The sequence below is a fragment of the Pseudomonas indica NBRC 103045 genome (assembly GCF_002091635.1).
GTDB lineage: Bacteria > Pseudomonadota > Gammaproteobacteria > Pseudomonadales > Pseudomonadaceae > Pseudomonas_M > Pseudomonas_M indica.
Genome location: NZ_BDAC01000008.1, coordinates 1 through 230,686, shown reverse-complemented (window position 1 = coordinate 230,686; position 230,686 = coordinate 1). Strand labels below are relative to the sequence as shown.

The following is a 230,686-nucleotide window of genomic DNA, read 5'->3' as shown; positions in this document are numbered from 1 at the left end:
CGATGGCCTACGCCATCGCCCGGTCGTCGAAGGAAATGCAGACCGTCTACCTGCTGCTGATCATGATGCCGACCTGGACCGCGATCCTGATCCGCGTCTACGCCTGGATGGGCATCCTCAGCAGCAACGGCCTGCTCAACAACCTGCTGATGGGCATCGGCCTGATCGACGAGCCACTGCAGATCCTCAACACCAACGTCGCGGTGTACATCGGCGTGGTCTATTCCTACCTGCCGTTCATGGTCCTGCCGCTCTACGCCAACCTCGTGAAGCACGACATGAGCCTGCTGGAGGCCGCGTCCGACCTGGGCTCGAGCAACTTCAACAGCTTCTGGAAGATCACCGTGCCGTTGTCGAAGAACGGCATCATCGCCGGCTGCATGCTGGTGTTCATCCCGGTGGTCGGCGAGTTCGTCATTCCCGAGCTGCTCGGCGGGCCGCAGACCCTGATGATCGGCAAGGTGCTCTGGCAGGAATTCTTCAACAACCGCGACTGGCCGGTGGCATCCGCCCTGGCGGTGATCATGCTGGCGATCCTGATCGTCCCGATCATCCTGTTCAATCGCAACCAGGCTAAAGAGCTGGAGGGCCGGACATGAAGCGCTTCGGTTTTTCCAACCTCATGCTCTGGGCGGGGCTGCTGTTCATCTACCTGCCGATGGTCATCCTGGTCATCTACTCCTTCAACGGCTCGCGCCTGGTGACCGTATGGGGCGGCTGGTCGGTGAAGTGGTATGTCGGCCTGCTCGACAACAGCCAACTGATGAGTGCGGTGGCGCGCTCCCTGGAAATCGCTTTCTACACCGCCATCGCCGCGACCGCGCTGGGCACTCTTGCCGCGTTCGTCCTGACCCGCGTTCCGCGTTTCCGGGGCCGAACCCTGTTCGGTGGCCTGGTCACCGCGCCGCTGGTCATGCCCGAGGTGATCACCGGCCTGTCGCTGCTGCTGCTGTTCGTGGCCATGGCGCAACTGATTGGCTGGCCGGCACAGCGCGGCATCCTGACCATCTGGATCGCCCATACCACCTTCTGTTCGGCCTACGTGGCCGTGGTGGTCTCGGCGCGCCTGCGTGAGCTGGACCTGTCCATCGAGGAAGCTGCCATGGACCTGGGCGCCAAGCCGTGGAAGGTGTTCATCCTGATCACCATCCCGATGATCGCGCCCTCGCTGGCGGCGGGGGCGATGATGTCCTTCGCCCTGTCGCTGGACGACCTGGTGCTGGCGAGCTTCGTCTCCGGTCCCGGTTCCACCACCCTGCCGATGGAAATCTTCTCCGCCGTGCGCCTGGGCGTGAAGCCGGAAATCAACGCCGTGGCCAGCTTGATCCTGCTGGTGGTGTCCTTTGCCACCTTCCTCGCCTGGTACTTCACTCGCCGCGCCGAAGAGCGCCGCAAGCGGGCGATGCAGCAGGCCATGGAAGTCATGGCCGAAGAGGCGGCGGGCTCCTCCTGGAAATCGGGCACCCAGGCGGCCTGACCGACGTTCGGAAACGAAAAGCCCGCGCGCTCCAGCGCGGGCTTTTTCATTTCAGAGAGCGGGCGATTACCACGAGCCGTAGGGAACGCCGAACTTCTCGACGTAGGCCTTGGAGATATCTCTGAGTGGGCGATACCGTCCACCGGAGCGTCCCAGGTACGGCCCGCGCGGATCGACCTTGCCCACGACGCGGGTGACTTCGATGGCCTCCAGGCAAGGGCCTTGCACCCAGACCTTGGCGATGCCACCCGGTGCCAGCCCAATGGTGAGGAAATTGCGGTAATCGGTCGTCCACTTACCGTCCGGGCAATACGCCCTTTCTGGCTTGAGCATGAGCTGCCGCGTTTCCTCGGGTATTTCGATATAGGCCTCGTAGGTCTGGGGCTCCACCAGGGATTGCCAGTTCACATAGATCACCTGGGGTAGGTCTGCACCGAGGACGAGTTTGCCTGCTCCGATACCGGGCCGCTTCGGCCAGCCCCTGGGGTTGCCGCGATTGTCCGGCGGTGTCTGGATTGCCGCAGTGCCGCTCATGGCTTGGCGGAATACGCGCCCTTGGATATCCACCACATCGGCGGTTTCGATCCAGACTTCCATGTCAGAGGGAGCCCCGAAGCCCAGGAACCAAGCGTCATAGGGTAGCGAGTGGCCACGACCGTTGGCACAACCGGCGAGCACACTCAGCAGCGACAGCAAACAGGAATTGAGCAGGAGGCGGGTCTTATTCATTGGGATGGATCACTCGCTGAGGGTTGTCGGCTGGCCGATGACCAGCCAGCCGTCACCATGAGCCATAGGGCACGCCGAATTTCTCGACGTAGGCCTTGGAGATATCGCTGAGCGGGCGATACCGTCCTCCCGAGCGCCCTAGATACGGCCCGCGCGGATCGACCTTGCCGACGACGCGGGTGACTTCGATGGGGATTAGGCAAGGGGATTGTGCCCAAACCTTGGCGATGCCGCCTGGCGCTAATCCGATAGTGAGGAAGCGGCGGTAATCGGTGATCCACTTGCCATCTAGGTTGCAATAGGCCTTTTCCGGCTTGAGCATGATCTGCCGCATTTCCTCTGTAATCTCGATATAGACCTCGTAGGTCTGCGGCTCCACCAGGGATTGCCAGTTCACGTAGATCACCCGAGGTAGGTCGGCACCAATCACATGTTTTCCGCCGCCGCCTCCGGGCTTTTTCGGCCAACCTTTGGGGTTGCCTTTGAATTCGGTGGGGATGCCCTTGCTCAAAGCACGCGGATATCCACTCGAAACGACGCCCCCCAGTACGTTCGAAAAGCCTCGGTTTTTAATGTCTACGACTTCGCTGGTCTCGACCCAGGCCTCCATGTAATCCGGGGAAAAGAAGTTCAGATACCAGGAGTCATAAGGCAAGGACTGGCCACGGCCGTTGGCACAACCGGCAAGCACAGTCAGCAGCGACAGCAGGCAGGTGTTGAGCAGGACGCGGGTCTTATTCATTGGGGTAGATCACTCGCTGATGGTTGTCGGCTGGGCGGTTGACGAAGACCGTATCGAGGTCGCTGCCGTTCCGGCCCACGGCTGCGTTCCAGTGGGCGGACTGGTGGATGTAGCGCGTGTACAGCAGCGCTTCTTCCCGCTCGGTCAATCCTAGGCTCGGGCTCTGTCCCAAGGCATAGGCCATCAGCTTGGCGGCGATGGGCTTCAGTTCATCGGGCAGGGCCAGTTGCCGGTCATAGTCATCGATGGGGTCGAAGGGCACGCCGTTGCGCACGCCCAGCTCGCGCATGATACGCAGGTAGATCAGGGCGAGGTCGCCGAGCACCACACGGTTGCTGATCAGGGCGGCATGGACGCGCTTTTCCGGGAAAGGGTCGATTTTGGGGCGGTAAGGCAGCTCCGTTTCCCAGAGTACGACTTGCAGGGGCAGGCCCCGGCTCTCAAGAAGAAACCAGTGATGGTTCTGCGATTCCAGTTGGGTCGCGCGATAGGGGTGGCTGCGTTCGGGCAGGGTATCCCGGCTGACGGTGAGGCTGCGCGGTTTGCTCAGCAGTACCCGCTCCGGGGCGCGGGGCAGGTAGCCGCCGCCGACGTCGGAGTGCACGCCGGGCAGGCGGATATCGGCGGCGCCGGCGCTGTTGAGGGCGAAGTTGTGGCGTACCTCGTCGCGGGCCACCAGATGGACGATCTTGCGCGCCATGTCCGGGGTCAGGCGCAGATTCACGCCGGGGTTGGCGGCGTTGTGGGCGCCGAAGTCGCCGTCCCGCAGCGAGACGATGCCGGCCACGGTGTCGAACAGGCCGATGAAGTTGAGGGCCACGTCCACGCCGGGGCGCCAGGCGAAGCCCTCGCTTAAACCGGGGGAACCGCTGGGCAAGGCGTTGGCAATCAGGCTGCTGTCGCCCTTGAGCACGTCGTTGACAAAATGCCGGGCGGCGGCGGCGCCCCGGCTGAAACCGAAGACGTCGAATTCGATACGACTGACCACTACGTCGGGGTTGTTGCGCCTGAACAGGCCGAGTTGCTCGATTAGCAGCTGGGGACTCTGCTTGACCCGAGCCACCACACCCGTGGCGCCCAGTCCGGTGGCTTGGCCATAGAGCGAGTCGGTCTGGCCGCTGCGGGTACCGATGCCTTCGACATAGACTCGGAGCGTAGCCTCTCGCTCACCTCGCTCCAGTACAAGTTGACTGTCATCCCGATACAACTCATACAACCGCGCCACATTGCTCTTGTCGTTGCCATAGCTGTTGTCCGGCGAGCTGCCCTTGCCGTCGAAGCCATAACGGGCGCAGAAGGTGCGAATGTCCTCTGCGGCGTGCTCCAGGTCGACGTCCCTGGCGAAGCAGCCGGCGACCAGCGCGCTGTTGCCGAGGTTGTTGCCGGTGCCGTCGAAGAACACGCCAATGCGCAGGGTAACGGCTTGCTGTGCGGGTTCTTCGAGCTCTTCCTCTTCGTCCTCTTCCTCCAGGCCCAGCGGGGCGGGGTCGCCGGGCTCCTCGCGCCAGGTGCTGGGCGTGGCTGGAGTGGCAGGCGGAGCCAAAGGGGCGCCAGGCATCGATGAGGGAGGCTCGAAGTCCGCAGGGGCCACCTGATCGCCAATCACCACCGTCCCGGCACCACTGATGATCACCCCGCCATTCTCGGCGCTGCTACCCATGAACAAAGCGGGACGACCGTTGATGAGGACGGTGCTGGATACGTCCCGGGTCAGCGGTGCGCCGCAGGTGCAGGTATCGCCGGCGCGGGCGGCGGGTTGGTGTTCGAAGGTAACGTCGGACAAGCCGGAGGCGACGATGGCCTTGCCGCAGGCGGGACAGGTGACGGCATCGCCCTGGCGGGCGGCGGGTTTTCCGGACATGCTGGTTCCATTAGCACTAACTAATAGTTACGTTAGTGAAGAACTCTGCCTCAGGGAAGCAGGAGCCTGCAAACCGGATGTTCGAAACTTGAAACCAGCGCTGCAAGGGACTATGACCCATCGCAGGAAAGGCCGTCAGGGCGCGAATCACCTCACCCCGACGGCGCGCTTTTGCGATCAGTGTCTGCTTTGCAGTGAACGCCGGTACAGCATCTGGACTTCGTCGAGCAGGCGGACGGCGCCGAGGCCGACGTCGATCCAGGGGGAGGCCAGGACCCTGCCTTCCTGGCGCAGGACAGCCTGGATGGCTTGTTGCGCTACCCGCAGACGCATCTCGGCGTCGGCCTGGAAGGGGCAGTCGGGAATGTCGATGGCCGGTGGGCGGGGCGGGAAGGGGATCACGTCAGCCATGGCGTACCTCCGGTGAAGGTCATAACTACGGCATGACACACGACAGGGCGGAGCCCTGGGGTAAAAGGGGGATAGCGCATTATCCGTTGCTCCTCGGTTTGGCGAAATCCGCCGCCATCCGTTACCACACGAATGGAGGCGGAACCGTGCAAGGGTGGTAAACCGGCAACCGAGGGAACCGGCCAGGCCGAAGCCTGCCTTGCACGGCCCGCCATGATGACACGAGAACGCAACGCACACTAAAAAGTGTCCGCTCTCGTCTATGGCGCCTACCGCGCCCCGGTTGTCTGGGTTACCACACCCGTTCGTCACGGCTATGCCGTGACGGGCCAGACTCTAGTCCGCCGACCGACCCGGAACAAGCCCGGCAGGGCGAAATGCGAACCAGCCAGCATCGGCATGGCGTGGTAGCCCGCCAGCGCGCCCCGTCGCGGCCAACTTGAACCGCGACCGGGCGCCTCTTACCATTGCCGGCTCCCCCCGCCTTCGAGCCCGCGATGAAACAGTACCTCGACCTGATGCGCCACGTGCGCGAGCACGGCACCTTCAAGAGCGACCGCACCGGCACCGGCACCTACAGCGTGTTCGGCTACCAGATGCGTTTCGACCTGGCCGACGGTTTCCCGCTGGTGACCACCAAAAAGTGTCATGTGAAATCGATCATCCATGAGCTGCTGTGGTTCCTCGCCGGCGACACCAACATCCGCTACCTGAAGGAAAACGGCGTTTCCATCTGGGACGAATGGGCCGACGAAAACGGCGACCTTGGCCCGGTCTACGGCTACCAGTGGCGCAACTGGCCGGCGCCGAACGGCGAGTCCATCGACCAGATCGCCAAGCTGATCGAGATGATCCGCAAGAATCCGGACTCACGCCGCTTGATCGTCTCCGCCTGGAATCCGGCGCTGGTCGACCAGATGGCCCTGCCGCCGTGCCACGCGTTGTTTCAGTTCTACGTAGCGGAGGGCCGCCTGAGCTGCCAGCTCTACCAGCGCTCGGCCGATATCTTCCTCGGCGTACCCTTCAACATCGCCAGCTACGCCTTGCTGACTCTGATGGTGGCGCAGGTCTGCAATCTGGAACCGGGCGAATTCATCTGGACCGGCGGCGACTGCCATCTTTACGCCAACCACCTCGAACAGGCCGACCTCCAGCTCTCCCGCGAGCCGCTGCCGCTGCCGACTATGAAGCTCAATCCGGAAGTGAAGGACCTGTTCGCCTTCCGCTACGAGGACTTCGAGCTGGTGGGCTACCAGGCGCACCCGCATATCAAGGCACCGGTTGCGGTCTGAACCGGCTATTTCAACTCGACGGCCAGCGCCACGATCTGCACCTGCCGCTCCGCCTGTTCCAGCCGTGCGCCGGGATTGAGCGACGACCATTCCGGATGAGCGCGGGCCTTGTACAGGGCTTCCGGCAGCTTGCCGTTGCGCCAGGTGCCATCCTGCGGGTTTTCCAGGCGGATCGCCTGTTGTGCGGCATGGCCGCGGCTGGCGAGGGCGGCGAGCAGTTGGCGCTGGCGCAGGGCGAGCAGGCGCAGCACGTTGTCGTCGACGCTGAGTTCGCGCTGGCCCTTGAGTTTGCCGAGTAGGCGGCCGCCGTAGTTGCGGGCGGTCTGCAGGCCGCCGCCGGCGAGTGCGCCGAGCAGCGCGGCGGCGCCGAGGGTGATGCCGCCGACCAGCAGATCGACCCCCGCGCCCGCCGCCGCTCCGGCCGCCATGCCGCCGCCGACCTTCACCCCGAGTTGCTTGAGGGTTTCCGGATTGAACAGATCGTCGCCCCAGCGGCCACCGAGCAGCGGCAGGTCGCCAGCCTGGGCATCCTGCGGGCGGAACGCGTAGAGGCGCAGCAGGGCTTCGACGCAGCGCTGCTCGCGCTGGCGGATGGCTTCGCGCAGTTCGCGGATCGCGCCCTGCTCGAGAACCGGCTGGCTGGCCACGCTGCGCCTGCAGGCGGCGGCGTCGATGAGCAGCTCCGCAATCAACCGGGCTCCGGCCTCCTGACGGGCGCGTGCCTGGGCTTCGTGATCGGCGATCAAGCGCTCCAGCTGCGGACGCGAGCGCTCCAGCAGCAGCGCCAGGCTTTCATACAGCCGGCGTTCGCCGTCCAGCGGCGGGGCGACGCTGTCGAAGCGCACCAAGGCATGCAGCCCCTGGCGTGCCAGGGCTTCGCGCCACTCGTTCTCTCGGGTGTCCTGGCGGGCGACGAAATTGAGTACTGGCAGCAGCGGCTTGCCGCAGCCGGCGAGTACCGCCAGTTCGTCACGGTACTTGGCCAGCACCGGCTCGCGGGCATCGATCACGTAGAGCCCGGCATCCGAGGCGAGCAACTGGCGCAGCACCTTGGCTTCCTGTTCGAAGCGCTGGCGGGCTTCGCTGCTGTCGAGGAAGCGGGCCAGCCGGGCCGGCCCGTCGAGACGCTCGCCAGGCCGCTCCAGGCGTTCCAGGTAGTCGAGCAGGGCGATGGCGTCTTCCAGGCCGGGGGTGTCGTACAGCTCCAGCAGCGGCTCGCCGTCCACCGAGAGGCGCGCCCCTTCGACGTGGCGGGTGGTGCTGGGGCGGTGCGAGACCTCGCCGAAGCCGGTGTCGCGGGTCAGGGTGCGCAAAAGGGAGGTCTTGCCGACGTTGGTGTGGCCGACCACGGCGAGTTTCAGCGGTTGGCTCGTGCGGCTTTCAGTCATGTCCGCTCTCCAGCCAGTGCAGCGGTGCGCTGCAGCCGTGGGGCAGGCCGAGTTGCGCGAGGGCCTGATGCCAGTCCTCCAGCCGCTCGCTGTCCAGCGCTTCGCCGGGCGGGGCCTGGAGCAGCCAGACACGGGTGGCGCTGGCCGTGCGCGCCAACTCGCCGAGCAGGGCGAGGGTGCCGCGGTCGGGCGAGCGGCGCGGGTCGCAGGCGATGACCAGGCGCTCGGGCGGGAAGCGGGTGAGCTGGTCGAGGAGGCGCTGGCGCTGTTCGCGGCTGTCGAGAATGCCGGCATCGGCCACGCTCTTCGGCAAGGCGGGCGGCCAGGGGCGACGATCGTCCAGTTCGACGGCCACCAGCAGCGCGCCGGCGCTGTCGCCGGGGTAGGCGCCGCCCTTGGGCTCGGGCAGCGCGGCGGGCGCTTCTTCGCTCACACCCAGGCGCTCGCTGGCCGGTTGCAGGCGTTCACGCAGGAGCTGGTAGCCGGGCAGGGAAAGATCCAGTGCCAGTGCCGCCGTGCCGCGTTTCCATTGCCACAGGCAGAACAGGGCGAGCAGCAGGCGTGGCAGCAGGCCATAGACCAGCAGCACCCCGATCAGCCAGCCGGCCCAAGCGTGGCGGGCGCTTTCCAGGGGCACGGCGACGTCACCGCTGGCGCGGATGGTGGCGACGTCCGGCAGCGGGAAGCCGATCAGCGCCGGCAGGGCGCCGAGGGCCCGCGTAAGGCTGACGAAGGTGTCGCTGCTCAGCAGCGTGGTTTCCCAGACGAAGCCATAGCGACGGGTGGAGAGTAGCGCGAGTAAGGTCAGCACGGCGCTGAGCAGGGTCAGCAGCCAGAAGCCGTTCACCAGTGCCCCCAATCCCCAGCGCGCCAGGCGGCGACGTTGCAGCAGGAGCAGCAGGGCCGGCGCCAGGTGCGCGGCCTGGGCATCGCGGGCGAGTTTTTCGCTGAGCCAGAGCCACAGCCGGCCGAGGGCGCCGCCGCTGTCGCCGGCGTAGCGCAGGCTGAACAGCCAGCCGAGGAGCATCAGCAGGTGCAGGCCGAGCAGACTGCCCAGGGCCCAGAACACATTGACCGGCCGTTGCCCGTCGCCGAGGGCGGCGACTGCCAGTCCGCTACCGCCGACCACGGCCAGCAGCAGGAGCAGGTAACCCGCCAGCCGCGCGCCCTGATGCCAGTGACGGAGGGCGGCGAGTTGGCCGTCGCGCTCGGCGAGAAACAGCGCCCGCCGGCGAATCCGAGTCGGCAGGTCGCCGCCGCCAGTATTGGCCTGGCGATTGGCTTCGCGGTCCTCCAGCGGGCCGGTGTGCTCTTCGCGCAGGCGTACGGCTTCGCAGAGCCAGAGGTGATCGAGGTGGGTCAGTGGAGTGGGGGAGGCGGCAGTCACGCGGCGTCTCGTCGGCGGAATCAGCCTTGAGGATAACCGCTGAGCGAGAGTGGTGGGATAGTTTGGTGCCGACGTGGTTCTCCTTACGCCTCATGGGATACCGGGAGGCGTAAGGAGGAGGAATCACTGCCGTGCTTCGCGCACCTTCACCGCGATGTCCGGCTGGTCGATGAACAGGCCGTCGATACCGGCGTCGAGGAAGGCGCGGATCTCCGTCTCGGTGTCGCCGCGCGCTTGCGGGTCGCTGCTGCTGCGCAAATCGGTCGGGAGGAAGCTGTTCTCGGCGCGGAAGGTATAGGGGTGCACCTTGAGCCCGGCAGCGTGGGCGTCGGGTACTAGGCGGGTGGGGCTGGTGAGGTTGCCGGCGGCGTCGCGCGGGATGATCTGACTCTTCTCCGGGCCGATGCCAGCGGCGTAGCGGGCGATGGCCTTGAGCCCGGCCGGGGTGCTCATCTGGGCGTAGGTAAGGCCCGTGCCCAGCACCTGCTGGTCGTAGGGCTGGCCGTCGGTCCACAGCAACTGCACCAGGCGCAGGGATGTCAGGCGGCTCAAGGTCTTGAGGTTCTCCACCTCGAAGGACTGGATATACACCGGCGACCAGCGGCTGGCGTAGCCGTTGCGGGCGAGGATGCGCACCAGCGGGCGCTCCATGGCCAGGCCGAGCTGCTGGAAGTGGGTCGGGTGCTTGGTTTCCGGGTAGAGACCGATGACCCGCTGCTGGCTGATTTGCAGGGATTTCACCAGGTCGATGATTTCCTGAAGGGTCGGTACTTCGAAGGCGCCGTCCAGGCGGGCGTTGCCGGGGCGGATCGTCGGGATGCGCTCGATGGCGCGCAGCGACTTGATCTCGGCCAGGGTGAAATCTTCGCTGAACCAGCCGGTGAGGGTCACCCCGTCGACGGTCTGGGTGCGCCGGCGGTCGGCGAACTCGGGGCGTTGCGCCACGTCGGTGGTCAGGCCCAGCTCGTTGTCGTGGCGGGCGATCAACTGGCCGTCCTTGGTCATCACCAGGTCCGGCTCGATGTAGTCGGCACCTTGCAGAACCGCCAGCGCGTAGGACGCCAGGGTGTGCTCGGGCACGTAGCCGCTGGCGCCGCGATGACCGATCACCAAGGGGCTCGGCTCGACGTGGTGGCGGCCGCGGGCTTCGGTGCTGACGGTGGCTGCGGGGGCGGCGTGGGACATCAGCGGCAACAACAGGCTGCAGGCGAGCAGCCAATGACGCAGGATCGCGGGGTGTTTATGGGACATCTCGGCATCTCCTTGCGGTTTAGTCGGACAAGACTGCCCGGCGACCCGTGACGGTTTGGCGTTATTCCGGTAACCGTCCGGTGACAGGGTGGATTTGTGAGCGATTTGACACAGCTTAGGCTGGGCTGGCCGGCGAGATGTCCTCTGGTATGCTCGCCGCCATGAATACGACCACACTCCCCCTCGCCCTGATCGCCGCCCTCGCGCAGAACCGCGTGATCGGCCGCGACAATCAACTGCCCTGGCGCCTGCCGGCGGACCTCAAGCATTTCAAGGCCATGACCCTCGGCAAGCCGGTGATCATGGGTCGCAAGACCTGGGACTCCCTCGGTCGGCCGCTGCCGGGCCGGCTCAATCTGGTGGTCAGCCGCCAGCCCGGGTTGCAGCTCGAGGGTGCGGAAGCCTTCGCCTCGCTGGACGCGGCCATCGAACGCGCCGAGCACTGGGCCCGCGAGCAGGGCGCCGGTGAGCTGATGCTGATCGGCGGCGCGCAGCTCTACGCCCAGGCCCTGGAGCGGGCCGACCGCCTCTACCTGACCCGGGTAGGCCTGCGCCCGGAGGGCGATGCCTGGTTCCCTGAGTTCAGTGAGGCGGAGTGGGTACGTGAGGCCCATGACGAGCATCCCGCCACGGCGGATACGCCGGCCTACGATTTCGAGACCTGGGTGCGGCGCTGATCGCCGCTTTCTTGACCCCGGCCAAGTCGGCTGGATGTGCACGGGGCTAGCATTCCCGCTTCGCCCCTTGCACGACAGGTTATCCCCATGGCTTCAGCCAGGTCCGATGGTTCCCAGGTCGAAGACCTGGCCGCGCTGATCGTCCGTCATCGGCTGTGGGAGGATGCCCTGGCGCTGCTGACGGGCACCGCCATGGTTGCCCTGGGCATCGCTTTCTACGGCCATGCCGGGTTGCTCACCGGCGGTACCGTGGGCTTGGCGTTCCTACTCAAGTACCTGCTCGGCTGGTCGTTCGGCTGGGCGTTCTTCCTGATCAATCTGCCGTTCTATGCGCTGGCGATCTGGCGCATGGGCTGGATGTTCACCTTGCGCACCCTCTGCGCGGTCGGCCTGGTGTCGTGGCTGGCCGAGCTGACCCCGCAGTGGGTCGGTTTCTCCCGGTTGAACCCGCTCTATGCCGCGTTGTTCGGCGGTTTCGCCATGGGGCTCGGCCTGCTGATGCTGTTCCGCCACCGCGCCAGCCTGGGCGGGGTGAATATTCTCGCACTGTTCCTGCAGGAGCGCTTTGGCCTGCGAGCCGGCAAGGTGCAGATGGCGATCGATGCGGCGATCGTGCTGGCGGCGCTGTTCATCGTGCCGGCGGACAAAGTGCTGCTGTCTGTCCTCGGCGCGCTGGCGCTGAATATGGTCCTGGCGATCAACCACCGCGCCGGGCGTTATCGGGGCGTGAGTTGAGTGGCTGCGATTATTCCGGATTGCATCCGGCTACGACGGCGATCCGGCGCGACATCACACCGAATAAAAACCAGCTTCCTGGAATTCCCGGGCCTCGTTTCCTCGGCTAATCCAGCGTCATCAATTCCCCATGCACGTCCTGCCCTTCGATGAACAGGCTGCCGACGCTGATCGGCAGTTTGAAACGACGCGGGCCGGCGCTGCCGGGATTGACGTAGAGCACGCCGTCGCGTTCCAGCAGGGCGGGTTTGTGGGAATGGCCGGCGACCACCACGGCGATCTTTTCCGCGGCGGGGTCGATGTCGAGGGTCTTGAGGTCGTGCAGCACATAAATGGCGATGCGGCCGAACTTTATCACCAGGCGCTCGGGCAGGTTTTCCGCCCACTCGCCGGTATCGTTGTTGCCGCGCACCACCGACAGCGGGGCGATGCTTTCCAGTTGGGCGAGGATTTCCGAGCCGCCGATATCGCCGGCATGGATCAGATGGTCGCAGCCACGCAGGCGTTCCAGCGCTTCCGGACGCAGCAGGCCATGGGTATCGGCGATCAGGCCGATCCGCAGGCTGGGTACCTCGCTTCGTCGTTCCGCCATCCTCGTGCCCCCGGTTGCTGAGGTGGTCGCTTCGCCGGCCCCGGCTCGAACGTGCCCGACTGTTTCAAACCTACAACAAAAAGCCCGGCGCCAACCAGCGCCGGGCCTCGGATGCGGCAAGCGGGAATCAGCCGTCCAGCAGCGCCTTGTTGCGTACCGCGCCTTTGTCGGCGCTGGTGGCCAGCAGGGCATACGCTTTGAGGGCGGTGCTCACCTTGCGCGCGCGCGGTGCGGCCGGCTTCCAGCCCTTCTTGTCCTGCTCGATGCGGCGGGCGGCCAGTTCCTCGTCGCTGACCAGCAGGTTGATGCTGCGGTTCGGGATGTCGATGAGGATGCGATCACCGTCCCGGACCAGGCCGATGGCGCCGCCGGCTGCGGCTTCCGGCGAGGCGTGGCCGATGGACAGGCCGGAGGTGCCGCCGGAGAAACGGCCGTCGGTGAGCAGGGCGCACTGCTTGCCCAGGCCCTTGGACTTCAGGTAACTGGTGGGATAGAGCATTTCCTGCATGCCCGGCCCGCCTTTCGGGCCTTCGTAGCGGATGATCACCACGTCGCCCGGCTTCACTTCGTCGGCGAGGATGCCTTTCACGGCGCTATCCTGGCTTTCGAAGATTTTCGCCGAGCCTTCGAACACGAGGATCGATTCGTCCACGCCAGCGGTCTTCACCACGCAGCCGTCGAGGGCGATGTTGCCGTACAGCACGGCCAGGCCGCCCTCCTTCGAATAGGCGTGCTCGACGCTGCGGATGCAACCTTCGGCGCGGTCGTCGTCCAGGCTCGGCCAGCGGGTGCTCTGGCTGAACGCCACCTGGCTCGGGATGCCTGCCGGGCCGGCCTTGAAGAAGGTGTGCACGGCTTCGTCGTCGGTCTGGGTGATGTCCCACTGGGCGATGGCATCGGCCATGCTCGGGCTGTGCACGGTCGGTACGTCGGTGTGCAGCAGGCCGCCGCGCGCCAGTTCGCCGAGGATGCTGAAGATGCCGCCGGCGCGGTGCACGTCTTCCATGTGGTACTTCTGGATGTTCGGCGCCACTTTGCACAGCTGCGGCACTTTGCGCGACAGGCGGTCGATGTCGCGCAGGTCGAACGGCACTTCCGCCTCCTGGGCGGCGGCCAGCAGGTGCAGGATGGTGTTGGTCGAGCCGCCCATGGCGATGTCCAGGGTCATGGCGTTTTCGAACGCTTTGAAGCTGGCGACATTGCGCGGCAGGACCGACTCGTCGCCTTCGCCGTAGTAGCGTTGGCACAGTTCGACGGCCAGGCGACCGGCGCGCAGGAACAGTTGCTCGCGGTCGGCATGGGTGGCCAGGGTCGAACCGTTGCCCGGCAGGGCCAGGCCCAGGGCTTCGGTGAGGCAGTTCATCGAGTTGGCGGTGAACATGCCGGAGCAACTGCCGCAGGTGGGGCAGGCGCTGCGCTCGTATTCCTCGACCTTTTCGTCGGAGCAGCTGGCGTCGGCGGCCACCACCATGGCGTCCACCAGGTCCAGGCCGTGGTTGGCCAGCTTGGTCTTGCCGGCTTCCATCGGGCCGCCGGAGACGAATACCACCGGAATGTTCAGGCGCAGGGCGGCCATCAGCATGCCGGGGGTGATCTTGTCGCAGTTGGAGATGCAGACGATGGCGTCGGCGCAGTGGGCGTTGACCATGTACTCCACGGAGTCGGCGATGATCTCGCGGCTCGGCAGCGAATAGAGCATGCCGTCGTGGCCCATGGCGATGCCGTCGTCCACGGCAATGGTGTTGAATTCCTTGGCCACGCCACCGTGCTTCTCGATCTCGCGGGCCACCAGTTGGCCGAGGTCCTTCAGGTGCACGTGGCCGGGCACGAACTGGGTGAAGGAGTTGGCGATGGCGATGATCGGCTTCTTGAAGTCCTCGTCCTTCATCCCGGTGGCGCGCCACAGCGCACGGGCGCCGGCCATGTTGCGGCCGAAGGTGGAGGTTTTCGAGCGGTAATCGGGCATGACGGGTTCCTGCAGGCTGATCAGGTTATGTACGTATGGTGAGCGTCGCGGGAGCCGGAAGCAACGGCAGTGGCCGTGCGGTCGGACGGGGCCGGAAGGCGAGGCGGGATCACCGCACGCCGGGCCAGGGCTCACAAGCCCGCCGGGGATGAATGGCGAGGGATGGCCGGATTCTACGCCGGGGCGGCGGGTGGGGCAAAGGCTGGCGGTCGGCCGGAACAACCCGGAACGTGTGGGAGCGAATTATTCGCGATAAGGGCAGCGGGGCGCTTCGTCGATCGCGAATGAATTCGCTCCCACAAGGGCTAGCTATTGGGCAGTAGGCGCACGGTCAGGCTCTTGATGTAGCGGGTCTCGGCGATTGCCGGGTGGACCGGGTGGTCCGGGCCCTGGGCGCCGCGTTCCAGCAACTGGATGTTGCGGTCCAGGTGGCGGGCGCTGCCGAGCAGGAGGTTCTGCAGGTCGTCTTCCGGCAGGTGCATGGAGCAGGAGGCGCTGACCAGGATGCCGTCCTTGTTCAGCAGGCGCATGGCCTGTTCGTTGAGGCGACGGTAGGCGGCCTCGCCGTTCTTGAAGTCCTTCTTGCGCTTGATGAAGGCCGGCGGATCAGCGATGACCACGTCGAAGCGTTCCTCGGCGGCCTTCAACTCCTTCAGCGCTTCGAAGACGTCGCCCTCGATGCAGGCGACCTGCTCGGACAGGCCGTTCAGCGCGGCGTTGCGTTCCACGCCGTCGAGGGCGAATCCGGAGGCATCCACGCACATCACTTCGGTAGCGCCGAAGGCGGCGGCCTGCACACCCCAGCCACCGATATAGCTGAACAGGTCGAGCACCCGCTTGCCCTTCACATAGGGGGCCAGGCGTGCGCGATTCATGCGGTGGTCGTAGAACCAGCCGGTCTTCTGGCCTTGCAGCACCGGTGCTTCGAACTTCACGCCGTTCTCTTCCAGCGGTACCCATTCCGGTACGTCGCCGTGGGCGATCTTGACGTAGCGCTCCAGCCCTTCGGCGTCACGCGCGCTGGAGTCGTTCTTCCACAGCACGCCCGACGGCTTGAGTACCTGGACCAGGGCTGCGAGGACGTCGTCCTTGTGGCGCTCCATGGCGGCGGAGGCCAACTGGGCGACCAGGATGTCGCCGAAGCGGTCCACCACCAGGCCGGGGAGCAGGTCGGAATCGCCGTAGGCCAGGCGGTAGAAAGGCTTGTCGAACAGACGGTCACGCAGGGACAGGGCGACATTGAGGCGATGCACCAGCAGCGACTTGTCCAGGCTGTGCTTGGGGTCGCGGGAAATCAGGCGGGCGCAGATCAGGTTGTTCGGGCTCAGCGCGACGATACCGAGCACCTTGCCGTTGCTGGCCTCGAGCACGGCCTGGTCGCCGGCGGCGAAGGCGTTCAGCGGAGTGGCGACGACGTCCACCTCGTTGCTGTAGACCCACAGGTGGCCGGCGCGCAGACGGCGGTCGGCATTGGCTTTCAGGCGCAGGCTGAGCAGGGACATGGGGCGCTCCGGGAAAAAAGAGCGGAAGTATACCCTGTCGGCCGGGGCGGGTCGCGGGCGCGGCGCCCCGGCGAACGGTCAGGCGGCGAGGGCCTCGATCAGCTTCTGGCTGAAGACCGGGATGTCGTCCGGCTTGCGGCTGCTGATCAACTTGCCGTCCACCACCACTTCCTTATCGACCCAGGTGGCGCCGGCGTTGCGCAGATCGTCCTGCAACGAGGGCCAACTGGTCATGGTCTTGCCGTCGACCAGGTCGGCGGAGGCGAGCAGCCAGGCGCCATGGCAAATGACGGCGATCGGCTTGTCGGCGCGGGCGGCGTCCTTGACCAGCTCCACGGCCAGTTCGTCGGTGCGGATGGTGTCGGCGTTGACCACCCCGCCCGGCAGGACGATGGCATCGTAATCGTCGATCCGGGCCACTTCGAAGGTCTTGTCGACGGGGAATCTGTCGGCCGGCGTGGTGTGGTTCCAACCGGTCACCTGGCCGGCGTGGGAGGAGAGAATCTCGGTCTTCGCCCCGGCCTTTTCCAGGGCTTCCTTGGGGCCGGTCAGCTCGGCCTGTTCGAAACCGTCGGTGACCAGAAGGGCCACCCGTTTACCGCTGAGGGACGTTGCCATCGGTTACCTCCTTCGATCGGATGAAAGGGCTGGTTGCCGGTCGCCAAAGCAGGGCGACCCACTTGAATTCCGACCCGGTTCACCCGCAAAGTTCCGTTTTGGGTTCGTGGCAAAGTGCCGCGTCCCGATCCGCATCGGGTAGATGCCCGCCCCCTCGAAGGCGGTCGAAGTAGAACGAGCAGTCTTCCGCCGAGTTTCCGCACATGGCCCACGAACTTTCCGCCGAACAGATCCGCCAGGTATTGCAGGGCATCAGCGTGCCGCCGCAACCGCAGATCATGGTCGACCTGCAGATGGAGCAGGTCATGCCCAATCCCGACCTGAAGAGCATTGCCCGCCTGATCGGGCAGGACCCGGGGCTCTCCGGCGCCTTGCTGAAGATCGTCAATTCTCCGTTCTTCGGCCTGTCCAACCGCATCGCTTCGATCCAGCAGGCGGTCAATCTGCTCGGCTGCGACACGGTGATCAACCTGATCAACGCCCAGTCGATCAAGGGCGAGATGACCGACGAAACCATCGTCACCCTCAACCGCTTTTGGGACAGCGCTCAGGACGTGGCCATGGCCTGCCTCAGCCTGGCCAAGCGCATCGGCTACCAGGCGGCCGACGAGGCCTATGCCCTCGGCCTGTTCCACAACTGCGGCATCCCGCTGATGCTCAAGCGTTTCCCCGATTACATGACCGTGCTGGAGGAAGCCTACGCCCGCGCCAACGGCGAGCGGCGCGTGGTGGACACCGAGAACCAGTTGCTCAACACCAACCACGCGGTGGTCGGCTATTTCACCGCCAAGTCGTGGAACCTGCCGCTGCACCTGTGCGAGGCCATTGCCAATCACCACAATGCCCTGGCGATCTTCAGCGACGAATCCAGCCGCGATGCACAGCTCAAGACGCTGCTGGCGATCCTCAAGATGGCCGAGCACATCTGTGCAAGCTACGAAGTCCTGGGCAACCAGCCGGACGACCACGAGTGGAACAGCATCGAGCAACTGGTGCTGGAGTACGTCGGCCTGTCCGAGTACGACTTCGAGAACCTCAAGGAAAGCATCCGCGAACTGGGCGCCTGCTGAGCGACGGCTGCGTTTCGTCGTGCTAGCCTGCCGCCCTGTTCTTCACCCCGTGTCTGCCTCGTATGCCTGAATTACCCGAAGTCGAAACCACCCGCCGCGGTATCGCTCCTTATCTGGAGGGGCAGCGCGTCAGCCGTGTCGTCGTACGCGAACGGCGGCTGCGCTGGCCGATTCCGGAAGACCTGGACGTGCGCCTGTCCGGCCAGCGCATCGAGAGCGTGGAGCGGCGCGCCAAGTACTTGCTGCTCAAGGCGGAAGCGGGCACGTTGATCGGCCATCTCGGTATGTCCGGCAGTCTGCGCCTGGTGGAATGCGGCCTGCCGGCTGCCAAGCACGAGCATGTGGATATCGAGCTGGAGTCGGGAATGGCGCTGCGCTACACCGACCCGCGCCGGTTTGGAGCCCTGCTCTGGAGCCAGGACCCGCTCAACCATGAACTGTTGCGCAGCCTGGGGCCTGAACCGCTGACCGATGCCTTCGACGGCGAGCGCCTGTACCAGCTTTCGCGGGGACGCAGCATGGCGGTCAAGCCGTTCATCATGGACAACGCCGTGGTGGTCGGGGTGGGCAACATCTACGCCAGCGAGGCGCTGTTCGCCGCCGGCATCGACCCGCGCCGCGCCGCCGGCTCGATCTCGCGGGCGCGCTATGTCGCGTTGGCAGTGGAGATCAAGCGGATTCTCGCCCACGCCATCGAGCGCGGCGGTACCACGCTGCGCGACTTCGTTGGCGGCGACGGCCAGCCCGGCTACTTCCAGCAGGAGCTGTTCGTGTACGGACGGGGCGGTGAATTCTGCAAGACCTGCGGCTCGACTCTGAAGGAAATCCGCCTCGGGCAGAGGGCGAGTGTTTACTGCGGCCGCTGCCAGCGCTGAGGCTCGGCCTGCAACGCGCCCGTGATAACGACAACAACAAGAGACATGCGCTACCGAGGTTCAGATGTCCGGTAACTATCTGCCGCGCAACCGCTTCGCCGAAGCGGTTGGTCGCGCCATGTTCAGACTCATGGGCGGTTGGCGCATCGAAGGCGAGCTGCCAGCGCTCGACAAGTTCGTGGTCATCGGCGCGCACCACACGTCCAACTGGGATTTCGTCCTGTTCATCGCGGCCAAGTTCGTACTGCGCCTGAATGCGCGCTGGTTCGGCAAGCACAGCATCTTCCGCTGGCCATTCGGTGGGTTGATGCGCCGCTGGGGTGGCATTCCGATCCAGCGTCACCTGCGCCTGAACGTGGTCGAGCAGGCGGTGAAAAGCTTCGAGCAGCAGCGCGAGTTCATGCTGGTGCTGTCGCCGGAGGGCACACGGCGGCGGGTCGAGCGCTGGAAGATGGGCTTCTACCATATCGCCCGGGGTGCTGGCGTGCCGATCGTTCCGGGGGCGCTGGATTATCGCAACCGGCGCCTCGTCATCGGCGCGCCCTTCTGGCCGACCGGCGACGAGCAGGCCGATCTGCGAGCTTTGCTGGCCTTCTTTCAGCCATACGAGCCAAAAAAACCTGAAAATGCGTTCCACGGCGATTGATGCCCGTCACGCTGACAACTGGCAAAGCGCTGTTATAGTTAGCCGCATCGACCCGAACACATGAAGGATCGCTTCCCATGAACCTGTTTCGTACCACCGCTGCTGTCCTGGCGCTGACCACCGGCCTGCTGACCTTGCCCGCCCAAGCGAACGAGGTGGTGCAGCAGGAAAACACCAGCGGCGACCCAACCTACACCGTCGAAGCGCCCAAGGGCTACGCGATGATGGGCGACCTGTTGATCGCCCGTCCGCTGCTGATCGGCGCTACCGTTATCGGTGCCGCCGCCTTCCTCGTCAGCCTGCCGTTCACCGCCCTGGGCGGTAACGTCGGCGAAGCCGGCAAATCGCTGGTGGTCGAGCCGGGCAAGGAAGCGTTCGTGCGCTGCCTGGGCTGCACCATGAGCGGCTACAAGCAGAACTGATCGGCTGAATGCCTGATCCGGGCCGCAGCCTCCAACCGGGGCTGCGGCTTTTTCTCGGCTGCTGTCTCGGCGCGCTGCTGGCGTTCTCCTTCTGGCTCAGTGCCGGTTGGCTCCAGCTCAGTGCCGGGTTGGCGCTTTTCCTGTTCGGTATGCAATGCCTGGAAGAGGCGTTGCGCGACCTGGCCGGCGGCAAGCTCGAAAGCCTTCTCGCCCGCAGCACGGCGACGCCATTCAAGAGCCTGATGTTCGGCGTCAGCGCCACCATGCTGACCCAGTCCAGTTCGCTGGTTTCCCTGCTCACCATCGCCTTCATCAGCAGCGGCCTGATCAAGCTAGCTGCCGGCATCGCCATCATCTTCGGCGCCAACCTGGGCACGACCAGCGGTATCTGGCTGTTGGCACTGGCCGGACAAAACCTCAGCCTGGGGCCGCTGGCCCTGCCGTTGTTGGTATTCGGCGTGCTGGCCGGGTTCAACGGCGAGCGCAGCCGGGCCGTGGGCCGCCTGCTGCTGGGCATCGCCTTCCTGTTCCTCGGCATCGACCAGATGAAAACCGGCTTCGCCGCGGTCGGGGGCGGCTTCGATCCGCTGCACTATGCGCTACCTGGATTCCTCGGCCAGTTGACCTTCGTCGGCATCGGCGTGCTGGTGACGGTGGTGCTGCAGTCCAGCCATGCGAGCCTGATGCTGACCCTGGCCGCGCTGAGCAGTGGGCAACTGATGCTGGACCAAGGGCTGGCGATCGCCATCGGCTCCAATGTCGGCAGCACGGTGACTGCGGTGATCGGCTCGCTGCGCGGCGGACGCGCCGGTCAGCGGCTGGCCCTGGCGCATGTGTTGTTCAATCTGGTCACCGCACTGATCGCGCTCGCCCTGCTGGTTCCATTGGGCGCCTTGGTGCATTGGCTCGGCCGGCAGGTTGGGCTGGGCGATAACGCGCTGATCCAGTTGGCGCTGTTCCATACCCTGTTCAATTCCATCGGCGTCCTCCTGTTCTGGCCCTGGCAAACCCGCCTGGCCGGCCTGCTGGAGCGCCTGTTGCCGGAGCCGGTGGAACCCCATGTGCTGATCACCGAGCTGACGCATCCGGATACCGAGCCGGCAGTCACCCACAGCCGTTATCTGGACGATGCGGCCCTGGCCTCGGCGGATGCCGCCGCCCACGCGGTGGTGCTCGAGTTGCAGCACCTCGGCCGTTTGAGCCTGGAAGTGATCTGCCATGCGCTCTACCTGCCGGTCGATCAGTTGAGCGGGCCGCTCGACGAGGCTCGTATGCGCGGTCAACCCGGCCCCCACGAACTGGATGCCGAACAGCTCTATCAGCGCCATATCAAGGGCGTCTACGCCGACCTGCTGAGCTTCATGAGCCGGCTCGAAGCCGATCTGGATACGCCGCACCAGGAATTCTGGGTGCATTGCCAACTGGTGGCGCTGCAACTGGTGGATGCGGTCAAGGATGCCAAGCACCTGCAAAAAAACCTCGGCCGCTTCCTGCACCAGGGCGATTCGGCGGTGCGGGACGATTACGTAGAGTTGCGCCGCCACCTGCTGGGCGTGCTGCGCCAGGTACGTGAACTGGGACGCCTGGAACTGCCCGAGGAAGCCTGGGCTGAGCGCCTGCGGGAACTGGATGAGAAAGCCGCCCAGTTCGACGCGACTTTTCGCCACCGGTTATTCGCCGATGTGCGTGACAAGCGCCTCGACGGTCTGCTGGCCAGTTCGCTGATGAACGACCTGGGCTATGCCAGCCGCATCACCCAGAGTCTGCGCAACGTGCTGCTGCTCGGGCTGGGCGAGGGCAACGAGATGTTCCGGGCGGTGCGCCAGTTGGCGCCAGATGACGATCGGCCGCTGATCCGCCTGGACTGATGCCAGCCGGCAGCGGTCGCGCAAGATGCAAGCGGGCCGGTGCGGATCAGACCTTGCCGGTGATGATCAGGTACTTCTGCATCAGCTCGTCCTTGCTTTCCACATGATCAGGGTCGAGCGGGATGCAATCCACCGGGCAGACCTGCTGGCATTGCGGCTCGTCATAGTGGCCGACGCACTCGGTGCACAGGTTCGGGTCGATCACGTAGATCTCCTCGCCTTGGGAAATCGCACCATTCGGGCATTCAGGCTCGCAGACGTCGCAGTTGATGCAGTCGTCGGTGATTTTCAGGGACATGAAACAAACTCCTGCCGGGGTCGGCGGGTACGGCACGGTTGGGACGCGGCGAATTGTGCCGCATCGGCGCCCGTCGTGCACGCCGGGGCGCCGAACTGCATTCAGCGCTTGAAGCGCTCCGTCAGCGCATCGGCCACGGCGGGATGGACGAAGTTGCTGATGTCTCCGCCCAGCGCGGCGATTTCGCGCACCAGGGTGGAGGAGATGAAGGAATACTTCTCCGACGGGGTCAGGAACAGACTTTCCACTTCCGGGGCCAGTTGGCGGTTCATGTTGGCCAACTGGAATTCGTACTCGAAGTCGGACACCGCGCGCAGGCCACGCAGCAGCACATTGGCCTTCTGCTCACGGGCGAACTGCGCCAACAGGGTGGCGAAGCCCATGACCTCGACGTTGGGCAGGTGCTTGGTCACTTCGCGCGCCAGCTCCACACGCTGTTCCAGGGAGAACAGCGGATTCTTCTTCGGGCTGGCGGCGACCGCGATGATCACGTGGTCGAACAGGCGCGAGGCACGTTCGACCAGGTCGCCATGTCCCTTGGTGATGGGGTCGAAAGTGCCCGGGTACAACACTCGATTCATCGCGACGTCCTGGCGGGGTCCGTTGGGGACTCGGATGGTAGCGGCTCAGGACGCCGGGCTTCAAGTTCGGCGGGCGATCGTTCCTGGGCCACCGTCCGGTTTCAGGCTTTGCCCAGGCGCTCGGCCAGCAGGCTCGACAATTGCGCAGTCAGACCGTAAATGGACAACTGCGGGTTGGCGCCGATGCTGGTGGGGAACAGCGAGCCGTCATGGATCGACAGGTTTTCCAGCTGGTGATGGCGCCCCAGGCTGTCGGCGACCGCCTTCTTCGGGTCTTCGCCCATGGCACAGCCGCCCATCACATGGGCGCTGCCCAGGCGGGTGCGGTACAGCTCCAGGCTGAGGCCGTCGATCAGTTCGCGGGCGGCCTGTGGTGTTTTCACGTAGTCGGCGTCGGCATGCAGCGGCAACACGGCCTTGGCGCCTGCGGCGAACTGGATCTCGGCCATGCTGTGAAAGGCACGGCGCACGCCGTCCCAGGTGTAGTCGGTCATCCGGTAGTCGAGCACCGGGCTGCCATCGCCCCGTAGCTCAACCGTGCCCTCCGCGCTCTCCGGATGGAAACCGTCGCGCAGCAGGGCGAGCATCACGTTGGTGTGCGGCAACTGTTCCATGCGCAACGCATTGTCAGTGCCGAAGCGGCCGAGCAGGGTGGCGGTGAGGGCCGGTTGCAACGGCGGCACCTCCAGCTTGTAGCTCATCGCGCCGGTGGTGCCGTCCAGCCACTGGAAATGGTCCGAATAGATCGATTGCGGTGCGCCGTAGAAGGGATTGATCACCTGGTCGAACTGCGCGGCGGAGAAATTCACCAGATGAAGGAAGGTACGCTTGCCAGTGCGCTCATGTGGGTCCGGCGCGCCGGAGCGCAGCAGCAGCGCCGGTGTGTTGATGCCGCCACCAGCGAGCACGTAGTGCCGGGCGCGGACCAGCACCTTGCGACCGTTCGGTGCCACGCAGCGTGGGTCCATGCCCAGGCATTCGATGCCAGTCACCCGGTCGCCCTCCAGCAGCAGGCGTTCGGCCCGCGCCAGGTAAAGCAGCTCACCGCCCTTGTCCAGCGTCGCCGGAATGGTGGTGACCAGCATGGATTGCTTGGCGTTGGTCGGGCAGCCCATGCCGCAGTAGCCGAGGTTCCAGCAGCCGCGTACGTTACGTGGGATGACTTTCCAGTGGTAACCGAGCTGCTCGCAACCGGCGCGCAGCACGTCGTTGTTGGCATTCGGCGGGATCGCCCAGGGCGTGACGCCCAGGCGCTGTTCCATGCGTTCGAACCACGGCGCCATGTCCGCAGGGCTGTGGCCTTTCACGTCGTGCTCCCTGGCCCAGTGCTCCAGGGTCGGCTCCGGGGTGCGGAAGCTAGAAGTCCAGTTGACCAGCGTGGTACCGCCGACGGCGCGGCCTTGGAGGATGGTGATGGCGCCGTCCTTGCTCATCCGGCCGATGCCTTCCTGGTACAGCGAGCCGTAGGCTTCGGCTTCCTGCATCTTGAAGTCGCCGCTGGTCTTCAGCGGCCCCTCCTCGATCAGCAGGACCTTGAACCCGGCGGCGCTGAGGATTTCCGCCGTGGTGCCGCCGCCCGCGCCGCTGCCGACGATGGCGACATCGGCTTCGAGGGTCAGGTCCTGCTCCAGGCGGGAGCCGTCATGAGTTTTCCAGCCGCGGGCGAGGCCTTCGGCGAACAGATCGGGTACGGGCATCTCAGGCGTATCTCTTCTTGTAATAGTCGTGCGGAACGCGAAGCGTCAGACCGTCGGCGGGCCGGGATAGCCGCAGTGCGCCCAGGATTCAGGGCGGCTGTACCAGGCCATCATGACCAGTTGCAGCAGCGAGGCATGCCCCATCTTCAGAAGCCCGATGACGCTGTTCTGCCAACGGTCGAGGAAATTGCGCACATCCTGCGCGGAGGCGTTTTCCCAGCGGCCCCAGACGCCGGTCAGCGGGCCGCGTGTGATCGGCAGGGCGAGCACATCGAACAACTGCACGGTGAGCTTGAGCATCTCGGGGGAGAGCCGGTCGAGGCTGTAGTCCAGGCTCTGCAAGGTGCCATCGATGGCCTGGGGCATGCGTTCCGCCGGCACCGCGCCTTCCAGCATCACTGGAATGAGGGCGCGGAGAAACGGCAGGTCGGATTCGCGGAGGATGGCGTAACCGCTGGCCGGCGTGCTCGCCGAGCAGCCGCTGAGCGTGGCGGTGAGCCCGGCGGTGGCCAGGAAGGCCGAGCCGAACAGGCCGACCTTAAGCAAGCGACGGCGTGAGAGGCCGTCGGTATCGAGGGTGGTGTCTGTCATTGTTGTATTCACCGGTACTGCGAAAGAGGGACTGCCGTTAGCGCACGAACAGTTTGTAGACGAGCTTCTGGATCGCCTTGCCGTAGGGCGGGTAGATCATCTTCGCTGCGTTGAGCCGCTGTTTGACGAACACGCCCTTGGCCTTGCTGAAGGTCAGGAACCCTTCGTAGCCGTGGTAATGGCCCATGCCGGAATGGCCTATGCCACCGAACGGCAGGTCGTCCTGGGCGACGTGCAGCAGGCAATCGTTCAGGCAGACGCCGCCAGAGTGTGTCTCGTGCAACACGCGCTGCTGCTCGGCCCTGTCATAGCCAAAGTAATAGAGGGCCAACGGCCGCGGCCGCTGGTTGATATAGGCGAAGGCCTGGTCGAGGCGGTCATAGGGCACGATCGGCAGCAGGGGCCCGAAGATTTCGTCCTGCATCACCTTCATTTCATCCGTCACGTTCAGCAGCAGCGTGTGCGGCAGGCGCCGGCCCTGGGCCCCCGGGAACAGTGGCACCAGCTCGGCGCCTTTACTCACGGCATCCGCCAGGTAGCCATTGAGGCGGCTGAGCTGGCGCTCGTTGATGATGGCCGTGTAGTCCGGGTTGTCCTCAAGTCGGGGGAAGAAGCCCTGAACTGCTTCCCGGTAGGCCTGGACGAAGGCTTCGATCCGATCCCGCGGCACCAGCACGTAATCCGGCGCCACGCAGGTCTGGCCGGCATTGAGGGTTTTGCCGAAGGCGATGCGCTCCGCCGCGTGGGCCAGGGGCACGTCGTCGGAAACGATGGCCGGCGACTTGCCGCCGAGCTCCAGGGTCACCGGGGTAAGGTTTTCCGCGGCTGCGCGCATCACATGCTTGCCGATGCTGGTGGCGCCGGTGAACAGCAGGTGATCGAACGGCAGCTTGGAAAAGGCCATGCCCACTTCCGCCTCGCCGAGGACCACGGCGACCAGATCGTCCGGGAAGACCCGAGCGAGCAGGTCCTTGACCAGTTGCGAGGTGACGGGCGTGGACTCGCTCATCTTGATCATCACCCGGTTGCCGGCGGCGAGGGCCGCCACCAGCGGGCCGATGGCCAGGTACAGCGGGTAATTCCACGGCACGATCACTCCCACGACCCCGAGCGGCTGGTACACCACCTTGGCCGAAGCCGGTTGGAAAGCCAGGCCGACCGAGCGGCGCGAGGGCTTCATCCACTTCTTCACGCGTTTGGTCGCGTAATGGATGTTGTGCAGGCTGGGCATGATCTCCGCCAACAGAGTCTCGTCGGCGGAGCGATTGCCGAAGTCCTCGGAAATCGCCCGGATCAGCGCATCCTGCTCGTTGAACAGCAGATCACGCAGTGCCTTCAGCCACTGGATGCGCTGTTCCGCGGATGGCATGGGAGCGGCGCGGAAGGCTTCGCGTTGGCGGGCGAACAATTCGTCCAGCCGGGCGATCTGCTGCTGGTTCTGTTGCAGGGTCTTGAATTGCGCGATGTCGGCGACCATGGCGGAGCTCCTCGACGATCCGGCACTGGAAGCCGCGGCTGGCGGCGTTCCGGGAAAAGGTGACAGTGTTTTAGAGTAATTGCTCTAGACTGTCAAATAGCATGCGTCCATCCGTCACCCAGCGCAGCCCAACGAAAAGCTAGCCAGGCATCATCGGTTGCGGCGTGGGGTAACACAGGCGTGTTTCCCGGCGGCGAGCGGTGTACCTTTGGCGACGTCGCAAGGCCGAACCATCATCAGGCAGCAGATAAAGAGACCCATGGCGCCAAGACCCAAGACCCGCGAACGCATCGTCCAGGCCAGCCTGGAGCTGTTCAATGCCCAGGGCGAGCGCAGCGTGACCACCAACCACATCGCCGCGCACCTGGAGATCTCGCCGGGCAACCTCTACTACCACTTCCGCAACAAGCAGGCGATCATCGCCGAGCTGTTCGCCCAGTACGAAACCCAGGTCGACCGCTTCCTGCGTCTGCCCAAAGGACGCGCCCTGACGGTGGACGACAAGACCTTCTATCTGGAAGCGCTGCTCGCCGCGATGTGGCACTACCGCTTTCTCCACCGCGATCTGGAGCATCTGCTCGAATCCGACGACGAACTGGCCGAGCGCTACCGCTTGTTCGCCCAGCGCTGCCTGACCAATGCCCAGGCGATCTACCAGGGCTTCGTCGACGCCGGTATCCTGCTGATGACCCCCGCGCAGATCGAAGCCCTGACCCTGAACGGCTGGATCATCATGACTTCCTGGGTACGCTTCCTCTGCACCACCCGCGGCCCGTCGGCCGACCTCAGCGAGGAGATGCTGCGGCGTGGCATCTATCAGGTACTGGCACTGGAGAGCGGCTACATCGCACCGCAGGCACGGGCAGCCGTGGATGCCGTGTTCCAACGCCTGTACGTGCCACTGGGAGAGGTGACCGGAACCAGCCTGCAGGCGGAAGCCGCCGAGGCTTGATCGGGGAGCTGGCGCCTCAGCGTAAAAGTCCGAACGACCACACGCTTCCGAATCTCTCGAGCCGGTTTACAGTTCCGAACCAAACGCTATAATGGCCGCCCTCCAGTGCCGGTATAGCTCAGCTGGTAGAGCAACTGACTTGTAATCAGTAGGTCCCGGGTTCGACTCCTGGTGCCGGCACCATCAAATTGAAAAGGCTTACGAGAAATCGTAAGCCTTTTTTGTTTTTCGAAATCCGCTTTGGGTTGGCTGCCGCCACGCCTTTCTAGGTTGAGCAGCGTTCCTTGTCGATCAACCGGAGGGCGCTTGGCGTAGCGGTTGCCGAACTGACTGGCGCCGAAATCAATTCAGCGGAACCGTATTCCGTATTTCGAGTTCCTTTTTCGCGCTGTTCAGGCGATCCGGCAGTGTAGGTGTTCCAGCGGGTACATCCTGTTCGGCATAGCGCAACTGCCTGTCACGGATGAAGTTGTACTTGCCTTCGGTCAGTTGGTCCGCGTGCTCGAAGTCATTGATGATGGTCGGCTTGATGAAAACCATCAGGTTCTTTTTGCTGACTTCCTTTCTATCGCTGCGAAACAGCTTGCCGATGATCGGGATTTTCGAGAGGAAAGGAACCCGATCACCGGAGTCACGCACTTCATCGGAAATCAGCCCTCCGAGAACCAGGGTCATGTTGTCCTTGATGAGTACCCGCGTTTCGATCGAGCGCTTGTTGGTCACGATATCGGCGGCACTGGTGTCACTGGTGACGCTGGATATCTCTTGGTAGACGTTGAGCGTGACCGAGTCGCCCTCGTTGATCTGGGGCTTTATCTTGAGCGTGATACCGACGTCCTGCCGCTCGATGGTTTGGAATGGATTGGTGGAAGGATTGGATGCGCTGGTCGAACTGCCGGTGACGAAGGGAACGTTCTGGCCGACGACGATCTTTCCTTCTTCGTTGTCCAGAGTAACCAAGTTGGGGGTGGACAGGATGTTCATCGAGTCGTCGGTGGACAGCATCCGGATCAGCGCGCGCAGTGATCCATTGTTGTAGAAGCCCATGCTCAAGCCCGCATCCAGGGCCATATCCTTGCCAGGAAAACTATCAATGGCGTTGCCCTTCAAAGATGATTTGAAGCCGCCGAACAACCCGTCTCCACCTACCGCTCCATCGGATGTTTTCCACTGAACACCGAGCTCGTTCACCTTGTTGGTGGAAACTTCGACAATGACGGCCTCTACCAGTACTTGTGCGCGCCTGATATCGAGACGCTCCACTACCCCTTCGATTGTGGTCATGATGGCCGGCGGGGCGCTGATGACCAGGGCATTGGTGGTGTCGCTGGCCTGGATGGATATCTCGGCGCTGCTCACGCCGACGTCCTTGTCTTGCTTCTGGATACTGGATGCGACGTTTTGCAGGACCTGGGCAACTTCCGATGCCTTCAGATAATGCAAATACAGGACGCGTGTATCGCGAATCAGGTTGCCGGGCTTGTCCAGGCTGGTGAGAACGTCGCGCAGTTGCTGGCGTTTGCTGGGGTCTCCCGAAATCAGGACGCTGTTGGTTCGCTCATCGACGGAGATGCTGACCTTGGTCGCGCCTTCCTGTCCCCCGCCTTGTGGGGTGAGGTTGCCGAGCATGCCGGAAAGCTCTTTCGCGTTAGCGAACTTGAGCGGAATCACGTCGATTTCGAATTGTCCGGCCTTGTCGATTTCCGCGACCAGCTTGAGCAGCTGATTGATGTTCGAAGCTCGGTCGGAAATGATCAGGGCGTTGCTGTCCGGATAGGCAGCCAGATGGCCGACCTGTGGGACCATGGGGCGCAGGATGTTCACCAGCTGTGTCGCCGGGACATGCTCCGAGCGGATCACCCGGACCACCTGTTGATCGTCGTTGAGGCGGTCGTCATCCACCAGCGGCACGCCGCTCTGCTTGGCATTGGCGTCGGGAATGACCTTCACCGCGCTATCGGCCTCGATAGCTGAAAAGCCATGTACCTGCAGCACGGAAAGGAAAACGCGATAGGCCTCTTCGGGCGTCATCGCCTCGTTGGAGATCACCGTGACCTTGCCGGTCACTCGCGGGTCGATGATGAAGTTCTTGCCGGTGGCCTTGGCTATCCACTCGATGAAGGAGCGGATATTGGTGTCCTGCATGTTGATCTTTACGTGGCTATCCACCTGTCCGTCCTGCTGCTCAGGTACGGCGCCCGTCGGCTGGTCTTCCTCGGCTGACGCAATGGGAGAGACCAGGCACAGGCTCAACAACAGATACGGCAAGATTCGGTTGGACACTTCGATCACTCAACTACTTGTTTTGCGCAAGTTTGCGCTGGATGAATTGCTGATAAGCGGTCGACGCAGGTTGTGTGGGAACAGGCGGCTCCAGAGGCTGGCTGGCATACGGATCGCTTTGCTCAGGCACTTCGGCCAGCGGAAGAGAAGGGGCGGTTGAGGAAAGGCCTTCGATCTCCCCGAATCCCTTGAGGCTGATCTGTTCAAGCTTGCCGTTCCGCTTCAGGGTGATGCGGTTGCTGTCGATCCGATGGACCAGAATGCCAGGCCGCGCCTCGTCGCCAGGATTGAGGATGAGTTCTTTGTCCCCATCCTTCAGGATCACGGTGCTTTTCCCGGGTTTCGTCTTGTGAAAAATCGCCGATACCGAAAGATTCAAATTACTTTCGGGAAGCGGTTGATTGGTGTCGCTGATGTCTCCGGGCTGTAACTCGGTAGAGCCAAAGAGTTGAAGGATTGCCTTGTTCATTTCCGCAATATGCGGTTCTGCCTTGCTGGGGGCGGACGGCGGCGTTCTATCGGCGAAGGGTTGCTGAAGTTGGCGGTAAAAACCCATAGCTTGCCAGCCGAGGCTTCCGAGCATCGCCATGATCACCACAGAAAAGATGGCCAAGCGGCTGAAGCGGGCAGTCGCGAGAGTAGTGAGTGTGAAAGGAGTCGAGGCCATAGACGCTTCCCTGTGATGGCGTGGCAATACTATCGGCGCGGGTTTCCGCTGCAAAGACAGAGGCTGATAGGCGGAACTTCACAAAGGTTTTCTTTGAATCGCATCACATTTCCTGTCTATTCGCCGATGTAGCGGAATTTTTCCACCTTGAAATGAAATATTACGATCTATAGCATTGTGCCACCGAAAAGGCTGGTTCTATCAATGAACTGGTCTTGGATTTACAAAATAAATGGAACTTTTCATCCGCCATGCCGCACGGATGCAGCTTTACCGGAATTCGACGCTTGCTTGCCACGCTCTGCGCGCTGGCGGCTCCCGCACTCGCGTTCGCTGAATTCGATATCCGAGCCGCAGCGCCTCTTGGCAGCTCCGGTGATGCGGTCGACTACACCCTCGCCATAGCCGATTGTCGTAATCTCGTCGAAGTCTCCATTCCTGCTACCAATCAGCGTTTTTTGCCTACCGATGCCCTGCGTGACGGAGACTCGGTGGCCAGTTGTTCTTTCAACTTCCGCCTGGAAGGCAGCGGCATGCTGCAGCCGGCAGTTCGCCTCTCCTATGTCGACGGTACCAAGAAGGACTACAGCGAAAGTTTCGCTTCCGAGCGACAGTTGCCTGATCTGCAACTGACGCAGCTGGCTATCGAAATGGAGGACGGGCAGCAATATCTGGTTGCCAGCTTTGATGCTCGGGATGATGTCGATCTCAGTTACCTGAGTATTGCCTTCACCGGCCTGCGTGCTTCGGACTTGCGTGCCGCAGGTGGTGTCGTGAGTCAGGCGGAGAGCCGGGCTTTCCTGCGTATGCCTGAGGCCGTAAGGGTCTATCCCTCCGTCGATGGGCAAAGCCGCTACAGCTTGCGCCAGCGCATCGAACCTTCTTTGTCGGCCGAAGAGGTTGCACGTAACGCGTTGGTCATGGTCCAGGCGACGGCCGTGGACGCATCCGGCAACCAGAACAGCTATTCGGATATTCGCTTCACCGGAGATAGCGTCGACGAAGCGGCCCGCTCCATCAGCGTCAGTCCCGGCAGCCTGATATTCAGTGACGCGCTGCAATCGGCCCGTTTGATTCCCGAGGTGGATTTCGAATTTCGCGGGCCTACGCCTTTGGCGGGGCTGGGGCAAGGCGTCAGTTACCGCTCCTCCAGTCCTGAGAAGGTTTGGGTCAGCGCCGAGGGTGTCGTCTATCCCTTGCAGGAAACCGCCGGTGAGGCGGTTTTCGTTTATTTGAACTACCCCGGCCTGGCGGAAATCAGCCTGCCGGTGAAAGTCGACTTCAGTCGCCGCCTGACCTCCCTGAAATTCAATGGGCAGGCATCAGGCCAGCCGCTGGTGCTGAGTCGTCTGAATGAATTTCAAAAATTGCCTCCCCTGCTGGCAGTCTTCGATGACGGCAGCGAAGCCCCCCTGGCGGATAGCCTGGTCGTGGAAATGCGGTTGCCGGATGGCAGCGAAGGGGTACTGGAAAGCAACGAGCGGCACGAACTCCTGGCGCGGGCGCAGATTCCCGACCAGAGCCCCTTGACGGTCCATCTGAACCTGCAGCGCTATCCGGATATCGGCGTCGACTTACCGGTCGCCGCCGAAGACGCTGCGCCTTCTGTCGATCTCCAGCCACCAGCCAGCATCGCTGTTGGTTCTGTTCTCGAATTGGCGGCCAATGCCACCGACGATGTTGCGGTGAAAGGCGTCGAATTCTGGCTGGATGGCAGCCTGGTCGGTCGACGCGTAGCGCCGCCCTATGCACTGAGCCTTCCCATCGAGCAGGAATTGGAAGGGCATGAGCTGCATTTGCGCGTCGTGGCGTTCGATAGCGCAGGCAACAGCCAGAGTTCACCCGAGCGAACGGTCCGGGTCGTGGCGAAGAGCAATCCCACCGTCCCGGCCTTTACGTTTGAAACGCCGGTCGATGCTCAGCGTGTCGTTGAAAACAGCCAGATTCGTGCCGTCATCGCCGCCAGCCTGGGCGTGTTGCCTGACGTGGAGTATCAGAGCGGCATCAGTCGCGTCGAATACTTCATGGATGGCCGCAAGGTCGGCGAGACGATGTTCCCCGTCCTGGAACAGCGGCCTTTGCCGAGCGACCCGAATCGGAAGGAGCTGTTCGAGCTTTGGCTGGTAGATCTGACAGTTCCCGATATCTCCGTGCAGGAGACCAGCCTGGCGCTGTCCGCACGCGTGTATTCTCGTAATGGCGGCGTGAAAGACGCCCCGGCTCGTCTTCTGCGTGTTCTGCAGAACCAGCGGCCGACCACGCGTATCACGCAGCCTGCGGTGGGCAGTCTGGCTACTGTCGGCCAGACCGTGACGGTTACCGTTGAAGCCAGCGACGACACACTGGATGCCGGGACCGACCTTTTCCTGCAGGTCAATGGCGAAGAAGTCCAGTCGTATCGCCACCAGGTCAAGAACTACGATGGCAACGCCTTCGGGATTCGCAGTGCCACCCACTCCTTCCAGCTCCCGATCAAGCCCGAATGGCTTGGCACCACGCTGGAGTTGCGTGCTCGGGTGGTGGATCAGCACGAGCAGAGCAACCTTTCCGAGAAGCTACTGCTGCCGGTAAAGGGCGATCAGTTACCCACGGTCTCACTCAGTCATCCGGTAGAGGGTATGCATCTGGTCTCCGGCCAGCCGGTCGAACTCCGGGCCAATGCGACCGATGACCTGGGCATGCGCCAGGTTGACTTCTTCGTCAACGGCAAACTGGTAGGGACGGACCTGCGGGCGCCGTTCGCCGTCGTGTACCAGACTCCGCAAGGGGTAGTGAAGGAAGCGCCGCTGGCGATCCATGCCGAGGCCACCGACAGTGCCGGTCAGCTTGCCCGTAGTGCAGTGGTCAATGTCACCCTTGGCAAGGACGAGGAGCAGCCCGTCCTCAACCTGGCTTCTCCGAGCATAAACGTCAGTGACGCCGGCAAGGATCTGGCTCCGGTCGTCGAGAACAGCACCTTTGTCCTGAAACTCACCGGTTACGACAATGTTGGCGTGGAGCGCCTGGATCTCTATGGCGTTGCCAAGCGCGATGGGGTGGGGTACGTCCTGACCGGCGATCTGCAGGATCACCTGAGCAATGTGGATGGCAACCTCACGCTGCAATCGATTCCAGGGACGCTCAAGGCGTTTTCCGCGCTCAAGGTTGTTGCGGCGCCAGCGTTCAAGCACCTCGACGGCGTGCGTTATGACACCTATCCGATTCGGGCCATTGCCACCGACGGCACCGGCAATACCTCGGAACTGCAGGCGCTCATTGGCATTCAGGATGATGCCAAGCCCAGGGTTCGTGCCATCAATCCCACCCAGAGCCGGGTCTACAGCCAGGACGACGTGGTCGTGGAGGTCATCGCCACCGACGACATCGCCGTCCATGCACTGGAGGCCAGCTTGTGGCAGGACGGGGGCGCTGCACCCTTATGGGAAAAACGCATCGATGCCCAGGCAGGTCTGATACCGGGTCCCGAAACCGTCAACCGCCTGACCATTCCCCTGAAGCCCTTGGCGCTGGGCAACCAGAACCGCACCTTGAGGCTCCGTGTGGCCGCGGTAGACGACGGTGGCCAGCGCGGCGATGTCGCGAATCTCGATGTTCCGGTGATGGCCGATGTCCTTGGTCCGCGCCTGGCGGTGCTGTCGCCGATACAGGGGGCGCCGATCTATGCCGGCAACACGATCAGCATGAAAGTGCGGGGCGTGGACGACACCCGGCTGGTGTCCCTGCGTGCCCTGGCAGGCGCTCGGACGCTGTATAGCGTCGATAACCTCGCGGTTGCGACTTACGAGCAGTCCTTTACCGTCACCGTTCCGGAGCAAGGTGACGAGCTGGTGGTCGAGTTGCGTGGTGCGGACCAGTACGGAAACGAAGCCGAGCCCACCTTCTGGCGCTTCCCCATCGAACGGGATCAGCCACCGTTGGTCAGCGTCCGCGCTCCAGCTCCGGGAGCGCGCCTGTACGAGGGTGAGTCTTTCAATGCTCAGGTTCTGGCCCAGGACGATCGCAAGCTGACCCGTGTGGAGTTCTTCCTCCGCCAGGGCGGACAGACCACGGTCCTGCGCGCTTTTACCGGCAGCGAATTGAATCAGGACCAGGGAAGTTATCTCAGCGCTTCGTTGCGCGTGCCGAACAAGGCCGCCGCCGGGGACGATATCGGTGTGCGGGCCTTCGACAGCGCCAACCAGGTGACCGAGGCGATGTTCGAGCTGGATATCGTCGACGACACCGAGGCGCCGACGCTGCAGATGAACAAGCCCATTGCGGACTTCAGTCTGGAGCCAGGGAAAAGTTTCGATCTGCAGGGCAGTGCCGGCGACAACCAGTACGTCGATGCGATCGACGCCGTGTTGATCGACCCCCAGACCCGCGAAGAACACAAACTGCCCTGGGAAATTTTCAGCCGCAAGGATCGTGTCGAGACCGTCAAGATTCCCAACCCCGGCACCTTGGGATCGATCATCGCGGGGCAACGATTCTATGCCGATTTCGATGCCCGGTTGCGTCTGACGCCCGAACTGAGCCGTCGTTATGCGGGGCAGGTGTTGCAACTGGTCGTGCGTGCCCGTGATCGTGGCGTCAACGAGACCCGTAGCAAACCGATCAATATCAAGGTCCTGGCGGATGAGACCGGACCACGCATCACGATTCAGTCGCCGTCGGAGCGGTTGTTCGAACGTCAGACCGTCGAGCTGCGGGCCAGCCTGCAGGACGAAACGGCCGTCGCATCCTACGAGGTGCGGTTGCTGGACGATCAGGGCCGCGACGAAGTGCTCGCCCAGGCGAGCAATCTCAGCGCAGCGGATGTGGCGATTCCCCAGGGGGCTGCTGTCACGCTGGACATCGCTCGCTACCGTCCGCAAGAAGAGCCTGTCGCGCTGACGTTGGTCATCAAGGCCAAGGACCTGCTCGGCAACGAAAGCCAGCAGACCCGACGTCTGCTGATCCAGCGTGACCTGCCACCGAAGCTGGCATGGCGGGACGGCCAGCCGAGCGATAGCCAGCAGCGTGGCCAGCCGCTGCGCGGAACCCTGACGGTTACCGACGACTTCTCCTCGGGCAGTTCGCAGGATGCGGTCGATCATCTGTTGGTGATCAGCTCCTTGCGCGAGCTGGGTGGCACCGCTCGTGACATTCGGGGGCTGACTCGCCAGGAGAGCCAACCCGCGCGCAATCGTGCTCGTATCAGCCTGGCCTATCCGGAGGCCCAGGGCTGGCAAGGGGGGCTTCTTCTGAATGGCAAGGCGTTCGTCCAGGTACAAGGCGATCGTCTACTGCTGGATGGAGGAGAGGAATCGCAGCAGCCCAGGAGTCTCCAGGTTGGCGACCAGACCGGTTTCTGGACGATGGAGACCTATTCGCGCAACCTCTGTCAGGTTCGTCCCGCGATTCGCGAAATTGAGGCGCCCAATGGACTGCTGGCGCTCGATACGCTGTTCAATACCGACACTACACGTCTGGTACTGCGTCCTCGCAGTGGCATCCCCGGTTTCATCCGTGGCATCCAGTTCAGTCTGCAGGAGGGCGTGGCGGCCGATCTGCCGAATGCCAACGGCGCCCGTGTGCCGGGCCGTTATGCAGTCAACTTGTTGTTGCAGGATGGCGTAGGCGCCGGCGAGCAAGTCGCATTCCTGCAACTGGCCAACAGCGCCAACCTGCCAGGTGTCGACCAGCGTTATTCATTGCTCATGCCTATTCCGGCCGATGTACAGAGCGGCAGCGTGACACTGTTCGGTCATGCCATTGATCGTCTATCGGTCGAGCGCGGCGAGCAGGCTCTCCAGCCGCTGTTGCAGCAGGCCCTGAGCCTGGATGAGATCGCGCCTACCGCGAAAATCCTGTCTCCGGCAGTCGGTAGCGTGGCCATTCCCCTGCAGCAGCTCGATATGAAGGTCGAGTTCGACGACGATAGCCGCGCCCTGAAAAGTCTCCGCCTGCTCGAGAACCGCAGTCGTACGATCCATGACCTCGGCGTGACCTTCGGTCAGCGCAGTTGGCAGATTCCCTATCGGGTACCCAAGGCGTTCGATAGCGGCGAACTCGAGTTGACGCTGATTGCCGAGGACTGGAGCGGCCGCAGCACCGAGCACAGCATGGTGTATCCGCTGCAGGCCAACGAGAAGCCCGAGCTCGCCATCACCGGTTTCAATACCTACTGGGTGAATGGGGTCTACAAGAAAGCGCTGACAGAGCCGGCGCGCATCAACTATGGCGAGTTCTGGGTACGTACCAACGAGAAATTCCGCCTCGATACCCGGCTGCGCGATGATGCGGGGCTGGCGGCCTACCGCGTCCAGCGCCTCAAGCGGGATGGCAGCGTTGCCGCTACGGTATACGAGCGGACCTTCCCGGCACCCTGCCCGCAGCCTGCACCGCTGTCTGCCGAGGACAAGACCGAAATCCTCTTCGACCAGACCGAACCAACCGAATACCGGGTAGAACTGGTCGATACCTATGGCCATGTTGCGCAGCGTACCCTGCTGATCCATCCGCTGGTCAACGTGGTACCGGAAGTTCGTATTACAGCGCCAGCCGAGGAGCAGGACATTGCAGCAGGGACCTTCCGCATCCGGGTTGGCCTGGTAGCGGCGGACGACCGGTTCCTTTCCTCGGATCGTTTGAAAGTGTTCGCCAACGGTGTGCCGTTGCCGATTCTGTCTTCCGCGAGCAATACGGCTGCGGGGGGCGATAAAGTCGTCGAAGCCGCCTTCCTCAGCATTCACGACAGTTTCGCGGCCAACTACGACGCCGACATAGCGGCCGATTTCGGTCGCATGGAAAGTCCCTATGCGCTTCAGAGAACCTTCGTGCTGGAGGTGCCGCAGGGGCTGATCCGTTACAACGAGAAGCTCAAGCTGACCGCGCAGATTACCGACTCCGATGGAGCGGTGGGCTTGTTCCATCGGGAGTTCAACGTCGCTGCGGACACTATCGCGCCCAAGGCCGCGATCACCAGACCGGGCATCGGTTTCGGCGCCATTGAAGACAGCGACTTCACCGTCGGCGTGCAGGCCCTGGATAACGTCAAGGTCAACCGCATCACCGTGTCGCGCGCCTACAGCGTGCTGGTGAAGGGAGAAGCGCAGGCACGCATCCAGGACTTCGTCCAGGTGCGCAACATCGAAGGGATTCCGGCCGATGACTACAAGCCGGTTTCCACGGTCGACATCGATACCCCGGAATATACCCAGGTGCTCCATGTGGATCGCCTGCAGCAAATCCTTGACGGCTTTGGCGTGACCCACGACCAGGTGAGTGCCGTCGAGGTCTGGGTCAAAGTGGATGCCTACGACGTCGCCAACAGCTACTCGACCCGCGTCAGTTATCCGGTTCGCGTCGATGAGCGCCCCGTGCTCGACGTGGTGGAGCCGTTGGCCGGCGCCAAGGTGGTTGAAGGCAACCCGCTGTACGTCAACGTCAAGGCTTTCGATGATGTCGGTATCGAGTATGTCCATCTCCGGGCCACGTATGGCAATGGCCAGCAGCCCTACGAAATGCGCCTGCGCACCGCGCCGTACAACTTCTCCGTTCCGATGTCGGTCTTCGACCCCGCCAATCCGGCGGCCAACCGCGTTCACCTCAGCATAGAGGCGGTAGATACCTACGGGGTTGCCCATAACGACTTGGACAAACACCGTGCGGAAGAAGGTCTGGATGTGGAAATCGTCCAGGACCAGGCGCCGAGCGTTGTCATTGGTACACCGAAGGACGGAAGCCAAGTCATCGAAGGCCAGTTGATGCTGGTGCAGGTCAACGCGGTGGACGATGTCGGCATCGACCGCGTAGTGCTCAACGTGGCTGGACTCAAGGGCGGAGATCGCAGCTTCACCGACCTGGTCTTCCCCTATGAATTTCTCGTCGAGATTCCCTATGGCCAGGCCGGCACCGATCTGCTGCTGACCGCCAGCACGCTGGAGCGCCGTGCCAACGGGCAGGCGCGTAGCGTTACTACCCCGCGCCCGGTGCGGGTGCATACCTTCAAGGACGAGCAACCGCCGCAACTGGTGGTGAAGCTTCCGGTCAGCCCTGGCGCCAGCGCTTCGGAGAAGCGCGCCTTGCCCTATCAGCTCGAAGTCGAGGACAACGTGCGAGTTGGCTCGGTAGGGCTGGGGCTTTACGTGGATCGCGATGCCGACGGTCAATTCGTGGACGGCGAGCGTGTCGCCGACCGGTTGATGATCACCGCTCCGTTCTTCGGCAGCCTGCCGCTGGGTAGCATCGCCGATTATCTGGGACGGACCGATGCGTTGCCTGACGCCTTATCCATGCAACTGCGTATTACCGCAAGGGATGGTGCGGGTAACGAAACCGTGCAGAACATTCCGGTGACGTTGCGCAAGAACCAGCTTCCGGAAGTGAACGCCATCAAGCTGCTGGACGCCCGCGGTTTCGCCATGGGCGATGTCAGCTCGCTGACCGAAGGCCGCGGCATCGTTATCCAGGTCCAGGCCAGCGATCCGGAAGTGGGCGTGGACAGTGCTTCGCTCTTCTATTCCATCGGTGCGGCGGATGCCACGCCGGTCTACCAGCCGTTGGGCGAGGATTCCGCCGCGCCGTACCAGTTCCACTTCAAGGTACCGAACGGCCGGGTGGGCCAGGTATTGCGTCTGCGGGCAAAGGCCCGCGACCTGGATGGCTACGAGTCGCCCATGGTGGACCTGCCCGGTGCGTTGAAGATCGAGGCGGACCAGGCGCCCCAGGCTCGCATCGTCAAGCCGGACAACGACAACAGCGTGGTGATCGATGGCGAGGATGTCGAGGTCTTCGTCGAGGCCTTCGACGATCTGGGCCCCGAGGGCATAGACCATGTCACCTTCTATGTGAACGGCATTCCCGCCTACACCACGGAGCAGAGCTACGGTCAGCAAACCGGCAGCCATGCCCAGGATCATGTTTACCGAGCGCAGCTTGCCGCGCCGTCCGGCGTCCAGGGCTTTACCGTCCAGGCCATTGCTTATGACGTACTCGGACAGGCCGGCGAGTCTCAGGTGATCCGCATCGGTCGTCTGGAAGACACCGTGGTGCCGCGCCTGAGCGTACTGGCACCGATCGACCGCGATGTGCTGACCATGGGCGAGAGTCTGCGGGCGGTGACCTCCATCGAGGACATGGGCGGCGCGATCCAGCATGTCTACATGACCTGGCAACGCGAATACCAGGACGCCAGCGGTGCCTGGGTGGTAGCCGGAGACGATGCCTACAAGCTGGAGCTGTTCCGCAACGACGAACGCGCCGCCGGTGATACCACCCCGGTAAGCCAGCCGGACAAGCATTACTTCGTCTATTGGGCCGACTTCAGCGACGGCAAGGTATTGCGCCGGACCGGTCTGCGCAACGAGCGTGTGCATGTGCTGACCGAGGTCATCACGCCGAACCACACCGTCAAGAAAGACACCTACCACGAGATAGGCTGGCCGCTCAGCGAGCGGCGCTACATCCTCCCGGCTCCCGGCGCCCAGGCGTCCGCCAAGCAGGTTCATTACACCGCCGTCGATCAATACCGAGGTCTGGCGCGCAGCGGTGCCATGCTGGCTGCCTGGTCCAGCGTCGATCCGTTGCGCATCGAGCAGAGGCTCGACCTGCTGACCAAGGGGCAGTTGGCTACGACATTGCCCCCGGCTCGTACTGGCATCTTCATTCTCGATGCCGATAACGAGGCGCAGAGCAATCAGAGTGGCGACTTCTTCAATTACTCCCCGTTGCTCAACGGTGCCGCCGAAATGTTCAGCGGCAGCATCGGGGAGCTGATGACCGACGAAAACATCGTCCTGGCCAGTAAGTCCGGAGTCGCGGGCGGGGCTTGCGAGACCGGTTCGGTGACCTGCCAGTTCATCAGCCAGATGACGGCGGAGATTCGCAAGGACTGGGTCGGCGGCGATCGCCCGAGCGAAGGCACGGGTGCTCTCTATCTGGACAATGACGCCGGCGAGCTGCTGCTGTTCGGCCAGAAGAACGGCGATGGCCAGTTCGGCCTGCCGTATCTGCTGATGGGCCGCGTGGATATGCCATACCCGGACGTCTACGGCCTGACCCGCAGCGGCAACTTGGCGCTGGTGGCCAACGGCAACGGTGGCGTGCAAGTCATCGACATCAGTAACATGAGAGCGCCTTATCACGTCGGCTATATCAAGCCCAACGGCTTCAGCCGCGATGTGAAGGTCGTAGGACATTACGCCTACATCGCCGCCTCCGAAGAGGGCGTGGTGGTTGCCGACCTCAGTACGCCCGCCATGCCCATCGTCGCGCGCGTCGATACCCTGGGTATCGCCAACCGCCTGCATCTGGTCGGCAACCAGCTATACGTCACCGACATGGCCGGCGCCGGCGACAGTGCGCGTCTGTCGCGTATCGATATCAGTGAGCCGGACCAGCCCCGCGTGGTCCAGGTGGTGGAGATCGAGCCGAACCGTCCGGACCTGGCGCCGGACGGTCTGTACGATGTTCATGTTTCCGGCAACCTGGCCTATGTCACCCAGCTTCTGTCCGATCAGGAAGACAAGCCGAGTCAGAGCCTGGTGCAAATTATCGACTTGGCCCGTGTCGGCGAGAGCGGGCTGGACGCCACCGTGCCGGTGATGGTGAAGCGCAAAGCGACTGCCGACGATTTCGCCGTGCGTGGCGTGACGCTGGCCCGTGGCGCGATCCAGGTCGCCGCAGGCAAGGGAGGTATCGGTCGTATCGACCTGCCGTCCTTGACCATCCTGCAGCACGCCCCCCAGTTGGGTGAAAACGACGTCAGTACCCAGTTGCCGGCGATTCTCATCGAGCTTTCCGCTGTCCTGCCGGAACACACGGTACTGGGCGATTACGTCCAGGTGCTCGAGGGCGATGCCCAGATCGGTCGCGACATCACTGCGCAATTCGACCTTGCTTTCGCCGCCCGTGGTGCCGATACCACCAAGCGGCGCATCCAGTTGACCCGTAAGGAAGGACAGAGCCTCCTGCCGCGTCAGCGCTACTACGTCCGCATCAAGCAGGGGCTGACCCCGGTTACCGGCCAGCCGTTGCAGGCCGACTACGTATTCAATTTCAACACGGCCTCCGCCGATGCCCGCTATCCGGACATTCTCAGCATTTGCACGCGGGAAAGCGCCGAGCGCGGCGCCTGTGTGAATGCCGGCGACGTTCGCGGCGGTACCGAGCTGATCGTGCGCGGTGTCGATTTCGGGGACGCACCACGCCTGCTGGTAGGTGGCGAACCGCTCGTGATCGAGAAGCGTGAGCTGGATGCACAGACCGGCATCGTCGCCCTCTATGCCAAGACAGTGCCCAACTATCCGGGCCCGGCCACCGTCACCGTGACCAACGATGGTGGATTGAGCGACACGGTGCTGGGTGGCTTCGTCTTCGTCGACGAGCTATCCATTTCCCACCTGACGCCGGCCGTGGTGCGCGTTGCCCAGGCGGGTCGGAACGATCTCGTCGCCGTGGTCGGCAAGGGCTTCCATGCCGGCATGAAGTTGACTGCCTATAAGAGCGGCGAGCCGGGCTCGGCACAGACTTTCGAAGTGGGATCGCCCGAACTGCGTCTGTACAGCGCCGAGCGGATGAACTGGCTGGTACCGGAGCTGCGCGACGACGACGGGGCCGGATACCGTGGCTTCATCGATGTGGAACTCGAGGATGAGCTGGGGCGCCGTTATGTACAGCGCAATGCGTTGTTCTATGGACGCCTCCAACTGGATCGCGGTCTGGAAAGCGAACCGGCGATGTCGCGCGACACCATCGATCAGCGCCTGCGCAAGCTGGAGAATGGCCAGCTCACCGACTATGTCCCCGACCCGCTGAAGTTGCCGCCGGGCAACATCGTCGACCTCGCCGTGGATAGCGACCTGCGTATGGTCTATGTGCTGGGCCGTGGCGAATTGGGAGAAGGCGTGCCGCGTCCGAGCCAACTGGCTTCGCTCGATGACCTCAAGAATTACTATGCGCCGGGCTGGCTGAGCCTGGTCAAGTATGACCCGGCCCGGATCGACCAGGCCGCTCCCCGTCACGGCCTGGGTTACTACAACCTGCCCCAGGATTTGCAGCCCAGCGCCATGGCGCTGGCTGAACATCATGTCTACGTCGCTGCGCGGGGTTACAGCTTCCCGTTCGTCGACACCGAATACGAAGGCCGTAGCGTACTGCTCGTCTACGATCGCGAGATTCGCGATCCGGACGACCTCGGCGAACAACCGCCGGGCAAGGATCGCGGTATCCGCTACAGCCTGCCGCTGCCGTTCAACGAGGTGGCGGAGAAGGTCGTGGTTCATCAGGGCCTGGCCATCGTCGCCACGCGCAAGGAAGGCGTTGCGGTCGTGAGTCTTGCCGATCCGCTGCGGCCCAGCGTGGTCCGGCGTATCACCCAGGCGACCCTCGACGGACGCAGCCAGGCGTTGAGCTCGATCAGTGATATCGCAGTGATTGGCGACACCCTTCACATCGTGAACGGCAACCGTCGCGTGGTGTTCGACCTGAGCAAACCATCCTTGCCGCAATTGGGCGATTCCGACAGCGCCGGACTTACCGCATTGGCGGCAGACGGTAGCCGCTTCGCGACCGGCAACGACTTGAAGCTGTACGACGCCAGTCGGCCGGCCTACATCCGCCAGATCGCCCGTTACCAGTCGGGAGGCTTCAGCGTTCCGGGGCAGAGCATGGGTATCGAGGCGTTCGCCACCACCGGGGTGAACCTGACCCGTGCGCCGGCGGCTTCCGAAGAGCAATGCGAAGAGTCTCCGAGCGAATACCTGGGTTTCTACGATTTCAGCCGCCCGGACAACATCAACCTGTTGGATGCACTGGTACTGCCATACCGATGCATGAGCACACCCAATGGTTTGCTGACCAAGAGCAACGCACGTTATCCGCTGCTGGTGACCGAGCAGGGTATCGGTGTGTTCGCCATGATGGATAAAGCCAAGAAGTCCCACCTGGGATTGGTCGACCTGCTCACCCTGGAGCTGGTCTCCAGCGTGCCGCGTGACCAGGCCGATGGCGTGCCGCTGGATAGTGCGCTGGAACTGTATTTCACCCGTTCGCTGAATCGCTTGTCCGACGACGACCTGCGCGACTACCTCGTCCTGCAACGGGAGGCACAATCGGGACAGCCGCCGGAAATTATTCCGTTCGCTCTGCAGCGTAGCGACGACCAACGCGTCCTGCGCATGCTTCCGGAGCAGCAACTGGCTGCTTCGTCGGGCTACCGCATCATCCTCAAGGGTGATCTGGCCAGCCGCCGTACCCGTGGGCTGATGGAGCATACGGTACGCTTCCGTACCGGCTTGGCTGCAGGCCCGCGCGTCGCCATCCTCGGCACTTCGCCGTCGACCCTGGACGTATCCGGGGGCCCGCTGACCGTGGTGCTCTCCGGCGTCACCGGTCAGCCGCAGTTCAGCGTTTCCGGCCAGGTGGCCCAGGCCGCACTGACTGAGACGAGGGCTGACGGCACTGCCCTGTATACCGTCCAGGCGCCGGCCAGCACACCGGGTGCGGCCAGTCTGCAGGTGATTTCCGGCAATGGCAGCAAGGCTTCGAAAGTAGGTGCGGTGCAGTACGTGGAGCCGCTGCTGTTGCGTTCCCTGGCGCCGGCGCAAGGTTCCTTCAACGGCGGAACCCGCGTCCTGATCAAGGGCCAAGGTTTCCGTGCCGATCCGGGTGCGATGACCATCCTGTTCGGCGACACCGAGGCGACCCAGTACAAGGTGCTGGATGCCGAGACCCTGGAAGTGATCACCCCTGCATCGTCCCTGGGAACGGTGGACGTCCAGGTCACATTGAGCGGCAATGCCCAGCAGGGTACTTTGCCCAAGGCCTTCACCTATCAACAGCCGCCGCAATCGTTGATCCGCGACACCGGCCGCGTGTATGACCTCGCGCTGGACCCGTCCGGCAGCTACCTGTTCTCGGCGCAGGGAACTGCCGGCGTGCTGATCTATGCGGTCAATGCCGGCGATCAGGTGGCCAATCCCGACGATCTGCTGCGTCTGATCGACCGCGACAAGAACAAGCGCGACGACCGTATCCTGTCCCAGGTGACCTTGCCTGGCGGCTTCATCGCCGTCGGTGTGGAACCCTTCTTCGAGCGCGGCAGCGATCGTGCCTACATCACCGGTGTGCGCCTCGATGGCAACGGCAACGCGCTGGAATCGCGGTTGTTCACCGTTGGTTTCGACTCGCTGAACCCGGCCAACAGCACGCTGCTCAACGCTCTGGAGCTACCGGGCAAATCCGCCCGTGGCCTGCGCGTGCGTAACGCTCGCGTCCTGCTGGCAGCAGGCGAGGCGGGTGTCGGTGTCGTCGATTCGTTCCTGACGAACAAGACTTATCTGGTGGAAAGCCTCGCCAGCGAGCCGAACGTGCCGCTGCTGGATGTTGCGACCCAGGATTCCCCGGCCGGAGAGGCGGGACTGCTGGTAGGTGTCGGCGGTGCCTTCAACTTCGCCAGTAACCGCCTGACGGCCACCGAGGCCAACGGCAGCGGTGGCTTCCAAGTCTATCGCCAGGACAAGGCCAAGGGGCTGCAACGCCTCGCCCATCTGGACCTGCCAGGCACCCGTGTGTCGTTGCAGGGGCGCTATGCCTACGTGGCGGCGGGCGCCAGCGGCGTAGCCGTGGTGGATCTGCAGAATCCGGCCAAGCCGCAGGTGGTCGCACGGGTCAACGATATCGGCTACGTCTACGACCTCGATTTCAACGGCAACACCCTGTATGTCGCCCGCGGCAACAAGGGCGTGCTGACCATCGATGTCACCGACCCGTTGCGCCCGCAGCCGGGTCGCAGCATGGATGCCCCTGCCGGCGGCACCATCGAAAGCGTAGTGGCGGATGCCTACTCGGCCCTCGGTGGTGGCGTGGACGCGACTGGCAGTGTGGTCCAGGTGGTACCTGACGTGGTCTTGCGCCTGCATCGTGTGGACCCGGTGAACGGTATCCTCGACCGCCAGCCGGACGGCAGCCTGCTGGTCGTCGCCCGCTTCAGCAAGGCCATCGATCTGTATCCGGCCAACCTGGCGCGCTTCGCCTTGCTTGGTCCGCAGGGCGAGACGCTGAATTCCACGGTGCAGATCATCAACAACGATGCGCGGCTGGTGCTGAGCGATGCGAGCGCCGGACAACTGGCGGTCGGTTCCCGGCTGACACTGCTGGTGAAGGCTGGCCTGGCGTCGGTGAAACCGATGAGCGGGCGCGATCCGCTGGTGCTGCATACGCTTGCCCAGGACCAGCGTGTCTCGCTGGTCTACCGTGGCAGCCGCGAGGATGCGCTGTCGCTCGAAGCGGTGGTGCCGCGCCGTGTGGCACGGGACAAGGCCAGCCTGATCACCGTCAGCGCCCGCGGCTTGCCGGCGAGTATGACCGGCGTCCGTCTGTACGTCGGCGACCAGCTCCTGCAGATCGAAGAAGTGGTGCGTGAAAGCGATACCGCTCCCGCTGTGCTGAAGGCCAGCGTGCCGCCGTTGCCACAGGCGGGACAGTACAACCTGACCCTGGCCGTGGTGCGCGACGGCGTGACCCAGCAGGCGGTACTGGAAGGCGCTCTGCTCGTGGATGCGCCCATTCGCCTGGATGCCCTGACACCCTTGTGGGGGCCGGTCGGCGGCGATACCACTGTTACCCTCACCGGCGAGGGCTTCGAGCCGGGCAACAGTGTCATGGATGGGCTCAAGGTGCGCTTCGGCGGCCTGCCGGTCGGCCGTATCGACGTGCTGTCCAGTACCCGCATGCGGGTGACCTCGCCGCGTGGCATGCCGGGCAAGGTCGATGTGCTGGGCGAGGACCGCTACGGCAACCAGAGTCGCCTGAGCGGTGACGACAGCTTCGGTTATGGCCTGCGCAAGCTGGCCGAGCTGCATCCGTCGCTGATTTTCCCGAGCGATGTTTTTATCGACCGCGAGACCGGCGTGGCCCTGACCAACGGCGGCTTCATGGTGGAAGGCTATGGCAAGCAGGTGCTGCAGGCTGGTGGCTGGATGCCGGAAAACTACCGTGCGGCAGCGTTCTCCGTGCAGAACCCGGCCCGTCCGGAACTGGTGGGGGGTTCACCCGCCTTGCCGAGCGATGCCCAGCGCCTGAATCTGAAGAACCAGGCACTAAAGATTCAGAAGCGTCTGGAAGGCAGTTTCCTCGGCAGCGGCACCCTCGAGCCGACCGCGGAGGAGCAGGAAATCCTCGACCGTGCGGCGGCACAGGATTTCCGCATCGCCCTGGATTCGCTGCAGATCGCACCTACCTTGGAGTGGGAAGAAAACACTCGGCGTAAGCGCCTCTACGTGGCCAGCGGTCTGGGCGGCGTGGCCCGTCTGAACCTGGACGAACAGAACGGCCTGCAGGTGATCCATGAGGAAGAGCTGAGTACGCCGATCAGTCGCCTGATCAAACAAGGCTATGGTCTGATCGCCGCCGGGGCTTCGGTCGACGCCGAGCCGCCGGACAGCCAGGAATGCGCGTTCAAGACGGGTAGTTCGAACGGCACAGGTCTGATGGCTCTCAACTACCAGGACGGCGAGGACCCGGTTCGTGTCGATGCACCCGCTGCGCTTTCTGGTGCCGGTGTGCTGCGCCTGGAGGATGGTTGGCTGATTGGCGGGGGCAACATCCGCAGTGCCGCATGGCGCAATTGCCCAGGGTGGAGCGAGTCGCTGGTCAAGGCTACCGATGGCGAAGCCGGCAAGCTGCAGATGCTCAACCTGTTCGATCCGGCTCAGCTTCGCAGCTATGAGTTCGAGGCTAATCCGCAGGATGTGGCGATCTACGGTCGTTACATGATCGTTGCTCTGGGCAGCCGTGGCCTGGAAATCTTCGACCGCGACCAGCCGCAGCAGCGCCTGCGCGTCGATCTCGGCAAGCAGTTGCAGGCTTCCGCTGGCCGCGGGGTACGTCTGCGCATGGCTGGCAGCCTACTGTTCGTCTCGGCCGAGAGCGGGGTGGTGGTGCTCGACCTGCGCAACCCGATGCAGCCGCACGTCGTCTCGGCGGGTAACCAGGAGCGCATCGAAGCGCTGGACCTGTTCAACAACCGCCTGGTGGCCGGCTCGGGGACGCAGGGCCTGACGGTTCTGGAATTGCCGGGGGCGTTGGTCCTGGAGGCTTCGGTCAAGCAGGACGGTGTCCTGCCAGCTGGCGAGCAGACCTTGCAGCTCACGTTCAACGAACCGGTCACCCTCGATTCCCTGCGCAGCGAAGGCGCAATCCGCCTGCTGGATATCGGCAATGGCGAGCAGAACCTGCCGGTGCCGGAAGTCGTTGCCCTCGACGGCGACAACCAGTCCGCGACCCGCATCGCCCTGCGCTTCGCCCCGGCTCCGGGCGCCCGGCTCAGCTTGCGCCTGGACAGCGCGCGCAACCTGCGCGGCAGCGGCCTGTGGACGCCGTATCAGGTGGACTTCCGGATCGCACCGGCCGGCGCCAGCCAACCGCGTATCGACTACTTGAAGAACGCCCGTTTCCACCGGGGCCAGCAGGCAACGGTGGAGATTCACGGCGCTGGCTTCTCCCAGTCGGTGAAAGGTTTCGTCAATCAGTATCCGATCGATCTGCAATGGGTCAGCGACAAGGAAGTGCGCATCGCCGCCCATGCCCTCGACCTGCTGCCGCTCACCCCCGGCCAGTGGCACTTGCGCCTGGAAGACGGTGGTCTACGCGCCGACTTCCTCGGTGCTCTGATGGTGGGGACCGAGCAGCCGCTCGAACAGGTCAAATTCACTGTCTCGCCGGATTCCGCCAGCAAGGCGGGTGGCCAGAAAGTCGCTATTACCGCCAGCCACGACGCCCTGATGCCGGGCACCCGAGTCGTGCTGCGCGCCCGCCATAGCGATACCGAGATCTATACCGGCAGAAGCCCGGTGGTCGAAGCCCCCGGCGTGACGACCATCGATCTGCAGGACGACGTCGAAACCCTGCGCAGTTTCAGCTTCACCCTGCCCGGCGTAATCGATCCGGACATCTATGACCTGTACCTGCGTATTCCCAGCGGGGCGGAAACCCGGACCATCAAGGTCGGCTCACTGTCCTACACGCTGCCCAAGGGCCTGGGAGTCATCCTGCCGAACTACCCGCCGATGCAGATCGGCGCTGCCCAGAGCGTCGGCGATCTGCTGTTCGTTGGCGTGAAAGCCGGTTCGGCGCCGACTGCCGGCAACCGTTTCCTGATGACCGCCGGCCTGGAGATCTATGACATTGGCCTCTGGGAGCGTCCGATCCGCCTGTCGCAGTTGCGTCTGAACGATGCAGTGCTGGGACTGGAGGTGCTCGACAAGGTCGTCTACCTGGCCAACGACCGCGCCGGGGTGAGTGTGGTCGATGTCAACGACCTGAGCCGGCCGTTGCTGGTTTCCAGCCTGGCGTTGCCGAACCATCGTGCACTCGATGTCGCCATCGAGCCGACCCGTCGTGCCCTGGCCGTGGCTGCGGCGAATGACCTGGGAACCGGCTACGTCCGCTTCCTGCCGCTGGGTCGTAACGAACTGGGCGCCCAGGCGCCGCTGCCGACCATTGCCTTCGATGGCAGCCTGCGTGCCGACCTGCTGGGTGCGCCTGTGGACCTGCAATGGCTGAACGGCGAGCTCTACGTGCTGTTCCTGCGCAACACCCAATTGCACCTGGCGATCTTCAAGGGCTTCGGCGATCAGTTGGAATACCGTGTCCAGGCGATCGAACGGGGCATTGTCTCCGCCAGTTCGGTGAGCGATGCGCTCAGCCTGGCGTCCCTGCAGGTACAGCAGGGCCTGATCAGCGTATCCACGGGCGACCGCTACCTGCTGCTGGAAGCCAACGCCCAGGGACAATACGAGACCATCTACTGGCAGACCCAGAAGACCGGTGAGCTGCTGGGCATGGGCGGCCAAGTGATGCAAGGCAACGGCAAGGGCGTGGAGATCAATACCCAGCCCTACCTGGCCGTGGCTTCCAGTACGCCGGCCAGTGGTGCGGTAATCGGCCTCAACGAGCCGGTGCTGATTGCCTTCAACAACCTGATCAATACCGATGCCGCTCATCTGGCGCAGGCGTTGAACGTGCTCGACGAGCAAGGCCAGCCGCTGGACGGCGCAGCCTATGAAATGGCCGGTACCAATACGCTACGCGGCGGTCTCATCGAGTTGCGCTTCAAGGGCGAATACCAGGGCAGATTGCGCATCGAGGTTACCCAGGCGCTGCTCGACCTTCAGGGCCACAGCCTGCGCCAGCCGTTCGTCCTGCAGCTCGAGCGCCGCACCGGTGTGCGTCCGCTGGTGAATCAGGTACGTCGCGTGGTCAACGATGTGACCGGTCTGCATTACTTCCATGCCACCGGTGGCGAACAGGCGTTGATCAGTGGTAGCGGCTTCGGCGTCGCGGCGGAACAACTGGCGGTCTGGATCGGCGAGGTGCGTCTGCAGCCCGAGCAGGTCGTCGGCGTCACGGACCAGGAACTGCGGGTGCAGGTTCCGGACCTGCAACTGGGCGGGATCAGCGCCACCTTGCCGGTCAAGGTGGAGCGTCTCGACCAGCATCTGGCCTACCTGCGCCAGGGAGCGATCACCGTGCTCCCGCAGGTAGAAATCGACGATCTGCAACCGAAGACCGGCCCTCCCCAGGGCGGCAATCTGGTCACCCTGCATGGCCGTGGTTTCAACCACTACGTCCAAGTGCGCTTCGCCGGTGCACTGGCGGGCGACCTGAAAGTGCTCAGCAGCAATCGGCTCGAAGTGCGGGCACCGGCCGGCAGCTTCGGCAAGGCCAAGGTCACGGTGGAAAGCCAGCTGTTCCCGGGCGAGCAAGCCGAGGCGAAGGTCGAATACTTCTACACCGGTGTACCCACCGGCTCCGTCAATCTGCCGTCGGAAGTGGCCAGTCCGATCTCCGCCATCACCCGTCTGGACAATGCCGAGTCGCAGTTGCTCTACGTCATCACTGGCGGCAGCTTCGACAAGCTGGATCTACAAGGGCGTGTGTCGCGTATCACCAGCAAGGACGCCCGGCTGATCGTTGCCGACATCAGCGATCCAGTGCACCCGGTGATCCTGACCAAGAAGTTCCTCGACACCGAGAAGTACTATCACTACGAGGCGCCGAACGGCCTGGCGCCACGTGGCTTCGTCGACATGACCATTACCGGCGATCAGCTCTTCCTCGCCGGCGGACGCAAGCTGGTGCAGTTTGACCTGACGTTGCCGGCCGAGCCCGAGCGCATCGCCGAGATGGAGCTGCCAGCGGACATCAATGCCCTCGCCAGTGGCGATGGTTTGATCTACGTGGCCTACCAGCAAGGTGTCCGCCTGTATCGCCTGACTGCCGAGCTGAAGCTGATCGATCTGGGCCTGCTGGATACCACCCGCCTGGGCGGCATCCCTGGGCGTCTGCGCCTGGTGGGTTCGAGCCTCTGGGCAACCCTGCCGCAGCAGCGGCAACTGGTGGAAATCGAGCTGGCCAGCGGCGAATACCGCATCAAGCGTCGGATAAACACCCGCGATGCAGCGGGCAATCCCTTCGTGCCGGAAGATGTCCTGGTCCTGCCGAACCATTTGCTGGTTTCCAGCGGCAGCGCAGCCACGGTGCAGTTGTTCGCACTGGACAGCGATACCGGTGCGACCCCCGTTACCGATCTCAAGCTGACTTACCTGGTGAGCCGTGGCGACCTGTTCGCCGGTCAATTGCAGCTGGCCGGGCAGACCCTATACGTGGCCGGTGGACAGGGCGACGTGCAGTTGTTCGATATCTCGCCGTGGCTGAACGGTCAGGTACAGAGCAATATCGCCCTGCGCGACTACTTCAGCGTGCTGGGCAACGTCACCAGCCTGTCCCTGGGCAGCCAGGCGCTTTATGCCGGTAGCTCCTTCGTGTTCGTCCACGGCGAGCCGGCGGAAAACCCCCTGGAAGATTTGGGTGCAGCGACTCAACTGGGTGGCAGCCTGAATACCCTGGCCTACCAGAACCTGGCGATCCTTTCCCAGTTCCCGCGCCCGATGGGCCGGCTACCCCGTGAGGCGGCCATCGAAGTGCAGTTCAACCGCCTGCTGGATAACCAGCAGTTGCGTGACCTGGGCAGCCAACTGGTCCAACTGCGGCTCGATGGCGTGGCTGTGCCGGCACAAGTGGCACAGGTCGGCGTCGGTCGTCTGGTGATTCGGCCGAACGCGCTCGTTTCGGGTAAACAGTACGAGGTGGTACTCGGGGCGGCCCTGCAAGACCAGCAGAAGCGTGCGCTGGGCCATGACTACCGCTTCCGTTTCATCGCCGACAGCGAGGCCCAGATCGCCCTCGACAGCTTCGGCCCGCGCCAATCGAGCTGGCGCGGTGGCGCCGAGGCGACCCTGAGAGGACGTGGTTTCGGCGAGAACCTGATCGTCGAAGTCGGCGGCCAGCGGGTTGCCGCCACCGACATCCTATATCGCGATGAGAACGAGCTACGGTTCCGCATTCCGGGATTGGCGGCGTCGCCGGCCAGCAACCGCCTGGTGGGGCTGCGTCTCATCCAGGGCGGCCAGGAAGTCTTCCAGGCGGGCGCCCTGACCTACGTGGCCGATCCGCGGATCGACCAGTCGGGCCAATACCTCCCGCTCACCGGTACGCTCAACCCGAGTGTCAAACGCTTCACCTACAACGCCGGCGAGTCGATCGGCCTGCAAGGCCGGGGCTTCGGCGAGGCGACCCAGGTCAGGATCAATGGCCGCCTGATCTCCGGCGTCCGCCTGGAGCGTTCCGATCTGCTCAGCTTGGTGGTGCCGGAAGACACCCTGGGTAGCCTGCAGGTGCAGGTCAGCAACCAGGGCTTCACCGGTGATGTGGCTCAGGATGTCACCCTGCGGGTCGATTTGCCGTCGCAGCGGCAACTGGACAGCGTTGCGACGTTCCGCCGGCAGGGCGACCTGCTGCTGACGGCCCATGACTACGATGTACAACTCTACAGCCTGCGCGACAGCGCCAGGCCGCAGCTGTTGGCCAAGTGGACCAGCCTGGCCAAGGTGCAGGACATCGCCCTGAGCGAAGGTTACGCGGGCGTTCTCGACGAGAAGGACCAGATCCGCCTGTTCGACCTGGCCAACCTCTATGCGCCGCGCGAACTGGCTCTGGTGCCGAACAGCCGGAAGATCGATTACGAGGCGCTGGCGCTGGCTGACGATCTGATCGTGGCGAGGGCTGGCGACCGGGTCTTCCATGGCCAGGTGCAAGGTGCGGAACTGCGAGAGCTGAGCCTGGAAACGCCGGACAGGTTGGTGGACGTTGCCCTGGACGAGCGCGCGCTCTACCTGTTGTTCGAGGATCGCCTCGAGGTCCGCTCCGCTCGCGACCCCGAACAGCTGCTCAGCCGCTATGAGCAGATGTTGAGCGGTACCCGCCGCCTGTGGAAGGATGGCAGCCGCCTCTACCTGCAAGGCAGCGATACGCTGCAGATCCTGCATCGCGCGGCTCTGCTGCGCGGTCGTGGCGATCCGTTGCTGGGCGAGCTTTCCATCAGTGCCACGGCCAACCTCGCATCCCAGGGTGAACTGCTGGTACAGCACCTGAACAACGAAATGCAGGTGTTCGACCTGGACCTGCAGGCCTCGTCCTCGAAGTTGTCCCGTCGGCTGCTGGCGGTCATCCCGGCGAGCGGTGCGATCGAACAACTGCAAATTAACGGCACTCTGTTGGAGTGGCGTGTGGGCAAGGCGTACTCCAACGCCACACTGCCGATGAACAACACATGGGCCTTGGCGCCGTCGAGTCTTGCCGCGGCGGACGAAACGCTCGGCCTGCGGCTGGTCGGTCCGGACTATGCCTGGTTGCCGGCACGTGCGCGTCTGAGCGAACTGTCCGGTACGGCCATCGACAGCCTGTCGCAGGCCCAGGGTGCCGAGTTGCGCGTGGCGCCGAAGCAGGCGGCATTCGCTCCGGCCGGTCTCTATCGGGTGGCAGTGGACCAACCGCCGCTGGATTGGCTGCAGGGCGCCGAGGTGAACTTCGACCTGCCGTGGCTGGTGGACGGTGTCGACTTCTTCGGGGCGGCGCTCGTTCGTCTGGACAATCTGCAGCCCAATCGAGCGCTGTCCGGTCAACCTCGTACCTATGTGCTCCGTGGCCGTCAGTTGCAGCTCGTCGATCAGTTGCAGATCGGCGAACGCGTCCTCGACCGTCAGGCCCTGAGTGTCAATGCGGCCGGCGACCAATTGAGCTTCACCTTGCAGCTTGACCAGGCGGGGATATACGGCGTCCAGGTTCGGTATGGGCAGCAACGCGCGCTCCTGCCGACGGCCCTGGTCGTGGCCGAGCCGCTGGCGATCGAGAGCGTGACCTCCGGCAGAGCGGATGGCACCAGCGTCAGCGACAGCGGCGGTACGCCGGTACAGATCAAGGCCCAAGGACTGTCCGAAGGAATCAGTCTGCACTGGTATCCAGCAGGCCAGGGCATCCAGCCCAACGCTGCCAACCGCGTCGACTTTACCCTGACCGACGAGGCCATTGCCTTCGTCACGCCGCCCAGCCAGCCGGGGTGGAGCTACCAGATCAGTCTGGTGCGCGAGTCCAGCGGTGAACGCGTGGACAGCCAATCCGCACAATGGCTGACCGTGGTCGACGATACCGCTCCGAAGGTTCGTCTGGTGCGCGCCCTGGATGCCGTCAACTCGCTGATCCTCGAATCCGATACGCCGCTGAGCGCGGATGGCTTCAGCGTGATCAAGCAGTTCAAGGATTACGAGGCGCATCCGCAGCCGACCGAAGACATCAGCGCCCGTTTCGTCGCACCGGCGAGCCAGGGCAACCGCCTGGAGCTGCGTCTGCGCAGCGATGCGCTGTTGGAGGCAAACGCTCACTACGCCGTGACTCTGAACGGTATCCGCGACAAGGCGGGCAACCTGGCCATTGGCGACGGCATCCAGGGCGGAACCTACCAGGCCCTGTACAAGGCCGAGGATCGTCTGCCGCCGCGCACCGATTCCCTGGCTGTCACGCTGCAACCGGATGGGCAGCCGCTGAGTCCCGCTGTCCAACTGAAGGTGGGCAACCGCTACAGCTTCAACGTGTCCGCTGTAGATAACGTGCAGGAAGCCGACAAGCTGGCCTTCTCCTACCGGGTTTCCGCCGATGGCGGTAAGACCTGGCTGAACGATTGGACCCTGATCCAGAAGCGCGCCTTCAGCCTCGATCTGATCGGCGAGTACCAAGGTTTTGCCCTGTTGCTGCGTGCCAGCGACGGCAAGAACGCCAGCGAACGCCGCTTCGATGCCCAGGTCAGCCTGCCGAGCCTGCGGCTGCGCCAGTTCGCCACTCAGCCGTCGCCGGTGGAAGAAAGCACCACGGCACAGCTGCATTTCGAGCTGGAAGGCGACCTGGATCAGATTCGCAGCACGGAAGTCCGCCTGCAGGATGGCCGCTACGTCGCCGCGCCGCTGGATAAGCAGACCGGGCTGGTCAAGCTGGCACAGGATCATCCGCGCCTGCGTGACCTGCCGGGCGCTCCATCGGCTCCGTATCCGCTGACCGCCGAACTGCGTGTGGGCATGGGGCTGAATGGCTCTGCCTACCAGTACTTCCAGGGACGCTACGACCTGGTGGCCGACCAGACTCCGCCGACCCTGGCGATCATTGCGCCGCTGGATGGCGAGTTCGTGCCGCGTGGGGAGACCACCGATGTGATCCTGCGCAGCGCCGACCGCTATGGCATCGACCATGTCGACGCCTGCGTGAACAGCCAGGCTGCCGATCCGTTCAGCGATGCCTTGGCCTGCCGGCGCCTGGCCGACCCGGGCCGACTCCGCGTGCCGGTGGCCGCCGATGCCACCGAGCCGCTGCATATCGTCGCCCGTGCCGTCGATCTCAACGGCCTGGTCAGCCAGACTGCCACGATCACCCTGTTGCCCTACGATGCGAAGCAGGGCGCGCCGGAACTGAGCCTGCTCAGCCCGGCAGATGGCCTGACCGTACACGGCGGCGAGCCGTTGGCCGTCCGCGTACGACTGCGCCAGTTGCAGCAGGCCACGCTGGCCCTGCAGGTCGGTGGCGATCCGCAGCATCCGTCCAATCCGGCTCCGCTCCCGCTCAATCGCGGGGCGGACGATGACGAGTACCTCGATCTTTCCATCCAGGTGCCGAAGGTCGAGCGTGACGGCGTGCTGATCCTGCGCCTGCAAGCTCCATGGCAAGGCCAGACCCTTACCGCCCAGCGAATTCTCAACCTGCGGGCGGATCAGGGCATCGACGAGGAGCCGCTGCTCGGCCTGCAACCGGCGCAGAACCTGCTGTCCGGTACCCAGCTATGGATCGACGCACCGCCGCCGGCCGGCATGACGGACTTCAGCGCCGATTCACGCGTCGAACTGTTCGACCCGAGTACCGCTCCGCTCGTCCGCTCGTTGCCGTTCAGCGCTGTGCGGCAGGTCTGGAACAGCGCCAGTGACGGTGATGCGTTGCGCCTGGATGCCGTTCTGCAGGATCGCTCCGGCAATACCAAGACCACGCCTCGCAGCCTGGCCAAGCTGGCCTACCTGCAACCGGAGGCACGCCGTATCGCCATCGAGCGCGGTTATGTCGCGGGCCTGGCTACCGCTCTGCCGGGACACCCGCATGGCCTGGCCTGGGTAGAAAACCGGGGCAGTGCCGGCTACCGCCTGAACACTCTGGATGGCTTGCTGGAGAGCCGCGACAGCGGTCGTATCGAGCACCTGTTCTTCACCGGCGCCGGCCTGGTGGCCCAGGTTCGTCGCGAGGGCAGCGATATCCTGCGCTTCTGGCGCTGGCTCGACGGTGCCTGGCAGCCGGCGGTCGAGCAGGTAACTGCCGGTACGCTGGTCGGTGGTAGCGGCGATCTCCTGTTCGTACGCCATGGCCAGTTGCTGTCCGGGTTCGCCGTGACCGGCCGGGGCTTCATCGAGCTGGCGGGTTCGAGCCTGGAAGAAGACATTCGCCAGGTACACGTGGATGGCCAGCGTGTGGCCGTCCTCACCAATGTTGCGCTGGAGCTGCTGCAATTGAGCGACGGCGAGCTGCCGGCCCTGCGCCGCGTCGCGCGTCTGCCGCTGGTGGATCGCGATGGCTTCGCATTGCAGGGTAATCGCCTGCTGGCCTGGAGTGCCGATGCGGTCGAGCAGCGTGAATTGGTCCAGGGTACCGAAGGCTGGTCATGGGGCGAAACCATGGCGCTGGCGGTAACCGGAGCGGTTACCGATGCACGATTCGATGGCGAGCTGGCCTGGCTGCGCGTAAGCGAGAGTCAGTACGGCGATAGCTGGCAGGCCTGGCGCGGCACCGAGCGCGTCGGCGCCCTGGAAGCCTACGAGTCCCTGACCGTTGCGGCTGGTGCGTTGTATGGCATCCAGCGTGGTGAAGACGGTCAGGCTCTGGTGGTATTCCCGCTCGAGGTGAGCGAGCCGCCGCGTGCGGAGCTGACCGCGACGATCAAGCGTCTGCCTGCCGGCGTACTGGTGGGTGGTTTACCTGCTTCCTTCGAGGCGGCACTCGGTCAGGCCGACGTGGCCTTCCTCGATGAAGAAGGACGGGTACTGCCGGCCCAAGCCTTGTGGTATCAGGGCGAGCTGGATGCCTATCTGGGTGAGTCCTTCCCGGCTGGGCGCGCCTGGCTGCTGGCCAATCCGCCGGCGAACCTGAAAGTGCGGGTCCGCGACCATGCGGGCGAGCGGAGCCTCGATCTCGTCGCACCGGCTGCCGATGTACAGGCCGCGCAACTGTCCCTGGGTGACGGTGCCGTGCTGACAGCCGGGGCGCGCGTGCCGCTGGTTGCCACCTTCCCGGTTGGCACCAGCGCCGAAGCGGCTGGTCTGGCGCGTGACGGTGCTGCCCTGGCCGGTCTTGCCAGCCCGACCCAGCGTCTATACTGGATCGACATACCGGAAAGCGGTCAGGCGACCTATCGATGGGAAGAGCCGTCCACCAGCCAGACTCTGGCCCTGCATGCCCAACCGAACCAGGCAGTTGCCACCCTGACACTCTCTGGGGCAGGCAATAACCAGATCTTCGCCGAAGGCAGTGCCTTGTCGCTGGGCTACCAGGTCAGCGAAGCACCGACCTGGGTCGAAGTGGAGTTGCGCAGCTTCAACGGCACGCCATTGACGCGTCTGCTCGCGCTCGGTCAGCAAGGTCGTTTCAGCCTGCGTCTGCCGCAGGTCGTCACCCAGGAAAGCCTGGTGCTCCGTACCCGCGCTTATTTCGCCGACGACTTCCACTACAGCGAGCAACAGCTCAACCTGCGCGTGGCACCTCTGCAGCAACTGCCGCAACCTGTGCTCAGCGGCCTGCCGTCGCAGCTCTATGCCGACAGCCAGGTCGAGCTGCGCCTTTCCGGCGTGGATGGCGACCGCTATCGCATGTCGCTGGAAGCGTTGGACGATCAGGATCGCCTGCTGGCCAGCGGTACCGATCGCATCAGCCTGCGCCTACCGGCCGGCATCGCGGAATTGCGCGTGCGGGCCTTGTTCGACGATGAATTAGGCAATCGTCATGAGCAGCGCTGGAGTGCACCGGTGATCGATGCCTGGCGCTTCCAGCCGATGCCCGAACGCTTGCCGTTCGACGTCATGCTGCCCAGCGTGGGCGGCTACTGGTTAGCCCGTGGCGCTGAGCTGCACGATGGCCAGGGATTGCGTAAACGTCTGCCGGGTGCCATCGCTGCAATGGATTACCTGCAGGGCTATCTGCTGCTGAGCGTCCGCGGCTTCGGCCTGACGCTCCTCGATCCGCGCGATGGACTGAGCGTTGCCGGCGAAACGAGTGCCGCCGCGCCGCTGACTCACCTGGCGGTACAGGGTGAGCGCATTCTGGCCGCCAGCGGTCGCGATCTCTATTGGTTCGATGCCTTGGGCGCTCAGCTCAAGGCCGCCGGAACGCAGGCATTGAGCGACGACGTGCGCCAGATCCAGGCGTATGGCAACGGTTTCCTGGTCCTGACCGGCAAGCAACTGCTGTTGTTCTCGGCGACTGGGCAGACCGATGCCACCTTCAACCAATCTGGCCTGCGTGCCCTGACAACCGTTGACGGCCATGTCTACGTGACGGACTCCGCCGAGCGTCTCTGGCGCCTGACCGGTATCGCCAACAAGACGTGGGTCGGCGACTCCGTGCCCCTGGATGGAAGCGCTGAGCGCCTGTTCGTCCTGCCGGGCCAGTTACTCGCTCTGTCGAGCGATCGTATTCAGGTTGTGGATCTTGCGACCCGGCAGCGAGTGGCATCCTGGCCGTTCGCACTGACGGAGCCGGCCCGCGCGCAGTGGGCGTCCGGCAAGCTCTGGCTGGGTGGCAGCGACGGGCGGATTCTACAGCCGCTTTCCGGCGCGGCAGGTTTCCTGCCGCTGTATGACAGCAGCCGCGCGGCGGAGCCCACTCACGGTACGGTAAGCGGGCTCGCTCTGGCTGGCGGTCAAGTGCTGGTGGCGGCCGACAACTTCGGGGCGCAACTGCTGCGCCAGGATGGCGACGGTGGCTGGCTGTCCACCCTGTATCCGTCCCAGGCCTTTACCCAGGCCGCCGGCCAAGTGGCGGCGGGCGGCGACTACTGGTTCGTCATGCAGCCGCAGTTGCAGCGTGTCATGGCGTTGAATCGCAGCACCCTGGCGGCGCAGACCGTCTTCGACAAGCTGGTGGTCAACGATCTGGCCACCAACGGTTCGTATGTGGTGGTGGCCAGCGGCGGTTCGCTGCGCCTTGCCTCGCTCACCCAGCTCGGTCTCAAGCGCGAGCTGGTGGTGACCTCGCAGGAGAGCCTGCGCCAAGTGGCGCTTTTCGGCACCCAGGCCGCCGTGCTGAGCGAAAGCGGCCGGGTGTTCCTCGTCGATCTGCGCGAAGAGAACGTACGCCCGGTTCAGGAACTCAGCGCTCAGTTGGGGGGTGAAGTCCGCCAGTTGGCCTTCTCCGGCGATACGCTGTTCTATCGTTCCGGTGCCGCTGCGTGGCGCTATGACCTGCATTCCGGGCAGCGTTCCCAGTTGCTGGCGGGTGAAGCCGTCGACGGCCTGTACTGGGCAGCGGGCCTGCTATGGGTCGAGCGGACTCAGGGCCAGGGTTTCGTTCTGTCAGCGCTCGATCCCACAACTGGCCAGCCGATCGCCGGTGGCTCGCTGCCGCTGGCACAGCGCACGACCGCCGTTGCCGTGGAACGCAACCGCCTGGCCGTCGGCCTGGGCGCCCAGGGTGTCCGAATCTTCAATTTGCCCTATGGTGTCGTCGGAGGCGGCGTCGCACCGTTCGCGCCATTGGCGAATGCGGTCCTGACAGCCAATGCGCCGCTGAACCTGAGCCTGGATGGGACCAACCTGCGCGGTCTGGCCTTCATGCTCAATGGACAGCCGGTCGGCGAACTGAAACAGGCCCTCGGTCAGACCAGTCTGCGTCTACCCGCGAACCTGCCTATGGGGCAGACCTTCACCCTGGGTGTGCGTACCGAAGACATCCATGGCGTGATCCGCGAGTCGGCGGCACGCTCTCTGTATCTGCAACCGAACGATGGTGTGGCGAACCCCTTCACGCTGGCGTTGAATTATCCGGAACACAGCTGGCTACCGTCGCCGCTGAGCGTCAGTGCCCAGATCGGTGCCAGCCAGCAGCCGATCGCTCAGGTCGAGTTCCTTGTCGCGTCCGCCAGCAGCGGTCCATGGCAGCGCGTTGCGTTGCGCCGGGCCGAGCCGTTCCAGGGCAGCCTGGCGCTGGATGAGACTTTCTCCGGCCAGTACCTCAAGGCCCGCGCGGTAGACGTGTTCGGCAACAGTGCGGAGACCGTCCCGGCGCGCTTCTACCGCCATCTGGATTCGATCAAGCCGACAGTGGCTTTGAGCTACGAAGGCAGCGCCGTTCTCGTTGATATGAAGAAAGCGGTACGGGGCTTCCCCTTCACCGTGAAGGCGCAGATGAGCGACAACGGCGCACTGGACAAGGCCACGTTGTCGCGCAATGGCCAGGTGGTCGCCGTGGCCTTCGGTCAGAACCAACTGAGCTACCAGGAGACCGCTTCCACCCTGGGCGAGCAGGTCTTCACTCTGGACGTCAGCGACCGCGCCGGTAACGTCGCCAGCGCCGAGCTGCGCGTTACCGTAATCGACGATGCTTTCCCGGTCGTGGAAAGCCTGACCGCTCCGGCACAGTTCATCGAGCAGGGCAGCTTCGACATCAGCCTGACCACCGAAGACGACGTATTGGTCAAGGCGGTGGATATCGTGTGGAACGGCTTCGCCGACCACTACGATTTCAACGACAAGCGCTTGGCGAATCGCGTCTTCACCGTCAAGGACCGCCGTACCGAGCGTGTGCCGGCCGCCGGCCTGACCCAGGCGCTGCAAGTCAAGGTCACCGACAACCGTGGCCAGATCACCGAGGCGCAACCGAAGTCGATCAAGGTTTCTCGTGACACCGTGCCCAACGCCCAGGCCCTGCAGGTGACCTTGCCGGCCCGTGGCGTCTATGGCGGACTGGCACGCCTCGAACTGGCCAACCTGAATGCCGTGGACGATACCGGCAGCGTCATCGTGCGCGTAGCACAAGTAATCGGCGGCCAGGCGCAGGAACTCTTCAGTTGCCAGCGCGCCGCTAACGACTACTTCTATTGCGGTAATGCCGGCAGCTACTGGAATTCTGTTGCCCGTGACCTGCGCATTCCGGATACCTTGCCGGAGGCCGACCAGAGCACCTACCGCCTGCGCGTCGAACTGGTGGACCGTATCGGGCAGACGGCCAGCCGAGACCTCGGCATCGCCTTGACCCAATCGCCGAACCTGGTTCGCTTCCAGCAACAGCAGGCGAGCGACAACCCGGCCATGGCCCGTGTGCAGGAAAGGCCGGTCTATCGCGTCCAGGTACTGGATGCGGCCGCGCGACCGGTGGCCGACCAGCCGGTGCGCTGGCGCCTGCGGCGTCTGTCCGATGGTGCCCTCTGGAGTCTCGGCACCAGCAACAGCGATGCGAATGGCTACGCAGCCTGGACGTTCAACGCTGACCGTACCGTGGGCGACTACCAGATCTGGGCCGACCTGCCGCAGTTCACCCAGATCACCCGTGCCGAGCACGACCTGAGCATCCAGTCGGGGCCGACCCGCAATCTGCTGCTCGGCTACATCCCGGCGATGCCGGCCGGCTCGACCCTGGGCGTGACCGTGAAAGCCCAGGACAGCGAGCTCAATGACAACGGCGCCGACCAGGCCACCGTTCTGACGCTGACCCTGCCCACCGCGGACTTCCACGTCTTGCCGGGTGATGGGGTTCAGGTCGGCACCGTCACCAGCAATGGCCAGACCGTCGAGCGGGTTCAGGTGGCATTGAAGGACGGCCGCGGACAATTCGTGCTGCAGGCCGGTCAGACTGTCGGTCAATACAGCCTCGCCTTTGCCAGTACGGGCAACAATATCCGTTACACCTACGACAGCCGTGGCTACACCACCTGCTGCGCATCGACCTTCAACCTGACCGTCATCCCGGCTGCAGCCAGCCATCTGCGGTTGCTCAACGAGAGCGGCCGCCCGCAGGAAGCGGGAGATGTGCTGGTCCGTGGCGTGAAGCAGGACGTGCGCCTGCAGGTTGCATTGCAGGACCGCTTCGGCAATGCGATCAGCCAGCTGGATGGTAAACCGGTGAACCTGACCGTACAGGCCCGTGCGACCGGGTCGGCACAGATCAACGGACAACCGTCGGCTGCACCGATTTCCCTGGTCAGTGGCCTTGCCTCGTTTGCCGTCAGCAACGAGACCTATGAAGAGGTCACCGTCAGTTTGGCCGGTCCGGTGGCGGATCTGCCGCAGCTCGACCTGGACAGCACCTTCCGGATCAATTTCACGGTGCAACCGCCGGAAATCGTGCGCAGCGTCATCGAGGCCCGTGAAGGTACCCAGTTGCGTGCTTATTTCGAGTACGACGAGCCGGTGAGCCTGCCGAGTGGCGAAGCGCTGAAGTTCTACCAAGGCACGACGCTGCGCACGGGCACGATCAGCCTGACTGATGGCGGGCGTACTCTTACGTTCGTACCGCAGCAGGCGCTCGAACTGGGCCGCTGCTACCGTTTCGATACCGCCGGCTCCGGTCTGCGTGGCGTGGCTCGCAATGACGGCGTTCGCGAGCAGGCGGGCGATATCTGTGCGCCCCATGCCTTGTTCAACGTCGTAGGGCCGGTCAAGGTGCTGGCCGGGCAGAACTACCAAGTGCCGTTGCTGCTGGCCAACAACATCAGCTGGTCTGGCGTGAGCAATGGCCGTGCGGAGTTGGCCGGTCGGACACAAGGCTTCAATTGGTACTACAGCCCGACGCGTACGCTAGTCGTCCCCGAATTCTTCACCGAGGCGGATAACACTATCGTCGACGGCGGTGTGCATCCGCTCACGCTCAGCGGCACGCTGTCCGGGTCGCCGGCCAAGCCGGTGGTGCTGGGTAACGCCATGCAGCTGCAGGTGTTCGATCCGCTCGCCGATTTCGATGGCGATGGCCTGACCAACAAGCTGGAGCTGGAAACCGAAGGGCTCGATCCGAGCCAGCGCGACAGCAATGGCAACGGTATCGAAGATGGCGCCGATGACCTGGATGGCGATGGCCTGTCCAACCTGGAGGAGGCCACCCTGGGCACCAAGCTGCGCGTGATCGACAGCGACGGCGATGGTCTGTCCGATGGCAGCGAAGTGCGGACCCACGGCACCAATCCGCTGAATCCGGACACCGATGGTGACGGCCTGTCCGACGGGGCGGAAGTCAGCAATATTCCGGCGTCTTCGCCACTGAAGAAGGACACCGATGGCGATGGCATTCTGGACCCGCTCGAACTGCAGGTCGGGCTCAATCCGAACGATCCTGCCGATGGCCTGGCCGACAAGGACAGCGACGGCTTGACCAACGCACGCGAGGCGTTGCTGGGCACGATCATCGACAATCCCGATACCGACGGCGATACGCTCAAGGACGGTGTGGAGGTCGATCAGCTCGGCACCGATCCGCTGAAGGCGGATACCGATGGCGATGGGCTGCGCGACGATGAAGACAGCGAGCCGCTGGTCAAGGACACCCAGGCCCCGGTGGTACGGCTGCTCAATCCCGCACCGGGCCAGCAACTGATCAAGGGGCTGCGCCTGACCATCACCCCGAGCCTGCAGGACAACGGCCGTGTGGCCAAAGTCTCGGTGCTGCTGAATGGCTCGCAGATCGCGCTGCTCACCAGCGCGCCGTTCACCCATACGATGAACCTGCCCACCGAGGCGGACAGCCTGCGCCTGGAGCTGGTGGCCATCGACACCAACAACAACCAGGGGCGTACCGGCGAACACACGTACAGCCTGATCGAGGACCCGCTGACCACCGTGATCGGCCGCGTACTCGACAGTAGCGGTCAGCCGGTTGCCGGTGCCCAGGTCGAGGCCCTTGGCCTGACCGCGATCGTCCAGAGCAATGGCAGTTTCGTGATTCCGGGAGTGCCGGTAGCGCCCGGCAAGGTCACGGTCATCGCCAATGGTCTATTGGGTAACGAGGCAGTAACCAATGCCTCGGCCGAGATCGATCCGGTCTGGGGCGGTACCACCGACGTGGGCACCATTACCCTGCAACTGCCGAAGGTGCGGGTGGGCTACTTCAATGCCCGCTTCAACGCTGGCCAGGCTTATCAGCAAGCGATCATCGAGCGGGCTGGATTCGAACCGGTGCTGGTGAGCAATCTGGCGACGTTCGACCTGTCCCAACTGGATATGTTGATCGTCGACAGCTCGCGTAATAACCACGGAAATAGCAGCTATTCCAATAACCGCAGCAAAGTGTTCAGCTTCGTGCAGAACGGCGGCGTGCTGGTGTTCAACGAGCACTACAACAGCTCCAACAGCCTGATCGATATGCCGGGCACTCCCACCGCCAGTTCGGTATGGACGGGCAATTCCATCACCCTGCGGCCGTTCTATCGCTGGTCGGAGGTGAGTGAGGGCAAGGCAGGCTCCTGGTGGTCGCAACGTGCCACGAACTATCCCGGCTACGCCTATTTGCCATTGGACGGCCTCGATTCGTCGGTGACCCCGCTGGCCTTCAGCGGTGCCCGCTACGAGAAGCGCGTGACCGCTATCCGCTATCCATATGGCAATGGCCATGTGTACTTCGGTTATGCGCCGGTTGATCCCTGGTATATCGATGCCTCCAATGCGATACACAGCGTCTACCACCCGAACGTGCTGGTGATGATGCGTGAGCTGACCCTCAAGGACAGCGACAACGACGGCCTCAAGGACATCTACGAATTCGCCCACGGCACCAGCGCCTTCCAGGTGGACCGTGATGGCGACGGTTTGCTGGACGGTTTCGAGGTCAAGTACGGCTTCAATCCGTTGGTGGCGGGCGAGCAGCACTTGGATACGGATGGCGATGGCCTGAGCAACCTGCGTGAGCAGGAGCTGGGCACGCATCCTCGCCAGGTCGACAGCGACGAGGACCAGTTGTCCGACGGTGAGGAGGTCGATCTGCGCAACAGCGATCCGCTGAGCGAAGACACCGATCTCGACCGTGTGCTGGATAACGCGGAAGTGGCGAACAAATCGAATCCGCGCAAAGCCGACAGCGATGATGACGGTATCAGCGACTACGACGAGATTTATACCCACACCACCAGACCGGATCTGGCGGACACTGATGACGATGGTCTGTCCGATTTCATCGAGCTCAAGGGCCCTTATGCGGACATCCTCAATCCGAAGAACAAGGCGGATGCTAACCAGGATTACGACGGCGACGGGCTGACCAACAAGCAGGAGCTGCTCGAAACCCTGACCAACCCGAAAGTCGCCGATACCGACGGCGACGGCATGACCGACAAGGCCGAGATTCTGGCGGGCCTCGATCCGCTCGATCCGGATACGGACAAGGACGGCCTGTTCGACGGCGAAGACAGCCAGCCGTTGGAGAAGGACCTCGAACTGCCGCAGGTCAGCCTGACTTCGCCAACTGCCGGCGCCAGCCTGGTATATGGCCAGCAGGTTCGTCTGCAGGCCAGTGCCAGCGACAACGGACGCGTGGTCTCGGTGACCTTCTACGTCAACGGTTCCGCCGTGGCCACTTACGGCGAGGCGCCATACCAGCACGTCATCGCCGTGCCGGCGCAGGGCAGCGAGTTGCAGGTGGAAGCCAGCGCGGTCGATACCAACGGCAATGAGCGCCGCACTCCGGTTTCCCGCTTCGACCTGCTTGCCGACGTAGGCTCCCAAGTGACGGGGCGTGTAGTGGACAGCGCCGGCAATCCGGTTGAAGGCGCTGCCATCGCCATCGTCAACAGCCTGGGCGGCAGCAACATAGAGCCCATGAGCTATGTCATCGACACGGCTACCCATTCCTCCTACCGGGATGAGTCGGGTGGGCAACTGATCGATAACCAGATCGGTGTGGCCGGCTACAACGCCAACCTGGGGCAGGGCAACGCCTACGAGTGGTTGGGCTGGAACAACCAGCCGACCATCAATATCGATTTCGATTTCGGCCGTAGCGTCGTCATCGACACCATCAAGGTTGGCTCCACTCAGAGCAGCACCACCGACCGCGTGTTGCCGTCGATCGAGGTCTTCCGGAAGGTCGGCGATAACTGGGTGGCTGCAGGTAGCCTCAATGTGCCGGTGAGCAGTGCCAATAACTTCAGCAGCAGCTCCACCGCTCCGCGTCGTTCCCTGGATATCGGCGGGCTCAATATGAGCAGCCGCTACGTCCGGGTAACGCTCAAGGCGAACGGTAACTGGACCTTCGTCGACGAGATCGATTTCTTCCACAACGGCCCGGTTTCCACCGATGGCGCGGCAGTGGCGTCCACCGACAGCCAAGGGCGTTTTGCTGCCCAAACCTCCACCGTCCTGCTGGAGCCTCAGGTCAAGGCCACGGCTCGCTTCGGCAACCAGAACGTCACGGCCCTGAGTGCGGTGTTCGACGTGGTGCGCGGCGGTTCGCGCGATGTCGGCGACCTGGTGCTGGCTGCCCAGGGCCGCCGTGCATTCGAGCCGATCCAGGCCCGTCACCTGGCTTACGAGGCCCGCGAGCAGAATCGCTACAAGACACTGAACAACCAACAGCAGTGGAACTTGGATACCTACTATGGGATCGTGCGGACCGGCACCAACTACGCGTTCAATAATTCACAGTATCTGTTGGTCAACGGCTCCTATTACACCAACGATTCGCCGTATCCGTTCTTGCTGCGTCTATCCGGCCGTGAGCTGACCTTGCCCGAGAAGCAGATGGGTTCGGTGCGCGTGAGTCGCAAACTGTATGTGCCTGCGGATCGCAGCTATGCGCGTTACCTGGACTTGTTCGAGAACACTTCGGATCAGACCGTTACCGTTCCGGTACGGATTCAGGGCAACTTCTACAACGATGGACGCCTTATCACCGCTACCTCCTCGGGCGACCTCGTGTTCAACACGCTCGACCGCTATCTGATCACCGACGACGGTACGGACAACGGCGGTCGCACGGCGTCCGGCCTTCTGTTCGGCGGCTTGAATGCACCCGTCCAGCCGAGTTCGGCTTCGGCCAGCGCGGACAATTACTCGGTTACCTATACGCTCGCCCTGCCACCGCGCAGCCGCAAGGCACTGCTGCACTACGCCGTGCAGAACAGCAGCCGGGCGGAGGTCAAGCGCATCCTTGAGGAATTGTCCGCAGCCAATTACGAAGAGCGGGACTTGACGGTCGAAGAGCATCGCGACATCGCCAACTGGACGACCCAGGTGGACAGCGATCTGGATGGCGTCGCCGACGCGGATGAAGTGCCGCTTGGCCTGCTCCCGAACGTGGCCGACAGCGACGGCGACGGCCTGCTCGATGGATTCGAGCGCCGCTACGGCTTCGATCCGCGCAGCAACGATGGTCAGGCCGCGCTCGACAGCGATGACGACGGCCTGAACAACCTGCAGGAGCAGGAAGCCGGCAGCCATCCGCGCGTGCCCGACACCGACGGCGATGGTCTGAACGATGGCGCTGAGGTGCTGGTGCACCTGTCCAATCCGCTGACCCGTGACACCGATTTGGATCGTGTCCTCGATGCCGACGAAGTCAGCCGCGGTACCCTGCCGGGCCAGCCGGACAGCGATAACGACGGCCTGGATGACTACGCCGAAATCTATACCCATGGCACCGACCCGCTGAAGCCGGACAGCGACGATGACGGTATACCGGACAAGTTCGAGGTCGATCACGACCTGCTCAACCTCAACGCGTCGGACGATACCGACAACGATGGCCTGACCAACCTGCAGGAATTCCAGGTGGGTACCTTGCCGCGTACGGCCGATACCGACGGCGATGAGATGCTGGATGGCTGGGAGGTCCTGGGCGTACCGCCGAGCGATCCGCTGAAGGCGGACGGCGATGCCGGCGGCCGCCGCGACATCAACGAGCGTTTCGTCGATGGCACCGATCCGAAGCAGGCGGGCGATGACCGGCCGAATATCAACGGCTATCGCACGGTCAGCGACGAGAACAATCGGAGCTGGACCTTCTATTACAACGGCTATGTGAACGGCACGACTGGCTCTGCCATCGACGGTAATACGGCGTTCCGGTTGTATATCAACGGCAGCTCCTACAACTACTACTCGACCAACCAAGCCACCAGTTCGGCTAACGGCCGCGAGTACCACTATGAGGCACGCCGGATCAACAACCTGGTCGTCAGCCGTCGCGTGCTGGTGCCGAACGTTGGCGGGGCCTATGTCCGTTACCTGGAAATCCTCGACAACCCGACAGGCCAGGAGCAGGTAGCGACCGTGCGGTTGCAGTCCTACTACGGCGCGGCGAGCGACAGCCAGGTTGCCGTGGTGACCAGCAGCGGCGACACACAACTGACCACTGAGGATGACTACCTCGCACTGCGCGACACCTCGGTGGCGACCCGTCCGGTGCTGTTGCATGTGTTCGCCGGCAATGCCCAGCGTCGCCAGGGCGTCAGCTTCGTCAACCAGAACGGTCGCCTGTGGCAGACCGACTACCAGGTACGCATTCCGGCGGGCGAGCGGCGAGTGATCATGCACTTCGCCACCCTGGAAGGCTCTACCGAGGCTGCGGTCGCCACGGCGAACAAACTGCGCAGCCTGAAGAACCTGGGGCTGGATAACCTCGATACCACCCTGGCCGGCAAGGTGGTGAACTTCTTCGCCTTCTATGACCAGGATGAAGATGGCCTGAGCGACGCGGATGAAATCCGCCTGGGTTCGGACATCAACGACCCGGACAGCGATGACGATGGCATTCCCGATGGCCAGGACACCGAGCCGATGGTGCCGGATGCCGTGGGACCGACTGTCAGCATCCAGCCGCTGACCCCTGCCCGTCGCTACGGTGGCGATCCGCTGGAGGTGACTGCTCTCGTCGCCGACAACGGGATCGTTGCCAAGGTCGAGCTGCTGCAGGACGGTGAATTGGTCGAAACCCGTACCCAGGGTGGCACCCAGACCTTCTCGGTGATCCTGCCGAACACCGAGAACACCCTGCTGCAAGTAAGGGCGACCGACAGCAATGGCAACGTCAGTACGGCGGAGCTGAATGTCCCGATCAATACGGTGCCCGAGTTGCATTTCAGCGGCTCGGTGGTGGACAAGCTCGGTAACGCGGTGGCGGGTGCGCTGGTAGAGGTGAATGCCGTTCAGGCGACCACCGGCAGCGATGGGCGCTACAGCCTGGTGGTGCTGAGTAGGGAAACTCGCCTGGAGGTGCGTGCCAGTGCCCTGTTCGGTGCCCAGCGCATGACCGCGCACCTGCCAGTGGATATTCCGGTCGAAAGCGAAGAGGTGTCCGTACCGCCGCTGCGGTTGGAAGCGGAAGGTCGCCGCGCCACTGGCCTGATCCCGGATAGTGCCCTGAGCTATGAGGGGGCGGTTGGATTTACGTACAACCTTTATGGCAACAACTATCGGTGGGATATCACCAGCAACGGCAGCATCAACGACGGCTCCAGCGATGCCTATGACGGTGGTCAGTATCTGACTGTCAACGGTGAGGGCTTCCCCAATGTCGGCCAGGGTCTGCTCCGTCTGAATGGCCGTGAAGTGACCTTGCCGGCTCGGAGCATGGCGGGTGGCTTGCTCGTCAGCCGGAAGATCTACGTGCCGGAAAACCGGAACTACGCGCGCTTCCTGGAGCTGATCGAGAACCCGGGCGACAGCGCGGTGACCGTGCCGGTCACCATCAGCGGCAACCTGGGCTCGGATGGTTCCACTTACCTCATCAACACGTCCTCCGGGGACAGGTCGTTTGGCGCCGACGATTACTACCTGCTGACCGACGACTCCTCGTCCGGTGAAGCGGGCAGTGATCCGGCCATGGGGCATCTGTTCGGCGACCCGCGCTCGACGCTCAAGCCCAGCGCCGTGTCGCTGAGCGGCGACAACTACTCGATGACCTTTACGCTGACCCTGCAGCCGCGCAGCCGGCAGGTGCTGATGCACTATGCGGTGCAGAACTACAGCGGCGCCGAGACCCAGCGCATTCTCAACGAGTTGAGTTCGGCCACCTTCGAGGAGGTCGGGCTGACCTACGAAGAGCACCGGCAGTTGGCCAACTGGAGCGGTTTGGTCGATTCCGATGGGGACGGCATGCCCGATGCGGAGGAAATACCGCTCGGCCTGGATTACCAGAACCCCGACTACGACAACGACGGCATTCCGGACGGCCGCGACAGCGAACCCAAGGTGCCGGATACCGTGGCGCCGACCATTGCCATCAGCCATGGCGAGGGACCGTTCTACACGGGCGACCCGATCACTCTGACGCTGGACGTACAGGATGCGGGCATCGTGGGGCAGGTCGAGCTGTTGATGGATGGCGAGCAACAGGCCGTATTCAACGGATCGGGCCAACATGTACAGCAGCTGACGCTACCGGCCGAAGGCACCGTGCATTTCGAAGTGCGTGCTACCGACAGCAATGGAAACGTCGGGGTGCAGACGCTCGACCTGGATGTGGAAGCCATCCCGCCGAGCAGCATTGCAGGCCGCGTGACCAATCTCCTGGATGCTCCGCTGGCTGGCGTGAAGGTCACGCTCAGTCGTGGCGGTAACGTCGAAGCGCCTTCGCTGATGGCGACTCTGTTCGGTATTGGCGAAACGTCCGTTGTCACCGATGCGGACGGAACCTTCGTCTTCGACGACATCGACCGCCGCGAGAATGCCGATTGGATCGTCCATCTGGAAAAAGAAGTGCTGGGCTTCCCCGTAACGGCTGAGCGCCAGGTTCATCTGGCAGTCGACGGGCGGGCCGAGGTGGGGGATGTCTACCTGTCCGCCGATGAAAACTACACCGCGCCGTTGACTGGCGATCTGGGGCAGGCGTACCAGGACAACTATGCGTGGCTCACGTTGCCGGACGACTACGCGTTCGCCAATAAGGAAGTCCAAGTCAGCATCATCAATCAGGAAGTAACGATTGGCGGTATCACCGATGTGCCGTTCCGGTATTCGCAAGGCAATCTTGGTAACCGTGAGTTCCATGTTGCCAGCCTCGACGATCGAATGGTCCTGAGCTGGACCGGCTGGAAGGCACCGTTCGCCGATTCCGATGATGACGTCGTGGATATGCAGGTCGTGCTGCATCGCGACGGTCGAATCGAGAACCGCTTCTATCGAGTGCCTTACGACACCGTGTGGGGATGCCAGCCTGGACATTCCATGTTCCGTAATGGTGGCTATGGCCTTACGGATGAGGTCCATTTGCGCGATGTCCAGGGTCGGTATGTCTTCCCGAACGTGACGATGCGGGAGAGCCATTACTGCACTGTGGACCTTCAAGGGATGACCGCCACCTATATACCGGTCGCCGATGGCTCTTATCGCCTCCAGATCGGCCGGCTCCCGGGCCATGTGGACAGCGACGGAGATGGCATCTCCGACATCAACGAAACCTTGCTGGGGACCAGGCTGGACGAGCGGGACAGCGACGGCGATCTGCTCTGGGATGGGTTCGAGCTGTATCACGACCTGGATCCGCTCCAGGCCGATCCGGGTGTTGCGCAGGAGGATTGGGACGAAGACACGCTCACCAATCTCCAGGAGCAGGAACTGGGTACCGATCCACGCAACAGCGATAGCGACGGCGATACCTTGCGCGATGCCGACGAGGTCGACACCTACGGGACCGACCCGACGCTACGCGACACGGATGGCGACTGGCTGACCGACGACCGCGAGATCCAGGTTGGCAGCAGCCCGCTCAAGGCGGATACCGACGACGACGGTCTGTACGACTACGACGAAGTCGAGCGCTATGGAACCCGCCCGGACAAGCGCGATAGCGACGACGACGGCATGGAGGATAAGTTCGAAGTCGACTACGACCTTATGAACGCCGCGGCTGATGGCGACGAGGATGGCGATGGGCTGAGCAACCTGGAGGAATTCCGGAACGGCACCCATCCTCGTGTCCTCGATACGGACGGCGATGGTCTGCCGGATCGATTCGAGGTGGACCTTGGGCTGTCGCCGAAGAAGTTCGATAGCGATGGTGCCGGGCGTGGCGATGGGGATGAGCTGTTCGTCGATGGCACTGACCCAGAAAACCCTGCCGATGACTTGGGCGTGGTTTCGTCGGGAACGACGTTGTCGTTACCTACTGAGGCTGGCTTGGATATCAGCGTCGATTCGATGGGGCGGGTGCAATTCTACGATCCTCGAAACTATAGCGAGATCGGTTTCTGGCAGGCCCTCGAACTGGAAGGTTATGTCAGCGAGTCCAGTGGCGAATCGGTATCCAGTAATAATAATTCGAATAATTTACGTATGCTGCGCAGTTACAGTCAGGTTGAGAATAAGCCGCTCTGGCGCGGGCCTTTGACGGCATTGAGTGGCGATTTACTGGTTAGCCGCGAATATTATTTACCGCCTACCGGGCGAGCGTATATTCGGGTGCTCGACAGGTACTACAACGTCAGTGGAAAGTCTCTTCTCGCCAAACCGGCCCTGCGCTCGCGCCCGGCGTATTGGGGGCCGGGCTATGTCCAAAGCACATCCAGTGGCGATGGCGAGCTGAGTGCCCAAGACGGATGGTTGAGTCTGCGCAAATATGATTACAACACTGGTGGGTCTGGCCCGGTGGCAGCGCTATATGTGTTTGCTGATGAGGCGGGCAGGCAGTCCCTGGACAGCGAGAGGCTCTACAGTGATGCCTATTACGATGTGAGAACCGGCTATCGCTTCGAAATCCCAGCCAACGACCACCGTGTGGTGATGTCCTTCATGGCTGTGGAGCAGGACGAAAGCCCGGTCAAGAACGGGGCCAGCGTGCTGCAATCGCTGGGTGAAAATACCTTGTTTGGCATACCTGCCGAAGATCGCTCGCGCATCGTCAACTTCACACCGTGCCCAGACGACGATCTAGATCTGCTGTGTAATGCCGATGAGTTGCAACATGGCAGTCGAAGCAATGCTTCGGATAGTGACGATGATCGCTTCGACGATGCTTTGGAAGTACGTTTAGGAAGTGATCCGGCCAGTGCCCAGTCAATACCGGAGTTCGATGTATATATGGCTGGCGGCAATGATGAGTCCAGCCGCCTGCTTCGCCAGCGTGGTTTCAATGGTGCACTGAACGAAGTAAAGGTGCTCGATGCGACTTATCGCAGCGTCGATATCGATAACACGGGGGCCTTGTGGTTGGCTGGGGCAGATACGTCGGATGGCTTCCGTTACGAAAAATATGACTTGGAAACATTGGCGCAGCGTGACGAGAGCATTTGGGATAACAATCGTGTCGATCTGCTCGACGATTCAATGAGCAATATTGCGCATTATCTGTATCTCATTGATGAAGGGAATTCCGAAGAAGGTGGTGAAACTAAGCCGGAGCTGGCTATCCATGGTCTTCGGTCTGGCCCGTGGGGAGGGGAGAGATTCCCGGTGGGAGGTAATATTTCCGCTGACCTTCGTTGCGGTGCCGCGCTGGCGAATTGGCAAGGCACTCTCCTACTGCTTAATGGCTGCAAGCTGAGCTGGGACTACGGTGAGACAGACATCTCCTTCACCGAAGACTTCGGCAACCAACCCCGCATCCTCTCCATGGACGACATGCAGCAGGCCAATGGTGTGCTGGCGCTGGTGGAAGACGAAGTGGACGGATCGAAACGCAGGAGCCTCGGCTTCATCGATATGAAGACCGGCAAGGTGGAGCGAATGAAAGGCGTACCGATGGATGTGAAGGGCCTTTCGGTGAAGTTCAAGGGCTTCCAGAACCAGCCTAAATGGCCAGTTGATATCGTTCCTCAGTAAATTGTGAGCGACGTCACGACCTTGATCGTGGCCGACCTGTATATCGCAGCCGCGATTAAAAGGAATTTGACCTTATAAAGGTGGTGATCCCATGAAGCAGTTCCAACGCCTCGCCCTGGCGACCTCCCTCCTGGCTCTGACCCTGGCGGGCTGCGACTCCGGTGGCGATTCCATCGCCGTGGTGAACGGCAAACCCGTTTCTCAGGAACGCTTCGATGCCTACCTGAAACTCAAGCGTGTGCCCACGCAGAACAGCGAATGGGTCGAGCGCGAACTCGATGAGTATCTTGAGCGCGAAGGTTTGGCCGGCCAGATCGAGGCCCAGGGCTTGCTGCCGGTGGAGCAGGTCGAGGCGGAAGTCGCCGAGTTCCGCAAGCAAATGCTCATCAGCCGTTACTTCGAGGAGTTCCTGCGCGAGCGGGTCACCGACGAGGCGGTGCGCAATTTCTACGCGACCAACCCCGACCAGTTCCAGGCGAGGAAGGTCCATGTCGCCCATATCCTGCTGCGTACCAATCCCGGCATGAGCGACGGCGAGCGCCAAGCCTTGCTGACCCGTGCCCAAGAGGTTTACTCGCGGGCGAAGGCCCAGGAAGACTTCGGCGCGCTGGCCAAGCAATTCTCCGAAGACCAGCTTTCCGCCCAACAGGACGGCGATCTGGGCTGGTTGCAGGAAGGCGCCATCGACCCGACCTTCAGCACCAAGGTGTTTTCCATGAAGGCCGGTGAGTTGTCGGAGCCGGTGGTCACGCCATTCGGCTTCCACGTCATCAAGGTCATCGAGGGGCCGCAGGTGATCAAGCAGCCGTTCGAGGCGGTGAGCGGCGACATCCGCTATCGACTGCGCCAGGAGGCCAAGCAGGCCGAGCTGGACCGTCTGAAGCAGGCCGCGAAGATCGAGAAGAAAGAGAAGCCGGAAGCCGAGAAGACCGCAGCCAAGGACGACGAAAAACGTGCAGACAGTTAAGTGGGCCTTGGGCTGTGCCATCGCCGGCCTGCTCCTGAGCGGATGCAAGGAAGACTCGCGGGAGGCCTTGCGGGACGTTCCCGTCGAGCCATCCGCGACCCTGGTGACCGTTGAGGGAACGCCCATCACTCGGGCCCAACTGGAGCAGACGATCGAGCGCACGCTGGGCGACTCCGCACCTCTCGTGGCCAATGAAGAGGTGGAGCGCAAGATCCTTGAGAGCCTGGTGAGCAGCCGGTCCATGGCGCTGCTGGCCGAGCGTGAACTGAGCGCTTCCGAGCGCGAACAGTTGGAACTCAAGACCCTGGCATACCGGGAAGAGCTGCTGGTGCGGCACTACCTGCAGGCCCATGCCACGCCGGAGCCGGTTACCACCGAAGCGGTGGCTCAGTATTACGAGCGCCACCCCGAGGAGTTCGGCGGCGGTATCGAGAAAAGCTTCGAGATCATCGCCAGCTCCGGCGAACTCGACGAGAAACAGCGGACCGAACTGATCGGACTGCTCAGCGGTGCCGAGGTGAAAGGCCAGGACTGGGCCGCTCTGGTAGCCGGCTGGCGTGCGGCCGGCAGACCGCTGGAATACCGGCAGAACCGACTGAAGATCGAATTGCTGGACCAGCCGTTGCGTAGCCTGGTGGAGCCGACAGCCGTGGGCTCCATTGCACCGTTGTATGCCGATGGGCAGTTGCTGCTGGTCCGGGTAACCGGCGAGGAGCGCTTGCCGGGCAAGCCCTTGGCCGAGGTAAGCGGCCTCATTCGCGAAAGACTGGCGCCCCAGGCCCTGAAAGCCGCGGTGAAGGCCTTGAGCGAGCAAGCGATAAAACAAGTGAACGTGCAATACAGCTCGCACTGAGAGCCTGTTCAAAGGCCCGCGAGCTAGAGCCCTGCAAGGCGAAAACAGATAAGGAAGCGGAGTTTACGCGCTGTAAATGAGCATTCCGAGTCTGTTTTTAACGCAGCAGGGCCGACGCGCAGCAGTCTTTGAACAGGCTCTGAGACGAGCGATGCCAACTACGGCCGTCATTTCGCCGGCCGGTTCAAGGGACAGCGGCAGGGCAGCCTGTATCTGAGCGGATGGAAAAGCTATGGGGATGCTGAAGGGGGAGGTCAGGCAGAGCCGGCTGCTGGCGGGGTTGGCTTGGCTGCTGCTATGCGCCGGAAGTCTGGCCCAGGCGGCGGATGCCTGCCGTGCCGTTTTCAGCGGCGGTTTGCAGACCCATGGCAGCGGCGGTGTCGTCTTCCAGTGGGGCGCACAACTGCTGGGCAACACCAACCCAGTGATCGATACCCGCAGTGTGCGGAACCCGTGGGGTACGCCCACGTGCGGTACGCAAAACTGCCAGGCCAGCGGTTTCGACGCATCCTCCCTGAACCTGGCGCTGCCAAATATCGTCGCGCAGCACGACCTGCGCGTGAATTACCTAGGGAATGGCGAAGCGGGTGGCGAGGCGCTGAATCGCTACCGCTCCATTACTCTGGATGCCGGTGCCACCCTGAGCTTCAACCCACGGCATCAGGCCTATTACATCCAGAGGCTCAGCCTCGCCTACGGTGCCAAGGTCACGCTGGCACCGGGGCGCTATTGGATCGGCCAGTTGGACATGGCCGCCAACAGCCAACTGCGTGTGGCGGGCGGAACCGCCAAGGTGATGCTGGGCAGCAGTCTCAACCTGCCTTTCCATGCCCGCGTCAATGGCGTCGATGACGGTTCGGGAACGCCAGAGTTCCTGCAGCTCTTCGTCCTTGGCGATCTCAACCTGGAGTCTTCCGCCGCGGTCAATGCGCTGGCCTACGTCGAAGGCGACTATCGTGCCGCCTTCGCCGCCCGTTTCAACGGCGCGCTCAATGCCCGTTCGGCGGAACTCGGCACCGCCGCTCGCATCGAGAACCGTCCGGCCGCCATCGCGACGCTACCCTGGAACAGCCAGTGCCAGGAGCGGGGCGATCTGGATAGCGACGGCCTGATCGACCTGTTCGACGACGACACCGATGGCGATGGCTACGACGACGAACGAGAGCGTGTCGCCGGCAGCGACATGCGTGATGCCCAGAGCACGCCGGGCGTACCGCCACCCGCTACCCAGCCGAATCTCTGCGTGGCGGCTTTCGCCAAGGGCTTGCAGACCCACGCCAGCGATGGTCGCATCGGTTTCGGCTTCAACGCGCAATTGCGCGATGGGCCGACGGCATACCTTCCGGCCATGCGCGTCGACAACAGCTTTGCGTCGGTCGTTCGCAGTTGCGGCAGCAGCGATTGCCAGGCCAGCTTCACGCCAGCCCGGGTGCCGGCCATGCCGGCGTTCCTCAAGACGACCGACGGCTTTCGCCAGGACGTGCCTTTCGCTGGCAGTGTGACGCTCGACGGCAGTCGCAAGGAGTGGGCTCGCCTGACGGTGGGTGGCCTGGCCAGTGCGCGTTTCACGACCGCCGGCAGCTACCGGTTGCGCGAGCTGGAAGTCGGCTACCGGGGCACACTGGAGCTGGCGCCGGGGGACTATTGGATCGAGAAGCTGATCGTCGGCACCGAAGCCCGTATCCTGCCCCTGGCTGGCAGCGGTACCGTTCGCCTGCACGTGCTGAACAACCTCGATCTGCCGTGGCAGGCCCGCCTCAATGCCACCGGCTACGAACAACCAGGCGATCCGTCCCGCTTGCTGGTGTTGGCCGAAAATGGCGTCACCCTGGCCTCCAGCACGACGGTAGCGGGTTTCATCTATGCCCGTGGCAATCTCACCCAGCAGTATGGGGCCTTGCTGTACGGCGGTGCCGTGGCGGCCAATCTGTCGCTGGATACCCTGGCGCGTACGCACTTCAACGCCGCTGCCCTGACCAAGGTCGACTTCGGTTTGTTGTGCGATCTGGATGGCGACGGTATCGGCGACAACCAGGACGAAGACCGCGACGGCGACGGCATCTCCAACGAATATGAAGAGCAGGTCGGGACCAACCCGGACGACCCTGCCAGCGTGCCGCCGGATGCCGATCGCGACGGCATCCCCGATAGCCTCGATGACGACCGCGACGGTGACGGCGTACCCAATGCCCAGGACGCTTTCCCGGATGATCCGTCCGAGAGCAAGGACACCGATGGTGACGGCATCGGCGACAACCGGGACGAGGACCGCGACGGCGACGGCATTTCCAACGCCTACGAGGAACAGCTCGGTACCGACCCTGACGACCCGGCCAGCAAGCCGGCGGACCTGGATCAGGACGGTATCCCGGACGCCCTGGACGATGATCGTGATGGCGACGGCGTGCCCAATGCCGAAGACGAATTGCCGGACGATCCCACCGATAGCAAGGACCTGGACAAGGACGGCATCGGCGACAAGACCGACCCCGATATCGACGGTGACAATGTTCCGAACGATCAGGACGCCTTCCCCCGCGACCCCACCGAGAGTCGCGACACCGACGGTGATGGGGTGGGCGATAACAGCGATCCGGATATCGATGGCGACGGCGTGCCCAACGGTATCGACGCCTTCCCGTTCGATCCCCTCGAGAGCAAGGACACCGACGGAGACGGTATCGGCGACAACGCCGATAGCGATCGTGACGGCGATGGTTACTCCAACGATCTGGAACAGCAGGTCGGAACCGACCCCGATGACGCCTCCAGCAAGCCGGCGGATCTGGATCAGGACGGCATCCCGGACGTATTGGACGACGACCGCGACGGCGATGGCGTAGCCAACGACGAGGACGAGCTGCCGGACGATCCCACTGACAGCAAGGACCTGGACAAGGACGGTATCGGCGACAGCTCAGACCCCGACATCGACGGCGATGGCGTGTCCAACGAAGAGGACGCCTTCCCCCGGGACCCTGCGGAAAGCAAGGATCTGGATGGGGACGGCATTGGTGACAACGCGGATACCGACCGCGATGGCGACGGCTACTCCAACGACGATGAAAGCCAGTTCGGCAGCGATCCCGACGATGCCACGAGCAAGCCGGCCGACCTGGATGGCGACGGTATACCCGATGGCCGGGACGAGGATATCGACGGCGATGGCGTGGCCAACGAGCAGGACGCCTTCCCGCGCGACCCCACGGAAACCAGCGATCTGGATGGCGACGGTATTGGCGACAATGCCGACCCGGACGTCGATGGCGATGGCGTAGCCAACGCCGACGATGCCTTCCCGCGCGATCCGGCGGAAAGCCAGGACACCGACGGCGACGGCCAGGGCGACAACAGCGATCCGGACATCGATGGCGATGGCGTGATCAACGATCAGGATGCCTTCCCGTTCGATCCGACCGAAACCAAGGACACCGATGGCGACGGCATCGGCGACAACACGGATGACGACCGCGACGGCGACGGCATTTCCAACGCCTACGAAGAACAGCTCGGCACCAACCCCGATGACCCGGCCAGCAAGCCGGCGGATCTGGACGGCGACGGCGTACCGGATGCCTTGGACGATGATCGTGACGGCGACGGCGTGCCCAATGACGAGGACGAACTGCCGGACGATCCGACTGACAGCAAGGACCTCGATAAAGACGGCATCGGCGACAAGACCGACCCCGATATCGATGGCGATGGCGTCGCCAACGAGGACGATGCCTTCCCCCGTGACGCGACGGAAAGCAGGGACACCGACGGTGACGGTATTGGCGACAACGCCGACCCGGACATCGACGGCGACGGCGTGCCCAACGGCAACGATGCCTTCCCGCTGGACCCGACGGAGAGCAAGGACACCGACGGCGATGGCATCGGCGATAACGCCGACCCGGACCGTGACGGCGATGGATTCTCCAACGAAGAGGAAATCCAGCTGGGCAGCGATCCGGACGATGCGACGAGCAAGCCGGCGGACCTGGATGGCGACGGCATTCCGGATGCCCGCGACGACGATATAGACGGCGATGGCGTCGCCAATGCCGAGGACGCCTTCCCGCGCGATCCGAGCGAGAGTGCGGACCTCGACCGGGACGGCGTCGGCGACAACAGCGACCCGGACATCGACGGCGACGGCGTGGCCAATGGGGACGATGCCTTCCCGCGCGACCCTGCCGAAAGCAAGGACACCGACGGTGACGGCATCGGCGACAACGCCGACCCGGACATCGACGGCGACGGTGTGCCCAACGGCGACGATGCTTTCCCGCTGGACCCGGCTGAGAGCAAGGATACCGACAGCGATGGCATCGGCGACAACGCCGACCCGGACCGTGACGGCGATGGCTATTCCAACGAAGAGGAAATCCAGCTGGGCAGCGATCCGGACGATGCGGCGAGCAAGCCGGCGGACCTGGATGGCGATGGCATTCCGGATGCCCGTGACGACGACATCGATGGCGACGGTGTGGCCAATGCCGACGACGCCTTCCCACGCGACCCGACCGAAAGCCATGACCTGGACAAGGATGGCATCGGCGATAACAGCGACCCGGACATCGACGGCGACGGTTTCAGCAATGCCGAGGAAACGGCGGCCGGCAGCGACCCGCGTGATGCCGCCAGCGTGCCGGACCGCGAGGGACCGGAGTTGGTCATCGATGGGCCGGACGTCATCAACGTCAACGAGGACAGTGTCAGCCTGCGGGGCAGCGTGAGCGATGCCGGAAAAGGCGTCGATCGCCTGGTGCTCGTCTCGGACCGCTTCCCCGGCACACCGTTCGCCGTGACCCTGCAAGGCAGCCAATGGACGGCCAGCGTCCCGTTGCTCGAAGGCACCAACCTGCTGACCCTGACCGCCTACGACAAGGCGGGCAACAGCACCCAGCGCACGCGCACGGTGGAGCGCCAGCCGGCAGCCAGCGATATTGGTCTGGTCATCACTTTCCCGGCGCAGAGCGCGACGGTGAAGGAGGCGGCCCTGGTGGTACGCGGCACCCTGCGCAGCGACAGGCCGGCCCAGCGACTGGAGGTCCTGGTCAATGGCCAGGCGGCGACTCTCGCGCCGACCGCGCAGGTCACGGAATTTACCTTCCAATCCGCCACGCTTACCCTGCAGCCGGGGCCGAATACCCTGACCATCCAGGGGTGGGTCGACCAGCGCAGCGTGCAACGCTCGGTATTGGTCACCTACCAGCCGCCGCAGACCAGTTTCGCGCCGCCTCGATTCGATAACCTCTCGCCCCAGGACGGTGCCCAACTGTCCGGCAGCGGGTTCGTATTCAGCGGCCAGATCGTCGCCGAAGCGGGGTTGGAGCGGGTCAGCCTGAATGGCCGGAATCTGGCCTTGCGCCAGTCGGGCATGCAGGTTCTCGATCTGCGTGAGCCCCTGACGGTACCGGCAGGCCAGCCCGGCTTCGAGGCGGAGCTGGTCGCCCGCGACCTTGCCGGCCAGGAAACCCGCCGGCGGCTCAGCTGGACGCTGGATCAGCAGCCGCCGCAAATCATCCTCGACCAGCCCCTGGTGGAATTGCCGGCGCAGAACCGCGTCAGCGAGCATCCCTACCCAGTTCGCGGAACCTTGCGCGAGAGCAATCCGGCGAGCTTCCAGGTCAATGGCCAGGACGTCACCCTCGAGCCCGGTGCTCAGGCCGGTGAGTTCCGCTTCGCCACGCAACTGAGCCTGCCGATCGGCAAGCCCGCCAGCCTGGTGCTGGAAGCCCGCGACCAGGCCGGTAACCAACTGCGCCGCGAGTACAGCCTGGAGCTGTTCGCCCAGGCGGCAATCGCCTGGGTGCTACCCACCGAAGGTACCGAGCTGCTCGATCTCGGCCAGCCCATCTCGCTGCAAGTGGCGGCCCGGATCGAGGACCTGACCGGGCAACTGGTGCCTCGCGCGCTGCTGCTATCCGCCAGTGGCGATACGCTGGCCGACGCCATTCTGACCGGCGATACCACGCTGAAGAGCGCCATGCTGCAGGTTCCCGCCCAGAGCGGCCAATACCGGCTGCTGGCCGTGCTCCAGGATGGCAGCCAGCAGGTGGTGGCTCAGAGCAGTCGCACCATCAGTGTGGTCACCCCGCAACAGGTCCCGGTCGCCCTCGAACGCATCGCACCAGCCAATGGCGAGAGCGGCGCCGATCCGAACGAGTTCATCAGCCTCTATTTCAACCAGGCCATCGACATTTCCAAGCTCGACCTGAAAGTCTTCGAGACCGCCAACGGCAAGACCTACGTGGACCTCGATGCGCTGGGCACCAGCGAGCTGGAGGCGAAGGGCTACCAGTTGGTGGACGTCAACCGCAACTACCAGGCGGTGCCCGGCAAACTCGCCGAGCTGCCCGGCAGCCAAGTGGTGGCGTTCTACCCCGAGCGAGACATCGCCTACAACGCCGAGGTATCGGTGGAAGTGCGCTACGACGGCCAGGAGCTGGAGCGCATCCGCTACCGCACCCGACCGTTGCCGACCTTCATCGCCGGGGTGCTGCTCGACCAGTTGCAGCAGCCGATCCCGAACGTGGAAGTGCGTATCGAAGGCCTGGAGCGCAGCACCCGCACCAACCGCGATGGCGCCTTCAACTTCGGATATGGCGACAGCGCCGAGCGCAACATTCCCGGCGGTCGCTATACGCTCCTGCTGAACCCGGGCCAGGGCAATCGCGGCTACGGCTCGGACAGTCGCGAGATCAGTATCCAGCAGGGCGTGCGCAACGAACTGGGCCATCTGCAACTGGCACAGCTCAACCTGTCGCTGCCGTACGTGCCGTTGCGTGGCGGCCGGACGTTCAGCCTGGTGGACGGCGAATACAAACTCGACCTGAGCAACGCCTCCCTGCAATTCCCCGATGGTCGGCAGGGCGGAGACGTGCATGTGCAGATGCTGCAGTTCAGCGAATTGCCGTACCCGGTCGAGCCGTTGGCCATGCCCTACTGGATGTATGCCATCCAGCCGGCCGGCATCACCGTCCAGGGCGAGTTCAGCATCGACCTCGCGGCCCTGAAACTCGGCGACTCCTACGAATACCTGCCGGAAAACGGCGGCTACGTGGCCATCGTCGGTTTCGATCGAGAGGCGCGCCGGGTGGTGCCGGTGGGCGCGGGAGTCATCGACAACCTGCGTATCCGCAGCCAGGGCCCGCTGGCCGTGGACAACCTCGACCTGATCGGCTTCGCCCTCGCCGATGCGCAACTGCAGGACGCGCTGAAGGCCTACGCCGACGGCAGCCTCAACCTGCGGCAACTCCAAGCCGAATTCTACCGTGTGAACCAGAGCCGCTGAGGCGGCTCAAGGACCCCTGAAATGGATGTACTGGCCATGTCCCGACGCCTCTTTCCCCGACTCGCCGACCTGACCCGTGGGCTGCTGCCGCGCCTCCTGCTCGCTGCGATGCTGGGAGGCGGAGCCACATCGGCCAGCGCCTTCGGCCTGCTCTCGCTGCCGGGGATCTACATCCCGCAGACCTACTACAAGTTCGGCGCGGTCTACACGCGGGCCATCGTACCCGGCCCGAACAACCGGCCGGTCTACGTGGAATACGACAGCAGCGGCCGAGAGGCGCGGGAGATCGGCGAAGCGCTGGGCGCCTACGAGCGGGCCCAGGTGATGCCGGCGGCCTCCTTCCGGGCGCTGGTACAGCGCCTGGCCGAAGTCCGCCAGCAGCACCCGGAAAGCCGCGTCATGACCGCGCAACAATACCGCGGCACGAGCTTCCGGACGGTGGACGGCAAGGCCATCGACAAACCCGAACTGATGGGCATCACCAAGACCGTGGTGGTGCGCCCGGACACCCAACTGTTCAGCGCGCAAGGCAAGGACCTGATCCTGCTGGAACTGTCGATCAAGGACGGCGTGACGGTGTCCTCGTCCAGCCAGTCCCTGCTGCTGTCGGAAGCGGGCGACCTGCTGCACCAGACGGCCAACACCATCGGCCTGCGGGTGGGCTTCTTCGGCCAGGACGGCCGGGTGGCCGACACCCTGCGGCGCAAGCCCGACGACAAGATCTACGGCGCGCTGCCGGGCGTCCCGGTGACCCTGGGTGGGTTCATCACCGGCGGCTACGCGGTGACCGACAACGACGGCAAGTACCGGATGAACTACTTCCTGCCGGCGTGCCCGGGGTTCTACTTCGAATACACCACGCCGGCGTACCTGGAACTGCAATACAAGCGCTTCAACCCGCGCGGCGGGTCGTACATGCCGTACTACCTGACCAAGATCGACTACGACAGCTGCAACGGCCTGGGCGTCTGGAGCCTGGCTGCGACCTTCGTCACCCTGACGGCGGCAACGCCGATGAAAAGCGCGATGGACTTTCCCATCGACCTGATGGTGCTGGACGGCGCGGCCAAGGTGCGCAACGCCACCCTGGGCGAGAAAACCGAATACCGCAGCGAAACCGCCGAACGCGGGCGCTACCTGCAACAACGCTACGACTTCGACGGCGACGAGACACCGGACTACGTGGTCCCGGGCAAGAAAGTCACCCGCGAGATAGACGGCGAACAGAAAACCGTCTTCGTCACCACCCCGCTGGAACAGGCCGAACTGCAAGGCATCTACCTGTCCAGCCGGCACGAGGGCGTCCCGTCCGACACCGAAGAAACCGCCCCGGACTTCACCCGCCTGATCGACACCGCCCCCGACTTCCAGGACCGCGGCCTGCTCAAGACCATCAGCAAGGACGACCTGCGCGACACCGACATCTACGTGTTCCGCGAATCCAACGGCCAACTGGTGGCCGAACGCCGTGGCCTGCACGAAGACGAACTGTACAAGAACTACTCCGGGGTGGACGAACAGGACGGCGCCTTCCGCTACACCATCCAACTGCGCGGCTCGGTGGAAAACTACTACGCCCTGAGCACCTACCGGGGCGAAGCCAACTTCACCCGCTGGCAGAGCGCAGGCGGCTTCAAGGAAGAATTCCAGCGGCGCACCGCCAACCACCTCAAGGCCGGCGAAGTGGTACGCATCATCGCCATCAACCGCCCGACCGGCTACATGGGCAGCGTCAAACTGCAACTGCAATCGGCGACGGCCAGCGGCAACCTGCTGAACTTCCCCGGGCAACGCATCGAAATGGGCCCGCCGAACCTGAAAGTCTGGGCCGAACGGCGGAACAAGATCGAAGCGGGCATGACCCGAGGCGAAGAAAAGAAACACCTGATCGGCAACGAAGGCGCAGGCCTGGGCAGCGACATCAGCATCGCCATCTACAGCGACTGGATCGACCAGGACGGCAGCCCGTTGCCGGAAGAACTGGGCGACTACGGCTACACCGGCCGGCTGGCGAAAATCGTCGCGGCCAACCAACTGGCCCCGGTGGGGGCGAACAACCTGTCGCAGTTCGCCATCAAACCGGGCCGACAGGTGCAAGTCATCCACCTGCCGGAAAAGGTCCTGGCCAAGCAACACCTCTACCTGCAAGTGGCCGGCCAGCCGAGCAACCGCAACCCGGACTTCTCCTCCAACGGCCAGGCCAGCGGCCTCCTCAAATACCGCCCGACGCACTACGTCCCGGTGAAAGTCCCGCTGCATGACGAAGAAGCCAGCGAACTGTCACGCCAGGCCTACCGCAAGGCAGAAAAGGACAACCCGGACCTGGAGCTGAAGAAACCCGAACCGCTGTACGCCTGGCAGTACCGGCCGGAGTTGCAGTTCAGTTTGTATGAGTTGAATGTGAAGGAGGTTCGTAAGATCGACGCCAAAGAGCGTATTGATCTTATCTACCAAGACAAGAAACCGACGATAGCAAGCTCTGATCAATTACTGGAGTTTTTCTATGATCTGCTTAAACCAGAAGTCGGTGAATTGGAGGCTTGGAGCTATACGGGAGGAAAGGAACTTGTCCTTGCCGTAGGTGAGGAAGAGGTGAAGGTGACCTTTGGTAGGGATCAGGCGCTAAAGTTTGAGAATTTGGAACATTTGGCTTTTCTGGATGTCGATGATTTTCTTGCGGTCCGGCTCTATTCAAATAATGACCAAGGGAATACTTTGCTGGAGTGGGCGTTTGAATATCTAAGCGTATTTCCCAATGCGGACGACGAGATTAATGATCGTGGCGAGTATTATTATGTCAGTGCGGATCATCCTCAGGTAGAGATGATGGCAATATTGGCCGGATATTATACGCGCAAGGAATCCGCTAAGAAGCCGGAGACTGTAGTTTGGAGCGTAGATGGTGCCGGGTCGATGTCTCCACAGGTCACTACATCTGACGATACGGGAATATTTACGTCAAAGGTCACCATGCCCACCTCTGCTGGTAGTCGCGGACGTGTATATGCAACATTGCGAGACGGCGATGCCAAGGCTTATTACAAAGAAATAATTGTTGTGCCGGGAGAGGCGGCACAAATCACTGCTAGTTTCTCTGGTGGTTTGTTCAGTGGAGGTATTGGAGAGCTGGTAGCTGACATCGTTGTGACAGATCGTTACGGTAATGAAGTGCTTCAGGGGGCCAGCGCCGATTTTGCAATCGAAGGGCAGGGTCGTTTACTGAAGGATGGTGCCTCCCTTATCAGTGGTAGGGCTAGAGCTGTTATACAAGGGGCCAGGAATCCAGGCTCGGATAATTATCTAGTCGTCCGGGTCAATGGTATCGAAAAGAAGTTTTCCTATAACGTCGGATCGTTCCGTGCCAAACCCGAAGTTAAGGATGTCTATGAAAATACAGAAGTTGCTCTTTCATTCTCCCTCGAAGGTTTGGACATAAAGAATTTCAAGCCAGAAAATTTTCAGGTTGAAGTCGATAAAGGACTGCTTCTTGATTCAGTTGGAAAGATTGAGAATAACAAGCTGATCTATCGATGGCACACAGGGTACGTGCCTGGAAATGCAACGGTATCTTTTAGCGATGGTACAGGTGATCGTAGTGTTCAGGCCTACAAGGTACTTCCTGACCTGAATGGGCGATTTGTTAATAAGAAGTCTGTTGCATTGGTTGTAGGGGCACGAAGTGGCGAGCTGTCCTACCGACGCATGAATGGCGAGCTATTGCAGGTGCCGGTACTCCACACCGATGACCTTATTATCAAGGGGCAACCGGGAGAGAGTATAGAAATTAAGCTAGGAAATTTTGCTAACCCGAACAAAGAGACCCTGGTCTCCCTCACGCCCAGTGATATGGAACGTGGGCATTTCGTTCAAGGAGGGCGTCTGATTGCCCTGTCCACGGGTTTTCGATATCAGCTGAGTGCGTTTGATAATTTACCCGCTGCCCTCAATTACAAGGGGTATCCGCTCGTACTACAAGGGACCGAAGCACTTGAGCAAGCAGCCTCAGAAGGCGGGATAGATATCAGTCTGACTTATGAGTTGGCCAAGGCTGGACATCTATTTTCTTGGAAGGACCTGTTTGTTCTTGAGCAGCTTGATAATGAGTTGGTTATTACCTACAAGTCCGCTGATGGCCAGTTCAAAGAGCATAAGGTTGAACTTCCAGGGGCGTTGGCGCCCCGCGAACTACGCCTGACAATCCAAGGGCGTCGCCTTGATTACCAACTGGGTGAGCGCACGGGGTTCGTTGAGCTGGACGAAGGCGTCATAGCATCGGCAGAAAGAGATATACGCATCTTGGCTACGCAAGGCGCATTACTGAGGCAGCTCCATGTCAGTAAGCGAGGGGCAGAGCCTCTGCTGCAAGTGAACGGAAGCTCACAGAATCAGCTCATTACCTTGGATGAGAATGGTCGTGGCAATCTGCGGGTGACTTCGGTAACCACTTCGTTGGGAGGGCCGGTTCGGCAGGTTCCGCTCCTGGTAGCTGACAATCAAGTGACAATTGCGCTGTATGAGGAGAACGCTGCGTTGAGCCTACTGACTCCAATTCTGGAGTTGAAGGGAGTCAACTTAGATGATGTTCGAGCTGTCTTGGGTCGTGATGTGCGATCGGTCAGTGCGATTTCGCCACAGGTCGCGCTTGCCTCAAATATTTTGCAAAGCTCGGTGGCCGACAATAGCAAGGCTGCTGCATTGTTCGACGTGTTCACCAGCCTGCCCGAGGGTCGACACCTCATACCGCATCGGCAGGTCATGATTGAGTTCCTCAAAGGCCAGCTACCTTCCGAATTCATCTCCGGTTATATCGATGAGCTTCATAGTGTGATCCTACAGCGCCAATCCTCTGGCTTGTCCGAAGGTTACAAGCGCATGGTGGGCGTTCTTGTCATGTCAGAGATGATTGCCGCTAATTCAGCCTCCCTAGACTTGGTATACCAATCCGTACGCGATGCAAAAGATCTACAGCTTTGGCTGGACTGGATGGCAATGCCAGCTAATGGTTGGGCTCTTTTCCAACCACCAACCCCGGATGTTGAGCAGAGCTGCACGTCAAACGTGGAGTATGTGCTTGATGACGCGCTCAAGGTACCCGTCAATCCGTGCCGACTGAATGGGGCGCAGTTCGGTGAGTGGCTGTCCGATTTCGCTACCATTAGTCCAGATTTCGCGAGCGATCCTGGAGCCTTGCGTGAGCAGCTTTCTACTATTTACGAGAGTTTGGCCAGTTCAAATTATGAAATTCGTACAAGCTTATTTGGGGGTAATCAGCAGGTGGTTACTGCTTGGGACCCGACTAGCCTTTTGATACAGAAAAGCCACGCTGCTTTACCGTTGGCCGCACCAATCATTTTGCGGTTGATGGTACGAGTCGCCATGAAGCTGGCTGTTAAATTAGGTAAAAATGCAGCTAGGAATCTGGTCAAGTTTGCCTTGGGTAAGTCCAATTACCGAGTGCATCCGATGGTTTTTTTGCTTGCTGCTGGTTATCTCTACGATCAGATCGAGAGTGAGGCCCTAAAGACAGAGAACTCAGATGCTCGTGCGAAATTCTGGAGTACCTTGGCTCTTTTTGCTGGACGGTTAGCGCTGGAGAACGGCGGTGATGGAGTGATTAATATAGAGGAAACATTACAGGAGGAAGGAGGTTATAACTGCCGAATATTTAATTTTAGTCATGGCAATATGTATGAGATTGTGATGATTGCATTTTATCAGGCCATGGGTAAAAAGATTGTAGAGCTAGATAGGCCGGTTAAGGTTCCGCTTTATGGTCGTCATGAACTTATACGTAAGCCTGATATCGAACTGAAAGGTTCATCTGCCAATGTATGGATCGAATTGAAATCGGTACAGGCTGCTCCCTCTTACCGTGGGGATGATCAACAGTTACCCCGCAAAGATGAATTCCTTAAGAGGTTTCCTGCTTTTAATGCCGCTAAGCGTTTTGCCATTGAAAGGGGCGATTTGGAAGAGAAACGTTCGGGCAGTAACGAGTACCATAAGCAATTTGTGCTAGATAGAATTGCAGCTTATGGACTTGATAGTGACGGTGAACGTATTGGTCTCGCAGGGGGAATGCACTGGAGGTTTCAGAAATGGAAGCCGAAATTAATTCGTTATAAACGACCTGTTGCAGGAAAGAAGGTTGCGGGCAATGGGTATCCAATGACAACTGGTGTGCGCGGTGAGTCGGGAACATATTTAGGGCTTTTGAAAGAGCATTTTGCTAAACCTCCTATAGAAGAAAGAGATTTTCGAAAGCTGTTGGGTTTGGATAGTAAGGGTGTTAAACAGCGAGCATTCGAAACTACTCAGATTCCGGCCATCTTTCGAGACCCAGTTGCGCAGGATCTGCTAGATACTTTGGATGATCTTGATGACTATTTTATCCGGGAAGTTATGGGGAGAATGGGCTACTCTTCAGAGCAGATGCAGCAAATAAAGCGCTATGTTGATAGCTTGGATGCTATTCAAGAGCGTATTGAGGCTGTCGAGTCATGGGTGGATAAGGTAAAAGCTGTATTTCATTTGGATATTGAAGATGAGGTAATGGAGATCATCCAGGAAAAGGGTGAGGAAATTGCCGAAAAGGTGGGATTCGGAGGGTCTTGTGAGTCAGCATATTGAAGCTACACGACGTGTTTTTGATGAGAGTTGCGCGCTGAATTCAGAAGGAAGAAAACTCTATTATAAGGAGTTGGTGTCTTTTGTTCGGGAGTGGTTGATAAGTCTTCCTGAGGATTATGCTCCGTATCTGAAGACTCTATTTTTTCAGGGGTTATTGCCTGAGGAACATGAAAAGGCAATGCGCGCAATGGAGCCGCTATTGATTTGTTTGTGTGCTCCTTCTATCGATAGAGAGTTTATTGTTTCAATTTTTCGGGAATACCCTATTTATTGCGCGGCTCATGCGGTGGAACTTTTTCGGGTGCACTTCGACCCAAACGAGGAAGAGAAGTGGGGGGAAGTTATTCAGCGATATCGCTATGTTGTGGAATGTTTGGCTGACCAAAGGGTTCCGTGGCTTGAAGATCCAGAGGAGGCCGGCCGATTCCCTTTCTTGAGGCTTTATGTAAGGGTCTTTGCTAAGTTGCACAACGGTACTTCAGCTTCTCAGACTGTCGGGGCAACAATGCTCGATTATGTCGAATCTCAATTTGAGAAGGTAAAAGACCTACCGGCAAGTCAGGAGTTTTTGCTGTCGCTTCGGAAGCGGCTCACAGCACTGCTGGCCGGAGAAGCTGACAATCCTGAGCTGGTTTATAGTGACCCCGTTCTATTAGAATTTCTCAATCGTTATTCCAGTAAACAGTTGCCTCCTTCTTTGCAGTTGATGGTTGAGGAAATTTATTCGGGATTGTCACATCATATTGATTTTTTTAATGGTGAGATTAAGTATTAGGCGGGTATTGCATGGAATGTCTCCTCTATGTTTTGGTGTCTATTAGCGAAGAGGAAAAGCGCGCACAGTTGCTGTTGAATCTTTCTGTCGAGAAACCCGTATTGGAAGAGGATGTCGAGCTGCAATGGCGGCCGATGTTCAATGCGCTGGAGTTTTTACCATTACCCGAAAAAGCGAAGGTTTTGGATGATGGACGCGTATTGATTGCCTGGCCATTACGGAGCGATTCGGACCCTGCGCGTTATATCTCGGCATTAACAGCGGCTAATGTGTTCGTGATGGGGGCCTTGGAGGCCTTTGAGGACGGTGGGTATTGTTATGTCGAGCTGCCTAAAAACGGAGAAAGTGCCGTGCGAGGGAATCGTTGTGCTGAAGAAGAGGTGTTTTTCAGCCCAAGGCGAGTGGCGGAGTTGTTGTCGTCTGCAACAAGCTGACTGGATTGCTTTGGTTTCAGATTTGCAGTGACTCAATAACTCCTCCCTGTGAGTTGGGAATAAGGCGAGAGCCCCTGAAATGGATGTACTGGCCATGTCCCGACGCCTCTTTCCCCGACTCGCCGACCTGACCCGTGGGCTGCTGCCGCGCTTCCTGCTCGCTGCGATGCTGGGAGGCGGAGCCGCGTCGGCCAGCGCCTTCGGCCTGCTCTCGCTACCGGGGATCTACATCCCGCAGACCTACTACAAGTTCGGCGCGGTCTACACGCGGGCCATCGTGCCCGGTCCGAACAACCGGCCGGTCTACGTGGAATACGACAGCAGCGGCCGAGAGGCGCGGGAGATCGGCGAAGCGCTGGGCGCCTACGAGCGGGCCCAGGTGATGCCGGCGGCGTCCTTCCGGGCGCTGGTGCAGCGCCTGGCCGAAGTCCGCCAGCAGCACCCGGAAAGCCGCATCATGACCGCGCAGCAATACCGCGGCACGAGCTTCCGGACGGTGGACGGCAAGGCCATCGACAAACCCGAGCTGATGGGCATCACCAAGACCGTGGTGGTACGCCCGGACAGCCAACTGTTCAGCGCGCAAGGCAAGGACCTGATCCTGCTGGAACTGTCGATCAAGGACGGCGTGACGGTGTCCTCGTCCAGCCAGTCCCTGCTGCTGTCGGAAGCGGGCGACCTGCTGCACCAGACGGCCAACACCATCGGCCTGCGGGTGGGTTTCTTCGGCCAGGACGGTCGGGTGGCCGACACCCTGCGGCGCAAGCCCGACGACAAGATCTACGGCGCGCTGCCGGGCGTCCCGGTGACCCTGGGCGGGTTCATCACCGGCGGCTACGCGGTGACCGACAACGACGGCAAGTACCGGATGAACTACTTCCTGCCGGCGTGCCCGGGGTTCTACTTCGAATACACCACGCCGGCGTACCTGGAACTGCAATACAAGCGCTTCAACCCGCGCGGCGGGTCGTACATGCCGTACTACCTGACCAAGATCGACTACGACAGCTGCAACGGCCTGGGCGTCTGGAGCCTGGCTGCGACCTTCGTCACCCTGACGGCGGCGACGCCGATGAAAAGCGCGATGGACTTTCCCATCGACCTGATGGTGCTGGACGGCGCGGCCAAGGTGCGCAACGCCACCCTGGCCGAGAAAACCGAATACCGCAGCGAAACCGCCGAACGCGGGCGCTACCTGCAACAACGCTACGACTTCGACGGCGACGAGACACCGGACTACGTGGTCCCGGGCAAGAAAGTCACCCGCGAGATAGACGGCGAACAGAAAACCGTCTTCGTCACCACCCCGCTGGAACAGGCCGAACTGCAAGGCATTTACCTGTCCAGCCGGCACGAGGGCGTCCCGTCCGACACCGAAGAAACCGCACCGGACTTCACCCGCCTGATCGACACCGCCCCCGACTTCCAGGACCGCGGCCTGCTCAAGACCATCAGCAAGGACGACCTGCGCGACACCGACATCTACGTGTTCCGCGAATCCAACGGCCAACTGGTGGCCGAACGCCGTGGCCTGCACGAAGACGAACTGTACAAGAACTACTCCGGGGTGGACGAACAGGACGGCGCCTTCCGCTACACCATCCAACTGCGCGGCTCGGTGGAAAACTACTACGCCCTGAGCACCTACCGGGGCGAAGCCAACTTCACCCGCTGGCAGAGCGCAGGCGGCTTCAAGGAAGAATTCCAGCGGCGCACCGCCAACCACCTCAAGGCCGGCGAAGTGGTGCGCATCATCGCCATCAACCGCCCGACCGGCTACATGGGCAGCGTCAAACTGCAACTGCAATCGGCGACGGCCAGCGGCAACCTGCTGAACTTCCCCGGCCAACGCATCGAAATGGGCCCGCCGAACCTGAAAGTCTGGGCCGAACGGCGGAACAAGATCGAAGCGGGCATGACCCGCGGGGAAGAAAAGAAACACCTGATCGGCAACGAAGGCGCGGGCCTGGGCAGCGACATCAGCATCGCCATCTACAGCGACTGGATCGACCAGGACGGCAGCCCGCTGCCGGAAGAACTGGGCGACTACGGCTACACCGGCCGGCTGGCGAAAATCGTCGCGGCCAACCAACTGGCCCCGGTGGGGGCGAACAACCTGTCGCAGTTCGCCATCAAACCGGGCCGGCAGGTGCAAGTCATCCACCTGCCGGAAAAGATCCTGGCCAAGCAACACCTCTACCTGCAAGTGGCCGGGCAGCCGAGCAACCGCAACCCGGACTTCTCCTCCAACGGCCAGGCCAGCGGCCTCCTCAAATACCGCCCGACGCACTACGTCCCGGTGAAAGTCCCGCTGCACGACGAAGAAGCCAGCGAACTGTCGCGCCAGGCCTACCGCAAGGCAGAAAAAGACAACCCGGACCTGGAGCTGAAGAAACCCGAACCGCTGTACGCCTGGCAGTACCGGCCGGAGTTGCAGTTCAGTTTGTATGAATTGAATGTTGAGCAGATTCGTCGAGAGTACGTCGATGGAGATACCAATGACGTTTTGAAAGATAAATCTCCAACGATTAGCGGAGGGGACAAGTATCTCGCATTCGTATACGACCTGATTTCGTCTGAGTTCGGCATGCTGGACACCTGGGACATCAAGGGGGAAAGAAATCTCCTGCTTGATCTGGGCGGGGCGGAGGTCAAAGTTGCAGTAGGCAGCGATCGAACAGTGCGTTTCGAAAATCTGGACTCCATAGCCGGCTTGGATGAGTCGGACTATCTGACACTTAGGCTGTTCTCAAACAACGATATGGGGAATAGCCTATGGGAGTTTGCCTTCGAGCAGCTATTCATGTTTCCCGAGCCCTCGTCTGCCGTACCGGTGGTCGAATTGTCAGCGGATGATGCAGCTGCAGTTCCGTATAGTGCGATTTATCCCATTGCTCCCGACACACCCACGGCGATGCGATGGGAGGCCATCAGCAATCTTCCGGTCAAGTTTGATCCCCCAAGCCAGATGTCGATGAGTGGGCACTTTGTTACAAAAGCATCTCTACCTACCTTGGCGTCAAGTCTTGTGCAGGTATATGCCGTTGACCTGAGCAACGCGAAGAATAAGTTTTTTTCTCTGGTCTACCAGATTGTTCCTGGCTCGGCTAGCAATATGACCGTTTCCCAGTCGGGGAAGACGGCGATAACTGGGTTTGGTGAGGTAGTCGTCGAAATCGAAGTACGCGACAAATTCAATAATCTGGTGAAAGACGGAACCGCCATCAATATCGAAGCCCAAGATCTTGATATTAGTGGCGACTTCGAGACGCGGAGCGGCCGGGCCACGATAAGGGTTCGTGGCGGTTTTTCTCCAGGAAACCAGGACTTGAATATATCCGTGGGTGAAGTCAAGAAGACCGTCCCCATCATGGTCCATGATGTTTCGTTAAGTATCGATTTTCCATCGAAAATAGAAATCGGGCAGACCGTGCCGGCAAAAATCACGGCTTCCAGTACCTATGGAAACCTGCAAGGCCTCGTGGTGGATGTCAGTGGTATTCGTGCTTCGCTTGGCGAGCGGCTGCGACCGCTGAATGCCGAGAACTCCGTGCTAGCTAATGTCTACGTAGGGAATTTCATTGGTGAAGGGCGAATCTTTGCCACGATTGCAGACAAGATAGTCCGCAAGGAATTCGAAGTAATCGACTCGTCTCCGGTGCAATTACTCGACCGCGTATTGGTTTCGGGTGTGCCGGGTAAGGGCGCTTTCGATGTTGAAGGAAGGCGGTACGAATACACCTCTCAGACGGCAGTTGTCGTGCGTGGTGCACCGGGCGAAAGGGTATCGGCTTCCCTGATCGACTATCTGGAGCCACCGCTTCTTCCAGAGCTTCATTACTCGTTCCAAGAACGGCCCGTTGAAGGGGCGTTGAAAGACGATGTTATAGGTGTGGCTGCCGTCGTAAAGAATGCTGAGCGAGTTTCTGATCGTTTCAAGAAGCTGGCATATGCCTATTCGCTTAAATCGGATTCGACGATATCCATCGAATATGAGCGTATGGGCCAGATTCGAGACGTCGGGCTGGTGTTCAACTTGAAGGCGCATGGTTCGGGAGAGATCCTCGATTATCGACCTGCTGGCATCAAGGTGAGGTGGGACGGTTCATCGCAGCTTAAAGTAACTCGAAACATAGATACCGATTCACAGCAAGTAATTACCGCGCCGGTAGTTGGCGATGTCTGGCATCGAGTAGGCGTTCACTTGATCGAGGGGCAGTTGATCCTCCAAGTGGATGAAGCTGTTTATAAGAGTGGCGACATAGTTCCTTCAGTTGGGCTGACCGGCAGTCAGGAAGCCATTCTGGGCAATGGCATCGATGCTTTAGTCTCTGATCTCTCCTTCTATGACTGGGCATCTGAGAAGATCACAACCTTCGAAGGCGGAGAACTGGAGGCCAGCGCAGTCATCGATTCGAGCGGCAAGGCTGTTATTCGGCTTTCGGCCGCACCAACCAATTTATTTGCGAACGTCACCCTGCGGCGACTGGACTATTGGAAGAACAGAGGAGGAGCTTCCGGGTTTCTGCAGGTAGCCTATGCGGCGGGAGACGACTGTCAGCCAGTCAATCCTTCTACCCTTGACGACTTTGGTGCGGTCATGGGTGCCGGGGAGGCCTATGCTCGGTTCATGGCGGATTGCAAGATACTGCCGAAGATGAAGGAAGCGCTGGTCGTCATTCGGACCGAGCAGGGCGTGTGGAAGCGTGGCCTTGCCATAGCCGAATTGGGTCTGCTGACCGGCCTGTACACCCAGACGAAACTGGTTGAGTTGCAGATGGTCCTGGGGCCCCAGTGCTTGAAAGGAGCCATCACAGGTGATGTTGAAAATATTGGTAGTGCAGTTTGCGACATCATTACGTCCTTTTTCCTGATTGGTGATATCAGGGACTTCGCATTGCACAGTAAATACATGTATTGGGATAACGATATGCAAAAGTTCGATTATCCCGTCTATGTATTCGCCGGGCTTGGGATCGCAGCGGATCTCGCCAGCTTGGCGGGCGTGGGTATTCCTGTGAATCTTGGTCTGGCAGGGGCAAAGGCGGGCGCTAAGACCATGAAAGGTCCATTCATGACAGCGCTTGCGAAGTATCTCGATAAAGAGATGGGGGGCGACCTCACCAACGTCGATAAGATTTTGCCTGCCATGAAGAAAGGACTGCCGTTGTTGCAAATTACTGCGGCGGTCATCCTTTATAAGGACGAAGCGGCAGAACTTTATAAGGCGCTGCGTGGTATTACTTCTGAAGATCTAGTAGGGATGATGAATTACGCTCGCTTTGCCTTGGCCAAGGCGGGAGTCACTTCGCTGGTCTGGGTAGACGAAGAAGGATATCTACAACAGGCCTATGCGCTCGATAAGGATGCACTGCTGAAACTGCTTGGGGGAAGCGAGGCAGGTGGGCGTGCTATCAAGAAAATGATTGATTCCATGAACAAGGCGCTCTATACGGCGGAGGGGGCTCCTGCTTATAGGAATAACAGAGACAATATTGCTCGGCTTTTTATAAGAGGTGTTAAAAAGTTTGGAGAGAATATTGACGAAATCTCGAATAATGAGCTTGCCAAGATCGTCTCGGAAGATAAATTTCTAACTGCGCTAATACTAGCCACCCATGTAGGTGAGAAGGCCGGGCGCTCAGGGCAGGATGTCGTCGATTCTATTCGACGTTTCCACTGTGTGCCTTCGGATTGCGGCTGGGGTAGTTCGACTACACTCGACTTTTTCTCTCTTTTTGACAAGATTGCGACTAAGCATGGTGACAAACTAACAAAGCATGAAGAGGCGCTTGGTAGTCTTAGCGAAATGATCCGCGATATGGGTAACGCCGGAAATGCTACCCAAGGCTTGAATAAAGCCAGAGGCGCAACCGAAGCGCTCATCCAGATGACCAAGATGATGGATGACGGCTGGGAGTTAGTTCGTGCGGAGGCCCGTTTCCTTGATGACCCAAACTTGCCTCATGTTCATGATCTAGTTATGAAGATGGGTGACAAGTACAAGTACATTGAGGTGAAAAATTGGAATCAATCGGACAATGGTCCATCGCTGGCGGTATATCTGTGGTCATCGATGAAAGGGGCGGCAGATGCCAAGGATGGTAAGGCTGGGCAATTATTCGTGGATCTGAAGCGCGCTTTTTCAAAGGATCTGAATGATCTAGATGTGCAGTGGACATTCGGAAATCGTGCTGGAGATACCGCGAAAATTGTGGATGATCTTGTAGAAAAAGTTAAGGCTGAGCCGAAGCGGCTTCTGGTTATTCTTGAGGATGCAGGAAATTCATCTTTGAAGTCTGAGTTGGAGTCGTTGGTGAGGTCGAAAGCATGGGAAGATGTGGATTTCTTTGTGGATAAGAAATTTAAACCGGTTATTGAGCGAATGTTCCAGGCGGGAGCTACTTTGGATAAGGTGATGCAATGATTTCTGTAAATAATGGCTATGGCTATATTTATTCTGGCTTCGGTTCTATGCTTGACTCATTTCCTGAGGGTGTGTTCATTAGTTCTTTTGACATGCTGTGGAAGCTTTCTGGCTCATCAGAGAGTGTGAGCTTGGCTCGAGAGGATGTGGTTTCTGTATATCGGAGAAAGAATGGACTGATTGGCCTTCGCTGTTCTTCAGATATTTTTTATCAGCTTTCTAATGAGCAACTAGAAGAAGTGATTCCGGACTCTTATGATAAGTTCGGATGTGGCAAGTTTAAGGATTTCTATCGGGAGTACGAAAGGGGGCGGTCTTCAAAGGTGGTACATAGACTTACTCGCTCTGATTCCTCTGTTGAGTATGAGTTTTCTGGGCAGGGACTGGCTTTTTTAGGTGATTGGTCAGATCTTTTTATTTTTCATCAGCGCGGGCGTGGTGTTGTTTTTTGGGAGAGAGGGGAATGGAAGCTTTTGTTTGCCCCAAGCCTTCAGGATATCCATTATGTTCGCTGCTTTGGTAAATGCATTCTTTTGTTTGGTAGTGATCAGGCCGGCAGGGCCCAGTGTGAGGTCTTTGATCTAGGTAGTAGCGAGTTAATAGGTTGCTTTGTTTTTGACTATAGCGGTGGGGCTGTTTCAAATGCTTTGCTGCATGATGATGATTGGCACTTTCTGTGGGGGGAGGAGCTCTTTAGCTTTGATGGTCGCGTAATTAACAGAGTTCTTCCGAAAAGCTCTGTGGCCGGCTATTACGTAACGGAGCAAGGCATATGTATTCTGTCTGGCAATGAAGGGGTAATGCGCTTCTATGATCATGGCTTGAGGCATATTAAGGAGGAAGTAGTTGTTCCATTGCCGGGTTATGTCTTTAGTTCTTTCATTTTAGCAGAAGATAGACTAGTAGGATATCTACGGGCAGCCAACCGTCAGGCAGGATTGTTTTACGCCGTGACCCTTCCGATTTGCGTTGATGGCTGTCCGTCGCTGGAATTGGAACAGGCGCTATATCAGATTGAGAAACACCCCCGGGGACAAGCCTTCGATCTGATAGTGCGCTTCTCAGAAGGAGTGGCTTTTCCTACATTGCTGCGCCAGACACTGGCGGTCCTTGATGACAGCTACAGCCTGCACCGTAATCCTGAGAGCAATCCCGAAGCGGCTCTCTTCAGCGGGAGGGTGGAATTGTATTTCATTGATCCTCTCACGGAGGAGCAGAAGAATTTGCTGCAGCACGGTTGCCAGCGACTGTGTGCCCTCTATCTCGGCCGTGAGGCTCCAGCTACAGGAGAGTCGTTCAACTTTCGTCTGGTATTCGCTGAGTAAGTGTCTGGACGCTAAATGAACGCAGGATATCGATAGCCTTGGCCCTTTACCAAGGGCAAGGCAATCCTTCCCAATGGGCGACTGCCCAGGCTGTTGGTTCGGTTGTCACCTGCAACGATGAGCGATTGCGAGTCTTTGGAGATGCAGGGAACAGGTTCCTAAAGGAAGAGCTTGCGGCGGCTATAAAAAATCTAAGAAGGAAATTGATAATTTTGTTGATTTGGAGTTTTCGCCAGCTCTGAAAATATATTCGTATCGGGGCGAAATTGTCGGAGGTGGCACAGTGAGTGTAATGCAAGGCGGCGTGGGATATATGGTTTCTGGTTTTGGCTCTATGGAGTATCCCTGTGATGGAAAGATGTTCATTGGGGCATTTGATTTTCTTTGGGAGTTCGGCGATGGATTAGAAAAAGTGTGGAGGTTGGGTGAAGATATAACCTATGTTTACCAAAGAAAAAACGGGCGCGTTGGTATCAATTGCGGCTCCGAGATTTTTTATGAGTTAGATGGCGATCATCTTGGCCTGGTGCAACCGAATTCATGGGATAAATTTCGAAACGGGCGCTACGGTGAATATTTTTTGGAGTATGACTCGACGGATTCGTCTCGGATAGTTAACCGAGTCGTGGATGCTGATGGCTCGCAGGTTGCTGATTATATTGGAAGTGGGCTCAGTTATATAGGAATGTGGGCGGGCTATTTTGTATTTGAAGCATCCGGAGTGGGGGTTGTTGCTTCGAAGCTGAATGGTGTTTGGGATACGCTTTTTGTCCCCACTATAACTAGGATTAAATGCTCACATATTTTGGGGAGTAATATACTGGTTTTTGGTAGTAACGCTAATCGCCAGGCTTGCTGCGAAATATTTGATCTGGTTAGTCAAAAGTTAGTTGGTTTTTTCACATTCGATCACTATCCGGGATATGTCTCGGAAATCTATGTGTATGACTTTGATTGGTACTTTTGCTGGGGGGATAGGCTCTTCCGCTTCGATAATAAAATTGTCGAACAAATGCTGCCGGGTTGTTCTGTAGGTGGTTATTACGTGACGGCTGCTGGCATATGTGTTCTGTCTGGTGATGAAGCTGTAATGCGCTTCTATGATCATAAGCTAAAGCATATTAAGGATGAGGTGGCTGTTCCTTTGCCTGGCTATGTCTTCAGTTCTTTCAGTTCTGAGGGGGGTAAGTTGGTAGGCTATTTGCGAACAGCCAACCGGGCGGCTGGACTATTCTATGCCGTAGCCCTTCAAGTCTGCTCCGACGGGTGCCCGTCGCTGGAATTGGAACAGGCGCTATATCAGATTGAGAAACACCCCCGGGGACAAGCCTTCGATCTGATAGTGCGCTTCTCAGAAGGAGTGGCTTTTCCTACATTGCTGCGCCAGACACTGGCGGTCCTTGATGACAGCTACAGCCTGCACCGTAATCCTGAGAGTAATCCCGAAGCGGCTCTCTTCAGCGGGAGGGTGGAATTGTATTTCATTGATCCTCTCACGGAGGAGCAGAAGAATTTGTTGCAGCACGGTTGCCAGCGACTGTGTGCCCTCTATCTCGGCCGTGAGGCTCCAGCTACAGGAGAGTCGTTCAGCTTTCGTTTGGTATTCGCTGAGTAAGTGTCTGGACGCTAAATGAACGCAGGATATCGGTGGCCTTGGCCTTTACCAAGGGCAAGGCAATCCTTCCCAATGTGCGACTGTCCAGGCTGTTGGTTCGGTTGTCACCTGCAACAATGAGGGATTTTGAGTCTTTGGATATAACTCTTTTAATAAGGAGAAAACCTTTAGCGTCGGGGTGCTCGAAGACAATGATATCACCTGGGCTTATCTCTTCTTCGGATATCCATGTGTTTGCCAGAGCTATATCGCCTGGCAACAGGGTCGGAGCCATTGAGCTGGAAGGGATGTAATAGAAGTCGATCCCTAGGATTTGTGCGCGGTAGTATAGAATCGATATAACTATCCCAATGGTAATCGTAACGGAAAGAGCAAAACGAAAGATGTTTGGTTTCGTGCGGAGCGTGGGCTCTTGGATCGCATAAAAGACGTCTAATAAGTGCGCAGCCAGAATACAAAGCCCTAGTAGGGCGAGCCCTGCAAATGAGGCAACGGCACGCGATGCTGTGAACACCAGAATTAACGTAAAAATGCTTAGTAGCGATAGAGCTGGACGCCACGGCTTTGCACTAAAAGCGGCTATTCCGCCGGGAACGAAAAGATAAAACACAGATCTAGCCAAGATATTGTTCATCTCTTCGAACGGCTCGCACTTATCAAAAAAGGTTCTTGGAATTGCCGTTTATAAGCTTTCAAGGCTGTGTCTGCATGGTAAATGCTCTTTAACAATTCGGGATTAACCCAGAGCACCATTGGGTGCTCTGGTGTGGAATAGCATGTGCCATTCAACTGATTTCTAGGTCGCTCGGCAACCACACAAGAGGCTACCCCGGCCCTGGAGTGTCTCCGCGCCTTCGGCCTGCTCTCGCTGCCGGGGATCTACATCCCGCAGACCTACTACAAGTTCGGCGCGGTCTACACGCGGGCCATCGTGCCCGGTCCGAACAACCGGCCGGTCTACGTGGAATACGACAGCAGCGGCCGAGAGGCGCGGGAGATCGGCGAAGCGCTGGGCGCCTACGAGCGGGCCCAGGTGATGCCGGCGGCGTCCTTCCGGGCGCTGGTGCAGCGCCTGGCCGAAGTCCGCCAGCAGCACCCGGAAAGCCGCGTCATGACCGCGCAGCAATACCGCGGCACGAGCTTCCGGACGGTGGACGGCAAGGCCATCGACAAACCCGAGCTGATGGGCATCACCAAGACCGTGGTGGTGCGCCCGGACAGCCAACTGTTCAGCGCGCAAGGCAAGGACCTGATCCTGCTGGAACTGTCGATCAAGGACGGCGTGACGGTATCCTCGTCCAGCCAGTCCCTGCTGCTGTCGGAAGCGGGCGACCTGCTGCACCAGACGGCCAACACCATCGGCCTGCGGGTGGGTTTCTTCGGCCAGGACGGCCGGGTGGCCGACACCCTGCGGCGCAAGCCCGACGACAAGATCTACGGCGCGCTGCCGGGCGTCCCGGTGACCCTGGGCGGGTTCATCACCGGCGGCTACGCGGTGACCGACAACGACGGCAAGTACCGGATGAACTACTTCCTGCCGGCGTGCCCGGGGTTCTACTTCGAATACACCACGCCGGCGTACCTGGAACTGCAATACAAGCGCTTCAACCCGCGCGGCGGGTCGTACATGCCGTACTACCTGACCAAGATCGACTACGACAGCTGCAACGGCCTGGGCGTCTGGAGCCTGGCTGCAACCTTCGTCACCCTGACGGCGGCGACGCCGATGAAAAGCGCGATGGACTTCCCCATCGACCTCATGGTGCTGGAGCATCCCTGTCCGGCTATCTGCCCAATACCATGGCGACGCGCCATACGCTGACTTCGCTATCAGCGCTCCGGTCTTTATTCACAAATCCGTAGAACTCAAAAATATGGCGTCGATCACTGCCGGTGCATGCGACAATTTGTCTCTAATCGATTGTTTTTTCTGCTTTTTATAGAGGGTGCTCAGAAAAGCGTCAGTGTGTACGGGGCTAGCGGTGGCCTGCCTTTGCGAGGGTTGCCCAGAAAGTGCACACAGAGTTATCCACAGGTTTTGTGGGCAACCTTTCCCGAAGTTCGTCTTCACGCGTAACAACGGGGCGAGGGGTTGGAGTCGGCTTGTTTCGTTGCCGGGCTGGGGACGATTTCCTGCTTTTTTCTGCTTCAGTTCGGGGCGCGTCATGTGTCTCTGCACTGTTCGAGTTCATTTCTGTGCGCAGTGCCCGAGGCCGGCCGTAGCTTCCCAACCCTTGCCAGATGGGGGCTTCCGGAAAATGTGACGAGCCTGGCACAACTGCTGCAAGGCTCATGGCAAACCCACTCAGTTGGGTCCGCCCAATCGGTCAAAGGCGATCGACAGCCAGCATAGGCATGGGCGAGACGGTGCTCAGACGGCATCGACAGAACAGGCAAAGGCGCCTGGAAACCGCGAGGTTTCCAGGCGCTTTTTTTTGCCGCGGATAAACCTGATTGGGCCAGGCCGGGAAACGCTATGAACACCACAGTTGCCTCTACTCCTGACAAGCAAAGGCTGATCGTCGTTGGCAACGGCATGGTCGGCCATCACTGCATCGAGCAGTTGCTCGCCAATGGCGCCCTGGAGCAGTACCGGATCGACGTGTTCGGTGAGGAAGCGCAGCGCGCCTACGACCGCGTGCACCTGTCCGAGTACTTCGGCGGCCGCGATGCCGAGTCCCTGGCCATGAGCGCGGCCTCCCTCTATGACGCGGAAGGCCTGACCCTGCACCTGTCCGCCCAGGTGCTGGAGATCGACCGCGCCAAGCGTGAGGTGATCACCGCCAAGGGTCGCTTCGGCTACGACAAGCTGGTGCTGGCCACCGGTTCCTATCCCTTTGTGCCGCCGATCGAAGGTGCCGAGGGTAAGTCGCGGCTGGTCTACCGCACCCTCGACGATCTCGATGCGATCCGTGCGGCGGCCAAGGGTAAGCGACGTGGCGTGGTGGTGGGTGGCGGTCTGCTCGGCCTGGAAGCGGCCAATGCGCTGAAGTCCCTCGGCCTGGAGGCCCACGTGGTGGAGTTCGCGCCGCGCTTGATGCCGGTCCAGTTGGATGACTTCGGCGGTGCTGCGCTGAAGAAGCGTATCGAGGATCTGGGGGTCGGCGTGCACCTGTCCAAGGCGACTCAGTCGATCACGGCTGGCGAGGACTACCGCTACCGGATGAATTTCGCCGGCGAGGATTTCCTCGAGACCGATCTGATCGTGTTCTCCGCCGGCATCCGCCCGCAGGACGCGCTTGCCCGCGCCTGCGGCCTGGAGCTAGGCCCGCGCGGCGGCATCAACATCAACGACCAGTGCCTGACCAGCGACGAGCACATCTATGCCATCGGCGAATGCGCGGCCTGGAACGGCGGCATCTTCGGCCTGGTTGCCCCGGGCTACCAGATGGCCCGCCTGGTGGCCGCCGAGCTGTGTGGCCTGGAAGGTTCGCCCTTCCTCGGCGCGGACATGTCGACCAAGCTCAAGCTGCTCGGCGTGGACGTCGGCTCCATTGGCGACGCCCATGGCGCGATGCCGGGTGCGAAGAGCTACCGTTACATCGATGAGGCCACTGCCAGCTACCGCCGCCTGGTGGTTTCCGCCGACGGCAAGCAGGTGCTCGGCGCCGTGCTGGTGGGCGACAACAGCTACTACGACACCCTGCTGCAGTACGCGCAGAACGGCATCGAGCTGCCGGCCGATCCGGCCAGCCTGATCCTGCCGGCGGGCGAGGGCGCTCCCGCGCTGGGCGCCGATGCGCTGCCCGCCACCGCCACCATCTGCTCCTGCCACAACGTCAGCAAGGCGTCGATTTGCGAGGCCATCGATGGTGGTTGTACCGATCTGGCCGGGATCAAGTCCTGCACCAAGGCGGCTACCGGTTGCGGTGGCTGCGCGGCGCTGCTCAAGCAGGTCTTCGAACATGAGTTGACCGCCCGTGGCGTGGCGGTGGACAAGAGCCTGTGCGAGCACTTCGCCTACACCCGCCAGGAGCTCTACCACTTCGTCCGCGTGGAAGGCATCGAGAGCTTCGAGGAACTGCTGGCCAAGCACGGCAAGGGCCATGTCGGCTGCGACATCTGCAAGCCGGCGGTGGGTTCGATCCTCGCCTCCTGCTGGAACAAGCCGATCATGGACCCGTCGCTGGTGCCGCTGCAGGACACCAACGACACCTTCATGGCCAACATGCAGAAGAACGGCACCTACTCGGTGGTGCCGCGCATTCCCGGCGGCGAGATCACCCCGGAAGGACTGATCGCCATCGGCCAAGTGGCGAAGAAATACGACCTCTACACCAAGATCACCGGTGGTCAGCGCATCGACCTGTTCGGCGCCCAGTTACACGAGCTGCCGGATATCTGGGGCGAGCTGATCGCCGCCGGCTTCGAAACCGGCCATGCCTATGGTAAGTCCACCCGCACGGTGAAGAGCTGCGTGGGCAGCACCTGGTGCCGCTACGGCGTGCAGGACAGCGTGAAGATGGCCTTGGACATCGAGCACCGCTACAAGGGCCTGCGCTCGCCGCACAAGCTCAAGTTCGCCGTCTCCGGCTGCACCCGCGAGTGCGCCGAGGCGCAGAGCAAGGACATCGGCGTTATCGCCACCGAGAACGGCTGGAACCTCTACGTCTGCGGCAACGGCGGCATGCGCCCGCGCCACGCCGAGCTGTTCGCTACCGACCTCGATGACGCGACCCTGATCCGCTACATCGACCGCCTGCTGATGTTCTACATCCGCACCGCCGACAAGTTGCAACGCACCTCGGTGTGGCGCGAGTCGCTGGAAGGCGGCCTGGATTACCTGAAAGACGTGATCATCCACGACAGCCTGGGGCTGGCCGCCGAGCTGGAAGCTCAGATGCAACTGGTGGTCGACCGCTACGAATGCGAATGGGCCAACGCCCTCAGCGATCCGGAGAAGCTCAAGCGCTTCCGCACCTTCGTCAACGAGCACGGCGGCGACCCGGATATCCATTTCGTCAAGGAACGCGGACAGCGCCGTCCGGCGCGCTCCGGCGAACTTCATCTGATCCCGCTGACCGAGGAGGCCCACTGATGAGCCAGTCCAATACCGCCCTGAACATCGCCGAATACTGGCAGCCGCTCTGCTCGCGCAACGATCTGGTAGCCAACTCCGGCGTGGTCGCCCTGGTCGAGGGGCAGCAGGTGGCGCTGTTCTACCTGCCGGATACCGAGGAAGAAGTCTTCGCCATCGGCAATCGCGATCCGAAGTCCGGCGCCAACGTGATCGGCCGTGGCATCGTCGGCCAGATGGGCGGCGATCTGGTGATCGCCTCTCCGCTGTACAAGCAGCACTTCCGTCTGAGCGACGGCAGTTGCGTGGAATACCCGGAACAACAACTACAAGTCTGGCCCGCCCGCCTTTGCGGGGACCGGGTGGAAATCCGTCTCTAGCCGCTGCCTTCAGAGAGAGATCACGCTCATGTCCTACCTGGTCCCCGCCGAGTTCGCCACCAAGATGGTGGATGCCGGTGAATCGAAGATCTACATGTCCACCCGCGACACGCTGATCCGTGCCTTCATGGCTGGTGCCATCCTGGCCCTGGCCGCCGTGTTCGCGGTGAGCATCAGTGTGCAGACCGGCTCGCCGCTGGTGGGCGCCATGCTGTTCCCGGTCGGCTTCGTCATGCTGTATCTGATGGGCTTCGACCTGCTCACCGGGGTGTTCGTGCTCACCCCGCTGGCCCTGCTGGACAAGCGCCCCGGCGTCACCGTCGGCGGCGTGCTGAAGAACTGGGGCCTGGTGTTCACCGGCAACTTCGCCGGTGCCCTGACCGTCGCGTTCATGATGGCGTTCGTCTTCACCTACGGCTTCTCCACCGAGCCGGGACCGATCGGCGAGAAAATCTCCCACATTGGCGAGGCGCGTACCCTGGGTTATGCCCAGTACGGTCTGGCCGGCTGGCTGACCATCTTCCTGCGCGGCATGTTGTGCAACTGGATGGTGTCAATGGGCGTGGTCGGCGCGATGATCTCCACCACCGTCAGCGGCAAGACCATCGCCATGTGGATGCCGATCATGCTGTTCTTCTACATGGGCTTCGAGCACTCGGTGGTGAACATGTTCCTGTTCCCCTCGGCGATGATCATGGGCGGCGACTTCTCGGTCATGGACTACATGATCTGGAACGAAATCCCCACCGCCCTGGGCAATCTGGTGGGTGGCCTGGCCTTCACCGGTCTGACGCTCTACGCCACCCATGTGAAGACCGCGCCGAAGCGCACCTTCGGTTGATCCGGCCGGAAGCCCCGTCGAGGGGCTTCCGCGTCTTCTTCGCCCAGCGATTCCGGGCTGCGTGACCAGCAAGGGCAGGCATGTCGCAACTCAGCGTTTCCGTCGGCCAGCACTCCGCCAAGGGCCTCAAGTCGGTTAACCAGGACTTCCATGGCGTCTGCATCCCGCCGGAGCCGCAGCTTTCCAGCAAGGGCATCGCCATCGCCGTGGCCGACGGCATCGGCAGCAGTGCCGTCAGCCACATCGCCAGCGAGGCGGCGATCGGCAGCTTTCTCGAAGACTACTACTGCACTTCCGACGCCTGGTCGGTGAAGAAATCCGCGCACCGCGTGCTGATGGCCGCCAACTCCTGGTTGTACGCCCAGACCCGGCAGAGCCAGTACCGTTACGACATGGACCGGGGCTATGTGTGCACCCTGAGCGCGCTGGTGCTCAAGGCGACCACCGCCTATCTGTTCCATGCCGGCGATACGCGCATCCATCGCCTGCGCGACGGCGAGCTGGAGCGCCTGACCGAAGACCATCGCCTGTGGGTCTCCCGCGAGACCAGTTATCTCAGCCGGGCCCTGGGCATCACCCCGCACCTGGAGCTGGATCACCGCAGCCTGTCGCTGGAGGTGGGCGATCTGTTCCTGCTGACCACCGATGGCGTGCACGAGCACCTGACGGCGGCCGCCATGGTCGAACTGATCCACGCCCACGGCGACGATCTGGATGACGCCGCCCGGGCACTGGTGGATGCGGCCTTGAGTCGGGGCAGCGACGACAACCTCACTGTGCAACTGGTGCGCGTGGAGGCGCTGCCCAGCCGCGACGCCGACGAACTGCACCGGCAACTGGCCGAATTGGCGCTGCCGCCGTTGCTGTCGCCCCGTATGGAGTTCGACGGCTACCGCATCGTCCGCGAGATCCACGCCAGCAGCCGCAGCCACGTGTATCTGGCCTTGGACGGGGATACGCCGGTGGCGTTGAAGGCGCCGTCGGTGGACTTGCAGCAGGACCGCGCGCACCTGGAGCGCTTGCTCACCGAGGAGTGGATCGCCCGCCGCATCGACAGCGCCCATGTGCTCAAGGCGCCTGCCCAGACGCGCCGGCGGAGTTACCTCTACACCGTCAGCGAGTTCGTCGAAGGCCAGACCCTGCGCCAGTGGATGGTGGACAACCCCAACCCCGGGCTGGAGAAGGTGCGCAATATGGTCGAGCAGATCGCCCGTGGCCTGCAGGCATTCCATCGCCTGGAAATGCTTCATCAAGACCTGCGTCCGGACAACGTGTTGATCGACGCCACCGGCACCCTCAAGCTGATCGACTTCGGCTCCGCCCAGGTGGCCGGCCTGCAGGAGCGGGAGTCCCTTCCGCACGACCAGATGCTCGGCACCGCCCAGTACGCCGCCCCCGAGTATTTCCTCGGCGAGAGCGGCTCGCCGCGCTCGGATCAGTACTCCCTGGGGGTGATCGCTTATCACCTACTTAGTGGCCGCCTGCCCTATGGCGCCGAAGTGGCCAAATGCCGGACCCGCGCCGAGCAGGGCCGTCTGGTTTACCAGCCGTTGCGCGACAGCAACCGCGAGGTGCCGGCCTGGATCGACGACGTACTGCGCAAGGCCGTGCACCCCGATCCACACAAGCGCTACGCCGAGCTGTCGGAGTTCCTCTACGAGCTGCGCCACCCGAGCGCCGAATTCCTGCGCAAGCAGCGCCCGCCGCTGCTGGAGCGCAACCCGGTGCAGTTCTGGCGCAGCGTTGCACTGGTGCTTGCGGCGCTGGTCTTTTGGTTGCTGCTGCGTCCGGCTGGTTAGGGCCTGCTGGCTACGGGCTATGCACCTGCTTGGCTATCAGGCCTCCGGTCGTTATGCACAAATCCTCTTATGCGGAACGATCGTGCAAAGTGCCATCAGTAAATACCTGGAACGATTGAATAACTGCTTGTTTTTATTGCTCTTTGTGAGGGGCGTTCAAAAAAGCGCCAATAGCTGTGAGGCCCTTGATAATCGGCCTTTGCGGCATTTGCTCAGAAAGAATAAACAGAGTTATCCACAGCTTCTGTGGGCAACCGGCGCTCCGCGAGCAACAGGGCGTTGCGGGGTGTGAGGCGGTGGGAGCAGAAGGTGCCCAGGGTCACGTCGTAGCCTTGGTTCTGCAGGTAAAGCGCGCGATCGAGCAGCAGCCAGAGTTCCATTGGGCGGCGAAACAGGCCGCGCAGCAGTTCCAGATTGCGCACCTCCGCCAGGCGCTGCCAGCCGGCGTCTTCCAGGCGCGGCCAGTCACGGTTGGTCGGTGAGGGAAGTCCTTTCAGTTCCGCCAGGTCGCGGCAGTAGTCGACGAACGGTTTGTCCAGCCAGGCCGGCGGCAACGAGGGCACCGGCAGGTAGTCGTCGCAGCCACGCAGTTCGCGCTGGAGCAGGTCGAAGGCCAGACGGCGGGCCATGGACGCATCGCGCTGGCGGCGGACGCGAGCCCCGGCGGTCACGGTCTCGGCCAGCGGCAGGCGCAGGTCGTCCTGGGACAGGACGAGCGACGAGCCTTTGCCTTCTGCGGAGAGCGGCTGGTAGTCGCTGGCGCCGATACGGTTGTAGCAACAAGGCGCAATCGCCAACTGGTCGCAGCCAGCGGCACTGGCCAGTTGCATCAGGCGGATATGCAGGTCGCCGCAGGCGTGCAGCGCCACGGGGGTGTGCGCGGCATGGAGACGGTCGGCGGCATCATCGGCAAGGACGTCCTGCCGGTGATGCGTTGCGACGAGACCGAGGCGGTCGCTCAGCGCCTGCCCGGCTTCCACCAGTGCGCCGTCGTATTCCAGGCAGGTGAGGGCCGCGCCGCTGCGGGCGGCCAGCAGCCTGCCGAGGTGACCCTTGCCTGAGCACCAGTCGAGCCAGTGCCCGGTAGGCCGCTGGAAGGACAGGCGGCTGGCGAAGGCTTGGATCTGTTCCCACTTGCGGCCGGGAATGTCCACGTTGAAACGGGAGGGCAGTTCGGCGGCCATCTGCTCCGGGAATTTGTCCAACGCACCGAGCCAGGCTGCGCGCTCCGCGAGACAGGGAAACGGATCGGGCGCGGCCAGGCGTTCCGGGTGATTATGCGCGGCGTCGGCATCGGCCAGGCTGCGCCGGCGCAACCAGAGGGATAGCTCCGGGAAACGCTTTTCCCAGGGGAGGCGCAGGTCGGTGAACGGCTTGGGTCGCCAGAACGCCTGCGTTTCCAGCAGGAAGGCATCCAGGGCGAGGAATCGTTCGCGCAGTCGTGCGCCGCTGAGCAGGTTGGACATGGTGAAAAAGAGGAGGGGCCGGCGAGCGGCGATTATATCGCCGCCCGCGTCCAGCGTCCGCCGGGCTCAGCGTGCCTGGGTAGCGTCGACCCGCAGCCAGCGTTCCAGCAGGCGGAAGCCGCGTACCAGGAAGAACGCGATCAGCAGGTAGAACATTCCGGCGGCGAAGAAGATTTCCACCGGCAGGTAGGTGCGGGCGATGATGGTCCGCGCCATGCCGGTCAGTTCCAGCAGGGTGATGGTGCTGGCCAGTGCGCTGGCCTTGAGCATCAGGATCACTTCGTTGCTGTAGGCCGGCAGGCCGATCCGTACCGCGCGCGGCAGGATGATGTAGAACAGTGTCTGCGTCCGCGACATGCCCAGCGCCCGGGCCGCTTCCACTTCGCCATGCGGCACGGCCTGAATGGCACCGCGAAGAATCTCGGCGATATAGGCCGCGGTGTGCATGGTCATGGTGATGATGGCGCACCAGTACGGGTCGCGCAGATAGGGCCAGAGCGGTCCCTTGCGGATCACATCGAACTGCGCCATGCCGTAATAGACCAGGAACAACTGCACCAGCAGCGGCGTCCCGCGGAAGAAAAAGATGTAGCCGTAGGGGAAGGCGCGCACGTACCAATGCCGCGATGCGCGGGCGATGCCCAGCGGAACGGCAAGGATCAGCCCGGCGACCACGGCGATGGCCACCAGCTCCAGGGTCAGCAACGCGCCGTCGGCGAGGCGCGGCAGCCATTTGATGATGACGTCCCAGTTCATGTCGTGCTCCTGACGAAGCCACGGCTGGCGCGCTTCTCGAGGTAATGCATGCCGATCATGGCGAGGATGGTCAGGCCCAGGTAAATGAAGGCCGCGACCATGTAGAAGGTGAAGGGCTGCTTACTGGCCGTAACCGCGATCTGCGAGCGGCGCATGATTTCTTCCAGGCCGATCACCGAAACCAGGGCGGTGTCTTTCATCAGGATCATGAACAGGTTGCCCAGGCCGGGCAGGGCGACGCGCCACATCTGGGGCATGATCAGCCGCCAGAAGATCCGGCCCTTGGACAGGCCGAGGGCCAGGCCGGCTTCCCGGTGGCCACGCGGAATCGCCAGGATGGCGCCGCGGAAGACTTCGGTCGCATAGGCGCCGAAGCAGAGGCCGAGGGCGATGGTGCCCGCGGCGAAGGCATTCAGTTCGAGGCTTTCCACGCCGAGCAGGTCGGCGAGACTGCGCATCAGGTTGACGGTGCCGAAGTAGATCAGCAGCACCCAGAGCAGCTCGGGCACGCCGCGCACGATGGTCGAATAGCTGCCGCCCAGCCATTGCAGCGGCTTGTAGGGCGAGGTTTTGGCCAGTGCGCCGAGCAGGCCGAGCACCAGACCCAGCGACAGCGCCGAGAGCGCCAGCTTGATGGTCATGAAGGTGCCCGCCGCGAGGGCCGGGCCGAATCCGTAGAGATCGAGGGTCATCGGGGATTACTGCTGAAGGCGGCCCCGCCGGGCAGGCGGGGCCGGGTGGATCAGTAGATGCTGAACGGGAAGTACTTGTCGTTGATCTTCTTGTAGGTCCCGTCGGCAACGATTTCCTTCAGCGCGGTGTTCAGGCGCTCGCGCAGCGGGTCGCCCTTGCGCACGGCGATGCCGATCTTGTCGTTGTCGAACACCGGGTCACCCTTGAACTCGAAGTCCTTGCCGGCGTCGCTCTTCAGCCATTCCCAGTTGACGAAGGTATCGGCCAGCACGCCGTCGAGGCGGCCGGAGGACAGGTCGAGGTAGGCGTTTTCCTGGGTGTCGTAGAGCTTGATGTCGACCACGTCGCCGAGGTTGTCTTCCAGCCAGGTGCCGGCGATGGTGGCGCGCTGGGCACCGATCACCTTGCCTTTCAGGCTGGCCTTGTCGGTCTTGAAGTCAGCAGTCTTGGGGGCGATGAACTGCAGCTTGTTGGTGTAGTACGGCTCGGTGAAGTCCACCGCCTGCTGGCGCTCTTCGGTGATGGACATGGAGGCGACCAGGAAGTCGAATTTCTTCGAGTTGAGGGCGGGGATGATGCCGTCCCAATCGGAAGTGACCACTTCGCACTCGGCCTTCATCTTGGCGCACAGGGCCTGGGCGATCTCGATGTCGAAGCCGACTACCTGGCCGCTGGCATCGATGAGGTTGAAGGGGGGGTAGGCGCCTTCGGTGCCGATCTTCAGCTTTTCGGCGGCCATGGCACTGCCGAAAGCCAGGGTGGCGGCTGCCGCCAGCAGGATCTTTTTATAGTTCTGCATGGGTTGTTGCTCCGTTATCGATTGCTGGACATGAATTGTTTACAGCGCGCCGATTGCGGGTTCTCGAACACCTGCTGCGGCGGTCCCTGCTCTTCGACCAAGCCTTGGTGGAGGAACACCACCTCGGTGGAAACCTGGCGGGCGAAGCCCATTTCGTGAGTGACCAGCAGCATGGTGCGGCCCTCTTCGGCCAGCGCGCGGATCACGTTAAGCACTTCTTGTACCATTTCCGGATCGAGGGCCGAGGTGGGCTCGTCGAACAGGATGACCTTCGGCTGCATCGCCAGGGTGCGGGCGATCGCCGCGCGCTGCTGCTGGCCGCCGGAAAGCTGGGTGGGGTAGACGTGGCGCTTGTCGGCGATACCGACCTTGGCCAGCAGCGCCTCGGCCACTTCGGTGGCTTCCGCCTTGCTCTGGCCGAGCACGCGGCGCGGTGCCTCGATGATGTTGTCGAGCACCGTCATGTGCGGCCAGAGGTTGAAGTTCTGGAAAACGAAGCCGATTTCGCTGCGCAGGCGGTTGATCTGCTTGTTATCGGCGGCGACCAGTTCGCCGTTGCGGGCGGGTTTGAGCTTGAGTTCTTCGCCGGCGACCCGGATCTGGCCCTGGTGCGGGTTCTCCAGCAGGTTGATACAGCGCAGGAAGGTGGATTTGCCGGAACCGGAGGAACCGAGGATGGAGATCACGTCGCCGTCGCGAGCGGTGAGTGAGATGCCCTTGAGCACCTCGAGATCGCCGTAGCGTTTGTGCAGGTTGCGGATTTCCAGCGCGGGCGTGGCCTCGGCCATGTGGGCTCCTCTTTCTTATTCAATGCGCTCCGGCTATGGGCTGGCCTTCCTAGCGAGGCGCCAACCTAGCATAGCGCTCCGGCGAGCGCCAAGCCGCTTTCCGCTGGCAAAACAGTGGCGGCGACATGTTGTCGCATCACTGCAGTTGACTGTCGCGCGAACGCAAGAGGAACCATAGGGGGCGAGCCGCGCCGGAAGCCGGATGGCCCGGTTGCGGCGCGTTCGGAGAAAGCGCCCGGCAGAGGGATCTGCCGGGCGCATGCCGTGGTGTGGCCGGGCGACTGACGACCGGCCAGTGGTAGCACGATCAGAAGCGGTAGTTGGCGCTGACTTCCAGGGTGCGGGGTGCACCGGGAGTGATCAGGTCTACCGAGCCGTGGGCCGAGGCGTAGTACTCCTTATCGAAGATATTGCGCAGGCGCACGGCCATTTCCCACTTCGGCTGCTCGTAGAACAGCGCGGCGTCGGCGGTGGTGTAGCTCGGCATGACGGTCACGTTGTCCAGCGCGGTGTAGCGCTCGTCCACGTAATTCACGCCGAGTCCAGCACGCCATTCCGGCGCCAGCGAGCGCACCAGCCAGAGGTTGGCGCTGTTGCGTGGGGTCAGGGTCGGCACCTGGCCTTCGTTGTCCACGCCGTTGGTGCGGTTGTTCGACTTGGTGATCTCGGCGTCCAGATAGGCGTAGCCGGCATAGATTTCCCACTTGTCGCTCAGGCGCCCGCTGATGGTGGTCTCGAAGCCATCGGTACGCTGCTCGCCAGCCAGAACCAGGCGGGCCGGGTTGGCCGGGTCGGTGGTTTTGATGTTGGTGCGCTCCAGGCGGAAGATCGCTGCGGTGATCGACAGACGATCGCCCAGCAGATCCCACTTGGTGCCGATCTCGTAGTTGGTGGTTTCTTCCGGCTCGAGGTCGGCATTGGTGGCAGTCAGCGCGAACATTTCGGCGGACGGCTGGTGGGAGCGGCTTACCGAGATGTAGTAGGACTGAACATCGTTCGGCTCATACACCAGGCCGGCACGTGGGCTCCAGGTGTAATCGGTCCGCGACAGCTCGTTGCCGGTCATGTCGTCCGCGTATTCCTGGTCGAACGTGTCGTAGCGAACGCCCACCAAGGCTTTCCAGTGCGGACTCAGCTCGACCAGGTCCTGCATATAGAAACCCGCCGTGTCCTGCGTGTTGACGCCATCGCTGGTCTTGCGCGAAGCCTGGAACGGCACGCGGACCAGACCATCGCTGAACACCGGGACCTGGGCCACGTTGTCCTGGCTGAATACCAGTTGGTTCTTTTCCTGGCGACCCAGTTCCACCCCGTACAGCAGGTTGTGCTGCATGCCGGCGAGCGTGGCCTGTTGTTTCAGCTCGGTCTGGTTGAACCAGCCGTCTTCCTTGCGCTGTACGTTGCCGCGGCGCAGCTTGACCAGCAGTTCGCCGTTGCTGCCGGTGACGAAGCGGGAGGCATCGGTATGGGCCAGCGTGTTGTTGCGGTCGAGGTCGTAGTGGTAGTAGCGGCTGGTGTTGGTCAGAGTCAGGGCGTCGTTGATGCGGTAATCGACACCAGCGGTAAAGGAGAAGACTTCGCTGCGGGTGTAGTCCTGATCCGCGTCCGCCGAGCCGAAACGCTTGTCGCGGTCGACGTTCACCGGGCGGCCGTTCAGCGCGGGGATGCCGAAGTCGATCAGGCGCTTGTCATACAGGTAGGTCGCGCCCAGGTTCAGCTCCAGATCGTCGGACAGCTTGAAGTAGGCGGACGGGGCGATGGCCTTGCGCTCGAGGAAGGCGTCGTCGCGGAAGCCGTCGCTGTCTTCCAGCGCGCCGGTGACCCGGAACGCCTTGTCGCCATGTTGGGTATCCGCCCAGCCGGCGTCGAACTGCGTGCGCTCCTTGCCTTCGGAATCGAAGGTCACGCCGACTTCCTGCATGGGGGCAAAGTTGGGCTTCTTGCTTACGCTATTGATCAGGCCGCCCGAGGAGCCGCGGCCATACAGCACGCCCGCTGGCCCCTTGATCACTTCCACACGCTCGATGTTGGAAAGATCGCGGTAATAGAGGGCATCGTCACGCACGCCATCGATGTACATGTCGCCGATGGCGCTGAAACCGCGGATGGTCACCTGATCGCGTTGGCCGTCGCCGTTGGATAGGCCAACACCCGGCACATTCTTCAGCAAATCCTCCATGGACTGGGCGTTCTGGTCCTTGATCACGCTTTGCGGAACCACGTTGACCGTCTGCGGGATATCCCGGAGCGGGGCGTCGATCTTCAGGGCACTCTTGCTGGTGCTTTGCTTGTAGCTGTCTTCCGTCTGGATGCCGGTGACGGTGGTCGCCGGAATTTCCAGCGCGGTCTTGGATTCCTCGGCTTGAAGCGCCGGTGCCGTGAGCAGACCGAGCAGCGACAGACAGGCCGGATGAATGCGTGAATTAGCCAACTCCAACTTCCCCATTTTTTATAAAGCTTAATAGTAACAATTCTTATTAAAAGTTGTTACATATTCTTACTAGCTGGGAAGAGGTGGCTGTGAGCTACCCCGTAACAGACGGGATGGGGTTGCAGTTAGTCGGGATAGAAGAGGCTACGACCAAGCGGGAAGGGCCTGGAATCTAAGAGTGCTGCGCGCTATGAGCTTTTATGATGGCCAAATGATTGCGCAATGGCTCTTTGCCGCCTAGGTTCGAGATGGGCAAGGGAATTACAAGGAGACCGTAATGCTCATCAGAAAATCATTGGCAGCCTGGGTTGCCGCGTTGTTCGTTCTCTGCGCTCAGATCACATCGGCGCAGGCCACCCTTCTCTCCATCCCGACTGCACAGGCGGACAAGATTGAGCACGGCGGCGGATGCCGCAAGGACTCACCGCCGGGACAGTGCTGCCATGCCGGGTCTCAGCCCTATCACTGCCACTAAGACCGGCGTTGGTAGATTTTTAAGGCGCAAAGCAAAAAGCCCCGAAACTTTGCAGTTTCGGGGCTTCGGTATTCATGGTGCCCAGGGACGGAATCGAACCGCCGACACGGGGATTTTCAATCCCCTGCTCTACCGACTGAGCTACCTGGGCAACGGGGCGCCATTAAACGGATTTGGCTTCGCAGTGTCAAGCGAGGCGAAGAAATTTTTTCAGGCTTGACGGGCGGTTACGTTTGTCGGCCTCACGGGCTCGGGGGTACGTAGCCTTCCGCCTGGGCGTATTCCTGGCCGGAAAGGAACTTGTCCATCTCTTGCTGGAGGAACTTGCGGTCCTCGGCGTTCATCATGTTCAGGCGGCGTTCGTTGATGAGCATGGTCTGGTGCTTCTGCCACTCGTCCCAGGCTTTCTTCGACACGTTGTTGTAGATGTCTTCGCCCTTGGCTCCGGGGTAGGGTGGGCGGTCGAGGCCGGGGAGGTCTTCGTTGTATTTGCGGCAGTGCACGGTGCGGGTCATGACATCTCTCCTGCATTCAACTCATCGGCGGCGCGCTTGAGCAGTTTTTTCACCGGTGCGGCGAGGCCCAGGCGCGGCGGGGTGGCGAGGTTATACCAGAGCCAGTCGGCCTCGGCCACGCCGGGGGCGGCGCTGTCCACCCGGACCAGCCAGGGCTCGATGGCCAGTTGAAAGTGACTGAAGGTGTGGGTCAGGCCGGGCAGTTCGCGGCGCTCGCCGAGGCGCAGGGCGTGTTGGGCGGCGAGCGGGGCGAGGGCCTCGAGGTCGTCCAGTTCCGGCAGGCTCCAGAGCCCGCCCCAGAGGCCGCTGGAGGGGCGCCGGTAGAGCAGGATGGCGCCTTCCCGGTTGGCCAGCAGGGGCATCAGGGTGCGTTTCTGTGGCAGCGACTTGCGCGGTTTCGCCGCGGGGAAGTCGCTTTCCCGGCCCAGCAGGTTGGCTCGGCAGCCGCTGCGCAGTGGGCAGAGCAGACAGCTCGGCTTGCTGCGGGTACAGAGTGTGGCGCCTAGGTCCATCATCGCCTGGGTGTAGTGGTTGACCCGCTCGAAGGGCGTGAAGCGCTCGGCGGCCTCCCAGAGCTGACGGGCCACCCTGGGTTCGCCCGGGTAGCCTTCCTGGGCGAGGTAGCGGGCCAGGACGCGCTTGACGTTGCCGTCGAGGATCGGCGCACGCAGGCCCATGGACAGGCTGGCGATGGCGCCGGCGGTGGAGCGGCCGATGCCGGGCAGTTCGGCGAGCTGCTCGACGTCGCGGGGGAATTCGCCGTCGTGGCGTTCGACCACGATCTTCGCCGTCTTGTGCAGGTTGCGGGCTCGGCTGTAGTAGCCGAGGCCGGTCCACAGATGCAGCACTTCGTCCTCTTCCGCAGCGGCCAGCGACTGGACGGTGGGCAGGGCGGCCATGAAACGGTCGAAGTAGTCGAGCACGGTGCCGACCTGGGTCTGCTGCAGCATGATTTCCGAAACCCAGACCCGGTAGGGGGTGATGCCCTGCTGCCAGGGCAGGTCCTTGCGGCCGTGGCGGTCGTACCAGTCCAGTACCGCCGCGCCGAATTGCTCGGGTGTCATCGCTTGAACAGGCCCTTGAGTGCGTCTTTGAGTTCCGGACTGACTTTGTCGCCGAGTTTTTCTTCCAGCTTTTCGCTGATCTTGTCGCCGGCCAGCTTGGCGGCGATCTTGCCCATGCCATCCTTGTCCAGGCGGCAGGCCTTGGCGCCGAGCTCCAGCGGGCCGCGGCAGTGCAGTGGCCATTCCAGGCCGACGTAGCGTTCGTTGACCTGGCAGGCCGGGTCCGGCATGGCGCTCTTGTCGCCTTCGATGACGATGCCGACGCGGTAGTCCATGCCCAGCACGCGCAGGTCCACGTCGCCGTTGCCGTTGACGGTCAGGCCGGGGATGCGCGCCTTGAGGTCCGGGTTGTTGGCCACGCCGTTGCGGAACACCAGGTTGCCCTTCAGCTCTTCGAAGGGGGTGTCCTTGCCGCGCGGCTCGCCGCTCAGCGACTTGCGGTTGAGCGTGGCGATACCTTGGCAGAGCTGCTGCTCCAGGTTGGCGTCGACCAGCACGCCATCGTTCAGGACGAAATTGGCATTGCCGTTGAGGGTATCCACCCAGGCCTTCTGGCTGTTGCCACTGGTCTTGATGTCGGCGGTCATGTCCAGCAGACCCTTGACCGGCGGCTTCTCGCCCTGGGCCTGGATCAGTTTTTCCACGGGAATCCGGGCGACGCGTTTCTGCGCGCTCAGTTGCGGTACCTGCTGGCGGACATCGAGCTGACCCTTGGCTTCGAAGGTGCCGTTGTAGAGATTGCCGCGCATGTCTTCGAGGTTCAGCAGGCCGCCCTTGCCCTTGGTTTTCAGGGTGGCGTTCTCAATGGGCAGCTTGTTCAGGGTGAGCTGGGCGAGGCTGAGGGTCGCCTCGATGTCGAGTTTGCGCAATTGCTCCAGCGGCAGCACCGGCTCTTCGCTCCAGGCCTGCTGGGTCGGTGCCTTGGGCAACGGCGTGGTGCCGCTCTGGCCGGCGCTGGCGACGGTTTCCTTCACTTCGGTCTTGCGTGCAGCGCTGGTGCCTTCGGCTTCCTTGGACTTGGGCGGCAGGTAGCGGTCGAGGTCCAGGCGGTCGCCCTTGAGTTGGATGCGCAGGGCCTGCTTGGCGAAGTCGGCGATGGCGATGCGGCCGGTGAAGCTGCTGTCGTCCAGTTTCAGGTTCAGCTCTTCCAGGGCAAGGCTGGTCGGGGTGCCGTTGAGGCGCGCGACCAGTTCGGCTTTGCCGAGGGCATTGCCGTCGGCCATCGGCGGCAGGGTCTGGCCGATGCCTTCGAGGAATTCGCGCAGGTTGAACTGGGCGATGGACAGGCCGCCGGTGAGTTTCGGCTCCTTATCCAGGTCACGCACTTTCAGCTCGCCGAGGCCGAGCAACTGGTTAGCGGAGAGTTTCAGGCTGTTCCACTCGGCGATCTGGGCGGCGAGGTCGGCCAGCAGCTCGCCTTGGGCGCCGAAGGTAAGGGTCTTGCCTTGCAGCGGCTCGCCGGAAACCTCGCCGGAGAGCTTGGCGTTCTCCAGTTGGTAGCGCTTGAGCGCGCGGTCGAAGCGCAGGTCGCCCTGCAGTTCGGTGCGGGCGCGTATCACCGGCTGGTTGGTGCCGAAGAAGGCGCTGAGCTTGAGCGGGATGCTGCTGCCTTCGCGGATGGCCCCGGTGGTGAGTTCGATGCCTTCGGCGCTGAATTGCTGGCCGGTCTTGGCGTCCTGGTAGTCGATCCGGGCGTTGTTCACGGTCAGGCTGTCGATGTCCAGCTTGATCGGTTGCGCCGGTTTTTCCTCGGCCGGTTCGGTGGGTTGCGGCGCGGGCTGCGTTTCCGCCGGCTTTCCGGTCGTGGCGCTGGCCTGTGCGGGACGGCCGATGTCTTCCCAGTTGCCACGGCCTTTTTCGTCGCGGCTGAGGGTCAGGTTGAGGCCTTCGATGCGGATGTCGCTCATCTGCACTTCCTTGCGCAGCAGCGGCAGTACGCGGACCGACAGACCGATCATTTGCAGGTCGGCGAACGGCTTGTCCGGTGTGGCGGCGCTGGCCAGGGTGGTCTGGTGCAGTTCGAGGCCGAGCCAGGGGAACAGGCTCCAGCCGATGTCGCCGTTCAGGGCCAGTTCCAGGTTGGCCTTGTCGCGGGCGATCTGGCGGATCTCGTCCTTGTAGTCGTTGGGGTCGAACAGGTGGGTCAGGGCGAAGCCCAGTGCCACGACGATCAGTAGCAGACCGAGGAAGAAGAGGCCCAGGATCTTGCCAAAGGCTTTCATGGACGAGTCCTTGTATGAGTGCAAAACAATCGAAGGCGAGGAGTATAGCGCTCCGGGCCCTCACGAACCGCCGATCCGTTCGGCGATCGCGAGGCTGGCGGTCAGGCCCGGCGATTCGATACCGAACAGGTTGATCAGGCCGGGGAGGCCGTGATCGAGTGGGGTTTGGATGAGGAAGTCGGCGGCCGGTTCCCCGGGGCCGGAGAGTTTCGGCCGTATGCCGCTGTAGCCGGGGCTCAGACGGCCAGGGTCGAGACTCGGGAAGTAGCGGGCGATGGCTCGGGCGAAGGGCTCGCGCAGGGTTTCGTCCACTGCGTAGTCGAGGGCATCGAGATAGTGCACGTCCGGGCCGAAACGCAGTTGTCCGCCCATGTCCAGGGTGGCATGGATGCCGAGCCCGGCCGTGTTGGCCTCCGGCATCGGGTAGATCAGGTGCTGGAACGGCGAGCGTCCGGAGTAGCTGAAATAGCGGCCCTGGCACAGGTGCAACGGCGATATCAGGTCGGCGCGCAAGCCTTCGGTGCGGCTCGCGAGTTGCTGGGCGAACAGCCCGCCGGCGTTGATTACCTGTTCGGCACGCAACTGGAACGGTTCGCCGCCGCTGACGCCTTCTGCGATCCAGCCATCGGGGGCTCGTTGCAGGCGTTCGACGCGGGTATCCAGCACGAGTTGGGCACCGCGATTTTCCGCAGCGGCCAGGAGCGATTGCAGGTAGTGGTGGCTGTCGACGATGCCGGTGCTCGGCGAGAGCAGGGCCGCTACGCCACGCACGGCCGGTTCGAGGCGTTCCAGTTGGTCGTGTTCGAGCGCTTGCAGGTCGTGGACACCGCAGGCCTCGGCATTGGCGGCCAGGCTTTCCAGTTTGCCGCGCTCGGCGTCTTCCACGGCCACCAGCAGCTTGCCGATGCGCCGATGGGGCACGCCATAGTGTTCGCACCAGGCGTAGAGGCGTTCGCGGCCTTCCAGGCAGAGTTCCGCCTTCAGCGAGCCGGGTGGGTAGTAGAGGCCGGCGTGGATCACTTCGGAGTTGCGGCTGGAGGTGTGACTGCCGATCAGTCTTTCCGCTTCGACGATCAACAGGCTGCGCGAGGGCGAGGCCAGGCGCGCTGCACAGGCCAGGCCGAGGGCGCCGGCGCCGATGATGAGGGTGTCGATACTGTCCATTCGTTCGTCGGTCGTGGCTCTTTCGTTTGATGCGGGTCGCTTACCCGTTGGAATCCGCTGCGTGAGTTCAATCACCATGGACGCTCGGCACGTCAGTGAAACATCACAAGCCTACCTGACCCGTGCCGAGTGTTCGCCGCGCTCGCAGAAGATCCGCGCCGAGTAATACAGCAGCCGGCCGGGTTGGCGCCATGGGCCGGTGAATCTGGCGGCTTCGGCAGGCGGAGAAGGGAGCATCGGCGTTAGGCTCGAGGGACAAGAACGACGGAGCCTGTCCCATGAACGTCGCCGTACTCGCCTTTCCGCTTTACGTCCTGCTGATGCTGCTGGAGCTGGTCTATGAGCGCCATGTCGGCCGGCATACCTACCGCCTCGCGGACGCCAGCACCAGTATCAACACGGCGGTGCTGCGGGTTCTGCTGGAAGGGCCGCTGCGGCTGCTGTTGATCGTTCCTTACGCCTGGCTCCACGAGCATGCCCGCCTGTTCGAGCTGGATGCGGCGTCGCCGTGGGTATGGCTGGGTGGCTTCGTGGCGGTGGACTTCTGTTTCTACTGGGCCCATCGCAGCCTGCATCGCTACAACCTGTTGTGGGGCGCACACCAGCCGCACCACTCCAGCGAAGACTTCAACCTGTCCACGGCCTTGCGCAAAGGCGCCTTCCAGCCCGCCTTCGACTGGCCGTTCTATCTGCCGCTGGCACTGCTCGGCGTGCCGCTGCCGCTGTTCCTGGTGCTGCTCGGTATCCAGTTGGCCTATCAGTTCTGGATTCATACCCAGCACGTCGGCCGCCTGGGTTGGCTGGAGCGGGTCTTGGTCACGCCCTCGCTGCACCGCGTCCATCATGGTCAGAACGCCTGCTATATCGACCGCAACCATGGCGGCGTCTTCATCGTCTGGGACCGGCTGTTCGGTACCTTCGCCGAGGAGATCGAGCCGGTGCGTTACGGCGTCACCACGCCAGTGCGGACCTTCGATCCGATCCGGCTGCAATTCTCCTGGTGGCGCCTGCTCTGGGACGATGCCCGGGCGACCCGGCGCTGTCGGGACAAGTTGCGTCTATGGTGGATGCCGACGGGGTGGCGGCCGGCCGACGTGCTGTCCCGCCCCTGGCCGAAAATGGGTGAGGAGAAGTTCGCAGAAAGTTACCCGCCCGGCTTACGCGGCTATGCCCTGGTGCAGTTCGTTGCGATCAACATCCTGGCGCTGGGCTTTCTCGCCAGTGTCGCGCGGGCCGCGTTCTGGGAGCCATGGCTGCTGGCATTCTCGATTCTCGCGGGCTGCGTCGGTCTCGGCCTACTGTTCGAAGGCCATGCCGGCGCAAGAGCGGTGGAGATCGCCAGACTGACGGGCATGGCGCTGCTGGCGCTGGTGTGGAGCCTGTGGCTGACGCCGGGCCAGCAGGCCTGGGGGCTTGGGTTGGCCGGCTTCTGTGTGATCAGTCTGTTCTGGTTGCGTGGATTGCAGGGGAAGCCTTCGGCGCTGGGCCAACGCTAGAGCGATTCCATCGGCAATTGCAGGCGCGCCGCCAACGCCTGGCTTTCGAGATGACCGTCCGGGGCCGCCAGATGCAGCGGCTTGCCTGCCTCGAATGCCATCCGCCGGGCTTCGTCGAGCAGGCGCCGACCGACGCCACGACCGCGGGTGACCCGGCGCACGCAGAGATGGGACAGAACCCAGCGATCCGTGTACTTCTGCAGGCGGCCGGCGCCCAGCAGGCGGTCATTGAATCGGCCGGCGATGAACGTGCCGTCGCCCAGGCAGGTATCGATCAGGCTGTCGACATCGGCATGGGGTGCGATCAGCCAGGCCGGCGCATCGGCGTAGATCTTCGCCAGGTCGGTGCGGTCCTGTTCGCTCGGGGCGCTGACGGCTTCGACGATCACGGGCATGGGCGGGCTCCTCGGCTGGGGCTGTGAAGTGTAAACCCGGCCGACCGTCGCCGGTAGCCGCGCCCCCGGCCTCACGCCTATAATGGCGGCCTTTTCCCCTTTAGTTTTTCGTGGAGCTGGTGATGGCCGAACGTACGGCATCCGTCGAGCGCAACACCCTGGAGACCCAGATCAAGGTCTCGATCAACCTGGATGGCACCGGCAAGGCGCGCTTCGATATCGGCGTCCCCTTTCTCGAGCACATGCTCGACCAGATTGCCCGTCATGGCCTGATCGACCTGGACATCGAGTGCAAGGGCGATCTGCATATCGACGATCACCATACCGTGGAAGACGTCGGCATCACCCTGGGCCAGGCCTTCGCCAAGGCCATCGGCGACAAGAAGGGCATCGTCCGCTACGGGCACTCCTACGTGCCGCTGGACGAAGCGCTGTCCCGTGTGGTGATCGATTTCTCCGGCCGTCCCGGCCTGCAGATGCACGTACCCTTCACCCGTGCGGTGGTCGGCGGTTTCGACGTGGACCTGTTCCAGGAGTTCTTCCAGGGCTTCGTCAACCATGCCCTGGTCACCCTGCACATCGACAACCTGCGCGGGCACAACACCCACCACCAGATCGAGACGGTGTTCAAGGCGTTCGGCCGCGCGCTGCGCATGGCGATCAGCCTGGACGAGCGCATGGCCGGGCAGATGCCCTCCACCAAGGGTTGTCTCTGATGCAGACGGTTGCTGTCATCGACTACGGTATGGGCAACCTGCACTCGGTGGCCAAGGCCCTCGAGCACGTGGGCGCCGGTAAGGTGCAGATCACCAGCGATGCCGCCGTGATCCGTGAGGCCGACCGGGTGGTGTTCCCCGGCGTCGGCGCGATTCGCGACTGCATGGCGGAGATTCGCCGGCTCGGCTTCGACACGCTGGTCCGCGAGGTGAGCGTCGACCGGCCGTTCCTCGGCATCTGCGTGGGTATGCAGGCCCTGCTCGAACGCAGCGAAGAGAACGGCGGGGTCGACTGCATCGGCCTGTTCCCCGGCCAGGTGCGTTTCTTCGGTAAGGACCTGCATGAAGACGGCGAGCACCTCAAGGTGCCGCACATGGGCTGGAACGAGGTCCGGCAGACCGTCGACCACCCGCTCTGGCACAACATCCCGGACATGGGTCGCTTCTACTTCGTACACAGCTATTACATCGAGGCCGGAAATCCGCGCCAGGTAGCCGGGCGCGGCCATTACGGCGTCGACTTTGCCGCTGCGCTGGCCGACGGCTCGCGCTTCGCCGTGCAATTCCACCCGGAAAAGAGCCATACCCATGGTCTGCAACTGCTGCAGAACTTCGCCGCCTGGGATGGACGTTGGTGAGCCGTAAGCTTCAAGCGGCAAGCCACAAGTTTGATGCGTGCCTGCTTGCAGCTTGCCGCTCTTTTTGACGTTAGGAAAAAAGCAATGCTGATTATCCCCGCTATCGATCTGAAGGACGGCGCCTGCGTACGTTTGCGCCAAGGCCGCATGGAAGATTCCACGGTGTTCTCCGATGACCCGGTGAGCATGGCCGCCAAGTGGGTCGAGGCCGGTTGCCGGCGCCTGCACCTGGTCGACCTGAACGGTGCCTTCGAAGGGCAGCCGGTGAACGGCGAGGTGGTCACTGCCATCGCCAAGCGCTACCCGGAACTGCCGATCCAGATCGGCGGCGGCATCCGTTCGCTGGAAACCATCGAGCACTACGTCAAGGCCGGGGTCAGCTACGTGATCATCGGCACCAAGGCGGTGAAGCAGCCGGAGTTCGTCGGCGAAGCCTGCCGCGCCTTCCCCGGCAAGGTCATCGTCGGCCTGGATGCCAAGGACGGGTTCGTCGCCACCGACGGCTGGGCGGAAGTCAGCCAGGTGCAGGTCATCGACCTGGCCAAGCGCTTCGAGGCCGATGGCGTTTCCGCAATCGTCTACACCGACATCGCCCGTGACGGCATGATGCAGGGCTGCAACGTCCCGGCCACGGCGGCGCTCGCCAACGCCACGAAGATTCCGGTGATCGCATCCGGGGGTATCCATAACATCGGCGACATCCAGGCGCTGCTGGACGCCAACGCCCCCGGCATCATCGGCGCGATCACCGGCCGTGCGATCTACGAGGGCACCCTCGACGTCGCCGAGGCCCAGGCGATCTGCGACCTGAAATACAAAGTCGAGTAACGCCGCTACACGCGCAAGCCTCAAGCACGATGGGCCGGAAGGTGGCCCGCCGTGCGATTCGGAGAACAGCATGGCCCTGGCAAAACGCATCATCCCCTGCCTCGACGTCGATAACGGCCGCGTGGTCAAGGGCGTGAAATTCGAGAACATCCGCGATGCCGGCGACCCGGTCGAGATCGCGCGCCGTTACGACGAGCAGGGTGCCGACGAAATCACCTTCCTCGATATCACCGCGAGCGTGGACGATCGCGGCACCACACTGCATACCGTCGAGCGCATGGCCAGCCAGGTGTTCATCCCGCTGACCGTCGGCGGTGGCGTGCGTACCGTGCAGGACATTCGCAACCTGCTGAATGCCGGTGCGGACAAGGTGTCGATCAATACCGCGGCGGTGTTCAACCCCGAGTTCGTCGGTGAGGCCGCTGCCCGTTTCGGTTCGCAGTGCATCGTCGTGGCCATCGACGCGAAGAAGGTCTCTGCGCCGGGTGAGACGCCGCGCTGGGAAATCTTTACCCATGGCGGGCGCAAACCTGCCGGCCTGGATGCCGTGGTCTGGGCGAAGAAGATGGAAGACCTCGGTGCCGGCGAGATCCTGCTCACCAGCATGGACCAAGACGGTATGAAGAGCGGCTTCGACCTCGGCGTGACCCGTGCCATCAGCGAGACGGTCGGTATTCCGGTGATCGCCTCGGGCGGGGTCGGCAATCTCGAGCATCTCGCCGCCGGTATCCTCGAGGGCAAGGCCGACGCGGTGCTCGCCGCGAGCATCTTCCACTTCGGTGAATACACCGTGCCGGAAGCCAAGGCCTACCTTGCCAGCCGCGGCATCGTCGTGCGCTGAGCGTTGTACGGGCGGCCGCGCTTCGGAGCGGTCGCCTGATTTGCGTCAAGGCCTACCCGGCCTGCCTCGTTACTATCCTGCCGACAGCGTACCGGTCAGAACCTGGCCGTCTGTTTCGCTGCTGCCCGCACATATTAAATGTGTGGTTGTAAGCGACATTCCTGTGCGGCAGTCCACAAATGAATTCGGTGTTATCGGCTAGATTCCGCCGCCGCGCTTGTCCTCACATTCACTCCCACTCTGCGACATGGAGTCCCTATGCCTGTCTTCCGGCTACTCGCCGCCGTCTGTCTGTTCTGCCTGGCCGCTCCCCTGCGGGCCGAGTCCCTGGTCCTGCTCACCGAGAACCTGGCGCCCTTCAACATGGCGGCCAACGGCAGCAATTTCGCTCGCGACGAAGGCATCCAGGGCATCAGTGCCGATACGCTGCGCGGCATGTGCCGGCGCGCGGGAGTCGAGTGCCAGTTGATCCTGCGGTTCCCCTGGGAGCGCGTCTACCAGCAGGCGCTCGATGAGGCGGGCTATGGCCTGTTTTCCACCGCGCGGACGCCTGAGCGGGAAAGCCTGTTCAAGTGGGTCGGCCCCATCGCCAGCAACGACTGGGTGCTGTTCGCCCTACCGGACAGCCCGATCCAGCTCAACAACCTCCAGGATGCCGCGCGTTATCGCATCGGCGGCTACAAGGATGACGCCAAGAGCCGGTACCTCACCGACCGTGGCCTGACCGTGCAGACCGCCCTGCGTGACAACGAAAACGTGCGCAAGCTGATGAAGGGGCAGATCGATCTCTGGGTTACTGCCGACCCCAACGGGCGTTACGTGGCGAAGCAGGAAGGTCTGGATGGACTCAAAGTGGTGCAGCGCTTGTACACCGCTGAGCTTTACCTGGCCCTGAATCGTAATACGCCGGACGAACTGGTTCAGAAGTTGCAGAAGGCCTTGGATGAGATGAGAGAAGCGGGGGAATTGCAGACGATCAAGGCACGCTATCTCTAGAGGGAAATGATGGCCTGGCGCCATTTTTTCGCCATTATCGCTGGGCTAGGATGGTGGCGCTGGGTATGCTGGAACTCTCCCTTTCAAAAGAATGAGAAAGAGAACATGTGCAAACGCTTTCTGTTGGGGCTGGCCTGCGCTTTTTTGGTGCATGTGGGCGCTGCCCATGCCGAAGTCGACCCCAGCTATGAAGTGGTGCTGCTGACGGAAAACTTCCCGCCTTACAACATGGCGACCAACGGTAAGAATTTCGCACAAAACGAGAACATTTCCGGCATCGCTACCGAGATCGTTCGTGAGATGTTCAAGCGTGCGGGTGTGAAGTACAGCCTGACTCTGCGTTTTCCCTGGGACCGCATCTACAAGCTAGCCTTGGAGAAGCCCGCTCACGGCGTGTTCGTGACCGCGCGGCTGCCGGAGCGGGAGGAGCTGTTCAAATGGGTAGGGCCGATCGGGCCGGACGATTGGGTGATGCTGGCCAGGGCGGACAGCTCCATCACGCTGGCCAGCTTGGAGGAGGCCAAGGCCTACCGGGTCGGCGCCTACAAGGGCGATGCGATTGCCGAACACCTGCAGGAGAACGGACTGGAGCCGATCACCTCGCTGCGTGACCAGGAGAACGCTCACAAGCTGGTGCGTGGACAGATCGATCTCTGGGCCACTGGCGATCCCGCCGGGCGCTATCTGGCCCGCCAGGAAGGTGTGTCCGGGCTGAAGACCGTATTGCGTTTCGACAGTGCCAAACTCTATCTGGCGCTGAACAAGGAGGTACCGGACGAAGTCGTGGCGAAATTGCAGTCCGCACTGGACGGACTGCGCGCCGAGGGCTTCGTCGACGGTGTCTTCGACCGCTACCTGTAAGTGGGCCGGCTGCCACCGGCCTGGGCCAGGATGGGCCGGATACACCCCAAGGGATGGTGACAATCAAAACAACGATGGGGAGCGCTGCAGTCATGCTGAAACTGTTGAAAAGGGCCGTTCTGCTGGGTTTGGTGATGGGGGCCGCCGTGGCCCATGCCGAGTTGCCGCCTGACTACAAGGTGGTGCTGCTGACGGAAAACTTCCCGCCTTTCAACATGGCGGTGGACGACAAGAACTTTGCCCGTGACGAGGGTATCGACGGGATCAGCGCCGATATCGTTCGCGAGATGTTCAAGCGGGCCGGCATCAGCTACACCCTCAGCCTGCGCTTCCCCTGGGACCGCCTGTATCGCCTGACCCTCGATAAGCCGAGCTATGGCTTGTTCTCCACCACCTTCACCGCCGAGCGCCAGCCGCTGTTCAAGTGGGTAGGCCCGATTGCCAAGACCAGTTGGGTACTGTTGTCCGCCCCAGGCAACAAGCTCCAGATCAAGGATCTGAAAGACGCCGGGCAGTACCGGATCGGCGCCTACAAGAACGATGCGGTGAGCCAGCACCTGGAAAGCATCGGCTTGAAGCCGGCCAATGCTCTGCGCGATCAGGAAAACGTGAAGAAGCTGATCAAAGGGCAGATCGACGTCTGGGCGACCACCGATCCGGTTGGCCGTTACCTGGCCAAGCAGGAAGGTGTCACCGGGCTGGAAACCGTGCTGCGCTTCAATGAGGCCGAGCTTTATCTGGCGCTGAACAAGGACACCCCGGACGAAGTGGTGCAGCGCCTGCAGAAGGCGCTCGATGAGCTGCGTGCCGAGGGCTTCGTCGACGAGATCACCTCCAGCTATCTGTGAGTCTCGCGCCCTACCGGTAGTAGCCGTTCTTCCCGTGCGCCGCCATCGCCCGATTGCCGCGCACGGCGATCATTTGCCTGATCTCTATCCATTCGATGCCTTGCGCGGCGAGCCGCGGCAGCTTGCGTTCGAGCACGGCCAGGGTGGACGGGTAGGGATGGCCGATCATCACCGCCGATCCCTGCCGGCGTGCCAGTTCGACGGCCCGCTCGAATTGCCGGGCGATGGCTTCGGGTGACGGATCGTCATCGAGGAAGACATCGCGCGACAGGCTGGCCAAGCCGATGCGCTGGGCTTCAGCGGCGGCGTGGGTGCTGGCGCTGGTCCGGCTGTCGAGAAAGAACAGATGGCGGCGCTGCAGTTCGTTCATCAGCCCGGCCATGACCGGGACATCGGCGGTCATCCGGCTCCCCATGTGGTTGTTCAGGCCACGGGCATGGGGCACGGCACGTAAGGCCGCGTCGAGGCGCTCGAAACGCTCGGCGGCCGGCTGTTCGGGATGCCAGGAAAAAGGCCCTTCGGCTGGGTCCATGGGCAATGCAGCATGACCGTCTTGCCGGCGGTGTACGCCTCCCGGGCCAGTTCGGTGGCGTGAGGTGTGTCCGGCAGGATGGCCATCGCCACGGGGCCGGGCAGAGCCAGGACACGGCGGTCGCGCGTCAGGTTTTGGCCGAGGTCGTCGATGACCAGGCTGAGTCGGGCGGAATGACTCGGGGGCGCCGAAGGCTGGGCACAGACCATGGCCGCGCCCAGCAGCAGTAGCAGCGCCCAGCCCCGCACCGGTTATTCGCCGCGGGTAACGCTCAGGCCTTTCAGCAGGTTGAGGGCTTGCCCCAGCTGGTAGTCGTCGTCCTGCGGACGCGGGTCCTTGCTGCGCTCCTTCTGCTTGCTGCTCGGCTTGTCCTCGCCGCCGTTGCCGTTGCCGAGGTGCCCTTGCAGGTCTGCTTCGCGGAAGTTCTCGCCGTCCTGTTCGCGGGTCAACTTGGCGCGGCCGACTTCGATATCCGGCTCGATGCCCTGGGCCTGGATCGACCGGCCGTTCGGCGTGTAATACAGGGCGGTGGTGAGCTTTAGGCCGCGGTCGTTGTTCAGCGGCAGGACGGTCTGCACCGAGCCCTTGCCGAAGGTGTCAGTACCCATCAGCACGCCGCGTTTGTGATCCTGAAGGGCGCCGGCGACGATCTCTGAGGCGGAGGCGCTGCCGCCATTGATCAGCACCACCAGCGGCACGCCTTCGCTGGCGTCGGCCGGGTCGGCGGAGAAACGCAGCTCGGAGTTGGCGATACGCCCCTTGGTGTAGACGATCAGCCCCTTGGTGAGGAAGTGGTCGGAGACTTCCACGGCTGCCTGCAGCACCCCGCCGGGGTTGTTGCGCAGGTCGAGGACCAGGCCGTTGAGTTTCTTGCCGCCGTTATCCTTCTTCAGTCTGGCGAGGGCCTTGCCGACTTCTTCGCCGCTGTTGATCTGGAACTGGGTGATACGAATGTAACCGTAGCCGGGTTCGAGCAACTGGCTCTTCACGCTCTTGACCTTGATCACCGCGCGGGTCAGCTCGACATCGAAGGGCTTGCCGCCTTCGCGGACCAGGGTCAGCGTGATCTTGCTGCCGGGCTTGCCGCGCATCTTTTCCACCGCTTCCATCATCGACAGGCCTTTGGTCGGCTGGCCGTCGATCTTGACGATGAGGTCGCCGGCCTCGATGCCGGCCTTGGACGCAGGGGTGTCGTCGATCGGCGAAACGACCTTGATGAAGCCGTCTTCCACGCCGACCTCGATGCCCAGGCCGCCGAATTCGCCGCTGGTGCTTTCCTGCAACTCGGCGAACGCCTCCGGCTCGAGGTAGGCCGAGTGCGGGTCGAGGTTGCTGAGCATGCCCTTGATGGCGTTTTCCAGCAGGGTCTTGTCATCCACCGGCTCGACGTAGGCGGCCTTGATACGGTCGAGTACCTCGGCGAAGGTGCGCAGCTCGTCGAGCGGCAGCGGTGCCTTGTTCTGCGCGGGAGCCGCCTCGGGGGCCGGTGCCGTGGAGGCCGGCGGCTCCTGGGCCCAGGCGTTGCCAATGGCAACGCCCAGCGTCAATGCCAGGGCGAACGAGGTGGGGCGGGCAAAACGGCGCACTTGCGGCATGTTCAACTCCAAAGGGTGATAAGGGTCGCGCTATCCCTGCGCACGACACCATAGGGCGGGGTCGCTGGGGCGGCCCTGCTGGCGAATGGCGAAGTACAGCGCGGGCGTATTCTGGCCACCACTGGTACCGACGGTGGCAATAGGCTCGCCAGCCTTGACGATGTCTCCGGCATCTTTCAACAGGCTCTGGTTGTGCCCGTAAAGGCTCAGATAACCATTGCCATGGTCGAGAATGACGAGAAGCCCGGCGCCGCGCAACCAGTCGGCGAACACCACGCGTCCGCCGTAGACGGCGCGTACCTGGCTGCCGGCCGCGGCGCCGATCAGCACGCCGTCCCACTTGGTTCGAGCGTCGCTGCCGCGCGGAGTGCCGTAGCGGGCGACGAGACGGCCGTCTACCGGCCATGGCAGCTTGCCCTTGGCCTGGGAGAACGGACCGCCGTAGCTGGTGCCGGTGCTGGATACCAGGGGGCCGTCGGCTGTGGCCGGGCGGCCGGGGCGTGACTGCTCCTGCTGCTGGCGCCGCTGCTCGGCGAGCGCGCGCTGGCGGGCTTCTTCGGCTTCCCGGGCCTGGCGTGCCAGGGTTTCCTCGATGGTCTTGAGCACCTGGGCCAGTTCGGCCTGTTCCTGCTGGCGGGCTTTCAGCTTCTGGCCGCCAGCGGAGTATTCGTGATTCAGCTTGGCCAATGCCTGCTGGCGCTCCTGGCGTACCGCCGCGAGCTGTTCGCGGCGGCTGTCGAGGGCACTGCGCTGCTCCGAGAGCTGGGCCTGCTGGGTGGCGATGTCGTTTTCCACATTGGCCAGTTGGCGCAGGGTTTCGTTGAAGGTTTCGAGCTGCTCCAACCGCGCCTGGCTGAGGTAGTCATAGTAGGTGAGGGTGCGCGAGAACTTCTCCGGCTCCTGCTGGTTGAGTAGCAGCTTCAAGTATTCCTGGCGACCGCTCTGGTAGGCGGCACGGGCCTGGATGCCGATCAGTCTTTGCTGTTCAAGGCGCGCGTCCTGGAGTTTTTTTTTCTCCTGGTTGAGGCGCTGGATCTCGTCCTCGCTCTTCTTCAGCTCGTTTTCGAGGCTCTTGACCTGCTTTTCCAGATCGCCCATCTCGGTTTCGGTGGAGCGCAGCTCTTTCTGGACGCCGGATTTTTCCTGCTGCAACTGCTCGAGCAGCTTCTTCAGTTCGGCGACATCCTTGCGCGCCGCCTCCAGTTGCTGCTGAGTTTCGGCGCGTTGGTCGGCAATGGCCTGGCTGAACAGGCCGGCAAGAACAACGAGGGCGAGGGCGCGGAGCATGGCGTGCGACACCGGGGGAGAAGAAACGGCCCTAAGTATGCCTAAAAATTCGGCGCCGGGCTGCAATCCATGTCGGCAATCCGAGCGCCTGGCGGCGGTGGGCCGCCAGGTGTGTCGAATGGCCCGCAGCGCCGGGCTCAGTCCAGTTCGACGATCGAGCGGCCGGTCATTTCCGACGGCTGCGGCAGGCCGAGCAGCTTGAGCATGGTCGGCGCCACGTCGGCCAGCACACCGCCTTCGCGGATGTGCAGCTTGCGCTTGCCGACGTAGATGAACGGTACCGGTTCGCAGGTGTGCGCGGTGTGCGCCTGGCCGGTGGTTTCGTCTTCCATCTGCTCGACGTTGCCGTGGTCGGCGGTGATCAGCGCTTCGCCGCCCACCTTGTCCAGCGCGTCGACGATCCGGCCCATGCAGGTATCCAGGCATTCGACGGCCTTGACCGCCGCCTCGAAGACGCCGGTGTGGCCGACCATGTCGCCGTTGGCGTAGTTGACCACGATCACGTCGTAGCGCTGCTGTTCGATGGCTTCGACGATGCGATCGGTGACTTCCGGCGCGCTCATTTCCGGCTGCAGATCGTAGGTGGCGACCTTCGGCGACGGGATAAGGATGCGTTCCTCGCCTTCGAACGGCTCTTCACGGCCGCCGGAGAAGAAGAAGGTGACGTGGGCGTATTTCTCGGTCTCGGCTATGCGCAGTTGGGTCTTGCCGTTCTTCGCCAGGTATTCGCCGAGCACGTTGGTCAAGGGTTCCGGCGCGAAGGCGCAGGGCGCCTGGATGCTGGCGGAGTACTGGGTGAGCATGACGAAGCCGGCCAGGGCCGGTACGCGGCTGCGTTCGAATTCCTCGAAGCCGGGCTCGACGAAGGCGCGGGTCAGCTCGCGGGCGCGGTCGGCACGGAAGTTCATGAATATCACGGCGTCGCCATCCTCGACCTTCACCGGTGAGCCGATGGCCGTGGCCTTGACGAATTCGTCGCTTTCGCCGCGCTCGTAGGCGGCATTGAGGCCGTCGAGCGCCGTGTCGGCGAGGTGCTCGGCCTTCCCATCGACGATCAGCTCGTAGGCGGCCTGGACGCGGTCCCAGCGGTTATCTCGGTCCATGGCGTAGTAGCGGCCGATCAGCGAGGCGATGCGGCCCTTGCCGAGGCGGGCGAAGGTGGTGTCGAGCAGTTCGATGTAGCTTTGGGCGCTCTTCGGCGGCGTGTCGCGGCCGTCGAGGAAGGCATGCAGGTAGATTTTCTCGGCGCCGCGCTTGGCCGCCATCTCGGCCATCGCGACCAGGTGATCCTGGTGGCTGTGCACGCCGCCATCGGACAGCAGGCCGAGGATATGTACCGCCTTGCCGGCGCTGGCGGCCTTGTCCACCGCGGCGGCGATCGCTGGGTTCTCGAAGAACTCGCCGTCGCGGATCGCCTTGGTCACGCGGGTGAAGTCCTGGTAGACGACACGGCCGGCACCGAGGTTCATGTGCCCCACTTCGGAGTTGCCCATCTGACCGTCCGGCAGGCCGACGTCCATGCCCGAACCGGAGATCAGGCCGTGCGGCTGGGTGGCGCGCAGGCGGTCGTAGACCGGGGTGTTGGCGGCATGGATGGCGTTGTATTCGGGGCTGTCGCTGTGACCGAAGCCGTCCAGGATGATCAATACCAGAGGTTTGGGCGTCGCAGTCATGGGGTCGACTCTTGAGGGGTGGTCGAAAAAGGTCGGCATTCTAATGTCTGACACGGTTGGCGTCACGGCTCATCAGGGTTCAGCCGACATCGGGGCCTGTGTATACTGGCCGGCATTTTACCGTCCTGGAATCTATCGATGGTCGCCAAGCTGATTGAATTTATCTCTCATCACTATGTGCTCAGCAGCCTGTTCCTGGTGCTGCTGGTGCTCCTGATCATCACCGAGCTGCGCCGTGGCGGCCGCAGCCTCTCCACTCGCGAGCTGACCGCGCTGGTCAACGGCGAGCAGGCCGTGGTGTTGGACGTGCGCGCGAAGAAGGAGTTCGATGGCGGGCACATCGTCGACGCCTTGAACATTCCTTATGAGAAGCTGGTCAACCGCATAGCCGAGCTGGAAAAGCACAAGGCCAAGACCATCATCGTGGTCGATGCCATGGGCCAGCACGCCGGCACCGTCTGCCGCGAGCTGAAGAAGGCCGGCTATACGGCCGCCAAGCTGTCCGGTGGGATTGCCAGCTGGCGGGGAGACAACCTACCGCTGGTGAAGTGATATGTCCAAGATCGTCATCTATACCACCGCCTGGTGTCCCTATTGCATTCGCGCCAAGCAGTTGCTGAACCACAAGGGCGTTTCCTTCGAGGAAATCTCGGTCGACGGCAAGCCTGACCTGCGTGCCGAGATGGCCCGCAAGGCGGGACGTACCTCGGTGCCGCAGATCTGGATCAACGGTGCCCATATCGGTGGTTGCGACGATCTTTATGCGCTGGAGCGCGCCGGCAAGCTGGATGCGCGTCTGGCGGAAGCTGTTCAATCCTGACTCGGGGGCTTTTCGCCCCCTCTCGCAACGCAAGACAAGAAGGCTCTGCCATGACCGACCAACAAGCGAACGGCTCCACCCAGAACGGCCAAGGGCCGCAATTCTCCCTGCAGCGCATCTACGTGCGCGACCTGTCCTTCGAAGCCCCGAAAAGCCCGGAAATCTTCCGCCAGGAGTGGTCGCCGAGCGTTTCCCTGGACCTCAACACCCGCCAGAAGCACCTCGAAGCCGATTTCCATGAAGTGGTGCTGACCCTGTCGGTCACCGTGAAGAACGGCGAGGAAGTCGCTTTCATCGCCGAAGTCCAGCAGGCCGGCATCTTCCTGATCAAGGGCCTGGACGCGGCGTCCATGAGCCATACCCTTGGCGCTTTCTGCCCGAACATCCTGTTCCCCTATGCCCGCGAGACACTGGACAGCTTGGTCACCCGTGGCTCGTTCCCGGCGCTGATGCTGGCGCCGGTGAACTTCGACGCCCTGTATGCCCAGGAACTGGCGCGCATGCAGGCGGCTGGCGAGGCGCCTAGCGCGATTCAGTAAGTCGGTTGCGGCAATGCCATGAAGCGCCCCTCGGGGCGCTTTTTTATCGCCTCTCTATAGGGCGAAACCCTGTTGCCGCCAAGCCTCGTAGACGGCGACCGCAACGGTGTTGGACAGGTTGAGGCTGCGGCAGCCCTCGCGCATCGGCAAGCGCAGCCGCTGCCCGGTCGGCAGGCTGTCGCGGATTTCCTGCGGCAGGCCACGGCTTTCCGGGCCGAAGAGAAAGGCATCGCCCGGCTGGTAGCGGACCTCATGGTAGGGCTGGGTGCCTTTGGTGGTGAAGGCGAAGACACGGGGATGGCCAAGGTTGTCCAGGCAGGCCGACAGGTCCGAGTGGCGCTTCAGCGTGGCGTATTCATGGTAGTCCAGGCCGGCGCGGCGCAGGCGCTTGTCGTCCAGTTCGAAACCTAGCGGTTCGATCAGATGCAACGCGCAGCCGGTGTTGGCGCAGAGCCTGATAATGTTGCCGGTGTTCGGCGGGATTTCCGGTTGAAAGAGGATCACGTGAAACATGCACGGCTCCGACACTGAGGACGGGCGGCATTCTAACCCCGAAGAGGACCCTCGGCCGCGCCTGTGGCTGCGCTTTCTCGCTTCGCTGGCGCTGATCGGCTTTCTGGTCGGGCTGATGATCGGGCGTCTCACGCAATCGGAGCCGGTGGTCCTGCAGCGGGTCGAGGAGCGTCCGGCGGGGCTGGTCCTGTGGTTCGACCATGAGCCAAAAGTGTTCGTGGAGCACTTGGATGGTGCATTTGCGCTGTCCGTCGAGGCGGTCGCCCGAGCGCGTGCAGGACGTGTCGAACTGGCGGGAAAACCCGTCAATTGGCGGCTACAGAGCGGAGATAAGGGGTTTTTACTGCGATTTGTGGCTGCCCGCCCACTCCGCGGCGCATGGGAGGCTGCGGAAGTGGACGGGCAGTGGCGGCTGTCGATCAGCCTGCGGGAGGAATAAAAGAGGGGAATCCCCGGCCTGCCTGTACCAAGGCCCCCGAAACTGGTGGTCACTTTCCATAATGCAGGGCGCGTGCCAATTTTTCAGAGGCCATCCCTGGAAGCGCTCGGATACCGCCGAGGTATTATTGGTCCTTTTCGTGACCGTATAGTTTCAGTCTTCCTCGAATTTTTCGTTGGAGGTGCCCGGACGGTTTATGGCGCTTCGCCTGAGCTGTTCTGGTGCTGTCCGGCGGGGGGCGGGTTTGAGTGCCAAGTAAGGTAAGGCAGAGAAGAGCGGGCGAATGAATTCGCCCTTACAGAGAGGTAGCAGGCGGTGAGGTAGTGGGGCGGGCCGGATTGGACCGGCCGTGGCCTTGTCGGGTGAGGCCTTAGGAATCGTCGCCTTCGTCGTCGTCTCCGCCATCCACCTTCATGCCCAGTTCCTTGATCTTGCGGGTCAGGGTGTTGCGGCCCCAGCCGAGCAGGATGGCGGCGTCGCGGCGGCGGCCTGCGGTATGTTTCAACGCGGTTTCGATCATGATCCGCTCGAAGGTCGGTACGGCGCTGTCGAGCAGGCTGGACTGCCCGCGTGTCAGCGCCTGGTCGGCCCACTGGCGCAGTGCCTGCTCCCAGTTGGTCACCGGTGTGGCGTCCTGGGGCTGGGTCAGCAGTTCCGGCGGCAGGTCGTCGACATGCACCTCACGCCCGGACGCCATCACGGTGATCCAGCGGCAGGTGTTCTCCAACTGGCGAACGTTACCCGGCCAGGGCAGGTTCATCAGGTAGTCTTCGGTTTCGCTCTTGAGCAGCTTGGGTTCGACCGACAGTTCCTGCGCGGCGCGGCTGAGGAAGTGGCGGGCCAGGGCGGGGATGTCTTCGCGGCGGTCGGCCAGGCGCGGGATGTGGATGCGGATGACGTTGAGCCGGTGGAACAGGTCCTCGCGGAACTTGCCGGCCTGGACCAGGTTTTCCAGATTCTGGTGGGTGGCGGCGATGATCCGCACGTCCACCTTGACCGGCGTATGGCCGCCGACCCGGTAGAACTCGCCGTCGGCCAAGACGCGCAGCAGGCGGGTCTGGGTATCGGCCGGCATATCGCCGATCTCGTCGAGGAACAGGGTGCCGCCGTCGGCCTGCTCGAAGCGGCCGCGCCGCTGGTTGGCCGCGCCGGTGAACGCACCTTTCTCGTGGCCGAACAGCTCGGACTCCATCAGGTCCTTCGGAATCGCCGCCATGTTCAGGGCGATGAACGGGGAGGCCGCGCGCGGGCTATGGCGATGCAGGGCATGAGCGACCAGTTCCTTGCCGGTACCGGACTCGCCGTTGATCAGCACAGTGATGTTCGAGTGGCTCAGACGGCCGATGGCGCGGAAGACCTCCTGCATGGCCGGTGCTTCGCCGATGATCTCGGGGGTGCGCGTCAGGTTGGCTGGAGTCTCCAGGCCCTGTTGCTCCTGGGCGTGAAGGTTGGCGCGCTTGACCAGCGAGACCGCTTCGTCCACGTCGAACGGCTTGGGCAGGTATTCGAAGGCGCCGCCCTGGTAGGACGCCACGGCGCTGTCCAGGTCGGAATGCGCGGTCATGATGATCACCGGCAGCCGCGGATACAGCTCGCGGATGCGGGCCAGCAGATCGAGGCCGCTGGCGCCGGGCATGCGGATGTCCGAAATGATCACGTCCGGCTGCTGGCGGGACAGGCGGTTGAGCACGCTGTCCGCATTGTCGAAGCTCTGGATGGTCATCCCTTCCTGTTGCAGGGCTTTTTCCAGTACCCAGCGGATGGAGCGGTCGTCGTCGACGATCCAGACGGTTTCGCTTCGGCTCATGGGGATACGGCTCCTTGTTCCAGCGGTAGGAAGATCGAGAACACGGTATGGCCGGGATGGCTTTCGCATTCGATCAGGCCCTGGTGCTGACTAATGATGTTCTGGGTGATGGCCAGCCCCAGCCCGGTACCGTCCGGACGGCCGCTGACCATGGGATAGAAGATGGTTTCCTGCAGCTCCTGCGGGATGCCGGGGCCGTTGTCGATGATCTCCACCTTGCACACCAGCCGGTGACGGGTGTGGCCGATGGTGAACTGGCGCAGCGTGCGGGTGCGCAGGCTGATGCGGCCGAGGCGCAGATCGCTCTGGCTGGCCAGTGCCTGCATGGCGTTGCGCACGATGTTGAGCACCGCCTGGATCATCTGCTCGCGATCGATCAGGACTTCCGGGATGCTCGGATCGTAGTCGCGCACCAAAGTGATGCGTCCCTGGCTTTCGGCCTCGACCAGGCTGCTGACCCGCTCCAGCACTTCATGGACGTTGGTCATCGCCAGCGACGGCAGCTTGTTCGAGCCGAGCATGCGGTCGACCAGGTTTCTCAGTCGGTCGGCCTCTTCGATGATGACGTTGGTGTAGTCCTTGAGGCTTTCGTCCGGCAGCTCGCGGGAGAGCAGTTGCGCCGCGCCGCGAATGCCGCCGAGCGGGTTCTTGATTTCGTGGGCCAGCCCTCTCACCAGCAGCTTGGTGGTCTCCTGCTTGGAGAGCTGGGCCTCTTCCTTGGTGATCCGCAGCAACCGATCGCGCGGATGGACTTCCAGCAGCAGCAGGGTTTCGCGCCGGTTGATGATGGGCGTCACTGCATAATCCACCGTCAGCGTCTGGCCGGTCAGCGAGGTCAGCATCGCCTCGCGCTTGGTGAAGGGGTGGGCTTGCTCGACCGCCTGGCGGAGCGACTGCAAGGCCTCGGGCGACTCGGTGAACAGTTCGCTGATGAATTGTCCGTGGCTACGTTGACCGCTGACCGCCAGTAGCATCTCCGCCGCCGGGTTCATGTACTCGAGGCGCAATTCGGCGTTGAGCAGGATGGTCGCGGTGGTGAGGTTGTCGAGCAGTAGTCGGTGCAGGGTGTCGTTGATAGTCATGATCGGGGTCTACAAACCCATAGCTCCGGCGTTGGGCAGAAAAATGCAAAAAGCAAACCAAAGCCCCGAAAAGACGCGCATCGACTGCGCCCTGGGTGCGCGCCGGCACGTTTCGGCGCAAAGCAGCGGCGGGTGACGAACCAATTTGGGGAAAGTATAGGAAGTGGTGCAGCTATGCGCACCGAAATGGTGCGCATCGTGTTTCGAGGTCAGAGGAAGGGAAGGATGCTGGGTTTTTCCTTGGGCTTGTCCTTCAACGGACATTCCGGGCGTACGCCGTAGTCGTCTTTCTTGCAGGGGTTGGCCAGGCGCTTCTGGGCCAGGGAGATACGCTTGATGTGGACCGGCTGGTTCGGGGTGCGCTCGAGGATGCGTCCGCTCGCGTCGATGATTTCCGCCGCCAGCTGATGCGTGCCGCGATCCAGGTTGTTCAGCGGAAACACCGGGCTCCGGCTCGGTGCGCCAGCGGGCTGGCCGTCGACGAACAGCCGGTAGTTATGCCCCGCCAACAGGCCCGGTTCGCTGACCAGGGTGACGATGAGGTTGCCGGTATTGTCGCGGATGGTGGCGTCGGGCTCGGGGAACAGAATGCGCAGGAGCTGGTAGGCCGGCGCGATCACGGTCTGGGGTGGGGAAGGCGGTGCGATGGCGACCGGTGCCGCCGGCATGGCATTGGCCGGCGCGAGCTGGATGCGCTCGGCGCGGTCGGACCGGGGGCGGTCGGTGAAAACGCGATTTCCCTCGGCGTCGATGTAGGTGTAAACCTCGGCGACGGCAGGCAGGCCGAGCAGCAGCAGGCAGAACAGCAGGTGGCGCATGACTCAGGAGCCTGGCTTGTTGATATGGACGCGTTGTACGGCGAAGGTCTTCGCGTCGCTCCTCTGGACGACGCGGTCGCCGCTGAGCACTTCCACCACCAGGCTGTGTTCGCCCCGGTCGATATTGACCAGTTGCAGGTGGGGCACGTTGGTGGGTTGGCCGTAAGGCTGGCCATCCAGAACCAGGCGCAGCAGGTGGCCTCGCTGCAGGCGGGGCTCCAGAGCCACGCCCACACTGAAGGTCCCGTTGTTGGCGCGCATCGCCTCGTCATCCGGAATACCGGTCAGCTCGAGCACGCTGTAAGGGTTTCCGGCGGCGGGTTGTTGATCGGCCTGGCTGGGAAGCGAAGGGGGCGGTGCGCTCATTTCCACCGTGTTCGGCGCCTTCACGTCCACCTCTTCGGCCTGCACGCCTTCCGGGGGCTGGTTGGTGTAGACGACATTGCCGTTGGCATCGGTGTACTTGTAGATCTGTGCAGCCATGGCCGGCAGGGCCAGGGCACCGATCAGGCAGGCGATTAGCAGGCGCATGGCGCTCTCCCGTGAGGTTCTGGCGCTAAGCCTTGCACCGTGCAGGGCACCTGGCAAGCGCGATGATTCAGGAGCGTGTCATCGCGCAAATCTTTCGCGGCGCAAATAAAAAGAGGCCTCCCGAAGGAGGCCTCTGAGTCATGCCGCTTGTGCGGTATGTCTGGATCAGACGCTGTAGTACAGGTCGTATTCCAGCGGGTGCACGAAGGTGCGCACCTTGATTTCTTCTTCGCTCTTCAGCTCGATGTAGGCATCGATGAACTCGTCGGTGAACACACCGCCCTTGGTCAGGAAGGCGCGATCGGCGTCCAGGGACTCCAGGGCTTCCTTCAGGCTGCCGCAAACCTGCGGGATTTCCTTCGCCTCTTCCGGCGGCAGGTCATACAGGTTCTTGTCGGCGGCATCGCCGGGGTGGATCTTGTTCTGGATACCGTCCAGGCCGGCCATCAGCAGAGCGGCGAAGGCCAGGTAGGGGTTGCACGCCGGGTCCGGGAAGCGCGCTTCGATACGGCGGGCTTTCGGGCTGTTGACGTACGGGATACGGATCGAGGCGGAACGGTTGCGGGCGGAGTAGGCCAGCATGACCGGGGCTTCGAAGCCGGGGACCAGACGCTTGTAGGAGTTGGTCGACGGGTTGGTGAAGCCGTTCAGGGCCTTGCCGTGCTTGATGATGCCGCCGATGAAGTACAGGGCGGTCTCGGACAGGCCGGCATAGCCTTCACCCGCGAAGGTGTTCTTGCCATCCTTGGAGATCGACATGTGCACGTGCATGCCCGAGCCGTTGTCGCCATACAGCGGCTTCGGCATGAAGGTCACGGTCTTGCCGTAGGCGTCGGCGACGTTGTGCACGCAGTACTTCAGGGTCTGCACTTCGTCGGCCTTGGCGACCAGGGTGTTGAACTTGACGCCGATTTCGTTCTGGCCGGCAGTCGCCACTTCGTGGTGGTGAACTTCGACCACCAGGCCCATTTCTTCCAGGGCGTTGCACATGGCGGTACGGATTTCGTGGTCGTGGTCGACCGGCGGTACCGGGAAGTAGCCGCCCTTGACGCCCGGACGGTGGCCCTTGTTGCCGCCGTCGATGTCGGCGTCGGTGTTCCAGGAGGCCTGCTCGGAGAAGATCTTGAACATGGAGCCGGAGATGTCCGACTTGAACTTCACTTCGTCGAAGATGAAGAACTCGGGTTCCGGACCGAAGAAGGCGGTGTCGCCGATGCCGGTGGACTTCAGGTATTCCTCGGCGCGGCGGGCGATGCCGCGCGGGTCGCGCTCGTAACCCTGCATGGTGGAGGGCTCGATGATGTCGCAGACGAGGATCAGGGTCGGCTCTTCGGTGAACGGGTCCAGGACGGCGGTGCTGTCGTCCGGCATCAGGATCATGTCGGATGCTTCGATGCCCTTCCAGCCGGCGATCGAGGAGCCGTCGAACATCTTGCCGTATTCGAAGAAGTCGTCGTCCGCATCGCGGGCCGGCATGGTGACGTGCTGCTGCTTGCCTTTGGTATCGGTGAAGCGCAGATCAATCCACTTCACGTCATTGTCTTTAATCAGTTGAAGCGCCTTCGACATGATGTCCTCCAGGTGAATGAGGGCAGGGTCTGTTATGCCCCCACGAATGGGTGAAGCCGGCGGGAATATTCCGCCAGGGCAACCTGCCTCACAAGGGAGCAAATTGCATGCCAGTGCCCTGGAATGGTGTGAGCCGCTTCAAGTCAGGCGTAGCGGGGCTTGGCAGGATATTTAAAGGAAATTTGAGCACCTTTTCGGTGCGCTATTTAAATCAATAGCTCTATTTTGGTGCATTGCAAATCGAGGCAGAGATTGCTGATTAAACCTTGAGCAATTTCCGCTATAATCCGCGCCCCTCTTTTTCGGCGCCCCGTCCCACACCGGCTTTTCATGAAACTCATCGTCAAGGTCTTTCCGGAAATCACCATCAAGAGCAGTCCGGTGCGCAAGCGTTTCATTCGCCAGTTGGCGAAGAACATTCGCACGGTGCTGCGCGACCTCGATCCCGATCTGGTGGTGAACGGTGTGTGGGACAACCTCGAGGTGGAAACCTCGGTCCGCGAGCCGAAGGCCCTGCGCGAGATGGTCGAGCGCCTGACCTGCACGCCGGGCATCGCCCACTTCCTCGAAGTGCACGAATACCCGCTGGGCGATTTCGACGACATCCTGGAGAAGTGCAAGCTGCACTTCGCCGACCAGTTGCCGGGCAAGATTTTCGCCGTGCGCTGCAAGCGCGCCGGCAAGCATCCCTTCACCTCCATGGAAGTCGAGCGCTATGTCGGCGGTTGTCTGCGCCAGCAGTGCGGTGCCGCCGGGATTTCGCTGAAGGCGCCGGAAGTGGAAGTGCGGATGGAAATCCGTGACCAGCGGCTGTTCATCATCCATAGCCAGCACGACAGTATCGGTGGCTATCCGCTGGGATCGCTGGAGCAGACCCTGGTGCTGATGTCCGGTGGCTTCGATTCCACCGTGGCGGCCTACCAGATGATGCGCCGCGGGCTGATGACGCACTTTTGCTTCTTCAACCTGGGCGGCCGCGCCCACGAGCTGGGGGTGATGGAAGTCGCCCACTACCTCTGGGAGAAATTCGGTCGTTCGCAGCGCGTGCTGTTCATCAGCGTGCCGTTCGAAGAAGTGGTGGGTGAGATTCTCGCCAAGGTCGACAACAGCCAGATGGGCGTGGTGCTCAAGCGCATGATGCTGCGCGCCGCGACCCGCGTCGCCGAGCGCCTGCAACTGGATGCGCTGGTCACCGGCGAAGCGATTTCCCAGGTGTCCAGCCAGACCCTGCCGAACCTCTCGGTGATCGACTCGGCCACCGACATGCTGGTGCTGCGTCCGCTGATCGCCAGCCACAAGCAGGACATCATCGACACCGCCATGCGCATCGGTACCGCCGAGTTCGCCATGCACATGCCGGAGTACTGCGGCGTGATTTCGGTGAACCCGACCACCCGGGCCAAGCCGGCACGCATCGTCTACGAGGAATCGCAGTTCGACATGGCGATCCTCGAGCGCGCCCTCGAGCGGGCCCGGCAGGTGACCATCGACCGGGTGATCGACGAGCTGGACGAAGACTTGCAGGTGGAAGAGGTGAGCGAAGCGCTGCCCGGCCAGATCGTGCTGGACATCCGCCACCCGGACGCCGTCGACGACGAACCGCTCGACCTGGGCGGCGTCGAAGTCAGACCCATGCCGTTCTATGCGATCAACAGCCGCTTCAAGGAACTGGATGAGAACCGCCAGTACCTGCTGTATTGCGATAAAGGTGTCATGAGCCGCCTGCATGCTCACCACCTGTTACACGAAGGGCATGCCAACGTGCGTGTCTACAGGCCCTTCGGCCAGGCCCAAGCCGCAAGCGACAAGCTGCAAGGGAAGAGCGAACAGTCATGAGAACCTGTCACATTCGCCGTAGCGCGCGGCGCCGCCGGCATCCTCCCGACCGGCTTTTCAGGGCTTTTACTTGCAGCGTGCGGCTTGAAGCTTGCCTGCTGCCTTTAATGCTTTTACGTGCAGCTGCGGCTTGAAGCTTGCCGCTCTCTTCTAGGAAAAAACCGTGATCGAAAAACTTCGCAACATCGCCATCATCGCCCACGTCGACCATGGCAAGACCACTCTCGTCGACAAGCTGCTCAAGCTGTCCGGCACCCTTGACCGCAAGGAAGCCGAAAGCGAGCGCGTGATGGACTCCAACGACCAGGAAAAGGAACGCGGCATCACCATCCTGGCGAAGAACACCGCCATCAAGTGGAACGGCTACAACATCAACATCGTCGACACCCCCGGCCACGCCGACTTCGGTGGCGAGGTGGAGCGCGTGATGTCGATGGTCGACTCCGTGCTGCTGGTGGTCGACGCCCAGGACGGCCCCATGCCGCAGACCCGTTTCGTGACCCAGAAGGCGTTCAAGGCCGGCCTGCGTCCGATCGTGGTGGTGAACAAGATCGACCGTCCCGGTGCGCGTCCGGACTGGGTCATCGACCAGATCTTCGACCTGTTCGACAACCTCGGCGCCACCGATGAGCAGCTCGACTTCCCGATCGTCTACGCCAGCGCCCTGAACGGCATCGCCGGCCTCGACCACGAGAAGATGGACGACAACATGGACGCCCTGTTCCAAGCCATCATCGACCACGTACCGGCCCCGGTGGTGGACCTCGAGGGCTCGTTCCAGATGCAGATTTCCCAGCTGGACTACAACAGTTTCCTCGGCGTGATCGGCATCGGCCGCATCACCCGCGGCCGGGTCAAGGCCAACACCCCGGTGGTCGCCGTCGATGCCAAGGGCAACAAGCGCAACGGCCGCATCCTGAAGATCATGGGCCACCATGGCCTGCAGCGCGTCGAAGTGCCGGAAGCCGAAGCGGGCGACATCGTCTGCGTCAGCGGCATGGACGAGCTGTACATCTCCGACACCCTGTGCGACCCGCAGAACGTCGAGGCGCTGCCGCCGCTGACCGTCGACCAACCGACCGTGAGCATGACCTTCCAGGTCAACGACTCGCCGTTCGCCGGCAAGGAAGGCAAGTTCGTCACCAGCCGCAACATCAAGGATCGCCTGGAGAAGGAACTGCTGCACAACGTGGCCCTGCGCGTCGAGCAAGGCGACAGCCCGGAGAAGTTCAAGGTCTCCGGCCGCGGCGAACTGCACCTCTCCGTGCTGATCGAAACCATGCGCCGCGAAGGCTTCGAGCTGGCCGTGGGCCGTCCTGAAGTGGTGATCATCGAGAACGAGGCCGGCGAAAAGCAGGAGCCCTACGAGAACGTCACCATCGACATCGAAGAGCAGCACCAGGGCCCGGTGATGGAGCAGATGGGCCTGCGCAAGGGTGACATGACCAACATGATCCCCGACGGCAAGGGCCGTATCCGCCTGGAGTACATCATTCCGGCGCGCGGCCTGATCGGCTTCCGTAACGCCTTCCTGACCATGACCTCGGGCACCGGCATCCTCACCAGCACCTTCAGCCACTACGGCCCGATCAAGGCCGGCGAAGTGGCCCACCGCCAGAACGGTGTGCTGGTGTCCATGGCCACCGGTACCGCGCTGACCTACTCGCTGGAAACCCTGCAGGACCGCGGCAAGCTGTTCCTCTCCCCCGGCGACGAAATCTACGAAGGCCAGCTGGCCGGCATCCACAGCCGCGACAACGACCTGGTGATCAACCCGACCAAGGCCAAGAAGCTCGACAACATGCGTGCTTCCGGCAAGGACGAGACCATCCAGCTGACCCCGGCGCTGAAATTCACCCTGGAACAGGCTCTGGAATTCATCGACGAGGACGAGCTGGTGGAAGTGACGCCGAAGTCCATCCGCCTGCGCAAGAAACTGCTCAACGAGAACGACCGCAAGCGCTACGAGCGCAGCAAGGTCTGATCGCCGCAGCGATGAAAAAAGCCCCCGTCGGAGCAATCCGGCGGGGGCTTTTCAATATCTTGGTTCCGGCGAGCCGACGATGCTCGCGTGCAGTGAACCATCAGTCCAAGTTGACCTCACGGCTCCGTTTGCAACGGAATGGACTTCAGCCATCCATGCAGATCCATAAAAACCACGCGCTGGCCCTGTTCATCGACAATGCGTCCCCGCTCGATGATGCGGCTGTCACCGACGGTATAGCGCAACGTGGTTTCCCGGTTATGCAACGATGCGAAATGGCGAGTATCGAGATCTAGCGCCAGCACGCGGAGCATTTCTTCAATGTTCGCCTGCATGGCTTTTTTGTATGCCTCGCCATCGTTTTCGATCCAATGCTGCATGTCATTCGTGTCGGCCGGGTTGCTCAGGACCTCAATTCGTCCTTGATACAGCGGTTGATGGCCGAATGTCACCCGGACTTCCGTTATCAGTCGGGCGCTCTTCACGTCCCGGCTCAGTTGGGATTGAGGGGTGAAAAGCAGGACATAGGGACTGTTTTCCGTTCCTGGGGGACGGGCCAGGTCGCCGGCGTTCAGTTTGTCGCTCAGGGTCTGCACAAACCAGTCACTCAATGCCTGTTCGGTGGTGGCTTGGCGAAGAGGCGCGACCAGATGATCGTTGGATTTCCTGGCCCGCTCCTGCAATCGGGCCTCCTGATATTGATTGATCAACAGCGTGCCCAGAACCAACCCGACGGCCGAAGCGCCTCCACCGGGTGAGTTCTGGGCGGCGGTTTGCATTGACTGTGCGGCCAACTGGCCGTTGGCGATCATGCCGCTGGCGTCGCGAACCGGTTCGCCCTGGGTCAGCAGATGATCGGTCGTTTGCACGTCGATGGCGTACCCACTTTTGCGAAGCTGCTGCGCGATGTCGTCCTCGACATGCGGACGCAGGGCGGGCGTTCCGCTGCACCCGACCAGCAACAGGAGGCAGAAAGGCGAAAAAAGCCTCATTACTGGGCTGAAAGCAGCGGTGCACGGAACGGGGCGATGACATCCTGCTCCGTGGCATCGAGGGCCTGGTAGAAAGCATTCGTCAGGTTGGGATACTCGGGTTTTTCATCCCAGTCGCCCTCTGCCGAACGATTTTGGGTGTTGGGTTGGTAATAGAGAAGGCGGTTGTCGTCGAGATCGATGACCTGAGTCAGCGTATTGATCTGGGCGACCGGCTTGCTGGTAGGGATCATGCCGTAGTAGGTACGGAACGTGCCGGCATTCACCAAGGCGATTACGACCAGCTTGTCGATCTGATGCTCTTGCTTGAGAGGGGTGAAATCCCGCTTTGCGTATCCGAGTTTGCTTTTGGTTTCTTGATGCTCGGCGAGAGCGATCGGTGCCTCCAGCAGCTTGGTCTTGTAGCCACGTGCGCTGATTTCTTCAGCCACCTGCTTGGGAACCTCGCTGAAGCTGCTGACTTCCCAGGTTTCCACCTTGCTGCGCAGTGCTGCGGCAAGCCCGCTGTTCACCGCGTAATCGAGAAGCCCTTGTTGCCCTGCAAGAACCACGGCGGGCTTGGGAACGTCGACAAGGGCAATGCCGATGACCTCTTGTTTTTCGCTCCAGAGCGCATCGTCCATCGGTACCGGTTGTTGAACTGCGGTACAGCCGCCGAGCCATGAGAAGACGAAGGCAAGTATTAAAGAGAAGCGTAGAGCTTTCATTGATCAAGTCCTTATGAAAGGGGGAGGGCGGAGAATAGTGTCGTGTTGCCATCATGCCAAGTCGGAATCGTAATGACGTAGAGATACGCCACAGTTTTTTGTCTTGTCGTTTTTTCTTTTGGCGGGGGCGACGAAGGAGATGGCTGATCGAGTCGGTGCAGCCTCGTCAGCGAAGGACGGCAAGATGGTGCTGCGTCTTGCCGTTAGAAAGGTTCAGGCAGATATAGGGCGAGCGAAAGGGATGTCGTAGCGGCCCGGGGTATCCGCGCCGCTACGAGCGGGCTTAGAGGGCCTCTTTCTCGTAAGACCCCAAGTCGCACACCGCCACGCCATCGCCGTTGCCATCCTGTGGGCGGGCGACCTTGCGTTGGTCGGTCTGCGGGCAGGTGCCGATGGCGGCGTCGATGGCCGGGCTGTTTTCCGGCAGCGGGTGCAGGGCGGGAGCGCCGGGGAGGGTGGCGAGGGGTTCCAGGACTTGGGTGAACGTCAGGCTGTCGTCGATCGGCAGGTCGGCGACGCAGCCCTGGTTGTCCATGCCGAGCATCAGGCCGCGGGCCTGCAGGCTGGCACCTTCGCCGTTGCGGCAGTTGGCCGGGCGGTTGGGGCCTTCGTCGGGGATGAGGTAGTTGCCGGCGACGATGCTGTTGCGCATGGTCAGCTTGCCCAGGTTGAGCAGGGCGGCGCCGCCGGTGTTGTCGGCGATGGTGACGTTGATCAGCAGAGCTTCGGTGTTGGCATTGTTGCGGCTGCCCCATTGGCCATTGGAGAAGGCGCCGGTGCCATAGTAGCCGCGGTTGCCGCTGAGAGTGCTGTTGGTCATCTTGAGCAGCCCGCCCTCGGCATTGAGGATGGCCGAGCCGTTGCCGTACTCGCCGCCCTTGTTGACGGTAAAGGCGCTGCGGGCGATATCGGCCAGCCCTTCGTTATAGATGGCGGCGCCGCGTCCCGTATCGACGGCGTCATAGCTGATATTGCCGGTGAAGGTGCTGTTGCGCACTTCCAGCCAGCCCTGCGCGGCGTTGAAGATCGCGCCGCCTTCGCCCGAGCCGGGATCGGCGTAGGTTTCGTTGTCGATGAAGCGGGAGGAGGCGATGTTCAGCCGTCCGAAGTTGGCGATGGCGCCGCCGGCGCCGATCTCGGCAATCGCTGCGTTGCGCTCCATCACGACCTGGTGCAGGTTGGTCTCGCCCCGGTTGCGCAGCGCGCCGCCGAAACCGGAGGTGAGTCCGTTGCGCAGGGTGAGGCGTTCCAGGTTGAGTTGGGTGGCCGCCTGGGCATCGAACAGGCGGTCGTTGCGCAGGCCGTCGATGACGGTGCGGCCAGGGCTGGCGCCGACGATGGTGAGGTCGCTGAACATCACGTCGAGGTCGCCGTTCAGGTTGCCGTTCTCCTGCAGGATGCGGGCGCCGTCGCGGGCTGGCGCCAGGCTCAGGCTGTAGGTGCCGGCCTGAAGGATGATGCGGTCGGGCTCGAAGGTCATGTTGGCCTGGTGCACGGCTTCGCGCAGGGAGCAATCGGCATCGCAGACGCCGTCGTGGCTATCGGTGAACTTGGTGACCACCAGGTCGGCGGCGCCGGCCTGGCTGGCCAGGAGGGCGAGCAGGAAGCCGGCGTGGGCCGGCCGAAAGGTAGGCAGGGCAGTAGGCATTGGCTGTATCTCCATATGGTGCGGATGAACGCACGGATACAGCCTGGCTTCCGTGTCGGCTCGCTGGTGAGCTTCGTTTATGACCCTCCGGCTCGTGGGCGGTGCTTGCCGTTCGTCGGCTGGCGGAGGGGCGTGATCGACTGCACGGTTCGTGCGGCACATCGCCTGCCTTCTCTCGCCGAACCGCCGCGTCGCCTGCGGGTCTCTCGCTAGACTGGGCTGCTCTGCGGCATCGTCCGCACTATTATGTCGCCCTCGTTTTCCATCCTTTCAAGGAGCAACCCGTGGCCGGAGCCAGCCTGTTAACCCTGATCGACGATATCGCCAGCGTTCTCGACGATGTGGCCGTGATGACCAAGGTCGCGGCGAAGAAAACCGCCGGCGTGCTGGGCGATGACCTGGCGCTGAACGCGCAACAGGTGTCGGGTGTGAATGCCGACCGCGAGTTGCCGGTGGTCTGGGCGGTGGCCAAGGGATCGATGCTGAACAAGGCGATCCTGGTGCCGGCGGCGCTGCTGATCAGTGCCTTCATTCCCTGGGCGGTGACGCCCTTGCTGATGGTCGGCGGTGCCTTCCTCTGTTTCGAGGGCTTCGAGAAGTTGGCGCACAAGCTGCTGCACAGCAAAGCGGAAGACAGCAGCGAACATGCGCAACGGGCGGAAGCCATCGCCAATCCCGCAGTGGACATGGTGGCGTTCGAACGGGACAAGGTGAAAGGCGCGATCCGCACCGATTTCGTGCTGTCGGCGGAAATCATCGCCATCACCCTGGGGACTGTCGCCACGGCGACGTTCGCCTCGCAGGTGGCGGTGCTCTGCGGTATCGCGGTGATCATGACGGTGGGGGTCTACGGCCTGGTGGCCGGCATCGTCAAGCTGGACGACGGCGGGCTTTACCTCAGCCGCCTGGGCAGCCCGCTGGCGCGCAGCCTCGGACGCGGCATCCTGCGCGCCGCGCCGTTCCTGATGAAGGGGCTGTCGATCGTGGGGACCGCGGCGATGTTCATGGTGGGTGGTGGCATTCTCACCCACGGCATTCCGCTGGCGAACCAGGCGATCCATGACCTTGCCCACGCCGCCGGTGGCGTGGCGGGGATCGGTGGCCTGCTGGAGGCGCTGGCGCCGACGCTGCTGAACCTGCTGTTCGGCATCCTGGCCGGTGCCGTGGTGCTGGCGGTGGTCGGGCCGTTGCAGCGGCTATATCGGAAGCTGGCTCACCAGCAGCCTGGCTAGCGATCCGTATAGCGCTCGATGATGCGCTGAATGTCGCCGTTCTCGTAACCGCGACGGATGACCTCGTTGAAGGCGCGCAATGTCGCGCCACGGTGCAGGCTCTTGTGAAAGGCGAGGTAATTGGGATCGCGCAGCAGGGGAACGGGCAGCACCTCGAACTCATCGGCCCGTGACGCCAGTTCGGCGTCCTGTTGCAGAGCACGAAGCAGGCCGGCGCGGCCGGGGTTGATCAGGGCCGCGTCGATGCGCCCGGCGAGCAGCTTTCTCAGGCGCATCGTCGGGCCGTTGTCCTCCACCACCACCAGGCTGCCTTCCCGTTTCGCCCGTTCGAAGGCTTCGCCGAACGAGCCTCCCAGGCCGATGCCGACCCGGCGTCCGCGCAGGTCCTCGATGTGCTCGAACGGAAAGGCCTGGCCCCGGCGCACCACCACAATGACCTCGTCATAGAACACCGGCTCGGAGTAATCGAAGATGCCCAGCCGTTCCTCGGTCATCGACAGGCCGATGATGCCTGCCCGCGCGTGCTCGGCCATGTTGTAGGCCCGTGCCCAGGGGTAGAGCTGGAGGTCGAAGCGCTCGTCTTCCAGCACCTCGTCGGCATAGCGCACGATATCCGCGAGGATGCCCAGGGTCTGCCCCTTCTCACTGTAGATCTTTGGCGGCGAGTAGGCATTGCCCACCAGCGGTGTCTCCTCGGCCGTGGCGTACAGAGAGAGGAGCAAAAGCAGGCAAGGTACAAGGTGGCGCATCCCGATATCCCGTCAGGCGGGGCCTTTCGGCCCGATCGTCAGCAACCATAGCAAGCCGGATAGGGCTCTGCCGCCGCTCCGTTCGGGTTTTGTGCCCCTCGTCAACGGAGCAACGTGTCGGAGACCAGACTGCCGAGCATTTCGAGCGTCTGCGCGGCCTGTTCCTGCCCGGCGTCTTCGACGCAGGCGGCGATCACGATGGCCTGTTCGCTCTTCGGGTCGATAATGCCCATGTGGCAGGCCCGTTCGAACTGGGTCCCGGTCTTCTGGGCGAACGGGACGTCCTTGCCGAGCCCGGCTTCGAGGCGGTAGGCGTGGTACTCGTCGAGCCCCATCAGGTCGAGCAGGAGGTCGGTGTTCGCTCGGGACAGCAATCGCCCGCGCGCCAGCTTTTCCAACATGCCGCCGTAGGCTCGCAGGGTAGCGGCGTTGAGACGGCGCGCATAGTAGCGCTGGTAGGCCTGTTCCAGGCTGTCCGCGCGTAGCTCGGAGGGATCGACGTCGAGTGTCCTGGCCAGGGCTCGCACCCGCTCCCGGCCCAGCGGGGCCGATGCCAACTGGATGACGTCGCGGTTGCTCAGGTTCGCCGCGTCGGGATGCAGCTCGCGGTACAGCTCGTGGCGCACCCGCAGCAACGAGGTGATGCGGCCGAAGCCCTGGTCGGCCATGCTCGACGCGATTCGCCGGTTCAGTTCGTCTTCGCCGACGCGGTTAATCAGCATGTCGGCGGCGGTGCTGTCGCTGCGCTGCAGCATTTCTTCCAGCAGGGTCTTCAGATCGTATTCGCTGCCGGAGTCCTGCCAGGCCAGGCCACCGGAGCCGTCCACCTTGTCCTCGTTGCGCAGGGCGAGCCGCTGGTCGAGCGGCCATACGCCTTCGTCGACGCGTTGCAGGGTGGCGATGGCCACCGGCACCTTCACCGCCGAGGCCAGGTACCAGTGGCGTCCGGCCTGGTAGTCGAGTTCGCCGCCGTCGCCCAGGTGCTTGATGTACACCCCGAGATCACCGGGTGTGCGCTGATCCAGCCGGAGGATTTTTCCTTGCAGCTGCGCGACCCAGGGTGGTTCCGGCTCGCTGCGCAGTGCAGCCCAGACCAGCGCCCCACAGAGCAGGGCAATCACCGGCAGGGCGGCGATCAGCAACGACCGCTTCCTCATCGCCGCACCTCCAGTTCTTCCGGCGCCGGAAGCAGTGCACCGGATTGCCAGACGGCCTGTCCTACCAGGCGCAGCGCGGTTTCCGAGCGAGCCAGCGACGAGTCGCCACGGGTGCAGGCGGCGACGATCAGGCGCTTGTCGCCGTCCGTCCCGGCGGTACGGACGATGCCGAGGTCGCAGAAGCGGGCACGCTGGGTGCCGGTCTTGTGGAGGAACGCCGCAACGGTCGGCAGGCCGGCCTTGATTCGCTTGCGTCCGGTGGCGACGCGCTCCATCAGCCCCATCAGGTGGGCGCTGCCCTCGGCGCCCAGGGCCTTGCCGTTGGCCAGGGCTTCCAGCAGCTCGCCGTAGGCGCTGAGCCGGGCGGAGTTGAGCTGGGTGGCGTAATAGGCTTCGAAGGCTTCGCCCAGGCTGAGGGGGCGCAACTCGGTGGGGGCGACGCCGAGCAGTCGGGCGAGGGTGGCGCGCCGGGCCGCGTCGCTGCGTTGTTGCTTCAATTGCAGGAAATCCCGGCCGCTCAGGCGGAACGCGGCCGGATGCAACTGGCTGTAGGCATGCCGGCGGACGTCGGCCAGCGGGGTGATCGGCTGGAAACCACCTGGCGCCAGTTCCTCGACGACCCGGTTGACCGCCTCGATGCCGACCAGCCGGATCAGGCGGTCGGAGGCACTGTTGTCGCTGTGGATCACCATCTGTTCGAGGAGGAAGCGCACGCCGAGCCGTGCGCCCGGCGGATGGCGATTGGTCTCGCCGGCGCCATCGACATAGTCGTAGGCCTCCAGGCGCAGGCGATCGTCGAGCGTGAACTCGCCGCGCTCCACGCCACGCAGGACGGCGATGGCCACCGGCACCTTGATTCCGGAAGCCAGGTACCAGGTTTCCTCGCCACGAAAGGAGATCGACAGGCCGCTATCCAGGTCCTTGGCGAAGACGCCGATTTCGCCGGGGTAGTCGGTGTCGATCCGGCTCAACTCCTCGAGCAACCGCTCGGGCCAGCCGAGGCCGGCGTCTTGCGGGGTCGCCGCAGTGGCCAGCGCGCAGAGCAGGAGGAGCCCCGGAAGCGGGAGGAAACGCGCGGAAGTCGGCAACGGTGATCGAGGCATGGCGAAAGGAGCGTGCTGGCGCGGGACGATACAGTTCTAGACGCGGCCGGGCGGGGGTTGTTCCAGTTGCCTTGGGGATGGCTATGAGCCAATCGCGAGTGAAGCCTATGGTGTAGGGGCGAATTCATTCGCCCGACCCAGGCCCGTCAGCCCTGGTTTTTCGGCCGATACGCGCAATAGCCCGGACGCGGGCCTATTCTGGGATGGTTGCGGCAGGTATCCGGGCGCTTTGCGTAGATGGTGCAGAGCCGTGTCTTCCGGTCCAGGTAGAGGCAGTCGCCGTTCGCCAGGCGGGTGAGGGTGAACACTTCCTGCTTGTGGTTGAAGTGTTCGACGATGCCGTCCTTCATCAATCGCTTGGCGATCTGCTTGGCCGGTTCGCCGCGCTCGAATTCGTCGACCAGGCCGATGCGGATCAGGTCGCCGATGCGCACTTCCACCGGTAGGGTGCAGCAGCTCGCCATGCAGTCGCGGCACAGGCTGTCCTTGTATTTCACCCAGGTTTCCAGGCGGTCGATGTCGGCGGCGGCGATGACGGGCTTTTTCATGCTCGGGGTCTGCGAAGGGGCGCATGGCGGGCGCGGATGATAACGGCCGCCGCGGGTTTTGCCAGCCTTGTCCGCCGGCCGGCGCGCCCGACCGAGTTTTTTCCGAACCCTGGGTTCCTGCCGGGGGTCACACGCTGAGATCGGATCAATGTCAGCCGTACAGTCAACGCCTGTGAGGACGCAGCAATGCCCAAGGAGCCTCTCGTTTCCGCCGATGAAGTCGCCGCTTTCCGTGCCAATGTTCTTTCCAAACTGACTTACTCGGTGGGCAAGGACCCCGAGCATGCCTTCGATCACGACTGGTTCGAGGCCATTGCCTTGGCCACCCGCGATCACATGGTCGATCACTGGATGGACCACACCCGGCAGATTTATCGCAAGGGACAGAAACGGGTCTATTACCTCTCCCTGGAGTTCCTCATCGGCCGCCTGCTACTGGATAACCTGAGCAACCTCGGCCTGCTCGAAGTGGCGCGCCAGGCGCTGAGCGAGCTGGATGTCGATATCGAGCGCATCCGTACTCTCGAGCCGGACGCCGCGCTCGGCAACGGCGGCCTCGGCCGGCTTGCCGCCTGCTTCATGGAAAGCATGGCCACTCTCGGCGTGGCCGCCCACGGCTACGGCATCCGCTACGAGCACGGTCTGTTCCGCCAGGCGATCATCGACGGCTGGCAGCACGAGCAGACCGAAACCTGGCTGGATTTCGGCAACCCCTGGGAGTTCGAGCGCCCCGAAGTGAGCTACCTGGTCGGCTTCGGGGGTAGCGTGGTGCCGGTGGTGGACGAGAACGGCACCTTGCGCCAGGTCTGGCACCCGGCCGAAGCGGTCCGCTCGATCGCCTACGACACACCCATCGTCGGCTGGCGCGGCGCCAGCGTGAACACCCTGCGTCTGTGGCGGGCCCGCGCCGAGAGCGAGCTGCACCTGGAGCGCTTCAATGCCGGCGACCACATCGGCGCGGTGGTGGAGGAGGCACGGGCGGAAAGCATTTCGCGGGTGCTCTACCCCGCGGACAGCACCGAGGCCGGCCAGGAGCTGCGCCTGCGCCAGGAATACTTCTTCGTCTCCGCCTCGCTGCAGGACTTGCTGCGCCGTCATCTCAAACAGCGCGGCACCTTCCTCAACCTGCCCGAGTACGCCGCCATCCAGCTCAACGACACCCACCCGGCCATCGCCGTGGCGGAGCTGATGCGCCTGCTGGTGGACGAACACCTGCTGCCCTGGGAACAGGCCTGGGAGCTGACCGTCGGCACGCTCTCCTACACCAACCACACCCTGCTACCGGAGGCCCTGGAAACCTGGCCGGTGAGCCTGATGGAGCGGCTGTTGCCGCGGCACATGCAGATCATCTACCTGATCAACGCCTACCACATCGACCAGTTGCGCGAGCAGGGGCTGCACGATTTCGACCTGCTGCGCGCCGTCTCGCTGATCGAGGAAGAACATGGCCGGCGGGTGCGCATGGGCAATCTGGCGTTCCTCGGCTCGCACAGCGTCAATGGCGTATCGGCCCTGCATACCGATCTGATGCGCAGCACGGTGTTCGCCGAGCTGCACCGCCTCTATCCGCAGCGGATCAACAACAAGACCAACGGCATCACCTTCCGTCGCTGGCTGTACCAGGCCAACCCCGGGCTGACCGAGCTGCTGGTGGAGTCGGTGGGAGAGCAGTTGCTGGACGATCCGGAAAATCTCCTGCCGAACCTGGAGCCGTTCGCCGACAAACCGGCCTTCCGCAAGCGCTTCGCCGAGCAGCGCCGGCGCAACAAGGAGGCCCTGGCCAACCTGGTGTACGAGCGCCAGGGCATCGTTCTCGATCCCGGTGCGCTGTTCGACGTGCAGGTCAAACGCATCCACGAATACAAGCGGCAACTGCTCAACCTGTTGCACACCGTGGCGCTGTACCAGGCCATCCGCGACGAGCCGAGCATGCCCTGGGTGCCGCGGGTGAAGATTTTCGCCGGCAAGGCGGCGGCCAGCTATCACCAGGCCAAGCTGATCATCAAGCTGGCCAACGACATCGCCCGCGTGGTCAACGGCGACCCGACCGTGCGCGGCATGCTCAAGGTGGTATTCCTGCCCAATTACAACGTCAGTCTGGCGGAGAGCATCATCCCGGCGGCGGACCTGTCCGAGCAGATTTCCACCGCCGGCATGGAGGCCTCGGGCACCAGCAACATGAAGTTCGCCCTCAATGGCGCCCTGACCATCGGCACCCTGGACGGCGCGAATGTGGAGATGTGCGAGCGGATCGGCCAGGAACACATGTTCATCTTCGGCCTGCGCGCCCAGGAGGTGGAGGCGCGCAAACGGGCTGGCGAGTTCAACGCCGAGGCCATCGTCGCCGCCTCGCCGCGGTTGCACGAGGTGCTGATGGCGATCCGCAGCGGGGTGTTCTCGCCGGACGATCCGGGGCGCTATGTCGGGCTGGTCGATGGCCTGACCTGGCACGACACCTTCATGGTCTGCGCCGATTTCGATGCCTACTGGGAGGCCCAGCGCCAAGTCGAGCTGTGCTGGAACGACCCGAAGCAGTGGTGGCGTTCGTCAGTGCTGAATACCGCGCGGGTCGGCTGGTTCTCCTCCGACCGCACCATCCGCGAATACGCCGGCGAGATCTGGCGAGCGCTAGACTGATCGACCTGGCACCGGAATAAGCCATCAGCGCTTCCGGCGGCCGTGCCCCGGGCCGCTCGGCTATGCTGCGTCTGATCGGGGGGAAGCGGATAGGCCATGGAGTTGCACCTGCTGGGGTACCTACTCGCTGGCGTCCAGGCGCTCGGCGTGCTGGCGGCGATTCATGCGGTGCTGACCGTGCGTACCGCCCAGGGCGCCATCGCCTGGGCCATTTCCCTGGTGTTCATGCCTTACCTGACCCTGCTGCCGTACCTGGTGTTCGGCCGCAACCGCTTCGACGCTTACATCCGCGCGCGGCGCGAGGCCGATCACGAGATGCGCCGGGCCATGGTCGACGTGGACTGGCGACCCTGGGTGGAAGAGGCCCAGGCCGCTCGCGAGAGCGAGGCCTACCGGGGCCTGCGGGTCCTGGCGAAGCTGGCGCGCCAGCCGACCCTGGCGAACAATTGGGTGCGCCTGCTGATCGATGGCGACGCCACCTTCGAGGCGATCCTCGGGGCTATCGCCGAAGCGCGGCAGGTGGTGCTGGTGCAGTTCTTCATCGTCCGTGACGATCCGCTCGGGCGGCGTCTGCAGGCGGCGCTGCTGGAACGGGCAGCCGCCGGCGTGCGGGTGTTCGTGCTGTTCGACAGCATCGGCAGCCATGCGCTGCCCCGCGGCTACGTGCAGCGGTTGCGCGACGGCGGTGTGCAGGTGCACGGCTTTTCCGCCCGCGGCGGGATGATCAACCGTTTCCAGCTCAACTTCCGCAACCACCGCAAGATCGTCGTGGTGGACGGCCTGCGCGGGTTCGTTGGCGGGCTCAACGTCGGCGAGGAATACCTCGGCCTCAAGCCGCCGCTGGCGCCCTGGCGTGACACCCACCTGGAAATTCGCGGGCCGGCCCTGGCCTGCCTGCAGGAGTCCTTCGCCGAGGACTGGTTCTGGGTGACCCGGCGCTTGCCGCCGCTGCTGTTGCCGGATGCCTACGAGAGCGGCGGGGTGATCTGCCAGGTGGTCACCAGCGGCCCGGCGGATGCCCAGGAAACCGGCTCGCTGCTGTTCGTCGCGGCGATTCATGCGGCGCGCCAGCGGGTGTGGATCACCAGCCCCTACTTCGTGCCCGACGAGGCAGTGTTCGCCGCCCTGCGCCTGGCCGTGATGCGCGGCGTGGAGGTGCGCATCCTGCTGCCGTCGCGGGCAGACCACCGGGTGGTCTACGCGGCGTCCAGCCTATACGCCTACGAGGCGGCCAAGGCCGGTATCCGGGTGTACCGCTACGTGCCGGGCTTCCTGCATCAGAAGGTGATGCTGATCGACGACCGCGCCGCAGCGGTGGGCAGTGCCAACCTGGACAACCGCTCCTTCCGGTTGAACTTCGAGGTGACGGTATTCACCGTCGACACCGCCTTCGCCAGCGAGGTGGAGCGCATGCTGCTCGACGACTTCGCCCAGGCACGTGAGCTGGGCGTGGAAGACCGCCACCGCCTGCGTCATTTGCAGCAGCTCGGCATGCGGGTGGCGCGGCTGATTTCGCCGATTCTCTGACGCGCCTGCGGGCGACGAGCGGAACGGTGTCCGTTCATCGGGGCTCTAATGCGATAACGCCGGCCTGGCCGGTTTCGAACGAGGATTCCCGATGATCAGGAAAGGCACACCGGATGACTTGGAAGCGGTGCTGATGATATGGCTGGAAGCCTCCCTGCATGCCCATGACTTCATCGAGCCGGCCTTCTGGCAGAGCAAACTGGAGGATATGCGCAATCATTACCTGCCCAGTGCCGATGTCTGGGTCTTCGAGGAAAACGATGTAATCCTCGGTTTCTTCGCCTTGCAGGCCCATGTGCTGGCGGCGCTGTTCGTTTCTCCTTCGCAGCATGGCCGCGGTATCGGCTCCAGGCTGCTGGAGAAAGCCAAGTCCCTGGCCGACGGGCTGGAGTTATCGGTCTATCAACGCAACAACCACGCCGTGGCCTTTTACCAGCGCCATGGCTTCCGGCAGATCGATCTGCGTACCGACGCGCGCGCCGGGCATGTCGAACTGGTCATGAAGCAGATCGATGAGATGGCGCCGGTCGAGCGCCAGATCGCGGATCAGGGCGACGTCGCCTTGCTGATCGGCTCCCCGGTACCGATGGCCTCGTCGCCGGAAAGCTGACGGGGAGCGTCGGGCGACGCACGGAACGTCGCCCCAGGAGAGCAGCCGTTTCAGTGGTGGCGGTGCTTCTTCCAGTGTTTCTTGTGCTTGCGGCCGTAGCGGTGGTCGTCGTCATGGTCACGGACATAGTAATGGCGGCCGCCTTCGCTACCTCCGTCACCGTAATGGTTGCCCAGCGCACTACCGGCGCCGCCACCCACGGCCGCGCCAATCACGCCGCCGGTGGTGCCACCGACTTTCTGGCCGATCACGTTGCCACCGGCCGCACCCAGGCCGCCGCCGATCGCCGCTTCGGTCTTGCTGCCGCGGTTGGCACTCACCGCGCCGCCGGCTGCGCCACCCAGGCCGGCCCCAATGGCCGCGCCGGTATCGCCGCCGACCTGCTGGCCGACCACCGAACCCAACGCCCCGCCCAGCGCACCGCCCACGGCGGCCTGGGTATCGCCACCGAAGGCGGCGCCGCTGGCCAGACCCAGGGACAGTAAAAGCATCGACGAGAAGTTCTTCATGAAAGGGACAGCCTCTGTGGGGATGACGGGGCTGATCCTCGCCTTCGGATCACGCGCTCCGCAAGCGCCAGCCGACGAGCTGTACACGGATATAAGTATTTGTTTTTACTAGGGAACTTGGCGTAAGCGAAGCGGTCTTATCTTGCTTCCAAACCGTCCTTTTCAACAGGCGGCCCTCTCTTTCCCCTCACAGAATCCACCCCGCCTTTCGCCGGTTGCAGCCGTAGTGCCTTTGCCAACTCCGAGCTATGCAGCGCGTTCCACCCGTCGGCAGTCCCGGTAGGGCATCTTGCGGGCGTCGGGTGGTGGAGATTACGCCGGGCTGTAGACCCGTGGTGCGCTGTGGTGGGGCAGGTGGATCAGGTTCAGGTTGTGCCGCTGCGCCCACTGCACGGCGAGGCCGGTGGGGGCGGAGAGGCTGACCAGGGTCTGGATGCCGGCGCGCAGTACCTTGTGGATCAGCTCCAGGCTGCAGCGGCTGGTGACGATGGCCAGCCCGCCGGCCGTGGCGATGCCTTGCCGGGCTAGGGCGCCGATCAGCTTGTCCAGGGCATTGTGGCGGCCGATGTCTTCGCGGCCGAGGCGGATTTCGCCATGATCGTCCATGAACAGCGCGGCATGCACCGCGCCGCAATGCTGACCGAGAGGTTGGAAGGCCTCGATGCGCGAACGCAGGCCCTCGAGCCATTCGGCCGGGGGCAAGGGGGCCAGCGGCAGGCTGGGCAGGCTGGGCAGCGCCTGGTCCAGCGCTTCGACGCCGCAGAGCCCGCAGCCGCTGGTGCCGGCCAGGGAGCGTCGCTGCTGCTTGAGACGCCAGAAGGCGCGATTGGCGATCCGCACCTGGGCTTGGCGGGCTTCGCCGAGGCCGCTCAGGTGGAGGTCATAAATATCGTCGATGGTGTCGACCATACTGTTGCCGAGGCAGAAGCCGACGACGAAATCTTCCAGATCGGTGGGGGAGACCAGCATCACCGCCTGGCTGATGCCGTTGCAGGCGATGGCCAGCGCGACCTCCTCGGCCAGCTCCACCGGCGTGTCGCCGCTGGCGTCGAGAGGCTGGTAACGGTAGGCGCGACTGGCGTGGGCCGGTTGTTCGCCAGCCGCAGCCAGCGGCGGGCGGACGGGACGCTGGGCATTCATGGGCAAGGCTCTGTTCGTCGTTCTTTCCCCGCAGCCTAAGCCTCCATCGGGCGGGCGTCTAATCGGTTATGCCGATACGGCGATAGATCGGGTCGATGAGCCCGGACGCGGCACATGGCGTTGGTCCGGAGGAGCGCCGTTGCGCTCGAACTTGCGGTCGCGATCGCCCTCTAGTTTCAAGCATGACCCACTCGATGATTCGGAGGTGAAATCATGACCAGAGGTCTAGGCGGCTCGTCCCCGGCGAACGTATCCCAATACCTGAAAGGCGTCGGCTTCCCCGCGACCAAGCAGCGTCTGCTGGAACAGGCCGAGCGCAACGGTGCACAGGACGAAGTGCTGAACGTGTTGCGCAAGATGCCGGAGGCGCAGTACGACGACATGGCGGGCGTCATGAAGGGCTTCGGCCAGGTGGAGTGACGCTCAGCCTTCCGCGGTGCCCTCGCCGAGCCGTTCACGGCACAGGTCGAAGCAGGCCTCCGCCAGCGCCGAGCGAGGGGCGCCGCGGCGCATGATCAAACCCAGCGGCGCCAGGGTGTGGGCATTTTCGATGGGTTGCAGGCGCAAGTGTTCGGTGAGCCCGGACAAGCCGTCGCCGAGCGGCATGATGGCGCAGCAGAAACCGCTGTGAACCGCTTGCAGCAACTGGTGCACGGCATCGGTTTCCAGCAGTGGATTGGGTTTCAGGCTGCGCGAGCGGAAGGCATGGTCGATGGACTGGCGGAAATGCATGCCGCTGGACAGCAGCCCGAGCGGCAGCGTCACCAGGGTTTCCCAGCTCAGCGGCAGGTCGTCGAAACGGAAGTGGCGCTGGTCGTAGAGCAGCCCCATTTCGGTATCCATCAGCGGCAGGCAGTCGAAGGCCTCGGCGTCGAGGTGGTCCAGGTAGGACACGCCGAGGTCGATGCGGTTGCTCGCCAGTTGTTCGAGAACCTGCTCCGACGTCAGCGCCGACAGCACGAAGTGCAGGTTCGGATGGCGCTGGTGCAGGCGTTGCAGCAGTGGCAGCGGATCGAAGCTGGACAGCGGCACCACGCCCAGGCGCAGGGTGCCGACCAGATTGCCCCGGCAGGCTGCCGCCTCGGCCTGCAAGCCGTCATAGGCGGCCATCACGCTGCGTGCCCAGGCCAGCACCCGCTCGCCCGGCTCGGTGAAGCCTTCGAAGCGCTGGCCGCGGCGGACCAGCGGCACACCCAGTTCCTCTTCCAGGTTGCGCAGGCGCATGGACAGGGTCGGCTGGGTGATGTGGCAGCGCTCCGCGGCCTGGCCGAAATGCCGGGTCTCGTCCAGGGCGATCAGGAACTTGAGCTGTTTGATGTCCATGGGGCGGAGCTTCCCGCGTCGTGCGCCAAGCCGCAAGAGGCGTGCCGAGTTACGGGCGTTCCAGTTCCTCAACCAGCGTGCGGTAGTCCTCGACGGCGGCGAACTCCTCGGTGTCCTTGGGGCCTTTACGGCTGTCCGGTTGGCGTACCGCGAGCAGATGGGCGACGCCGAAACGCCGGGCGCTGCGCAGGATCGGCAGGCTGTCGTCGATGAACAGGCTGCGCGCGGGGTCGAACGGGAAATCCTGCTGCAGGGCGAACCAGAACTGCTGGTCTTCCTTGGGAAAACCGTAGTCGTGGGAGCTGATCAGGCGATCGAACCAGGGGGCCAGCTCGACCTTTTCCAGCTTCAGCGACAGCGAATCGCGGTGCGCATTGGTGATCAGCACCACGCGCTTGCCGGCCTTGCGCAGGGCGGCGAGGAAGCGGTCGGCATCCGGACGCAGGGCGATCAGGTGCGCCACTTCGCGCTTGAGATCGCGCACCGACAGCTTCAGCTCGGCGCTCCAGAAATCCAGGCAGTACCAGGTCAGCTTGCCGGCGTGCGCCTCGAACAGCGGCATCAGTTCCAGCTCGGCCATGGCCCGGCTGATGCCGTGGTGATCGGCATAGCGCTGCGGCAGGTGTTCCAGCCAGAAATGATTGTCGAAATGCAGGTCGAGCAGGGTGCCGTCCATGTCGAGCAGGACGGTGTCGATGGCGCGCCAGTTCAATGGGTTCATGCGGTTTTCTTCTGTGGCGACGGAATCGCTGGGGATCGCGTCGCGATTCGCCCGAAAGGCGTCGCCTGGACGCAATCTCCGGCGGGGATAATCGGAAAAGCCGGGGTATGATACCCCGCAAGAAGAAGGAGATGCCCATGCGACAGAAACCCACCGTCCTCGCTCGCGAGATCGTCGCGAGCAGCCGCCTGTTCCGCGTCGAAGAGCTTCAGTTGCGTTTCGCCAACGGCGTCGAGCGTACTTATGAGCGGCTGGTGGGCAAGGGCGTGGGCTATGGCGCGGTGATGATCGTGGCGCTGGCCGACGCCGAGCATGTGCTGCTGGTGGAGGAATACTGCGCCGGCACCGACGATTACCAGTTGTCGTTGCCCAAGGGGCTGATCGAGCCGGGCGAGGACGTGCTGGCGGCGGCCAACCGCGAATTGAAGGAAGAGGCCGGTTTCGGCGCGCGGCAACTGGAACATCTCACCGAACTGTCCCTGTCCCCCGGCTACATGAGCCAGAAGATCCAGGTCGTGCTGGCCCGCGATCTCTACCCGGAAACCCTGCCCGGCGACGAACCGGAGCCGCTGCGGCTGGACAAGGTCAGCCTGCGCGAACTGTCGAGCCTGATGCAGCACCCGCAGTTCAGCGAAGGCCGCGCCCTGGCCGCGCTCTATCTGGCGCGCGACCTGCTGACCCAGCGCGGAGAGCTGCAGCTATGAGCCAGGCGCTGCTGCCCGCCGTGATCGAGTTGGTCCGCGCCGCCGGCCAGGCCATCCTGCCGCACTGGCGCATCGGCGTGACCGTCACCGAGAAGGCCGACGCCTCGCCGGTCACCGCCGCCGACATGGCCGCCCACGACCTGCTGGTGGCAGGGCTCCGTGCCCTGGCGCCGGACATCCCGGTGCTTTCCGAGGAAGATGCCGAAATCCCGCTGTCGCAGCGCGCCGCCTGGACACGCTGGTGGCTGGTGGACCCGCTGGACGGCACCAAGGAATTCATCGCTGGCACCGAAGAGTTCACCGTCAACGTGGCGTTGATCGAACGAGGCCGGGTGTTGTTCGGCGTGGTCGGCATTCCGGCCAGTGGACGCTGTTACTACGGTGGAGCCGGGCTGGGCGCCTGGTGTGCCGAGGCCGATGGCGAGCCGCAGCCGATTGCGGTGCGCATCGCGCCGGCGGAAGCCTTCACCGTGGTGGCCAGCCGGCGCCATTCCAGTCCGGCCCAGGAACGCTTGTTGGCCGGCTTGGGTGAGCGCTTCGGCGACCTGCAATTGGCCAACGTCGGTAGCTCGCTGAAGTTCTGCCTGCTGGCCGAAGGCGAGGCCGATTGCTATCCGCGCCTGGCACCCACCTCGCAGTGGGACACCGCGGCCGCCCAGGGCGTGCTGGAAGGCGCCGGCGGCGAGGTGCTCGACCTGCACGGCGAGCCGCTGACCTACGAGGCGCGCGAGACCTACCTGAACCCCTCGTTCCTTGCCTTACCGGTCGCCGCTGAATGGCGCGCCGAGTTGATCCAGCTCGCCCGCGCACTGGACTGACAGGGCGCCCGCCGGAAGGACCCGACTTGGATTTCCGCCAGCTCAAATACTTCGTCGCGCTCTACGAGGAAACCCACGTCGGGCGCGCGGCGGAGCGCCTGTGTATTTCCCAGCCGGCGCTGTCGCAGCAGATCCGCCAGTTGGAGGGCGAGCTGGACGTGCCGCTGTTCCATCGGCACAACAAGCGCCTGTCGCCGACCCTCGCCGCGCATACCCTCTATCAGCATGCCGTGCCGTTGCTGGACGGGCTGGGCCGCGCACACGACGCCCTGCACGCCTACCGGGGCCAGCCGCCGAAAGTGCTGGCCATCGGTGTGCTGCAGACGGTGAATGCCTCCCTGATCCCGCCGCTGCTGGAAAAACTCCGGGAGCGCCAGCCCTATCTGAAGGTGCAGGTCTACGAGCTGTCCGGCGGCGAGATCGAGCGGCGCCTGCTGGCGGGCAGCCTGGACATCGGCATCAGCTTCCTGCCACCCCGGCACGCGGGGTTGCACGGCATGCCGGTCTACGAGGACGAGCTGAACCTGGTGGTGGCCGAGGACCATCCGCTCAAGGACTTCCGCAAAGTATCGGTGGCCCAGGCTGCCGAGCAGCCGATGATGCTCCTTGGCGAGGAGTTCCGTACCCGGCAGATTTGGGAGGAACAACTGGCGCGCATCGGCCGGCAGCCGCAGGTGCAGATGGAGCTGAACCAGATGAATGGGATTCTCGACAGCCTCGGCCGGGCCCGCCTGGCCACTGTGTTGCCGGGGCGTGCGCAGGCATTGCGTACCGGCCAGGGCCTGCTGTGGAAGCCGCTGAGCGATCCGCGCGTGGTGCTCAAGGTGGGTTTGGTGTTTCGCGATGCGCAACGGCAGAAGCCGATGCTGGAACTGATCGACGACGTGCTCGCCGATCTGGAAGGATGAAACACGCCCCGCTGGGCGGGGCGTGCCGGACTGTCAGCGCAGCGTGTCGAGGATCGCGGCCAGCCGCTCGGTTTCAGCTTCGTCCAACGCTTCCAGCGGCAGGCGGGGGACGCCGGCGTCGATGCCGCAAAGCGTGAGACCGGCCTTGATGGTGGTCGGCAGTCCACCCTTGAGAATGAATTGCAGCAGCGGCAACTGCCGGTAGAACAGGTCTCGGGCTTGCTGCAGGTCACCTGCCAGCGCCGCTTCGTAGAGCCGCAGGTTCAGGGCCGGAATGAGGTTGGGCGCCGCGGTGCACCAGCCCACCGCGCCAGCGGCGAAGGCTTCCAGGGCCAATGGATTGCTGCCGTTGTACATCGGGATGCGCCGGTCGGAGAGCTGCGCCAGGCGGTGCATGCGCTGGATGTCGCCGGTGCTCTCCTTGACCATGGTGACGTTGTCTACTTCCCGCACGATCCGTGCGATCAGCTCCGGCGACATGTCCACGCCGCTGGTGGCCGGGTTGTTGTAGAGCATGATCGGGATGTCGATGGCCTGGGCGATGCGACTGTAGTGCCGGTAGATCTCGCGCTCGGAGAGCTTCCAGTAGGACACCGGCAGCACCATCACCGCGTCGGCGCCATGCGCCTGGGCGAAGCGGGCGCGGCGGATGGCGTTCTGCGTGGTCAGGTCGGAGATACCGACGATCACCGGCACCCGGCGATTCACTTGGCTCAGCGAGCGCTCGGCCACTTCGTCCCATTCCTTGTCGTTCAGGTAAGCGCTCTCGCCGGTGCTGCCCAGCGGGGCGATGGCGTGGCAGCCGCTGTCGATCAGACGGTCGATGAGCAGGCCGAGGGTGTCGCCGTCGATGCGTTCGCCGCAGGCGGAGAAAGGCGTGACGGGGTAGGCGATGATGCCCTTGAGGTTCAGTTCTGTCATGAAAAGGATTCCTTATGATTCGGTCGGTCAGGCCAGGCAGTCCGGGTGCTGTTTCAGCGCCCGGCGGGCGTAGTAGGCGAAGGCCGCCTGATGGCGCTTGGGCGCGGATACCCAGTCGTGGGCTTCGCGGGCCAGCGCTTCGGGAATGGGCTTGAGGGCACCGGCGGACATGGCCAGCAGTTGCAACCGCGCCGCGCGTTCGATCAGCACCGCCAGTACACAGGCTTCCTCGATGCTGCGCCCGGCCACCAGTTGACCGTGGTGGGCGAGCAGCACCGCGCGCTTGTCGCCGAGAGCTTCGGAGATGATCCGGCCCTCTTCGTTACCCACCGGCACGCCCGGCCATTCCGGGAGGAAGGCGCAGTCCTCGAACAGCGGGCTGGTGTCCATGTGCGAGATCGCCAGCGGCACCTCCAGCATCGACAGTGCGGAGACGTGCAGCGGATGGGTGTGGATGATGCAGTTCACATCCGGGCGGGCACGGTAGACCCAGCTGTGGAACCGGTTGGCCGGATTGGGCATGCCGTCACCTTCGAGGACATTCAGGTCCTCATCCACCAGCAGCAGGTTTTCCGCGCCGATTTCATCGAAGCCCAGCCCGAGTCGCTGGGTGTAGTAGGTGCCGGGTTTCTCCGCACGGGTGGTGATCTGCCCCGCCAGGCCGGAGTCGTGGCCGGCGTCGTGCAGGATGCGGCAGGTCAGCGCCAGCTTCTGCCGGGCGCTCCAGGCGGTTTCCGGCAGGGCGTCGCGCATTTGCCGATGGGCCTTGGCCATCAGCTCGGGTTTGCTCATTTCGAATGTCGTGGACATCGGCATCGCCTCTCGTGTCTGAACGCATCGGCCCGCCCCGGTAGCGGGCCGATCAGGATGGCCGGGACGGCGGGCGCCGCCTCGGCCGGAATGCTCGAGCGCGATCAGGTTAGAGAGAGGAGATGGGCGGCGCTATTTCGATTTGACTGTGCTTTCGATAAGCGTTGCTTATGAAATAGCGCGCAAGCCGGGAGAGGCGGGCAGCGGGCCCTCGGACGGGCCCGCGTGGAGGCGGGCGATCAGTCCAGCATGTCGAGGAAGCGTGCGTCCTTCGGGTATTCCAGCGGCTGGGCGAAGCCCGGCACTTCGATACGGCTGTCGCTGATACGGATATCGCGGTCGTCGATCAGGTCCTGGCCGAAGTTGTAGATGATGTCGAACTGGCCCTTGAGCGCCTGCTCCTCGTAGCGGAGGGCGTTGGCGCGGGTCTGTTCGCGGCGCTCGCGGTAGGCGGCGAAGGCGGCGTCGCCGTGGCGCTTGCGCAACATGCGCTCGACCACCTGGGGCGCCAGCACGTAGCCGCTGGCGTTGTTGCCGCCGAAGCCCTTGGAGTTGATGAAGCAGACGTCCAGGGTGTTGTCGCCCAGCTTCAGGTCCTGGGTGACGATGCGCAGGTGCTGCTGGTGCACGTCATGGGCCACGCCGTCGATGGTCTTGATGCCGGGGACGATGCCGTACTTGAACGAGCCCAGGGCGGAGATCAGCTGGTCGCCGCTGGCCGGCGCCAGGGAGTGGCCGACGAACGCCTTCACCGCGGTGACCGGCCAGCTTTCGATACCGAAGGCGGCGGCGACGCGGTCCAGCAATTCCGATTCGGTAACGCGGTTGGCCGGGGTACTGGAGCCGTGGGCGTGAATGAAGCTGCGTCGACGCACGGCATCGATGCCCACCAGTTGGGCCGCTCCGGCCACGGCCTTGGCCATGGTCAGGTAGTTGCCGGGGCCGGGAGCGGAGATGGATTTCTTGAAGCCGTCGGCGTTGATGAACACGTCCGGCACGGCGCCATGGATATCGGCACCCAGCTCCAGGGCCAGTTCGTCGTCCATCAGCACCACGTATTGGGCCGACTCGGCCAGGGTGAAGCCGCAGTTCTCGCCGAACGGCCGGCTGGCGCGGCGGAAGTCCACGTCGTCGCGGCCTTCGATCAGGCGCAGACCCTCTTCGGTGGCCAGGGCGCCCATGGCGCCGTAGCCGTCGATGCATTCCAGGGTGATGGGGGCTTCGCTGTTGCCGACGATGACCACCCGGGCGCGGCCCGAGGTGATGCAGTCGACGCCCTTCTGCAGGTTGTAGAGGAAGGTGGCGCAGGCGCCGGTGACGCTGCCGGTGGTGCCGACGCTGCCCAGCACGTAGGCGTTGATGAAGTCGGCGGGCATGGTGTTGAGGCCCAGCGGCAACTGCTTGGCGGTCACCCGACCGCCCTTGAGGCGCGATTGCATCAGGCCGCCGAAGCCGTTCTCGTCCAACTGGCTCATGATACTGCCGGCGAACACGGCGATTTCATCCGGGGCGACGTGCTCGACGATGGTCTTCCAATCGATGCCCACCGAGCGCAGGGCATCGGTGACGCCGACGATGGTCAGTTGCAGGCCGCGCGGGTGGAAGCGCGAGTTGTACAGTTCGCTGGGCTCGAAGCCGGAGGGTAGTTGCCCGGCGGACTTCACCGGCAGCGAACGGTAGCTCTCGATCTTGAATTCACAGCTTTCGTGCAGGGTGACGCGGGCTTCGGTGGCGCTGATCGATTCCACCGACCAGTTGGCCGGGACCGGCTCGGGGAGCTGCTTGAGCGGTACGCAGAAGGTCAGCGGCGCGCCTTCCACGCCGGCGACGGTGACGTTCTTTTGCCAATAGGCGGCGTCGACGTCGAGGTACTGCTTCTCGATGCGGCGGACCAGGGTGGAATCGAGGATGCGTTGCGCATGGCGGGCTTCGATGTCCGCCGGGGTCAGCGTGGCGCCAGTGTCGTCGCGGTATTCGCCGTCCACCACCTTGACCAGCTTCATCATTACCGCGAGGCCGGCCAGGGTCTCCTGACGTGCGCGTGGGTCCAGGCTGTCGATGACGGTGCGTCGGAATCCATGGTGGAAGGAGCTGCGGCCTGCGGCGTTATAACCCCCGAAACCAACGATCACAGGTAGACGAGACATGACTCGGAAACTCCTCACGCAAGAAGGTCGACGCGGGCCGCATGGGCCTCTGGACTTGTCGATAGAGTGTGGTTTACCCGTGATCGACGGGCGATGGAAGCCCGGCCGCAGGTAGGGATGCTTATGCTGACGTGTTCGATGACTATCGAGTCACGGTTTCGACCAAGGTATGAGTCGGAAAGGCCCTAGGCCCGATAGGTGTTTGGCCATGGGGCAAGATCGTGTGGGGGTGGATTCACTCATGGATGAGTGCCACACCGAACCCGCTTTGTGTAGGAGCCAGCTCTGCTGGCGAAGTCTCCGTGAAGCTCTATCGTGAGCAGAGCTCGCTCCTACAAAAACGATGCGAGCCTGGGTGGATTTATCTGCCACGAACCTCCGTCGGGCGAATGAATTCGCCCCTACACGGTGGGATGCCATGCCGCTTGTGCAGGGGCGGATTTCTCCGCCCCTGCGGCTCAACGGTATCGGATACCCGCTTGCGCCGTGCTCACCCGTGTACCGGCTTCGCCCTGGACGATGGCCTGGATGTCGGCCAGCGAGCCGATCACCGCGGCCTTGCCGGTATGGCGGGCGAATTCGCAGGCGGCCTGAACCTTCGGGCCCATGGAGCCGGCGGCGAAGCCGAGGCGCTCGAGTTCGTCCGGGTGGGCCTGGGCGATGGCTTTCTGCGTCGGCTTGCCCCAGTCGAGGTAGGCGGCGTCGACGTCGGTGGCGATCACCAGCAGGTCGGCTTCCAGTTGTTCGGCCAGCAGCGCGGAGCAGAGGTCCTTGTCGATCACCGCCTCGATGCCGTGCAGCTTGCGGTTCTCGTCGTAGATGGTGGGTATGCCGCCGCCACCGGCGCAGATCACCACCGAGCCCTTCTCCAAGAGCCACTGGATCGGGCGAATCTCGAAGATCCGCTTGGGTCGCGGGCTCGGCACCACGCGGCGGAATTTGTCGCCGTCTGGCGCGATGCTCCAACCTTTCTCCCGGGCCAGGCGCTCGGCCTCTTCCTTGGCGTAGACCGGGCCGATGGGCTTGCTCGGCTTCTGGAAGGCCGGGTCGCCGGCATCCACTTCGACCTGGGTGAGGAGGGTGGCGAACGGCACCTCGAACGGCAGCAGGTTGCCCAGCTCCTGTTCGATCATGTAGCCGATCATGCCTTCGGTCTCGGCGCCGAGCACATCCAGCGGGTAGGTACCGACCTCGGTGTAGGCGGCACCCTGGAGCGCCAGCAGGCCCACCTGGGGGCCGTTGCCGTGGGCGATCACCAGTTCGTTGCCCGGTGCCACCTTGGCGATCTGTTCGCAGGCGATGCGAACGTTCTCGCGTTGATTCTCCGCCGTCATGGCCTCGCCACGACGGAGCAGGGCGTTGCCGCCCAGAGCGATGACTAGTCGCATGGAACCTCCTTTGGAGGTGAGGAGGGAGGTGAGAGTAGCCACTCCTTACCCCTCACTCCTCACGCTCTTCAAATCTCACTCAATGTGGAAACCAGAATGGCCTTGATGGTGTGCATGCGGTTTTCCGCCTGTTCGAAGGCGATGCAGGCCGGGGACTCGAAGACGTCCTCGGTCACTTCGATGCCGTTGGCCAGGTTCGGGTATTGCTCGGCGATCTGCTTGCCGACCTTGGTTTCCGCGTTATGGAACGCCGGCAGGCAGTGCATGAATTTCACCCGGGGATTGCCGGAGGCTTTCATCAGTGCGGCATTGACCTGGTAGGGCAGCAGCAGGCGGATGCGTTCGCCCCAGGCTTCCACCGGCTCGCCCATGGAGACCCAGACGTCGGTATGGATGAAGTCGACGCCTTTCACCGCGGCCTGTGCGTCCTCGGTGAGGGTGAGACGGGCGCCGGAAGCTTCGGCGAAGCGCTTGCAGGCGGCAATGTGCTCTTCGTTCGGCCACAATTCCTTGGGCGCGGCGATCCGCACGTCCATGCCGAGCTTGGCGCCGATCAGCAGCAGGGAGTTACCCATGTTGTTGCGCGCGTCGCCGAGGTAGGCGTAGCTGATCTCGTGCAGCGGCTTGTCGCTGTGTTCACGCATGGTGAGCACGTCGGCGATCATCTGGGTCGGGTGGTACTCGTCGGTCAGGCCGTTGTAGACCGGCACGCCGGCGAACTTGGCCAGTTCCTCGACGATTTCCTGCTTGAAGCCCCGGTATTCGATGGCGTCGTACATGCGACCGAGCACCCGGGCGGTGTCCTTCATGCTCTCCTTGTGGCCGATCTGCGAGGAATTCGGGTCGATGTAGGTGACGTTGGCGCCCTGGTCGTAGGCCGCCACCTCGAAGGCGCAGCGGGTACGGGTCGAGGTTTTCTCGAAGATCAGCGCGATGTTCTTGCCTTTCAGGTGCTGCTGCTCGGTGCCGGTGTACTTGGCGCGTTTGAGGTCGCGGGACAGGTCGAGCAGGTAGCGCAGCTCGCGTTCGCTGTGGTGCATCAGGCTCAGCAGGCTGCGGTTGTGGATGTTGAAGGCCATGGTCTTTCTCCTCGTGGGGAAGGTGTCGGTCCGTCAGGACAGCTCGTGGCTGGCGGACGGCGCGACGGAGGGATGGACCGCCGCGCCGGGTTCGGGTCGGTACTCAGTAGTCGATCGGGTCGCGGATGATCGGGCAGGTCATGCAGTGGCCGCCGCCGCGTCCCCGGCCCAGTTCGCTGGCGCTGATGGTGATCACTTCCACTCCGGCCTTGCGCAGCAACGTGTTGGTGTAGGTGTTGCGGTCGTAGCCGATCACCACGCCGGGCTCCAGAGCCACCACGTTATTGCCGTCGTCCCATTGCTCGCGTTCGGCTTCGTAGCTGTCGCCGCCGGTCTGTACCACGCGCAGGGCGGGCAGATTGAGCGCCTCGGCGACCACCTCGAGGAAGCCTTTTTCCTCGCGGCGCACGTCGATGCCGCCCGGTTTGCTTTCGTCTGGGCGCAGGCTGAACGGCACGATGCCCTGCACCACCTCGGGGAAGATGGTGACCAGGTCGCGGTCGCAGAAGCTGAACACGGTATCCAGATGCATGGCCGCGCGGGAGCGTGGCAGCCCGGCGACGATCACCCGCTCCACTGCGCGGTGCTTGAACAGCGATTGCGCCAGTTGGCCGATGGCCTGGCGGGAAGTGCGTTCGCCCATGCCGATCAGTACCACACCGTTCCCGATGGGCATCACGTCGCCGCCTTCGAGGGTGGCCATGCCGTGGTCGATGTCCGGGTCGCCGTACCAGACCTGGAAGTCGGCGTTGGCGAAGTCCGGGTGGAACCTATAGATGGCGCTGGCCAGCAGGGTTTCCTGGCGGCGCGCCGGCCAGTACATCGGGTTCAGCGTCACCCCGCCGTAGATCCAGCAGGTGGTGTCGCGGGTGAACTGGGTGTTCGGCAGCGGCGGTAGCACGAAACTGGAGTGCCCCAGGTAGTCGCGGAACATCTTGACGATCTCCCCGCCGTGGCTCTCCGGCAAATCGGCCCCGGAGACGCCGCCGATGAGGAACTCGGCCAGCTTGCGCGGCTCCAGTTCTTCCAGCCAGGAGCGGGTCTCGTTGACCAGGCCGAGGCCGACCTGGTTCGGCGTGATCTTGCGGTCGAGAATCCATTTCAGGGCTTCGGGATTCTTCACCGTCTCGGTGAGCAGGTTGTGCATTTCCACCACCTCGACGCCGCGTTCGCGCATCTTGGTGACGAAGTCGAAATGGTCGCGCTTGGCCTGGTTCACCCAGATCACATCATCGAACAGCAGCTCGTCGCAGTTGCTCGGGGTCAGCCGCAGGTGGGCGAGGCCGGGCGAACAGACCATCACTTTGCGCAGCTTGCCGACTTCCGAATGGACGCCGAGTTTGAGGGGTTCAGTGGACATGGTGGATCTCCTTCGCATGTCTGCCGCCGGTCGGGGCTCGTGGCGCCGCCGGCGCGTGGGAGGGGCCCGGCGCTGCGGATGGCGCAGGCGGGCCCGGGGTGGGTCAAAGACTGAGGAAGCCGTCGTACAGGCCGTAGGCGGCGATCAGCGCGCCGATCACCACGGCGGCGAAGATCAGCTTCTCGATCGGGGTGAACACCGGCTGGCCGAGTTCGCGCTTGGCCTTGGCGAAGAACAGCACGCCGGGGGCATAGAGCAATGCCGAGAGCAGCAGGTACTGCACGCCACCGGCATAGACCAGCCAGACGCTGTAGAGCAGGGCGACCAGGGCGATCGCCAGGTCCTTGTTGCGTTCGACGGGCGCGTTCTCGTAGGTCTCGCCGCGCCAGCTCAGCAGCACGGCGTAGGCGGCGGACCAGAAGTACGGCACCAGGATCATCGAGGTGGCCAGGTACAGCAGGCTCAGGTAGGTGGACTCGTTGAACAGCGTGAGGATCAGGAACAACTGGATCAGGCCGTTGGAGAGCCACAGCGCGTTCACCGGGACATGCCGGGCGTTTTCCTTCTTCAGGAAGTTCGGCATGGTGTGGTCGCGGGCGCCGGCGAAGAGGATCTCGGCGCACAGCAGGGTCCAGGACAGCAACGCCCCGGCCAGCGAGACCACCAGGCCGATGGCGATGAAGATCGCACCCCAGCGGCCGACCACATGCTCCAGCACGCCGGCCATGGACGGGTTTTTCAGCCCGGCCAGCTCCGGCTGGCTCATGATGCCCATGGACAGCACGTTGACCAGCACCAGCAGCAGGAGCACCCCGGCGAAGCCGATGACCGTGGCCTTGCCGACGTCGGTGCGCTTCTCGGCGCGGGCGGAGAACACGCTGGCACCCTCGATGCCGATGAACACCCAGACGGTGACCAGCATCATGTTGCGCACCTGGTCCATCACGCTGCCCAGCTCGACGTTGCCGCTGCCCCAGAAATCCGCCGTGAACACATCCAGGCGGAAGGCGATGGCGGCGATGACGATGAACAGTACCAGCGGCACGATCTTCGCCACCGTGGTGACCAGATTGATGAACGCCGCCTCCTTGATGCCGCGCAGCACCAGGAAATGCACGCCCCAGAGCACCAGCGAGGCGCAGACGATGGCGGCGACCGTGTTGCCTTCACCGAAGGCCGGAACGAAGTAGCCGAGGGTGCTGAACAGCAGGACGAAGTAGCTGACGTTGCCGATCCAGGCGCTGATCCAGTAACCCCAGGCCGAGGAGAAGCCCATGTAGTCGCCGAAACCGGCCTTGGCGTAGGCGTAGACGCCCGCGTCCAGCTCCGGCTTGCGGTTGGCCAGGGTCTGGAAGACGAAGGCTAGGGTCAGCATCCCCACCGCGGTGATGGCCCAGCCGATCAGCACCGCTCCCGCACCAGCGCTGGCCGCCATGTTCTGCGGCAGGGAAAAAATCCCGCCACCGATCATCGAGCCGACCACCAGCGCGATCAGTGCCCCCAACTTCAGTTTTTGAGTGGCTTGCGACATGACAGACCTCCTGTCAATGAACGATTCCTCGTTATTAAGCGCAGCCGAATAGGTGGAAGTTCTGACTTGAATCAATGGTCAGGTTATGTGGCTGGAATATTCTGATGTCATGGAAAATTGGCGAAGTTATGGGTTTTGGGGATGGCTGGAGGGCCCGTGATCCAAGGGGTTCATGGTGTTGAGCAGTTATTTTGTTTGGCTGGGCTCGAGAACTTCTCGCAAGCGCAAAGTTAAGTTTGGCGAATTCTTGAAGTTTCAGTTTTTATTCAAGTTTTTTGCATTTTCAATAATTGAAAGCGATTGCCAGACGATCTTTCGCTGACATCAGGTTGTAACTGAGGTGGGCAGGTGATGTTCAAGCCGGGCCATGTGGAAATCGAGCGCGCCGCCATCGGGCGTCAGCCGGGTTACCGGCTGAACCTGGACTATGCCGTGAGCCGGCGCGACAACGGCACCTACGTTCATTTCGATCTGGATGGCGAGGTGGGTGGCCGTCCGGTGCACGACAGCTTCGAGCTGCACCGCGACGTCGCCTACAACTTCCTCCACGTGGCGGCGGACTGCCTGCGCCGGCGGGGCATCCCGCTGCCGGGCCAGGCCATGCTGTTCGGCGCGCACAAGGACTACGACCGCCTCTTCGCCGACCTGCGCCGGCAACTGGGCGTCCATTCCGGCGAGCCGATCGATCTGGAGCGTTTTCTCCGGGAGGGGTAGCGACGCTTCTCGCGGTCAAAAAAAGCCCGGCGCGAAGGCCGGGCAGAAGTGCAACACACAACGATTCGGATCAGTTCATTCCCAGCCAGTTCGGCAGGGCCATGGACACGGCCGGGATGTAGGTGACGATCATCAGGAAGCTGATCAGCAGCATCAGCCACGGCAGCGCGGCGCGGATGGTGGCGGACAGCGGCATGCCGGTGACCGCCGAGGTGACGAACAGGTTCAGGCCTACCGGCGGGGTGATCAGGCCGATCTCCATGTTCACCACCATGATCACGCCGAGGTGGATCGGGTCGATGCCCAGTTCCATGGCGATGGGGAAGAAGATCGGCGCGAGGATCAGGATGATCGCCGAAGGCTCCATGAAGTTGCCCGCGATCAGCAGCACGATGTTGACGATCAGCAGGAACATCCACGGCGACAGGCCGAGGCTGGTGACCCAGGCGGCGATGGTCTGGGGGATCTGCTCGGTGGTCAGCACGTGGGCGAAGAGCATGGCGTTGGCGATGATGAACATCAGCATGATGGTCAGCTTGCCGGACTCCAGCAGCACCTTCGGGCACTCGCTGACGCGCATGTCCTTGTACACGAAGAGCGCAACGAAGCCGGCGTAGACCGCCGCCACGGCCGCGGCCTCGGTGGGGGTGAACATGCCCGAGTAGATACCGCCGAGGATGATCACCATCAGCAGCAGGCCCCAGATGGCGCGACGCGCGGAACCCAGCCATTCGCGCAGGGAAGCGCGCGGCATGGCCGGCAGCTTCTTCACCCGGGCGACGATGTAGATCGCCACCATCAGGATCAGGCCCAGCAGCAGACCCGGCACTACGCCGGCCATGAACAGCTTGCCCACCGAGGTTTCGGTGGCGGCGGCGTAGACCACCATGACGATCGACGGCGGGATCAGGATGCCCAGGGTCCCGGCGTTACACACGATGCCGGCGCCGAAGGCCTGCGGATAACCGGAACGGACCATGCCGGCGATGGCGATGGAGCCCACCGCGGCGACGGTGGCCGGCGAGGAGCCGGACAGGGCGGCGAACAGCATGCAGGCGAGTACCGCGGCGATCGCCAGGCCGCCACGGATGTGGCCGACGCAGGCGTTGGCGAAGTCGATCAGCCGGCGGGCCACGCCACCGGTGGTCATGAAGGCGCCGGAGAGCAGGAAGAACGGAATCGCCAGCAGGGTGTAGTGCTCGGAGGTCTCGAACAGCTTGATCGCCAGCGAGCGTACCGAGTCGGGGCTGAAGAACAGGATGGTCAGCGCGCCGGACAGGCCGAGGGACACGGCGATCGGTACGCCGATGAACATCAGCAGGAAGAGGATCAGGAAGAGGAACAGGATGGTCATTACTTCTGCTCCTCGTGTTCGGTCAGTTTGAGCACGTCGTGGGCCTCATCGGCCAGGCCAAGGCCAGTCTGGCGGTTCTGCAGGATGCGGACGAAGATTTCGGCGAAGCGTAGCAGCACCATGGTGAAGCCGAAGGGCACGATCAGGCCGATGTGCCACTGCTTGATGCCGAAATGGTCGAGGTCCTCGGCGCCGATGCCGGCGGTATACAGGACGCGCACCCAGTCGTAGCTGCCAACGGTGATGAGTGCTGCATAGATCAGGCAAGCCAGGCAGGCGAGGATACCGAGCACGCGCTGCACGGGCCGCGGGGTCAGTTTGACCAGGATGTCCACGCCGAGATGGCCGGCGGTGCGCACACCATAGGCGATGCCGAAGAACAGCAGCCAGGCGAACAGGGCCTTGGTCAGTGCAGTGCTCCAGGTCATGCTCTGGGCCAGGTCGAGGATGAAGTCGCCGATGGCCGAGAAGAATTCGTTGCCGCCCTCCCAGAGGTCGGCGATGTCGTAGAACAGGGTGTAGAGGTTGTTCAGCACCACGTAGACGAAAGTCACGAGCGTCATGGCGGCCAGCAGAAAGGCAATGAAGCCTTCCTCGAAGCGCGCCCAGATACGCAGCAGGGTACTCATGGGGCAGCATCTCCCGAAGGGCGGGGTTGAGCAGGTGTAAGACGGGGCGGGTGAAGCCCGCCCTGTCCCCGGCACACTGGCCGGCCGGTCACGCTACCGTCCGGGGCAGCGCGGGTGGCCGGGCCGCTGGCGCGGCCGGCCCCCTCTGGCTTATTGCTTGTTGGCGGCTTCCGCGGCCTTGATCAGATCGGCGCCGATCTCGCCTTCGAACTCTTTCCACACCGGCTTCATGGCGTCGCGCCACATGCCGCGCTGCTCCGGAGTGAGCTGGATGATTTCGCTGGTCTTGGCGTCGATGATGCGCTGCTTGTCGCCCTGGTTGAGGGCGTCGGCCTGCTTGTTCACCTCGACGGTCACTTCCGCGACGATCTTCTCCAGTTCGCTGCGCACGTCAGCCGGCAGGCCGTCCCAGAACTTGGTGTTGGTGATCAGCATGTAGTCCAGTACGCCGTGGTCGGACTCGGTGATGAACTTCTGCACTTCGTGCATCTTCTGCGAGTAGATGTTCGACCAGGGATTCTCGGCACCGTTGACCACACCGGTCTGCAGGCCCTGGTAGACCTCGGCGAAGCTCATCTTGCGCGGGTTGGCGCGGACGGCCTTGAACTGCTCTTCCAGCACCTTGGAAGCCTGTACGCGGAACTTCAGGCCGCGGGCGTCCTTCGGCTCGCGCAGGGCCTTGTTGGCGGACAGTTGTTTCATGCCGTTGTGCCAGTAGGCCAGGCCGGTGATGCCCTTGTCTTCCATGGAGGTCAGCAGGGACTTGCCTTCGGGGCTGTTCTGGAAGCGGTCGACTGCCTGGATGTTATCGAACAGGAAGGGCAGGTCGAAAATCTGCAGCTTCTTGGTGTACTGCTCGAACTTGGCCAGGGACGGGGCGATGATCTGCACGTCGCCGAGCAGCAGCGCTTCCATTTCCTTGCCGTCGCCGAACAACTGGGAGTTCGGGTAGACCTCGACCTTCACCTTGCCGGCCAGACGCTCTTCGGCGAGCTGCTTGAACAGCAGGGCACCCTGGCCTTTCGGGGTGTGCTCGGCGACCACGTGGGAGAACTTGATGACGATCGGATCGGCAGCCTGGGCCAGGCCGGCGATGCCCAGTGACAGGGCGCATACGAGCGCCTTGGCAGTCGTTTTGAACATGCGAGTGCTTCCTTTTGTTGTGATTGTCTGACACAGCCCGGTGGGACGCGTCGTCAACAGCGATCGAACAGGGTCAAGTCTAGGCGGCGCTACGCAGTGCGTTACGCGAAAGATAGGCGGCAGCTTCGACTTGTGCTTGTTTGCTCGCTTGGCCCTGCAATAGAGCAAGCCGCATGCCAGTCGCCAGAGAGGGTCGAAAGCCCCGGTTCACGGGGCTTCGGAAGAGGATAGCCGGAAGGTGATGGCGGAAAGCCGCCAGCTAGTCGAATTCTTCTGGCGAGCTTCCGCCAGCGTCGAAATGCAGGCCGTGCTTGCGCAGTTTGTCATGCAGGGTCTTGCGCGGAATGCCCAGGGCTTCGGCGAGGCTGCGCAGCGAACCGTGCGGCCGGGCCAGCTCGGCGGCGATCAGCGCACGCTCGAACGCCTCCACCTGTTCGCTGAGCCCGCCGCTCACCGCCGGCAGGCTCGGCGCGTGATTATCCAGCGCCAGTTCCAGGCCGAGGGCGAAGCGTTCGGCGGCATTCTGCAGTTCGCGCACGTTGCCGGGCCAGGCATGCCGCAGGAGCAGGGCCCGCTGTGCCGGCTGCAGTTCCCGGAGCGGCAGGCCGTGGCGCGCCCGTGCGGCTTCGGCGAAATGCTGGAACAGCAGCAGGGCGTCCTCGCCGCGTTCGCGCAGCGGCGGGATGCGCAGCGGCGCGACGTTGAGCCGGTAGTACAGGTCGGCACGGAAGCGCCCCTGGTCCGCCGCCTGGCGCAGGTCCTCCTTGGTCGCCGCGACGATGCGGATATCCAGGGGAATCAGCTGGTTGCCGCCGAGGCGCTCGACCACGCGCTCCTGCAACAGGCGCAGGAGTTTGACCTGGACGTCCAGACTCATGCTCTCGATTTCGTCAAGAAACAGTGTTCCGCCGTTGGCGAATTCGAACTTGCCGATGCGCCGCTTCTGCGCCCCGGTGAAGGCGCCAGGCTCATGGCCGAAGAGTTCGCTTTCCACCACCGATTCGGCCAGCGCCCCGGCGTTGATGGCGACGAAGGGGCCGTCGCGGCGGCTGGAGAGATCGTGCAGGGCGCGCGCCACGACCTCCTTGCCGGCGCCGGTCTCGCCGAGGATCAGCACGTCGGCGCTGGTGCCGGCGAGCGCGCCGATCTGCTGGCGGAGCTGCTGCATCGCCGGCGACTGGCCGACCAGGCGGGCGGAGAGTTCCTGCCGGTCGGAGAGGGCCAGGCGCAGGCTGCGGTTGTCCAGCACCAGCCGGCGCCGGTCGAGGGCGCGGCGCACGCTGTCGAGCAGGTGCTCGCTGGCGAAAGGCTTTTCCAGGAAGTCATAGGCACCGGCGCGCATGGCCTGTACCGCCAGCGGTACGTCGCCATGGCCGGTGATCAGCAGCACCGGCAGCTCGGGGTCCTGGCGGTGCAGGTCTTCGAGCAGTTGCAGCCCATCGATGCCGGGCATGCGGATATCGCTGACCACCACGCCCGGCCAGCCGCCGGGGATGCGCTCGGCGACGCCCTGGGCGTCGGCCAGGGTCATGACCTTGAGGCCGGCCAGGTCCAGGGTCTGGCTCAAGGCCTGGCGCAGGTGCGGGTCGTCGTCGATCAGCAAGACCTGGGTGCGGCTGTCGAGGGCGATGTCCGTACTCATGCAGAAAGATCCTCGGGGGGCTGGAGATTGACGCCGGGTACGCCGGCACGCAGGCGCAGGGTCAGCAGGGCGCCGCCGTCGGGGTGGTTGTCGAGCAGCAGCTCGCCGCCGATGGCGCGCATCAGGCTATCGCAAATGGCCAGGCCGAGGCCAAGGCCCTGGGCGCTGGTCTTGGTGGTGAAGAAGGGCTCGCGGGCGCGTTGCAAGGCTTCGGTAGAGAAGCCGGGACCGTTGTCGCGCAGTTGCAGGGCGATGCCGTCGGCGTTCTGCTCGACGCTGAGCCAGATGCGCCGTGGCGGGGCCTTTTCGGCGAGGGCGTCGAGGGCGTTGGCGAGCAGATTGCCGAGTACTTGGCGCAAACGGGTTTCGCCGGCCTGGACCCAGAGCGTGGCGTCCGGGATGTCGCGGATCAGCTCGACGTCCAGGGCCCGCCGACGCTTGGCCAGCAGCGCCAGGGCATCCTCCAGCGCCGGTTGCAGGGCAATGCTTTCCGGGGCGTGGCGGTCGCGGCGGGCAAAGGCGCGCAGGTGGGCGATGATCGAGGCCATGCGCTCGGTCAGCTCGCTGATCAGGCGCAGGTTGCCGCGGGCGTCGTCGGTGCGCCCGTGATCGAGCAGCACGCCGGCGTTTTCGGCATAGCTGCGGATCGCCGCCAGCGGCTGGTTGAGTTCGTGGCTGATGCTCGCCGACATGGTGCCCAAGGCGGAGAGCTTGCCGGCCTGGACCAGTTCGTCCTGGGCGCGTACGAGTTCCTGCTGTGCCTGCTCGCGCTCCAGCACCTCCTGCTTGAGGCGACTGTTCAGCGCTTCCAGATCGCGGGTGCGCTCGAGAACGCGGATTTCCAGCTCACGACGGGCACGGGCGTCGAGTGCGATGCGCTCCAGATAGTGGCGGCGGCGTTGCATCAGCAGGCCAACCAGCAGGACCAGCACCAGCAGCGCTGCTCCGCCGATGGCGACTACGTTGCGGACCGGCCGCTCGATCAGGCTGGTGGGGGCGAGGATGCTGACCGTCCAGCCGGTTTCCTCCAGCTCTCGGCTCTGGATCAGCCAGGCCTTGTCGTCCAGTTCCAGCGCCTTGGGCGCCAGGGTCGGATAGGGCTGGTTGGCGGCCACTTCGTTGCGCTCGCGCTCATCCAGCGGACGGGTGGCGCGGAACCGCCATTCCGGGCGCGAGGTGAGGATCACCACGCCGTTGGCATCGGTCACACGCAACTGTTCGGGGGTATGGCCCCAGAGGTTTTCGGTGTGGTCGAGGTCGACCTTGACCACCAGGGCACCGAGCACTTGCTCGCCGTCGCGCACCGCCGCCGCGAAGTAGTAGCCGCGCTTGCCGGAAGTGGTGCCGAGGCCGAAGAAGCGCCCGAGGCGACCGGCGATGGCCTCGCGGAAATAGGGGCGGAAGGCGAAGTTGCGGCCGACGAAGCTGTCTTCGTGATCCCAGTTGGAGGCGCCCAGGGTCTTGCCGCGGTTGTCCATCAGGTAGATGACGTCGGCACCGGTCTGGCCGCGCACGCGCTTGAGCAGGCGATTCGCGGCATTCAGTGTGGCCGGGTCGTCGGGCTGGAGCAGGGCGCTGCGCAGGGCGGGGAGGTCGCCGAGGATCTGCGGCAGCACTTCGTAGCGGCGCAGGGTGCCGAGCAGATTGGCGACGTAGAGGTCCAGGGTCTGGCTGTTCTGCTGGATCAGCTCGTCGCTGTAGTAGCGCTCGGCGAGGTGCTGCAGTGGCCAGAGCAGCGGCGCCAGCAACAGGGTCAGCAGGGCGAGGCTGCGCCAGCGCGGGCGCTGCGAATGGGATAAGACTTTACTCATGGAAATCTGGCCCGATGGACAGGCGCATTATGCCTGTTCGGCGCCAGCCGCGGGCGCCGATGTCCATGGCTGGGTCGTCAGACGATCAGTTGGGCGCCGAGAATGGTCGCATCCGGCAACACGGGCGGCGCCGGGCTGATCTGCAGGTACTTGATGCTTTCCCGGGGAATCAGCATCAGGTCGCCATCCACCGCGATGCTGAGAAACGGCGACTCCAGTTGCCGGCTCAGGCCGCGGGCGATTTCCACCGGGTCGCTGGCGGTGCCGGGAAAGCGCAGGGCCAGTCGCTGGCCATCGTGGAAATACAGGTACAGGTGCTTGATCGGCTTCATGGCGTATGTCCTCCGCGAGGGCTGACCCGAAGCCGTGTGTGCCGGTCTTGGCGGTCCGGATGGGAGTCAGCTGCGATCGGCGATCACTCCGATCAGGAAGAAGACTAGTAGCAGGACCGGCGCCAGGGTGTAGTTATTGAAATAACCCAGCCCCTTGGCTAGCCAGGGGGTGAGGAAGATCAGCAGCATGCCGTAGGCCAGCGCGCAGAACAGCACGAAGATCAGGGTGCGGAAAATGAAGTTGAGGCTGCCGATGCGTTGCTGCATCCAGGTGTTCAGGCCGGGGCCGAACAGCACCATCAGGGTGGCGAGGATGGCCAGGGAAATGTCGTGCAGATGGCCGCGGCTCCAGCGCGACAGGGTGGCGATCAGGTCCAGTAGCAGATCCATGCGGCGTCCTTAGGCGGTCAGGGCAGGAAGAATTGAAGGAGATCGTTGAGGAACAGTTGACCTTCGCGGGTGGCGGTCAGCCGCTGCGGGTCGGTCTGGAGCAGGCCACGGGTTTCGGCTTCATGGCGGGCCTTGTCCAGTTCGGCCAGGGGCAGCCCGGTGCGCTGGGTGAAGAGCGCCGCGGGAACACCCTCGGTGAGGCGCAGGACGTTCATCAGGAATTCGAACGGCAATTCGTCGCGTTCGAGCAGGCGTTCGCCTGCCTGGAACGGTTTCTCCGGGTTGAGGTAGTCCTTCGGCAAGCGGGTTTTCCAGGTGCGCAGGATGCGGCCGTGCGGATCGCTCAGCTTGGCGTGGGCACCGGCGCCGATGCCGAGGAAGTCGCCGAAGGTCCAGTAGTTCAGGTTGTGCCGGGCGCGCCGGCCGTCCCGGGCGTAGGCGGAGACTTCGTACTGGGCGTAGCCCTCGGCGGCCAGCAGGGCCTGTCCGGCTTCCTGGATGTCCCAGAGGATGTCGTCCTCGGGTAATTGGGGCGGTTGGCTCCAGAACAGGGTGTTCGGCTCCAGGGTGAGCTGGTACCAGGACAGGTGGGTGGGCGCTAGGGCGATGGCTTGGCGCAGGTCGGCCAGGGCTTCGTCGAGGCTCTGGCCGGGCAGGCCGTGCATGAGGTCCAGGTTGAAGTTATCGAAGCCGGCCTGGCGCGCCATGTCCGCCGCGCGGATCGCTTCGCCGCCGTCATGGATGCGGCCCAGCGCTTTCAGCTTGTCTTCCTGAAAGCTCTGGATGCCGATGGACAACCGGTTGATACCCAGTGCCCGGTAATCGCGGAACTTGGCCTGCTCGAAGGTGCCCGGGTTGGCTTCCAGGGTGATCTCGATATCGTCCTCGAAGGCCACCCGCCGCTCGACGCCTTCCAGCAATCGGCCCAGCGCCTTCGCGGAAAACAGGCTGGGCGTGCCGCCGCCGAAGAAGATCGAGGTCAGCCGACGGTCGTGAACCTGCGACAGATCGGCATCGAGATCGGCGAGCAAGGCGTCGACATAGGCCTCTTCCGGCAACTCGGGGCCGGCGGCATGGGAGTTGAAGTCGCAATAAGGGCACTTACGCACGCACCAGGGGATATGCACGTACAACGCCAGAGGGGGTAGCGCAAAGCGGCAAGCCGAAAGCTGCAAGCGCTCGGAGTCGCTCTCCCCCGCGGCTTGGGGCTTGCCGTTTGCCGCTGGGGTCATAACCCCAACCGCTGGCGTAACTGTGCCATGGCGCGGGCGCGGTGGCTCAGCTGGTTCTTTGTGCTGGAATCCAGCTCGGCGCTGGAGCAATCGCGTTCGGGGACCCAGAACAGCGGGTCGTAGCCGAAGCCGTTGCTGCCGCGCGCTTCGTGCAGGATGGAGCCGTGCCAGAGACCTTCGCACAGGATCGGCAACGGGTCCTCGGCGTGCCGGAGCAGCGCCAGGGCGCAGACGAACTGGGCGCCGCGTTCGGCATCCGGGACGTCTCTCAGCGCTTCCAGCAGCTTGGCGTTGTTCGCCGCATCGCCGGCACCATCGGCATAGCGTGCCGAGTAGATGCCCGGCGCACCGCCAAGGGCGTCCACCGCCAGGCCGGAATCGTCGGCCAGCGCCGGCAGGCCGGAGATCCTGGCCGCGTGACGGGCCTTGAGGATGGCGTTCTCGACGAAGGAAAGGCCGGTTTCTTCCGGCTCCACGTCGCTGAATTCACCAACGGAGCGCACCCGCACGGCGTCGCCGAGCATGGCCTGCAGCTCCTTGAGTTTGCCGGCGTTATGGCTGGCCAGCACCAGTTCCTTGAAGGGCATCATTCGTCTGGAAACACTTCCTGGTCGAAACTGAACGTATACGGCTGCCCGCCGGCGCTCTGCACGTTGAGCGTGAAGCTGAGCATTTCGCGGGAGCCGAGCGGGAATTGGGCGAGGTAGTAGATGGCCTCGCCTTCGGTGACTTGCTTGAAGCTCAGTGGCGTGACCTGTCCGAGCAAGTTCTTCACCTGGCCGCTGACCTGAGCGGCGCTGGCCTTGCCGGCCTTGAGCACAGCGACGTTGAGCACGCCCTGGCTCTTGCTGCGGGTCAGGCCGGCGGCTGCGGCGATGTCGGGCTGGAGGAAGCTGGAGTTGAAGGCGCTGTAGTGGACATCCAGATCACCGAAGCTCTGCTTGCGCTCGGCAAAGGCCGGCACAGCGAGGCAGAGGGTGAGGAGGAAGAGGGCGATGCGACGCATGGGGATTCTCCTTGAGGCGGCAGGCGGCTCAGACGGCAATCTGCAGATCCGACGCGGCGGGACCGCTGACGCGGTAGATGCCGATCTCACCTAATAGATTAGGCCATAGCCGGCTGGCCCAGTTATGCCGGTGCTCGCGGTCCACCGCGAGGTGGTCGAGTACCTTGACGCGCATTTCCCGGCACAGCCGCTCGAAATCCTCGAAGGTGCAGAAGTGGATGTTGGGCGTGTTGTACCAGGTATACGGCAGGAATTCGGATACCGGCATCCGGCCCTTGCTCGCCAGGTACCAGCGGCAGCGCCAGTGACCGAAGTTGGGGAAGGTGATGATGCACTGGCGACCGACGCGAAGCATTTCCGCCAGTACCTTGTCCGGGTAGCGCAGGGCTTGCAGCGACTGGGTCATCACCACCACATCGAAGCTGTTGTCGGCGAAGTTGCCCAGGCCTTCGTCCAGGTTCTGTTCGATGACGTTCACGCCCTTGGCGATGCATTCGGCGATGTTGTCCGCGTCGATCTCCAGGCCGTAGCCGCTGACCTGCTTGTGGTCGCGCAGCCAGGCCAGCAGTTCGCCCTTGCCGCAGCCGAGGTCGAGCACCCGGCTGCCGGTGGGAATCCAGTCTTGGATGATGTCCAGGTCGGCTCGCATAGGGTTACACCAGAATCCGGTTCATGTAGCTGCCGAACGCCTGCAGGTAGCGCGGGATCGGCATGAGGAAGGCGTCGTGGCCCTGCGGGGCGTCGATTTCCAGGTAGCAGACGTTTTTCCGCGCGGCGAGCAGGGCGTCGACGATTTCCCGCGAGCGCTGCGGCGAGAAGCGCCAGTCGGTGGTAAAGGACATCACACAGAAGTCGGCCTTGGCCGCGCTCAGCGTTTTGGCCAGGTCGCCGTCATGGGCGGCGGCCGGGTCGAAGTAGTCGAGGGCCTTGGTCATCAGCAGGTAGGTATTGGCGTCGAAACGCCCGGAAAACTCCTCACCTTGGTAGCGTAGGTAGCTTTCCACCTGGAATTCCACGCTGTGGAAGTCGTAGTTGAGCTTGTCGCTCTTCAGCCCGCGGCCGAATTTCTCGCCCATGGCGTCGTCGGACAGGTAAGTGATGTGCCCGACCATGCGCGCCAGCATCAGGCCGCGCTTGGGAATCACGCCTTTCTCCTGGAAATGGCCGCCGTGGAACTCCGGATCGGACAGGATTGCCTGCCGCGCCACTTCGTTGAAGGCGATGTTCTGTGCCGATAGCTTGGGCGCCGAGGCAATGGCCAGGCAGTGCCGGACGCGCTCCGGGTAGCTGATGGTCCACTGCAGCGCCTGCATGCCTCCGAGGCTGCCACCGACCACCGCCGCCCATTGCTGGATGCCGAGGGCATCGGCCAGGCGAGCCTGGCTGTGCACCCAGTCTTCCACGGTGACGACCGGGAAGTCGGCGCCATAGGACTTGCCGGTGGCGGGGTTGGTGCTGGACGGGCCGGTAGAGCCGTTGCAGCCGCCCAGGTTGTTCAGGCTGACGACGAAGAATTTGCGCGTGTCGATGGGCTTGTCCGGCCCGATGCAGCTATCCCACCAGCCCGGCTTGCGGTCGTCGGGGCTGTGGTAGCCGGCGGCATGGTGATGGCCGGACAGGGCGTGGCAGATTAGCACCGCGTTGCTGCGTGCGGCGTTGAGTTCACCGTAGGTTTCGTAGACCAGTTCGTACTCGGCCAGGCTGCGCCCGCAGGCCAGCGCCAGCGGCTCGCTGAAACGGATCGACTGTGGAGTGACCAGTCCGACGGAATCTTCTGGAAAAGACGTGGGCATCGAACCCTGCTCTCGCTGAAAGGAGGCGCCAAAGTCTAATGGGAAGCGCGCGGCAATTCACCCTCAATCGAAGCGGGTTGTCCGACGCGCTGGAAGATGAAGACGGGGCGGTTCCGCAACGGGTGCGGAACCGCCGTATCAGACCTGGTCGACGGCGGTTGCCTGCCAGGCGGCCGGATGCAGGCTGACCACCTTGCCTTGGCGCTGGATCGGCGCCGGTCGGCGCAGGACACGCAGCATTTCGTTGGCCTGGGTCAGCTGCTGTTCCAGGTCGCTGGCGTAGCGAGCCAGCAGTTGGCTGCGCTTTTGCGCCTGCTGGGTGTCCTGGGCCAGGGACTTGAGCTGCAGCATGTGGGCCTCGAGCAGTTGCTTGTGCTCCAGGGTGTGCTGCATCAGCGGCATCAGTGCATCGTTGGCCCACTGTCCGGCAGCCAGGCGCAGGCGTTGGTGCAGGCCCATGACTTCCTGCACCAGGGTGGCGAAGAAACGGCGGGTCAGGGTGCGCTGCTCGGTGAGCAGGGTCTTCACGTGCAGGCGGAACTGGTCGGCCTTGGCTTGCAGGTGCTTGAGTTCGCGCAGGTAGCGCCGCACATCGAACTGCGGAGCGTCGATGCCGTGCAGCGGGTTCTCCTCGTTGTGCCGGCGGTAGATGGCGGCGACCATCTTGTTGGCCATCTCGGCCTCGTGTTCGAGGGTGTGCAAGTCGGCTTCCACCGAGCGGAAGAAGTGCAGGATCGCCTGGTTGATGCCGAGTGTCGTCCAGCTTCCGGTCAGGTTCCGCCGGACCTTGCGCAGATGGTTTTCCAGGCGCTCGCTGCGTACCGCGGCGCGCAGCAGGTCGCCCTGGCGCTTGAGCAGCCGCTGGTTGGTCTTCAGGCCGAGCAGTCGCTTGTGGTGCAGGCTGTGGTCGTCCTTGGTCCGGGCGGTCAGTTCGAACAGCAGTTGGCCGTTGTCCTGGCGCTGGTTGTCGAGCAGGTTGCGCTGCTCGCGGACCTTCTCCAGGCGCAGGTTGAGCACGTGCTGGCTGTTCTGCAGCAGGTTGAGCACCTGGCGGACCACCTGTTCCTCGAGCAGCCGCTCCTTCTGCGCGACGATGCGTTCGCAGAGCAGATGTTCGAGCGTGGCCATCTGGCTGCGCTCGAGCAGCGCCGGATCGCGGCGGACCTTGGCCAGCAGCGCCTGCTTGGCCGACAGCGGCAGGACATCCTCGGGGGCGATGCCGAGCTGCTGGGCGGTGGTGGCCTGGACCTGCTGGATGGCGTTCTGCACGAAGGCTTCGCCGGCCAGGTCGTCCCAGAGCACGTCGATCTTGTTCAGGACGGCGAACAGGCTGGTCTGGGTATCCTCGTCGAGCTGGCGAATGTGTTGTTGCCAGATCGCCATGTCGCTGGCCGTGACGCCGGTGTCGGCAGCCAGCAGGAAGATGATCGCCTGGGCGGCGGGCAGCATCGACAGGGTCAGCTCGGGCTCGCTGCCCAGGGCGTTCAGGCCGGGGGTGTCGAGAATGCGCAAGCCTTGGCGCAGCAGCGGGTGGTCGAAGTTGACGATGGCATGGCGCCAGGCCGGTACCAGTACCTGGCCCGGTTTGCCGGCGCTCTCCAGCATGTCCGGATGGAAGCCGAGCTGGATCGCCTGCTCCACCGCCATTGGCTTGGTCTTGGCGACCTGGGCGAAGGCCTGGACCATGTTGTCCGGGTCGCTGGGGTCGAGCGGGATGTTCACCCAATGCCGGGGAATGCGCTTGAACTGCGCCATGCTGGCGTCGGAGACGCGCGTCTCGATCGGCAGCAGGCGGATATAGGAGCGCTCGGAGCGCGGGTCGAACAGGAGTTCGGTGGGGCACATGGTGGTGCGCCCGGCCTGCGACGGCAGCATGCGCTGGCCGTAGCCGGAGAAGAACAGGCTGTTGATCAGCTCGGTCTTGCCGCGGGAGAACTCACCGATGAAGGCCAGGGTGATGTGGTCCGTGCGCAGCAGGCGCAGGGCCCGTTCGAGCTTGGCCTCCACCGCTTCGGAACTGAGCCGGTTGTTCGCCAACCAACTGCGGTAGCGGGTGATCTCCCGCATGAGCTCGCGCTTCCAGCCGACGTAGGCATCGACCTGCTGGCCAAGACGTTCCATGCTCATCCGATTCTTTCCTCTCGCTGCGCATCCCGCGGGTGGTTATGGGTATCGTCCAAAGGGTGTCGCCAGCGACATGAGGCATGTCGCCTTGCCTTGAAAGGCAACGATGAAGAGGCGAAAAGCCACTTCTGACGTGCCGGCAATTATGCGATGGATGCGTTTTGCGTCAATTCGGATACATCACAGTCCCGCCTTATGGTTGGTCAAGGGGAACGAATGGTCAGTCCGGGCAGGTCGGGCAGTTGCTTCGGCGACAGGATGCGCACTCGCTTCTGCCGGTTCAGTTCGCCGCTCTCCAGGCGGACCTGGCTCTTGGCGACACCGAAGGCCATACCGAGGAATGCCAGCAGGTGGGCGTTGGCCTTGCCTTCCACCGGCGGGGCGGTGAGGCGGATTTTCAGGCGCTCACCGTGCAGCCCGGCGAACTCGTCGCGGCTCGCCTTGGGCTGCAGGTGGCAGTCGAGGATCAGGTCCTCGCCATCCCAGCGGAAATAGCTCATCAGAGGAACGGGCTGAGGATTCTCGGCATGCCGGTCATCACCGCGAGGTTCCCCAGCACGAAGCGGTCGATGAGGTTGATCGCGATGAAGGCGAAGATCGGCGAGATATCCAGGCCGCCGAGGTTCGGCAGTATCCGGCGGAACGGCGCCAGCAGGGGTTCGCAGATCTGGTTCACCAGTTGGGCGGCCGGATTGTAGCTGCTGGGCGCGACCCAGGACAGGATGACGCTGACGATCAGGGCGAAGAAGAACACCTTGAGGAACAGCGAGGTGACCGCAATGATCGACCAGACCAGCAGTTGCAGCAGGTACCCGCCCACGCCGTAGCCCATCAGGACCAGGGTGACGACCATCAGCAGCAGTTGGATCAGCACCGCCAGCAGCAACGAAGACAGGTCGAGCCCCGCGAAACTGGGAATCACCCGTCGCATCGGGCGCAGCAACGGCTGGGTGGCGCGGACGATGAACTGGCTGAGCGGATTGTAGAAGTCGGCGCGGACCAGTTGCAGGATGAAGCGCAGCAGGACGATCAGCAGATACAGGCTGCCCAGCGTCTGGATGACATAGATGAGGGCTTCGGCGAATCCGGACATGCGAGGCTCCTATTGACCCAATTGTTCGGCCAGCTCGGCGGAGCGGCGTGCAGCGGCGCCAAGCGCCTGCTCGACCAGGGCTTCGAAACCGCCGGCCTGGAACGTCTTGATCGCCGCCTCGGTGGTGCCGGCCGGCGAGGTGACGCGGCGGCGCAATTCGGCGGCGTCCACGTCGCTGCCGATCACCATCCGCGCAGCGCCGAGGGCGGTCTGCTGGGTCAGGCGGGCGGCGGTTTCGTGCGGCAGGCCGAGTTTTTCGCCGGCGGCGATCATCGCTTCGACCAGCAGGAAGAAATAGGCGGGACCGCTGCCGGAAACGGCGGTAACCGCGTCGATCAGGTGTTCCTCGTCCAGCCACAGCGCCAATCCGACCGCCGAGAGCAACTGCTCGGCCTGTTCGCGTTGCACGGCGGACACGTTGGCATTGGCGTACAACCCGCTGGCGCCTTCGCGCAACAAGGCGGGGGTGTTCGGCATGCAGCGCACGATGGGGCGGTCGTTGCCCAGCCAGTTCTCCAGGCTGGCGCAAGTGATGCCGGCAGCGATCGAGACGATCAGTTGTCCATCGCGCAGGCTCGGTGCCAGGGCTTGGCAGACGGTTTTCATGACCTGCGGCTTGATCGACAGCACCACCACATCGGCTCCGCTCACGGCGTCAGCGTTATCGGCGAATACCTCGATTCCGTGTTCGGCGGAAATGCGTGCGCGTTGTTCGGCGCCCGGATCGCTGGCGCGCAGCAGGGCTGCGTCGACGCCCTGGGCACGCAGGCCGCCGATCAGGCTGGCGGCCATGTTGCCGGCGCCAACGAAGGCAATGCGGGGTGTGCTCATATAAAGGCTTCCTTTTATGGATTCTGTGGCGGGACGCGGCCGTAGTCGCGCTCACCGAAGAGTGCGGTGCCGATGCGGACCCAGGTCGCGCCTTCGGCGATGGCGGCCTCGAGATCGTGGCTCATTCCCATGGATAGGGTGTCCAGCGGCATATTCAAGGCCTGTTGCAGTTCGCGCAGGCGGGCGAAGGCGGCATGCTGGGCGGCTGTGTCGTCGGTGGGCTCGGGAATCGCCATCAGGCCGCGCAGCCTGAGTCGCGGCAGGTGCGCGACGGCGGTGGCCAGGTTGGGCAGTTCTTCGGGAGCGCAGCCGGACTTGCTGGCTTCGCCGCTGACGTTCACTTGCAGGCAGACGTTGAGCGGGGGCAACTGCGCGGGTCGCTGTTCGGACAGGCGCTGAGCGATCTTCAGGCGATCCACGGAGTGTACCCAGGAGAAATGTTCGGCGATGGCCCGGGTCTTGTTCGACTGGATGGGACCTATAAAGTGCCAGCAGAGGTCGAGATCGGTGAGTTCCTGCTGCTTGCCCAGGGCTTCCTGCAGGTAGTTTTCGCCAAAATCGCGCAAACCCGCGGCGTAGGCTTCGCGGATGGCGGCGGCGGGCTTGGTCTTGCTCACGGCGAGCAGACCGATAGTCGAAAAATCACGTTGCGAGGCTTGCGCCGCCTCACGGATGCGAGCTCCGACCTTTGCAATATTCTTTGCTATCGTGGACATTACCTGCGCTCTAGCGGCCAGCCCGTCTGGGTTCGGCATTCTACCTGCTTGCCTGTTTTTGGGGAGTCCCAATGGATATCACCGAGTTGCTTGCCTTCAGCGCCAAGCAAGGCGCTTCGGACCTGCATCTCTCTGCCGGTCTGCCGCCGATGATCCGCGTCGACGGCGATGTGCGCCGGATCAACCTGCCCGCCATGGATCACAAGCAGGTTCACGCGCTGATCTACGACATCATGAACGACAAGCAGCGCAAGGATTACGAGGAGTTCCTGGAGACCGACTTCTCCTTCGAAGTCCCCGGCGTGGCACGTTTCCGGGTCAACGCCTTCAATCAGAACCGTGGCGCGGGCGCGGTGTTCCGGACCATTCCTTCCAAGGTCCTGAGCATGGAAGACCTGGGCATGGGCGAAGTGTTCAAGAAGATCACCGACGTGCCGCGCGGCCTTGTGCTGGTGACCGGCCCCACCGGTTCGGGCAAGTCCACCACCTTGGCGGCGATGCTCGACTACCTGAACAACACCAAGTACCACCACATCCTGACCATCGAAGACCCGATCGAATTCGTTCACGAATCGAAGAAGTGCCTGGTCAACCAGCGCGAGGTGCATCGCGACACCCTGGGCTTCTCCGAAGCCCTGCGCTCGGCACTCCGGGAAGACCCGGACATCATTCTGGTGGGTGAGATGCGTGACCTGGAAACCATCCGACTGGCGCTGACCGCCGCGGAAACCGGTCACCTGGTATTCGGTACCCTGCACACCACCTCCGCGGCCAAGACCATCGACCGGGTGGTCGACGTGTTCCCCGCCGAGGAAAAGTCGATGGTTCGCTCGATGCTCTCCGAGTCGTTGCAAGCGGTAATTTCCCAGACGCTGCTGAAGAAGATCGGCGGTGGCCGGGTTGCGGCCCACGAGATCATGATCGGTACCCCGGCGATCCGTAACCTGATCCGCGAAGACAAGGTCGCGCAGATGTACTCGTCGATCCAGACCGGCGGCTCCCTAGGCATGCAGACGCTCGACATGTGCCTGAAGAACCTGGTCGCCAAGGGCCTGGTCAGCCGCGAGGCTGCCCGCGAGAAGGCGAAGGCGCCGGAGAACTTCTGACCGGAGGCGGCGCGCCCGCTTCCCCTGCCGCAGGGCGCTCATCGGCAACGAGCCGACGGGAAGAACGTTGCGGTGAACAGCAACCAAACAGCTAGGCGAGAAACCTATGGAATTCGAGAAGCTGCTGCGCCTGATGGTGGAAAAGGGTGGTTCCGATCTTTTCATCACCGCCGGTGTGCCGCCGTCGATGAAGGTGAACGGCAAGATCATGCCGGTGACCAAGAACGCTATGTCCCCCGAGCAGACCCGGGAAACCGTGCATGGGGTGATGAACGAGCAGCAGCGTCGCGAATTCACCGAGAATCATGAGTGCAACTTCGCCATCAGCGCACGCGGCATCGGCCGTTTCCGGGTCAGCGCCTTCTATCAGCGCAACCTCGCGGGTATGGTACTGCGTCGCATCGAGACCAACATCCCGACGCTGGAAGACCTCAAGTTACCGGACGTGCTGAAAAAACTGGCGATGACCAAGCGCGGTCTGGTGCTGTTCGTCGGTGCCACGGGTACCGGTAAGTCCACCTCGCTGGCGGCGATGATCGGCTACCGTAACAAGAACAGCAGCGGCCACATCATCTCCATCGAAGACCCGATCGAATACATCCACCAGCACCAGAACTGCATCGTCACCCAGCGCGAAGTCGGTATCGATACCGAGTCTTTCGAAGTGGCGCTGAAGAACACCCTGCGCCAGGCGCCCGACGTGATCCTGATTGGTGAGGTGCGTACCCGCGAAACCATGGACTATGCGGTGGCCTTCGCCGAGACTGGTCACCTGTGCCTGGCGACCCTGCACGCCAACAACGCGAACCAGGCGCTGGACCGCATCATCAACTTCTTCCCGGCTGATCGTCAGCAGCAGGTCTGGATGGACCTCTCGCTGAACCTCAAGGCGATCGTTGCCCAGCAACTGATCCCGACTCCGGATGGCAAGGGTCGTCGTGCAGTGATCGAGGTGCTGATCAATACCCCGCTGGCCGCCGACCTGATCCGCAAGGGCGAAGTACACGAACTCAAGGGGTTGATGAAGCGCTCCACCGAGCAGGGTATGCAGACCTTCGACCAGGCGCTCTACCAGCTCTATACCCAGGGCGAAATCACCTACGAAGACGCACTGGCCCACGCCGACTCGGCCAACGACCTGCGTCTGATGATCAAGCTGGGTTCGGAAACGGACGGCGATCACCTGACCAGCATTAGCCAGGGTTTGAGCCTGGAGGTCAGTGAAGAGGATCCGGGGCGGCGCTTCCGCTGACGGGCCGAACGGCGCCCATTGTCGGTCGGGCGCCGTGGAATCATCGAGTCAACGCGAGGTCAGCGCCGGCTCATCCACCGGGATGGCGGGCAGTACGCGTTTCGCCATGACGTAGTGACGCTTCCAGAAGGGCTTCTCCAGGGTGTCGATGCTCACGGCCTTTCCGCGGCGCGGTGCATGGATGAAGCGGTCGCCGCCCAGGTAGATGGCCACGTGATCGATACGGCGGCTTCTCAGCCTGAAGAACAGCAGATCGCCTGGTTGCAGTTGGTTGCGCGAGACCTGTTTTCCGCCGGACCTGGCCATGGCGCTGGAAGTGCGCGGCAGCTCGACGTCGTCGATCTCGCCGAAGGCATATTTCACCAGTCCGCTGCAGTCGAAACCTTTCTCGGGCGTGGTGCCGCCCCAGCGATAAGGCGTACCGAGACTGTTCACGGCACGGCTCAATACATCGCTGCTCTGGCGCGCCGCGAGATGCACCGAGTCCGCGGGATGCAGCAGCTTATGGCGGTTGGTCGCCCCTGCCATTGGCGGCAGAAGCAGGCAGGCAAGCAGACCTGTCAGGATGAAGAAACGCATAAGTACGGGCTTGGTCAAAATTCGCGCAACTTTATAACAGGTTTTTTTAGCCCCAACGGCCCATTCGTCGATTCGAAACGGGGGTGGGTTGTCTGCTTCGCGCGAAAAAATGCCGTTGCCGTACGAGCCTTGATCGCTTCAGCCGCTCTGTTATGGTGCTCGCTCCGTTCTGGCGGCCGGTTGGCGAAACTCCGTGCCGCTTGTCGATCCATCGTTCCAACACTGCAGGAGGCAGTCATGCAGACCCAGGACACCCATAGCAAGGCCATCGGTTACCTGCTGTGGATCTTCGGCTTTCTCGGTTCGCACCGTTTCTACTACGGCAAACCCGTCACGGGGACGATCTGGTTCTTTACCCTTGGCTTGTTGTTCGTCGGCTGGATCATCGACCTGTTCCTGATCCCTTCGATGGACCGGGAGGCTGACCAGCGTTACACCGCAGGCGGCCTGGACTATAACGTGGCCTGGATTCTGCTGACCTTCCTCGGGGTCTTCGGCGTGCACCGGATGTACCAGGGCAAGTGGATCACCGGGATCCTCTACCTGTTCACCGGCGGCCTTTTCATGCTGGGCGTGCTGTATGACTTCTGGACCCTGAACGAACAGGTATCCGAGCGTAACGCAGGGCGTGGCTGATTCGAGAAAGGGGGCTCATTCACTGCAGGTATCCTGTCGCGAATGAGCCGTTTCGTTACCTTGCCGGCTATTCGGCCTGGTAGCTGATGCGACCGTCCACCAAGGTGTAGCGCACATTGCTCGGCAGGCAATGACCGATGAACGGGCAGTTTTCGCCTTTGGAGTACCAGGCTTCCCCGGCCAGTGTGGAGGCGTTGGGGTCGAACAGAACGAGATCGGCCGGTGCGCCGGCGGCGAGGCGGCCGGCAGGCAGGCGCAGGGCTTTCGCCGGGCCGGCGGTGAGCCGCATCAGCAGGGTCGGCAGGTCGAGCAGGCCGTCCTCCACCAGGGTCATTGCCAGCGGCAACAGCAGTTCGACGCTGCTGATACCGGGTTCGGTCGCACCGAACGGGGCCAGCTTGGCATCTGCTTCATGGGGCTGGTGGTGACTGGCGATGGCCTGGATCACCCCGCTTTTCACCGCCTCGCGCAGTCCATCGCGGTCCGCACGGGTACGCAGCGGCGGTTGGACGTGGTAGAGGCTGGAAAAGCCTTCCAGTGTCTCGTCGGTCAGGATGAGTTGATAAAGCGCCACGTCGGCGGTCACCGGCAGCCCGCGGGCCTGGGCATCGGCGATCATCTGGGCGCCGCGCGCGCTGGTCAGTTGACTGAAGTGGGCGCGTACGCCGGTCTGCTCGACCAGCAGCAGATCGCGGGCCAAGGCCACGGTTTCCGCCGTTTCGGGAATGCCGGCAAGGCCGAGGAAGCCGGCGGTGGGGCCTTCATGGGCAAGGCCGCCTTCCGCGAGAGAGGCGTCCTGGGAGTGGAAGACCACGGTCAACTGGAAAGTGGCCGCGTACTCCAGCGCACGGCGCAGGGTGCGGTTGTTGGCGAAGTTGTTCAGGCCGTTGCCGAAGGCCACGCAGCCGGCATCGCGCAGAGCGACCAGTTCGGCCAGTTGCTCGCCTGCCAAGCCTTTGCTCAGGGCACCGATGGGGAACACCTTGGTATGGCCGGCTTCCTGCGCCCGGTCGAGGATCAGTTCGGCGACCGCCGGCGTATCCAGGATCGGGCGGGTCAGTGGCGGGCAGCACAGGCTGGTAACGCCTCCTGCCGCCGCGGCCAGGGTTTCGCTGGCAATATTGCCCTTGCGGCTGTAGCCCGGCTCGCGCAGGGCGACGGAAAGGTCGACCAGCCCGGGAGCGACGATCAGTCCGGAGGCATCGATGGTGCGGTCGGCTTCGAAACCGGCCGGCGCCTGGCCAATCGAGATGATCTTGCCGCCCTCCAGATAGAGATTGGCGAGCTGGTCCAGGCCGCTGGCAGGGTCGATGACGCGGGCGCCGAGAATCTGGGTTCGCATCAGTTCTGCTCCTCGGCTTCCTGATTCAGTTGACGTTGTGCGGCCTGGCCGCTCATGGCCATGGACAGGACCGCCATGCGGATCGCGATGCCGTAGGTGACCTGGTTGAGGATCACCGACTGTGGGCCGTCGGCCACCGCGGACTCGATCTCCACGCCGCGGTTGATCGGCCCCGGGTGCATGACCAACGCCTCCGGCTTGGCCAGTGCGAGACGCGCGGTGGTCAGGCCATAGAGTCGGTAGAACTCGCCCTCGCTGGGCAGCAGGCCGCCCTGCATACGCTCCCGTTGCAGGCGCAGCATGATCACCACGTCAACGTCCTTGAGCCCCTCGGCGAGGTCGGTGAAAACGCGGACGCCATATTGCTCGATGCCGATGGGCAGCAGTGTCTTCGGACCGATCACGCGAATATCCGGGCAGCCCAGGGTTTTCAGCGCCAGCATGTTCGAGCGGGCGACCCGGGAATGCAGGATGTCGCCGACGATGGCCACCGAGAGATTCTCGAAGCTGCCCTTGTGCCGGCGAATGGTGAGCATGTCGAGCATGCCCTGGGTCGGGTGCGCATGACGGCCGTCGCCGCCGTTGATGATTGCCACGTCGGGGCAAACATGCTCGGCGATGAAGTGCGCCGCGCCGGAATCGGCATGACGGACGACGAACATGTCGGCGGCCATGGCTTCCAGGTTGCGCAGCGTGTCGAAGAGCGTCTCGCCCTTGCTGGTGGAGGACGTGGACACGTTGAGCGTGATCACGTCGGCGGACAGGCGCTGGGCTGCCAGCTCGAAGGTGGTGCGGGTGCGTGTCGAGTTCTCGAAGAACACGTTGCACACCGTCTTGCCGCGCAGCAGAGGGACCTTTTTCACGGCGCGGGTGCCGATTTCCAGGAAGGAATCGGCGGTATCGAGGATTTCGGTCAGCAGCTCGCGGGGCAGGCCGTCGAGCGAGAGGAAGTGGCGCAGCTGGCCCTGGTCGTTGAGCTGCAGCGGGCGCTTGGCGTCGGTCGGCGTCATCGCGGGGACTCTTTCAATGGTCGGCGGGGGCGAGGGTCTGAAGCTCGAGGGTGAGCGGCGTCGGACCGAGCAATTTTACTCTCTCATCCTCGCCGAGCGACAGGGTGGCGCCGACCACGTCGGGACGGATCGGCAGCTCACGGGCATTGAGATCCAGCAGGCAGACGAGGGTTACGCTGGCGGGCCGGCCATAATCGAACAGTTCGTTGAGCGCGGCGCGAATGGTGCGGCCGCTCATCAATACGTCATCGATCAGTACCAGGTGCTGGTCTTCGATCTCGAAGGGCAGGGCCGAGGGCTTCACCTGCGGATGCAGGCCGTTGCGGGTAAAATCGTCGCGGTAGAACGACACGTCCAGGCTGCCCAGCGGCTCCTGGCTGCCAAGGGTGTCCAACAGAGCCTGGGCGACCCAGACGCCGCCGGTGCGGATGCCGATGAAACGGGGCTCGGTGATCTTGCGGTTGGCCAGGTGCGTTTTCAGTGCGGTGGCCATCCCAGGCAGCAGTTCGGCGGGAATCGGCAATGTCATGGGCTCTCCTTGGGTCGGGCGCGGCGTGCCCTCGCATGATAAAGGCTTCGTCGGTCGAAAGACTGCTGCTGGTCAACCGTTGCTGTGTTCGGCGAGCCAGCCTTCCAGCAATAGTGCTGCCGCCAGGGCATCCACCGGACGCTCGCGGTAACCGCCCCGCTGGCCCTGGGCCAGGCGCTGGCCTTTGGCTTCGAAGGTGGTCAACCGTTCGTCGTGGGTGTGTACGGGCAGATTGAAGCGGCCGTGCAGGCGGCGGGCGAACTTCTCCGCACGCTCGCTCATGTCGCTGGGGGTGCCATCCATGTTCAGCGGCAGGCCGACGACGATGGCGTCCGGCTGCCATTCGCGAATCAACGCTTCCACCTTTTGCCAGTCCGGTACGCCGTTCTGCGCTTTCAGCACGCACAGTTCGCGGGCTTGCCCGGTGACCGCCTGGCCGACCGCTACGCCGATCTGCTTGGTGCCGTAGTCGAAACCAAGCAGCAGTCGTGGGGCGCTCATGCGTGGCCGGCCTGAGCGGTCAGTAGGCTGAGGTTGATGCCCAGGTGGGACGCTGCCGCTTCGAGGCGCTGTTCGGCAGGGGTATCGAAGAGAATCGACAGATCGGCCGGACAGGTCAGCCAGGCATTGCTGACCAGTTCGGCTTCCAGTTGGCCGGCTTCCCAGCCGGCATAGCCAAGTGCGATCAGGCTGCGCCTGGGACCCTGCCCGTCGGCAATGGCGAGCAGAATGTCCTGCGAGGTGGAAAGCGACAGCTCGCCCAGCTCCAGGGTGGCCTGGTAGCTCTGTCCGGTGGGATGCAGGACGAAGCCACGGTCGGTCTGCACCGGGCCGCCGGAAAAGATGGGAATGTTCTGGCAGGCCGGGGATGCGTCGAAGTCCGGGCGCAGTTGTTCCATCACGTCGGCGAGATTCAGGCCGCTGGGCCGATTGATCACCAGGCCCATGGCGCCCTGCTCGTTGTGGTCGACCAGGTAGGCGACCGTCTGCGCGAAGCTGGGGTCGGCCATGTGGGGCATGGCGATGAGAAAGTGGTGCTTGAGGTAGCTAGGCGAGGTGCTTTTCATGGCGGTTAGCTTAAAGCCTGTGGCCGGGGCCTGGAAGCCGGAGCGTACCTCGGCCCGGTCTCAGTTGCTCGACAGACGGTCGCCGCGCTCGAAGCGCCAGGTACGGATGATCTCGAGGCGGTCGATATCGGAGAGGTCTCCGCTGAACGGCGCAAAGGGCGCGGCGAGACGCACGATACGCAATGCCGCCTGGTCCAGTATCGGCTGGCCGGACGACTCCAGAACCTGGACTTCATACAGTGTGCCGTCGCGATTGATGGAAACCAGCAGGCGCAGGCTGCCATAGATGCGCTGCCGGCGTGCTTCCTCAGGGTAGTTGAGGTTGCCGACCCGCTCGACCTTCTTGCGCCATTCGTCCTTGTACCAGGCGCCCTTGTCCCGCATGGTCGAGGCTGCATTCAGACGGTGGATCTTGGGTCGCTTGGCGTACTGCTCGCGCTCCTGGGCCAGTTGCGCCTCGAGGCTGGCGATCTCGGAAGACAGTTGGGCGCTGTCGAAGACGGGGGCAGGGCGCGCTTCAGGTTCCGGCTTGGTTTCTTCACGCTTGACCGGGGTTTTCTGCGGTTGCGGTGCGCGGGTCGCCACCGCGGCCTTGGGTGTTTCCTTGGGTTGCATCTGGGGCGGGGCGGTGGGCGGCGTGACACGCTTGATTTCGCTGTCCTGGAACATCGCCTGCTCGGTAGTCTTCGGCGCGGCCTTGTGCTCCAGCGTGCCGCTGCCTTGCTGGTTGTCCTGGGCGATGAAGTCGGCGTCCTTCGGCTTTTCTTCGCTCTTGAAGGTGGAAAGCGTCACTTCCAGGCTTTTGCTGACCTGGCTGGGCTCGGCGAAAGTAAAGCCGAGGCCGAGGATCAGCGCTGCGTGGATCGCGGCGGCGAGAAAAAGAGTAAAGCCCAGCCTGTCCCTCGGTCGGACGCCGGTGGTGGAAAGTTCGGGCAAGTTAGCGGCTGCGTTCATCGCACGGTCAGGTCAGTTCGGAATGCCGCGCAGTCTGCCGAGGGGATGCGCAAAAGTCTATGAACCAGGCTGCACCTTGGCGTCTCTGTTCATCTCTTTGCGAGACGCCCGGTGGCATCGTGCGGCAGGGTCAGGCCTTCAGTTTCTCGGCGATGGCATCCATCAGGCGCTCTCCGATGCGGGTATCGAAGGCATTGTCGATTTCGCGGATGCAGGTCGGGCTGGTGATGTTGATTTCCGTAAGGTAATCACCGATCACATCCAGGCCGACGAACAGCAGTCCCCGCTTGCGCAGCTCGGGGCCTACTTCGGCGGCGATCTCGAAATCGCGTGGCGACAGCGGCTGGGCCACTCCGCGACCACCGGCGGCGAGGTTGCCGCGAGTTTCTCCGGCTGCCGGGATGCGCGCGAGGCAATAGGGGACGGGTTCGCCATCGATCATCAGGATGCGCTTGTCGCCGTCCTTGATCTCCGGCAGATAACGCTGCGCCATGATCTGGCGGGCGCCGTGGTGAGTCAGGGTCTCCAGGATCACCGAGAGATTGGGGTCTCCCTGGCGATGGCGAAAGATCGAGGCGCCGCCCATTTCGTCCAGGGGTTTGAGAATGATGTCACGTTGCTCTTCAGCAAACTCGCGCAGAATATCGGCGCGTCGGCTCACCAGAGTCGGCGGCGTGCATTGTGGAAATTGGGTGGCGAAGAACTTCTCGTTGCAATCACGCAGGCTCTGTGGGCGATTGACCACTAGGGTGCCGGTCTTCTCGGCAAGCTCCAGCAGATAGGTTGCGTAAACGTACTCGCTGTTGAAGGGCGGGTCCTTGCGCATCAGGATCACATTCAGTTCGGACAGCGGCGTGTCGATTTCCTCGGCCAGCTCGAACCAGCGCTGGGGATCGTTGAATACTTCGATCCGGCGCATGCGCGCGCGGGCTTCGCTTTTGATCTGGTACAGATCCTGCTGCTCCATGTAGAACAGCTCCCAGCCACGAGACTGGGCGGCAAGCAACATGGCCAGCGAGCTGTCCTTCTTGAAGGAGATGCCTGCGATGGGGTCCATGACAATCCCGAGGCGAACGCTCATTGGGAATCCTCCATAAGAAAGTGGGATAGACGGTGGCGGGATGCTGCCGGAGCAAAATTACGATGCGCCAGGGTGGCTCCGGTCGCGTTTCCGGTCAAGGAAAAACCTTGTGCTTCCGGGGCTTATGGATTGCGTCCGGTAGGTGTGCTAAAAAGGCCCGACGATTGGGTCGCAGGCCGTCGGTGGCAGGGCCTCTGGCGTACTGATATATGCGCAAAAAACAACGACTCGCCGAGGCGATGGTAGGGCAGACATGGAACAGCATTCCGAAGGTTTGAGAGTGATGGTGATCGACGACTCGAAAACGATTCGTCGTACCGCGGAAACTCTTCTGAAGAAAGTGGGGTGCGACGTTATTACGGCGGTCGACGGTTTCGATGCGCTGGCCAAGATCGCCGATACCCATCCCAGTATCATCTTTGTCGACATCATGATGCCGCGGCTCGATGGATATCAGACCTGCGCCCTGATCAAGAATAACAGTGCTTTCAAATCCACCCCGGTGATCATGCTGTCCTCCAAGGACGGCCTGTTCGACAAGGCCAAGGGCCGTATCGTTGGGTCCGACCAGTACCTCACCAAGCCTTTCAGCAAGGAAGAGCTGCTCGGCGCCATCAAGGCCCACGTGCCCGACTTCACCCCGGTGGAGCAAGCATCCTGACGTCCGGCCTCAGGCCGGTGACGCCTATTCCATAGGGGAACACCATGGCTCGTATTCTGATTGTTGATGACTCGCCGACCGAGATGTACAAGCTGACCGCTATGCTGGAAAAGCATGGCCATCAGGTACTCAAGGCTGAAAATGGCGCCGATGGTGTGGCTTTGGCTCGCCAGGAAAAGCCCGACGCCGTATTGATGGATATCGTCATGCCCGGCCTCAACGGCTTCCAGGCAACCCGTCAACTGACCAAAGATGCCGACACCAGTCACATTCCGGTGATTATCGTCACCACCAAGGACCAGGAAACCGATAAGGTCTGGGGCAAACGTCAGGGCGCGCGTGACTATCTGACCAAGCCGGTCGATGAAGATACGTTGCTGAAAACCCTTAACGCGGTCCTGGCCGGCTAAGCCGGTTCAGCTTGTCGAGAACTAGAAGAAGGCCAAGGCCCGCATGTCGGAAGCCCAGACTCCCTTTGAACTCCTGATCGAGATCGACCAGCGCTGCCGTCAGTTGGCCGCTGGCCTTCCCTCGCAGCAGGAAGTCGTCCAGACCTGGAGTGGGATCGGTTTTCGCATGGGCGATCGTCTTTTCGTCGCACCGATGGGGGAGGTCGGTGAGGTACTCCACGAACCGCGCTACACCTTGCTGCCCGGTGTGAAGTCTTGGGTCAAGGGCGTAGCCAACGTGCGTGGACGGCTGTTGCCGATCATGGACCTGTGTGGGTTCTTCGGTAGCGAGCTGTCGCCACTGCGCAAGCAGCGGCGGGTACTGGTGGTCGATCACCAGGAAATTTTCGCTGGACTGACCGTCGACGAAGTCTTCGGTATGCAGCATTTCCCTGTGGACGCGTTTTCTGAGCAGCTGCCTCCTCTGGAGGCGGTCATCCAGCCTTTCATACATGGGGTTTTTCAGCGCGAACAACCCTGGCTGGTGTTCAGTCCACACGCGCTGGCGCAGCACCAAGGCTTTCTCGACGTGGCGTTATAAAGATTTCTGGTTGGGTCGGCACCTGCCGGCCCTTTGGCGTTATATGGAAAACGTTGTGCGGTAGGTCCAGGCGGGGGCCGGATAATGAAAAAACTAAACGCAGGAAACTTGCTGGCAGGTATGCGCAGCAGCACCTTGATCGCAGGGCTCTTCGTCGTCCTGATCGTATCCATCGTGCTGTTGTTCGCCAACTTCGCCTATCTCAACACCCAGTCGAACAACGACAAGGACTACCTCAGCCACTCCGGTGAGCTGCGCGTCCTGTCGCAGCGTATCGCGAAGAACGCCACGGAAGCGGCGACGGGTAAGGCCGAGGCCTTCGCCCTGCTGAAGGATGCGCGTAACGACTTCGAAAAGCGCTGGGGCGTCCTGCGTAACGGCGACGAGGCTTCCGGCCTGCCGCCCGCGCCCGAGGCCGTCCAGCCGGAAATGGCAGCGGTGCAGCAGGACTGGGACGTCCTGCGACAGAACGCCGACGCCATTCTTGCCAGCGAACAGACCGTACTGTCCCTGCACCAGGTAGCCGCGACCTTGGCGGAAACCATTCCGCAGCTGCAGGTCGAGTACGAAGAGGTCGTGGACATCCTGCTGGAAAGTGGGGCTCCCGCCGTTCAGGTTTCTGTGGCCCAGCGCCAATCCTTGCTGGCAGAGCGTATTCTCGGCTCGGTGAACAAGGTGTTGGCCGGTGACGAGGACTCGGTGCAGGCTGCCGATATGTTCGGTCGCGACGCCAGTCTGTTTGGCCGCGTATTGAACGCGATGCTGGAAGGCAACGCGGCGATGGAAATCACCAAGGTGACCGATCCCGAGGCGCTGGAGCGCCTGGCCGAGATTTCCGAACTGTTCGAGTTCGTATCCGGTTCGGTGGACGAAATCCTCGAGACTTCGCCAGAGCTGTTCCAGGTCCGTGAATCCGCCGGCACCATCTTCACCGTTTCCCAGACTCTGCTGGACCGCGCCTCGGCGTTGGCAGACAGCTTCGAGAATCTGGCGTCCGGTCGTTACTTCAATATCCTGGCCGGTTATGTGCTGGGTGCGCTGGCTCTGGCATCGATCATCCTGATCGGTCTGGTCATGGTACAGGACACCCGCCGTCGTCTTGCCGAGACCGCCGAGAAGAACGAACGCAACCAGGCGGCGATTCTGCGACTGCTCGACGAGATCGCCGACCTCGCGGACGGTGACCTCACCGTGGCCGCGACCGTGACCGAAGATTTCACCGGTGCGATCGCCGATTCCATCAACTACTCCATCGACCAGTTGCGCGATCTGGTACTGACCATCAACCAGACCGCCGTGCAGGTGGCTGCGGCCGCCCAGGAAACCCAGGCCACGGCCATGCACCTTGCTGAAGCGTCCGAGCACCAGGCGCAGGAAATCGCCGGCGCCTCCGCCGCGATCAACGAGATGGCGGTATCGATTGACCAGGTATCGGCGAACGCCTCGGAGTCCTCGGCGGTAGCGGAGCGCTCCGTAGCCATTGCCAACAAGGGCAACGAAGTGGTGCACAACACCATCACCGGCATGGACAACATCCGTGAGCAGATCCAGGACACCTCGAAGCGGATCAAGCGTCTCGGTGAATCGTCCCAGGAGATCGGTGACATCGTTAGCCTGATTAACGACATTGCCGACCAGACCAACATCCTCGCACTGAACGCCGCGATCCAGGCATCCATGGCCGGCGATGCGGGCCGGGGCTTCGCGGTGGTAGCGGACGAAGTACAGCGCCTCGCAGAGCGTTCTTCCGCGGCAACCAAGCAGATCGAGGCACTGGTAAAGACCATTCAGACCGACACCAACGAAGCGGTTATCTCCATGGAACAGACCACCGCGGAAGTGGTACGCGGTGCTCGTCTGGCCCAGGACGCCGGTGTGGCGCTGGAAGAGATCGAGAAGGTATCCAAGACCCTCGCGGCCTTGATTCAGAACATCTCCAACGCCGCCCGCCAGCAGGCTTCTTCGGCCGGCCATATTTCCAACACCATGAACGTGATTCAGGAAATTACCTCGCAGACGTCGTCCGGTACGACCGCCACCGCGAAGAGCATCGGTAACCTGGCCAAGATGGCCAGCGAGATGCGCAAATCGGTATCGGGCTTCACCCTGCCGGAAGCGTCGGAGCAGGTTTGAACAAGGGAGACGGAGCGGTCTGATACCGCCACAGGGCCATGAACGAGGGGCACGGCATGCAGCCAAGCGGCGTTTGGGCCTTGCAACCCCTGGCCGATATGTCAGCGGCTGATTTTCATGATTGGCAGGCGCTGCTCGAAGAACGCACCGGGCTGGTGATCAACGAGCAGCGTCGCGCGTTTCTGCAGACCAACCTGAGTGTACGCATGCGCGAACTGGGGGTAGCCGACTACGCCAGCTACTACCGGCAAGTGACTGCCGGCCCCCGGGGAGCGGTGGAGTGGTCGACGCTGCTGGATCGGTTGACCGTGCAGGAGACTCGCTTCTTTCGTCATCGCCCTTCCTTCGATGTGCTCGAGACCTATCTGCGAGAACGGTTGGAGCGGGAGGGCGCCGGGCGCCCCTGGTCGCTCTGGAGCGTAGGCTGTTCGAGCGGCGAAGAGCCGTATTCGTTGGCTATCTGCGCTGCAGAGGTGCTGCGTGAAAGTCAGTGGCCCGAACACTACGGTGTCACGGGTACCGATATCAGCCTGAGCGCGTTGAACAAGGCGCGGGAAGGCCACTATGCGGCACGGAAATTGGAACAACTGGATACCGATCTGAGCCAGCGTTATTTCGAGACGCTGGCCGATGGGAGCTTCAAGGTTTTACCGAGCCTGGCGTCGCGCGTCTGCTGCGCCCGGCTCAATGTGCTGGAACTGGCCAAGGCGCCGATGTCCGGCATGGACGTTATCTTCTGCCAGAACCTGCTGATCTATTTTCGCCGCTGGCGCCGCCGCGAGATCCTCAACCGTCTGGCCGAGCGCCTGGCACCGGGTGGTCTGATGGTGATCGGTGTGGGGGAAGTGGTCGGCTGGCAACATCCGGACATGCAGCCGGTAGCCGATGACAAGGTTCTGGCTTTTACCCGAAAGGGGTAACACAGTTGATTGGAGTCGCTATGGGTGATCGGCACGATTATGTCGCCCTGGAGTGGGTCAAGGGCGAAATCGCCGAGACGCTGAAACAGGCGCGTCAGGCTCTGGAGGCGTTCGTCGAGAACCCGCAGGACCCGACACGCATGCGTTTCTGCCTGGCCTATGTGCACCAGGTCCACGGCACCCTGCAGATGGTCGAGTTCTATGGCGCGGCGCTGCTGGCCGAAGAAATGGAGCAACTGTCGCAGGCACTGATGGAAGGCCGCGTAGCCAGCCAGGGCGAAGCCCTGGAAGTGCTGATGCAGGCGATCCTGCAGTTGCCGGTCTATCTTGACCGTATCCAGAGCGCGCGTCGCGACCTGACCGTGGTGGTGCTGCCGCTGCTCAACGATCTGCGTGCGGCCCGTGGCGAAAAACTCCTTTCGGAAACCAGCCTGTTCGCCCCGGATATGTCCGGGCGTTTGCCTGCCTTGCCGGTCGAAGCGCTGGCCCGACTGCGCACGGCCGAGTTGCCTGTCCTGCTGCGCAAGCTGCGGCAGATGCTGCAGATGGCGCTCGTCGGGGTGATTCGGAACCAGGACCTGGCGACCAATCTCGGCTACATGGCGCGGGTTTTCGCCCGTTTGGAAACGTTGTGCAAGGATGCGCCCCTCGGCCCGCTGTGGCAGATCGCATCCGGCCTGATCGAAGGCTTGGCCAATGGCAGTGTCGTCAACGGTGCTTCGGTGCGGACCCTCCTGCGCCAGGTCGATCGCGAGCTCAAGCGACTGGTGGAACAGGGTGCCGACGGCATCAACCAGTCGGCTCCGGACGAACTGACCAAGAACCTGCTTTTCTACATCGCCAAGGCTCCGGCGCAGTCGCCGCGGATTCGGGCGCTGAAGGAACAGTACCGGCTGGATGAGGCCCTGCCGGGCAGCGATGTGGTCGATGAAGAACGGGCCCGCATGGCCGGTCCCGATCGCGATGCCATGCGCTCGGTGGTTACTGCCCTCTGCGAAGAGCTGGTGCGGGTCAAGGACAGCCTCGACCTGTTCGTGCGCAGCGACCGCAAAGGGGTCACCGACCTGGATGCCCTGCTGCCACCGCTCAAGCAGATCGCGGATACCCTCGCCGTTCTTGGCTTCGCTCAACCGCGCAAAGTCATCCTCGATCAGATCGACGTCGTTCACAGCCTGTCTCTCGGCCAGCGCGAGCCGACCGATGCAGTGCTGATGGATGTCGCGGGAGCGCTGCTCTACGTCGAAGCCACCCTGGCCGGCATGGTCGGCCCGGCGGAAGAAGCCGGCCGTGAAGAAAGCCACCTGCCGACCACCGATGTGGCGCAGATTCACCAGTTGGTGATCAAGGAGGCGCGCAATGGCTTGGAGCAGGCCAAGGACGCCATCATCGAATTCATCGCTTCGCAGTGGAACCATGAGCATCTGGCTCGGGTGCCCGACCTGCTGACCCAGGTCCGTGGCGGGCTGGCCATGATTCCCCTGAATCGCGCGGCCGAACTGCTCAACGCCTGCAACCATTACATCCAGGAGCAGCTTCTGGCGCGCAAGGCGGTCCCGAACTGGCAGAGCCTCGATACCCTGGCCGATGCCATCACCAGCGTCGAGTATTACCTCGAGCGTCTGGCCGAAGACCATGCGACACAGGGCGATCTGATCCTCGACGTTGCGGAAGAGAGCCTGGAAAGCCTCGGCTACCCGCTGAAGCAGAAGCCGTCGATTCTGGATGCCGCGGAGCCGGTCGAAGAGGAAGAGCCCCTGGCGCCTCTGGCCGACCCGTTGCAGGACATCGAAGTCCTCGCTGCCGAGGAAAGCGAGCTGGTTCAGGATCTCGAGCCGATGGCCTGGGACGAGCGCCCCGCGCTCGACGCTCCGGAGCTCTCTTCGGAGCCCGAAACGCCCCTCGACGAGCTGACCCTGGACGACGGCGCTTTCCTCACCGCGGAAGAGCCCGCCGCTGCCGAAGGCGAACTGCTGGTTTCCGACGATAACTGGAGCCTGGGCGAAACCGTTCCTCTCGAAGAGGCCGAGGTCATCGATTTCAGCCTCGACATGCCGCTCGAAGAACCCTCGGTTCAGGAAGAGGTAGCGCACCGGCCCACCGAGACGTTCGACCTGGAGCTGGAGACGCTGAGCCTCGAGCCGCAGGACGAAAGCCCGGTCCAATGGAACGAAGCGGAGTTCGCCGCGCTCGACTTGCCGGAAGTGGAGTTGCCGAGCGCCCCCGAGGAGGCTGAACTGCCTCCGGTTGCCGAGCAGCCGACGCTGTCCATCGCGGATGTCATGGCTGCTCCCGTGCAGGCCATCAACCCCCCGGCACAGGATATCCCGCCGAGTCTGCTGCCCCCGCCTGCCGATGAGGAGCCGGTCGATGAGGACCTTCTGGAAGTTTTCATCGAAGAAGCGGGCGAAGTGCTGGAAACCATCGGTGAGTACCTGCCGCGTTGGCGTGCCGACACGAGCGACCGCGAGTCGTTGACCGAAGTACGTCGCGCCTTCCACACCCTGAAGGGTAGCGGTCGCATGGTCCGCGCCCTGGTGATCGGTGAGTTGGCCTGGTCCATCGAGAACCTGCTGAATCGGGTCCTGGATCGTACGATCGAGCCGAGCGACGACGTGCAGCAGGTGGTCGCCGACGTGGTGGCGTTGATGCCGGCGCTGGTCGATGAGTTCGCGGCCAAGGCCCAGCGTCAACGCGACGACGTGGACCGTCTGGCGGCCAATGCCCATGCGCTGGCCAAGGGGCTTGGCCTCCCAAAAACTGAAGCCCCGGCCTCAGCTCCGGCGGTCGAGCCCGAGGGAGCGACCGTAGCTGCTGCCGGGGCTGGAGATAGCGAGGACGAGGCGCTGGATCCGCAGTTGCTGGAGATATTCCGCAACGAGGCAGAGACTCACCTCGATACCTTGAACGCCTTCCTCGCCGAGTGCGACCGGGAGTTGCCGCAGCCGGTGAATGACAGCCTCCAGCGCGCCTTGCACACCCTGAAGGGGAGTGCGCACATGGCCGGCATCCTGCCGATCGCCGAGATCGCCATGCCGCTGGAAAAGCTGGTCAAGGAATTCAAGACCAACCTGATTCCCATCGACCTGGCCGAGGCCGAGTTACTGGGTACAGCCGAGACGCTGTTCCGCCGTGGTCTCGATCAGTTGGAAAGCCAGCCCTTGGCGCCCATCGAAGGGGCCGCCGAGTTCCTCGCCCGGGTGCATAAGCTGCATCAGGACCGCCTGGAAGTGGCCGAGAACACTCGCAAGGGTGAACAGGGCGAGGCCCGCGACCCGCAGCTGATTTCCATTTTCCTCGCCGAGGGGATGGATATCCTTCTCGACGCCGAGGACTTGCTCCATCGCTGGCGGGAACATCCTGCCGAGCGCCAGGAACTGAGTTCTCTGCTCGACGAGCTGACAACCCTCGGTCGTGGCGCTCAGATGGCCGAGCTGCCGCAGATCGATGAGCTCTGTCAGGCGTTGCTGGATATCTATGGTGCGGTCGGCGAAGGTCGTCTGGCGGTCAGTGAGCGCTTCTTCGACGAGGCCGAGCAGGCCCATGAGGCGCTGATTGGCATGATGGACCAAGTGGCTGCCGCCCTCCAGGTCACCGCCCAACCGGAACGTGTCGCCGCGTTGCGCGCGCTCCTGGAGGAAGCGCTCGATCCGGCCGCCCTGGCGCTGCTGGAACCGGATGCCATGCCGGGGATGGAAGTACTGGAGCTCGACGAGGAGCAGGCCAGTGAACTGGAGGAGGCCTGGCCGGTGGCGTCGGAGAGCGACGTACAGCCGGAAGCCGAATTCCAGGCGCCCGTCGATCAGGCGCAGACGTTCGCCCCGGTGGAGTCCGACGAGCTTGACGAGGAGATGGTCGCCATTTTCCTCGAGGAGGCGGAGGACATCCTGGAAAGCGCCGCCCAAGCACTCGAGCGCTGGTTGGAAGAGCCGGACAATCACAGCGTGTTGTCTTCGCTGCAGCGTGACCTGCATACCCTCAAGGGCGGGGCGAGAATGGCCGAGATTCGCCCGATAGGCGATCTGGCCCACGAGCTGGAATCTCTTTATGAGGGACTGGTCGACCGGCGTTTCAGCTATTCCCCCTTGCTGGGCAGCCTGTTGCAGCAGAGCCATGATCGTCTGGCCGCCTTGCTGGAGCAGTTGCAGGCCCGACGCCCCCTGGGCGATCCGGACGAGTTGCTGATTCAAGCGATTCGCGATTTCCGCCAGGGTGGTGGCCAGTCCTTGTCGGCAGCCTTCGCACTCCCCCAGACTGATTCCGAAGCCGAAGCCGAAGCCGAAGCCGAAGCCGAAGCCGAAGCCGAAGCCGAAGCCGAAGCCGAAGCCGAAGCCGAAGCCGAAGCCGAAGCCGAAGCCGAAGCCGAAGCCGAAGCCGAAGCCGAAGCCGAAGCCGAAGCCGAACCTTCCTTCGATACCGAACTTCCGCCGCCGCTGGATGTGGTGGAAGAGCCCATGATGGCCGAGCCGGAATTCGAATCCGTACCGGATGCCGCCGAACCCGTTCTCGAAAGCGAGCCGGAAGCGTTCGAGACCATCGAGCTGGAAGAGGTGGACGAGCCGACGGAGGAGCTTCCTCCGCAGGAAGCCTTGTCCATGGTGGCACCGGTGACCGATGAGCCGCGGGTCGAAGAGCCGGAGCCGGTTGTTTCCTTCGATGAAGAGCGCGATCCCGAGCTGGTGGAAATCTTCCTGGAAGAAGGTTTCGACATCCTCGAAAGTGCCGGCGCCGCCTTGCAGCGCTGGATGGGGGACGTCAACAACAGCCTCGAAGTCGAAGCGTTGCAGCGCGACCTGCACACCCTCAAGGGCGGTGCGCGGATGGCGGAGATCCGTCAGATCGGCGATCTCGCCCACGAACTGGAGTACCTGTACGAAGGCTTGTGCGACGGGCGCCTGCGCGCCAGTCCGGAGCTCTTCGAACTGCTCCAGTCCTGCCACGACCGTCTGGCGGAAATGCTCGAAGCCGTGCGTGACAAGCGCCCGGTCCCCGGTGGGGAAGTCCTGATCGAGGCCATCCGGCGGTTCCGTGCCAATCCGAACGAACAACTGAGCACGCCGGCCAGCGTTCATCTGCAGGCAGTGCCCGAACAGCACGAGGATGAGGTCGCGGAGGCCGATATCCTCGACATCTTCCTGGAAGAGGCCGATGACCTGCTGGAGTCTCTTGAAGAGTCCATCGGCCTGTGGGAGCAGGATCGCACGGACGGGGCGATGCTCGATGACATGCTGCGTGTCCTGCATACCCTCAAGGGCGGTGCGCGGCTGGCCGGTCAGAAGCGCCTCGGCGACCTGACCCACGATCTGGAACAACATCTCACCGAGGCGCAGCAGCAAGGTGCCCCCTGGCCGGAGAGCCTGTTCATTGACCTGCAGTCCGGTTTCGAAGGGCTGCAAAAGGAAGTGGACCTGCTGCGCCAACGCCTGGACGAAAGCCTGTCGGAAGGTGCCGGCGAGCCTGTCGAAGCGCCTGCCCCTGCGCCGACCCCGGCCCTGGTCGATCCCATCGTTGCCGCCAGTTCCTTGCCGATGGCCCAGCCCTCGGCGGCCAAGGTCCTGCCGTTCGTTCGGCGGGCCCAGGAAGCTGCCATGGAGGCGGCGGCCCGGCGTGCGCCGCAGGAACTGGTCAAGGTACCGGCGGATCTGCTCGAAGGGCTGGTCAACCTGGCCGGCGAGACCTCGATTTTCCGTGGCCGGGTCGAGCAACAGGTCAGCGACGTCGGCTTCACCCTCAGCGAAATGGAAGCCACCATCGAGCGGGTGCGTGACCAGTTGCGCCGTCTGGATACCGAGACCCAGGCGCAGATTCTCAGCCGCTACCAGGCCGAAGCCGAGCGTGCGGGCTACGAAGAGTTCGATCCGCTTGAGATGGACCGCCATTCGCAATTGCAGCAGCTCTCGCGCGCATTGTTCGAATCCGCCTCCGACTTGCTCGACCTCAAGGAGACCCTGGCCGCACGTAATCGCGACGCGGAAACGCTGTTGCTGCAACAGGCACGGGTCAACACCGAGCTGCAGGAAGGCCTGATGCGTACCCGCATGGTGCCGTTCGACCGGCTGGTGCCGCGTCTGCGCCGGATCGTCCGTCAGGTCGCCAGCGAACTGGGCAAGCAGGTCGAATTCGTCGTCGGTAACGCCGAGGGCGAGATGGACCGTACCGTGCTGGAGCGCATCGTCGCGCCGCTGGAGCACATGTTGCGCAACGCCGTGGACCACGGCATCGAACCGGCGGAAGTCCGTCGTGCGGCCGGCAAGTCGGAGCAGGGCACCATCCGCCTGAACCTTGGCCGCGAGGGGGGCGATATCGTCCTCACGCTGTCCGACGACGGTGGCGGCATCAAGCTCGAAGCCGTGCGTCGCAAGGCCATCGAGCGTGGCCTGATGGATGCCGAATCCGACCTGTCGGATCACGAGATTCTGCAGTTCATCCTCGAGGCGGGTTTCTCCACAGCGGAGAAGGTTACCCAGATTTCCGGCCGTGGCGTCGGCATGGACGTGGTGCACTCCGAGGTCAAGCAGCTCGGCGGCTCCATGAGCATCGACTCGACGCCGGGCGAGGGCACCCGCTTCCTCATCCGCCTGCCGTTCACCGTGTCGGTGAACCGTGCGCTGATGGTGTATTCCGGCGAAGACCTGTATGCGATCCCGCTGAACACCATCGAAGGTATCGTGCGGGTCTCGCCCTACGAGCTGGAGGCGTATTACCAGCCCGATGCGCCGCGTTTCGAATATGCCAGCCAGGCCTATGAACTGCGCTACCTGGGCGAACTGCTGAACAATGGCCAGCAGCCCAAGTTGATCGGCCAAAGCCTGCCGCTACCGGTGATCCTGGTGCGCTCCAGCGAGCATGCCGTGGCGGTGCAGGTGGACAGCCTCGCGGGCTCCCGCGAAATCGTGGTGAAGAGCCTCGGTCCGCAATTCGCCGGGGTGCACGGTATTTCCGGTGCGACCATCCTCGGTGACGGCCGGGTCGTGGTGATTCTCGACCTGCTGGCGACCATCCGTGGTCTGCATGCGCACCTCACCCAGCTGTTGCCGCGCACGTCCACCCCGTTCCAGTTGCCGTCGGAAGTCGATATCGAACGTCCGCCGCTGGTCATGGTGGTGGACGACTCGGTCACCGTGCGCAAGGTGACCAGCCGCCTGCTCGAGCGGAACGGGATGAACGTGCTGACCGCCAAGGACGGGGTGGATGCGATCTCGCAACTGCAGGAACAGCGGCCCGACATCATGCTGCTGGACATCGAGATGCCGCGCATGGACGGCTTCGAAGTCGCCACCCTGGTACGCCACGACGAGCGCTTGAAAGACCTGCCGATCATCATGATCACCTCGCGGACCGGCGAGAAGCACCGCGATCGTGCCATGTCCATCGGCGTCAACGAGTACCTGGGCAAGCCGTACCAGGAATCCCTGTTGCTCGAAACCATTCAGCGATTGGTCAAGGGAAATGACTGAAAAGAGCACCGCGCGTATCGCGGTCATCGCCGACACCTCGCTGCAGCGCCATGTGCTGCAGCAGGCGCTGACCGGAAGTGGCTATAACGTCGTGCTCAACAGCGACCCCGCGCGCCTCGACGAAGAGGCGCTGGCGGCTTGCGAGACCGATCTCTGGCTGGTGGATCTGGCTCAGTTGGAGGATTCTCCACTGGTCGATACCCTGCTCGAAAAAGCCAGCGCTCCGGTGCTGTTCGGCGAAGGGCATGCTCCGGAGCGCCATTCCGAAAACTATCCGCGCTGGGAACGGCGGTTGTTCGGCAAGCTCAAGCGACTGGTCGGCGATCCGTCCCAGGCGGTCGGCCCCAGTCTGCAAGCCTTGTTGACCGAGGCGCAGCGTCCGGCCCGGCTGGAATTGCCGCAATCACTGGCCTCTACTCCGCTGGTTGCTGGCGAGCCGGCCCGCCAGGTCTGGCTGCTCGCCGCGTCCCTCGGCGGACCGGCGGCGGTCAAGGCGTTTCTCGACGCCTTGCCAGGCGGTTTGCCGATCGGCTTCATCTACGCGCAGCACATCGACGCCGCTTTCGAAGCCGCCTTGCCCCAGGCGGTCGGGCGGCATAGCCAATGGCATGTCGGCATGGCCCGCGACGGCGATACGGTGCGTTGCGGCGAAGTGATCGTGGCGCCTATCGCCCATGAATTGGGCTTCCGCGACGACGGGGCAATGCAGATTGCCGAACAGGGTTGGCCGGACCCGTACAGCCCCTCCATCGACCAGATGATGCTCAACTTGGCGCAGCACTTCGGCGCGAATTGCGGAATCATCGCCTTCAGCGGCATGGGTAGCGACGGTACGGCTGCGGCGGCCTACGTGCGGCGGCAGGGCGGACATATCTGGACCCAGCGGGCCGATAGCTGCGCCTGTTCGAGCATGCCGGACAGCCTCCGCGAGGGAGGTTACAGCAGCTTCACTGCCGATCCTCGCGAGTTGGCCGAGGCCCTGGTGAACCATCTGGCGGCGCAGTACGCCTGACCCTGACCGTATCGAGGATTTCATGAGCCAAGCCATCGCCACCCAGAGCACTGCCAAGGAGCTGACCGGTCTCCTGCTGCCTTTGACGGACCGGACCCTGCTCCTGCCCAACGTGGCGGTCGCCGAACTGATTCCCTTCCGGGCTCCCCAGGCCAGCCCCGGGCTGCCGGATTGGTTCCTGGGTCAGGTCGCCTGGCGTGACCTGCGCCTGCCGCTGCTGTCCTTCGAGGCGGCCTCCGACGGCCAGGCCGTGATCGGAATGGGCGCTCGCGTGGCTGTGATCAACGCGCTTGGCGGTCGGGCCCATGTGAAGTTCCTGGCTCTGCTGGTGCAAGGTATCCCGCGCTCGATCAAGATCGATGCGCATCTGCTGCAATCCAATGCTCCTCTGGCGCCGCTGGAACTGGCGGCAGCCGACCTCGGCGAAGGGATCGTCAAGATCCCGGACCTGATCGGACTGGAGCAAATGCTCGCCGACGCGGGTTTGATTTGAAGCAGCGGCAAGCTTCAAGCCCCAAGCGGTAAGAAAAAAGCCGCTAGACGGCGGCACGAAGCCGGCCCCTAGTCTGATCCGCTTGCCGCTTAGAAGTCCCCCCACAACTGCTGTGCCACGCTCAGGGCTACCACGGGCGCGGTTTCGGTACGCAATACGCGCGGGCCGAGCCGGGCGGCGTGGAAGCCGGCTGCTTTCGCCTGATCGACTTCCGTTTCGGAGAGCCCACCCTCGGGACCGATGAGAAAGGCCAGCGATGCCGGTTTCGGATGGCTACTCAGCGGCTCGGCCACCGGATGCAGGACCAGCTTGAGATCGGCTTCGGTCTGGCGCAGCCAGTCGCTCAGCAGCAGGGGCGGGTGGATGACCGGCAGCACCGAGCGACCGCATTGCTCGCAGGCGCTGATCGCGATCTGCCGCCAGTGAGAAAGACGCTTGTCGGCGCGCTCGTCCTTCAGGCGTACTTCGCAGCGCTCGCTGACCACGGGCGTGATGACCGCGACGCCCAGCTCGGTGGCTTTCTGGATGGCCCAATCCATTCGTTCGCCGCGCGAGAGGCCCTGGCCGAGGTGCACTCGGAGCGGCGATTCCGCTTGTCCGTCGAACTGCTCTGTGAGTTCGACCCGCACACTCTTCTTCCCGACTTCGCTTAACTGGCCCAGGAATTCCTGGCCACTGCCATCGAACAGTTGCACCGCATCGCCCACCACGAGGCGCAGGACGCGGCCGATATAGTGAGCCTGGGCCTCGGGTAGTCCATGCTGGCCAAGGGAGAGCGGTTGATCGACGAAGAAACGGGATAGACGCATAGGGCTGGCTGCAAGCGGCAAGTGAGAAGCGGCAAGCTTAAAGCGTTCTGGCCTCGGCTCGAAGTGCTTGTTACCTACCGCGAAGCAGGCTGCCGCTATCCGGGATCGCGGAACCCGGGATAACGGCCGCCCAGTGGAACGCTCACGCTGTCGCGCGTAGCGATGTCGATGCCCTCACTCGCCACCTCGGCAAGAAAGTCGATCTGCTCCTCGGTGATCACATAGGGCGGCAGGAAATACACCACGCTACCCAGGGGACGGAGCAGGGCACCACGCGACAGCGCATGCTCGAAGACCTTCAGGCCGCGACGTTCCTGCCAGGGGTAGGGCGTCTTGCTGGCCTTGTCCTGGACCATTTCGATGGCGAGCACCATCCCGGTCTGGCGCACTTCGGCCACTTGCGGATGATCGATCAGGTGCGCCGTGGCCTGGGCCATGCGTGCGGCAAGCCGCCGGTTGTTCTCGATCACCCGGTCGCTCTCGAAGATATCCAGGGTCGCCAGGGCCGCCGCACACGCCAGCGGATTGCCGGTATAGCTATGCGAGTGGAGGAAGGCACGCAGTGTCGAGTAGTCGTCGTAGAAGGCCTGGTAGATCCGGTCGGTGGTGAGGCAGGCCGCCAGCGGCAGATAGCCCCCGGTGAGCGCCTTGGACAGGCAGAGGAAATCGGGGGTGATGCCGGCCTGTTCGCAGGCGAACATCGTGCCGGTGCGGCCGAAGCCGACGGCGATCTCGTCATGGATCAGGTGCACGCCGTAGCGATCGCAGGCTTCGCGCAGGAGCTTGAGATAGACCGGGTGGTACATGCGCATGCCGCCCGCACCCTGGATCAGCGGCTCGACGATCACGGCCGCGATTTCTCGATGGTGCTCGGCCAGAGTCTGTTCCATGTGGCCGAACATGAGCCGCGAATGGTCTTCCCAGCTCACCCCTTCGGGGCGGTGATAGCAGTCCGGGCTCGGCACCTTGAGCGTATCCAGCAGCAGCGCCTTGTAGGTGTCGGTGAACAGCGCGACGTCTCCCACCGACATCGCAGCCACGGTTTCGCCGTGGTAGCTGTTGCTGAGGGTGACGAAGCGCTTCTTCTCCGGTTTGCCGACGTTGAGCCAGTAGTGGTGGCTCATTTTCAGCGCCACTTCGATGCAGGACGAGCCATTGTCGGCATAGAAGACCCGTTCCAGGCCGGCCGGCGTCATGGCGACCAGCCGCTCGGAGAGTTCGATCACCGGCTGGTGGCTGAAGCCGGCGAGAATGACGTGTTCGAGCTGGTCGACCTGATCCTTGATCCGCTGGTTGATGCGCGGGTTGGCGTGGCCGAACACATTGACCCACCAGGAGCTGACCGCGTCGAGATAGCGCTTGCCCTCGAAATCCTCCAGCCAGACACCTTCGCCGCGGCGGATCGGCACCAGCGGCAGCCGCTCGTGGTCTTTCATCTGGGTACAGGGATGCCAGAGCACGGCGAGGTCGCGCTGCATCCACTCGGCGTTGAGGCCCATGCGGTCGTCTCCTGTAATGATCGGCACAGCCTATCAGATGAGCGGCAGGGCGTTTTCGGCACGCCGGCGGATACGTCTGGTTTCGCCGAGGGTGGCTGGGTATGCTGCGCGCCGTCGTTTCAAGCAGGGGATTGCATGATGTCGTTACGTTGGGCGCGCGCGTTGGCGCTGCTGGTGCTCGGGTTGGCTGCCGGTCTGGCGCAGGGCAAGGACAAGCAGCCCACGGCGATTGTGGTCGGCGCGGGTTTGTCGGGGCTTTCCGCGGCCTACGAGCTACAGCAGGCCGGCTGGCAGGTGACCCTGCTGGAAGCCAAGCCGACCGTCGGCGGGCGCTCCGGGCTGGCGGCTGGCGAGTGGGTCGGCAACGCCAAGGTGCAGCCGGTGCTCAACGGCTACCTCGACAGCTTCAAGATCAAGACGCAACCGGCACCCGACTACGTACGCACGCCGGGCTATCTGATCGATGGCCAGTATTTCAGCGCCACCGAACTGGCCGACAAGCAGCCGACCACCGCTCAGGCCTTGTTGCGTTTCGAAAAGACCCTCGACGATCTGGCCGCCGCCATCGACGACCCGCTCAACCCGGCAGCGAACAACACGCTGTTCGCCCTCGACCAGATCAACGTGGCGCGCTGGCTGGACAAGCTCGAACTGCCGCCGACCGCGCGTCTGCTGGTCAACCAGCGCATTCGTACCCGCTACGACGAACCGTCGCGGCTGTCGCTGCTTTACCTGGCGCAACAGACCCGGGTCTATCGCGGCATCGATGACCGCGACCTGCGCGCGGCGCGCCTGCCGGGCGGCAGCCAAGTGCTGGCCCAGGCGTTCGTCAAGAAGCTGAAGACGATCAAGACCAAGGCGCGGGTTTCCGCCATCAGCCAGGACAAGGACGGCGTCACCGTGAAAGTCGGTGCCACCGGCTATCACGCCGACTACGTGGTGCTCGCCGTACCCTTGCGCGCATTGGCGCAGATCCAGTTCATCCCGGCGCTTTCCGAGCGGCAGCAAGGCGCGCTGAAGAGCACCAACTACGGTTGGCGCGACCAGATGCTGCTGAAGTTCAAGAGCCCGGTCTGGGACAGCAAGGCGCGGATGTCCGGGGAAATCTACAGCGACCAAGGCCTCGGCATGCTCTGGATCGAGCCGGCGCTGAAAGGCGGCGCCAATGTGTTGATCAACCTGTCCGGCGATAACGCGCGGCTGTTGCAGGCGTTCGGTGACCGGCAGATGGTGGACCAGGTGCTGATTCGCCTGCACAAGCACTATCCCAAGGCGCGGGGTGCGTTCAGCGGCTACGAGATCCGTCGCTACAGCACCGATCCGGGAACGGTCGGCGCCTACCTCGCCTATGGCCCGGGGCAGATCAGTCGTTTCTGGCGGCTCTGGGAGCAGCCGTTGCAGCGTGTGGCCTTCGCCGGCGAACACACCGATGCGCTGCATCCGGGCACGCTGGAAGGTGCGCTGAGCAGCGGCAAGCGGGCTGCCGCGCAGTTGCAGGATCTGCTGGCCGGCAAGACCATCGAGCCGGTACAGCCGGCGGCGGCCGCTCCGAAGCAGCCCGAGCCGGCCAAGGCCGAAGAGGCCAAGCCGAAGCCGGGTTTCTTCTCCGGATTGTTCAAATAATCGATGCGCTCCGCCCGCAATGGGCGGATGTGCCGACGGTTGCATCGGTGTGCTCGTCGATGCGCTACCTCGCTCTGTGATGAGCGTCTCGGTGATTGTCGCAGGCACGCTAACGATCGTATTTCCCGATATTTCAAAGCGAAATTTTCCGCTTTAACTCGATAGATTTATCGTTAGTCTTTCTCAATCGTTTTCCGGGGAAGACTTCCTGACATGCAATTGCGCAACTCTTCTGCCCGCTACGGGCTGGTCAGCGTCCTGCTGCACTGGCTGGTGGCTGTGGCCGTCTTCGGTCTGTTCGCCCTTGGCTTCTGGATGGTTGGGCTGGACTACTACAGCAGCTGGTACAAGCGCGCGCCGGACATTCACAAGAGCATCGGCATCCTTCTGTTCCTCCTCATGCTGGGGCGCCTGGTCTGGCGTTTCGTCAGCCCGCCGCCAGCCGCGCTGCCCGAGCACGATCGGTTGACCCGCCTGGGCGCGACGCTGGGGCACGGCCTGCTCTACCTGGGGCTGTTCGGCGTGATGATTTCCGGCTACCTGATCTCGACGGCGGACGGACGCGGCATCGGTGTCTTCGGCTGGTTCGAAGTGCCGGCGCTGGTCAGCGGCCTGCCGGAGCAGGAGGACATCGCCGGGCATATCCACAAGTACCTGGCCTGGGGACTGGTGATCTTCGCGGTCATCCATGCCCTGGCCGCGTTGAAGCACCACTTTCTCGACCGCGATACGACGCTGGTGCGGATGCTCGGCCGCTGACCTTTCGCGAAACGAATTGCGGGGGCGTGGGAACGCCTCTGCCTGTTACCCGACCTCACTGGAGAGTTACCCATGTTGAAGAAAACCCTCGCCGCACTGGCGCTCGGCTCCGCACTGCTGACCGCCGGCCAGGCCATGGCCGCCGATTACGTGATTGACAAGCAGGGCCAGCACGCGTTCGTCAATTTCAAGATCAGCCACCTGGGCTACAGCTGGCTGTATGGCACCTTCAAGGATTTCGACGGCACCTTCAGCTTCGACGAGAAGAACCCGGAAGCGAGCAAGGTGAAGGTGAACATCAACACCGAGAGCGTCGACACCAACCATGCCGAGCGTGACAAGCACCTGCGCAGCGGCGACTTCCTCAACGTCAGCAAGCACCCGACTGCGACTTTCGAGTCGACAGCGGTGAAGTCCACCGGTACCGGCACCGCCGACATCACCGGCAACCTGACCCTCAACGGCGTGACCAAGCCGGTGGTGATCAAGGCCAAGCTGGTCGGCCAGGGCGATGACCCGTGGGGCGGCTACCGTGCCGGTTTCGAGGGTTCCACCACCCTCAAGCTGAAGGACTTCGACATTCAGAAGGACCTCGGCCCGGCTTCCCAGGAAGTGGAGCTGATTCTCTCGGTGGAAGGCGTGCGCCAGTAAGAACCAAGCGCAACGCGGAACGAAAACGCCGACCTCGAGGTCGGCGTTTTCGTTTGGGCCCAGCGGTTTCAGCTATCCCGGTTACGGGTCAGCAGGGCCGGTTTTTCGCCGCGTGGACGGCTCGGCAACTGCTCCAGCTGCTCCAGCGTGGGCAGGCGCTCACCCCGGGATTTGTGCAGGATGCGCGGCTGGGTCTCGCGCTGCGGTCGAGCCTCGGTCGGCTCGCGCAACGGCGGCTCGCTGCGCAGGCTGTCTTCGCGACGGCCCTGGCCACCCCGGCCCTTGCGCCGGCCTTGGCCGGCCTTGCCCTGGCCTTGCCCCTGGCCATTGTTGCTGCGGCCCTGAGCCGGCCCTTGCGAGCCTTGTCCACGAGCACCCTGGCCACGGCCCTGGCTGCCACCCTGCGGCTGGCCCTGACCCTGTCCACCGCTACGGCGCCCGCGGCCTTGCTGCTTCTGGTACGGGCTGACGTAATCGACCCGGTTGCCGAAGTTGTCGACTTCGTCGTCGAGGAATTCTTCGGGATCGCGGTCCGGAGGTAGCGCGGGGACGGGCGCACGTGCGGCCTTGGCGGGCTGCTGCTGGTCCTGGCGCGGGCCCTTCGGCTTGGCCTTGTTGCGTTCCTTGCCCTTGTCCTTGCGGCCGCTCCCGGCCTTGCGCTCGCCGGCCGGCTGTTGGTTGCGCGGCGGGCGCGGCTCCTGGCGCTCGCGGGTCTCCGGGCGTTCGGCCTCGACCGAGGCTGGGTCGAAGCCCATGGTGTCGCCGTCCGGAATCTTCTGCTTGGTCATCCGTTCGATGCTTTTCAGCAGCTTCTCTTCATCCGGGGCCACCAGCGAGATGGCTTCGCCGCTGCGGCCGGCACGGCCGGTACGGCCGATGCGGTGCACGTAGTCTTCCTCGACATTGGGCAGCTCGAAGTTGACCACATGGGGCAACTGGTCGATGTCCAGGCCACGGGCGGCGATATCGGTGGCCACCAGGATGCGCACCTGGTTGGCCTTGAAGTCGGCCAGGGCCTTGGTGCGGGCGTTCTGGCTCTTGTTACCGTGGATCGCCAGCGCCGGCAGGCCGTGCTTGTCGAGGTACTCGGCCAGGCGATTGGCACCATGCTTGGTGCGGGTGAACACCAGGACCTGTTCCCAGGCGCCCTGGGTGATCAGATGGGCCAGCAGGGCACGCTTGTGGCTGGCGGCCACGCGGAACACGCGCTGCTCGATGCGCTCCACCGTGGTGTTCGGCGGGGTGACTTCGATGCGTTCGGGGTTGTGCAGGAGCTTGCTGGCGAGGTCGGTGATGTCTTTCGAGAAGGTCGCCGAGAACAGCAGGTTCTGGCGCTTGGGCGGCAGCTTGGCGAGGACCTTCTTCACATCGTGGATGAAGCCCATGTCGAGCATGCGGTCGGCTTCGTCGAGCACGAGGATTTCCACGTGGGACAGATCGACGCTGCCCTGACCGACCAGGTCGAGCAGGCGACCGGGGCAGGCCACCAGGACGTCGACGCCCTTGGCCAGCGCCTGGACCTGCGGGTTCATGCCGACGCCGCCGAAGATGCAGGCGCTGACGAATTTCAGGTCGCGGGCGTAGACCTTGAAGCTGTCATGTACCTGGGCCGCCAGTTCGCGTGTCGGCGTCAGGACCAGCACGCGCGGCTGGCGCGGGCCGTGGCGATGTTCGCGGTCGGGATGTCCGCCGGGAAACAGGCGTTCGAGGATGGGCAGGGCGAAGCCTGCGGTTTTGCCCGTACCCGTCTGGGCGGCGACCATCAGGTCGCGGCCTTGCAACACGGCGGGAATGGCCCGCTGTTGCACTGGGGTGGGCTCTTTGTAGCCGGCTGCCTCGATGGCACGGACTAAAGCCTCGGAGAGACCGAGGGAAGCAAAGGACATGAGAAATCCTGTTCAGTTCTGGGGCGATGCCCGATGGGGTGATCTGCCTGGCTTGAATCGCAACTGGCGTGCGATCCCGTCCGGTCCTGCGGGGCCACTCGGGCCGCGCATCCGGGCGTAAGCCTGGCGGGAAGCGCCGAGTATAACAGAGCCTGCGGGCGATGCCGCTTTCCTCTTGCTGAACGGTTGTCGCGGCGTGCCGGGTTGTGATCGGCCGAACATTCGTCTTGCCGCTCTTCCGGTATCCGAGTCACGGGTTGCGCAGGAACACCACGTAGCCACGAAACCAAGGCGAACGGACGAGGTAGTCGGGCGCCCGCCACTCGCCCTGTTGCACCAGCCCGATCTTGAACGGCAGGCCCAACCGGCTGACGCGTGGCAGGTAGGCCTGGTAATCGGTGATGGTCGAGAGACCCTGGTAGGTCTGGACCACCACCTCATCGACGACGCCCTTCAACTGCCCGATGGCTGTCGGGTCGGCATTGCTGCTCCAATCCAGCAGCCCGGTGATGCTGAGGCGGTATTCGACCGGCAGGCGACGGCGCAGGTCGCGGAGGAAATCCACGTATTCGTGGAGGTGCAGCGTCCGGGCGTCGAAATCGATCTGTACGCCGACCACCCGGTGTCCGGCACGCTGCCAGCGGCGCAACTGCGCGAGCAGGGTGTCGTGGACGTGCGGCGGCCAGCGCAGGGTGTGCGCGCGATAGGCCAGCCAGACCTCGCTGCGGCTCGGCTTGGGAATGGCCACGCCTTGAGCGGCGAAGCGAACTTCGGGATGTGCGCTGCGGCGTATGGCGCTGATCTGGCCTTGCAGGATGTACAGGGTCCTGGCCTGGGCCAGGACGGGCTGAGGGCGGACGCCGCTCCACAGCCAGAAGGCATCGTAGTCGCTGGCTTCCACGGCAGCGTTCGCCGGACCGGAAGGCCACGGGGCGGCCAGGAGAGCCAGCAGAATACAGGCGGCCAGGGTTCGCGCGAGCCGCCCCATGGGTTACCAGTAGTACTTTAGCGACTGCGCCCAGGTGGTCTGGGCATAGCGGTTCTTCAGGGTCTGGAACCACTGCTTGCGCTGGCTCTGTGGAATGTCCTGCGGGCCGCAGCCGTTGTAGCCGCTCGGCGCGTAGCAGTTGATCGCCCGGTACAGCGCGTAGGCCTTGTCGTCGGATGAGGCCTTGGCATCGGCGACTACATGGAGATAGCCATCCAGCCGGGAATAGATCGGGCCGGGGAACAGCGGCTCGCTGCCGCCGAGGACCTGTTCGTCGGGCTGGCGGTTCAGCGCAAAGCCGTCCAGGCCGTTGCGCAGGATGAATTCGCCCAGGCAGTTCAAGCCTTTCGGGTCCTGCGCGTTCGCCTGTAGAGCCTGGGCTGTCTCTGCGAGGGATGGGCACTGATAACCCGAGGTATCCCCGCCAGACCAGCGGAACAGTGCCAGGTTGCGCAGGCTGTCGACGTTGGCTGCGGGCTGCTCCGGCGTTGTCTTCGGCAGCAGCGCCAGGTCGGCTGAGAAGTCGTCGTAATGGCCGCGGAGCAAGTCCTTGTAGAGCAGGGCGAACAGCGCCGTTTCCCGTTCCTCATTCGGAACTCCGCCCGCCTGGGCCTGCTTGCGCAGCAGGTCAGGGCCGGCGACATGGCGCAACAGGATTTCCCGGACGCGGGGAGTGCGGATCGGCGAGCCGTCGGCGAACACCGCGTCCAGTTGGCCACTGCGCTCGTAGTTCATGGCCAGGGCCAGTTCCAGCTGGGCGCGCTGCAAGGGGTGCTGGGCCAGGGGCAGCAGATCCAGCCAGAGCTTGGCGGCCTGCTGCCGGTCGCCTTTGGCCTCCAGGGCCAGGCCGCGCAGGGTCTGCTGACTGAAGGTCAGGTAGTCCAGCGGTGTTGTCGGAAGGGTGCTGGGCAGGCTTTCCAGGGTTTTCTCCGGGGAGCCTTCGACGAAGAAGTGGTAGGCGCTCAGCAGATAGGCATGCAGCGCCGGATGTTGCTCGAACGACCCGCGCTGGGCCTGGAGGGCATCCCGGTCGAGGGCGCCGGGCGCGTCGGTGCGCAACTTCATCAGGTCGAGCGTGGCCAGCAGCAGGGGGCTGTCGACCGCATCGGGAGCGGTGACGGTGAGCAGTTTGTTATCCACTTCCTGTAGCAGCGCCACTTGCTGATCCGGGTTCTGTTGCGCATTCGCTTCGGCGAACAGCCGGGCGTATTCGTCGGCCAGCTTGCGCGGGTCCTGCATCAGCCAGTAGAGCCGGCGGCGCAGGCCGTTTGCGGAGAGGGCGTAGCGGCCTTCCGGGTAGGCGGCGAGATACGCCTCGAAGGCGGTTTGCGCAGTCTGGAGAGCATCGTGGTCGACGTTTTCCATCTGCGGGTAGCCCCACTCGTCGAAGGCGTTGCGCTGGGCGGCGTTCAACTGGGTGCGTCCGACCATGTAGCGGGCGGTTTCGCGCAGCCAGTCGTCCTCGCTGTCGACGAGCGCCTCGAAGTCCTGCCGGGCCGTGTCGAAGTCACCGGTATAGAAAGCCGTGGCGCCGGTAAGGTAACGGGCGAATTGCTGGCCGAGCGGTGTCTCGATACCCGTCGGGGTGAGCGCGTCCTCCGAGCCGTCCTCCAGATGCAACTGGAGCATGCGCAGACGGACGCGGGCCAGCTCCTGGCGCTCGGCGTCGGGCAGATCGGCTTCGAGCAGCCGGGTCAGGAATAGCCGGGCGGTGTCGTGGTTGTTGCTGCGTCCACGCCCACCTTCACCCTCGGCGTAGCTGTCCTCGCCGCCCAGGCTCAGGCTGGCGACGTCGCCGCCGATGCGTTGCAGCAGATCGTCCGCCGGCTCGGGTGTGGTGGACGCGGAGGCTGCCGCTTCGACGGGCGGGCTGGGCTCGTGGAGCATGGCCAGGTTGAAAGGCACCGGGCCGTAGCCGAGCGTGCGGTCGTACTCCGAGACCGGGTATTCCGGCAGCGAGGCCTGGCCGGCATCGGTCAGCAGCAAGCGCAGGTTCACCTGGCTGTCGTTGCCCGGGCTGAGGAATGGCAGGTTGCTGCAGGCATCCAGTTGGTGGTGGATGAGCGACCAGTCCGGGTAGCAGCCGTCATCGCTGCTGGCTTGGGCGAAGGGAGCGGCGAATCCGCCGAGAAGCAGGGCGATGAGGGAAAGGCGGTGCTGTTTCATGGCTCGTCCTTGAGTGGTAGCGGCCGCGCTCGCGGCCGCTGCGTCCGTCAGCGGGGCAGTTTGAGGTTGTTCCAGATGGCGAGGCTGGGCTCGGCCTGGTTCAAAGTGTAGAAGTGCAGACCCGGCGCGCCACCTTGCAGCAATCGTTCGCACATCTCGGTGATCACCTGTTCGCCGAACGCCTGGATGCTGTCGATGTCATCGCCATAGGCTTCCAGCTGCTTGCGTATCCAGCGCGGGATTTCCGCACCGCAGGCATCGGAGAAGCGCGCCAGCTTGCTGTAGTTGGTGATCGGCATGATGCCGGGCACTACCGGGATATCCACACCCATCTTGCGCACGCGCTCGACGAAGTAGAAATAGCTGTCGGCGTTGAAGAAGTACTGGGTGATGGCGCTGCTGGCGCCGGCTTTGGCCTTGCGCACGAAGTTGGCCAGGTCGGATTCGAAGTTGCGCGCCTGCGGATGGACTTCGGGGTAGGCGGCCACTTCGATGTGGAAGTGCTCGCCGGTTTCGGCGCGGATGAATTCGACCAGTTCGTTGGCGTAGCGCAGCTCGCCGCTGGCCATGCCCATGCCGGACGGCAGGTCGCCGCGCAGGGCGACGATGCGCTTGATCCCGGCGTCCTTGTAGCGCGCCAGCAGCTCGCGCAGTTCGGCCTTGGAGTCGCCGACGCAGGACAGGTGCGGCGCGGTAGGCACCTTCACTTCGCTGTCCAGTTGCAGCACGGTGTTCAGGGTACGGTCGCGGGTCGAGCCACCGGCCCCATAGGTGCAGGAAAAGAAATCGGGCTTGTAGCCAGCCAGCAGGCGTGCGGTGGCCAGCAGTTTTTCGTGTCCGGCTTCGGTCTTGGCAGGGAAGAATTCGAAGCTGTAACGGCGTTCTTGCGACATGGAGAAGGTTCCCTTCTCAGCGGCAAGCTTCAAGCCCCAAGCTGCAAGTGGATTCGGCTCCCTCTTGCAGCTTGCGGCCTGCAGCTTGGGGCTGTGGTTAGTAGCGGTAGCTGTTCGGCTTGAACGGGCCTTCCTGGGTCACGCCGATGTACTCGGCCTGCTGGGCGGTCAGGCGAGTGACTACGCCGCCGAAGCCTTTCACCATTTCCAGGGCGACTTCTTCGTCGAGCTTCTTCGGCAGCACTTCCACGCGAATCTGCGCCGGCTTGCCGCTGGCCGGCAGGTCGGCGAACTTCGCGCCGTACAGGTGGATCTGTGCCAGCACCTGGTTGGCGAAGGAGCCGTCCATGATCCGGCTCGGGTGACCGGTGGCGTTGCCCAGGTTCACCAGGCGGCCTTCGGCGAGCAGGATCAGGTAGTCGTCGTTGTGCGGATCGAAACCGTCCGCGCCGGTGCGGTGGACTTTGTGCACCTGCGGCTTCACTTCTTCCCAGGCCCAGGCCTTGCGCATGAAGGCGGTGTCGATTTCGTTGTCGAAGTGGCCGATGTTGCAGACCACGGCGCGCTTCTTCAGCGCCTTGAGCATGTTGGCGTCGCAGACGTTGACGTTACCGGTGGTGGTGACGATCAGGTCGATCTTGCCCAGCAGGTCGCGGTCGATGCTGGCTTCGGTGCCGTCGTTGAGGCCGTTCTTGTACGGCGAGACGACTTCGAAGCCGTCCATGCAGGCCTGCATGGCGCAGATCGGGTCGACTTCGGCCACCTTGACGATCATGCCTTCCTGGCGAAGCGACTGTGCCGAGCCCTTGCCCACGTCGCCGTAGCCGATGACCAGCGCCTGCTTGCCGGACAGCAGGTGGTCGGTAGCGCGCTTGATGGCGTCGTTGAGGCTGTGGCGGCAGCCGTACTTGTTGTCGTTCTTGCTCTTGGTCACCGAGTCGTTGACGTTGATCGCCGGGACTTTCAGGGTGCCGGCCTTGAGCATGTCGAGCAGACGGTGCACGCCGGTGGTGGTTTCCTCGGTGATGCCGTGGATGCGGTCGAGCATCTGCGGGTACTTCTGGTGCAGGATCGCGGTCAGGTCGCCGCCGTCGTCGAGCACCATGTTGGCGTCCCAGGGCTGGCCGTCCTTGAGGATGGTCTGCTCGATGCACCATTCGTATTCCTGCTCGGTCTCGCCCTTCCAGGCGAACACCGGGATGCCGGCGGCGGCGATGGCGGCGGCGGCCTGGTCCTGGGTCGAGAAGATATTGCAGGACGACCAGCGTACTTCGGCGCCCAGCGCGACCAGGGTCTCGATCAGCACGGCGGTCTGGATGGTCATGTGGATGCAGCCGAGGATTTTCGCGCCCTTGAGCGGTTGTTCGGCGGCGTATTTACGGCGCAGCCCCATCAGGGCAGGCATTTCCGATTCGGCGATGATGATTTCGCGGCGGCCCCAGGGAGCCAGGGAAATGTCGGCGACCTTGTAGTCGGTGAAACCGGCAGGCGTCAGTACAGCGCTCATGAAAGAGTCTCCATTCGTGATATGCGAATGGGCGCCGTTGATGCGTTTGGCAACGCCCCAACCGAGCCTGACAGGACGAAGGCACGCGCGATGCGTTGGCTCCGGGTCTCTGCTGCAGCGCCCCTCGGATGGGTGGCGGGAACGGCCGAACGGAGTCGACCGTGTGAAACCCGGCGATTATAGCCGGGTGCGTGGCTATCCCCAAGCGTTGCGGACGAGCTGCGCGTCAGTGTGTGCGCGGTTCGTTGCCGCAAATGTGGCGCACCAGCCGGCCGATGCTCAGGCCCTGCACGAGGATCGAGAAGAGCACGATGATGTAGGTGATGTTCAGCAGCAGGTTGCGCTCTTCGCCGGCCGGCAGGGCCAGGGCGAGGGCCACCGAGATGCCGCCGCGCAATCCGCCCCAGGTGAGCAGGCGGATGGTCCCGCGCGGCACGCCGCCGCGCAGGCGGATCAGCGAGAAGGGCAGGCCGATGGTCAGTAGTCGGATGACCAGGATCGACAGCATCAGGGTTGCGCCGATCGCCAGGTAGAGCCAGGTGAAGGGCAACAGCAGCAGCTCCATGCCGATCAGCACGAACAGCACCGCATTGAGGATTTCGTCGATCAGCTCCCAGAAGTTGTCGACGTTTTCCCGCGTCTTGTCGGACATGGCGTGGAGCCGGCCCTGGTTGCCGATGATCAGGCCGGCCACCACCATGGCGATGGGGCCCGACAGGTGCAGGTGGGTCGCCAGGGTATAGCCGCCGATGACCAGGGCGAGGGTCAGCAGGACTTCCACTTGGTACTGGTCGATGCTCTTCAGCATGCGATAGACGATCCAGCCCAGTAGGGCGCCGAACAGCATGCCGCCGATGGCTTCTTCGACGAACAGCCAGCCGATCTCCCCGGCGCTGGGAATCTCGCCGGCGGCGAGGATGCCCAGCAGCACGGTGAACACCACCACGGCGACCCCGTCGTTGAACAGCGACTCGCCGACGATGGTGATCTCCAGCGGCTTGGGCGCGCCCGCCGAGCGCATGATGCCGAGTACGGCGATGGGGTCGGTGGGCGAGATCAGCGCACCGAACAGCAGGCAGTAGATCCAGGAGACCTGGAAGCCGAAGAGCTGGAAAACGCCGTAGGCGCAGGCGCCGATCAGGGCGGTGGAAACCAGCACGCCCAGGGTCGCCAGCGAGCCGATGGCCCAGCGCCGCTCGCGCAGGTCGGCAAGGTTGATGTGCAGGGCGCCGGCGAACAGCAACAGGGAAAGCATGCCGTTCATCAGCAGGTCGTTGAAGTCGATGCGGTTCATCATCGTCTCGATGCTGTCTTCCAGCACCGAATGGCCCAGCGCGCTCAGGCCCTGGAGCAGGAGCGAGAAGCCCAGGGCGATGGCCATGACGCCGATGGTCGGCGGGAATCCGATGAAGCGGTGGTTCAGATAGGCCAGCGCGGCGGTGAGGCTGATGAAGACGGCGGCGATTTCGAGCATGCGATCAATCCCTTGGCTGAGGTCGATGGACGCCTGGGGCGCGATACAGGGGAGTGGACCCCGGTCGGCGGCGGCTGTTCGGTCAGGTTTCCATTGGTCCCGGCGCGGCGGCCGGGGGGAACGGATTCTAACCCGAGGCTATCGTCGGACTGCTGGCGCTTTGCCCAGGTTGTCGACTTCATCACCGGCTGGGGGACGAACTCTGCCGCCGGTCGGCCGTCACAATTCAAGGGGCCGCAAGGGTTCCCATCCCGCTTTCGCTGGAGGTTCGTCATGAATGCTCTTCTACGCGCCACCGTCCTGGCCTTCGCGGCTTCCGCGTGCCTGCCGGCGCTGGCCGAATCCTGCCATGTGTCCGCCCAGCCCGAGGCCAAGACCCCACCGAGCAATGGCGGCAACGAATACTGCTTCGAACACGAGGGCATGCCGGAGGGGTCGCTGGACTGGTCATGCAACAACAAGACTGGAGACGTCGCCGGCATGCGCAAGGAAAAGCGCCAGGCTTGCCCCTCCGGTTACTTCGGCAGGTGCGTCGCGCCCCTGACCCAGGAAACGCTGGCCAACGAAATGTCCTCCGGCCGCTACGGCCAGGAGGCGGGCACGCCGCCGAACGTGCCGGACGAAGCGAAGATCGTCACCTACTATTACCAGGCGCTGGACAAGGGACAGGCGAAAGTCGACTGCGAAAGCGGCGGTGGTCGCTGGACGGAGGGCGATACCCGCTGAGCGCGGGGCAAAGGGCGGGCCGGAGCGCACGGAGCTGGCCGCCACCGCTCGTCTGTCCGAGGGGCGCGAGGAATGCGAACCTGCGGTAGATCAAGATATTCGCTCCTCGGCTCTTCCATGCTCGGCGCCTCTTTCGCTATCACTCCAGGGAGGACGCCGAGATGTCGTCGCACAGTGTTACCCACGTGTTGGATCGGTTGCTCGCCGGTATCGGCCTGAGGACGCTGAACCACCAGTTCCTGTTTTCCTATGCCCTGATGTTCGTGCTGGCCGCCAGCGCTTCGGTGGCCCTGTACCTGAGCATGTCGGTGTCGCCGGACACCCTCAACGTGGCGGGCGCGCAGCGCATGCTCAGCCAGAAAATGACCAAGGAGGCGCTGCTGCTGAGCCAGGGCGTCGGTGAGCGGGCGGTATTCCAGGGCACCCTCGAACAGTTCGAACAGGCGCACCGGGACCTGACGAACGGCAACCCGATGCGCAACATCAGCGCATTTCCCGATGCGGCGGTGCAGGCGCAACTGGCGCGTGTCGGAGAGCGCTGGCAGACCTTGCGCCCGTTGCTGGAGCAACTGGCTGGCCGGGCCGGCGAGGCGTCGCTGGATGAGGTCCAGGCGGCGTCGGTGGCGTTGCTCAAGGACATGAACGGTGCTGTCGGCATGATGACCGAGCTGGCCGAGCGGACCCAGCGCACCCAGATGTGGATCGCCTTCGTCTGTGTGCTAGGCATCCTGACCCTGGTGGTGTTCGGCCGCCAGTTCGGCCTGAGCCCGCTGATGAGCCAGTTGCGCGCGATCGAGCATGCACTGGTGCGGGTTGGCTCCGGGGATTTCCTCAATCGCCTGGACAGCCGCTACCGGGACAACGAAATCGCCCATATCTCCAATGGCTACAACCGCATGCTGGAACAGGTGCGCGAACTGCTCGGACGGATCAAGGACACCTGCGGCAACACCCAGCACCATCTGGACGACGTGCTTCTGGCCGTGGAAGCGGCCGGTGGCGGGGTCAGTCGCCAGCAGGAGGAGCTGGAGCAGGTCGCCACGGCCATGAATGAAATGAGTGCGACCGTGGTGGACGTGGCGCGCAACGCGGCCCAGGCCGCGGAGAACAGCCAGCGGGCCGAGCGCTTGGTGCAGGACGGGCGCAGGGCGGTGCAGGTCAGTGCCGGCCAGCTCGCCGCGCTGAGTGCGCAACTGGACGGCAGCGCCGAACAGGCCGGCGCACTGGAGAAGGACAGCGAGCAGGTGGGCAAGGTGCTGGCGGTGATCACCAGCATCGCCGAGCAGACCAACCTGCTGGCGCTCAATGCAGCCATCGAGGCGGCCCGGGCCGGTGAAGCCGGGCGCGGGTTCGCCGTGGTCGCCGATGAGGTCCGGACGCTGGCCAGCCGGACCCAGGCCTCCACCGAGGAAATCCGCGCCATCGTCCAGCGCTTGCAGGAAGGCGTCCATGGCGCCGGATCGAGCATGCGCGACAGCGCCGCCCAGGCCCGCGACAATCTCGGGCACATCCAGCAGGCGACCCAGGCGCTGGACGGCATCGTCGAAGCGGTGGATGCCATCAACGCCCTCAACCTGCAGATTGCCAGCGCCACCGAGGAGCAGAGCCAGGTGGCGTTGGACATCGACCAGCGTATCGGGCGGATCGCCGACCTGGCCAACCGGACCCGCGGTGACGCGCAGACGGTGAGCACCTCGGTGTCGGTCATCGATGGTGGCTTGCAGCAACTCCATGGCTTCCTCGAACGCTTCCGGACCTGAACGCACCGGGGCTGGCCTCTGGCGGGAGGCACGGGGATAATCTCCGGCTCCTCCATGCAAGCGATTGGTCGTCATGAAGTTGAAGTCCCTGTCGATAGTGGTGCTCTGCGCGGGCCTGGCCGCCTGCGGTGGTGTCGATCCCAACTCGCCCCTCGGCAAGCGCCAGGCGCTGTTCAAGGCAATGCTCAAGACCAGCGAAGACCTCGGGGGCATGCTGCGCGGGCGCGTTCCGTTCGACGAGCAGCGCTTCAGCGAGGGCGCAGTGAAGCTGGACGACCTCTCGCGCCAGCCCTGGCAGCATTTCCCGCAGGTCAAGGAAGAGGACGATACCTCGGCGCGGGACGAGGTCTGGCAGCGCCAGGAGCGCTTCCAGCAACTGGCCCACGATCTCGAAGCCTCGACGGCGGCGCTGGTCGAGGCGACCACCCGCAAGCCGCTCCAGCCCGAGTCACTGGCGGCGCCGGTGCAGCGCGTCGAGGATGCCTGTGAGGCCTGCCATCAGGAGTTCCGGGCGTACTGAGAACCTGTTTACGATCTGCTGCGCGTCGGCCCTGCTGCGTTAAAAACCGACTCGGACTACTCATTTACAGCGCGTAAAGTCGAATGCGACCCCAGCGCGTCCTCGTCGGTTTTTGCCTTGCATGGCTCTAGCACGCGAGATCGTAAACAGGTTCTGAGAGCCGGAAACGAAAAAGCCCCGCACTTGGCGTAATGCTGTTCACTTAAGCGGAGCGGCCTTTCGATCCACGGGATAGCGGGTCTTTGAAATCTTCACCGTCCTTGGTCGTGATGGCCTGGGGCGGTGATCCAGAAACAGCCCGCCGATTCCCGCCCTTAACTCCGACAAACGTCTTCCGGTTGCTGAAATCGGGTTGGCCGCCGCCATTACGATCAGCTGCACGGCGATGTAGTGGGCTACGGGTTTGAAGCGGATCTCACATGGAGAGCGGCCAAAGGCGACGGCAGCCTGGCTGGCTTCCCGGCGGATGATGTTGTAGGCCAGCAACAAGCCCCAGACCTCCTGGTAAACCAGTTCCTTTACCTTGCTACGCAGGGTCATTGCATTTTGCTGCAGAGAACTCTTGATATCCCTGAAGCCCAGTTCGATCTCCCAA

At 63.2% G+C, this 230,686-nt stretch carries 156 protein-coding genes, 2 tRNA genes, 2 pseudogenes and 1 riboswitch (1 of these 161 cut by a window edge); of the genes and pseudogenes, 67 read left to right on the top strand and 93 right to left on the bottom strand.

The features are described 5' to 3' along the window. Together PIN01S_RS12115 and PIN01S_RS12110 are read left to right on the top strand one after the other, a co-directional pair. Window positions 1–599, top strand: the 3' portion of a protein-coding gene (locus PIN01S_RS12115) for an ABC transporter permease subunit (RefSeq protein ID WP_170837210.1). 283 nt of this gene lie to the left of the window's left edge; the window shows 599 of its 882 coding nt (coding positions 284–882); its start codon lies beyond the left edge, outside the window; it ends in the stop codon at window positions 597–599. Continuing rightward, window positions 596–1,477 carry an ABC transporter permease subunit gene (locus tag PIN01S_RS12110; RefSeq protein ID WP_084335926.1) on the top strand — a complete coding sequence of 294 codons (882 nt, stop codon included), beginning with the start codon at window positions 596–598 and terminating at the stop codon, window positions 1,475–1,477. The genes PIN01S_RS12115 and PIN01S_RS12110 overlap by 4 nt, the downstream gene beginning before the upstream one ends. Before the next feature lie 66 nt (window positions 1,478–1,543). Here the strand turns inward: PIN01S_RS12110 and PIN01S_RS12105 are convergent, their stop codons facing one another. The 4 genes from PIN01S_RS12105 to PIN01S_RS12090 all read right to left on the bottom strand — a co-directional run bounded on the left by PIN01S_RS12105 (window position 1,544) and on the right by PIN01S_RS12090 (window position 5,220). After that, on the bottom strand, window positions 1,544–2,206 hold the full coding sequence (locus tag PIN01S_RS12105; protein ID WP_084335925.1) for a DUF2931 family protein: 663 nt from the start codon (window positions 2,204–2,206) through the stop codon (window positions 1,544–1,546). Window positions 2,207–2,258: 52 nt separating this feature from the next. Further along, the gene (locus PIN01S_RS12100; protein ID WP_084335924.1) at window positions 2,259–2,948 is read right to left on the bottom strand and encodes a DUF2931 family protein; all 690 of its coding nucleotides are present in this window, start codon (window positions 2,946–2,948) and stop codon (window positions 2,259–2,261) included. Next, window positions 2,941–4,809 (bottom strand): PAAR domain-containing protein, encoded by a 1,869-nt coding sequence (locus tag PIN01S_RS12095; RefSeq protein WP_084335923.1) that lies wholly within the window; start codon window positions 4,807–4,809, stop codon window positions 2,941–2,943. The genes PIN01S_RS12100 and PIN01S_RS12095 overlap by 8 nt, the downstream gene beginning before the upstream one ends. Window positions 4,810–4,986: 177 nt before the next feature. Further along, a complete protein-coding gene (locus PIN01S_RS12090) occupies window positions 4,987–5,220 on the bottom strand; it encodes a hypothetical protein (RefSeq protein WP_084335922.1) in 234 nt (77 codons plus the stop codon). A gap of 497 nt (window positions 5,221–5,717) precedes the next feature. Between PIN01S_RS12090 and PIN01S_RS12085 the strand changes: the two genes are divergently transcribed. After that, window positions 5,718–6,512 carry a thymidylate synthase gene (locus tag PIN01S_RS12085; protein ID WP_084335921.1) on the top strand — a complete coding sequence of 265 codons (795 nt, stop codon included), beginning with the start codon at window positions 5,718–5,720 and terminating at the stop codon, window positions 6,510–6,512. A 5-nt stretch (window positions 6,513–6,517) separates the two neighbouring features. On the opposite strand, the gene PIN01S_RS12080 is transcribed toward PIN01S_RS12085, so the two are convergent. From PIN01S_RS12080 to PIN01S_RS12070, 3 genes are all read right to left on the bottom strand, one after another. Then, window positions 6,518–7,900: a DUF3482 domain-containing protein gene (locus tag PIN01S_RS12080; RefSeq protein WP_084335920.1), complete on the bottom strand. Its 1,383-nt coding sequence runs from the start codon at window positions 7,898–7,900 to the stop codon at window positions 6,518–6,520. Next, a complete protein-coding gene (locus PIN01S_RS12075) occupies window positions 7,893–9,287 on the bottom strand; it encodes a DUF2868 domain-containing protein (RefSeq protein ID WP_084335919.1) in 1,395 nt (464 codons plus the stop codon). Before PIN01S_RS12075 ends, PIN01S_RS12080 begins: the two co-directional genes overlap by 8 nt. Window positions 9,288–9,410: 123 nt before the next feature. Continuing rightward, entirely contained in the window at window positions 9,411–10,538 is a 1,128-nt protein-coding gene (locus PIN01S_RS12070; RefSeq protein WP_084335918.1) for a glycerophosphodiester phosphodiesterase, read from the bottom strand. A 149-nt stretch (window positions 10,539–10,687) separates the two neighbouring features. Between PIN01S_RS12070 and PIN01S_RS12065 the strand changes: the two genes are divergently transcribed. Then, on the top strand, window positions 10,688–11,215 hold the full coding sequence (locus tag PIN01S_RS12065; RefSeq protein ID WP_084335917.1) for a dihydrofolate reductase: 528 nt from the start codon (window positions 10,688–10,690) through the stop codon (window positions 11,213–11,215). 87 nt (window positions 11,216–11,302) lie between these two features. Next, window positions 11,303–11,950 carry a YitT family protein gene (locus tag PIN01S_RS12060; RefSeq protein WP_084335916.1) on the top strand — a complete coding sequence of 216 codons (648 nt, stop codon included), beginning with the start codon at window positions 11,303–11,305 and terminating at the stop codon, window positions 11,948–11,950. A gap of 106 nt (window positions 11,951–12,056) precedes the next feature. On the opposite strand, the gene PIN01S_RS12055 is transcribed toward PIN01S_RS12060, so the two are convergent. From PIN01S_RS12055 to PIN01S_RS12040, 4 genes are all read right to left on the bottom strand, one after another. Then, window positions 12,057–12,542 (bottom strand): metallophosphoesterase family protein, encoded by a 486-nt coding sequence (locus PIN01S_RS12055; protein ID WP_084335915.1) that lies wholly within the window; start codon window positions 12,540–12,542, stop codon window positions 12,057–12,059. A 127-nt stretch (window positions 12,543–12,669) separates the two neighbouring features. After that, window positions 12,670–14,508 carry a dihydroxy-acid dehydratase gene (ilvD, locus tag PIN01S_RS12050; RefSeq protein WP_084335914.1) on the bottom strand — a complete coding sequence of 613 codons (1,839 nt, stop codon included), beginning with the start codon at window positions 14,506–14,508 and terminating at the stop codon, window positions 12,670–12,672. Window positions 14,509–14,813: 305 nt separating this feature from the next. Continuing rightward, window positions 14,814–16,010, bottom strand: coding sequence for a class I SAM-dependent rRNA methyltransferase (locus tag PIN01S_RS12045; RefSeq protein ID WP_084335913.1), 1,197 nt, complete (start codon window positions 16,008–16,010; stop codon window positions 14,814–14,816). A 78-nt stretch (window positions 16,011–16,088) separates the two neighbouring features. Next, on the bottom strand, window positions 16,089–16,628 hold the full coding sequence (locus PIN01S_RS12040) for a type 1 glutamine amidotransferase domain-containing protein (RefSeq protein WP_084335912.1): 540 nt from the start codon (window positions 16,626–16,628) through the stop codon (window positions 16,089–16,091). Window positions 16,629–16,885: 257 nt separating this feature from the next. Between PIN01S_RS12040 and PIN01S_RS12035 the strand changes: the two genes are divergently transcribed. The 5 genes from PIN01S_RS12035 (at window position 16,886) to PIN01S_RS12015 (ending at window position 21,509) form a co-directional block, all read left to right on the top strand. Further along, on the top strand, window positions 16,886–17,698 hold the full coding sequence (locus PIN01S_RS12035) for an HDOD domain-containing protein (protein WP_168190896.1): 813 nt from the start codon (window positions 16,886–16,888) through the stop codon (window positions 17,696–17,698). A 62-nt stretch (window positions 17,699–17,760) separates the two neighbouring features. Continuing rightward, entirely contained in the window at window positions 17,761–18,573 is an 813-nt protein-coding gene (mutM, locus tag PIN01S_RS12030; RefSeq protein WP_084335910.1) for a bifunctional DNA-formamidopyrimidine glycosylase/DNA-(apurinic or apyrimidinic site) lyase, read from the top strand. A 64-nt stretch (window positions 18,574–18,637) separates the two neighbouring features. Then, a complete protein-coding gene (locus PIN01S_RS12025) occupies window positions 18,638–19,219 on the top strand; it encodes a lysophospholipid acyltransferase family protein (RefSeq protein ID WP_084335909.1) in 582 nt (193 codons plus the stop codon). Window positions 19,220–19,296: 77 nt separating this feature from the next. After that, window positions 19,297–19,641 carry a multidrug transporter gene (locus PIN01S_RS12020; RefSeq protein ID WP_084335908.1) on the top strand — a complete coding sequence of 115 codons (345 nt, stop codon included), beginning with the start codon at window positions 19,297–19,299 and terminating at the stop codon, window positions 19,639–19,641. Window positions 19,642–19,649: 8 nt separating this feature from the next. Next, entirely contained in the window at window positions 19,650–21,509 is a 1,860-nt protein-coding gene (locus PIN01S_RS12015) for a Na/Pi cotransporter family protein (RefSeq protein WP_084335907.1), read from the top strand. A 46-nt stretch (window positions 21,510–21,555) separates the two neighbouring features. Here PIN01S_RS12015 and PIN01S_RS12010 read toward each other — a convergent pair whose 3' ends face one another. The 5 genes from PIN01S_RS12010 to PIN01S_RS11990 form a co-directional block, all read right to left on the bottom strand. Continuing rightward, window positions 21,556–21,807, bottom strand: coding sequence for a YfhL family 4Fe-4S dicluster ferredoxin (locus PIN01S_RS12010; protein ID WP_084335906.1), 252 nt, complete (start codon window positions 21,805–21,807; stop codon window positions 21,556–21,558). A gap of 101 nt (window positions 21,808–21,908) precedes the next feature. Further along, entirely contained in the window at window positions 21,909–22,388 is a 480-nt protein-coding gene (coaD, locus tag PIN01S_RS12005) for a pantetheine-phosphate adenylyltransferase (RefSeq protein WP_084335905.1), read from the bottom strand. Window positions 22,389–22,489: 101 nt separating this feature from the next. Beyond that, window positions 22,490–24,085, bottom strand: a complete 1,596-nt coding sequence (locus PIN01S_RS12000) for a GMC family oxidoreductase (RefSeq protein WP_084335904.1) — start codon at window positions 24,083–24,085, stop codon at window positions 22,490–22,492. A 45-nt stretch (window positions 24,086–24,130) separates the two neighbouring features. Next, window positions 24,131–24,676 (bottom strand): twin-arginine translocation pathway signal protein, encoded by a 546-nt coding sequence (locus tag PIN01S_RS11995; RefSeq protein WP_084335903.1) that lies wholly within the window; start codon window positions 24,674–24,676, stop codon window positions 24,131–24,133. Window positions 24,677–24,713: 37 nt separating this feature from the next. Beyond that, complete coding sequence (locus PIN01S_RS11990) at window positions 24,714–26,153, bottom strand: coniferyl aldehyde dehydrogenase (protein ID WP_084335902.1); 1,440 nt, start codon at window positions 26,151–26,153, stop codon at window positions 24,714–24,716. A 259-nt stretch (window positions 26,154–26,412) separates the two neighbouring features. Between PIN01S_RS11990 and PIN01S_RS11985 the strand changes: the two genes are divergently transcribed. Together PIN01S_RS11985 and PIN01S_RS11980 are read left to right on the top strand one after the other, a co-directional pair. Next, on the top strand, window positions 26,413–27,105 hold the full coding sequence (locus PIN01S_RS11985) for a TetR/AcrR family transcriptional regulator (RefSeq protein ID WP_084335901.1): 693 nt from the start codon (window positions 26,413–26,415) through the stop codon (window positions 27,103–27,105). A 107-nt stretch (window positions 27,106–27,212) separates the two neighbouring features. Continuing rightward, a tRNA-Thr gene (locus PIN01S_RS11980) sits at window positions 27,213–27,288 on the top strand. Between the two features lie 159 nt (window positions 27,289–27,447). Here the strand turns inward: PIN01S_RS11980 and gspD are convergent. Beyond that, on the bottom strand, window positions 27,448–29,397 hold the full coding sequence (gspD, locus tag PIN01S_RS11975) for a type II secretion system secretin GspD (RefSeq protein WP_084335900.1): 1,950 nt from the start codon (window positions 29,395–29,397) through the stop codon (window positions 27,448–27,450). A gap of 4 nt (window positions 29,398–29,401) precedes the next feature. After that, on the bottom strand, window positions 29,402–30,055 hold the full coding sequence (locus PIN01S_RS11970; protein ID WP_084335899.1) for a type II secretion system protein N: 654 nt from the start codon (window positions 30,053–30,055) through the stop codon (window positions 29,402–29,404). Between the two features lie 491 nt (window positions 30,056–30,546). On the opposite strand from PIN01S_RS11970, the gene PIN01S_RS11965 reads away from it, so the two are divergent. From PIN01S_RS11965 to PIN01S_RS26350, 10 genes are all read left to right on the top strand, one after another. Further along, complete coding sequence (locus tag PIN01S_RS11965) at window positions 30,547–73,167, top strand: Ig-like domain-containing protein (protein ID WP_084335898.1); 42,621 nt, start codon at window positions 30,547–30,549, stop codon at window positions 73,165–73,167. A 91-nt stretch (window positions 73,168–73,258) separates the two neighbouring features. Next, on the top strand, window positions 73,259–74,134 hold the full coding sequence (locus PIN01S_RS11960) for a peptidylprolyl isomerase (RefSeq protein WP_084335897.1): 876 nt from the start codon (window positions 73,259–73,261) through the stop codon (window positions 74,132–74,134). Beyond that, window positions 74,121–74,987 carry a peptidylprolyl isomerase gene (locus PIN01S_RS11955; protein ID WP_139198577.1) on the top strand — a complete coding sequence of 289 codons (867 nt, stop codon included), beginning with the start codon at window positions 74,121–74,123 and terminating at the stop codon, window positions 74,985–74,987. Before PIN01S_RS11960 ends, PIN01S_RS11955 begins: the two co-directional genes overlap by 14 nt. A gap of 232 nt (window positions 74,988–75,219) precedes the next feature. Next, on the top strand, window positions 75,220–82,272 hold the full coding sequence (locus PIN01S_RS11950; protein WP_084335895.1) for a thrombospondin type 3 repeat-containing protein: 7,053 nt from the start codon (window positions 75,220–75,222) through the stop codon (window positions 82,270–82,272). Window positions 82,273–82,293: 21 nt separating this feature from the next. Then, the gene (locus PIN01S_RS11945; RefSeq protein WP_084335894.1) at window positions 82,294–88,902 is read left to right on the top strand and encodes a hypothetical protein; all 6,609 of its coding nucleotides are present in this window, start codon (window positions 82,294–82,296) and stop codon (window positions 88,900–88,902) included. Continuing rightward, entirely contained in the window at window positions 88,886–89,677 is a 792-nt protein-coding gene (locus PIN01S_RS26360) for a hypothetical protein (protein ID WP_139198652.1), read from the top strand. The genes PIN01S_RS11945 and PIN01S_RS26360 overlap by 17 nt, the downstream gene beginning before the upstream one ends. Before the next feature lie 11 nt (window positions 89,678–89,688). After that, window positions 89,689–90,111 carry a hypothetical protein gene (locus PIN01S_RS11935; RefSeq protein WP_084335892.1) on the top strand — a complete coding sequence of 141 codons (423 nt, stop codon included), beginning with the start codon at window positions 89,689–89,691 and terminating at the stop codon, window positions 90,109–90,111. 79 nt (window positions 90,112–90,190) lie between these two features. Next, the gene (locus tag PIN01S_RS11930; protein WP_084335891.1) at window positions 90,191–96,538 is read left to right on the top strand and encodes a hypothetical protein; all 6,348 of its coding nucleotides are present in this window, start codon (window positions 90,191–90,193) and stop codon (window positions 96,536–96,538) included. Next, complete coding sequence (locus PIN01S_RS26355; RefSeq protein ID WP_139809701.1) at window positions 96,535–97,863, top strand: hypothetical protein; 1,329 nt, start codon at window positions 96,535–96,537, stop codon at window positions 97,861–97,863. Before PIN01S_RS11930 ends, PIN01S_RS26355 begins: the two co-directional genes overlap by 4 nt. A 283-nt stretch (window positions 97,864–98,146) precedes the next feature. Then, on the top strand, window positions 98,147–99,478 hold the full coding sequence (locus PIN01S_RS26350) for a hypothetical protein (RefSeq protein WP_139809700.1): 1,332 nt from the start codon (window positions 98,147–98,149) through the stop codon (window positions 99,476–99,478). On the opposite strand, the gene PIN01S_RS11910 is transcribed toward PIN01S_RS26350, so the two are convergent. Continuing rightward, a complete protein-coding gene (locus PIN01S_RS11910; protein WP_084335887.1) occupies window positions 99,450–100,112 on the bottom strand; it encodes a S26 family signal peptidase in 663 nt (220 codons plus the stop codon). The two genes, PIN01S_RS26350 and PIN01S_RS11910, sit on opposite strands and share 29 nt — an antisense overlap. 297 nt (window positions 100,113–100,409) lie before the next feature. Here PIN01S_RS11910 and PIN01S_RS11905 point away from each other — a divergent pair, with 297 nt between their 5' ends. From PIN01S_RS11905 to PIN01S_RS11885, 5 genes are all read left to right on the top strand, one after another. Further along, complete coding sequence (locus PIN01S_RS11905; protein WP_084335886.1) at window positions 100,410–101,300, top strand: hypothetical protein; 891 nt, start codon at window positions 100,410–100,412, stop codon at window positions 101,298–101,300. Window positions 101,301–101,954: 654 nt separating this feature from the next. Beyond that, window positions 101,955–104,516 (top strand): nitrite reductase large subunit NirB, encoded by a 2,562-nt coding sequence (gene nirB, locus PIN01S_RS11900; protein ID WP_084335885.1) that lies wholly within the window; start codon window positions 101,955–101,957, stop codon window positions 104,514–104,516. Next, entirely contained in the window at window positions 104,516–104,875 is a 360-nt protein-coding gene (gene nirD, locus PIN01S_RS11895) for a nitrite reductase small subunit NirD (RefSeq protein ID WP_084335884.1), read from the top strand. Before nirB ends, nirD begins: the two co-directional genes overlap by 1 nt. Window positions 104,876–104,903: 28 nt before the next feature. After that, window positions 104,904–105,716: a formate/nitrite transporter family protein gene (locus PIN01S_RS11890; RefSeq protein WP_084335883.1), complete on the top strand. Its 813-nt coding sequence runs from the start codon at window positions 104,904–104,906 to the stop codon at window positions 105,714–105,716. 80 nt (window positions 105,717–105,796) lie between these two features. Then, window positions 105,797–107,515 carry a bifunctional protein-serine/threonine kinase/phosphatase gene (locus tag PIN01S_RS11885; protein ID WP_084335882.1) on the top strand — a complete coding sequence of 573 codons (1,719 nt, stop codon included), beginning with the start codon at window positions 105,797–105,799 and terminating at the stop codon, window positions 107,513–107,515. Window positions 107,516–107,727: 212 nt separating this feature from the next. Here the strand turns inward: PIN01S_RS11885 and PIN01S_RS11880 are convergent, their stop codons facing one another. From PIN01S_RS11880 to PIN01S_RS11825, 11 genes are all read right to left on the bottom strand, one after another. Continuing rightward, on the bottom strand, window positions 107,728–108,981 hold the full coding sequence (locus PIN01S_RS11880; RefSeq protein ID WP_084335881.1) for a methyltransferase: 1,254 nt from the start codon (window positions 108,979–108,981) through the stop codon (window positions 107,728–107,730). Window positions 108,982–109,047: 66 nt separating this feature from the next. Next, window positions 109,048–109,737 carry an ABC transporter permease gene (locus tag PIN01S_RS11875; protein ID WP_084335880.1) on the bottom strand — a complete coding sequence of 230 codons (690 nt, stop codon included), beginning with the start codon at window positions 109,735–109,737 and terminating at the stop codon, window positions 109,048–109,050. Then, on the bottom strand, window positions 109,734–110,429 hold the full coding sequence (locus PIN01S_RS11870; RefSeq protein WP_084335879.1) for an ABC transporter permease: 696 nt from the start codon (window positions 110,427–110,429) through the stop codon (window positions 109,734–109,736). Before PIN01S_RS11870 ends, PIN01S_RS11875 begins: the two co-directional genes overlap by 4 nt. Window positions 110,430–110,479: 50 nt before the next feature. Further along, window positions 110,480–111,229: an ABC transporter substrate-binding protein gene (locus PIN01S_RS11865; protein ID WP_084335878.1), complete on the bottom strand. Its 750-nt coding sequence runs from the start codon at window positions 111,227–111,229 to the stop codon at window positions 110,480–110,482. A 14-nt stretch (window positions 111,230–111,243) separates the two neighbouring features. After that, window positions 111,244–112,017, bottom strand: a complete 774-nt coding sequence (locus PIN01S_RS11860) for an ABC transporter ATP-binding protein (RefSeq protein ID WP_084335877.1) — start codon at window positions 112,015–112,017, stop codon at window positions 111,244–111,246. A gap of 307 nt (window positions 112,018–112,324) precedes the next feature. After that, window positions 112,325–114,463: a TonB-dependent receptor gene (locus PIN01S_RS11855; protein ID WP_084335876.1), complete on the bottom strand. Its 2,139-nt coding sequence runs from the start codon at window positions 114,461–114,463 to the stop codon at window positions 112,325–112,327. Between the two features lie 535 nt (window positions 114,464–114,998). Next, window positions 114,999–115,074 (bottom strand) — tRNA-Phe (locus tag PIN01S_RS11845). Between the two features lie 91 nt (window positions 115,075–115,165). Next, complete coding sequence (locus PIN01S_RS11840) at window positions 115,166–115,438, bottom strand: oxidative damage protection protein (protein WP_084335874.1); 273 nt, start codon at window positions 115,436–115,438, stop codon at window positions 115,166–115,168. Continuing rightward, window positions 115,435–116,502, bottom strand: a complete 1,068-nt coding sequence (gene mutY, locus PIN01S_RS11835; protein ID WP_084335873.1) for an A/G-specific adenine glycosylase — start codon at window positions 116,500–116,502, stop codon at window positions 115,435–115,437. Before mutY ends, PIN01S_RS11840 begins: the two co-directional genes overlap by 4 nt. Then, window positions 116,499–118,724, bottom strand: coding sequence for an AsmA family protein (locus PIN01S_RS11830; protein ID WP_084335872.1), 2,226 nt, complete (start codon window positions 118,722–118,724; stop codon window positions 116,499–116,501). Before PIN01S_RS11830 ends, mutY begins: the two co-directional genes overlap by 4 nt. A 60-nt stretch (window positions 118,725–118,784) precedes the next feature. After that, entirely contained in the window at window positions 118,785–119,888 is a 1,104-nt protein-coding gene (locus tag PIN01S_RS11825; protein WP_084335871.1) for an NAD(P)/FAD-dependent oxidoreductase, read from the bottom strand. A 278-nt stretch (window positions 119,889–120,166) separates the two neighbouring features. Here PIN01S_RS11825 and PIN01S_RS11820 point away from each other — a divergent pair, with 278 nt between their 5' ends. Beyond that, on the top strand, window positions 120,167–121,384 hold the full coding sequence (locus PIN01S_RS11820) for a sterol desaturase family protein (protein ID WP_084335870.1): 1,218 nt from the start codon (window positions 120,167–120,169) through the stop codon (window positions 121,382–121,384). Here the strand turns inward: PIN01S_RS11820 and PIN01S_RS11815 are convergent. After that, a complete protein-coding gene (locus PIN01S_RS11815) occupies window positions 121,381–121,779 on the bottom strand; it encodes an acetyl-CoA sensor PanZ family protein (protein ID WP_084335869.1) in 399 nt (132 codons plus the stop codon). The two genes, PIN01S_RS11820 and PIN01S_RS11815, sit on opposite strands and share 4 nt — an antisense overlap. 122 nt (window positions 121,780–121,901) lie before the next feature. On the opposite strand from PIN01S_RS11815, the gene hisB reads away from it, so the two are divergent. From hisB to PIN01S_RS11780, 7 genes are all read left to right on the top strand, one after another. Beyond that, window positions 121,902–122,495, top strand: coding sequence for an imidazoleglycerol-phosphate dehydratase HisB (gene hisB, locus PIN01S_RS11810; RefSeq protein WP_084335868.1), 594 nt, complete (start codon window positions 121,902–121,904; stop codon window positions 122,493–122,495). Further along, entirely contained in the window at window positions 122,495–123,133 is a 639-nt protein-coding gene (gene hisH, locus PIN01S_RS11805) for an imidazole glycerol phosphate synthase subunit HisH (protein WP_084335867.1), read from the top strand. Before hisB ends, hisH begins: the two co-directional genes overlap by 1 nt. 84 nt (window positions 123,134–123,217) lie before the next feature. Next, window positions 123,218–123,961, top strand: coding sequence for a 1-(5-phosphoribosyl)-5-[(5-phosphoribosylamino)methylideneamino]imidazole-4-carboxamide isomerase (gene hisA, locus PIN01S_RS11800; RefSeq protein WP_084335866.1), 744 nt, complete (start codon window positions 123,218–123,220; stop codon window positions 123,959–123,961). 70 nt (window positions 123,962–124,031) lie between these two features. Next, window positions 124,032–124,802 carry an imidazole glycerol phosphate synthase subunit HisF gene (hisF, locus tag PIN01S_RS11795; RefSeq protein WP_084335865.1) on the top strand — a complete coding sequence of 257 codons (771 nt, stop codon included), beginning with the start codon at window positions 124,032–124,034 and terminating at the stop codon, window positions 124,800–124,802. Between the two features lie 258 nt (window positions 124,803–125,060). Next, entirely contained in the window at window positions 125,061–125,798 is a 738-nt protein-coding gene (locus PIN01S_RS11790; protein ID WP_084335864.1) for a substrate-binding periplasmic protein, read from the top strand. Window positions 125,799–125,903: 105 nt separating this feature from the next. Next, window positions 125,904–126,659 carry a substrate-binding periplasmic protein gene (locus tag PIN01S_RS11785; RefSeq protein WP_084335863.1) on the top strand — a complete coding sequence of 252 codons (756 nt, stop codon included), beginning with the start codon at window positions 125,904–125,906 and terminating at the stop codon, window positions 126,657–126,659. A 92-nt stretch (window positions 126,660–126,751) separates the two neighbouring features. Next, window positions 126,752–127,507 carry a substrate-binding periplasmic protein gene (locus PIN01S_RS11780; RefSeq protein ID WP_084335862.1) on the top strand — a complete coding sequence of 252 codons (756 nt, stop codon included), beginning with the start codon at window positions 126,752–126,754 and terminating at the stop codon, window positions 127,505–127,507. A gap of 10 nt (window positions 127,508–127,517) precedes the next feature. Here PIN01S_RS11780 and PIN01S_RS11775 read toward each other — a convergent pair. The 4 genes and pseudogenes from PIN01S_RS11775 to gpmI all read right to left on the bottom strand — a co-directional run bounded on the left by PIN01S_RS11775 (window position 127,518) and on the right by gpmI (window position 132,594). Continuing rightward, window positions 127,518–128,248: pseudogene (locus tag PIN01S_RS11775) on the bottom strand (divergent polysaccharide deacetylase family protein). Between the two features lie 42 nt (window positions 128,249–128,290). Then, entirely contained in the window at window positions 128,291–129,634 is a 1,344-nt protein-coding gene (locus tag PIN01S_RS11770; RefSeq protein ID WP_084335861.1) for a S41 family peptidase, read from the bottom strand. A 30-nt stretch (window positions 129,635–129,664) separates the two neighbouring features. Next, a complete protein-coding gene (locus PIN01S_RS11765) occupies window positions 129,665–130,921 on the bottom strand; it encodes a murein hydrolase activator EnvC family protein (protein ID WP_084335860.1) in 1,257 nt (418 codons plus the stop codon). 137 nt (window positions 130,922–131,058) lie between these two features. Further along, window positions 131,059–132,594 carry a 2,3-bisphosphoglycerate-independent phosphoglycerate mutase gene (gene gpmI, locus PIN01S_RS11760; protein WP_084335859.1) on the bottom strand — a complete coding sequence of 512 codons (1,536 nt, stop codon included), beginning with the start codon at window positions 132,592–132,594 and terminating at the stop codon, window positions 131,059–131,061. Window positions 132,595–132,732: 138 nt separating this feature from the next. Here gpmI and PIN01S_RS11755 point away from each other — a divergent pair, with 138 nt between their 5' ends. From PIN01S_RS11755 to secB, 3 genes are read left to right on the top strand one after another with little or no spacing between them, the layout of a single operon-like run. Further along, window positions 132,733–133,146: a rhodanese-like domain-containing protein gene (locus tag PIN01S_RS11755; RefSeq protein ID WP_084335858.1), complete on the top strand. Its 414-nt coding sequence runs from the start codon at window positions 132,733–132,735 to the stop codon at window positions 133,144–133,146. A 1-nt stretch (window position 133,147) separates the two neighbouring features. Next, window positions 133,148–133,414 carry a glutaredoxin 3 gene (gene grxC / locus PIN01S_RS11750; RefSeq protein WP_084335857.1) on the top strand — a complete coding sequence of 89 codons (267 nt, stop codon included), beginning with the start codon at window positions 133,148–133,150 and terminating at the stop codon, window positions 133,412–133,414. A 50-nt stretch (window positions 133,415–133,464) separates the two neighbouring features. Continuing rightward, window positions 133,465–133,953 carry a protein-export chaperone SecB gene (gene secB, locus PIN01S_RS11745; RefSeq protein WP_084335856.1) on the top strand — a complete coding sequence of 163 codons (489 nt, stop codon included), beginning with the start codon at window positions 133,465–133,467 and terminating at the stop codon, window positions 133,951–133,953. Between the two features lie 54 nt (window positions 133,954–134,007). Here the strand turns inward: secB and trmL are convergent, their stop codons facing one another. Continuing rightward, a complete protein-coding gene (gene trmL / locus PIN01S_RS11740) occupies window positions 134,008–134,466 on the bottom strand; it encodes a tRNA (uridine(34)/cytosine(34)/5-carboxymethylaminomethyluridine(34)-2'-O)-methyltransferase TrmL (RefSeq protein ID WP_084335855.1) in 459 nt (152 codons plus the stop codon). Here trmL and PIN01S_RS11735 point away from each other — a divergent pair. Beyond that, complete coding sequence (locus tag PIN01S_RS11735) at window positions 134,465–134,905, top strand: hypothetical protein (RefSeq protein ID WP_084335854.1); 441 nt, start codon at window positions 134,465–134,467, stop codon at window positions 134,903–134,905. The two genes, trmL and PIN01S_RS11735, sit on opposite strands and share 2 nt — an antisense overlap. A 370-nt stretch (window positions 134,906–135,275) precedes the next feature. Here PIN01S_RS11735 and ntrC read toward each other — a convergent pair whose 3' ends face one another. The 5 genes from ntrC to glnA form a co-directional block, all read right to left on the bottom strand. After that, entirely contained in the window at window positions 135,276–136,712 is a 1,437-nt protein-coding gene (gene ntrC, locus PIN01S_RS11730) for a nitrogen regulation protein NR(I) (protein ID WP_084335853.1), read from the bottom strand. Then, complete coding sequence (gene glnL, locus PIN01S_RS11725) at window positions 136,709–137,794, bottom strand: nitrogen regulation protein NR(II) (protein ID WP_084335852.1); 1,086 nt, start codon at window positions 137,792–137,794, stop codon at window positions 136,709–136,711. Before glnL ends, ntrC begins: the two co-directional genes overlap by 4 nt. Window positions 137,795–138,003: 209 nt before the next feature. After that, on the bottom strand, window positions 138,004–138,612 hold the full coding sequence (locus PIN01S_RS11720; RefSeq protein ID WP_084335851.1) for a DUF4124 domain-containing protein: 609 nt from the start codon (window positions 138,610–138,612) through the stop codon (window positions 138,004–138,006). Window positions 138,613–138,615: 3 nt separating this feature from the next. Next, window positions 138,616–139,143: a DUF4124 domain-containing protein gene (locus tag PIN01S_RS11715; protein ID WP_084335850.1), complete on the bottom strand. Its 528-nt coding sequence runs from the start codon at window positions 139,141–139,143 to the stop codon at window positions 138,616–138,618. Between the two features lie 165 nt (window positions 139,144–139,308). After that, a complete protein-coding gene (glnA, locus tag PIN01S_RS11710; RefSeq protein ID WP_084335849.1) occupies window positions 139,309–140,712 on the bottom strand; it encodes a glutamate--ammonia ligase in 1,404 nt (467 codons plus the stop codon). Between the two features lie 330 nt (window positions 140,713–141,042). On the opposite strand from glnA, the gene thiI reads away from it, so the two are divergent. Both thiI and typA read left to right on the top strand, forming a co-directional pair. Next, entirely contained in the window at window positions 141,043–142,548 is a 1,506-nt protein-coding gene (thiI, locus tag PIN01S_RS11705; protein WP_084335848.1) for a tRNA uracil 4-sulfurtransferase ThiI, read from the top strand. A 163-nt stretch (window positions 142,549–142,711) separates the two neighbouring features. After that, window positions 142,712–144,532, top strand: coding sequence for a translational GTPase TypA (typA, locus tag PIN01S_RS11700; protein WP_084335847.1), 1,821 nt, complete (start codon window positions 142,712–142,714; stop codon window positions 144,530–144,532). A 116-nt stretch (window positions 144,533–144,648) separates the two neighbouring features. Here the strand turns inward: typA and PIN01S_RS11695 are convergent, their stop codons facing one another. The 3 genes from PIN01S_RS11695 to PIN01S_RS11685 all read right to left on the bottom strand — a co-directional run bounded on the left by PIN01S_RS11695 (window position 144,649) and on the right by PIN01S_RS11685 (window position 147,879). Next, window positions 144,649–145,524, bottom strand: a complete 876-nt coding sequence (locus tag PIN01S_RS11695) for a hypothetical protein (RefSeq protein WP_139198599.1) — start codon at window positions 145,522–145,524, stop codon at window positions 144,649–144,651. Next, complete coding sequence (locus PIN01S_RS11690) at window positions 145,524–146,231, bottom strand: hypothetical protein (RefSeq protein ID WP_139198598.1); 708 nt, start codon at window positions 146,229–146,231, stop codon at window positions 145,524–145,526. The genes PIN01S_RS11695 and PIN01S_RS11690 overlap by 1 nt, the downstream gene beginning before the upstream one ends. A gap of 283 nt (window positions 146,232–146,514) precedes the next feature. Continuing rightward, window positions 146,515–147,879: a CSLREA domain-containing protein gene (locus tag PIN01S_RS11685; RefSeq protein WP_169715825.1), complete on the bottom strand. Its 1,365-nt coding sequence runs from the start codon at window positions 147,877–147,879 to the stop codon at window positions 146,515–146,517. A gap of 284 nt (window positions 147,880–148,163) precedes the next feature. Here PIN01S_RS11685 and PIN01S_RS11680 point away from each other — a divergent pair, with 284 nt between their 5' ends. Continuing rightward, window positions 148,164–149,111 carry a DUF808 domain-containing protein gene (locus PIN01S_RS11680; protein ID WP_084335843.1) on the top strand — a complete coding sequence of 316 codons (948 nt, stop codon included), beginning with the start codon at window positions 148,164–148,166 and terminating at the stop codon, window positions 149,109–149,111. Here PIN01S_RS11680 and PIN01S_RS11675 read toward each other — a convergent pair. The 4 genes from PIN01S_RS11675 to PIN01S_RS11660 form a co-directional block, all read right to left on the bottom strand. Then, window positions 149,108–149,860, bottom strand: a complete 753-nt coding sequence (locus tag PIN01S_RS11675; protein ID WP_084335842.1) for a substrate-binding periplasmic protein — start codon at window positions 149,858–149,860, stop codon at window positions 149,108–149,110. The genes PIN01S_RS11680 and PIN01S_RS11675 overlap by 4 nt on opposite strands. Before the next feature lie 101 nt (window positions 149,861–149,961). Continuing rightward, the gene (locus PIN01S_RS11670; RefSeq protein WP_084335841.1) at window positions 149,962–151,017 is read right to left on the bottom strand and encodes a serine hydrolase; all 1,056 of its coding nucleotides are present in this window, start codon (window positions 151,015–151,017) and stop codon (window positions 149,962–149,964) included. Then, window positions 151,014–152,120, bottom strand: coding sequence for a serine hydrolase (locus PIN01S_RS11665; RefSeq protein WP_084335840.1), 1,107 nt, complete (start codon window positions 152,118–152,120; stop codon window positions 151,014–151,016). The genes PIN01S_RS11670 and PIN01S_RS11665 overlap by 4 nt, the downstream gene beginning before the upstream one ends. Window positions 152,121–152,266: 146 nt before the next feature. Next, window positions 152,267–152,668 carry a YkgJ family cysteine cluster protein gene (locus PIN01S_RS11660; RefSeq protein ID WP_084335839.1) on the bottom strand — a complete coding sequence of 134 codons (402 nt, stop codon included), beginning with the start codon at window positions 152,666–152,668 and terminating at the stop codon, window positions 152,267–152,269. A gap of 186 nt (window positions 152,669–152,854) precedes the next feature. Between PIN01S_RS11660 and PIN01S_RS11655 the strand changes: the two genes are divergently transcribed. The 3 genes from PIN01S_RS11655 to PIN01S_RS11645 all read left to right on the top strand — a co-directional run bounded on the left by PIN01S_RS11655 (window position 152,855) and on the right by PIN01S_RS11645 (window position 157,442). Next, window positions 152,855–155,305, top strand: coding sequence for a glycogen/starch/alpha-glucan phosphorylase (locus PIN01S_RS11655; protein ID WP_084335838.1), 2,451 nt, complete (start codon window positions 152,855–152,857; stop codon window positions 155,303–155,305). 96 nt (window positions 155,306–155,401) lie between these two features. Continuing rightward, complete coding sequence (gene cls, locus PIN01S_RS11650) at window positions 155,402–156,832, top strand: cardiolipin synthase (protein WP_084335837.1); 1,431 nt, start codon at window positions 155,402–155,404, stop codon at window positions 156,830–156,832. 91 nt (window positions 156,833–156,923) lie between these two features. Further along, window positions 156,924–157,442, top strand: a complete 519-nt coding sequence (locus PIN01S_RS11645) for a GNAT family N-acetyltransferase (protein WP_084335836.1) — start codon at window positions 156,924–156,926, stop codon at window positions 157,440–157,442. 50 nt (window positions 157,443–157,492) lie between these two features. Here the strand turns inward: PIN01S_RS11645 and PIN01S_RS11640 are convergent, their stop codons facing one another. Together PIN01S_RS11640 and fdhD are read right to left on the bottom strand one after the other, a co-directional pair. After that, a complete protein-coding gene (locus tag PIN01S_RS11640; protein WP_371916557.1) occupies window positions 157,493–157,933 on the bottom strand; it encodes a hypothetical protein in 441 nt (146 codons plus the stop codon). 330 nt (window positions 157,934–158,263) lie between these two features. Next, window positions 158,264–159,091 carry a formate dehydrogenase accessory sulfurtransferase FdhD gene (gene fdhD / locus PIN01S_RS11635; RefSeq protein WP_084335834.1) on the bottom strand — a complete coding sequence of 276 codons (828 nt, stop codon included), beginning with the start codon at window positions 159,089–159,091 and terminating at the stop codon, window positions 158,264–158,266. Window positions 159,092–159,304: 213 nt separating this feature from the next. Here fdhD and PIN01S_RS11630 point away from each other — a divergent pair, with 213 nt between their 5' ends. Beyond that, window positions 159,305–159,511 carry a DUF2795 domain-containing protein gene (locus PIN01S_RS11630; RefSeq protein ID WP_084335833.1) on the top strand — a complete coding sequence of 69 codons (207 nt, stop codon included), beginning with the start codon at window positions 159,305–159,307 and terminating at the stop codon, window positions 159,509–159,511. Between the two features lie 3 nt (window positions 159,512–159,514). On the opposite strand, the gene PIN01S_RS11625 is transcribed toward PIN01S_RS11630, so the two are convergent. Both PIN01S_RS11625 and yrfG read right to left on the bottom strand, forming a co-directional pair. Next, complete coding sequence (locus PIN01S_RS11625; RefSeq protein ID WP_084335832.1) at window positions 159,515–160,414, bottom strand: LysR family transcriptional regulator; 900 nt, start codon at window positions 160,412–160,414, stop codon at window positions 159,515–159,517. Between the two features lie 49 nt (window positions 160,415–160,463). Then, on the bottom strand, window positions 160,464–161,135 hold the full coding sequence (gene yrfG, locus PIN01S_RS11620; RefSeq protein ID WP_084335831.1) for a GMP/IMP nucleotidase: 672 nt from the start codon (window positions 161,133–161,135) through the stop codon (window positions 160,464–160,466). Between the two features lie 137 nt (window positions 161,136–161,272). Here yrfG and nudE point away from each other — a divergent pair, with 137 nt between their 5' ends. Genes nudE through PIN01S_RS11605 form a run of 3 tightly spaced genes read left to right on the top strand, consistent with a single transcriptional unit; the run spans window position 161,273 to window position 163,565 of the window. Then, on the top strand, window positions 161,273–161,839 hold the full coding sequence (gene nudE, locus PIN01S_RS11615) for an ADP compounds hydrolase NudE (RefSeq protein WP_084335830.1): 567 nt from the start codon (window positions 161,273–161,275) through the stop codon (window positions 161,837–161,839). Then, the gene (gene cysQ / locus PIN01S_RS11610) at window positions 161,836–162,657 is read left to right on the top strand and encodes a 3'(2'),5'-bisphosphate nucleotidase CysQ (protein ID WP_084335829.1); all 822 of its coding nucleotides are present in this window, start codon (window positions 161,836–161,838) and stop codon (window positions 162,655–162,657) included. The genes nudE and cysQ overlap by 4 nt, the downstream gene beginning before the upstream one ends. 26 nt (window positions 162,658–162,683) lie before the next feature. Continuing rightward, window positions 162,684–163,565 (top strand): LysR family transcriptional regulator, encoded by an 882-nt coding sequence (locus tag PIN01S_RS11605; protein ID WP_084335828.1) that lies wholly within the window; start codon window positions 162,684–162,686, stop codon window positions 163,563–163,565. 33 nt (window positions 163,566–163,598) lie between these two features. Here the strand turns inward: PIN01S_RS11605 and PIN01S_RS11600 are convergent, their stop codons facing one another. The 7 genes from PIN01S_RS11600 to arcD all read right to left on the bottom strand — a co-directional run bounded on the left by PIN01S_RS11600 (window position 163,599) and on the right by arcD (window position 172,801). Then, window positions 163,599–164,486, bottom strand: coding sequence for a dihydrodipicolinate synthase family protein (locus PIN01S_RS11600; RefSeq protein WP_084335827.1), 888 nt, complete (start codon window positions 164,484–164,486; stop codon window positions 163,599–163,601). A gap of 27 nt (window positions 164,487–164,513) precedes the next feature. Beyond that, entirely contained in the window at window positions 164,514–165,296 is a 783-nt protein-coding gene (locus PIN01S_RS11595; RefSeq protein ID WP_084335939.1) for an aldolase, read from the bottom strand. Window positions 165,297–165,535: 239 nt separating this feature from the next. Then, the gene (locus PIN01S_RS11590; RefSeq protein WP_084335826.1) at window positions 165,536–167,443 is read right to left on the bottom strand and encodes a beta-ketoacyl synthase; all 1,908 of its coding nucleotides are present in this window, start codon (window positions 167,441–167,443) and stop codon (window positions 165,536–165,538) included. A gap of 458 nt (window positions 167,444–167,901) precedes the next feature. After that, window positions 167,902–168,831 (bottom strand): carbamate kinase, encoded by a 930-nt coding sequence (gene arcC, locus PIN01S_RS11585; RefSeq protein ID WP_084335825.1) that lies wholly within the window; start codon window positions 168,829–168,831, stop codon window positions 167,902–167,904. 68 nt (window positions 168,832–168,899) lie between these two features. Further along, window positions 168,900–169,910 carry an ornithine carbamoyltransferase gene (locus tag PIN01S_RS11580; protein ID WP_084335824.1) on the bottom strand — a complete coding sequence of 337 codons (1,011 nt, stop codon included), beginning with the start codon at window positions 169,908–169,910 and terminating at the stop codon, window positions 168,900–168,902. A 103-nt stretch (window positions 169,911–170,013) separates the two neighbouring features. Further along, complete coding sequence (arcA, locus tag PIN01S_RS11575) at window positions 170,014–171,270, bottom strand: arginine deiminase (protein ID WP_084335823.1); 1,257 nt, start codon at window positions 171,268–171,270, stop codon at window positions 170,014–170,016. A gap of 103 nt (window positions 171,271–171,373) precedes the next feature. Then, window positions 171,374–172,801, bottom strand: a complete 1,428-nt coding sequence (gene arcD / locus PIN01S_RS11570) for an arginine-ornithine antiporter (RefSeq protein ID WP_084335822.1) — start codon at window positions 172,799–172,801, stop codon at window positions 171,374–171,376. A gap of 351 nt (window positions 172,802–173,152) precedes the next feature. On the opposite strand from arcD, the gene PIN01S_RS11565 reads away from it, so the two are divergent. Further along, window positions 173,153–173,515: a DUF5064 family protein gene (locus PIN01S_RS11565; RefSeq protein WP_084335821.1), complete on the top strand. Its 363-nt coding sequence runs from the start codon at window positions 173,153–173,155 to the stop codon at window positions 173,513–173,515. A gap of 70 nt (window positions 173,516–173,585) precedes the next feature. Here PIN01S_RS11565 and dctM read toward each other — a convergent pair whose 3' ends face one another. The 17 genes from dctM to PIN01S_RS11480 all read right to left on the bottom strand — a co-directional run bounded on the left by dctM (window position 173,586) and on the right by PIN01S_RS11480 (window position 189,611). Next, window positions 173,586–174,869, bottom strand: a complete 1,284-nt coding sequence (gene dctM / locus PIN01S_RS11560) for a C4-dicarboxylate TRAP transporter large permease protein DctM (RefSeq protein ID WP_084335820.1) — start codon at window positions 174,867–174,869, stop codon at window positions 173,586–173,588. Then, the gene (locus PIN01S_RS11555) at window positions 174,869–175,498 is read right to left on the bottom strand and encodes a TRAP transporter small permease (protein ID WP_084335819.1); all 630 of its coding nucleotides are present in this window, start codon (window positions 175,496–175,498) and stop codon (window positions 174,869–174,871) included. The genes dctM and PIN01S_RS11555 overlap by 1 nt, the downstream gene beginning before the upstream one ends. Window positions 175,499–175,648: 150 nt before the next feature. Continuing rightward, a complete protein-coding gene (dctP, locus tag PIN01S_RS11550) occupies window positions 175,649–176,641 on the bottom strand; it encodes a C4-dicarboxylate TRAP substrate-binding protein DctP (RefSeq protein WP_084335818.1) in 993 nt (330 codons plus the stop codon). A gap of 259 nt (window positions 176,642–176,900) precedes the next feature. After that, window positions 176,901–178,283 (bottom strand): sigma-54-dependent transcriptional regulator, encoded by a 1,383-nt coding sequence (locus tag PIN01S_RS11545; protein WP_084335817.1) that lies wholly within the window; start codon window positions 178,281–178,283, stop codon window positions 176,901–176,903. Next, window positions 178,280–180,094, bottom strand: coding sequence for a sensor histidine kinase (locus PIN01S_RS11540; RefSeq protein WP_084335816.1), 1,815 nt, complete (start codon window positions 180,092–180,094; stop codon window positions 178,280–178,282). The genes PIN01S_RS11545 and PIN01S_RS11540 overlap by 4 nt, the downstream gene beginning before the upstream one ends. 77 nt (window positions 180,095–180,171) lie before the next feature. Then, window positions 180,172–180,426 carry a hypothetical protein gene (locus tag PIN01S_RS11535; protein ID WP_084335815.1) on the bottom strand — a complete coding sequence of 85 codons (255 nt, stop codon included), beginning with the start codon at window positions 180,424–180,426 and terminating at the stop codon, window positions 180,172–180,174. A 66-nt stretch (window positions 180,427–180,492) separates the two neighbouring features. Further along, entirely contained in the window at window positions 180,493–180,816 is a 324-nt protein-coding gene (locus PIN01S_RS11530; protein WP_084335814.1) for a DUF3392 domain-containing protein, read from the bottom strand. 17 nt (window positions 180,817–180,833) lie between these two features. Continuing rightward, on the bottom strand, window positions 180,834–182,048 hold the full coding sequence (gene hemW, locus PIN01S_RS11525; RefSeq protein WP_084335813.1) for a radical SAM family heme chaperone HemW: 1,215 nt from the start codon (window positions 182,046–182,048) through the stop codon (window positions 180,834–180,836). Then, the gene (rdgB, locus tag PIN01S_RS11520) at window positions 182,045–182,638 is read right to left on the bottom strand and encodes an RdgB/HAM1 family non-canonical purine NTP pyrophosphatase (protein ID WP_084335812.1); all 594 of its coding nucleotides are present in this window, start codon (window positions 182,636–182,638) and stop codon (window positions 182,045–182,047) included. The genes hemW and rdgB overlap by 4 nt, the downstream gene beginning before the upstream one ends. Next, the gene (locus PIN01S_RS11515; RefSeq protein WP_084335811.1) at window positions 182,635–183,054 is read right to left on the bottom strand and encodes a DUF4426 domain-containing protein; all 420 of its coding nucleotides are present in this window, start codon (window positions 183,052–183,054) and stop codon (window positions 182,635–182,637) included. Before PIN01S_RS11515 ends, rdgB begins: the two co-directional genes overlap by 4 nt. 28 nt (window positions 183,055–183,082) lie before the next feature. Then, window positions 183,083–183,703: a methionine biosynthesis protein MetW gene (gene metW, locus PIN01S_RS11510; RefSeq protein WP_084335810.1), complete on the bottom strand. Its 621-nt coding sequence runs from the start codon at window positions 183,701–183,703 to the stop codon at window positions 183,083–183,085. A 4-nt stretch (window positions 183,704–183,707) separates the two neighbouring features. Beyond that, window positions 183,708–184,847 carry a homoserine O-succinyltransferase MetX gene (gene metX / locus PIN01S_RS11505; RefSeq protein WP_084335809.1) on the bottom strand — a complete coding sequence of 380 codons (1,140 nt, stop codon included), beginning with the start codon at window positions 184,845–184,847 and terminating at the stop codon, window positions 183,708–183,710. A gap of 138 nt (window positions 184,848–184,985) precedes the next feature. Then, a complete protein-coding gene (locus PIN01S_RS11500) occupies window positions 184,986–186,974 on the bottom strand; it encodes a dynamin family protein (protein WP_084335808.1) in 1,989 nt (662 codons plus the stop codon). A gap of 200 nt (window positions 186,975–187,174) precedes the next feature. Then, window positions 187,175–187,471, bottom strand: a complete 297-nt coding sequence (locus PIN01S_RS11495) for a DUF167 domain-containing protein (protein ID WP_084335807.1) — start codon at window positions 187,469–187,471, stop codon at window positions 187,175–187,177. Then, window positions 187,471–188,064 carry a YggT family protein gene (locus PIN01S_RS11490; protein WP_084335806.1) on the bottom strand — a complete coding sequence of 198 codons (594 nt, stop codon included), beginning with the start codon at window positions 188,062–188,064 and terminating at the stop codon, window positions 187,471–187,473. Before PIN01S_RS11490 ends, PIN01S_RS11495 begins: the two co-directional genes overlap by 1 nt. Window positions 188,065–188,073: 9 nt before the next feature. Continuing rightward, on the bottom strand, window positions 188,074–188,895 hold the full coding sequence (gene proC, locus PIN01S_RS11485; protein ID WP_084335805.1) for a pyrroline-5-carboxylate reductase: 822 nt from the start codon (window positions 188,893–188,895) through the stop codon (window positions 188,074–188,076). A 14-nt stretch (window positions 188,896–188,909) separates the two neighbouring features. Continuing rightward, window positions 188,910–189,611, bottom strand: a complete 702-nt coding sequence (locus PIN01S_RS11480; RefSeq protein ID WP_084335804.1) for a YggS family pyridoxal phosphate-dependent enzyme — start codon at window positions 189,609–189,611, stop codon at window positions 188,910–188,912. Between the two features lie 71 nt (window positions 189,612–189,682). On the opposite strand from PIN01S_RS11480, the gene pilT reads away from it, so the two are divergent. Further along, a complete protein-coding gene (gene pilT / locus PIN01S_RS11475; RefSeq protein WP_084335803.1) occupies window positions 189,683–190,717 on the top strand; it encodes a type IV pilus twitching motility protein PilT in 1,035 nt (344 codons plus the stop codon). A gap of 106 nt (window positions 190,718–190,823) precedes the next feature. Next, entirely contained in the window at window positions 190,824–191,969 is a 1,146-nt protein-coding gene (locus PIN01S_RS11470) for a PilT/PilU family type 4a pilus ATPase (RefSeq protein ID WP_084335802.1), read from the top strand. A 48-nt stretch (window positions 191,970–192,017) separates the two neighbouring features. On the opposite strand, the gene PIN01S_RS11465 is transcribed toward PIN01S_RS11470, so the two are convergent. Then, window positions 192,018–192,548 carry a C40 family peptidase gene (locus tag PIN01S_RS11465; protein WP_084335801.1) on the bottom strand — a complete coding sequence of 177 codons (531 nt, stop codon included), beginning with the start codon at window positions 192,546–192,548 and terminating at the stop codon, window positions 192,018–192,020. A gap of 237 nt (window positions 192,549–192,785) precedes the next feature. Between PIN01S_RS11465 and PIN01S_RS11460 the strand changes: the two genes are divergently transcribed. Continuing rightward, entirely contained in the window at window positions 192,786–193,184 is a 399-nt protein-coding gene (locus PIN01S_RS11460; protein WP_084335800.1) for an NINE protein, read from the top strand. Between the two features lie 67 nt (window positions 193,185–193,251). Here PIN01S_RS11460 and PIN01S_RS11455 read toward each other — a convergent pair whose 3' ends face one another. From PIN01S_RS11455 to gshB, 7 genes are all read right to left on the bottom strand, one after another. Then, the gene (locus tag PIN01S_RS11455) at window positions 193,252–194,526 is read right to left on the bottom strand and encodes a dihydroorotase (protein WP_084335799.1); all 1,275 of its coding nucleotides are present in this window, start codon (window positions 194,524–194,526) and stop codon (window positions 193,252–193,254) included. Then, window positions 194,526–195,536: an aspartate carbamoyltransferase catalytic subunit gene (locus PIN01S_RS11450; RefSeq protein ID WP_084335798.1), complete on the bottom strand. Its 1,011-nt coding sequence runs from the start codon at window positions 195,534–195,536 to the stop codon at window positions 194,526–194,528. The genes PIN01S_RS11455 and PIN01S_RS11450 overlap by 1 nt, the downstream gene beginning before the upstream one ends. Window positions 195,537–195,549: 13 nt before the next feature. Then, entirely contained in the window at window positions 195,550–196,065 is a 516-nt protein-coding gene (gene pyrR / locus PIN01S_RS11445) for a bifunctional pyr operon transcriptional regulator/uracil phosphoribosyltransferase PyrR (RefSeq protein WP_084335797.1), read from the bottom strand. 72 nt (window positions 196,066–196,137) lie between these two features. Then, on the bottom strand, window positions 196,138–196,566 hold the full coding sequence (gene ruvX / locus PIN01S_RS11440; RefSeq protein ID WP_084335796.1) for a Holliday junction resolvase RuvX: 429 nt from the start codon (window positions 196,564–196,566) through the stop codon (window positions 196,138–196,140). Continuing rightward, window positions 196,563–197,132, bottom strand: coding sequence for a YqgE/AlgH family protein (locus tag PIN01S_RS11435; protein ID WP_084335795.1), 570 nt, complete (start codon window positions 197,130–197,132; stop codon window positions 196,563–196,565). Before PIN01S_RS11435 ends, ruvX begins: the two co-directional genes overlap by 4 nt. A 60-nt stretch (window positions 197,133–197,192) precedes the next feature. Then, window positions 197,193–198,086 carry an energy transducer TonB gene (locus PIN01S_RS11430; RefSeq protein WP_084335794.1) on the bottom strand — a complete coding sequence of 298 codons (894 nt, stop codon included), beginning with the start codon at window positions 198,084–198,086 and terminating at the stop codon, window positions 197,193–197,195. 130 nt (window positions 198,087–198,216) lie between these two features. Next, window positions 198,217–199,167 carry a glutathione synthase gene (gshB, locus tag PIN01S_RS11425; RefSeq protein ID WP_084335793.1) on the bottom strand — a complete coding sequence of 317 codons (951 nt, stop codon included), beginning with the start codon at window positions 199,165–199,167 and terminating at the stop codon, window positions 198,217–198,219. A 253-nt stretch (window positions 199,168–199,420) separates the two neighbouring features. Between gshB and pilG the strand changes: the two genes are divergently transcribed. The 8 genes from pilG to PIN01S_RS11385 all read left to right on the top strand — a co-directional run bounded on the left by pilG (window position 199,421) and on the right by PIN01S_RS11385 (window position 212,830). Continuing rightward, complete coding sequence (pilG, locus tag PIN01S_RS11420; RefSeq protein WP_084335792.1) at window positions 199,421–199,828, top strand: twitching motility response regulator PilG; 408 nt, start codon at window positions 199,421–199,423, stop codon at window positions 199,826–199,828. 44 nt (window positions 199,829–199,872) lie between these two features. Beyond that, window positions 199,873–200,238, top strand: a complete 366-nt coding sequence (pilH, locus tag PIN01S_RS11415; RefSeq protein ID WP_084335791.1) for a twitching motility response regulator PilH — start codon at window positions 199,873–199,875, stop codon at window positions 200,236–200,238. Window positions 200,239–200,281: 43 nt separating this feature from the next. After that, window positions 200,282–200,818 carry a chemotaxis protein CheW gene (locus PIN01S_RS11410; protein WP_084335790.1) on the top strand — a complete coding sequence of 179 codons (537 nt, stop codon included), beginning with the start codon at window positions 200,282–200,284 and terminating at the stop codon, window positions 200,816–200,818. An 84-nt stretch (window positions 200,819–200,902) separates the two neighbouring features. Further along, window positions 200,903–202,951 carry a methyl-accepting chemotaxis protein gene (locus PIN01S_RS11405; RefSeq protein ID WP_084335789.1) on the top strand — a complete coding sequence of 683 codons (2,049 nt, stop codon included), beginning with the start codon at window positions 200,903–200,905 and terminating at the stop codon, window positions 202,949–202,951. 56 nt (window positions 202,952–203,007) lie between these two features. Next, on the top strand, window positions 203,008–203,871 hold the full coding sequence (locus tag PIN01S_RS11400) for a protein-glutamate O-methyltransferase (RefSeq protein WP_084335938.1): 864 nt from the start codon (window positions 203,008–203,010) through the stop codon (window positions 203,869–203,871). Between the two features lie 20 nt (window positions 203,872–203,891). Next, a complete protein-coding gene (locus PIN01S_RS11395; RefSeq protein ID WP_084335788.1) occupies window positions 203,892–211,325 on the top strand; it encodes an Hpt domain-containing protein in 7,434 nt (2,477 codons plus the stop codon). Continuing rightward, a complete protein-coding gene (locus PIN01S_RS11390) occupies window positions 211,318–212,337 on the top strand; it encodes a chemotaxis protein CheB (RefSeq protein ID WP_084335787.1) in 1,020 nt (339 codons plus the stop codon). The genes PIN01S_RS11395 and PIN01S_RS11390 overlap by 8 nt, the downstream gene beginning before the upstream one ends. Window positions 212,338–212,359: 22 nt before the next feature. Beyond that, window positions 212,360–212,830: a chemotaxis protein CheW gene (locus PIN01S_RS11385; protein WP_084335786.1), complete on the top strand. Its 471-nt coding sequence runs from the start codon at window positions 212,360–212,362 to the stop codon at window positions 212,828–212,830. Window positions 212,831–212,919: 89 nt separating this feature from the next. Here the strand turns inward: PIN01S_RS11385 and PIN01S_RS11380 are convergent, their stop codons facing one another. Both PIN01S_RS11380 and PIN01S_RS11375 read right to left on the bottom strand, forming a co-directional pair. Continuing rightward, complete coding sequence (locus PIN01S_RS11380; RefSeq protein ID WP_084335785.1) at window positions 212,920–213,639, bottom strand: 16S rRNA (uracil(1498)-N(3))-methyltransferase; 720 nt, start codon at window positions 213,637–213,639, stop codon at window positions 212,920–212,922. A gap of 95 nt (window positions 213,640–213,734) precedes the next feature. Next, on the bottom strand, window positions 213,735–215,138 hold the full coding sequence (locus PIN01S_RS11375) for an adenosylmethionine--8-amino-7-oxononanoate transaminase (protein ID WP_084335784.1): 1,404 nt from the start codon (window positions 215,136–215,138) through the stop codon (window positions 213,735–213,737). A gap of 138 nt (window positions 215,139–215,276) precedes the next feature. Between PIN01S_RS11375 and PIN01S_RS11370 the strand changes: the two genes are divergently transcribed. From PIN01S_RS11370 to PIN01S_RS11360, 3 genes are all read left to right on the top strand, one after another. Continuing rightward, on the top strand, window positions 215,277–216,761 hold the full coding sequence (locus PIN01S_RS11370; protein WP_084335937.1) for a flavin monoamine oxidase family protein: 1,485 nt from the start codon (window positions 215,277–215,279) through the stop codon (window positions 216,759–216,761). A 213-nt stretch (window positions 216,762–216,974) separates the two neighbouring features. Beyond that, a complete protein-coding gene (locus PIN01S_RS11365; protein ID WP_084335783.1) occupies window positions 216,975–217,520 on the top strand; it encodes a cytochrome b in 546 nt (181 codons plus the stop codon). A gap of 72 nt (window positions 217,521–217,592) precedes the next feature. After that, window positions 217,593–218,171, top strand: coding sequence for a YceI family protein (locus PIN01S_RS11360; protein ID WP_084335782.1), 579 nt, complete (start codon window positions 217,593–217,595; stop codon window positions 218,169–218,171). 68 nt (window positions 218,172–218,239) lie between these two features. Here the strand turns inward: PIN01S_RS11360 and rhlE2 are convergent, their stop codons facing one another. The 6 genes from rhlE2 to PIN01S_RS11330 all read right to left on the bottom strand — a co-directional run bounded on the left by rhlE2 (window position 218,240) and on the right by PIN01S_RS11330 (window position 227,085). Then, window positions 218,240–220,057: an RNA helicase RhlE2 gene (rhlE2, locus tag PIN01S_RS11355; protein ID WP_084335781.1), complete on the bottom strand. Its 1,818-nt coding sequence runs from the start codon at window positions 220,055–220,057 to the stop codon at window positions 218,240–218,242. 250 nt (window positions 220,058–220,307) lie between these two features. Then, complete coding sequence (locus PIN01S_RS11350; RefSeq protein ID WP_084335780.1) at window positions 220,308–221,045, bottom strand: DUF3142 domain-containing protein; 738 nt, start codon at window positions 221,043–221,045, stop codon at window positions 220,308–220,310. Between the two features lie 3 nt (window positions 221,046–221,048). Continuing rightward, window positions 221,049–223,211 (bottom strand): PA5441 family protein, encoded by a 2,163-nt coding sequence (locus tag PIN01S_RS11345; protein WP_084335779.1) that lies wholly within the window; start codon window positions 223,209–223,211, stop codon window positions 221,049–221,051. Between the two features lie 47 nt (window positions 223,212–223,258). Beyond that, window positions 223,259–224,104, bottom strand: coding sequence for a methylenetetrahydrofolate reductase [NAD(P)H] (gene metF, locus PIN01S_RS11340; RefSeq protein WP_084335778.1), 846 nt, complete (start codon window positions 224,102–224,104; stop codon window positions 223,259–223,261). Between the two features lie 97 nt (window positions 224,105–224,201). Beyond that, window positions 224,202–225,611 (bottom strand): adenosylhomocysteinase, encoded by a 1,410-nt coding sequence (ahcY, locus tag PIN01S_RS11335; protein WP_084335777.1) that lies wholly within the window; start codon window positions 225,609–225,611, stop codon window positions 224,202–224,204. Window positions 225,612–225,633: 22 nt separating this feature from the next. Then, a riboswitch (S-adenosyl-L-homocysteine riboswitch) is annotated at window positions 225,634–225,743 on the bottom strand. A 94-nt stretch (window positions 225,744–225,837) separates the two neighbouring features. Continuing rightward, window positions 225,838–227,085 (bottom strand): cation:proton antiporter, encoded by a 1,248-nt coding sequence (locus PIN01S_RS11330; protein WP_084335776.1) that lies wholly within the window; start codon window positions 227,083–227,085, stop codon window positions 225,838–225,840. Window positions 227,086–227,358: 273 nt separating this feature from the next. Between PIN01S_RS11330 and PIN01S_RS11325 the strand changes: the two genes are divergently transcribed. The 3 genes from PIN01S_RS11325 (at window position 227,359) to PIN01S_RS11315 (ending at window position 230,091) form a co-directional block, all read left to right on the top strand. Then, entirely contained in the window at window positions 227,359–227,811 is a 453-nt protein-coding gene (locus tag PIN01S_RS11325; RefSeq protein WP_084335775.1) for a hypothetical protein, read from the top strand. 161 nt (window positions 227,812–227,972) lie between these two features. Continuing rightward, window positions 227,973–229,571, top strand: coding sequence for a methyl-accepting chemotaxis protein (locus tag PIN01S_RS11320; RefSeq protein ID WP_084335774.1), 1,599 nt, complete (start codon window positions 227,973–227,975; stop codon window positions 229,569–229,571). Window positions 229,572–229,644: 73 nt separating this feature from the next. Further along, complete coding sequence (locus PIN01S_RS11315) at window positions 229,645–230,091, top strand: c-type cytochrome (RefSeq protein ID WP_084335773.1); 447 nt, start codon at window positions 229,645–229,647, stop codon at window positions 230,089–230,091. Window positions 230,092–230,289: 198 nt separating this feature from the next. On the opposite strand, the pseudogene PIN01S_RS11310 reads toward PIN01S_RS11315, so the two are convergent. Then, window positions 230,290–230,686 (bottom strand): annotated as a pseudogene (locus PIN01S_RS11310) (IS4 family transposase); the annotation flags it as partial.

Excerpts from the sequence above, each read along its gene's own strand:
- PIN01S_RS11350 (WP_084335780.1), bottom strand. The coding sequence starts at position 221,045 with ATGGGGCGGCTCGCGCGAACCCTGGCCGCCTGTATTCTGCTGGCTCTC.
- PIN01S_RS11370 (WP_084335937.1), top strand. The coding sequence starts at position 215,277 with ATGTCGTTACGTTGGGCGCGCGCGTTGGCGCTGCTGGTGCTCGGGTTG.
- nirD (WP_084335884.1), top strand. The coding sequence starts at position 104,516 with ATGAGCCAGTCCAATACCGCCCTGAACATCGCCGAATACTGGCAGCCG.
- mutM (WP_084335910.1), top strand. The coding sequence starts at position 17,761 with ATGCCTGAATTACCCGAAGTCGAAACCACCCGCCGCGGTATCGCTCCT.
- PIN01S_RS11565 (WP_084335821.1), top strand. The coding sequence starts at position 173,153 with ATGTTCAAGCCGGGCCATGTGGAAATCGAGCGCGCCGCCATCGGGCGT.
- nirB (WP_084335885.1), top strand. The coding sequence starts at position 101,955 with ATGAACACCACAGTTGCCTCTACTCCTGACAAGCAAAGGCTGATCGTC.
- secB (WP_084335856.1), top strand. The coding sequence starts at position 133,465 with ATGACCGACCAACAAGCGAACGGCTCCACCCAGAACGGCCAAGGGCCG.
- PIN01S_RS11715 (WP_084335850.1), bottom strand. The coding sequence starts at position 139,143 with ATGCGCCTGCTAATCGCCTGCCTGATCGGTGCCCTGGCCCTGCCGGCC.
- PIN01S_RS11595 (WP_084335939.1), bottom strand. The coding sequence starts at position 165,296 with ATGTCCACGACATTCGAAATGAGCAAACCCGAGCTGATGGCCAAGGCC.
- PIN01S_RS11465 (WP_084335801.1), bottom strand. The coding sequence starts at position 192,548 with ATGCGTTTCTTCATCCTGACAGGTCTGCTTGCCTGCCTGCTTCTGCCG.
- PIN01S_RS11490 (WP_084335806.1), bottom strand. The coding sequence starts at position 188,064 with ATGTCCGGATTCGCCGAAGCCCTCATCTATGTCATCCAGACGCTGGGC.
- PIN01S_RS11995 (WP_084335903.1), bottom strand. The coding sequence starts at position 24,676 with ATGACAGACACCACCCTCGATACCGACGGCCTCTCACGCCGTCGCTTG.
- cysQ (WP_084335829.1), top strand. The coding sequence starts at position 161,836 with ATGAGCCAGGCGCTGCTGCCCGCCGTGATCGAGTTGGTCCGCGCCGCC.
- hisA (WP_084335866.1), top strand. The coding sequence starts at position 123,218 with ATGCTGATTATCCCCGCTATCGATCTGAAGGACGGCGCCTGCGTACGT.
- arcD (WP_084335822.1), bottom strand. The coding sequence starts at position 172,801 with ATGTCGCAAGCCACTCAAAAACTGAAGTTGGGGGCACTGATCGCGCTG.
- PIN01S_RS11815 (WP_084335869.1), bottom strand. The coding sequence starts at position 121,779 with ATGCCCGTGATCGTCGAAGCCGTCAGCGCCCCGAGCGAACAGGACCGC.
- PIN01S_RS12065 (WP_084335917.1), top strand. The coding sequence starts at position 10,688 with ATGCTCGCCGCCATGAATACGACCACACTCCCCCTCGCCCTGATCGCC.
- hemW (WP_084335813.1), bottom strand. The coding sequence starts at position 182,048 with ATGACCCCAGCGGCAAACGGCAAGCCCCAAGCCGCGGGGGAGAGCGAC.
- arcA (WP_084335823.1), bottom strand. The coding sequence starts at position 171,270 with ATGTCCACTGAACCCCTCAAACTCGGCGTCCATTCGGAAGTCGGCAAG.
- PIN01S_RS11660 (WP_084335839.1), bottom strand. The coding sequence starts at position 152,668 with ATGAAAAAGCCCGTCATCGCCGCCGCCGACATCGACCGCCTGGAAACC.
- PIN01S_RS11600 (WP_084335827.1), bottom strand. The coding sequence starts at position 164,486 with ATGACAGAACTGAACCTCAAGGGCATCATCGCCTACCCCGTCACGCCT.
- PIN01S_RS11855 (WP_084335876.1), bottom strand. The coding sequence starts at position 114,463 with ATGGGGAAGTTGGAGTTGGCTAATTCACGCATTCATCCGGCCTGTCTG.
- rdgB (WP_084335812.1), bottom strand. The coding sequence starts at position 182,638 with ATGATGCCCTTCAAGGAACTGGTGCTGGCCAGCCATAACGCCGGCAAA.
- PIN01S_RS26355 (WP_139809701.1), top strand. The coding sequence starts at position 96,535 with ATGATTTCTGTAAATAATGGCTATGGCTATATTTATTCTGGCTTCGGT.
- PIN01S_RS11640 (WP_371916557.1), bottom strand. The coding sequence starts at position 157,933 with ATGCTTTTACTGTCCCTGGGTCTGGCCAGCGGCGCCGCCTTCGGTGGC.
- PIN01S_RS11685 (WP_169715825.1), bottom strand. The coding sequence starts at position 147,879 with ATGCCTACTGCCCTGCCTACCTTTCGGCCGGCCCACGCCGGCTTCCTG.
- glnL (WP_084335852.1), bottom strand. The coding sequence starts at position 137,794 with ATGACTATCAACGACACCCTGCACCGACTACTGCTCGACAACCTCACC.
- PIN01S_RS11500 (WP_084335808.1), bottom strand. The coding sequence starts at position 186,974 with ATGAGCATGGAACGTCTTGGCCAGCAGGTCGATGCCTACGTCGGCTGG.
- PIN01S_RS11590 (WP_084335826.1), bottom strand. The coding sequence starts at position 167,443 with ATGTCTCGTCTACCTGTGATCGTTGGTTTCGGGGGTTATAACGCCGCA.
- PIN01S_RS11735 (WP_084335854.1), top strand. The coding sequence starts at position 134,465 with ATGCACGGCTCCGACACTGAGGACGGGCGGCATTCTAACCCCGAAGAG.
- ruvX (WP_084335796.1), bottom strand. The coding sequence starts at position 196,566 with ATGAGCGCCCCACGACTGCTGCTTGGTTTCGACTACGGCACCAAGCAG.
- yrfG (WP_084335831.1), bottom strand. The coding sequence starts at position 161,135 with ATGAACCCATTGAACTGGCGCGCCATCGACACCGTCCTGCTCGACATG.
- PIN01S_RS11535 (WP_084335815.1), bottom strand. The coding sequence starts at position 180,426 with ATGAAGCCGATCAAGCACCTGTACCTGTATTTCCACGATGGCCAGCGA.
- PIN01S_RS11405 (WP_084335789.1), top strand. The coding sequence starts at position 200,903 with ATGAAAAAACTAAACGCAGGAAACTTGCTGGCAGGTATGCGCAGCAGC.
- PIN01S_RS11840 (WP_084335874.1), bottom strand. The coding sequence starts at position 115,438 with ATGACCCGCACCGTGCACTGCCGCAAATACAACGAAGACCTCCCCGGC.
- PIN01S_RS12090 (WP_084335922.1), bottom strand. The coding sequence starts at position 5,220 with ATGGCTGACGTGATCCCCTTCCCGCCCCGCCCACCGGCCATCGACATT.
- grxC (WP_084335857.1), top strand. The coding sequence starts at position 133,148 with ATGTCCAAGATCGTCATCTATACCACCGCCTGGTGTCCCTATTGCATT.
- pilT (WP_084335803.1), top strand. The coding sequence starts at position 189,683 with ATGGATATCACCGAGTTGCTTGCCTTCAGCGCCAAGCAAGGCGCTTCG.
- PIN01S_RS11430 (WP_084335794.1), bottom strand. The coding sequence starts at position 198,086 with ATGAACGCAGCCGCTAACTTGCCCGAACTTTCCACCACCGGCGTCCGA.
- proC (WP_084335805.1), bottom strand. The coding sequence starts at position 188,895 with ATGAGCACACCCCGCATTGCCTTCGTTGGCGCCGGCAACATGGCCGCC.
- PIN01S_RS12105 (WP_084335925.1), bottom strand. The coding sequence starts at position 2,206 with ATGAATAAGACCCGCCTCCTGCTCAATTCCTGTTTGCTGTCGCTGCTG.
- PIN01S_RS11450 (WP_084335798.1), bottom strand. The coding sequence starts at position 195,536 with ATGACGCCGACCGACGCCAAGCGCCCGCTGCAGCTCAACGACCAGGGC.
- PIN01S_RS11765 (WP_084335860.1), bottom strand. The coding sequence starts at position 130,921 with ATGCTCCGCGCCCTCGCCCTCGTTGTTCTTGCCGGCCTGTTCAGCCAG.
- cls (WP_084335837.1), top strand. The coding sequence starts at position 155,402 with ATGGAGTTGCACCTGCTGGGGTACCTACTCGCTGGCGTCCAGGCGCTC.
- hisH (WP_084335867.1), top strand. The coding sequence starts at position 122,495 with ATGCAGACGGTTGCTGTCATCGACTACGGTATGGGCAACCTGCACTCG.
- PIN01S_RS11885 (WP_084335882.1), top strand. The coding sequence starts at position 105,797 with ATGTCGCAACTCAGCGTTTCCGTCGGCCAGCACTCCGCCAAGGGCCTC.
- PIN01S_RS12100 (WP_084335924.1), bottom strand. The coding sequence starts at position 2,948 with ATGAATAAGACCCGCGTCCTGCTCAACACCTGCCTGCTGTCGCTGCTG.
- PIN01S_RS11780 (WP_084335862.1), top strand. The coding sequence starts at position 126,752 with ATGCTGAAACTGTTGAAAAGGGCCGTTCTGCTGGGTTTGGTGATGGGG.
- PIN01S_RS11790 (WP_084335864.1), top strand. The coding sequence starts at position 125,061 with ATGCCTGTCTTCCGGCTACTCGCCGCCGTCTGTCTGTTCTGCCTGGCC.
- arcC (WP_084335825.1), bottom strand. The coding sequence starts at position 168,831 with ATGCGACTAGTCATCGCTCTGGGCGGCAACGCCCTGCTCCGTCGTGGC.
- PIN01S_RS12015 (WP_084335907.1), top strand. The coding sequence starts at position 19,650 with ATGCCTGATCCGGGCCGCAGCCTCCAACCGGGGCTGCGGCTTTTTCTC.
- PIN01S_RS11910 (WP_084335887.1), bottom strand. The coding sequence starts at position 100,112 with ATGAACAATATCTTGGCTAGATCTGTGTTTTATCTTTTCGTTCCCGGC.
- PIN01S_RS11960 (WP_084335897.1), top strand. The coding sequence starts at position 73,259 with ATGAAGCAGTTCCAACGCCTCGCCCTGGCGACCTCCCTCCTGGCTCTG.
- PIN01S_RS11830 (WP_084335872.1), bottom strand. The coding sequence starts at position 118,724 with ATGAAAGCCTTTGGCAAGATCCTGGGCCTCTTCTTCCTCGGTCTGCTA.
- PIN01S_RS11375 (WP_084335784.1), bottom strand. The coding sequence starts at position 215,138 with ATGGGCCTCAACGCCGAGTGGATGCAGCGCGACCTCGCCGTGCTCTGG.
- PIN01S_RS12000 (WP_084335904.1), bottom strand. The coding sequence starts at position 24,085 with ATGCCCGTACCCGATCTGTTCGCCGAAGGCCTCGCCCGCGGCTGGAAA.
- PIN01S_RS11825 (WP_084335871.1), bottom strand. The coding sequence starts at position 119,888 with ATGGACAGTATCGACACCCTCATCATCGGCGCCGGCGCCCTCGGCCTG.
- coaD (WP_084335905.1), bottom strand. The coding sequence starts at position 22,388 with ATGAATCGAGTGTTGTACCCGGGCACTTTCGACCCCATCACCAAGGGA.
- PIN01S_RS11930 (WP_084335891.1), top strand. The coding sequence starts at position 90,191 with ATGGATGTACTGGCCATGTCCCGACGCCTCTTTCCCCGACTCGCCGAC.
- PIN01S_RS12060 (WP_084335916.1), top strand. The coding sequence starts at position 11,303 with ATGGCTTCAGCCAGGTCCGATGGTTCCCAGGTCGAAGACCTGGCCGCG.
- PIN01S_RS11720 (WP_084335851.1), bottom strand. The coding sequence starts at position 138,612 with ATGCGCCACCTGCTGTTCTGCCTGCTGCTGCTCGGCCTGCCTGCCGTC.
- PIN01S_RS11935 (WP_084335892.1), top strand. The coding sequence starts at position 89,689 with ATGGAATGTCTCCTCTATGTTTTGGTGTCTATTAGCGAAGAGGAAAAG.
- ntrC (WP_084335853.1), bottom strand. The coding sequence starts at position 136,712 with ATGAGCCGAAGCGAAACCGTCTGGATCGTCGACGACGACCGCTCCATC.
- fdhD (WP_084335834.1), bottom strand. The coding sequence starts at position 159,091 with ATGAATGCCCAGCGTCCCGTCCGCCCGCCGCTGGCTGCGGCTGGCGAA.
- PIN01S_RS11875 (WP_084335880.1), bottom strand. The coding sequence starts at position 109,737 with ATGAACTGGGACGTCATCATCAAATGGCTGCCGCGCCTCGCCGACGGC.
- PIN01S_RS11770 (WP_084335861.1), bottom strand. The coding sequence starts at position 129,634 with ATGCCGCAAGTGCGCCGTTTTGCCCGCCCCACCTCGTTCGCCCTGGCA.
- metX (WP_084335809.1), bottom strand. The coding sequence starts at position 184,847 with ATGCCCACGTCTTTTCCAGAAGATTCCGTCGGACTGGTCACTCCACAG.
- PIN01S_RS12040 (WP_084335912.1), bottom strand. The coding sequence starts at position 16,628 with ATGGCAACGTCCCTCAGCGGTAAACGGGTGGCCCTTCTGGTCACCGAC.
- PIN01S_RS11395 (WP_084335788.1), top strand. The coding sequence starts at position 203,892 with ATGGGTGATCGGCACGATTATGTCGCCCTGGAGTGGGTCAAGGGCGAA.
- dctM (WP_084335820.1), bottom strand. The coding sequence starts at position 174,869 with ATGACCATCCTGTTCCTCTTCCTGATCCTCTTCCTGCTGATGTTCATC.
- PIN01S_RS11985 (WP_084335901.1), top strand. The coding sequence starts at position 26,413 with ATGGCGCCAAGACCCAAGACCCGCGAACGCATCGTCCAGGCCAGCCTG.
- PIN01S_RS11410 (WP_084335790.1), top strand. The coding sequence starts at position 200,282 with ATGTCGGAAGCCCAGACTCCCTTTGAACTCCTGATCGAGATCGACCAG.
- metW (WP_084335810.1), bottom strand. The coding sequence starts at position 183,703 with ATGCGAGCCGACCTGGACATCATCCAAGACTGGATTCCCACCGGCAGC.
- PIN01S_RS11890 (WP_084335883.1), top strand. The coding sequence starts at position 104,904 with ATGTCCTACCTGGTCCCCGCCGAGTTCGCCACCAAGATGGTGGATGCC.
- trmL (WP_084335855.1), bottom strand. The coding sequence starts at position 134,466 with ATGTTTCACGTGATCCTCTTTCAACCGGAAATCCCGCCGAACACCGGC.
- PIN01S_RS11655 (WP_084335838.1), top strand. The coding sequence starts at position 152,855 with ATGCCCAAGGAGCCTCTCGTTTCCGCCGATGAAGTCGCCGCTTTCCGT.
- gshB (WP_084335793.1), bottom strand. The coding sequence starts at position 199,167 with ATGAGCGTTCGCCTCGGGATTGTCATGGACCCCATCGCAGGCATCTCC.
- PIN01S_RS11495 (WP_084335807.1), bottom strand. The coding sequence starts at position 187,471 with ATGAGCTATTTCCGCTGGGATGGCGAGGACCTGATCCTCGACTGCCAC.
- PIN01S_RS11360 (WP_084335782.1), top strand. The coding sequence starts at position 217,593 with ATGTTGAAGAAAACCCTCGCCGCACTGGCGCTCGGCTCCGCACTGCTG.
- PIN01S_RS11945 (WP_084335894.1), top strand. The coding sequence starts at position 82,294 with ATGGATGTACTGGCCATGTCCCGACGCCTCTTTCCCCGACTCGCCGAC.
- PIN01S_RS11330 (WP_084335776.1), bottom strand. The coding sequence starts at position 227,085 with ATGCTCGAAATCGCCGCCGTCTTCATCAGCCTCACCGCCGCGCTGGCC.
- glnA (WP_084335849.1), bottom strand. The coding sequence starts at position 140,712 with ATGTCGAAGGCGCTTCAACTGATTAAAGACAATGACGTGAAGTGGATT.
- ilvD (WP_084335914.1), bottom strand. The coding sequence starts at position 14,508 with ATGCCCGATTACCGCTCGAAAACCTCCACCTTCGGCCGCAACATGGCC.
- PIN01S_RS11785 (WP_084335863.1), top strand. The coding sequence starts at position 125,904 with ATGTGCAAACGCTTTCTGTTGGGGCTGGCCTGCGCTTTTTTGGTGCAT.
- PIN01S_RS12095 (WP_084335923.1), bottom strand. The coding sequence starts at position 4,809 with ATGTCCGGAAAACCCGCCGCCCGCCAGGGCGATGCCGTCACCTGTCCC.
- PIN01S_RS12045 (WP_084335913.1), bottom strand. The coding sequence starts at position 16,010 with ATGTCCCTGCTCAGCCTGCGCCTGAAAGCCAATGCCGACCGCCGTCTG.
- PIN01S_RS11865 (WP_084335878.1), bottom strand. The coding sequence starts at position 111,229 with ATGCAGAACTATAAAAAGATCCTGCTGGCGGCAGCCGCCACCCTGGCT.
- PIN01S_RS11365 (WP_084335783.1), top strand. The coding sequence starts at position 216,975 with ATGCAATTGCGCAACTCTTCTGCCCGCTACGGGCTGGTCAGCGTCCTG.
- PIN01S_RS11665 (WP_084335840.1), bottom strand. The coding sequence starts at position 152,120 with ATGCCTCGATCACCGTTGCCGACTTCCGCGCGTTTCCTCCCGCTTCCG.
- PIN01S_RS12010 (WP_084335906.1), bottom strand. The coding sequence starts at position 21,807 with ATGTCCCTGAAAATCACCGACGACTGCATCAACTGCGACGTCTGCGAG.
- PIN01S_RS11540 (WP_084335816.1), bottom strand. The coding sequence starts at position 180,094 with ATGAGTAAAGTCTTATCCCATTCGCAGCGCCCGCGCTGGCGCAGCCTC.
- rhlE2 (WP_084335781.1), bottom strand. The coding sequence starts at position 220,057 with ATGTCCTTTGCTTCCCTCGGTCTCTCCGAGGCTTTAGTCCGTGCCATC.
- PIN01S_RS11380 (WP_084335785.1), bottom strand. The coding sequence starts at position 213,639 with ATGCGTCTATCCCGTTTCTTCGTCGATCAACCGCTCTCCCTTGGCCAG.
- PIN01S_RS11580 (WP_084335824.1), bottom strand. The coding sequence starts at position 169,910 with ATGGCCTTCAACATCCACAACCGCAGCCTGCTGAGCCTGATGCACCAC.
- PIN01S_RS11455 (WP_084335799.1), bottom strand. The coding sequence starts at position 194,526 with ATGCGAACCCAGATTCTCGGCGCCCGCGTCATCGACCCTGCCAGCGGC.
- PIN01S_RS11530 (WP_084335814.1), bottom strand. The coding sequence starts at position 180,816 with ATGGATCTGCTACTGGACCTGATCGCCACCCTGTCGCGCTGGAGCCGC.
- PIN01S_RS12110 (WP_084335926.1), top strand. The coding sequence starts at position 596 with ATGAAGCGCTTCGGTTTTTCCAACCTCATGCTCTGGGCGGGGCTGCTG.
- PIN01S_RS11880 (WP_084335881.1), bottom strand. The coding sequence starts at position 108,981 with ATGTCCAACCTGCTCAGCGGCGCACGACTGCGCGAACGATTCCTCGCC.
- PIN01S_RS11860 (WP_084335877.1), bottom strand. The coding sequence starts at position 112,017 with ATGGCCGAGGCCACGCCCGCGCTGGAAATCCGCAACCTGCACAAACGC.
- PIN01S_RS11645 (WP_084335836.1), top strand. The coding sequence starts at position 156,924 with ATGATCAGGAAAGGCACACCGGATGACTTGGAAGCGGTGCTGATGATA.
- PIN01S_RS11695 (WP_139198599.1), bottom strand. The coding sequence starts at position 145,524 with ATGAGGCTTTTTTCGCCTTTCTGCCTCCTGTTGCTGGTCGGGTGCAGC.
- PIN01S_RS12080 (WP_084335920.1), bottom strand. The coding sequence starts at position 7,900 with ATGACTGAAAGCCGCACGAGCCAACCGCTGAAACTCGCCGTGGTCGGC.
- PIN01S_RS11990 (WP_084335902.1), bottom strand. The coding sequence starts at position 26,153 with ATGGTCGCCGACATCGCGCAATTCAAGACCCTGCAACAGAACCAGCAG.
- metF (WP_084335778.1), bottom strand. The coding sequence starts at position 224,104 with ATGTCGCAAGAACGCCGTTACAGCTTCGAATTCTTCCCTGCCAAGACC.
- dctP (WP_084335818.1), bottom strand. The coding sequence starts at position 176,641 with ATGTTCAAAACGACTGCCAAGGCGCTCGTATGCGCCCTGTCACTGGGC.
- PIN01S_RS12025 (WP_084335909.1), top strand. The coding sequence starts at position 18,638 with ATGTCCGGTAACTATCTGCCGCGCAACCGCTTCGCCGAAGCGGTTGGT.
- PIN01S_RS11820 (WP_084335870.1), top strand. The coding sequence starts at position 120,167 with ATGAACGTCGCCGTACTCGCCTTTCCGCTTTACGTCCTGCTGATGCTG.
- pilH (WP_084335791.1), top strand. The coding sequence starts at position 199,873 with ATGGCTCGTATTCTGATTGTTGATGACTCGCCGACCGAGATGTACAAG.
- PIN01S_RS11320 (WP_084335774.1), top strand. The coding sequence starts at position 227,973 with ATGTCGTCGCACAGTGTTACCCACGTGTTGGATCGGTTGCTCGCCGGT.
- PIN01S_RS11470 (WP_084335802.1), top strand. The coding sequence starts at position 190,824 with ATGGAATTCGAGAAGCTGCTGCGCCTGATGGTGGAAAAGGGTGGTTCC.
- PIN01S_RS11515 (WP_084335811.1), bottom strand. The coding sequence starts at position 183,054 with ATGCGTCGCATCGCCCTCTTCCTCCTCACCCTCTGCCTCGCTGTGCCG.
- PIN01S_RS11870 (WP_084335879.1), bottom strand. The coding sequence starts at position 110,429 with ATGACCCTCGATCTCTACGGATTCGGCCCGGCCCTCGCGGCGGGCACC.
- PIN01S_RS11435 (WP_084335795.1), bottom strand. The coding sequence starts at position 197,132 with ATGAAAAGCACCTCGCCTAGCTACCTCAAGCACCACTTTCTCATCGCC.
- PIN01S_RS11400 (WP_084335938.1), top strand. The coding sequence starts at position 203,008 with ATGCAGCCAAGCGGCGTTTGGGCCTTGCAACCCCTGGCCGATATGTCA.
- thiI (WP_084335848.1), top strand. The coding sequence starts at position 141,043 with ATGAAACTCATCGTCAAGGTCTTTCCGGAAATCACCATCAAGAGCAGT.
- PIN01S_RS11555 (WP_084335819.1), bottom strand. The coding sequence starts at position 175,498 with ATGAGTACCCTGCTGCGTATCTGGGCGCGCTTCGAGGAAGGCTTCATT.
- PIN01S_RS11480 (WP_084335804.1), bottom strand. The coding sequence starts at position 189,611 with ATGTCCACGATAGCAAAGAATATTGCAAAGGTCGGAGCTCGCATCCGT.
- PIN01S_RS11385 (WP_084335786.1), top strand. The coding sequence starts at position 212,360 with ATGAGCCAAGCCATCGCCACCCAGAGCACTGCCAAGGAGCTGACCGGT.
- PIN01S_RS11950 (WP_084335895.1), top strand. The coding sequence starts at position 75,220 with ATGGGGATGCTGAAGGGGGAGGTCAGGCAGAGCCGGCTGCTGGCGGGG.
- PIN01S_RS11670 (WP_084335841.1), bottom strand. The coding sequence starts at position 151,017 with ATGAGGAAGCGGTCGTTGCTGATCGCCGCCCTGCCGGTGATTGCCCTG.
- hisF (WP_084335865.1), top strand. The coding sequence starts at position 124,032 with ATGGCCCTGGCAAAACGCATCATCCCCTGCCTCGACGTCGATAACGGC.
- PIN01S_RS12055 (WP_084335915.1), bottom strand. The coding sequence starts at position 12,542 with ATGGCGGAACGACGAAGCGAGGTACCCAGCCTGCGGATCGGCCTGATC.
- PIN01S_RS12020 (WP_084335908.1), top strand. The coding sequence starts at position 19,297 with ATGAACCTGTTTCGTACCACCGCTGCTGTCCTGGCGCTGACCACCGGC.
- PIN01S_RS11545 (WP_084335817.1), bottom strand. The coding sequence starts at position 178,283 with ATGAGTACGGACATCGCCCTCGACAGCCGCACCCAGGTCTTGCTGATC.
- mutY (WP_084335873.1), bottom strand. The coding sequence starts at position 116,502 with ATGACACCCGAGCAATTCGGCGCGGCGGTACTGGACTGGTACGACCGC.
- PIN01S_RS12070 (WP_084335918.1), bottom strand. The coding sequence starts at position 10,538 with ATGTCCCATAAACACCCCGCGATCCTGCGTCATTGGCTGCTCGCCTGC.
- PIN01S_RS12085 (WP_084335921.1), top strand. The coding sequence starts at position 5,718 with ATGAAACAGTACCTCGACCTGATGCGCCACGTGCGCGAGCACGGCACC.
- PIN01S_RS11625 (WP_084335832.1), bottom strand. The coding sequence starts at position 160,414 with ATGGACATCAAACAGCTCAAGTTCCTGATCGCCCTGGACGAGACCCGG.
- PIN01S_RS11325 (WP_084335775.1), top strand. The coding sequence starts at position 227,359 with ATGAATGCTCTTCTACGCGCCACCGTCCTGGCCTTCGCGGCTTCCGCG.
- ahcY (WP_084335777.1), bottom strand. The coding sequence starts at position 225,611 with ATGAGCGCTGTACTGACGCCTGCCGGTTTCACCGACTACAAGGTCGCC.
- PIN01S_RS11630 (WP_084335833.1), top strand. The coding sequence starts at position 159,305 with ATGACCAGAGGTCTAGGCGGCTCGTCCCCGGCGAACGTATCCCAATAC.
- PIN01S_RS11460 (WP_084335800.1), top strand. The coding sequence starts at position 192,786 with ATGCAGACCCAGGACACCCATAGCAAGGCCATCGGTTACCTGCTGTGG.
- nudE (WP_084335830.1), top strand. The coding sequence starts at position 161,273 with ATGCGACAGAAACCCACCGTCCTCGCTCGCGAGATCGTCGCGAGCAGC.
- PIN01S_RS11315 (WP_084335773.1), top strand. The coding sequence starts at position 229,645 with ATGAAGTTGAAGTCCCTGTCGATAGTGGTGCTCTGCGCGGGCCTGGCC.
- PIN01S_RS11755 (WP_084335858.1), top strand. The coding sequence starts at position 132,733 with ATGGTCGCCAAGCTGATTGAATTTATCTCTCATCACTATGTGCTCAGC.
- pilG (WP_084335792.1), top strand. The coding sequence starts at position 199,421 with ATGGAACAGCATTCCGAAGGTTTGAGAGTGATGGTGATCGACGACTCG.
- PIN01S_RS11690 (WP_139198598.1), bottom strand. The coding sequence starts at position 146,231 with ATGAAAGCTCTACGCTTCTCTTTAATACTTGCCTTCGTCTTCTCATGG.
- PIN01S_RS11390 (WP_084335787.1), top strand. The coding sequence starts at position 211,318 with ATGACTGAAAAGAGCACCGCGCGTATCGCGGTCATCGCCGACACCTCG.
- hisB (WP_084335868.1), top strand. The coding sequence starts at position 121,902 with ATGGCCGAACGTACGGCATCCGTCGAGCGCAACACCCTGGAGACCCAG.
- PIN01S_RS11675 (WP_084335842.1), bottom strand. The coding sequence starts at position 149,860 with ATGCGCCACCTTGTACCTTGCCTGCTTTTGCTCCTCTCTCTGTACGCC.
- gpmI (WP_084335859.1), bottom strand. The coding sequence starts at position 132,594 with ATGACTGCGACGCCCAAACCTCTGGTATTGATCATCCTGGACGGCTTC.
- pyrR (WP_084335797.1), bottom strand. The coding sequence starts at position 196,065 with ATGACATTGCCGATTCCCGCCGAACTGCTGCCTGGGATGGCCACCGCA.
- PIN01S_RS11970 (WP_084335899.1), bottom strand. The coding sequence starts at position 30,055 with ATGGCCTCGACTCCTTTCACACTCACTACTCTCGCGACTGCCCGCTTC.
- PIN01S_RS11345 (WP_084335779.1), bottom strand. The coding sequence starts at position 223,211 with ATGAAACAGCACCGCCTTTCCCTCATCGCCCTGCTTCTCGGCGGATTC.